The sequence below is a fragment of the Brucella pituitosa genome (assembly GCF_965577835.1).
GTDB lineage: Bacteria > Pseudomonadota > Alphaproteobacteria > Rhizobiales > Rhizobiaceae > Brucella > Brucella pituitosa.
This window is the reverse complement of record NZ_OZ264092.1, coordinates 1,182,501-1,410,184: the sequence shown is the minus strand read 5'-3', so window position 1 is coordinate 1,410,184 and position 227,684 is coordinate 1,182,501. Positions and strand designations below refer to the sequence as shown.

The following is a 227,684-nucleotide window of genomic DNA, read 5'->3' as shown; positions in this document are numbered from 1 at the left end:
CTTGCCACCCGATGGCTCGGTACCTGCAAAAAGGCGCTCATCGGAGAACGAGAAAACCACGTCTTCAGCCGTCAGTTCATCGCCATTGTGGAACTTGACGCCCTGACGCAGCTTCAACTCAATGGTCTTGTCATCAAGACGCTTCCACTCGGTGGCAAGGCCGGGAACAGGTCCCTGATTGCCCATCCAGTCACGCAGGATGAGACCTTCCCACAAATTCGGGAAGAAGACACGCTCGCCAACATTCGACTGCTCGTTCCAGATGTCGAGCGTGTTGTTGTTGGTGATCTTCTGCACCGCGATCGTGATCGAGCGGCGCTGGTTGGCGCGAACGATGCCCGGCAGGACGAAAGTGCCGGCAGCAGCTCCCATCAAACCCAATGCGTGACGACGATTAATAAGCATGCTTTACCCCGAACGATGGCGACCGCCGGATGAACGACGGCCAGCTTTGAGACTGCACGGGGAATAAGCCTCATTTGTAACAGTATTTTCTCAGTTCATTGAAGCTTTCTTGAATGCTTGCGCTTTTGAGGCAGCATGAGCGCAACAAAAAACCCGGCACAAAGGCCGGGTTTTGTCACAAATCAGAAGCTTGCTGATTAAGCAGCAGAAGCCTTGATCCAGTCGGCAAGGCGGCTCTTTGGAGCAGCGCCAACCATGTTGGCGGCGAGTTCGCCGTCCTTGAACATCAGCAGCGTTGGGATCGAACGCACGCCGAACTGTGCTGCGAGTTCTGGATTTTCGTCGATATTGACCTTGGCGATCTTAACCTGACCAGCCATTTCAGCAGCGATTTCGTCAAGAGCCGGAGCGATCATCTTGCATGGACCGCACCATTCAGCCCAGAAATCCACGACGACTGGCTCGCTCGACTGAAGAACGTCCGACTGAAAATTGCTGTTATCGACCTTTACGGTTGCCATAGGGCTATCCTCATATCTGTTTGAGAGCAAAAGACTCAAGAGAAACTGCTCATTTGACCATATCATGTGGCGTGTTGACTGCCATCCGTCAAGCTCTGGTTGCTCACCTTTCCTTGAGAGTCACCAAGCGCCTTCAGTGCTTCATCCATTGAAGCTTCTGGCAATGGCAGCAGATACGGGCCTTCCGTGAAGAGCAAAGCGGCCTCGACTACCCGTCCCGGATAGAGAGGCGCAAGCAATTCCCGATAGAGCGCCAGCTGCGCGCGATAGGCGAAAGGTACGGCTTCAACACTCTTTGGCGGCGGGCGATTGGTTTTATAATCCACGATCAGAACGCGAGCTTCTTCAACGCTGATGCGGTCGATCTGCCCTGACACGGCATGGTCTTTTCCGCCGAGATTGATCGTACCCATGACCGCCACTTCACCACGGGATCCTTTGGCAAAGACCGGCGCAAACTTTGGATCGGCCAGAATGGTTGCCACACTCGCCCAGGCTTTCGCGCGTTCAGCTTCCGGCCAATCGGCAGCAATGCGTGCGAGATAATCCTGTGCAAGCTTCTCACGCTCATTTATCGCCACTTCGGGCAGATATTGCAGCAGCATATGGATCGCCGTACCGCGCCTTAACGCGAAAGCCGACGTCTCGCCGCTCTGCCCCAGCACCGGCGACAACGTATCGAGCGGTGGCTCCTCATCCGCTTCAATCAATACCGATGCACCGGATGGCGCAAGGGGACGCGGCAGACCCGGTTCCGGCTTTATCGGCTTTTTAAAGTCGTCTGGCAGCGGCGGCAGTTCTGCGACTTGCACCACTTCAGGCTCGGCAATCTCAGTCAGACCGCGCGGCGTGTTGCGATAGCGTCGGGCGGCAACACCCGATACCGGATGCACAAAGGTTTCAGCCTTCGTTGTCAGCGCATCTTCGACCAGCCTGTGCCATGTCTCGCCGCTTTCACGCGAGCCGCGATAGCCACAGACAATCAGCCGGTCCTCCGCACGCGTCATTCCTACATAGAGCAGGCGGCGATATTCTTCTTCGGCGCGCACCTTCAGGCCCTCAATCTGCGAAGCCAGAAAGCCGGTTTGATAACCAGCATTGGGTTGCCAGAGATAGCCTTTCACCTGTGGTCCATCATTAGTAAGATCAAACGGAATGAGCTTTGGCGCGCGGGTCCCGCTCCAAACGGCATTGCCCGGATCAACCAGAAACACCACGGCTCCCTCAAGCCCCTTGGCAGCATGAACCGTCATGATACGCACTTCGTTACGGCCCTGATCAAGCTCGCGTTTGATTTGCGGTGATGCCGCATCGAGCGTTTCCAGAAATGCCTGCATACCCGGCAGGCCAGCGCGTTCAGCCGAAAGCGCGTAGTTCTGAAATTCGTCGATAATATCGCCTGCTTCCGGCCCAAGCCGCGCAAGCAACTTACGCCGAGCACCATCCGCACTCAAAACCCGCGCATAGAACTCGAAGATTGGCATGGTATCGGCCATATTGCGCCAGCGGCTCAGCGTCTTGTGCACACCGATCAATGCCGGTTCTTCAAGGGATGCATGATAGAGACGCTCAAACAGTGTTTCGCCGCTCTTGCGCGGATTGGCCAATGCAAACAGCCTGTCATCATCCCAGCCAAACAGCGGACTTTTTAGAAGCGAAGCCAATGACAAATCATCTGACGGCTGCAAAACGAAACGCCCCAGCGCCATCAAATCCTGAATGGCGATGTGGCTTGTAAGCTTGAGGCGGTCGGCACCAGCCACCGGCACATGGCGCTCTTTGAGTGCCCGCGAAAGCGCTGGCATGAACTGATCGCGCTTACGAACCAGCACCATAATATCTTTCGGCGCAAGTTTGCGGTTCTGACCTGGAATGGTTTCGCCGCGATCAAGCCAGTAGCGAATGGTTTCTGCAATCTGTTCGGCAAGTTTTATGGCAGGTGCCTGCAAGTGGTCGACCGGCACGCGCCAGTCATCCGGCTCCTCAACCACTTCCGGCGTCAGCATATCCCAGATTTCTACCTCACCCGGCTCCTGATCGCGAATGGCAGAGTGAACGGTGGCCCCTGACAAGCCGCGATTAGCCTCGGGGCGCGAGAAAACTTCGTCTACCGCCTGCAATACATCCGGTGCAGAGCGGAAAGAGAAGTTCAGACGAACTTCTTTAAAAGTGAGGTCCGCATCACGAGCCTTGGCACTGATCGCTTTACCTTGAATAGCAAAGTCTTCCGGCACAGCGCCCTGAAACGAATAGATCGACTGCTTTTCATCGCCAACGGCAAACAGCGTGCGCTGCACGTTGCGCTGACCGAGGCCTGAGAAAAACTCTTCCGACAACATGCGGATGACCTGCCACTGATCGGGACTGGTATCCTGTGCTTCATCGACCAGAATATGATCAATGCCGCGGTCGAGCTTATATTGCACCCATTGCCCCGCCCCATTGCGCGCCAGAAGCGCCACGGTGCGTGTAATCAGATCTTCAAAGTCGAGCAGACCACGTCTGCGCTTCAAATCATGATAGCGCTGCAGCAGATTATCAATCAGCGTGAGCCCGGCCAGATTTAGCCGGATAAGCCGCAGCTCCTTGATCTTGTCGAGACCAAGTTCAACACGCATTGCTGCGGCATTAAAATCTTCTTCGAAATCCGGCAGCAGCTTTTTTACGGCAGCCGAGCCCACATAAGACCCGGATTTGGCCTCGCCCGTCGCCTTCAGGAAGGAAGCACGCAGAACGGCTTCCTTGTCGAAACTGCTTTTCACTTTCTCATATTGCTTGAGCTGCAACGCGAAGTCATGCGCGCGTGCCGCACCCTTCTGGATCGACAAAATGAGATCGAGTGCATCGTCAGAAAACTCCGGCACCGGCCACATATCATCCAGCAAATCGGATTCGCGCGTGTCGGGCCGGGAACGGAAATGCCGGTGCAACGCCTCGCTGCGCTCATCCGCATTGCCAAGCGCCATAATGTATTGCTGCAAGCCATTGCGGCGGCCCACGGCTTCATCAAGCAGTGCCTGCAAACCCATCTCGCCTGCTGCCTGCATGACATCGGCAAAAGCGTTTGCCAGTTCCGGATCGCCGCCGCCATGTGCGGTCTCAAGCAGGGTGCGGCGCGCTTCGCCAACAAGGGCCGCCTGCATGAGATCGTCCATCATCTCGAAGTGGCCTGCGATGTTCGCCTCAAGCGGGAACTGATGCAGGATCGCTTCGCAGAATGCGTGGATGGTCTGGATTTTCAGCCCGCCTGGCGTTTCAAGCGCCCGCGCAAAAAGCCTGCGTGCCACGGCAAGCCGTGTCGCTCCCGGACGCCTGCCTTCAAGCTTGACAAGCCTGTCGGCCAAATCCTCATCCGGCAACATTGCCCATTCAGACAATCGCGCAAAAACACGGTTCTGCATGACGGCCGCTGCCGCCTTGGTATAGGTGAGGCAGAGAATTTTCGACGGGTCGGTGCCTTCGAGCAGCAGCCGGATAACGCGCTCAGTCAAAACGTGAGTCTTGCCGGAACCGGCATTGGCCGACACCCAGACAGAGGCCAGCGGATTGGCGGCACTGGCCTGCGCTGCAATTGTTTCCGGTGGAATCACACGTTGCTTTTTCATTCGCCGCCCTCCCCGCCAGCATCACCACCAGCGGACCATTCCAGCACGCGTGCCAGATGATCATAATCGCCCGTCAAATCTGTCTCACGAAAAGGAAGCGCGCGGGAAAGATAACCCTTAGCCGGATTCTGATAGTCGGTCAGCAACTGCGCCAGTCGCTGCCATGCCTCTTCACCAAGGGCGGGTGCAGTTTTTTCCGAAGGCGGCCTGCCAATTTTTAAAATCGACTCGGGCTTCACCTCGCCGCCTGCCCGCAATCGCACATAGGTCAGATCAGACGCTCGAACCGCGCCCAGATCGCAAAAAGCCCCCCGCGCAAGAAGAGCTGCTTCCAGCGCCAACTGTGGCGACAAGAGAACATGCGCCTGTCTTGGCGATGGCGTGGAGCCGGTCTTATAATCGATCACTTCCGCTGTCCCATCACGCATCAGATCGATACGATCGGCACGGCCCGACAAAGTGATGCCAAGACTTTCAACCTCGCGCTTATCCGACGAAATTTCGGCAAAGCGGGTTTGAACATTATAAGCGCGTTCCCGCTCCCATTCGAGGAATTGCGGAATAAGAGCGGTAAAACGCGGCCACCAGACTGCTTCTATCTCAATGGGTAGATCCATTTCGCCAAAGAAATGCCGGCCAAATTCTTCGAGCTGCACGGCTGCATCGGGAGCCAGCGGATCAATGCCCTCTTCGGTGAAATGCCCGAGAATGTCGTGAAAAAGCGTCCCACGTTCTGCAGCTGCCGGATCGCGGATCAACGGCTCCAGCGGACGCAGTTTCAGAATCTTTTTGGCAAAGATCGCGTAGGGATCGCGACGCAGGGTTTCGATTTCCGTGACCGAAAAATGCTTGGGCCGTGCGCTTACGGGCGGTGCCGGTTCCGGGCGTTTGACAAAAGGCACATCAGGCGCCTGATCGATTTCACGCGCCCAATGGATAAAACGTTGCCCACGCGAGCGCATATCCTTGGTCACATCTGAACCCAGAACCGTTTCAAGCCGCTGCAACCAGCGCGACGGAATAGTTGGTGCATTGTCCGAACGCTGCGAACGCGACAGCACGACATGATCCATGCCGAGCGCCATCTGGAAATCGTGCGCTGCAAGGCCGGTACGGCGCTCAGGTGGATCAAGCGCGATCATCGCCTTCATAGGGCGCGACATGAACGGGTCATTGCGCGTCTTGGCGGGCCAAGTGCCTTCGTTGAGACCACCGATCACCAGCGTATCCATGGTCTGCAAACGCGCTTCCAGCGCACCCCAGATGAAGACGCGCGGATGGCCGCCCGGATGCGGCTTGACGGTTTCGCCCGACATCAGAGCTTCAAGAATTGCGGGCCACTCAATAGCCTCAAAATCCAGTCCCGCTTCGCTCGCCACAAGCTGACGCAGAAATGAAGCCAGCTTCTCGCCATGCTCGCCGGAATAATAACGTGTGACACTTTCGCTTTCATCACGCGCCAGATTTTCCAGCGCTTCAACAGTTGCCCGCGTAATCTCGCCAATATCCGTTCGCCGGTTAATGGTGGCAAAAGGTGCCAGCGGCGCAACAGCTTCCGACAGGCTCACGCAAAGCGCGCGCGCCGCTTCAATCATGTCAGGCGTAACAGTCGCGTGCCATGCCGGTTGCCATGACTGGCTGGCACTTTCTTCCATGCGGCGATCGAAAAAGGCGGGAAGATCGATGATCGATGCCCTACCCGTACCGCCACGGAACGCCACCAGTTCAAGCGTTTCCGCAGCCAGTCGCCGCTCGATGCGCTTGCCGCCAAGCCTTAGCATCGGGTGCTTGACGAGCGCTAATAGGGCCACGGGATCGCCGGGGTTGAACACGGTTTCGACCATGAGGCGCATCAGCGTCGCGGTTTCGATATCGCGCAAATGGCGACCGCCGGAATCATCGGCGTCGATGCCAAAGCGGGCGAGTTCGCCCACCACGCGGCGCGCGAGATTTCTATCGGCAGTAACCAATGCGGCGGTCTTGTTTTCATCGCTGATCGCATCGCGAAGCGCCAGGGCCACTGCCAGCGCTTCCTCACGCTCATTAGCGGTTTCAATCAGATCGATCTTTTGAGCCGATTGCAGCAATGCTTGGGGCTGCATATTGGGATCATCAATGAGTTCACTCCACGCATCCGTGGTTTCCGCCGGGCGCAGCGCTTGGCTGACCACACGCTCCAGCACACGCTTGTTAACCGGCATATCTTCGATATGCTCGACATCTTCGCGTGATACCCCAATAGCCTGCAACAACTTGTGGAGACCATATTGGGGATGGCCGAAGGTGGATGGATTATCGTCCGAAGCCCCCAGCAGGTTCCAAGCGCCTTTATCAAGATCACGATCAAGTCCCGGCAGAACCACAGCACCTTGCGGCAGTCGGGCAATGACTGAAACAAGCTCGGCAGTCGCGGGAATAGAGCCTGTGGAACCAGCCGCAATCACAGGACCTTGGGGCGGATGATCGCGCAGTCGCCGCACCTCGCCCCAGATCAGTTCATTGCGGTGCGCTGCTGGATTGGATAGCTTGCGTTCTTCCAGAATTTCCGGCCAGAGTTTCGTGACAATATCGAGAAAGCCGAGCGTGACCTGCCACCAGTCGGCAAGGTCATCGGGCGCAATGCTGGCAAGCTCGCTCCATTTGGCATTGTCGGTTTCGACCTGATCCATCAGGCCAGCCAGATCACGCGCAAGCCAAATCGCGTCAGAGGTTGTTGCGGGAACCGAAACATCATCGACGCCAAACAGCGCCCGCACATGCGCAGGCAGCGATTCTCGCCATGGACGAATGAGCCGCGCCAGCAGCAACAGCCGTTCAGCCTTGCCAATTGGCGGATTAAGATCGAATACGCCGCTTGTGGCAGCATTGAAAAAAGCCGCATCTTCGTCCACATCGCCGAGCGGGCGAATGGTCGGAAGGATCGCAGATTTAGCCGGATTCATATCGACCAGAATGGAACGAAGCGCACGCGCTGCACGGCGCGTCGGCACATAGATGGTGGCGCTCGCTAGTGCCAGCGGATCAGAGGTATTACCCGGAAAGTCTTCAATCAAACGGCCTTCCAGAAGTGCCTTGGCAAAGGCTGGTAGAAAAGCTGTGCCGGATGGAATGGAAAAAAGCTTCGGCCTCGTAATGGTCATTCCGCCATACTCTCCTTACGCAATTGCGGAAAGCACAGCCTCCGCCTCGCCGATTGCTTCCGGTGTTCCCACCGTGAGCCAATGCCCGGTCATGGGCATACCATAAAGACGCCCGGCTGCAATGGCTTCATCAAAATAGCGATTGAGCGATGAAACACCCGGCTCGGCTTTCGCAAAAATACGCGGATGAATGATTGCTGCACCGGCATAGATGACGGGATCGCCCGGGACATCACGCAGACGGCGCAAGCGCCCCTCAACATCCGCAACGAAGTCGCCCTTGCCTTCAAAACCTGTTGCCTGATCGAGCCGGGCCGTCATGAGAAAGATATCCATGCAGGCATCGTCCCATGCATCACGAAGAGCCGTGATATTCGGCTTTGCTTCATCCCCAACCCAGAACGTATCGGCATTGAGTACGTAGAACGGCCTACCCCCAAGCTGCGGCAGCACATTGACGATACCGCCCGCCGAATCAAGTAGCAGATCGCGCTCGTCGGAGATCGTGATTTTCGGCTCTGCGCGGTTGGCCAGATAGTCGATCAGTTGGTCGGCTAAGTAATGAACATTGACGATTGTATTCTCGACACCTGCTACTGCCAGCGCATCCAGCCCCCAGTCGATCAGCGGCTTACCAGAAACCTTAACCAGTGGCTTGGGCATGGTTTCGGTGATCGGGCGCATACGCTTGCCAAGACCTGCTGCAAGCATGATCGCTGTATCAGGAAGTGTCATTGTTGCTCCAGCAAAGCGAGATCGTCAAACCAGCGGGCTACCGGCGCCATGACCGGATGCTTTAAGACGCGACCGAGATAGTCATGAATGCGTGGCAGATGCGCGAGATAATGCGGCTTGCCATCACGCTCATCAAGACGCACGAACAAGCCCAGCAGCTTGGCGTTGCGCTGCGCACCCATAGCGGCATAGGCCATCCGGAAAGCCGCTTCGTCAAACACATGGCCAAGCTTGCGGCGTTCATCACAATAGGCATCAACCACTGCCTTTTCGAGCTCCGGCGTAATCGTCACGCGGGCATCAAGCGCCAGTGAAGCCACATCATAGGCAGCTGGCCCGATCATCGCGTCCTGAAAGTCGATGGTGCCGATTTTGTCGACACCTTTCGCATCCTCAAACCAGAACAGGTTTGGTGAGTGATAATCGCGCAGCAGCAGGCTTTTTTCGCAATCGGCGATATCGGTCAGAACCTCATCCCATGCCGCCTCATAGGCTGCAACTTCGGCTTCAGTAAGCTTGCGGCCCATGATGCGTGGCGCATACCATTGTCCCACGAGGCTCACTTCCATGATCATCGCATCGCGGTCAAATCCTGCAATGATATGATCGAGATGGCCCGGAACCGGCGCCTGATCTGGCCACTGAACACCGTGAAGATGCGCCAGAAACCGTCCCGCTGCCTCATAGCGTTCAGCGACAGGTTCGCCGGAGGGTGCGCGGATGCCTTCTGTTCCCAGATCCTCAAGGATCAGAAGCCCCGCATCAATATCCATTGCGCGCATTTCTGGCACCCGCAAACCATGCGCTGCAAGCAGGCCGTCAATAGCCACGAAAGCCTGAATATTCTCTGCAATATGCGCGAGCTGGCGATAGGATTTTCCGTTGCGCGCCGGTGGATCATAGGGCATCGCCGGTGCATTCATCAGAACTTCGACACCATGTGCGCTTGTAATGATCTCATATTTGCGCGGTGAAGCATCGCCCTGCAAATAGCGGCGTGTGGCAGCTGCCCGGTCGTTGTTTTCAAGGAAAGCCCGGATGTCGAGCGTACGCTGAAGCCGCGCAATCGCAGCCTCGGGACCTGCAATGGCAATGCGCCGCCCTGCCCCTTCATGGGTTAATGTCACGGCGAAGCTTGGCTCCGGCAGAAAACCTTCCGCCTGCTCCGGCCATTCGGACAGCACCACACCATCTTCGAGGAATTCGACAAGCCCCAGTTCGTCCAGCTCCTCACCATGCGAAATCCGGTAAAGATCAGCGTGCGCCACGGGGATGCGCAAAGCCTCATAGCTCTGCACCAGCGTGAATGTCGGGCTTGGCACCTCAAGCCCCTCATCATCGGCAATCGCACGGATGATCGCGCGGGCAAGCGAGGATTTGCCTGCGCCAAGATCGCCAGACAAGGTGACGAGATCGCCTTTAATCAGCGCTAAAGCGAAATCTTCGCCAAAGCGCTGTGTAGCGGCTTCATCGGGCAGGAAAAGCTCAAGATGGGTTATCGGGCTATGGATTGGGGTGCTCATGCAGCACCATTTACCTTATTCGGCGGCAACACGGAAGCTGCGCGCCTCCGATGGGAAGCGACAAATAACCGTCGTTCCAATGTCCGCACCTGTTTCGATCTCTACGCGGCCACCATGCAGCTCGACAAAGCTTTTGACGATGGAAAGTCCCAAGCCCACGCCCCGCTTGCGCCCGCCATTCTGATAGGCCTGAAAACGCTTGAAAACCGTATCCAGCACATCGCCCGGCATGCCCGGGCCATCATCATGCACGGCAAAGACGATATCCGTACCATCGCGAGCCACTTGAAGCGCGACCGTCGAACCTTCCGGCGCATAATTGGATGCATTGGACAAAAGGTTGAACAGGACCTGCCGCACGCGGTTGGCATCGGCTCTAAAGGTTTCGACATCGTCAGCAATATCGATATCGAGCCCGATATCATGTTCGTGCAGACGCTCGCTGACGCGCTTTGCAGCAGCGGAAATCTCGTTGGTCACCGATACATCATCAATATCGAGTTGCATGATACCGGCATCGACCGTCGCAAGGTCAAGAATGTCGTTGACGATGGTCAGAAGCACCGCAGACGACGTGCCGATATGATCGAGATATTCGAGCTGGCGCTCATTGAGCGAACCAAAGGTTGGTGTTTGCAGCAGTTCGGTAAAGCCGATGATATTGGTCAGCGGCGAGCGCAGCTCATAGGAAACATGCTGCACGAAGTCGTTCTTGATCTGATCGGCGAGCGAAAGCGCTTCGTTCTTTTCCTTCAATGCCCGTTCCACACGCACCGTATCGGTGACATCGATGAAGGTGAGCATCGTCTGACCTTTAGGCAGCGGCACCACGGCAAAAGAAAGGATGACGCCGTCATCAAGCTCCACCTGCCCCATGCGCCCGTTGCGTTCATCAAGGAAGCCAGTGACTGAGGAAACGAAATCGTCCCAGATACCATCCCCGCCGCGCTGGCCGCAGAGCTTGGAAATGGTCGAAATATGCGTGCCTTCAACGGTAATCGCTGCGGGCAGCGACCAGAGATCGGCAAAAGATGGATTGGAAAGGCGCAAACGGCCATCAGAGCCAAACACCGCAACCGCTTCCGCCAGATGGTCAAGTGTTTCACCCTGAACCTTGATCAGCGTATTGTAGCGGCCTTCAAGCTCGAACTTTTCGGTCATGTTCTCGAAGAACCATGTCACGCCCCCTTGCGGATGCGGATTGGCGACGACACGCATGATGCGCGTATCCGGCAAGTGCCACATATGTTCTTCCGGCTCGACCGCGCGGTAGGCGGAAAGCAGAGAATCCTTCCACTTTCGCCATTCCGGCTGCTCAGGCAGCTTTCCTTCGGAACGAAGCCGATCAAAGAGCAGTGTGTTGCTCGGATGTGTTTCAAGCCATGCCGTATCAAGCGACCAGAGCGAAACGAAAGCTTGATTGAAGAATTGCAGCTTCATATCCGGATCGAAAATTGCCACCGCCGTCGAAAGCTGATCGAGCGTCTCAGCGTGGCTCTTCAGGGTGCGGTTCAGTTCCTCACGCACCTGTTCCACTTCACTCAAATCAAAACCAAGGCCAGCAGAACCTGCCTCAGCGCTCACATCGGTGACATCATAGATCCGGCGGTCGCCGCGCACCACAGCAGGCATTTGCTCACGCATATCCGGCTCGGCAAAGCGGTCGCGCTCCAGACGCTGACGGGCCTGCGCGCCAAAAAGCTCCCGGCCTTCCGAGCTTGCCTGCGTGCCGTCCGCAGCATCCACTGCCCGCGCATAGGCACCATTGACCCATTCGATACGTCCATCGGAACCACGCACCCAGACCGGCTGTTCAATCCGGTCCAGCAGATGGCGTAAGAGCGCAAGCTTTTCAGAGAGTTCGCGGTTCTGCGATTGCAATGCTGCGCGCTCCGCCTGCACGCCTTGAAGGCTCAGGAAGCGCACAATCGCAAAACTGCCCGACGTGCGACCATAAACATCCAGAAGCGTGCCGTTGACAGTTTCAACTGTCAGATCAAAAGCATGAGCCTGCTCGCGCAAGGCCGAAACCGCGCGTTCAAGCTCGGTCACAGATTGCGGACGAAGCCAGCGACCAAAGGCCAGAAAATGCGAACGGTCCTGCGGCGCACCGCAATCAAACGGCAATTGTCCGACGACATCGGCGCGTGCGCCATGTGCATCCCAGACAACGATGCGCTGATCTTTGAGGTTAAGCAATGCGTCATTGCGTTGTGCAGCCAATCCCATATCGGACAGACGCGAGCGCAATTCATTGTTTTCATTGGCGATCTTGGAACGGTCGCGGATCAGCCAGCCAGCAGACAAAAGGGCCGCACCCATGGCACCCAGAAAAATCGAAAACTGGATGACTTCAAAAGCACCGACACTGCCACCAAATGGCAGGTCTATGCGCGTGGAATTTTCAGCACCTTGTGCAAATGCTGCCGGAGCCGCCGCAACAAGTGCGGCAAAGGAAACCGTTGCCTTGAGGATGACCCGTTTGAGAGGGCTGAAGCCAAGCGAAAGCAAACCTTTCAGGTGCCTGCCTGCGCTGAATGCGGATTTGCTCCGCAAGCTCCCCGTTGAGCCAACCTCTGGCATATTTCCCTTGTCTCCGCCGCCCGGAAGCCTCCTCAAAAAGGGTGCTCCTGTATTTCAAAATTCTTCATTCGGACCCTCGCGCATCGCCACAATGCTGAAAGCCAGACATGTTTCGAGGATGAATAGGTCGCCCGTCTTTCGCCTGAACTGGCAAAAAACGCCCAACGCAAACACCCGTCAAAACACATTGATTCGTCTTCACAATACCCTCACCGTGAATCCGCGTGAAGCGTGTTGCACGCAAAAATAAAGGTCGGGCAACGTAAAGATGCCCGACCTACAAGATGTAGCAGTATGGTTAACGGGTAATTAATACCTGTAGTGTTCCGACTTGAATGGGCCTTGTGGCGTTACGCCGATATATGCGGCCTGTTCCTCAGAAAGCACAGTCAGCTTGGCGCCGAGCTTGTCGAGATGCAGACGGGCGACCTTCTCATCGAGGTGCTTTGGCAGGACATAGACTTCATTCTTATACGCGTCAGTGCGCGTAAAGAGTTCGATCTGACCCAGCACCTGATTGGTGAAGGACGCTGACATAACGAAGCTTGGATGGCCCGTTGCATTGCCAAGATTGAGCAGACGACCTTCCGAAAGCAGGATGATGCGCTTGCCATCCGGGAATTCAACCAGATCGACCTGTGGCTTCACATTGGTCCACTTGAGATTACGAAGACCTGCAACCTGAATTTCATTGTCGAAGTGACCGATATTGCCAACAATGGCCATATCTTTCAGCTTGCGCATATGATCAAGCGTGATGACGTCCTTGTTGCCGGTCGTCGAGATCACGATATCGGCGGTCGAAGCGGCATCATCGAGCGTTATGACTTCAAAGCCGTCCATTGCAGCCTGAAGCGCGCAGATTGGATCAACTTCCGTGACCTTGACCCGAGCGCCTGCGCCTGCGAGCGATGCTGCAGAGCCTTTGCCAACATCGCCATAACCGCAAACGACAGCGACCTTGCCAGCCATCATGACGTCTGTGCCGCGACGGATGCCGTCAACCAGCGATTCCTTGCAGCCATACTTGTTGTCGAATTTCGACTTGGTGACGCTGTCATTGACGTTGATTGCCGGGAAGGGCAGGAGACCCTTCTTCTGCAGCTGGTAGAGACGGTTGACGCCCGTGGTGGTTTCTTCGGTCACACCCTTGATCGCATCGCGCTGTTTGGTGAAGAAACCTGGCGTTTCAGCCATGCGCTTCTTGATCTGCGCGAACAGAACTTCTTCTTCTTCGCTTTCAGGCTTGGAAAGAACGTCTTCGCCAGCTTCAGCGCGTGCGCCGATCAGGATATACATGGTGGCATCGCCACCATCATCGAGGATCATGTTGGACGGCTGACCGTCCGACCACTGGAAGATCTTGTCGGTATAGGTCCAGTATTCTTCTAGCGTTTCGCCCTTGATGGCGAAAACCGGCGTGCCGGTTGCTGCAATTGCTGCCGCAGCATGATCCTGCGTCGAGAAAATATTGCACGATGCCCAGCGCACATCGGCACCCAGAGCCTTCAGCGTCTCGATCAGGACAGCTGTCTGGATTGTCATATGCAGCGAGCCAGAAATGCGTGCGCCCTTGAGTGGCTGTGATTTGCCGAACTCTTCGCGCGCAGCCATCAGGCCCGGCATTTCGGTTTCAGCAATATCGAGTTCCTTACGGCCCCAGTCAGCGAGGCTCATATCCTTGACGACAAAATCCTGACTTGCGGTCATCATCTGCTCCAATCAAATTGATTTTGAAGCCCCGAATAAAATAATGACAAAAGGGCTTCGGCTGGCGTTCTGATTAGCAGATCAGCACGCACAGCACAACGCAACATAAAGAAATCTTTATGTGTCTATATCAATTGATTGCGAAGCGGCAGAACGCGTGGAGACTCAGCATTCCTCGCCGAATTTATCGGCGATAAGCGCCTGAAGCGCATCGAGAACGGCATCGGCCTGTTCGCCGGATGCACGGACATCGATACAGCAGCCGGGTGAGGCTGCCAGCATCATGAGGCCCATGATGGATGTGCCGCCCACCGTCATACCGTCCTTGCTAACACGAACATGGGCATCATAACTGTCCACAAGCTGCACGAACTTGGCCGAAGCGCGGGCATGAAGCCCGCGCTTGTTGACGATCTCAAAGGACCGCGACAAAGCGCTATCGGCATCGTATTCGCCAGTAACGGCCACGGTGGGATGCATGATTACTTTCCTGTAAGAACCTGGCTTGCGACGTTGATATATTTGCGTCCGGCATCCTGCGCTTCACGCAAGGCTGTCTTGATGTCGCCAGCAATGCGAACGCTCGAAAGCTTGATCAGCATCGGCAGGTTCACACCTGCAATGACCTCGATCTTGCCTTCCTCCATCACCGAAATCGCCAGATTGGACGGCGTGCCGCCAAACATATCCGTCAGAACAATGACACCTCTGCCGCTATCGGCGCGCTCGACAGCATCGACGATATCCCGACGACGCTGTTCCATGTCATCTTCCGCACCGATACATACGGTCTCGAAATTGTCTTGCGGGCCAACTACATGCTCAACAGCATGGAGAAACTCCTCGGCCAGCCTTCCGTGCGTAACAAGCACGAGTCCGATCATACTTTAAAAGCTCCTGTCGCGTGCCCGCCGCTTTAACCCGCCAAAGGCGCAGATGGCACTAAAACCCTGCCGGTCCTTAACCGACGAGTTGTGCATCTTGGCAGGGCAAATCTTGATAGCAAGTGAAAAATTTCGGCATTGCCTTGAAAAAAGCAAAATGCCGCAGCGTTAAGCACGCTTTTTGAACACGGCTTGCAAAAAACACCGGCACTGGCCTCAGGGCCAGGGTTTAGAAAACAAAGTAGCCTCTATAGCCCGCGAAAGCGCGTTGGAATCGCCATTCGATGAAAGGGCAGGGAGCAGCAGGCGCGGAACTTCAACACCTTCGAAATGCCATTTTTCATCACTCGGATAGCGTTCGGCCCCATCACGGTCGACCAATTTGACCACGAGATCGAGTGGCGTCTGTTCCACATAAGCAACAGTGAAAAGGCCCGCGCCACGAATTTCGACACCTCCGGCCAAGGTTTGCGGAACACTCGCAATCAGCTTACCGCTTTCCACATGCAATAAAGTGCGGTCGTCGGCGACAAGACAAGCCTGCTCATTGCGAACAATCGCACGTTCGACAAGGGTGAGGGCCAGTTCGGTCTTACCTGCGCCGGACTTGCCCATTAGCATGACACCACGACCCTGCAATTGCACAGTCGTCGCATGAAGGCCGCTTTTTTCCTCTTCGGGTGTCATGTCGAAATCACGCGCTGGCCGGAAGATCGACGATGAAGCGCGCGCCCTTCATATGATCTGGCCTGTGATCGGGTATGGCTGGATCGATGATATTTTCTGCGGTCAGCGTTCCGCCATGCGCCTCGATAATCTGGCGGCTGATCGAAAGACCAAGGCCGGAATTCTGGCCAAAAGCCTCAGAAGCCGGGCGGTCTGTATAGAAACGCTCAAAGATGCGCTCGATATTTTCGATCGGAATGCCGGGCCCATTATCTTCGACAAGCACCCGCAAACGGCTGCCTTCGCCGCTCAGCGTGACAACGATACGCCCTGTATCATCGGGGACGAAGGAGCGTGCGTTTTCGATAAGATTGCTGATGACCTGTCCAAGACGCAAATCATGACCGGCAACGAAGAAACCTTTTTTGCCGGACGGCAATTTGCCGGTATTAAACACGATCTCGGTGCCAACCTTGTTTCGGCGCACTTCGCGCGCGGCAGCCACCAGACCGTTCAGCAGCGTCTTCATATCAACGCGATCAGAATGCTCGCGTGCCAGTTCGGCATCCAGTCGCGAAGCATCCGAAATATCGGTAATCAGGCGGTCGAGGCGGCGGACGTCGTGCTGAATGACGTCGAGCAGGCGTTTGCGCGAATCATCATTCTTGGCAAGCGGCAAGGTTTCAACCGCGCTTCGCAGCGAGGTGAGGGGGTTTTTCAGCTCGTGACTCACGTCAGCCGCGAAACTCTCAATCGCCTCGATGCGGGTATAAAGCGCATCGGTCATCGCACGGATAGAGGTCGACAAATGGCCAACCTCGTCCTGGCGTTCAGAGAAATCCGGGATTTCCTCGCGGCTTTTCACACCAAGACGCACGCGGTCTGCTGCTGCGGCAAGCTTTCTCAGCGGGCTTGCAATGGTGGACGCCAGAAACAGCGACAGGATCACCATGACAGCAGCAACAACACCGAACACGCGGAAAACGGCCATGCGCTCGCCCTGCACGATCTTGTCGATGTCGTCACCTTCAGTCGAAAGCAGGAGGACACCCAGAATGGCACGCGATTGCTGGATTGGTACGGCGACCGACACCACCAGCTCCCCTTGCTGGTTACGGCGCTGTGCCGTTTGCGGCGAGCCGGTCAGAGCGCGAACGATTTCCTGATAGGCAAGACCATTGCCACCCGGCTGCTCCTGATAAAGTGGCAGACCGCCGCCATAGAACAGGCGGGAGAACCAGCCTGTGAAACGCTCCCAGATACTTGGCGTGTCTTCTTCGATTGCTGGCAGATCATAGCGGAATACCGGACCGCCAGAAGCGAAAGCTGGCGCGTAAAGCGAGCGGGAATCGAGCAGGAGATTCGCGTAATGATCGTAAATGCGCGCGCGCGTGCTGGTCGGTGAAATCAACTGGCGCAAGAGCGGCGATACTTTTTCCGGATTGATCGGAAATTCCCAGTTATCAGGCGAATCAGGTGATGGCGTGATGCTCTGCCCTGCCTGAAGCTCCAGAAGCTTTTCCGGATCGATCATCAGCGAATTGGTGTCGACCGTGGCGGAAGAGGAAATCGCAGCAGCGATGATCTTGCCCTGTGTGAGCAGGCTTTCGATCTTGGCATCAATCAGCCCCTCGCGGAACTGATTCATATAGAGAATGCCGGAAACCAGCACGGCAAGGGCTGCAAGATTGAGAAACAATATGCGGCGTGTCAGGCTGGAGAACAGAAACTGACCGAGAAACCGGCTGAAAGGCGCAAAAAGACGACGCAGGAAAAGCGAGCGTTGCCGCCGCGCCCTACGCTCTCTCATGGTAACGGCACTGTCTTTCCGGGTTTCGGCGACCATGTCGCTTCGATCTAGCCTTCTTATTGAGCATCACCGGGCCTCTGAAAGCCCGGCGATTTAAAGCGTGTCGTGTTTTATCATATTCATACGACACGCTTTAATTCTTTGTTTTTGCACATGTCTTTATCCCAAAACCGGCTTCCACTTTTGGGAGACATGCTCTCATAACTTTATTTCACGCTTCGCGGAAGCGATAACCGACGCCATAGAGCGTTTCGATCATCTCGAAGTCGTCATCAACCGACTTGAACTTCTTGCGCAGACGCTTGATGTGGCTGTCGATGGTTCGATCATCCACATAGACCTGCTCATCATAAGCCGCATCCATCAGCGCGTCACGGCTTTTCACCACGCCAGGGCGTTGTGCAAGCGAATGAAGGATGAGGAATTCTGTGACAGTGAGCGTTACCGGCTCACCTTTCCAGGTGCAGGTATGGCGTTCCTGATCCATGACCAGCTGGCCGCGTTCCAGCGACTTGGCCTGCTGACCGGTCGGCTTTGCAGTGCCGTCGCGCGCAGCAACACGGCGCAGAACAGCCTTCACACGCTCAACAAGAAGGCGCTGCGAGAACGGCTTGGTAATGAAATCGTCGGCCCCCATCTTGAGACCGAACAATTCGTCGATCTCATCGTCCTTGGACGTCAGAAAGATGACCGGAAGATCGGATTTCTGGCGCAGGCGGCGCAGCAATTCCATACCGTCCATACGCGGCATCTTGATATCAAAGATCGCAAGGTTCGGTGGACGCGCCATCAGGCCATCCAATGCGGAAGCCCCATCGGTATAGGTCTCCACGCGATAGCCTTCCGACTCCAGAGCAATGGAAACGGAGGTCAGAATGTTGCGGTCATCGTCGACCAGCGCAATTGTCTGCGTTGCCGAAGCTTCCTTCATGCGGACCTTCTCCTTTTTTAACCGCCCCGATTACATCAGCGGCAGAAATTACCGAACGCCTTCTGGCGTCTCGACTTTAAACCCTCTTTGTCAACTCACTGGAGCGTTGGTCCAGCTGTCTGACAAATCAATACTATAATAGTCGTCCCGCTTGTGCAGTACAAATTAGGTACAAAATGTGGCAACGGCTCAACTTGCCATCGATGCCCCAAAGCGAAACGTTTTTGCCGCTTAACGCAATCGAGAATTGTTCCAGACTGGAAATACACGGAATAACGCAAAGATTAAACGATTTAAAAAAGTTTCAATTTTTTTAAATCGATTAAATATTTGATTTGATTTAATTAATCTGTTTCTGACTGCCATCCCGGATTTAAAATGAAATCGGGACAACAAATTTTTGAACCAGATGGCGGAGAGACCATGAAAGAGATCGGCATTCACAATACTGCCGCTTCCATTGCCACTTCAGGATTGAAGGAACTGTCCGCAGTCTTTTATAATTTTGGACCGGCACGGCTTTATGAAGAGACAATTCGCCGTGGCGAAGCAGAGCTTTCCGCGCAGGGCGCGCTTGTTGCGCGCACTGGCCAGCACACGGGCCGTTCGCCAAAAGACAAGTTCGTCGTTCGCGATGCAAACACCGAAGATCAGGTCTGGTGGGACAACAACAAGCCCATGACGCCGGAAGCTTTCGAGCTTCTCTATGCCGATTTCATCGAGCATGCGAAAGGCAAGGAGCTTTTCGTACAGGATCTCATCGGCGGCGCTGATAAAGACAACAAGATCAATGCGCGCGTTGTCACCGAATATGCATGGCACTCGCTGTTCATCCGCAACCTGCTGATCCGTCCGGAAGAAGCAGCGCTTGCGTCTTACCTGCCTGAAATGACCATTATCGACCTTCCTTCTTTCAAGGCTGATCCTGCACGCTATGGTGTGCGCACCGAAACTGTCATCGCAGTTGATCTCACCCGTAAGATCGTTTTGATCGGCGGCACGTCCTATGCCGGCGAAATGAAGAAGTCGGTCTTCACCGCCCTTAACTATCTTCTGCCTGCCAAGGGCGTCATGCCGATGCACTGCTCGGCCAATGAAGGCCCCAACGGTGACACGGCTGTATTCTTCGGCCTTTCCGGCACCGGCAAGACCACGCTTTCTGCAGATCCGAGCCGCACGCTGATCGGTGACGACGAGCATGGCTGGGGCGAACATGGCATCTTCAATTTCGAAGGTGGCTGCTATGCCAAGACCATCCGTCTTTCGGCAGAAGCCGAACCTGAAATCTTCGCCACCACACAGCGCTTCGGCACTGTTCTGGAAAATGTCGTGCTGGATGCAAACCGCCAGCCGGATTTCGACGATGGTTCGCTCACGGAAAACACCCGCTGCGCCTATCCGCTTGACTTCATTCCGAACGCATCTGCATCGGGCAAGGGCGGTCAGCCGAAAAACATCATCATGCTCACCGCTGACGCTTTCGGCGTGATGCCTCCAATTGCCAAGCTGACACCTGCACAGGCCATGTACCACTTCCTGTCGGGTTACACCGCCAAGGTCGCGGGCACCGAAAAGGGCGTGACCGAGCCTGAAGCGACATTCTCGACCTGCTTTGGTGCACCATTCATGCCGCGCCATCCGTCCGAATACGGCAATCTCTTGCGCAAGCTGATCGCAGAGCACAAGGTCGATTGCTGGCTGGTCAATACCGGCTGGACCGGCGGCGCTTATGGCACTGGCAAGCGTATGCCGATCAAGGCGACGCGTGCGCTTTTGTCTGCAGCTCTCGACGGCTCACTCAACAATGCGGAATTCCGCACCGATCCGAATTTCGGCTTTGCCGTTCCGGTTGAAGTGCCGGGCGTGGACGCTTCCATTCTCGATCCGCGTTCGACCTGGGCCGACAAGGCCGCATACGATGCACAGGCCAAAAAACTTGTCGATATGTTCGTGAACAATTTCGAGAAGTTCGAAAGCCATGTCGATCACGATGTGAAGGATGCCGCACCGGCAACCCAGATCGCTGCAGAATAGCTTTTTCTGCGCATGTCTCCCAAAGACCAGTTCCCACTTTTGGAAGGCGTGCATTAAACATCCTGAGGAGGAGGAGAAGCCCGGCCGAAAGGTCGGGTTTTTCTTTTGTCTAATGGACAAAAAGCGGTGTATCACTTCGCATCATGGAAGAAAGCCGCAACATCATCCGCATCACCAACCGCCTGACCATCCACGAGGATGATCTGGAGGAGAGCTTTATTCGCTCATCCGGTCCCGGCGGTCAGAACGTCAACAAGGTTTCCACCGCTGTCCAGCTGCGTTTTCACGCCAGCCAATCCGGCCTGCCGGAAGATGTGCTTTCCCGTCTTTTCAAGCTTGCCGGTCAGAAGGGCACCAAGGATGGGGACATTCTGATCGAGGCCAATCGCTTCCGCACACAGGAACGCAACCGCGAAGATGCACGTGAGCGGATGATTGCGCTGATCGCCAAGGCGGCTGAACCACCGCCACCGCCGCGCAGGAAAACCAAGCCGACAAAAGGCTCGATCGAACGCCGCCTTAAGGCCAAGTCCGGGCGATCGGATATCAAGAAGGGCCGCGGCAAGGTTTCTTACGATTAAAATCTCCAGACTGTGGGAACAGACGACATGACAATCAATTATCACGAACTTGAAACCAGCCATGGCCGCATTGCGGTGCGTGAAAGTTCAGGCGAGGGCGCACCCCTCCTGATGATCCATGGCAATTCAAGTTCGGGTGCCATTTTTGCGCCGCAGCTCGAAGAAGAAATCGGCAAGAAGTGGCGTGTGATCGCGCCTGATCTTCCGGGCCATGGCAAATCATCCGATGCCATCGACCCCGACCGCAGCTATTCGATGGAAGGCTATGCGGACGCGATGACGGAAGTCATGCAAAAGCTCGGGATTGCCGATGCTGTCGTTTTCGGCTGGTCGCTCGGCGGACATATCGGCATCGAGATGATTGCCCGTTATCCTGAAATGCGGGGCCTGATGATCAGTGGGACGCCGCCTGTCGCGCGCGAAGAAGTAGGGCAGGGGTTCAAGAGCGGTCCTGATATGGCACTCGCCGGACAGCAAATCTTTTCGGAACGCGATGTGGAATCCTACGCTCGCAGCACCTGCGGCGAACCATTCGAGGCATCGCTTCTCGATATCGTTGCACGCACCGACGGACGCGCACGCCGCATCATGTTTGAAAAATTTGGCTCTGGCACCGGCGGCAACCAGCGCGACATCGTAGCGGAAGCACAACTCCCTATCGCGGTCGTCAATGGCCGTGACGAGCCTTTTGTTGAACTCGATTTCGTGTCGAAAGTGAAATTCGGCAATCTGTGGGAAGGTAAAACCCACGTTATCGACAATGCAGGTCATGCGCCATTCCGTGAAGCACCCGCAGAATTTGACGCCTATCTCGCGCGCTTTATCCGCGATTGCACACAATAAACACTCTGTTGCAAACGGCATCAAATGATGCCGTTTGACGACTTCCCACATCTGCCCCGCGCCCTAGGTTATCCTTCAGGATTGTGAAAGGTAGAAATCATGGGCATGACTGTTGCGGATCTTCTGGCTCAAACCTTGGCAGAAGCGGGTGTTAAGCGTATCTGGGGCGTTACGGGCGACAGCCTCAACGGACTGAATGACAGCCTTAGACGACTTGGCAAAATCGACTGGATTCATGTCCGTCACGAGGAAACCGCAGCCTTTGCCGCGGGTGCAGAAGCAGCCATCACCGGCGAACTGGCCGTTTGTGCGGGAAGCTGTGGTCCCGGCAATCTCCACCTCATCAATGGGCTTTTTGATTGCCATCGCAATCACGAGCCGGTGCTGGCCATTGCAGCACACATTCCCTCATCGGAAATTGGCCTTGATTATTTTCAGGAAACCCATCCGCAGGAACTCTTCCGCGAATGCAGCCATTTTGTCGAGCTGGTTTCCAATCCTGCGCAGATGCCCGAAGTGCTGAACCGTGCCATGCGTGCGGCCATCGGCAAACGCGGTGTGGCGGTGATTGTCATTCCGGGTGATGTCGCGCTCAAGCAGGCACCTGAAGGTTCAAAGCAAAACTGGACACCGGTCTCGCTTCCGCGTGTGATCCCTGCCGATCAAGACGTTGCGAAACTCGCAGACATTCTCAATGGGTCTGAGAAGATCACCATTCTGGCAGGCAGTGGCTGTGCCGGTGCGCATGATGCAGTGGTCTCACTGGCTGAACGGCTTGAAGCACCAGTTGTTCATGCGCTGCGCGGCAAGGAACATGTCGAATGGGACAACCCCTTCGATGTGGGCATGACCGGCCTGATCGGCTTTTCGTCCGGCTATCACGCCATGCTCAACTGCGACACGCTGCTGATGCTCGGCACCAGTTTCCCTTATCGCAACTTCTATCCAGACAAGGCCAAAATCGTTCAGATCGACAATGATCCTTCGCAGCTTGGTCGCCGCGCACCGCTGACTTTTGGCGCAACGGGTGACGTGTCTGAAACGATTACAGCCCTGCTGCCGAAGCTTAAATCAGGCCGCAACACGAAATTTCTCGATGCCGCCAAGACCCATTACACCAAGGCGCGTGAAGCGCTGGACGATCTGGCGCAACCGTCAAAGCCCGGTCAGCCGATCCATCCGCAATATCTCACACGTCTTATCGACGAGATTGCCGATGACAATGCAATCTTTACCGCTGATGTCGGCACGCCGACCGTCTGGGCTGCACGCTATCTCACCATGAATGGCAAGCGCCGCCTGCTCGGGTCGTTCAATCATGGCTCGATGGCCAACGCCATGCTTCAGGCACTTGGTGCAAAGGCTACAGCGCCTGATCGACAGGTCGTCTCGCTTTCAGGTGACGGTGGTTTCACCATGATGATGGGCGATTTCTTATCGCTCAAGCAGCTTAATCTGCCAGCCAAGATCATTGTCTATAACAATGGTTCACTGGGTTTCGTCGCCATGGAAATGAAGGCCGGCGGCTATCTGACCTCCGGGACCGATCTCGACAATCCGAACTTTGCAGCCATGGCGGAAGCCATCGGCATCAAAGGTTTTCGCGTAGAGGAATCCGCTGATTTGCCGAATGCTTTGAAGCAAGCCTTTGCCCATGACGGTCCGGTTCTGGTTGATGTGGTGACAGCCAAGCAGGAGCTTGTGATGCCGCCAAAGATCAAGGCGGAGCAAGCCAAGGGCTTCAGCCTTTATATGCTCAAAGCCATCATCAGCGGACGTGGCGATGAAATCGTTGAACTCGCCCGTACCAATCTTGGACGGTAGGACAGGGCTTTTCCAACGGCTTTGCTAATTAAGTGTCCGTACCTATTGAGCAATTTCCGGAAATTCCTGCCTTGACCAATTTGAAAGGGGCTGTAGTTTGTTCCCCATTGATTGGCCACAAGAAGCGCTGGCTCATCTCTGGTTCTGATATTTGATTGCATGCAGCAATAAGTTAGCAACAACAGGGAGACTTGCCCGATGGGAATTTTCGATTTCGTGAAGTCGGTCGGAACCAAGCTTGGTTTCGGTGAAAATGAGCCCAAAGCTGATGATCTCAAGAAAGAACTCGACTCGCATAATCTCGGCACCGATGGTGTGCAGGTTAGCGTTCAGGGCGACAAGGCTGTTCTGACCGGTAACGTGAAGGATCAGTCAGCTTTTGAAAAAGCGATCATCGCAGTCGGTAATTCGCTCGGCGTTTCCAAGGTGGAAGCCTCGGAACTGAAAGTCGATGGTGCCGGAACGACGGGTGCTGAGCCTGTCTTCTATACGGTCAAGAAGGGCGACAATCTCTGGAAAATCGCCGAAGCCCAGTATGGCAAAGGCAAGGGCGCAAAGAACGACATCATCTTTGAAGCCAACAAACCAATGCTGACGCATCCGGACAAAATCTATCCGGGTCAGGTGCTGCGCATTCCGCCGCTGTAAGGCTAAAGACACAAAGAAAAGGCCGGTGTAAAACCGGCCTTTTTCATTTCATATCTTCCTGAGCGCCACTTCTTCGATCAGATGATCGCTGCCTTTGCGCAGGATGATATCGGCGCGGGGGCGGGTTGGAAGAATGTTCTCACGCAGGTTCTTCATGTTGATATTATTCCAAAGGCCTTCGCCAATGGAACGGGCAGCATCTTCTGAAAGCTGCGAATAGCGATGGAAGAACGACTGCGGATTAACGAAAGCCGTCTCACGCAGCCGCATGAAGCGGTCGATATACCATTTGTGGATCAGCTCCGGCTCCGCATCGATATAGATAGAGAAGTCGAAGAAGTCGGACACGAAGGGCACCATCTTGCCGTCTTCCGGCAGATCACGCACCTGCAGCACATTGATGCCTTCAAAGATCAGAATGTCGGGCTTATCGACAATCTGATATTCGCCGGGCAGCACGTCGTAGCTTAAATGCGAATAAAGCGGTGCCTGCACCTGGCTCATGCCTGCCTTGATCGCCGACAAAAAGCGCAAGACCGCACCAACATCATAGCTTTCAGGAAAGCCCTTGCGCTCCATCATATTCTGATCGCGCAGAACCGCATTGGGATAGAGGAAACCATCCGTCGTCACCAGATCGACCTTCGGGCTTGAAGGCCAGCGGGCAAGCAATTCTTTCAGAATACGCGCAGTCGTGGATTTGCCTACCGCCACCGAACCTGCAACACCGATGATGAAGGGCGTCTTGAAGCTTTCCTCCATATTGAGGAACTGCTGGCGCTGGCGGAACAGAAGCTGGCTGGCTTCCACATGCGCATAGAGCAGGCGGGACAGCGACAGATAAATGCGCCGCACCTCATCCAGATCAATCGGATCGCCCAGCGAGCGCAGCCGTTTGACTTCTTCGTAAGTCAGGGTAAGGGGCGTATCAGCACGAAAGCCTGCCCACTCTTCCGCCGAAAAGAAACGGTAAGGCGAGTAACGCGACGGCGTTAGCTGGTCCACTTTTTCCCACATATTGTCGCTGCTCTCCCTCAACGCCAATTCACGTATATCCTGTTTGATCTGCATTCAGAGCATTTCCATTTTAAAGCAGAGAAAATGCTCTGATCACTTATTCTCACGCATATCTTTATCCAAAAACCGGTTCCCACTTTTTGGAGACATGCTTTACGCTTTCGGACGACCGGCCTTTTCCTCAAGGCCAGTCTGCGCCGTGCGGCGTTGCAACTCTGCAAGAACTTCATCAAGCGGCACATCAGCAATCTTGAGAACCACCAGCAGATGATAAAGCAGATCAGCGCTTTCCGTGACCACTTCCGCGCGATCACCGCTAACTGCGGCAATCACCGTTTCGACGGCTTCTTCACCAAGCTTTTTGGCGGCCCGCGTCTGGCCCTTGGCAAAGAGACTAGCTGTATAGGACGATCCATCCGTCGAAGTTGCACGTTCCGCAACGATGCGTTCAAGGTCGGAAAGTGTGAACTCAGTCATCGGATTTCCTTAAATCTTGCTCTTTAACGGACCGGATCAAGCCGCATCGGAATGCCAGCTTCGGCCATATAGCGCTTGGCTTCACCAATCGTATAGGTGCCGAAGTGGAAGATGGATGCTGCGAGAACTGCCGTTGCATGACCTTCGCGGATACCGTCGACCATGTGATCGAGATTGCCAACGCCACCCGATGCGATCACCGGAACGCGCACGCTGTCAGCGACGGCGCGCGTCAGGGCCACATCATAACCGGCCTTGGTGCCATCACGATCCATCGAGGTCAGCAGGATTTCACCCGCACCAAGGCTCACCACCTTCTGCGCAAATTCCACCGCATCAATGCCGGTTGTCTGGCGGCCGCCATGGGTAAAGATTTCCCAGCGGTCGCTCTCGCCTGCGCCCGAAACCTTCTTGGCGTCGATGGCCACAACGATGCATTGATCGCCAAACTTGTCGGCGGCTTCCGCAACAAATTCCGGGTTCTTCACCGCAGCTGTATTGATCGAAACCTTGTCGGCCCCGGCCAGAAGCAGCTTGCGAATGTCAGCGACCTGACGCACGCCACCGCCGACAGTCAGCGGCATGAAACACTGTTCCGCTGTACGGGCGATGACATCGAAAATTGTCTCGCGATTGTCCGAAGACGCCGTGATGTCGAGGAAGCACAATTCGTCTGCGCCTGCCGCATCATAGGCACGCGCTGCTTCCACCGGATCACCGGCATCAATCAGATCGACAAAGTTCACGCCTTTAACGACGCGGCCGTCTTTCACATCGAGGCAGGGAATTACGCGTGCTTTCAAGGTCATGCTGCGGCCCTCAATAGGGATAAAGCTTCTGCGGGATTGATGCGACCGTCATAAAGCGCACGACCGGAAATCGCACCTTCGAGCTTTCGGGCATCAGGTGCAGCAAGACGCTTAATGTCATCCATCGAAGCAAGACCACCCGATGCGATCACCGGAATGGAAACGCTGTCCGCGAGACCAAGTGTGGAATCCCAGTTGATACCAGCCAAAACGCCATCGCGATCAATGTCGGTGTAGATGATGGCGGCAACGCCGGCACCTTCAAACTTTTTCGCGAGTTCCACCACGCCAAGCTCGGAAGCCTCAGCCCAGCCTTCAACAGCGACATAGCCGCCCTTGGCATCAATGCCGACTGCAACCCGTCCCGGAAATTCCTTACAGGCTTCAATCACCAGCGCCGGATCGCGCACGGCAACAGTGCCGAGAATGACGCGGCGCAGACCTTTGGAAAGCCAGCTTTCGATATGGGCAAGCGTGCGGATACCGCCGCCAAGCTGAACCGGATTTTTGGTCGCTTTCAGAATGGCTTCAACAGCCTTGCCGTTGACGCTTTCGCCAGCAAAGGCACCGTTGAGATCGACCACATGCAGCCATTCAAAGCCCTGATCCTCAAAAGCTTTGGCCTGTGCTGCGGGGTCTTCATTGTAAACAGTCGCCTGATCCATGTCGCCAAGCTTCAGGCGCACGCATTGACCGTCTTTCAAATCGATGGCGGGAAAAAGAATCATATCTTCAAGGCTTCCATTTCAGGAAATTAGCAATGAGCGAAAGGCCAAGCAGCTGGCTCTTTTCAGGATGGAACTGTGTGCCGATCATGTTGTCGCGACCGACCGTTGCGGTGACATCGCCGCCGTAATCGGTGACGGCCAGAACGTCCGCTTTGTTCTTCGCGTCGAACATATAGGAATGCACGAAATAGGCATGCAAGCCGTTCTCGCCGGTCGCGATTCCGTCAAACACGGGATGCGAATGTTTCACGTGAATCCTGTTCCAGCCGATCTGCGGAATTTTGAGCGTCGGGTCGGATGGCGTCATTTCTCGCACATCACCTGCGATCCAGCCGAGACCTTCGGTCACTTGCTTTTCAAGGCCGCGTTCCGACATGAGCTGCATTCCCACGCAGATGCCAAGAAACGGATGTGCCTTTTTCAGAACCACATCTTCCAGCGCTTCCACCATGCCCGGCACGGCATGAAGACCGCGACGGCAATCGGCATAAGCGCCAACACCTGGCAACACGATGCGATCAGCGCTTGCCACGCGGTCGGCATCCGCTGTGAGTTCGATTTCCGCTTTCACACCGCTCTCATGGGCGGCACGCTCAAAGGCCTTGGTGGCCGAGCGAAGATTGCCGGAACCATAGTCGATAATTGCAACACGCATTTTCAGTTTTCTCCGCGATGACCGACAAATCCGATCGTCGAGCCAAATGAGGAATAGTTGGGACGAGGGGCCTGTTGCGCCCATTCGGGTGCTGGCGCTTCAACAGGAGCTGTCACTTCTTCGAGGCTGTAGAAATAACGGATCTCCGCTTCTTCCAGATCGGAAGCATCAACAACCGCTTTTTCGACATAGCCCTGACGTTTGAGTTTCGCGATCTTCCAGTTGGCGCCTTCCAGCGCCACAAACAGCGAAAACAGCAACGTGATCAGGGGGACTGCATTGGAGATGCCCGATGCGCTGCCAGCCACACCCAGCAGGATCGTCACGCCAAGAGCGGCAATCGCTTCAAACCACAGCCGCTGCGACAACAGCCAGACAACCGGCAGGATCAGCGCCAATGTGTAGAATCCGTCGCGCACGAAAACCGCTTTTTCGGAACTCTGAGTTCCGGCTGGTTCGAGAACGACGAATTGCGCCATTGGTTTATCCCTTCAGCGACCCCTTGGTCGATGGAATTGCATCCTTCTGGCGCGGATCGGTTTCGAGCGCTGTGCGCAGAACCCGGGCCACGGCCTTGAAGATCGACTCTGCAATATGGTGATTGTTGGCACCATAGTGATTGTTGATATGCAGCGTAATGCCTGCATTCATCGCAAATGCCTGGAAGAACTCGCGCACCAGTTCGGTGTCGAAGGTGCCGATCTTGGCGGTGGTGAAATTCACGTTCCAGACCAGAAAGGCACGCCCCGAAACATCAATCGCCGCACCCGTCAGCGTGTCGTCCATGGCCAGATCCATCGACGCATAGCGCACGATGCCGCGACGCTCACCAAGCGCTTTTGCAACAGCCTGACCGAGCGCAATGCCGGTATCTTCGACGGTGTGGTGATCATCGATATGCAGGTCACCCTTGGCCATCACGCGCATGTCGATGAGCGAATGTCGGGAAAGCTGCTCCAGCATATGATCGAAGAAGCCGACACCTGTTGTAATGTCGAACTTGCCGTTGCCGTCCAGATCGACCGAAACGGCAATGCTCGTTTCTTTCGTTGAACGTTCGATGCTTGCTTTGCGGGCGCTTTCAGCCGTCATTGCATTTCCTCAGTTGAAATCTTTTCGCGTTCTAGAACAGCTGGCCGCTTTTGCCAATGCTTTTAGAACTGCTCCCAATAATCTGACTTTTTGTTTGCGCGCATTTTACCCAAAAACCGTTTCACACTTTTTGGAATGCGCTGTCAGCCATTTGCATTTTGCCAGACGGTTCTTAAATATTCACAACGAAACCCGATTCAGTTAGCTCTAGAGCCGACAAACCGAGCTTCGCCCACATCAGGGGCTTATGCGTTTGCCGGATGGAAGCGTATAGGCCGCCAAAGGAGTGATCCATGATCGAACATAATCCCACGACAATTTACGGCACGACCATCGTTACCGTTCGCAAGGGCGGCAAGGTGGTGATCGCCGGTGACGGGCAGGTCTCGCTCGGCAACACCGTCATGAAGGGCAATGCGCGCAAAGTGCGCCGCATCGGCAAAGGCAATGTCATTGCCGGTTTCGCCGGTGCCACGGCTGACGCCTTCACGCTGCTCGAGCGCCTTGAAGCCAAGCTTGAACAATATCCGGACCAGCTGATGCGCGCCTCCGTCGAGCTCGCCAAGGACTGGCGCACCGACCGCTACTTGCGCAAGCTCGAAGCCATGATGCTCGTTGCCGACAGCAAGGTGACGCTGGCGCTGACCGGAACAGGCGACGTGCTTGAACCCGAACATGGCGTCATGGCCATTGGATCGGGCGGCAATTACGCGCTGGCCGCAGCCCGCGCGCTGATTGATACCGATAAGGATGCCGAGGAAATTGCCCGCAAGGCGATGGAGATTGCAGCCGATATCTGCATCTACACCAATCACAGCATTCTTGTTGAAAGCCTCGACGCCGAATGAGCTCAATAGCGCAAGCCTCAACTTCCAAAACACAACGTTGGGGCTTAGGTGCTCTGATCGTCCTTGCCATTCTCGCTATACAAGCCTCCTGGCTTTATATCGACGGGCGGATTCCCATGTGCGAATGCGGCACCATAAAATTATGGTCCGGTTCGCTGATGACCGAAAACTCGCAGCATATATCCGACTGGTATACGCTCTCGCACATCATTCATGGATTTCTGTTCTACTGGCTTCTGACAGTCATCGCGCCAAAGGCTCCGCTGGGCTTGAGACTTGCCATGGCAGTCGGCGTTGAAGCCGTCTGGGAACTGGTCGAAAACTCGAATTTCATCATCGAGCGCTATCGCGCCAATACGTCCTCAGTGGACTATTTCGGCGACAGCATCGTGAATTCGGTTGCCGATACCATTGCCGCCCTGATCGGCTTTTTGCTTGCTGCAAAACTGCCAACAAAAATCACCGTCGCTTTAGCGCTGTTCTTCGAAGTTCTTGCGCTGATTATCATCCGCGACAACCTTACGCTCAACGTGATCATGCTGCTGCATCCGTTCGAGTTCATCAAGCAGTGGCAAACCGGGTTATAATCATGAGTAATTTTTCTCCCCGTGAAATCGTCTCCGAGCTTGACCGCTTCATCATCGGCCAGAACGACGCCAAGCGCGCCGTGGCTATTGCTCTGCGCAATCGCTGGCGTCGTCAGCAGCTGGAAGGCCAGATGCGCGAAGAGGTCATGCCAAAAAACATTCTGATGATCGGACCGACCGGCGTTGGCAAGACGGAAATCTCCCGTCGTCTGGCCAAGCTTGCCGGCGCCCCTTTCATCAAGGTTGAGGCCACCAAGTTTACCGAAGTGGGCTATGTTGGCCGCGATGTTGAACAGATCATCCGTGATCTGGTGGAAGCGGCCATCGGTCTCGTGCGTGAAAAGAAGCGCGACGAGGTGAAGGCCAAGGCACATATCAATGCCGAGGAACGCGTGCTTGACGGCCTTGTCGGCAAGACAGCCAGCCCCGCCACCCGCGAAAGCTTCCGCAAGAAACTGCGTGAAGGCGAGCTGGACGACAAGGAAATCGAGATCGAGGTTACCGATATGGGGGCTGGTCAGAATTTCGAAATCCCCGGCATGCCCGGTGCCAATATCGGCATGATCAATATCGGCGATATTTTCGGCAAGGCCATGGGCGGGCGCACCAAGACGCGCAAGACCACGGTCAAGGAATCCTATGCGATCCTGATCAATGACGAATCCGACAAGCTTCTCGATCAGGATCAGCTCATTCAGGAAGCCCTGCGTTCGACCGAAAATGACGGTATCGTTTTCCTGGACGAAATCGACAAGATCGCTTCGCGCGAAGGCGGGATGGGAGCAGGCGTATCACGCGAAGGCGTACAGCGCGATCTGCTGCCGCTCGTTGAAGGCACGACCGTTGCGACCAAATATGGCCCGGTGAAAACCGATCATATCCTGTTCATCGCATCAGGTGCTTTCCACGTTTCCAAGCCTTCCGACCTTCTGCCGGAGCTTCAGGGCCGCTTGCCGATCCGTGTGGAATTGAACGCGCTGACACGTGAAGATTTCCGCCGGATTCTCACTGAAACCGAAGTGAGCCTGATCAAGCAATATATTGCCCTGATGGCGACGGAAGAAGTGAAGCTCGATATCACCGATGACGCGATTGATGCTTTGGCCGATATCGCCGTCGATCTCAACTCAACGGTTGAGAATATCGGTGCGCGTCGCTTGCAGACGGTGATGGAACGGGTTCTGGACGACATTTCCTATAATGCGCCCGATAAATCCGGCTCTGCATTCAAGGTGGATGGCGATTATGTCCGCAAAACCATTGGCGATCTTGCCAAGAATACGGACCTGTCGCGCTTTATCCTTTAAGCGATGAACGTGACCAGAAAGTCACGCTTCGGTCCCATAATCCAGAAACACAAAAATCCCCTCGACTTCATCGAGGGGGTTTTTTATTTTGCGCCAGCTTTTACATGCTACTGCATAGTTTGAACTGATAAAGCGACCTTTGTGCGCCCACTGGGGCGCACGGCGCTCTATAACCATATTGGGGCCGTTACCGCGCAATGACCAGCCGAATGAACCGTATTGCAGGCATCTGCCTTGCCATCGCTTTCTCCTGCCAGAGCGCCTTTGCAGCCGTTAGCGTGCCGCCGGGAAACCGCAATGACGAACAACCGCCCATTCCTGGTGCTTCAGCCAAGCGCACAAAAGAGCTGAGCACGACTTACGAAGCCAAGTATCGCAAGATTTATAATCTTCTGAAAAAAGATGCTTCGCTGCGCTCGAAAATCAAATCGACCGCTTCGGCTTACGGCATTGATCCGATCCATATTGTCGGCGCAATCGTTGGCGAACACACCTATAATGTCGATGTCTATGACAGGCTCCAGACCTATTACGTCAAGGCCATGTCCTATGTGAACCAGGGCGTGAGTTTTGGTTACGATGGCGAAAGCATCGGTCAGTTCGTGAAGCGCCCGGAGTTTTCGGAGTGCCTCAAGTTCAAGGACAGCTATTCGCTGTGGGGTTGCCGTGAGACGATCTGGAACAAGCAGTTCCGCGGAAAATCCGTGAGCGGCAAGACCTATCCGAACAATCGTTTCAGCGCCGTCTTCTTCCAGCCATTCTATGCAGGGCAGACATTCGGCCTTGGTCAGATCAATCCGCTGACCGCATTGCAGATGTCGGACATGGTCAATCGTGTATCCGGCCTGCCGAAGCTCAACGCCGAGAACGGAAATGTGGTTTACAAAACCATCATGGACCCCGATCTCACGCTGCCATATATCGCGGCAACGCTGAAGCAATCGATCACAGCCTATCGCCAGATTGCCGATTTCGACATTTCGAAAAACCCCGGCCTGACCGCAACCCTTTATAATACTGGCGGTGCGGAAGCCCGCGCCCGTGCGCTTGCCAATGAAAATGCCCAGCGCAAGGCATCCGGGCAGGCACCATTGATGCCGCAGGAAAACTATTATGGCTGGCTGGTCAACACCAAGCTCGATGAGTTGAAAGCGCTGTTTTAGAGCGAGAGGCTTCAGGTAAACATCGTTAAGTCGCAATCCCGGAAGCGGGTCTGCTCGGCCTGTTTATCAGACCAAGCAACCGCTTCTTTATTTTCGGATTAAGCTGCCGTTCGATCACCACATGATAGAGAATGGAAAACACGATCAGCCCGATTACTGTCAGGGTAATGGCGCTGAGCGGTGACATTGTGCCCAGAAGACCAGTTATTGCTATATAGCCAACATTCTGATGAATGAGGTAAAGCGCGTAAGTGGCGCCTCCCGAAATGCTCAAGGCACGCCAGTAGCGTTCACTGATGTTCATTCTCATCAACATCAAGAATGCAATGATCGATAGCAGAATAATTATTGTAATCACCACCGGCGAAAATGTGACGGAATAAGCCTGTTCACCCCATGCTATCGCAGCAAGTGACGTGTATATCGAATAGGCAGTGGCCACTCCGAAAAGTGCAATCGCATAAAAAGAAAATTGTCGGCTCAACCGGTTGAGCACAATCCCCATTGCAAAGAAGCCACTATGTTCGGTGATAAACAGATTCTGTAAATGCTCCGAGCCAACATAAAACTCATTCAAAAATGAGAGCGCCAGCCAGAATGGAACGATCCTGAGCAGGTTTCGGAATTGGCCGAGTGCAATAATAATAAAAATCCAGCCATAGAAAATGACTTCAAGCACGATCGACCAATATGCTCCATCGACAAGCGGTTCGCCCAACAATTTGGAAAAGATGAACAGATTGGCCACATATTGCTTGGCGCTGACCTGAAATAGTGGATTGGACGAGAGCAATATGACGACCGCTGTCGTGCTCATGAGAATCACGAAAGTTGGGTATATTCGCGCAAATCTCGACACTACAAAATCGAACGGTTTCTGCCCTTCAGCGGAGTATGCAATCACGAAGCCGCTGATGATGAAGAACAGGCTGACGCCGAGATAGCCGTAACTGGCAATACTCTTCACGAAGTCCGAAATGTCGAGCGCAGGCAATTCCCCTGCAGCTTCACCCCGAAATGCGAAGTGGTAGAACACAACCGCCAGGGCTGAAATGATACGGAGAATATCGAGACCATAAATGTGTCTGGATTGTCCTGGATGCGTCATTGGAGCCGTGAGCCCCGCGATAAACGAGCAACAGCCTTCACCACAATCATCAAGAGAACCCCCATTCCCCAGCAACTTTCGCTGGCAGTGGGGTATAAAGTGTGCGGGTATAATTTCTCTTAATGTTGCTCTTAACGTTGCAGGGGCTTAAAGCCCCGGCGGCGCTTGCGTGCCGCCTCAATTTCTTCCGTCAGATGCTTGATCGTCTCGCGATCAATGATGCGGATGTTGCGGGCAAGCAGATTGGCCAGTTCTGTCGCCTGTGGAGAAAGACCGGACGTGTCGATCACCACGCGGGGATGCGAAACCGCCGCCAGATTTTGCAGCTCCTCGGCCTCGTCCCAGATAATATTGAAATAAGTGATGATGCGTTGCAGCAGATCCCAGGTTGGCTGGCCGCGTCGCCCATGCTCAAGCGCCGAAAGATAGGCAGGCGAAACGCGTAAGGCTGCGGCCATCTCCTTTTGCGTCACATTGCGCTCTTCACGCAATTCACGCAGGCGTTTGCCAAAGGGGGTCATCGGATCAGACCTCCATTCTGCGTTTGCTTGCGCAGGCGCACGTAAAGCGCGCCATGACCGCCATGATGATGGGCCGAATCTTCATAAGCGCTCACCAGAAGCCGGAACAAGGGCGTCGAGAACCAGTGCGGCACCGCCTGTTTGAGCACGCCTTCGCTGCCAAATGAGCGGCCTTTGCCGGTAATCACCATCACATGCTTGAGCCCACGTGCATGTGCGCTCAGCAAAAAGCCATAAAGCAGCTCATAGGCATCGTTCTGCGTAAGCCCATGCAGATCGATACGCGCTTCAATATCCACGCGTCCTTTGGAAATCTTGCGATGGGTTGGCCGATCAAAGCTATGGATCGGCATTTCCTTGAGAGAAGTAAGCTTCTTTTTTGGCGTCGCTGGCTCGCTGGAAGGCGAGGGCGCTTTTTGCGAAGGCTTTTTATCAGCCTCCTGCGCCATCACCGCTTTGAAATCCGGAAACTCTTCCTCTACAGCGGGCTTTTTGCCAGCCAGCGGCTTGGCCGTTTTGGCCACCGTTTCCCAGAGAATACGGTCTTCTGGCCGAAGATAGTCTTTCGCAGATTTTTGGCTCTTATCGGTCATGGATCAGTTCCCGACCAGAGCGCGCGGGACGAGCGCATAAAAATCGGCTTTACTCTTGATCCCGCCAGCGATCTCACCGGCTGCATCACCCGATCCTGCAAAGAGATCACCGCGGGCAGGTCCGACAATCGCCGTACCGGTATCCTGCGCAATCATGAGGCGCGAAAATGGGGCATTATCGAACGCTGTAACGCTAGGTGCATCGACATAAAATGGCGTCCCGAATGTATGCAGCAGCCTGTCCACAGCGATGGAACGACCACCCGTCAGCGGAACCTTGGCGGCTGCAATCTGCCCGACATTCGGATCATCAACCGGTGCTTCGCGGAAGAAAATATAGGAACGGTTCTGCCAGATGAGGTCATCGGCCTTTTCCGGGTGATCTCTCAACCATTGGCGGATCGTTTGCATAGAGATTTCATCAGCCGAAATCTCGCCTTCCACCACCAGAACACGCCCAATGCCTGTAAAAGGCTGGCCGGTTTTGGCGGCATAAGTGATGCGCATAAAACTGCCGTCGGTGAGCTTTAACCGCGCAGCCCCCTGCACATGGGCGAAAAATGCATCGACCCGATCAGCGACATAAGCAAGCTCCAGCCCGCGCCCGTTCAGGCTGCCCTGCTCAATTAACCGGCGATCATCATATTCTTCGATACCGTCCGCTGTTTTGCGCGCAAAAGCATAAGAAACATCCATGCCCGCAGGACGGTTTTCATCGGTGATCTTCACAAGATCATCGGGCTTTTTCAGAAAAGGCACGGTGAAATGCGAATCCGGCGTTCGTGACGCCTCAATCTCCGGCTCATAAAAAGCCGTCACAAAACCTTCGGCATTGATGCGGCATGGGATAAAATGCTCTTCGAAAAAAGCCCGCGCCTGAGCCGTATCGGGATTGTCGAGAGAGCGGGCGGCAGCGAAAGCCGGTTGCAGCATCTCAAAGGTGATACCGAGACTGCCGCTGTTATAGCGATTATGTTCCGCATAATCGGCTGAACGACGAAAGGCCGAAAAGGCCAGTGCCTGATCGTCCTGATCCCAGCCCGGGCAATCGGAATAGCCCAGCGGGTGAAAAAATTTCGCCAATTGGTTCACAGCCGGACCCGTAACAATGCGATATTGAAAGGGCCGCCAATTTCGCGGCCCTGTTATAAAAGATCTCTTTAGTCTTCCGCTTCGGTCGCGACAAGCTTCCAGTTCGGATCGCGCGAGCGCGTATCGCGCGCAAAGGTCCAGAGATCGCGGATCTCGACAACGTTCTCCTGATCGCCTTCGACCAGATTACCGTCCTTGTCGAGTGTGGAAGAAATCATCTGGCTCACAATATTGAGTGTAACATGTGCTTCCGAGCCCTTCATTTCGGCATTGGCGATTTCCGCCTTATCAATGCCGACAAAGGTCGAACGCGTGCTTTCACCGCGTGCCTCGCGTTCATCGATTGCCGAAACGAAGCCTTCATAGACGTCCTTGGACAGCAGGTTTTTCAGAACCTTGCGGTCGCCGTCGGCAAAGGACATGACGATCATTTCATAAGCGATCTTCACGCCATCAACGAAACTTACGGGATCAAAAGCAGGGTCGGCTGCCTGAATGGCGCGGAGCCCATCATTGACCGGTGTACCAGCGGGCGCGACCTTGTCGATCGCGGTGAAATCTTTTTCGCCGGGTCGCTGCGGCAGGGAAACGACATTGTCTGTTTCGCCGCTGGCAGTCTGTGCATCGGTATTGCGTGCAGAAGTATAGGGATCAAATGGCGGTTTTTCATTTCCCGTACGGCGGCCAAGAACATTCCTCAGCTGAAGAAAGATTACCACCGCTGCGATGAAGAAGAATATCGTGCCAAAATCAAAAAATTCCATACCGCCTGCCACCAATGGACGTTTCGGGATTACAAATCCGTCTCACGTCGTCAATTTCGTTACATATACATATAGATCGGCTTCATTGATCATTCAAATCCCGATCACGCATACCTATCTGATATTGTATGATAGAGAGTTTCAATTTTGTAAGAATGCGAAGCATTTTTGCATGTATGAAATGAATAGAACAAGCGAATGAAGTTTGCTTCATTACAAACGCAAATCAACATAAGGTCGTAACAGACGTGTCCTCTTCCCTTGCACCCCTTGCCATACTGGCAATGCCATTCGTCGAGATTGCAGGTTTTGTGATCGTCGGCAGCGAAATCGGTGTGTTTGCAACGCTTGGTCTCATCATCCTCAGCGCCATGCTCGGCTTTTTCCTGCTGCGCGTACAGGGCTTCGGGCTGTTGCAGCGTATCCGCACCGAAAGTGCTGCAGGACGTGTGCCGGACCGCGAAATGATGCATGGAGCAATGATCGTCGTCGCCGCCATCATGCTCATTGTTCCCGGTTTTGTCACAAGCGCCATCGGACTTCTGCTTTTCGTTCCATTTATTCGTGATCTCGTCTGGAACCGGTTTGTGCGCAACCGACTGGTAGTGGCGACTGCATCGACACGCTATTCGGGAGCCTATCGTCCGTATGAGCCTGAAGAAAACCCATATGGGCCTAAAGAAAACAATGTGATCGATCTGGACCCGGAAGATTATACAACAAAGCCGGACGAAAACTCACCGTGGAATCCGGACCGCAAAGATCACTAATCACGCAAATACTAACCTAAAAACGGTTTCTTGCCTCATCTACGCACACATGCTAGCCAAGCATCACTGCTTTTTGGGCAACAAGATAAATCATTAAAGAGAAGGCATACCGATAATGAGCGATAAGGCCGCTGCGGGCGAAGTAAAGAACGGCAATGGCGCAACCGCCCAGCCGTCCCTCAACATTCTGGCCCAGTACATCAAGGATCTTTCCTTTGAAAGCCCAGGCGCGCCTCTGTCGCTGCGCCCACGCGAAAAGGCTCCTTCGATCAACATCAATGTGAACGTAAACGCCAATCCTCTGTCCGAAACAGATTTCGACGTTGTTCTGACGCTTGAAGCCAAGGCTGTCGACGGTAAGGACGTTCTGTTCAACACAGAACTGACTTATGGCGGCGTATTCCGCATTCAGGGCATCGCGCAGGAGCATATGCTTCCGCTGCTGTTCATCGAATGCCCACGTCTGCTGTTCCCGTTTGCTCGTCAGATCGTTGCCGATGCAACACGCAATGGTGGCTACCCACCACTGATGATCGACCCGATCGACTTTGCGCAGATGTTCCAGAGCCGTATGGCCGAAGAAGAAGCCAGAAACGCTGTAAAGAGCTAATCTCTGCACACATCAAAAGAAAACCCCGCTTTTGCGGGGTTTTTTTATTAGAGCATTTCCAGCAAAAGTGCGAAGCGGTTTTGCGTCGGATAGTGCGAAAAAACAAAGAGATAGGGCATTTCCAATGATTCAAGAAAAACGGGAAATGCTCTAGAGATCAGTTTACGTATTTTTTCCAGATCGCCTTGTCGCCCATTTTTGCGACAAGAGCATCATGCGCGGCGCGTTCCTTTTCACTGATGCGTGAGGCCAATGGCGTCGGACGCTGGCGGAGCACAATACCGCTATTGTTATCCGAACGACCATCGCCATCCGAATTTCCTGATGAGCTTAAGCCGAGTGCGGTCTGCTTGCCGCCAATCAGTTCAATATAGACTTCGGCGAGAATTTCAGAATCGAGCAATGCGCCGTGCAATGTACGGTGCGAATTATCGATGCCATAACGCTTGCAAAGTGCATCAAGCGAATTCGGGCCCATCGGATTTCTGCGGCGCGCCAGTGCAAGCGTGTCGACAATACGATCAACGGCTATTTCCGGCTTTCCCAAACGACCCAATTCCGCATTGATGAAGCCAAGATCGAACATCGCATTATGAGCAACGAGCTTTGCGCCATCGAAAAACGCCATGAATTCATCGACAATGTCTGCAAAGCTCGGTTCAGTGAGCAATTGCTCATCGGTAATGCCGTGAACCGCAAGTGCATCGGGATGAACCTTGCGACCCTGTGGATTGATGAATTTGTGGAAGGTGCGGCCCGTGGGAAAGCGATTGATCATTTCCACACCGCCGATTTCGATGACGCGATCCTCCAGCCGTTCAAGGCCAGTGGTTTCCGTATCGAAAACGATCTCACGCATGGAAAAACCTTTCAAATGATGCTGTACTTTTAAAGTGTTAGAGCGACCTTTGTGCGCCCAACAGGGCGGCACGGCGCTCTAGTGCTTTATAACATGGTCAGGCTGGCAATCAGGATTGATTGGAAGGCTTTCCACGCAATTCCGCGACGATGGCTTCAATCTGCAACCTCGTTTCTTCAAAGTCTCCCGAAGAATCGATGATAAAATCCGCACGCGCACGTTTTTCTGCGTCCGGCATCTGCCGGGCAAGAATGGCTTCAAACTTTTCTTCGCTCATGCCGGGGCGGGACAGAACGCGTTCACGCTGAATGTCGGCGGGGGCTGAGACAACAGCCACCTTGTCCACGCGCTTCTCACCGCCTGTTTCAAACAATAGCGGAATATCGAGAAGCGCAATTTCGGCACCATTCGCGCGCGCACTCGCCAGAAAGGCTTTCTCTTCTTCATGCACCAGTGGATGAATGATGGATTCAAGCTTTTTGAGTGCCTCCGGCTTGCCAAGCACGGCTGCTGAAAGTTTTGTCCGGTCGACTGTGCCATCCACAACCGTTCCGGGGAAGGCGGCCTCAATCAGAGGCGCGGCTCTGCCCGCATAAAGCTGATGCACCACATCATCGGCGCTATAGACCGGCACACCGCACTCAGCAAACATGTTTGCCGCAGTGGTTTTTCCCATGCCAATCGAGCCGGTCAGTCCGAGGATGATCATAAAGCGCCAGCCTTTTTCATATCATCCAGAATATAATTTCGCAGCGCTTCTGTCACTTGCGGTCTTTTGCCAAACCAGCGTTCAAAACCGGGAACCGCCTGATGCAGCAACATGCCGAGCCCATCAACGGTTTTGAGACCCGCTGCTTCCGCTTTGGCCAGAAATGGGGTCTTCAAGGGAATATAGACAATATCGGTTGCAACGGCTGATTTTTGCGCCTCGCTCAAATCAAGCGGAAATTCTTCTGCCTCACCATGCCCGCTCATGCCAAGTGAAGTGGTGTTGACGATCAGACCCGCTTCTTTGACAAGACGCTGCGCTGCGTCCCATCCATGCGCCGAAACACCTTTGCCGAAATGACTCGCCAGTTCTTCCGCGCGGCTCAATGTGCGATTGACGATGGAGATGCGCGAAAAACCCCGCTTCTGCAAAGCGTGCACAATGGCACGTCCCGCGCCGCCTGCACCCAGAACCAGAGCCGTATCAGCATTGTCCCAATCCGGTGCCAGCGCATCCAGATTGGCAGCAAAACCATAGGCATCGGTATTGCCACCGCAAAGCTTGCCATTTTCGAGCCAGAGCGTGTTGACCGCGCCAATGGCCTCGGCCGCTTCATCGCGGCTTCCCACAGTCGCAAAAGCCACTTCCTTATGCGGGATCGTGACGTTGCCGCCGACAAAACCGCTTTGCTCAAGCGAGGTGGCAAATTCCACAAAATTTTCAGGTGCCACTTCTATGGCTTCATAGGAGCCTTCGAGACCCAGTTCCTTGAGCCAGAAACCGTGAATGAGTGGCGAGCGCGAATGTTTTATCGGGAAGCCTGTGACAAATGCCTTTTTAGCCATCGATCAAATTTTCCTTCCTCAATTCATGGAGCAGCGGCAACAGCGGCAGTCCGACGATAGTGAAATAATCACCTTCGATTTCCTCGAAAAGCTGGATGCCTGGACCTTCGACCTGATAAGCACCAACACTTGAAAGAGCAATATCGCCAACGCGACCAAGATAACGTCCGACAAAACCCGGATCGAGATCGCGCATGGTCATGCGGGCGACCGAAACATGCCGCCACAATGTTTCGCCATTTTTGACCAGCACCACAGCGCTGTTGAGCTGATGCGTCTTGCCCGAAAACTGTAAAAGCTGACGGCGCGCCGCGTCCATATCCACAGGCTTGTGGAAAATCTGGTCGCCCAGCGAAAGCGTCTGATCGCAACCAATCACCACGGCATCGGGATGGTTCTCACTGACAGATAAGGCCTTTGCTTCAGCCAGAACCTGCGCCACCTCTTGCGGCGTCGCACCGCTTTTATAAAGGGGGGCCTCGACCGCACGTTCGTCGATATCCGCGCTTTCGGTCGAAAACGCAATGCCGGCATTTTTCAAAATTGCCGAACGAAACGGGCTCTTGGAGGCGAGAATAAGTTTCGTGGTCATGACTGATCTTCCTTCTTGCCATCGCGCAGCAAGGCCATGATAGCAGCCGCGGTTTCCTCGATCGACCGGCGCGACACATCGATCAACGGCCAGCCATGCCGGTTGCACAGGTTGCGGGCATAAGCCAGTTCTTCTGAAATTGAAACGCGGTCTGTATAAAGCCCGGTATCAAGCGACGGTGCATTGCCAAGCGGGCGGTTCTGCCTGATCTGCGAAATACGCTCTGCAGTCGCCACAAGACCGACAATCAAAGGTCGCTTTGCCGTAAAGAGAACTTCCGGCACCGGAATGCCCAGAACAATCGGCACATTCGTCGCCTTGATACCGCGGTTCGCCATATAAATGCTGGTTGGCGTCTTCGATGTCCGGGAAATTCCCACCAGAATGACATCCGCTTCTTCTATATCGAGCGGCAATTGTCCGTCGTCATGCTCCATGGTGAAATTAAGCGCATCGATCCGACGGAAATAATCGGCATTGAGCACATGCTGGGCGCTGGCGCGGCGATGCGCAGGCGCGCCCAGATAAGACTGAAACGTGTTGAGCACCGGCTCCAGCACCGAAACGCTCGGCACACCCATTTCCGCGCAGGATTCATCGATGATTGCAGCAAGCTTCTGATCGACGATTGTATAAAGAACGATGCCGGGTTCAGCGTCGATATTCTCAAGCACTTTTCCTAGCTGCTTTTCGGTGCGGATAAGTGGATAGATATGCTCGATTGCCCGCGCATTGGCATATTGAGCGGCCGCAGCGCGGCCAGCCGCCAGGAGAGTCTCTCCCGTCGCATCAGAAATCAGATGAAGATGAAAGTAAGAAAGCGGTCTGGTCACAGTTTTCTCCCGTCCCTGTTGACGAGTGTGCGTAAAACGCAGGCTTCATCCACAAGCCATGGCAGGCGGTGGGAAACTTGGCAAGTCATCCACAGCGAGCCAACATGTGAGAAGCTTTGGAAAGCCATTGTGGACAAGACTCGTAACATTTGGAAATCACGGCGATATACCCAGCTTGTCCACAAAGAGACCGAAACTGCGTCAATTGGTAACCCCTTATATTCAATGAAAGATTTTAGTTTTCATTGCTTTTGTCCCGGTGATCGGTGAATTATCGCACAGGCTGAGATGGCCAGAGCGGAACTGTGGGGAAAAGACGGACAAACCTTAATCCCCGATTCCAACAGACTCTAAGAATCAAAAGATTCCTGAATCATCCTTTCTTTATGAGAGCCGGACGGGAAAACTTTCACACAGACCCAAGAAAACAGATCAGACAGGGTGGAATGTAATGAAGCGCAAGGTCCTGAAAGTGATAGACGGTGAGACAGTCTTTCCACCTCCAATCTGGATGATGCGTCAGGCCGGACGATACCTTCCCGAATATCGGGAAGTGCGCAAAAAAGCCGGAAGCTTCCTCGACCTCTGCTATTCACCCGATCTGGCAGTCGAAGTGACGCTTCAGCCAATCCGCCGTTATGGCTTTGATGCAGCCATTCTGTTTTCAGATATTCTGGTTGTCCCTCATGCCCTTGGACGAGACCTTCGCTTTGAAGAAGGCAAGGGTCCATTGATGACGCCAATCGATGCCGATGAGATATTCTGGCTTGAGACTGAAGGTGTCGCCAAAAGGCTGGAGCCGGTCTATGAGACGGTTCGGCTGCTCCGCGAGCAACTCCCCGATGAAACAACGCTGCTGGGCTTCTGTGGCGCTCCCTGGACCGTTGCGACCTATATGATCGCCGGTCACGGCACGCCTGATCAGGCTCCCGCTCGTTTGTTCGCTTATCGCTTCCCGGAAGCGTTTGAGAAGCTTTTGAATGATCTGGCGGATGTTTCAGCCGAATATCTCATCGAACAGCTCGATGCAGGCGCTGATGCCGTGCAGATTTTCGATTCCTGGTCTGGCGTTCTTGATGAAGATTGCTTTGAACGTTTCTGTGTCCGTCCGGTTGCCCGGATCGTTCAGAAGGTGAGGGCCGTTTATCCCGACGCGCGTATCATCGGCTTCCCGAAAGGAGCCGGGATGCTCTATGCGGGCTACCGCGAAAAGACCGGCGTCGATGTTCTTGGCCTCGATTGGTCTGTGCCGGTTTCTTTTGCGCAGGAATTGCAGAAGGAAGGCGCTATTCAGGGTAATCTCGATCCGCTGCGCGTTGTCGCTGGTGGCGAGGCTCTGGACGAAGGGGTTGATGCAATCCTGAAAAATCTCGGGCAGGGCCCGCTGATCTTCAATCTTGGCCATGGAATTACGCCACAGGCACCGATTGAAAATGTTCAGCGCATGATTGATCGGGTTCGTGGAGGCTGATGATGAGTGCTTCCGATAAGGCAAACGGCGGCAAGGCCGCTCTGATCCGTACCATCGTTGGTCTTGCAGTAGTGGTACTCGGTTTATGGGGATTGTTTCACGTGAATCCAGCTGATGCTTATCTTTGGATCAAATCGATCCACGTCATTGCCGTGATCGCCTGGATGGCGGGCATGCTCTATCTGCCGCGTCTTTTCGTCTATCATTGTGCCGCAACACCCGGTTCCGAAACCTCTGAAACTTTCAAGGTGATGGAAAAGCGGTTGCTTCGTTTCATTATTAATCCCGCTATGGTTGTGACTTGGATCGCCGGCCTATGGATGGCGTGGGAGATTTTTGGCTTTAAGGGTGGCTGGTTGCATGCAAAGCTTTTGCTTGTCGTGTTGATGTCCGGTCTGCACGGTTATCTGTCAAAGGCGACGCGGCTTTTTGCAGAAGATCGCAACACCAAATCGGCCAAACATTGGCGAATCATCAATGAAGTACCGACGATCCTGATGATCTTCATCGTTATTCTCGTGATCGTGAAACCTTTCTGATTGCCAATTTTCATCCAGAAAGCCCGGTATTTATCCGGGCTTTCTTTTTGCCTCCCGGTATTTTTGACAAAGCCGCTTTCCCTTTTTTGAGAGTTGCATTAACTTTTACCTATTGAACAAAATACCGACACGCCTTATGTGAGGCTTGCTCTTCGTGCTGCAAACCAGTATGAATGAGTCCTCTTCCCACCATGACAGCAGGCCTTCGATGCCGGTCACATTACCAAAGTGACCACCTTTCCGAACAACTGCATTTTCTCCTTAAATTTCAAAAGAGTTCCTCACACATGCAGGAAATGAAACTACAAGAACTTAAAAATAAGACCCCGGTCGAGCTGCTGGCATTTGCCGAAACGCTTGAGGTCGAAAATGCGAGCGCCATGCGCAAGCAGGAACTGATGTTCGCGATCCTCAAGAGCCTCGCTGCTCAGGACGTCGAAATTATCGGCGAGGGTGTTGTTGAAGTGCTGCAGGACGGATTTGGCTTCCTGCGCTCTGCCGACGCCAACTATCTGCCGGGCCCTGACGATATTTATATTTCTCCTTCCCAGCTTCGCCGCTTCTCGTTGAAGACTGGCGACACGGTTGAAGGCCCGATCCGTGGTCCCAAGGAAGGCGAACGTTATTTCGCACTTCTCAAGGTCAACACGATCAATTTTGAAGACCCGGAAAAGATCCGTCACAAGGTTCACTTCGATAACCTGACGCCGCTCTACCCGAATGAGCGCTTCAAGATGGAACTGGAAGTTCCAACATCGAAAGATCTGTCGTCGCGAGTTATTGATCTGGTAGCGCCGCTCGGTAAGGGCCAGCGCGGTCTGATCGTCGCTCCGCCACGTACCGGTAAGACTGTTCTCTTGCAGAACATCGCTCATTCGATCACAGCAAATCATCCTGAATGCTATCTGATCGTTCTTCTGATTGACGAACGTCCGGAAGAAGTGACCGACATGCAGCGTTCCGTGAAGGGTGAAGTTGTTTCTTCGACCTTCGATGAACCGGCATCGCGCCACGTTCAAGTCGCCGAAATGGTCATCGAAAAGGCTAAGCGCCTTGTCGAACATGGCCGCGACGTTGTGATCCTTCTCGACTCCATCACGCGTCTCGGACGCGCTTACAACACTGTTGTCCCTTCATCCGGTAAGGTTCTGACCGGTGGTGTCGATGCAAACGCGCTCCAGCGTCCGAAGCGCTTCTTCGGTGCAGCGCGTAACATCGAAGAAGGCGGCTCGCTCACCATCATCGCGACGGCGCTGATCGACACCGGCTCGCGCATGGACGAAGTGATCTTTGAAGAATTCAAGGGCACAGGTAACTCGGAAATCGTTCTCGACCGTAAGGTTGCCGACAAGCGCATCTTCCCGGCCATGGACATTCTCAAGTCCGGTACGCGTAAGGAAGACCTGCTCGTCCCACGCGCTGATCTTCAGAAGATTTTCGTTCTGCGCCGTATCCTTGCACCGATGGGAACAACCGACGCGATCGAGTTCCTCATCGACAAGCTCAAGCAGACAAAGAGCAATGGCGAGTTCTTCGACTCGATGAACACGTAATTTCGGTTTATCCGTATTCAAACAAAACGCCGCGTTGAGAAATCAGCGCGGCGTTTATCTTTTCCGATCTTTGAAATTATCAGGAATGGCCTCTCAGCAGGATTTCGAGTGCGGCAGGGGTCTCGACTGGTGCAAGGCAGACTTGCCCCTTGCACAGCCACGCTGACGGTTTATCTGCATGTGCGGTGCCGCCAGTTGGAAGTTCAATCGCTTTTCCAGTTTCAAACTGAATGAACTTATCGACCCGACGCGGATCGGGAATTCGTTGAGCCAATAAGCTGAGTTCGCCGTCGACACTTTCATCAGCAATCACCAGAGACAGCGGTTCGGCGGCAAAACGGCTCGCATTCAATATGCCGATCTGGCCATATTGCTGGACGAGTGCGCGCCCCATGGCCTGTTCGACCAGACGTTCATTCTGCGTATAGAGATGCAAATCTCCGGTAACGAGAAACAGTCGTGTGAATGCTTCGATGATCTGGCTTGTCGCGCTTGGGATCGCTTCATCATAATCGCCATAGCTACGCAGAATAACATCCTCGGCATTGAGAGCCGAGAGCCGATAATTGCCGGATGCATCGCGATTGTTTGCATCAAGCGCCTCTTTGAGAGCTATAGCATCGCGGATAAATGTTCTGTCACCCGTCGCTTCAAACAGCGAAAGGGCGGCATTCATCATCGCTGCGTAATCTGTCGAGAGAGCGGGGTAGACCAGCACATCATCCATTTGGCAATGCGCCATGCGCCCATCATGAAACGATGCGCCTATCGAACGATAGGCTGAAACTGCATATTCAATCCAGTCGGATCGTTTGAAGCTGCGGCCGGCTTCAGCCAATGCGCGGATCATGAGGGCGTTCCAGTCTGTCAAAGCTTTCTCATCGCGGCCCGGTCGAACACGAGCATTGCGATAGTCGAGAAGCTTGTCCCTGGCGTCCGCGATATCCGAGGGAACCGAAGGTTCTTCGTTGACGGCATGAAGGCGATTGAGAATGTTGTTGCTTTCAAAATTGCCTGCGGGCTTCACGCCATAATAGTTCTTGAAATCGCTCGCTTGATCGCCGAGGACGTTGTCGATTTCGGCCTCTGAGAAGATATAGAATTTACCCTCTTCGCCTTCGCTGTCCGCATCGAGACTTGATGCAAAGCCACCATTGGGCAACCGCATTTCCCGAACCAGCCACTCGATTATCTCTTCGATTCGGATACGGAACAAATCATCCTGCGTTTCCGCATAGGCATAGGTCGCATGACGAATGACTTGCGCATTGTCATAAAGCATCTTCTCAAAATGCGGCACCAGCCAGTCAGCATCGACACTATAGCGACAAAGGCCGCCACCCAAATGGTCATAGATTCCACCTTGCAGCATCGTTTTCAGTGACAGCAGGAACATATCGCGATGTGAAACTTCGCGATTATAGAGCCAGGACAGCCACAAGGCATCTATGAAGGGTGCGTTGGGGAACTTCGGCGCATTATCAATGCCACCGCGCACTGGATCGAACATCGCATGGATACGGTCTGCAACTTCGTTAAATCGCGTCACTTCATTGGCGCGCGCTTCACTTTGTGCAGCCAGTTGTGCCTCCAGATGGCTGAACACAGCCTCGGCATTATGGTTAATTTTTTCTTGATTTCCCTGCCAGAGATTATTGACCGCTTTGAGTACATCGACGAAGCCGGGCAGGTTATGACGCGCTTGTGGCGGGAAATAGGTTCCGCCCCAGAACGGTTTACCATCAGGACGCAGGAACATGGTGAGTGGCCACCCGCCTTGCTGGCCCATGGCACTTAACGCAGCCATATAAATCTGATCGATATCTGGCCGTTCTTCGCGATCCACCTTCACATTGACGAATAGCCTATTCATAACGCCAGCAACTTCTGGGTCTTCGAAAGACTCATGCGCCATGACGTGACACCAATGGCAGGCAGCATAACCAACGGACAGCAGGATAGGGCGGTTCAATTCGCGTGCAGCATTCAGTGCATCTTTGCCCCAAGGCTGCCAATGAACCGGATTATCGGCATGCTGACGAAGATAAGCACTAGGCTCGCGGCTAAGCCGGTTACTGCTGATATCAGTCATAAGCCTTTTCTTTCCTGACACGAATGAATATCACGTACTCATCTATATAGAACGGGAAATCAAATGAGCGAGCGCGAGCATCTTCAGGACACCATTTTTGCCTTGTCGAGTGGGCGCCTTCCGTCGGGCGTTGCAGTCGTTCGGATATCAGGTCCACAAGTTCGATTCGTAATCGAAACGATTATTGGCAAGATGATCGAGCCGCGTTATGCTGCTTACAAGACGTTCCGCACACGGAATGGAGATGCCATCGACCGTGGGCTGGCGCTTTTCTTTCCCGGTCCGAACAGCTTTACCGGTGAAGACTGCGCGGAGTTCCATCTTCATGGCGGTATCGCTGTTGTTGAAAAGCTGCTTGAGGAGCTTGGTAGCTTCCCGAATTGTCGAATTGCAGAAGCTGGAGAGTTTACGCGTCGGGCTTTCACCAATGGCAAGATGGATTTGACCATCGCCGAAGGTTTGGCTGATCTGATTGCCGCGGAAACGGAAGGACAGCGCCGTCTGGCATTGCAGGTTGCCTCCGGCGCACAGCGTCAACTTTATACGGAATGGCGCCAAAGGCTGGTGCGCGCTCGGGCTTTAATTGAAGCTGAGTTGGACTTCGCTGATGAGAGCGATGTCCCCGGTTCCGTTTCGGGGCAGGTTTGGGAACAGCTCAAAAGCCTGCAGGGTGAGATTGGGCGTCATATAGAGAGCGGAAAACGCGCTGCAATGCTGCGTGATGGTCTACATGTGGTTATTGCTGGCGCGCCGAACGCTGGTAAGTCCAGCCTGCTCAATTTCCTTGCTGGTCGTGAGATTGCGATTATTTCAGAAGAGGCGGGCACAACGCGCGATCTTCTGGAGGTGAAACTGAACCTTGGCGGCATTCCGGTTTATGTGACGGATACTGCGGGATTGCGAGAGACCACAAGCAAGGTTGAGAAGATCGGTATTGATCGCGCGCGGGAGCGCGCTGCTGAAGCGGATTTGGTTTTGCTGCTTGAAGATATGCAAAATCCAATTGCTGTTTCTCTAGATAATGGTGGTGCGGATATCTGGACCATCGGGACCAAAGCTGACCTTGGTACAGGTGACAGAGCGGCTTGGCAGTATCTCATTTCAACAAAGACTGCGTGTGGTCTCAACCATCTGCTGGAAGCCTTACAGGCATTTGCCGAGGAACGCATCGGACTGATCAATGATGCTGTCCCGACGCGTCAAAGACATATCAATCTGCTGCAATCGACGATTTCCGAAATCGACACGGCCGCCGAACGGGACGATCTTCCGCTGGAACTGCGCGCGGAGAATATGCGTCGCGCCTCTCAATATCTTGGCCGGATCACCGGTGACGTCGATGTCGAAGAGATATTGGATGTCATTTTCTCACAGTTTTGCATAGGAAAATAAGTGATTCACGTGAAACAGGGAGAGCCAGGTTGATGACTCCAAAAAATGTTTCACGTGAAACATCTGTGGAATCTGCTCCGGCTTATTGACTCCCGCTCCCTTCCGTGAGTCGCGTTCCGTATCAAATTTATCAAAGAGTTGATCGCGGTCTGGTTGGGTTACCCCTTCCGCCGAAGGCATAAACATGTCAAAGAGACTGCTTTCTAAACTGGATTCGGATGCATCAGGATGAACACCAAGAGTTCTACCGAAGTGACAGCTTTTGATGTCATTGTTATTGGTGGTGGACATGCGGGCTGTGAGGCGGCGGCAGCTTCGGCTCGCGCTGGCGCTCGAACTGCTCTCGTGACGCATCGTTTTGATACGATTGGTATCATGTCCTGTAACCCGGCCATTGGTGGTTTGGGAAAGGGACATCTTGTTCGCGAGATTGATGCACTTGATGGCCTTATGGGCCGCGTTGCCGATAAGGCTGGTATTCAGTTTCGTTTGCTCAATCGTCGTAAAGGCCCAGCGGTACGCGGTCCACGCACGCAGGCTGATCGTAAGCTTTATCGGCTGGCGATGCAGGAACTCATTTCTGAGCAGGAGAAACTTACGGTTGTTGAGGGTGGCGCTTCCGACATTCGCATCACCGATGGAAGCATTTCCGGCGTCGTTCTTGGCGATGGTCGCGAGCTCTCTTGTGCCGCAGTTGTATTGACCACTGGTACGTTCCTGAACGGCCTTATCCATATTGGCGAAAAGAAGATCCCTGCCGGACGCATGGGCGAAAAGCCTGCGCTGGGCCTTTCTGATACTTTGCGTGATCTTGGCTTTGCAGTTGGTCGGCTTAAGACAGGGACGCCGCCGCGTCTCGATGGACGGACAATCGACTGGCAGAGCCTTGATATGCAGTCTGCAGACGAGGACCCGGTTCCGTTTTCTCTGATGACGGATAAGATCACGACACCGCAGATTGATTGCGGTATTACCCGCACGACGCCTGAAACCCACGCCATAATTCGTGCCAATCTTCATCGGTCGGCGATGTATTCCGGTTCTATCGAAGGGATCGGTCCACGCTATTGTCCATCGGTGGAAGACAAGATCGTCAAGTTCGGGGACCGGGATGGACATCAGATCTTTCTGGAACCAGAAGGACTGGACGACCACACTGTTTATCCGAACGGAATTTCGACGTCGCTGCCTGAAGAGGTCCAACTCGCCTACCTCGCGACTATTCCAGGTCTGGAGAAGGCGATTATGCTTCAGCCGGGATACGCTATTGAATATGATTTTATTGATCCGCGTGAGTTGAAGCGCAGTCTGGAGACACGACGCGTCACCGGGCTTTTCCTTGCAGGGCAGATCAATGGCACCACAGGCTACGAAGAAGCGGGAGCGCAGGGACTTCTCGCTGGCCTCAATGCCGCCAAGCGGGCAGGGGGCAGCGATCCAATTATCATACAGCGTACCGAAGCTTATATCGGCGTCATGGTCGATGATCTGACTTCCAGAGGTGTGAGCGAACCTTATCGCATGTTTACATCACGCGCGGAGTTCCGTCTGTCGTTGCGTGCTGACAATGCGGATCAGCGACTGACACCTCTGGCGGATCAGCTCGGTATTCTCGGCAGCGATCGCCGCGAAAAGTTTGCTGCCCGTCAGGATGCTTTGTCCTTGGCGCGTAGAATGACTAAAGAGCTGACTATCACACCAAATCAGGCAAGCCGACATGACCTTCATCTTAATCAGGACGGTGTGCGTCGCTCAGCCTATGATCTTCTGTCTTATCCGGATATCGATTTGCAGAAGCTGCAGGCGATCTGGCCAGACTTGAATGCAATTGATTCTATTACGCGGGAAGCGCTGGAAATCGAAGCACAATACTCGGTTTATATGGATCGCCAGCAAAGCGATATCGCTGTGATGGAACGCGAGGAACGGCTTTTCATTCCAGCGACATTGGATTTCGATGCGATCTCGGGTCTTTCCAATGAGCTTAAAGCCAAGCTCAAGCAGCGTAAGCCTGAGACGATTGCCGAGGCGCAACGCGTTGAAGGTATTACACCGGCAGCGCTTGCATTGCTTATTACGCATATCAAGAAGCACGGCGCGCGCGAACGTGCGGCGGCTGAACTAAGCGCCGAAAAGGGCGTAGCATGACTGTGGATAGACGTTATTCGAGCTTGAAATCGATTGTGCCTGATGTTTCACGTGAAACAACGGATCGGTTGATTGCCTTTGAAGAGCAGTTCCGCAAGTGGTCATCGGCCATCAATCTGGCATCTCCTTCGACACTTGCTGATCTCTGGAACCGCCATATTCTCGATAGCGCACAACTATTTCCGCTTGCATCAGATGCAAAGCGATGGCTCGATCTTGGTTCTGGTGGCGGCTTCCCCGGTATTGTAACTGCCTGTTTTCTGAAAGAATCTCCCGGCGCTTCGATTGATCTTGTTGAAAGTGCGGGAAAAAAAGCGGCTTTCCTTCGTACCGCAGCTGGTCATTTGACTGTGCCAGCACGCATTCACTCCGCACGTATTGAAGCTATGTGGGATAAAATCGATGTGCCGGATATCGTAACAGCCCGTGCACTCGCCTCGTTGAGCGATCTTTTCAAGCTTGCCGAGCCCTGGTTAACCAGTGGTTCAAAGGCACTTTTTCAAAAAGGTCGGGATTACCAGAGAGAAATCGATGAAAGCCGTGTCGGCTGGAGTTTCGATCTGGTACAACATGAAAGTGCTATCGATAATAGCTCGGTGATACTTGAGATCAGCAATCTGCGACGCATCTCCGGTTAATCCGGCCCAGTTATTCCGGAATCGATATGACAGAAAGCAGCAGGGCGACGGTAATGAGCAAAAGATCCAGGATCATAACCATTGCAAATCAGAAGGGTGGCGTTGGTAAGACAACGACAGCCATTAACCTTGCGACAGCACTTGCAGCCATTGGCGAAACTGTGCTGATCGTGGACCTCGACCCGCAGGGAAATGCCAGTACTGGCCTCGGAATTGATCGCCTTAACCGTCCGCTTTCGTCTTATGACGTGCTGACGCAGGCGGCCTCTGCAAATGAGGCGGCCATGCAGAGCGATGTTCCAAACCTTTATATCGTTCCTTCGACACTCGATCTTCTCGGTATCGAGATGGAAATAGCACAGGCACCTGATCGTACACGTCGCTTGCGCGATGCATTGCGCTTTGATTCCGCTGTTGCTGACAAGTTCTCTTACATTCTGGTTGATTGCCCGCCATCATTGAATTTGCTGACGCTGAATGCAATGGCTGCAGCGGATTCAGTTATGGTTCCCCTGCAGTGTGAATTCTTTGCACTGGAAGGTCTGAGCCAGCTTCTGCAGACCGTTGATCAGGTACGGTCGAGCATTAATTCAGAGCTGACAATTCAGGGAATTGTCCTGACAATGTTCGACAGCCGTAACAATCTCGCCTCGCAGGTTGTCGATGATGTTCGCGCCTTCATGGGCGAGAAGGTCTATCGCACCGTTATCCCACGCAATGTGCGGGTGTCGGAAGCACCATCCCACGGCAAGCCAGCTATTCTCTATGATTTGAAATGTGCTGGCAGTCAGGCTTATTTGCAGCTCGCATCGGAAGTCATCCAGCGGGAGCGGCAGCTTAAAGCCGCATAATTAGTGAGTGTTCCCCAAATGGGGCACTTGATCGATTCGACTACGTAACAATTGCAGGAACTGCCGACGATGAACGACGATCCTTCAAAAAAGCGCCTTGGCCGCGGCTTGGCCGCACTGATTGGTGAAATCGACCGCCCGGCGGAAGAACGCAAGGTGCCGATCAGCAGCGAGCGTAACGTTCCAATTGAGTTCGTCACGCGCAATCCACGCAACCCGCGTCGCATGTTCTCGGAAGTAGATCTCGAAGATCTGGCGCAGTCGATCAAAGAACACGGTGTTGTTCAACCAATCGTCGTGCGTCCGGCACCAGGTGAGCCGGATCGCTTTGAGCTGATCGCTGGTGAACGTCGCTGGCGCGCATCGCAGCGTGCGGGCATCGATACGATCCCGGTTATCATTCGCGATGTCGATGATCGCATTGCACTTGAGATCGCAATCGTTGAAAACGTTCAGCGTGCCGACCTGAATGCGGTCGAAGAAGCAATGGGATATCAACAGCTTATCGATAATCACGATTATACGCAGAACGATCTTGCACAGGTGATCGGTAAAAGCCGAAGCCATGTGGCCAATACGCTGCGTCTTCTGAAGCTGCCGCAGCGCGTGCAGGATTTCATCTCGGATGGTGCTTTGTCTGCCGGTCATGCGCGTAGCCTCATCACCATGGAAGATCCGACAGCTTTGGCGGAGCGCGTGGTCAAGGAAGGTCTGTCTGTTCGTCAGGTCGAAGCGCTGTCACAAGCGCGCAGCGGTGCTGAGCCAAAGCCGGGTAAGAGCGCGCCGATTGAGAAAGATGCCGATACAAAGGCGCTTGAAAAGCTGCTTTCCGACGTCACCGGCATGAAGGTCGAAATCAATCACCGGGAGCGTGGCGGTGAGGTTAAAGTTCGTTACAGCTCTCTTGAGCAGCTCGACGAAATCTGCCGTCGCCTGCAGAGCTGACGACATCTGTTTAGAAATCAGACTTTGAGGCCGTGGAACATTTGTTTCACGGCTTTTTCGTTTTATCGACCGCGCGCTTTGATCAGCGAAAAGACGATAGTTATCATCAGGATGACGCCGATGATAACGCCAACCGCGCTTCCCCAGAAGGCGCCATAATCACCGCCGATCAGCCAACCAAGCAAAGCGCCTAGCATGAGCAGAAGAATTGGAGGGATGCAGCCGATCATTCTTTCATTCCAATGACTTATAGAGAAACTGGATCAACGACAAAGTTGTGGTTGTCATTTCAGCTATGAAATTGAACCATAGGAAGTCTTGTTCGGTGCGCTAACAAGCTCAAGATTGGGAAAGAGTGGTCACGCGCTATTGATCGATTGCTAAATTATCGCGGCTTTTTAATGCCCAAAGTGGTTTCTGCCGGACTTTCGACAAGTCTTATATTATTGAAATATTGCTTTTGGATAGCCGGGCTGGGGAGATACCGTATCTATGGAAATGCTGACGCAAATTATCATTCACACGCCTGTCTATGTTTGGGGGCTGCTCGCTTATCTCATCATCGCGGGGATCAAGGGACGTGAAACACAAACGGTGACAGTTTGGAGAATGCTGTTTGTGCCGGTGATCTTCATCGCTGCAGGCTTCTTGCATTTTGATCGTGGTTCGGACCAGTTCGGTTCATTTCTGATCGCATGGTTTGTGGGACTGCTTGTGCTGGCACCTGTCGGGTATCTTACGGGGCCGCGTATTATCGCGGTTGATCGCGAGAACAAGCGTATCGAGAGTGCCGGAACGACTTTGCCGCTGATCCGCAATCTGATCTTCTTCTGTGCGCAATATGTTCTGGCAGTGCTCAATGCGTTCTATCCGCAGGAACAATCCACTTTGATGCTGATTACAGCTGCCGTATCGGGCGCTTCAGCAGGTTATTTTGGTGGCTGGCTCATTTCACTGTGGTTCAAATATCAGGAAGCCCACAGCTTAAACTGGGATAAGGCGTGATGAAACGTGAAACAATTAGCCCAAAACATGTCGTGGAAAGTGGGAACCCTTCGCGGAGAAATTAGTCAAAATAAATATTATTTAGTTAAAATAAAATCATATGGTAGCTATTTATTACTATTTACCGCCTTAATTTAGGATTATATAAATTTATATTAACTTATAAATATGATTTATTAATTTATTTTTAAGTTAGAACCAAATTTTATTTAGTTTCAATAGTATTAGGAGTAGAAAATGCACATCGGTAAAATATTAACAATTTGTTTAGTTTCTGCCTTTGCATCTATATCTGGCGCAAATGCAGAAAATACAAAGGGAATAGATACGCCATTAAAAATTGAATCGGACACTTCAAAATCAATTACAAAAACAACAATGCAATTCGATGGCAATGTTTCCATTAAAGTTGGTAACACTGAAATAAAAACAGATAAAGCAAAAGTTGTTAGCAATAAGAAAAAGGTTACTATATATATAGATGGTATGGTTGTAACAGTAAATAAATAGCTTGTTTTAGTTTAATTGAATAATTGGATTTTGGTTTTTATAGCGATGTATAGTCCGATGTTCAAAGAACGCTATTTTGATGTTTGCGTCATACTTTATATATGCCATTATAGCTGGCTTACAATCTGAGCCTGCATTATCAGAAATAAATGATAGCAAAGTACGATGTCGATCAGAATCATTTGACTGTGATCGCCGATGCAACGCATTGATCCATAAATTTTTGCAATAGAGCCGTGTTGCTTGAAAGAATCAGCTTAGCGGCGCGATAGTTTCACGGCTTCAACAGAAATGGCGAGCAGGCACTGGCGAATGATCGGAACAGCCAGTGCCGCATTTTGACGGCTTTCGAGAACGGCGCGTTGCAGGCGTTCCATCACGCGGGAAAGGCTTTCCGCATTCCAGCGACTGACGGCATTTTCAATCAGCTTCTTGCGATTGAAGAAGACCGGCGGACGCGCAGAAGCTACCACGACAGAAGCACTTTTGCGTTCGGTGTCCGCGATATGGCGGAGGTTTTGTATCTGCTGGAATTGGCGCGCCGCTGTGTTCAGAACCAGAAACGGTGCGGTTCCCGATTTCACGACGCGATCAAATGTCGTCTCAAAACGCGACAGATCGCCGTTCAGAACAGCATCCACTACTTCGTCGGTCGAAAGCCCGGCCACATCGCCAACGGCTTCCCGCACATCGTCTATATCGATGCGTTCTTTGCCGCGCGCATAGAGGCAAAGCTTTTCCAGCTCGCCACGCGTGGCCAGACGATCACCGCCAAGGCTCGCCCGCAACAGCTGACGCCCATCCATCGTGATCTGCATTTTCCATTCGGCCAGAACGTCGTCAATCACGCCATCGATACCGCGTGCATCGTCTGAATAGCAGGGCAGGGCCATGCCAGCGGTCGCGTTCTCGACAGCACTGCGCAGACCAGCACCCTTCTTGAGGTCGCCGGCTTCCACCAGAATATATGTTTCACGCGGCGGCTCTGTTGCCAAAAGTTTCACAGCATCGGCAAGCTTCTTCTGCCCGGCTGCATTCTTGATCCAGATAAGCCGCTCGCCACCAAACATGGAGATTGTGCGTGCCTCATCGGCGAGCTTTGCGGGATCAGCATCGATCTCGTCGGCTTCCATGCGGATGACGGCGAAGGGATCATCCAGCGGCAGTTTGGTGGCCTTCGCATAGCGGCGCGCACGTTCGCTTACCAGTCCCTTATCAGGGCCGTAGAGCAGCACCACCGGAAACGAGCTGCTCGGCTTTCCAATAAACTGATCGACTTCGTGTGCTTTCTTTTGCGCCATTAGGATTAAGTAGCGCAATTCGTTTTCAAACGAAACAGCCGCCGGTCAAACTGAGCGGCGGCTGTGAAACAAAGCTGTTTGTAATATTATTCGATCAGCAAAGCATCGTCATCGAGTGTCTGTCCGCGCACTTTGCGGAACATTTCGATGAGGTCTTCAACACCGAGCGTCTTGCGCTTGTCGCCTGTCACATCGAGCAGGATCTTGCCACCATGCAGCATGATGGTGCGGTCGCCATAGTCGAGCGCCTGACGCATGGAATGCGTGACCATGAGTGCTGTCAGCTTGTTTTCGGCAACCAATGTGCGGGTCAGTTCCATGACGAATTCAGCCATGCCCGGATCAAGGGCTGCTGTATGCTCATCAAGCAGCAGCACTTCTGAACCGGCGAGAGTGGCCATGATCAGCGAGAGCGCCTGACGCTGACCGCCAGAGAGAAGCTCCATGCGATCCTGCATGCGGTTTTCAAGGCCGAGATTGAGGCTTGCCACGCGTTCGCGGAACCATTCGCGACGCTTGGAATTGAGCGCATGGGTCAGGCCACGGCGTGTTCCACGCGATGCAGCCAGTGCCAGATTTTCCTCAATCGTCAGCGTGCCGCAGCTGCCCGCAAGCGGATCCTGAAACACACGTGCCACAAGACCGGCGCGCTCGGCAGTGGACTTGCGGGTCACATCCTGTCCGCTGATCACGACCTTGCCTGCGGTGGGGATGACATCGCCTGCCAGAACGCCAAGCATTGTCGATTTGCCAGCGCCGTTGGAGCCGATCACGGTCACGAAAGAGCCTTGCTCCATCGTCAGGTTGATCTTGTTGAGCACCTGTTTTTCAAGCGGTGTTCCACGACCGAAAATGACTTCGAGATTGGAAACTTCGATCATGATGATGCTCCTCCACGGCGCAGGCGCGGCAAGATCAGTGCGAAGGTGACGAGAAGCGCTGTGGCGATATTGAGATCGGAAGCCTGAAGCCCGACGATACTGCCATTGGAAAGTGCGAGCTGGATAGCGATGCGGTAGATGATCGAACCGGCAACACAGCCAATGAGAATGACGAGGATGAGACGCGAGCGCAGCAATGTTTCACCGATGATCACAGCGGCAAGACCAACAACGATGGTGCCAACGCCGGAGGTCACGTCTGCAAAGCCGTTTGTCTGGGCGAAAAGCGAGCCGCCAAGTGCCACGAGCGCGTTGGAGAGCGCCATGCCAAGATAAATCTGGCGATCAGTGCGTACGCCCTGCGCGCGGGCCATTTTAGGATTGGCACCGGTTGCACGCATGGCGAGGCCCATGTCGCTTTCAAGGAAGCGCCAGACGAGGAATACCGTGATTGCAACCAGAACGAACAGGAAGGCCGGACGCACATAATATTCAGGGATGCCGTGACCGAAAAACGGAGACAGCATCGTATCCTGATTAATCAGTGCTATATTCGGGCGGCCCATGACGCGCAGATTGACCGAGAACAGTGCAATCATCGTCAGAATGGAAGCCAGCAGGTTGAGGATCTTGAAGCGCACATTGAGCGTCGCAGTCACCAGACCGGCAATCGAGCCTGCAATCATCGCAACACCGGCGGAAAGCCATGGATTCCAGCCAGCAAGGATCAGAACGCCGGTTACGGCCGCACCAAGCGGAAACGAGCCATCCACGGTCAGATCGGGGAAATCGAGCACGCGGAAAGCCAGATAGACGCCGATGGCGACAAAAGAGAAGACGAGGCCCAATTCGACCGCACCCCAGAAGGCGATCTGACTCACATTGAGATTCCTTGTTCTTTGCCGTCATTGAAAATGAAAACGCACCATTCGAGGCACATAGATTCACTGGCTTTCGCACATTCAGGCATCTGCCTTTTCATGTCCGAAAGACCTGTTTCAATCACGACCGGTTTTGATTTGAGTTTGTTCCAAACACATTTGCCTTTGGAACCATTCCCCGGTTTTTCATGCGCAATTTTATTGCTTGCGATTGTTCTGGCTCTGTCTTTTTCCCGATACAACCCAAAAGCTCCAATAAGCAAGCATTATCGCTGCAAATGCGCCAAAAAGCACCATTCTGTGGGCCTGTTACAACATCCGGCTCACTTGATTTCGCTCACACTTCGCCGCGCGCACGCCACAACTCCCAGGCAAATCGCGCGCGCACGCCGATATCGAGGAATGGTCGTGGTGGCAGCTCGGTCGGGCTGCCAAGCTTCAGCATGTCGTCGATCATCGGATTATCGATATCGCAGGCCATATCGGCTGCAAGAATGCCGCCTATCGTGCCTTTGGTGATGCCGACGCCGTTCTGGCAAAGCGAGGTGTAAACATTCTTGGCGATCTGGCCGAAACCCGGAGCGCCATTGCGCGACAGGCAGATGAAGCCCGTCCATGTGTGTTCCATATCGACGTTTGACAGCATCGGGAAACGCTCATCGAAAAGCCGTTTATGCTCACGCTTGATTGTTTCACGCCGCACATTCGACTGGCGCAGCGACGGGCAGAAATGCACGTTCTGCCGGACCAGTATGCGCCGATCTGATGTCAAACGCATGGTGATACCGGCAAAGGAATTGGCCGGCGTCAGGCCCCAGGGCTCGATTTCGCCGATGGCTTTGTACTCGTCATTGGTGAGTTGTCGGCTGAGGCTCGCATGGGCTGCGAAATTCAAAAGCTTGCGCCTGAAAAAGCCGAACTGCTCACCGAAGCCGTTGACCGTCAGGATCATGGCAGGTGCCTGAATGCTGCCTTTTGGCGTGGTGATGAGAATGCGGTCGCCATACTCGATTTTGGTCACGGCAGAGTTCTCATAAAGAGTAACATTGTCGGGCAGGCTGTCGGCGAGGCCACGCACCAGAGCTGCCGGGTTTAAAAGCGAGGTGCCATAGGTGAAAATCGCTGCTTTGAAATGGCTGGTGCCGAGCCTTTTAGCCAGAGCATCGCCTTCCAGCCAGTCGAAGGGCTCTTTTAGGCGTTCGAGCTCTTTGACGGTTGGTTCGAGAACCTCACGCATCCCCTGATCGGAAACCGCTGCGTGAAACTTTCCGTCCTGTCGCCAGTCGCAGTCGATGCCGTGCTGGTCAATCTGCTGTTTGAGATGGTCGATAGCGGCACGCGCCAGCGCACGGTAGCTGTGCGACTTAGCCAGCTCCTCCATCGAAGAACTGACATTGTGCGGCAGATCGATGGCAAAACCCGCAGCGCGCCCGGATGTGCCTTTTCCGACCTCCTGCGCATCGATCAATGCAATCTGGTCGTTGGGGCGGTTCTCGGCCAGCCTTCTTGCGGCGGCAACACCTGCATAGCCAGCACCCAGCACAATCCAGTCGGCCTTGATATCGCCTTTGAGCGCTGCGCGCGGCGTGCGCGCAGGCAGTATCTTGCTCCAGCCATTGGTGTTGTCATCAGCAGGAAGGATACGAATGGCAGGCATTTTAAAGGCTCAACTGTTGGAAAGAGATTTCAAAGAAAAGGGCGGGAGATCATCCCGCCCTTTGCAATTATATCTGGAGACCGATCATTCGACCTTGCTGGTTGCGCGGTCGATAACAGCCTGCGGGAATTCGACGCCCATCTTCTTGGCTGCAGCAAGATTGATGACGAGGTCGGTGCCCTTTGCGATGTCGACAGCGATATCGCCTGGCTTTTCGCCGTTGAGGATTTTCACAACGACAGCGCCGGTCTGCTTGCCAACGTCGTAATAGTTGAAGCCGAGAGCCGCGAGCGCACCGCGCTTGACGGAATCCGTATCCGCGGTGAAGAGCGGCAGTTTGCTTTCTTCAGCAACACCGACGGCGCTTTCCAGAGCCGAAACGATGGTGTTGTCGGTCGGAACATACATAGCGTCCGCGCGGCCGACGAGGGCGCGCGCTGCACCCTGAACTTCAGCCGACTTGGTGGCAGCCGATTCCACGATTTCGATGCCTTCGGCGGAAGCGGCTTCCTTCAGTGCTGCCAGAAGCGACACGGAGTTGGTTTCACCGGAATTATAGAGATAGCCAAGCTTTTTGATGTTCGGCATCACTTCCTTGATGAGCTTGATGTGCTCAACAACTGGCGACATGTCGGAAAGGCCGGTTACATTGCCACCCGGCTTTGCCATGTCCTTGACGAGCTGTGCGCCAAGCGGATCGGAAACGGCGGTGAAGACAATCGGAATATCACGCGTTGCGGAAACAACGGCCTGTGCAGAAGGTGTCGAGATCGGAACGATGACGTCCGGAGCTTCGCCAACGAACTGGCGTGCGATCTGGGCGGCTGTTGCCGGATTACCCTGAGCGGACTGATAGACGAATTTGAGATTTTCGCCTTCCTTGAAACCGGCTTCAGCCAGCGCATCCTTCACGCCGTCGCGCGCAGCATCAAGTGCCGGATGTTCAACGATAGCAGTAACGGCAACCGTTACATCCTTGGCCTGTGCCGAAGTGGCGATAGCCGTTGCGGCCAGCAAGGCCAGAAGCATAGAACGCATAAAAATCTCCCCTGTTTTAGTGCGCTGCCTGTTTGGGCATTTTGTGGACATTGACCTTTCATCCAATCCCAAACTCTATGTTGGGCCCAAACTCTATGTTGGGATGGAAGGCCAATCCGCCTCATATCGAGGCTTAATCTGGTCTGTTTGGGCTGTCAACGTGTTGTCCTCGCGTTGCCCGCACGTTGTCAGTATCGGGCAATCCACTGCCCGTTATATTCCTTTTCATGAACACTGTGTTCAGGGCCCTTTCAATGACTATCGCCTGCCGCCATATTCTGACAAAACTGATGAAAAGTGCCACTGCACAACGTTTGAAGCATAATCCTGCCGGTCAACGTTTCACGCCGGTCGGAGTACGCTCTGAGGAACATAGTCATGAAAAAAATCGGCTTTCTTTCATTTGGCCATTGGTCGCCATCGCCGCAATCGGGAACCCGTTCCGCAAGCGATGCGCTTCTGCAATCGATTGACCTTGCTGTTGCCGCCGAGGAACTGGGCGCGGACGGCGCATATTTCCGTGTGCATCATTTTGCGCGCCAGCTTGCCTCGCCATTTCCGTTGCTTGCAGCGGTAGGTGCCAGGACGAGCAAGATTGAGATCGGTACTGCCGTCATCGATATGCGGTATGAAAACCCGTTCTATATGGTTGAAGATGCCAGTGCTGCGGACCTGATCTCCAAGGGCCGTCTGCAGCTCGGTATCAGCCGCGGCTCGCCGGAACAGGTGATCGATGGCTGGCGTTATTTCGGTTATGCGCCGGAAGAGGGTAAGACCGATGCCGATATGGGCCGTCAGCATGGCGAGGCGTTCTTCGAAGCGCTGAAAGGCGAAGGCTTTGCCCAGCCGAACCCACGGCCAATGTTTCCGAACCCTCCCGGTCTGCTGCGCATCGAGCCGCATTCGGAAGGTCTCAGAGATCGTATCTGGTGGGGCGCTGCCTCGGACGCAACCGCAATCTGGGCCGGAAAGCTTGGCATGAACCTGCAAAGCTCGACCTTGAAGAAGGACGAGTCTGGCGAACCTTTGCATATTCAGCAGGCCAAGCAGATCCGCGCCTATCGTGAAGCCTGGAAAGAAGCGGGCCACACCCGCACGCCACGTGTTTCGGTGAGCCGCAGCATCTTCGCATTGGTCGATGATCGTGATCGCGCATATTTTGGTGGCGGTAGCAACGAGCAGGATTCCATCGGCTATATTGAAGAGGATTTGAGAGCCGTCTTTGGCCGCTCCTACGCGGCTGAACCGGATAAGCTCATCAAGCAACTCGAAAAGGATGAGGCGATTGCTGAAGCCGATACGCTGCTTCTCACGGTGCCGAACCAGCTTGGTGTCGACTACAACGCGCATGTAATCGAGTCGATCCTCAAGCATGTTGCGCCAGCACTTGGCTGGCGGTAAGTACCCTTAAAGACATGCGCAGAAATTGACCACCGCCTGTTTTCATTCCACGCCGTAAATCGCCAGAAGCTGTTTCATGCGGCGGATGGCGAGGTCTGGCTGGTCGAGAACATTGGCCTGATCGGCAAGACGGAATATGTCCGCGTAATGCGAAATGCCACGCGCCGACTGCATTCCGGCGGGCATGGTGAAATGGCTTTGGTGTCCATTGAGCCAGGCGAGAAACACAACGCCTGCTTTGTAATATTGCGTCGGTGCTTCAAAGATTTTCCGCGATAGCGGCACGGTCGGCTCGATGATGGCGCGGAAGCGGGCATTGTCGCCTGCGGCCAGTGCCGCGAGCGCGCTGGACGCCTGTGGTGCGACCGCATCAAAGATACCGAGCAGCGCATGACTGTGCTTGTTTCCGTCGCCTTCGATGAGCGGCGCATAGTTGAAATCGTCGCCCGTGAAACAGAGCACACCCTCCGGCAGGCGGTCGCGTAACGCGATTTCGTAGCGCTCTTCCAGCAGCGAGATTTTGATGCCTTCCACCTTGTCGCGATGGGCTCTAATGATGCCTATCACCGTATCAAGCGCATTGTCGAAATTTTCCGAACCCCAATAGCCTTTAAGCTGCGGATCGAACATATCGCCCAACCAGTGCAGCACGACTTTTTCCCGCGCCTGACCGAGAATTCGGCCATAGACCTTGGCATAATCGTCGGGCGATCTGGCGATGCGCGCCAGGGCACGGCTTGCCATCAGGATGAAACGCCCGCCATGCTTTTCGATGAACCCGGCCTGTGTCTCATAGGCCTTGATGACGTCATCAAGGCTTTTCGCATCGGCGGGATCAAGGTGGTCAGTGCCTGCACCGCTCGCGAGATCAGCGCCCGCTACGGTCTTGCTTTCTGCCAGTGAGCGACGGATCAGCTCCTGCGCGCCCGCCCAGTTCAGGCCCATACCGCGCTGCGACGTATCCATCGCTTCCGCTATCTGAAAACCGAGGCTCCAGAGATGATGCCGGAAAGCCATGGTCGCATCCCAGTCTATTGCCGGATCGTTCCATGGGCGGGTATCTTTCAACGGATCGGAAACCACATGCGCTGCGGCATAGGCAATGCGGTTGAAATGTGGAGGTGAGACCGGTCTTGGTGTCGGTGTGCCGACTAAGCGATAAGGCCTGAGGCTTCCGTCAGCACACGGCAGGGCCAACACATTTTCAGACAATGCGCTCATATCACTCCTCCATACGAATAGTCATATCTTTAATTTAGATCGTTCCAATTATCAAGATGAGGTCAAATAAGGCGATACTTCGTAAAAATAGAAGGTTTCTTGTGAAATATGGAAAATGGACGCTGTATGTACATAAAATTTGAAAATTGGCGCTAAAATCCGAATTTCAAACCGTATTATGCGCGCGGTTTCACGGCTTTCCTGATGCTGTTCAAAACCGTTGACAAATTTGGAACGTTCCAATTAAATGACACGAACAGGAGATTGGCATGAGCAAGAGCAGCATTACGGTCATCGATATTGCACGCGAAGCAGGCGTGTCGAAATCGACCGTCTCGCTTGTGCTCCGCGACAGCCCGCTTGTTCATGCCGAAACCCGCGCCAAGGTTCAGGAAGCGATTGAGAAGCTCGGTTATGTCTATAACCGTTCGGCTGCCAATCTCCGTCAGGCGAAGTCGAAGATCATCGGGCTTGTGGTCAATGACCTGACCAACAGCTTCTTTGCCGAGCTTGCGGTGGGTGTTGATCGCGTCATGCAGTCGGCGGGTTATGTGCAGTTTCTCGCCAATACGGCGGAAAGCATTGACCGGCAGCGCGAAGTGATTGCCTCAATGCGCGAGCATGGCATTGCCGGGCTGATTGTTTCGCCAGCGCGTGGAACCGAGGCTAATGATCTGAAACCATTGGCAAAAAGTGGCCTGCCGGTTGTGCAGATGGTGCGCGATGTGCCGGGAGCGGGTGTGTCATCCATCGTTTCGGACAATCGTGGTGGTGTTTCAAAGGCTGTCGAGCATTTGGTGTCTCTGGGGCACAGCGTTATCGCTTTCATGGGCGGTTATGCGGATACCGCTGTTTTTGCTGAAAGAGTTGCGGGCTATCGTGCGGGACTTGAGCAGGCGGGCATCGTGTTTGATGATGCGCTGGTCTTCACCTCCGCTCCCTCTCGTGCTGGCGGTGTTGAAGCACTGGAGCAGATGCTGCGGCAGGGCATGAAGCCGACGGCAACTGTTTGCTTTAACGATGCTGTGGCTTTTGGTGTCTGTGATGGTTTGCGCGGCGCGCAACTGGAGCCGGGCCGAGATTTCGGTGTGGTCGGTTTTGACGATGTGATCGAAGCAAAGACCGCTGTTCCGGCACTGACAACTGTGGCTGTCGATCCGCAAGGTTTGGGAGAACGTGCGGCGCAGCTTTTGCTGAAACAGATCAATTCTGAACGAGTGGAGGCGGAGGCGCAGCGCTTGTCGGTGCGTCTTGCGGTGCGTGCAAGTTGTGGTGCGCCGTTCAGAAAACAGGAGGAGAAATTCGAATGGCAAAGTGGGGCCTTATAGGCGCAAGCACCATTGCAAAAGAATGGGTGATCGGAGCCATTCGCGCCACCGGTGGCGAAGTCGTTTCCGTTTACAGCACCAATGCTGAGCGTGGCGAAACCTATGCCCGCGAAAACGGCATTGCCCGTTCCGTGACAAGCCTTGATGCGCTGTTGTCCGATCCGGAAATCGACGCAGTCTATATCTCCACCACCAATGAATTGCATCGCGATCAGGCGATTGCTGCCGCCAAAGCAGGCAAGCATATTCTCTGTGAAAAGCCGCTGGCACTGACGCTTGATGACGCGCACCAAATGCTGAAAGCCGTGCGTGAAGCGGGCGTTGTGGCCGGTACCAACCATCATCTGCGCAATGCCGCAAGCCATCGCGCCATGCACGATGCCATTGCCAAGGGCAAGATCGGCAAGGTGCTGGGCGCGCGGGTTTTTCATGCGGTTTATCTGCCGCCGCATTTGCAGGGCTGGCGTATCGAGCGGCCCGACGCCGGCGGCGGTGTGATCCTCGATATTACCGTGCATGATGCCGATACATTGCGCTTTGTGCTGGGTGAAAACCCAGTCGAGGCCTTGGCTTTCAGCCAGCAAGGGGGCCTCAGCGGCGAAGGACTGGAAGATGGCGTGATGGGCGTTTTGCGGTTTCCATCCGGCGTCATCGCTCAGTTCCACGATGCTTTCACCACCAAATATGCGGAAACCGGCTTCGAGGTACATGGCAGCGAAGGCTCGCTCATTGCACGCAATGTCATGACGCAAAAGCCGGTGGGAACCGTCATTTTGCGTGACAAGGACGGTGAGCACGAATTGCTGCTTGATCAGAAAAATCTCTACGAAACCGCCTTGCAGGCTTTCCATGATGCGATTGCGGGCCAGGGCCAGCCATCGGCAACACTGGAGGACGGCATCTGGTCGCTGGCGACCGGGCTTGCTGTGCTTGAGGCCGCAAAGACCGGTAAGGCTACTGCCGTTCATTCAGGACTTTAAAGTTATGAGCAAACATATTTCCTTTGCGGAAGCAGCATCACTTATTCCCGACAACGCTGTCGTTTCTGTTTCTTCATCCAGTGGCCTCGGCTGTCCGGATATGATGCTGAAGGCCATTGGCGAGCGTTTTGATGAAACCGGTCATCCCCAAAATATCACCACGCTGCACCCGATTGCTGCGGGCGATATGAGCGGCATCAAGGGTGTCGATTACATCGCCAAAAAGGGGCTTCTCAAAAAGATCATCGGCGGCTCATATCCTTCCGGACCATCAAGCGCCGAACCGCCGCTAATCTGGCAGATGATCACCAATAATGAGATTCCGGCCTATAATATTCCGTCCGGCATTTTGTTCGATATGCACCGTGAAGCTGCCGCAAAGCGCCCCGGTGTGCTGACCAAGGTGGGGCTTGATACTTTCGTTGATCCCAAGCGTCAGGGATCGGCAATGAACGACAAGGCGCGCGAGGAGCCGGTCGTCAAACATGTCAATTTTGAAGGTGAGGACTGGCTCTATTTCCCCAATATCGTGCCACATGTGACCATCATCCGCGCCACAACTGCGGATGAACGCGGCAATCTCACCTATGAACATGAGGGCGCTTATCTCGGCGGGTTGGATCAGTCGCTGGCTGCGCGCAACAATGGCGGTATCGTCATTGCGCAGGTGAAGCGCATTGCCAAGGAAGGCACGCTGAAACCGCATGATGTGCGCGTTCCCGGCGTTCTGGTTGATTATATCGTGGTTGATCCCGACCAGAAGCAGACAACGCAGACGCTTTATGATCCGGCGATTTCCGGCGAGATTTTCCGTCCGCTTGATACATTCCGCTTGCCTGAGTTCAATATTCAGAAGGCGATTGCGCGGCGTGTCGCGCAGGAATTGCAGGCAGGAAGTGCGGTTAATCTTGGCTTCGGCATTTCCGCCAATGTGCCGCGCATTCTGTTGGAAGAGGGCCTGCACGGTGCGGTCACCTGGGTGATAGAGCAGGGTGCAGTTGGTGGCGTGCCGCTTCTCGACTTTGCCTTTGGTTGCGCATCGAATGCTGATGCCTATATGCCGTCGCCCTATCAGTTCACTTATTTTCAGGGCGCGGGCTTCGACGCCTCGCTGTTGTCCTTCCTTGAGATCGGACGCGATGGCTCGGTCAATGTGTCGAAGCTTTCATTCCGTCCGCATGTGACTGCTGGCGCTGGCGGTTTTGTCGATATTACTGCAAGGGCCAAGAAGATTGTCTTCTCTGGCATGTTCAATGCAGGGGCGAAATTGTCAGTCGCTGACGGTAAGCTGGTGATCGAGAAGGAAGGCAAGCTCAAAAAGCTCGTTAATGAGGTTGAGCATGTCACTTTCTCCGGCCCGCGCGGTGTCGAGCAGGGGCAGGATATTACCTATGTCACTGAACGTGCGGTTTTGAAGCTGACGCCAGAGGGCATTGTGCTGACCGAGATCGCGCCGGGTGTGGATTTGCAGACGCATATTCTGGACCAAGCCGAGTTTCCGCTGATTGTTTCGGATCAGCTCAGGATCATGGATGAAGCCTTGTTCCGTGACGAGCCGATTGGCCTCACGCTGCCGCAAAAGCCTGCGCGAAAGCTGGAGGTTTAATATGGCTCAACGGATAGAAATAGCGATTGAGAACCACATCGCGGTCATGACCATCAAGCGGCCCGAAAAGCTCAATGCGTTTGATATTGAGCTTTTGCAGGAATTGTCTGCCGCCTGTGATCGGGTGGAAGCGGAGTGCACCGTGCGGGTTGCGATCCTGACCGGTGAGGGCAAAGCCTTTTCTGCCGGTGGCGACATCAAGGCCTGGGGCGGCATGGAGCCAGCTGAATTCGGCCATGCCTGGGTGCGCTACGGTCATCGTGTGTTCGAGAGGCTTGCGACTTTGCGTGTGCCATTGATCGCAGCGATGAATGGTCATGCTTTGGGCGGCGGGCTGGAACTGGCAGGCGCTGCCGATATCCGCATCGTTGAGCGACAGGCCAAGATCGGCCTGCCGGAAACCTCGCTCGGCATGATCCCCGGCTGGTCGGGCACGCAGCGCCTTGTGCGCCGTTTCGGTGCGCAGATTGTGCGCCGCATGGTGCTGGGCGGCGAGATGTTTACCGCAGAAGAAGCGCTGTCGCATGGGCTGGTCGATGCAGTGGTGGAGACGGGCGCAGCCTTGCAGGCGGCACAGGATTATGCGGCGCGGGTGGCCAAGCGCGGACCCGCCGCACTCGAAATTTCCAAACTGATGCTGTCGGTGGCGAATGGCGAGGACAATGGTACGGCAGTCGAGGCGCTGGGGTCCATCCTTGTCGCCAAGACCGGCGATCTGAAAGAAGGCGTGCGCTCGTTTGCCGAAAAGCGCGAAGCGAATTTTGAAGGAAAATGGTGATGAGCGTAGTCGTAAAACCGCAGCCGCTGAACGGGCTTGAAGTTCGTGAATTCTCGATGCTGATCGATGGAAAATGGGTTGGAAGCCAAAGCGGCGAGACAATTGAGCGTGTAGCGCCCGGCCATGGCGTGACCGTGAGCCGCTATCCGGCAGGCAACAAGGCCGATGTGGAACGCGCCGTAGCGAGCGCGCGCAAGGCTTTTGACGATGGGCGCTGGTCGTCCAAAACGGCATCGCAGCGTTCGCTGATTTTGCTAAAAACCGCCGATCTGATTGAAGCACGGGCGGAAGAGCTTGCCTATCTTGACGCAATTGAAGCCGGCAAACCAATTTCTCAGGTGCGCGGCGAAATTGCCGGTTCCGTCGATATCTGGCGCTATGCGGCAGCGCTCGCACGCGATCTGCATGGCGAGAGCTACAATAATCTGGGCGATGGCACTCTGGGCGTCGTGCTGCGCGAGGCAATTGGCGTTGTTTCCATCATTACGCCGTGGAATTTCCCGTTCCTGATCGTGGGCCAGAAGCTGCCTTTCGCGCTGGCAGCGGGTTGCACGGCGGTGGTGAAGCCTTCGGAACTGACGTCCGGTTCGACATTGTTGCTCGGCGAAATTCTGACCGAGGCAGGGGTTCCAGATGGTGTCGTCAACATCATCACCGGGACGGGTGCGGACGTTGGCCAGCATATGAGCACACATCCGGATGTTGATATGGTTTCGTTCACCGGTTCAACCGGTGTGGGCAAGCTGACCATGGCCAATGCGGCGCAAACGCTGAAAAAAGTATCGCTGGAGCTTGGTGGCAAGAATCCGCAAATCCTGTTCCCGGATGCGGATATGGACGCCTTTATCGATGCTGCCGTGTTCGGCGCATGGTTCAATGCAGGCGAGTGCTGCAATGCCGGTTCGCGGCTGATCGTGCATCGTTCGATTGTCGATGAGATTGTCGGGCGCGTGGCTGATCTGTCGAAGAAAGTCATTGTTGGCGATCCACTCGATGTCAGTACGCAGGTGGGTGCGATCATCACGCGAGCACATCTCGATAAGGTCGGTGCCTATGTGGATCAGGCGAAAAAGGCGGGTGCTGCAATTGCCCACGGTGGTGATGTGCTGGATCTCGGCCTTGGCCAATATATGGGACCAACGATCATTGCAGGCGTGAAAGCCGACATGGCTGTGGCGCGTGAGGAAGTGTTCGGCCCGGTTCTGTCGGTACTTTCCTTCGATACGGTGGATGAGGCAATCTCCATTGCCAATGCGGTTGATTATGGCTTGTCAGCAGGCGTCTGGAGTCGCGATTTCGACACCTGCATGAGCGTTGGCCGAAAGGTGCGTGCTGGCACGGTCTGGATGAACACCTTCATGGATGGCACACCGGAACTGCCTTTCGGCGGTTATCGCCAGTCGGGTCTGGGCCGCGAGCTGGGCCGTCATGCGGTGGAGGATTACACCGAAACCAAGACGCTCAACATGCATATCGGTGCGCGCACCGGCTGGTGGATGCCGCAAGCAAAGTAAGGGAGGCGGCTTTGGGAGGACAGCCGGATATTGTCATCATCGGATCGGGTATCGGCGGCGCGAGCATAGCCGCTGGTCTTGCCGCGTCAGGTGCCGACATTCTTATTCTTGAGGCAGGAGAGCACTTGCCGGACAGGCCGGAAAACCGCGACCCGCGCGCCATTTTCCAGCGGGGATTCTTTCGCCCGAAAGAGTTCTGGTACGAGACGGATGGCACGCCGTTTAATCCCGGCAATTATTATAATGTTGGCGGCAATTCCAAGTTCTTTGGCGCGGTGCTGATCCGCTATCGCCGCGAGGATTTTGCCGAGATGGCGCATCTGGAAGGCGTGTCTCCGGCATGGCCCTTTGCCTATGAGGAGCTGGAGCCGTGGTATAGCCGTGCCGAACAGCTGTTTCAGGTGCGGGGCGAACTGGGCGATGATCCGACCGAACCGGAACATTCAAAGTCCTATCCCTATCCGGCGATCCGTGACGAACGACCAATGGCCGATGTTCGTGCGCGGTTGAAGAAAGCGGGGCTTCACCCGGCTTCCCTGCCGCTTGGCGTTGATATCGACCGCTGGTTGGCAAAGGCTAAAACGCCATGGGATGCATTTCCCAACAGCGATGACGGCAAGATGGATGCGGAATCCTGTCCGCTTGCGGCTGCTCTCAAACATCCGAATGTACGGCTGGAAACTTCTGCGCGGGTGACGCGGTTGGAAACCGGGCCGGATGGCAAGGCGATCACCGCAGTTCATTATGTGAAGAATGGCGAGACGCTGGTGCTGCGCCCCAAGCTCGTTATTCTATCCGCTGGCGCAGTTCAGTCGGCAGCGCTCCTGCTGCGTTCAGGACTGGCGAACCGTTCCGATCAGGTCGGCCGCAATTTCATGAACCACAATTCCAGCGCGGTGATTGCTTTCGACCCGCGCTATCGCAACGATTCCATCCACCAGAAGACTTTCGGTTTCAATGATTATTATCTGTCGGATGGAGCAGGCGGACCGCCGCTTGGCAATGTGCAACTGCTTGGCCGCGTGTCGGGCGAAATCCTGAAAGCCAATATGCCCCGCGTGCCGGAATGGCTGCTGAACCGCATTGCACGTCATACGATCGATTTTTACGCGATGAGCGAAGATTTGCCATCGCCGGAAAGCCGCGTGACGGTGGATGGCGACCGCATCATTCTGCATTGGGTGCGTTCCAACTGGAAGGCGCATCTGATGCTGGTCGATAAGCTCAAATCAGCACTCAGACAGGCAGGTTTCCCGGTGGTGCTGTCGCGGGCTTTCGACCGGCGCACGCCATCACATCAATGCGGCACGGTGCGCATTGGCAACGATCCGGCGACGGCGCCGCTTGATCCATATTGCCGCGCTTATGACCATCCCAATCTCTATGTGGTCGATGCGTCGTTTCTGCCGACATCGGCGGCGGTCAATCCGGCGCTGACCATTGCCGCGCAAGCCTTGCGCGTGGCGGATCATTTGAACCGGGAGGTGCTGGCATGAACCATCAACGACCTGTTGCAGTGGTGACTGGTGGGCGGCGCGGGATCGGGCTTGGCATAGCGCGTGCTTTGGCCGCCAAAGGGTTTGATCTGGCGATTACCGACCGCGAGCGTGATGAGCCCGTCATCCATGAATTGCGCGCACTTGGCGGAAAGGTGGCTTTCTTTGAAAGCGATCTGGCTGCGGTTGGAATGCATGCGACAACGGTCGCCGCAGTGCTGAACGAGTTTGGCGGCATCGATTGTCTGGTCAACAATGCGGGCATGGGTTCGGTCGAGCGCGGCGATTTCCTTGGGTTGAAGCCGGAAAACTTCGACACGATCATGGATGTGAACCTGCGCGGCACGGTGTTTTTCACGCAGGCCGTGGTGAAGGCGATGCTGGCCGCAACCGAAGTGCGTTTTCCACGCAGCATCGTGACGATCAGCTCGGTTTCCTCCGTGATGACTTCGCCCGAACGGCTTGATTACTGCATCAGCAAAGCCGGACTGACCGCCTTTGTGCAGGGGCTTGCGTTGCGTCTGGCCGAAGCGCGGATCGGCGTGTTCGAGGTGCGCCCCGGCATCATCCGCACCGATATGACGGCCAAAGTCACCGAGCGCTATGACGGGCTGATTGAGGCTGGTCTGGTGCCGATGAAACGCTGGGGCGAGGCGGGTGATGTCGGCGCGATTGTGGCCGGGCTTGCCGGTGGCGATTTCATTTTTGCGACAGGTTCGGCGATTAATGCCGATGGCGGCCTGTCGATAGCAAAGCTTTAGGAACGGCGTGATGGATTACGATTATATCATCGTGGGTGGCGGGCCTGCCGGTTGTGTTCTTGCCAATCGTCTGAGCGAAGATGCTTCGATAAAAGTGCTGCTGCTTGAGGCTGGTGGAAGCGACTGGAATCCGCTGTTTCACATGCCCGCCGGTTTTGCAAAGATGACCAAAGGTGTGGCGAGCTGGGGGTGGGAAACCGTTCCGCAGAAGCATCTCAAAAACCGTGTGTTGCGCTATACGCAGGCGAAAGTCATCGGTGGTGGCTCCAGCATCAATGCGCAGATTTATACGCGCGGCAATGCCGCCGATTATGATCTCTGGGCTGGCGAAGACGGTTGCACCGGCTGGGATTATCGCCATGTGCTGCCCTATTTCAAACGCGCCGAAGACAATCAGCGCTTCAACGATGATTTTCATTCCTATGGCGGGCCGCTTGGCGTTTCGATGCCATCCGCACCACTGCCGATCTGCGACGCCTATATCCGCGCGGGTCAAGAACTCGGCATTCCATACAATCCGGATTTCAATGGTCGCGAGCAGGCAGGCGTGGGCTTTTATCAGCTCACCCAGCGCAATCGCCGCCGTTCCTCCGCGTCGCTTGCCTACCTTACGCCGATCAGGGATCGCAGGAATCTGACTGTGCGGATGAATGCGCCGGTGCGCACTATCGAGCTGGAAAAGACCCGCGTAACCGGCGTTACGCTGATGAGCGGCGAGGGCTTGCGCGCAAGCCGCGAGGTGATTGTTTCATCCGGCGCTATCGGCTCACCGAAACTCCTGCTGCAATCGGGCATCGGTCCTGCCGATCATCTCAAAAAACTCGGTGTCAGTGTGAAACACGATCTGCCGGGTGTGGGCGAGAATATGCAGGATCATCTCGACCTGTTTGTCATTGCCGAATGCACGGGCGATCACACCTATGATGGCGTGGCAAAGCTGCACCGCACGCTGGGAGCGGGGCTGCAATATATTCTGCTGCGCTCTGGCCCGGTGGCATCGAGCCTCTTTGAAACCGGCGGTTTCTGGTATGCCGATCCGGACGCCCGCTCGCCGGATATCCAGTTCCATCTGGGGCTTGGTTCGGGCATCGAGGCGGGTGTTGAGAAGCTCAAAAATGCAGGCGTAACGCTCAACTCCGCCTATCTGCATCCGCGCTCGCGTGGAACGGTGCGGCTGGCGTCCAATGATCCGGCATCAGCACCGCTGATCGATCCCAATTACTGGAGCGATCCACATGATCGCAAAATGTCGCTTGAAGGTCTGAAGATCGCGCGCGAAATCATGAGCCAGAATGCATTGAAACCCTATGTCATGGCCGAGCGCCTGCCGGGGCCGAAGGTCGTCAGCGACGATGACCTGTTCGATTATGCCTGTGCCAATGCCAAGACCGACCACCACCCTGTTGGCACCTGCAAGATGGGAACCGATGCGATGGCTGTTGTCGATCTTGATCTGAAAGTGCGAGGGCTGGAAGGTCTGCGGGTTTGCGACAGCTCGATCATGCCGCGGGTTCCTTCCTGCAACACCAATGCGCCGACCATCATGATCGGCGAAAAGGGTGCGGATATTATTCGCGGTCTCGATCCGCTGCCGCCTGTCGTGTTTTCCTGGGAGAAAAACGAACAAAAACGGCGCGCAAGGATTTAGTCGGCTTCCACAACCGGTTCGAAACGAAGATAGCCAGCGATACCGGAACCTTTGTAGTTCGGATTGTCGGATGGATGGTTCACGCCGTCATTGACCGGAATAACCTTGAAATCGAAGGGGGAAATACCTTCGAGGCAGGCAGCATTTACACCAAACTGGTGTGGGCTGGAGCGGCGCTGGTGGAAGGTGTAAATCCCGCATTTCGAGCAGAAATAGTGCTTAGCCGCGCCGGTATTGAATTGATACAGCGTCAGCGCATCTTCACCTTCGAGGATTTCCACGCCATCGAGATCGGCGGAAACAGCGACGGCCCCGCGCATCCGGCAATAGGAGCAGGTGCAGCGCCGCGCCGTGTTAAGGCCATCGGAAAGTTTGACGCGAAAGCGCACCGTTCCGCAGTGGCAGGTGCCGTTGGCGACTTGAATATCGGGGTTCATGCTGATCTCCTCTTTCGGGAAAACTGATATTTCCATTTTCACAGCTTTACCATTCCCCAAACTCGATTAAATTCACTTCGACATGTTGGGGAGGGAATTTTATGAGTGGGTTTGCGATTGTCACAGGCGGAAGCACCGGCATCGGTCGACATCTGGTTTCGGCATTTGCGGAAGCCGGATATGCGGTCGCTTTCAGTTTCAGAGGCGACGACGAAGCCGCAAATACACTCATGGAAGAAGTGGAAGCTGCGGGTGGTCAGGCGCTGGGGATCGAATGCGATGTCGGTTCCGGAGCCGAGGTCGAAGAGTTCTTCGATGAGGTCTGCAGCTGGTATGGTGATGCACCCGATGTGCTCGTCAACAATGCAGGCATCCAGACATGGGCGCCTTTACTGGAGCTTTCCGAGGAAGGCTGGGACGATGTGATCCGCACCAATATGAAAGGCTGCTTTCTCAACACGAAGGCTGCTGCCAAGCGGATGGTCGATGTCGGCAAGGGTGGTGCAATTATCAATATTGGCTCGGGCTGCAATAAGCTCGCATTCCCGAAGCTCGTTTCCTATACCGCGTCCAAGGGCGGGATTGAGCAGTTCACCAAAGTGTCTGCAGTGGAGCTTGGACCCCATGCCATCCGCGTCAATTGCGTGGCTCCCGGTGCGATTTACAATGAACGCACGGCTCAGGAACAGCCTGATTATGCAGAAACATGGGGTCGGATTACGCCACTGCGACGGGTCGGCACAGTAGAAGATCTTTCCGGTCCGGTGCTGTTTCTGGCGTCCGATGCTGCGCGGTTTGTTTCAGGCCAGACACTCTGGGTCGATGGCGGCCTGTTTTCACAGGCCAACTGGCCTTATGAAGGGTGAGGGATTGCTAGTATTCTGTAATTTTCGCACCAATTGGGCGTTCCTCAATCATATCTACCACCGGCTTTATTGATGGGCAGAAATGCTAGTGTTTTAGCTTGTATAATTACTTGATACTCAATTCATACTACCAATGAATTGCGCTTTTCATATCCTTTGTGTTGGTTACGGTTTACTGGCCTTCATTGGAAGGTAAACAATATGGGAGTAATACAATGCAAATTGACCTTAAAGATCAAGTATCAATAGAAGTGCTGACGAAGGGGCTTCTATCACGCTGACGCGACCAGAGTGCACGGATAGCCAATCCACTCTAGGTATAATGATAAAAATGGTTCGGGCAACAAGCCTGTTTAAAAGTTTCTTTACAGGGGCGATTGTTATCGCCCCTTTCGCCTTTAATGGGAGAAGATATATTGATGAATGCCGTTCAATCTCAAGCTCCAATTTTTTCGATCGGTGTCGAGAATGCCCGCGATTTTGCCTGCAAAAATTTACGGATCGATGACGCTCCCCTCCCGCTAGCCCATATGCGAGACAGATTGGTAATGGGCAGGTTGACCGAACAAGCTTCTCTCTTGTTTGCCGATCTAATTCCCAAAATCCGGCATCAGCTTGATCATCCGTTGGTCGGGATCGTTGCTATTGACGTACCGCAAGTGTCTAAAGATGCCACCGTCGATGCAATCGTAGGTTCCTTGATTGCAGTATCACTTACACAAGCAATTATGCCGAGCTTGCCCGATCGTGAGAACGAAACGCCGTTTTCAATTTTTACTGCGTCAAAAGATAATAGTAAGAAGCTGGATCGCGTAGGTATACGCGGCCTCTCTCCTACTGATGTTCTGGATTTTCATTCTGATGGGTCGATTGTCGATGGTAAACTGTCAGTTCCAGACTACATTTCCATTTTTAACGTGTTTATCAATTACCACGATAGAGGCAACTTCTATTGGGTTCCGACGAGCACAATTTCAAGCTTTTCTCATATCGTCGAAAAGGTAGGATTGTCGCAGGAATACTGTTTCAGCCTCACTCCTGCTGTTTATGATAACGGCCAATCTGATGTTAAGGTTGTAGATAGGCGCGCAAGGGCGGCAATTTTTACCCGTGCTCTAGAGGGGTCAATTACCACTTTTATGAATGGTACTTTTGAAGGTCGGGCCGATACTACCATCGATCAAGCAGAAGACATCACCGCTGAAATCAAGACAGCTATTTCGACCAATCCGATTCGTTATTCAATTCCGCAGGAAAGCCGGAGGCTTATCCTTCTCAATAATGCGAACGGGTTTCATGCTCGCGATATTTTTGAAAACCCTATGGAAGAATATCCCGTTACCCGAACATATCTGCGAAGCGCTTCCATTGCTGGTAAAGTTGTCGGTCAGATAGTTGAGGACTGATTTTGCTTCAAAGAGTTTTTAAGTATTTTGAACAGTTAGTTGATTTTCACTATCATGGTCTGCGGGCGCATCAGTCGCGTACTGTGCTCGCACTTTTCTTTGTTCTCATAAAACCGTTTCGGTGGCTGATTGTGGCATCTGCGCTGTCTGGTGCTGCCCTTACGGCGATTGACCTGCTTAGAATGTGGGCTGTGGCGTATATCGTTGATATGGTCGCGCATTCGCCCGAACTCAATTTAACTTTTGCAACGTTCACCTTTTTTGGCTCGTTGATTGTCGCTTATGCGGTAGCTGATCCTGCATTCTGGCTCATCAATTACATGCTTCGAATGCAGGCGCTTCGATCACAGACAAAATCATCAGCCCTTTGGCAGTCGCACAAGGCTGCTTCTCAACACGATATGGAATATTTCCATTCGCACCACACAGGCCAGATTTCCGGGCGCATAGGGCAACTCTCGAATGCAGTGCAATCGGGTATAGAAATTCTAGCTGGTCGTTTCCCACTCGGTTTTGTGCGTTTTGCAGGCTCTGCCGTTCTTATTGCCTATCTTGCCCCTCTATTTGTCGTTCCAGTGTTGATTTGGATTTTACTAAATGGATTGTTAGCGATCTATCTTGTGCCAAAGTTCAATGCTCAAGCTGAAAAAATTTCTGAGACGTCCAGCATTGTAAATGGCGCTATTACAGAATATTTTTCAAATATTCGTGCGATAAAAACCTTATTTGCTTACGATGCAGAGAACAGTTTTGTTCTTTCAAAAATCGATAAGCAACACGAAACAAACCTCGATATCAACCGTTTAACAACGATTGCTGGACTGTTCATTCGTGTGCTGAACACAGGTCTGGTTTCCAGTATTCTCACATTGGGCTTATACGGATTAGCACAGGGATTGATATCGCCTGGTGAGTTTGTTGCAGGAATTACCCTAGCCGGGGGCATGGCTGCGGATGCTGGTTGGTTTGTAGGGGTGTGGGAAGGGCTAACTCAGACATTCGGCACGATCAGAGATGCGCGTTCAACTGTTACGGCAAGACCAATCGTTAAAGACGGCAGCGAGCGCCTACGGGTATCCAATCCACTGCACATTTCATTGCATAACGTCAGTTTTTCTTACGGATTACGGCAAACTTTGAGGAATATCTCGTTCGAGATAGAGGCAGGCCAGAAGGTTGGTATTGTTGGGCCCTCTGGAGCGGGTAAATCTACGCTTATCGATCTAATGCTGAGATTATACGATGTTGATGCAGGACAGATTGCGCTTGATGGGCAGGATATTCGCTCTGTAAAGATTTCCGAGTTACGGGGTGTGTTTTCGGTTGTTGCGCAAAGCGACATGCTGTTTCATCGTTCGATAAAGGAGAACATCGCGTTTGGCGCGGAAACCTCCAACAATGCAGTAATAAAACATGCAGCCGAGTTAGCAGATGCATCTTCGTTTATTGAAGAACTTGCCCCGGACGGGAGGGGCTTTGACGTAGTAGTTGGAGAGAGGGGGGCGAGACTTTCCGGTGGTCAACAACAACGCATTTTACTCGCACGCGCCTTCCTACAAAATCGGCCCGTTCTTATTCTTGACGAAGCCACCTCCGCTCTCGATACCAATAGTGAAAGCTTGATTAAGAATGCAATTGCATCGCTTGACGCAGATACAACTGTTATCGCAGTTGCACATCGCCTTTCCACCGTTAGAGACTTTGATAAAATCATAGTTCTAGACAACGGTGCTGTCGTGGCAATGGGACCACATGACAATCTCATTCAATTCTGTGAGCTTTATCGTGAGTTGTGGATTAAGCAGGCTGGCCTGACGGCGATGTAGAATACGCTGTAGCGAGGTCGGAGACCGTAGGAAACGCGACGGGTTGGTATAATTGAAAAACACCAAAATCAGTGACTTTCACCTGATTGATACCAACTTAAACTCTTTAATGAACTAAAGGGATTAAATGGTGATCCCGACTGGATTCGAACCAGTGGCCTCAAGATTAGGAATCTTGCGCTCTATCCTACTGAGCTACAGGACCAGTCATCAAAAACGCCTGGATTTAATGGCTAGAGCGACCTTTGTGCGTCCGAAAGGACGCTCGGCGCTCTAATGAGCCAGAGCATTTTCCGACACATACTGTTTTTCATGGCTTTCGCCAACCCCGCAAAAAGCGGGGCAGGCGCATTTCTTCTTCTGAAACGAATTTAAGCGGCCAGCGCGGTTTCAACCACCGACACAAAATAGCTCACGCCATAGGGAATGGCTTCGTCGTTGAAGTCATAGGCGGGATGATGCAGGCCCGGCGTGTCACCATTGCCGAGGAAGATGTAAGCGCCCGGACGTGCTTCCAGCATATAAGAGAAGTCTTCAGCGGCCATCATCGGGGCCACATCGGTCTTCACCTTGCCTTCGCCCGCCACATTCTTTGCAACACGAGCCGCAAAGTCGGTCTGGTCGTCATGATTATAGGTGACAGGATAGTTGTTCTTGTAGCGCACGGTGATTTCAGCACCTGTAAGCATGGCGATACCTGCCGCTGCTTCGCGAATACGCCGTTCAGCATAGGCACGGGTTTCTTTGCTCAGTGTGCGTACGGTGCCAGATAATTTCGCCGTTTCCGGAATGACATTATATGCTTCGCCCGCATGGAACTTCGTGATGGAAATGACGAGTGAATCCAGCGGATCGATATTGCGTGCGACAATGCCCTGAATGGCAAGATGCAGCTGTGAGCCGGCAAGGATTGGATCAATCGTGCGGTGCGGTTGTGCTGCATGACCACCGCGCCCCTTGATGGAAAGGTCGAACTCGTCGGTTGCCGCCATGATCGGGCCTTTGCACATGGCGAACTGGCCGACGGCAAGGCTTGGCAGATTGTGCACGCCATAGACTTCCGCAATACCGAAACGATCCATCACGCCGTCCTGAACCATGGCGAGCGCGCCTGCACCGCCTTCTTCAGCTGGCTGGAAAAGCAATACGGCAGAGCCACGAAAATTACGGGTTTCTGTCAGATATTGTGCGGCACCCAGCAGCATGGATGTGTGGCCATCATGACCGCAGGAGTGCGCTTTTCCCGGGTTTTTCGATGCCCATTCGACACCGCTGGTTTCCGTTATGGGCAGGGCATCCATGTCAGCACGAAGACCGATAGACGGACCATCGCCATGCCGTCCCTTGATGACCGCGACAACGCCACTACGGCCGACACCGGTTTCAACGAGATCGCAGCCGAAGGATTTCAGCTTTTCTTCGACAAAGCGCGCCGTCTCGTGAACGTCATAAAGAAGTTCGGGATTCTGGTGCAGATGACGACGCCATGCGGCGATCTCCGCTTGAGTCTCGACGGCACGATTGAGCACTGGCATTTCGGAAATATCCTGAGATTCTTATGATGCAGAAGTTGCGAGAATATGACGTTTCGGTGAAAGCGGGCAATCCCTATTTGCCTTTTCCTTGCCACATGGCATAGATAAGAGCAGTGCAAATTCTCCTTTTTGACTGGTGTATTCGCAAGCCGTTGCGGCTTTTGGAGGTCGATGCAACAGGAAGCGGAACCGATAACCCGCAGGCATTGCGGCTCTCGTTGATTGGAACTACGAAATGATTTCGAAACCGTTGAAAATCTGGTTTGCAACTGCGGCAATTTCTGGCCTTGCCCTGGCTGGTGCTTTGTCCGCTGCTACCGCCAACCCATCGATTGCGGTGGATGTTGCAAGTGGCAAGGTTTATTCTGCGCAGGATCCTTTTCAGCGCTGGTATCCGGCTTCGCTCACCAAGATGATGACGGCTTATGTCACTTTCCGTGCTCTTCAGGCAGGACAGATGACGCTTGAATCCCCTGTAAAAATGACGGTTAACGCCTCGAAAGAACCGCCGAGCAAGATGGGCTATCGTCCTGGCTCCGTGTTGACGCTTGACAATGCACTCAAGATCATGCTCGTGAAATCGGCCAATGACGTTTCGGTTGCCGTTGCGGAAGCCATTGGCGGTACGGAATCGGCTTTCGTACAGCGCATGAATGCGGAAGCCCAGCGCATCGGCATGAGCGGATCGCATTTTGCCAATCCAAATGGTCTGCATGATCCGAACAATTATTCGACCGCGCACGATCTGGCTGTTCTTGGCGTGCAGCTGCGTCGCGAGTTTCCGCAATATGCGCATTATTTCAATACAGAAGCTATTGATGCAGGCGACGGCAAGAAGCCACAGGCCAATTACAATATTCTGCTTGGCCGCTTCGATGGTGCCGATGGCATGAAGACCGGTTTTGTCTGTGCATCAGGCTTCAATCTGGCCAGCTCTGCAACCCGTCAGGGCCGCACCATTCTCGCAGTTGTGCTGGGTGCTGATCGTCAGGAAACCCGCGCTGTGCAGGCAGCACAGCTGATGACCGATGCATTCCGCAGCAATGGTGCCGGTGTGCCGACGCTTGGTGGAATGGTGCCGCCAGCAAGCAGCTCCGTCTATCAGGCCGTGGATATGCGCAAGACCATTTGCAACCAGCAGGCCATGGCTGATCGCTGGGACGGTCGCGATGTCGAAGGGCGTTTGCAGCTTAATTCGCCTTATATTCATGCGATGACCCGTGAACCGGTGCCGGTTCAGGTCGGACTTGTCTCAGCGCCGCCTGCAAAGGTAACAAAAGTCGGGCAGCTCGATATTTCGCAGATTCCTGTGCCGATGCCACGCCCGCAGCGTGCTGCGGCCTCAATCAACTAAGAATAGAGCCATGCCGCATCCAATTCCTGTTTCCGTGCTGACCGGCTTTCTTGGCTCGGGCAAGACAACGCTGCTCAATCGCCTGCTGAAAGACCCTGCACTCACGGATACTGCCGTCATCATCAATGAATTTGGTGAGGTCAGTATCGATCATCTGCTGGTCGAAGAAGCAAGCGAAGGCGTGATAGAGCTCGCTGATGGCTGCCTGTGCTGCACGGTGCGTGGCGAATTGGTGGATACACTGGCCGATCTGATCGACCGTCTGCAGACCGGGCGTATCAAGGCATTGAAGCGAATCATCATCGAGACGACCGGCCTTGCCGATCCGGCTCCGGTGCTGCATTCGATCATGGGACATCCGGTGCTGATGCAGGCTTTACGCCTTGATGGCGTGCTTGCGACCGTTGATGCCGTCAATGGCATGGCAACGCTCGACAACCATGAGGAAGCGGTCAAACAGGCTGCGATGGCCGACCGCATCATCATCACAAAAGCAGATATGCCAGAAGCGCAGGCCGGTCTGGCAGCCCTGAAAGCAAGGCTGCAACTGCTCAATCCGGGTGCGGATATACTGGAAGCTTCCGATACGCGCACGGGATATGCGGCTCTTTTTGAATGCGGGTTGTATAATCCCGAAACCAAGACGGCTGATGTGCAGCGCTGGCTGAAGGCGGAAGCTTACGAGGATGATCATCACCACGATCATGCTCATCATCACGACCACGATCATGTGTGCGGGCCGGATTGCAATCATGATCACGGTCATGCCCACAATCATGGGCATCACCATCATCATGACGACGCTATTCGTTCCTTCTCGCTGCGGCACAAGGAACCGATCCCGTTTTCGACCTTTGAGATGTTTCTCGATCTGCTGCGTTCGACCCATGGTGAAAAGTTGTTGCGCGTGAAGGGAATTGTGCAGATTGCTGAAGATCCTGATCGTCCGCTGGTCATCCATGGTGTGCAGAAAATCTTCCATCCACCGGCACGCCTGCCGAAATGGCCCAAGGATGAGCACGAGACGCTTCTGGTGATGATCGTGAAGGATTTGCCGGAAACCTACGTGCGCGAGCTTTTCGATGCGTTTATGGGCAAGGCAGGGATTGATCGTCCCGATCGCGCGGCCATGATGGATAACCCGCTGGCTATTCCCGGATTTTCCACCCGATAAATAGTTGCGCTGATAATTATTTCTTCTGAATGAGAAAACGATGCAGGTTTTCGTCACGTTCCTGCGCGAGCAGAGCGTGGCCTTCCTGCGTGCAGAAATGCGGAAGATCGATACCGGATAGCGGGTCAGTCGCTTCCACCCAGAGACGTGCGCCGCTCGGCATGTTTTGAAGGCGATTGCGCGTCTTTAAAACAGGAAGAGGGCATTTAAGCCCTCTCAGATCATAGACGGGAACGTCTTTATCCATCTGCTATCAATTACCGCCCAGTTTCCACCATGGCTTTTTCTTTTCAGGCGCAGGTGCCGCGACATTATCTGCAACTGTGCTTGCAGTGGTCATTGGCGAAACAGCTGTCGGGTTTTCCTGCGGAACAGGAACAGCCGCGGTCTGAGCCGGAGGAGTTGCAGCAGGCGCCGATGCTGCAGGAGCCGCGAGCGCTGGTGTTGCGGCAATTGCTGTCGGCTGTGCCGAGATTGGGGTTGCTGCAGGCGCAATATCCGGTGCATTCGGCGTTTCAGCCGAAGTTGGCGAAAGCGACGGCGGTTCGCGCGTTACTTTTTCGCCGCGTGCACGAGCGGCACTCCAGGCGGAAACGAGCTTTGCTTCGGTAATGCCCTGAATGGACGGTGCCGGCTTCTTCTGTGCTGCGCTGAAAGCAGACTGGAAGGTCTTTTCATACGACGTGGTATAAGCCATCGATTCCGCATTGGCCGAAGGCGGGCAGGCGTCGTTTGCTGAAAGTGGCTGGCCGTCTGGTGTCGGTACGTTGAAGACATAACGCTTTTCGCAGACGTCAACTTTTGGCGGTACTTTGGTCACTTCAAAAGAATCATAGCCCTGCTTGAGCATTTTCCAGAAGCTGTAATTCGGATCGCTCTTATAGCGCGCCATGTTGGCAGCGGTCATGCGAAACGGAAATGCCTGAATCTGGAAATCACGCTGGCCACCCTTGAAGGCATCGCGACCAAAGGCATAAATCTCGCTGACGCTCTCATCGGTCATCGAATAGCAGCCCGACGACGAGCAGGCACCGTGCACCATCAGATTCTGGCCGGTGCGGTTGTGGGCGCGGTCATAGGCATTCGGGAAGCCCATGTTGAATGCAAGGTGATATTGTGAGTTCGGATTCATCTGAGCTGGGCGGACGTTATAGAAGCCCTCCGGTGCCTGACGATCACCTTCAATGAATTTGGGACCGAGCTTGCCCGACCATTTGCAGATCTCATAAGATGCAATTTGATCGTATTTGCCGTTATTCTTCTGTTTCCAGACTTCGAGGACGCCTTCTTCCTTGAAAATACGCACCATGACCGGCGAAGTGCGGGTCATGCCCTTCGTCTTCATTTTGGCAACGATTTTCTCGGAAAGTGGTTTTTCAGCCCGCAGGCTGAGATCGGAAACGGATGAACCCTGACAGCCCGCAAGCAGAGCGGATGCCATAAGTGTTCCAAGAAGTGCGGTTCTGATCTTCATATCGCATCGAGCCTGTTAGAGCTGCGCCTTCTGACGCATTTGAGCAAATCTGACTTTTTCGGTGCCGGGATATTAACAACTAAACCTTTCGGTATCGTTGATAAACCGTTGCTCAATTACCTAAAAAACACAGTGACCGCAATATGGCGGAAATGACGACATGATGCAAATCCGGCGCAGTTTGAGCTGCGCCGGCATGGCTTTTTGAATTTTATAGTAAATTAAAGGTTACGACCGATGTCGAGGAACTTCTGACGACGTTCCTGCTTGAGTGTCTCGCCGTCGATATCCTTCATTGAGCGTAGCGAGGCGGTAATGATGTCGCCTGCAGCTGCAATGGTGGATTCCTTGCCGCGATGTGCACCGCCAAGCGGTTCCGGGATGATGCCGTCGATGACCTTGAGGTCGAACAGATCCTGCGCGGTGATGCGCATGTTGGAGGCAGCATCCTTTGCACGGGTCGAATCGTGCCAGAGGATCGAAGCCGCACCTTCCGGCGAAATCACCGAATAGATCGAATGTTCGAGCATATAGACGCGGTTTGCGACAGCAATCGCGATTGCACCGCCCGAACCGCCTTCACCGATGATGATCGAGATAACAGGCACGCGCAGCTTGAGACATTCTGCCGTTGAGCGCGCAATGGCTTCTGCCTGACCGCGTTCTTCTGCACTGACGCCCGGATAAGCACCTGCTGTATCAACGAAGGTGATCAGCGGCAGTTGGAAACGGTCGGCCATTTCCATAATGCGGACGGCCTTGCGGTAGCCTTCAGGACGAGCCGAGCCGAAATTGTGCCTGAGACGCGTCTTGGTGTCCGAGCCTTTTTCCTGACCGAGAATGGCAACGGGCTGGCCATTGAAGCGGGCAAAGCCGCCCTGAATGGCTTCGTCATTGGCAAACTGGCGGTCGCCGGCCAAAGGCGTGAACTCGGTGAACAGTGTGCTGATATATTCAAGGCAGTGCGGACGATCCGGATGGCGGGCGATCTGTGCCTTCTGCCATGGGGTCAGCTTGCGATAGATATCCTTGAGCGCATCGGCCGATCGTTTCTCGAGACGGCTGATCTCGTCGCTCATCTCGACGCTGCCCTGTTCCTGTGCGAGCTTTTTCAGCTCAAGGATCTGGCCTTCGAGGTCTGCGACGGGTTTTTCAAAATCGAGATAGTTGTACATCGGGCCTGACTATTGTGCGTTTCCAGAGATGTTGGCCATAGAACAAGCCCAATAGAGGCTGTTTTACGACGCCTTACATATTTACTTCGCGCGCATCTTGCAAATTTTTCTGAAATTCTCTTACCCGCCGCGCGCTTAATCGGCAAGCGGATGATGTTCACTTACCAGCTTATGCAGTCTTTCTTCCAGAACATGTGTGTAGATTTGGGTCGTTGAAATATCCGCATGTCCAAGCAATTGCTGCACTGTTCTGAGGTCAGCACCGTTTTGTAAAAGGTGGCTGGCGAAGGCATGACGCAGCACATGTGGCGAGATGGAAGCGCTCGAAAGCCCGGCGCGGGCAGCAAGACTTTTGAGTTCACGCGCGAAAACCTGGCGCGCCAGATGGCCGCTTTCAGAAAAAGCCGGAAAGAGCCAGGGGTTATCGTCGTAGCCCGGCAGGGAATCGCGCAGCGACAGAAAGCGCTGCAATGCCTCGCGCGCCTTTTGTGACAGGGGCACCATGCGATCCTTGGAGCCTTTGCCGCGCACGATCAGAAAGCGATGGTCTGTGCGGGCGACACTTGCGGGAAGACCCACAAGCTCCGAAACACGCAATCCCGTCGCGTAAAGCGTTTCAAGCAGCGCGTGAAGGCGAAGCGCTTTGATGCGGTCTGCAGGCTCAAGTGCTTCTTTCGCCTCAAGATCGGCGCGATCAAGAAGGCGCCCGACATTTTCGACGCTCATGATTTTCGGAAGAGGTTTCTGCTTTTTGGGGGCATCGATGACACCGGTGGGATCATCCTGCCTGAAACCTTCCGAATAAAGAAAGCGAAAGAACTGTCTGATTGCGGACAGGCGGCGTGCCTGTGATGTCGCAGCAAAGCCTTCATTGGCCATGCCATCGATTACATGGCGTATATCGTCTGTTTTTGCTTCAGCAAGATTGATGCCGCGCGTGGTCATCACTTCGGCGCAGGCTTCCAGATCGCGTCGATAAGATTCAAGCGTGTTATGCGCGGCTCCGCGTTCGGCGCTCATCATTTCGAGAAAATTCTCAATCGCCAAAGATGCCCGCATGTCTACTCCTGCTTATCCGTCGTATCGGAACCATTGGTCTGGCCGTCTGTGACGGTTTCTGCCGGGGCCAATGCTGGTGCTGGTGCTGGCGGTGGGGCCACGACTGTCTGTTTCAGTTTTGATGCGGGGATTTCGACGGTGATCTCATGGGTAACCGGCTTCACGAAATTGGCGAGCGAGAACATTGCGCCGTAGACAATGGCAGCGATCACAGCAAGCAGGACAAGAATGCGCGTCAGCGTGGGCATGGTGCGTTTATGCTGTGCTATTGAGACGAAAGCAAGGACAGCCAAAGCATGCGCATAAAAAGCCCCATTTGGTGCAGTTCAGGCGATGAAAGCGGATGAAAGCGATTGACGCCGCGCGGTTTTTCATGTGGAACCGGAAGAAATGGATGAGGTTTATGAGCAGTACAACAAAACAGACAAATCTTAACGAGAAGGCGGATGCTGTCCGTCAGCTTCTTGGTGCGAAAGTGGTTGTTCTTGTTGGGCTGATGGGCGCAGGCAAGTCGACCGTGGGTCGCAAGGTGGCGACGATGCTCGGTCTGCCTTTCCGCGATGCCGATAACGAGATTGAGTCCGCCGCCCGCATGACGGTTCCTGAACTGTTCGAAGCCTATGGCGAAGCCGAGTTTCGTGATCTGGAGCGCCGGGTTATCCTGCGGCTTCTTGAAGATGGCCCCATGGTTCTGGCAACCGGTGGCGGCGCTTATATGAATGCTGAAACTCGTGAAGCAATTGCCGCAAATGGTGTTTCGGTTTGGCTCAATGCCGAACTGGATGTGCTGATGGATCGTGTGTCTCGCCGTCAGAATCGCCCGCTTCTCAGGAATGATGATCCGCGTGGTGTGATGCAGCGGCTGATGAATGAACGCTATCCGGTTTATGCGCTTGCTGACCTGCATGTGATGACACGTGACGACAAGAAAGAAGTGATCGCCGGAGAACTGATCGACGTTCTGACCGAGCATCTGGATAAGAAATAGGCCCCTGATCCTGAGTTGGGCCTGAATTGAGCCTGAGTTTAGACTGCTTTGGAGTGCATTATGACCGCTGCCGATACTGTTACGGTTCCCGTCTCGCTGGGCGACCGATCCTATGAGATCCTGATCGGCAAGGGGCTTATTGCGCGGGCAGGTGAAGAGATTGGCAAGCGCCTCAAGGGCAGGCGTGTTGCTGTCGTTACCGACGAGAATGTGGCGGATGCACATCTCAAGAATCTGGAAACAGCGCTTTTCCTGCAAGGTTTTGATGTGACGAGCATCGTCGTCAAACCTGGAGAAAAGTCTAAATCCTTTCCGGTGCTTGAGACCGTCACAAATGCAGTGCTGGAAGCCCGACTGGAGCGCGGCGATGCGCTGATTGCTTTCGGGGGAGGGGTCGTGGGTGATCTTTCCGGCTTCGTCGCTGGCATTGTGCGTCGCGGCATGAATTTCGTGCAGATGCCGACCTCGTTGCTCGCGCAGGTGGATTCGTCCGTTGGCGGCAAGACCGGTATCAACACGCAATATGGCAAGAATCTTGTTGGTGTTTTCTATCAGCCGCAGCTGGTGCTGGCGGATACGGATGTGCTCGACACATTAAGCGCGCGTGAATTCCGTGCGGGCTATGCGGAAGTTGCCAAATATGGCCTGATCGACCGTCCGGATTTCTTCGCCTGGCTCGAAAAAAACTGGAAAGAGGTTTTTGCGGGAGGCGCCGCACGTACCGAGGCTATTGCTGAATCATGCCGCTCGAAGGCAGCTGTTGTTGCACGCGATGAGCATGAAAATGGTGATCGTGCGCTGCTCAATCTTGGCCATACATTCGGTCATGCGCTTGAAACCGCCACAGGCTACGATTCAAGCCGTCTGGTGCATGGCGAGGGCGTTGCCATTGGCATGGCGCTTGCGCATCGTTTTTCGGTGAAGATGAACCTGTGCGGTGTTGAGGATGCTGAACGCGTCGAGGCGCATCTGCAGGCCGTCGGCTTGCCGATCTCGCTCAAAGATGTTCCGGGTGGTTTGCCGGACGCTGAAAAGCTGATGGACTATATTGCTCAGGACAAGAAAGTCTCCCGCGGTGCGCTGACCTTCATTCTGACGCGCGGTATCGGCCAGTCCTTCATTGCCAAGGATGTGCCGCCTGCGGCAGTATTGGAGTTCCTGAAGGAGCGCCTCTCCGTCTGAATCTGAAAGGAATACGAGAATGGGTTTCGAGCTATGGGTAATGTGCGGCATCATCCTGCTCTGCATCGTTCTCTCTGCCTTTTTTTCCGGTGCTGAAACGGCGCTGACGGCCGCTTCCCGCGCCCGCATGCTCACCTATGAGCATAATGGCGATCAGCGTGCCTCGGTCGTGCAGCATTTGATCGGCAAGCGGGACCGCCTGATCGGTGTGCTTCTGATCGGCAATAACCTTGCCAATATTCTCGCATCCTCAATCGCAGCCAGCATTTTTCTCACCCTGTTCGGCGATGCGGGCGTTGCCTATTCGACATTGGCGATGACGGTCATTCTGGTCATCTTTGCCGAAGTGCTGCCCAAGTCGTGGGCCATTTCCAGTCCCGACCGGTTTTCACTCAACGTTGCACGCCCGGTTTCAGCGGTGGTGACAGTGCTGGGTCCGGTTTCGGGCCTGGTAAACTGGATTGTGCGCGTGATCCTGCGGCTTTTCGGCATTAATTTGGCCGCTGGCCGCTCGATGCTCTCAGCACAGGAAGAATTGCGTGGCGCGGTTGAAGTGCTGCATCGTGACAAATCGCTAATCAAGGAAGACCGTGACCAGCTGGGCGGTTTGCTTGATCTGAAAGAACTGGAAGTCAGCGATGTCATGGTGCATCGCACATCCATGGGGACCATCAATGCCGATGCGCCTGCCGAGCAGGTGGTGCGCGAAATTCTGGCGAGCCCGCACACACGAATGCCGGTCTGGCGCGATGAGATCGATAATATTATCGGCATCATCCACACCAAGGATCTGCTGCGCACGCTTTACGACGTTGATAATGATTTTACGCGCATCGATATCATGAAGGTGGCACGCAAGCCCTGGTTTGTGCCCGATACCACAACACTTCAGGATCAGCTCGACGCTTTCCTCCGCCGCAAGGCGCATATTGCTATCGTCGTTGATGAATATGGCGATGTGCAGGGGCTGGTGACGCTCGAAGATATTCTCGAGGAGATTGTCGGCGATATTTCCGATGAACACGATCTCGACATGCAGGGCGTGAGACTGCAACCGGATGGTTCGGTTCTTGTCGACGGTTCGCTGCCGATCCGTGATCTCAATCGTGCGCTGGGCTGGAACCTTCCCGATGAGGAAGCAACGACAATTGCCGGTCTTGTCATTCATGAAACCCAGACGATACCGGAAGTGAAGCAGGCCTTCACTTTCCATGGAAAGCGCTTTTCCGTGTTGAAGAAGGAAAAGAACCGCCTGACCCGACTGCGCATTGTGCCGCTCGATGCCGACGGAAAGCCCATTTCAGGTGTTATCGCCGCAAAGGCCTCAAACTGATGGCTGTGCCTGCAACCAAGCAGGAACTCCTTGCAGCGATCGAAACGAACTATACCCGACTGGTACTTGATCTTGCACGCGTGACGCCTGAGCAGGTCATGGAAAACACCATGGAAGGCCATGCGAAAGGCTCGATGATGAGCGTGCATAATCTCGTCTCCTATCTGGTCGGATGGAACGAGCTGGTTCTGAAATGGTGCGCGCTCAGCGATGAGGGGCGGCCGGTCGATTTTCCGGAGACAGGATTCAGATGGAATGAACTCGGCAAGCTGGCATCCAGGTTTTACCAGGATTATCAGGGTTTGCCGCTTGCGGAGCTTCTGCTGCGTTTTGAGGCTGCGAAAAATGCGCTGGTCGAACTGATTGAGGCACGCAGCGATGCGGAGCTTTATGGCGTTGCATGGTATGAGAAATACACGCTTGGGCGCATGATCCAGTTCAACACGTCATCGCCTTACGCCAATGCGCGCGGGCGTCTGCGCAAATGGCTTAAAGCGCAGGGCTTAGAGCGCATCCCGAAAAGTGTGAAACGGTTTTCGGACAAAGATGCGCGTTAAAACAAATATTTAGAGCGCCGATCTGATCCAATCAGATCGGCGCTCTAAAGCATGTCGCCCAAAAGTGGGAACCGGTTTTGGGATAAAGACATGCTTGAAAACAATGACTTAAAGCGTGTCACATGGATATGATAAAATGCGACACGCTCTAGAACGAAAATGGGCGCTGTAGCGACAGCGCCCATCGTAGCATTCTCGGGATATCGGAAGACCTACCGATACATCAGTGCATCATATCCGGCGAGGATCGAGCAGTTGCGGCAGCGTAGCTGGCCTGCATCGTTGAGCGTTTCGCCCTGCATGGTCCAGACAGCGCCCATATCCAGTGTTGCACGCTTGCCGCACTGACAACAGCAGGCAAAACTATTCTGTTTGGCTATCGACATTGCTGATACCGTATTCATCGGTTTCTCCTTTCGGAGTCAGCCCTCAGAGATTCTATGATAATTTCAGTCTTCTTGTAAGCTTGGCTCAATCGCTTGCAGCTTTGGGAGGTTTGCGCCGAAGCTATCGCGCCGGTTGACGGGCTCACTCTCTCGTTGCCAGTCAACCTTAACAGCCTGAGACAATCCCAAAACCCCAATAATAGGGATCAGGCGTAAAAAGATCAGCGCCGGGTTGGTTCGCCGGGGGCGGAAGGTTCGAGTGCCAGTGCATGAACGCCGCTATTGAGCTCTTCTTTGAGAAGCTCGTTGATAGCGCGATGGCGGGCAATGCGACTCAGCCCTTCGAACTTGCCCGATACAATACGCACACGAAAATGTGTCTCGCCGGTGCCGTCGTAAACTTCATGATGACCACTATCTTCGTGGTGATGACCTGCATGAAGATGGCTTTCATTTATGATTTCAAGCCGTTCTGGCGTGAAAGCGGCTGTAAGCTTCGCTTCCATTGAAGATTGTTTGCTATTGTGAATGGACATTCGAGCCAGTTCTCCCCATATAGGTGCTGTGCTTCATATAGACGTCGCCTCGGCGGCAATTGGTGGGGCAAATCCGCACAGGAAATGCAGTCTGCATCAAAATTTCGCCCTGAAGAATGGCCAAAACCAGTCAGGACGAAATGTCAATTCTTGTTTAGTTCCTCTTAATTCGCATAATCCGATTCGATGACAACGAACTCAAAATTTTTCGACAGCATCCGCATCCGTCCCAAGAAGGAAGCGGAAAAGAAGTCCAGCGGTCCCTGCTGCCAGTGGGATGGTTGCGATAAGCCGGGCACACATCGTGCGCCGGTCGGGCGCATGCGCGAGGGCGAGTATCTTCACTTCTGTATCGACCATGTCCGGGAATATAATAAGACTTTCAATTATTTCTCGGGTTTGTCGGATAAAGATATCTCCAAGTTCCAGAAGGACGCCATCACTGGAAACCGTCCAACCTGGTCGACCGCATCCAATTCCACAGCCACAAAACACACCTCGCCGGATGTGGCGCAGAGGCGTTCGGGTTCGGCTGCCTATCAGAACCGTATGCGCGATCCTTTTGGCTTCGTGAAGGAAGCGAAAGCAGCACCTGCGGGTAAAACTGCGCTTCGCAAGCCACGGACGCTGGAAGTAAAAGCGCTCGCTACGCTTGGTCTTGAACCAAATTCGACTAGCGATAAGATTAAGGCGCGCTATAAAGAACTCGTGAAGCAACATCATCCCGATGCGAATGGTGGCGACCGCGGATCCGAAGAAAGATTTCGCGAGGTCATTCAAGCTTATCAATTGCTCAAGACGGCAGGTTTTTGCTAAAGCCTGTCTGGCTTTTGTAAGCTGAGCATCGGAGCAAGCGTTGCTTCGACGGACATTCATCTGCCGCGCAGTTGTGCGGACGCAAGTACGGATGCCCGCAATTGAACAGAAGGGGCGTCATCTGGCTCGCCGGAACCTGGCTCCCTGATCAAATTTGAATGTCGCGGCGGGACAGTCCTGCCGCTCTGGAGGCATGATGAACAAGGTTGAGCGGGATATAGCCAATTTGCCGGATACGACGGTTTCGGTACGCGAAGTGTTTGGAATTGATTCCGACATGCGCGTTCCAGCCTATGCGGCGGGCGATTCCTATGTGCCGGAAACGGATCCGGATTATATTTTCGACCGTCAGACGACGTTAGCCATTCTCGCAGGTTTTGCCTATAATCGCCGTGTGATGGTTTCCGGTTATCACGGAACGGGTAAATCGACCCATATCGAACAGGTTGCAGCCCGTCTCAACTGGCCTTGTGTCCGTATCAATCTCGACAGCCATGTCAGCCGTATTGATCTCGTCGGTAAGGATGCAATCGTCGTCAAGGACGGCATGCAGGTTACCGAATTCAAGGACGGCATTCTGCCTTGGGCCTATCAGCACAATGTTGCGCTGGTTTTCGACGAATATGATGCAGGTCGTCCGGACGTCATGTTCGTGATCCAGCGTGTTCTGGAAACGTCGGGCCGTCTTACGCTGCTCGATCAGAGCCGCGTGATCCGTCCGCATCCGGCGTTCCGCCTGTTTGCAACCGCCAACACGGTTGGTCTTGGCGATACGACTGGCCTTTATCACGGCACGCAGCAGATCAACCAGGCCCAGATGGACCGCTGGTCGATCGTGACCACGCTCAACTATCTGCCACACGACAACGAAGTAAACATCGTTCTCGCCAAGGCCAAGCATTACCAGAATGCGGAAGGCCGTGAGATCGTGAACAAGATGGTTCGCGTTGCCGACATGACCCGTCAGGCCTTCATCAACGGCGATCTGTCGACCGTGATGAGCCCGCGTACTGTCATTACCTGGTCTGAAAATGCCGCGATCTTCAACGATGTCGGCTTTGCATTCCGCCTGACCTTTCTCAACAAGTGCGATGAGCTGGAACGCCAGACAGTGGCTGAGTTCTATCAGCGTGCTTTCGGTGAGGAACTTCCAGAATCGGCTGCCAATATCGTTTTGGCATAAGGCTGGATGATGCCTGCCGCCCTGCTGCATAATTCCTTAAATTTGAGATCGTTTAAGGTTAAATTATGCAGCAGATATATTTGTTAGAGCGTCCTTTGTGCGCCTAATGAGGCGCACGGCACTCTAATGGGCGGCAGCACTTTATAAGAAGTCAGGATAGGCAGATGTCGGGCCAAATGTCAGGAATGGGCGATAATTCGCGTGAGCGTAAAAACGGACCGGTGGATTCCGAACCGTTCAAGCGGGCGATGACGGCAACAATGCGTGCCATTTCCGGTGAGAATGAGCTGGAAGTTGCTTTCAGCAATGATCGTCCGGCGCTGACCGCCAATCGTGCCCGCCTGCCTGACCTGCCAAAGCGCCCGACTGCCCATGATATTGCGGTTACGCGCGGCCTTGGCGATTCCATGGCGCTGCGTCAGGCGCGCCATAATGCCCGTATTCATGCAAGCCTTGCTCCGGAAGGCAAACAGGCGCGTGCGATCTACGATGCGGTCGAACAGGCCCGCGTTGAAGCCATCGGTGCTCGCGCCATGGCCGGTGTTGCAGACAACCTTGCGACCATGCTTGCGGATAAATATACCCGGGCCAATTTTGCTTCCGTTACCGACAAGGAAGATGCGCCGCTTGAAGAAGCCGTATCGCTTCTCTTGCGCGAAAAGCTGACCGGACGCGCAGCACCAGCTGAAGCTGGGCCGGTGCTTGATCTCTGGCGTGAATGGATTGAGCAGAAGGCTGGCGCAGAGCTTGCACGTCTTGGCGAAAACCTGGAAGATCAGCAGGCTTTTGCGCGCACAGTGCGCGATATGCTGGCCTCCATGGACATGGCCGAGGAGCTTTCGCAGGAAGAGCAAAGCGACGAACAGGATCAGGACGACGAACAGACGCCGGACTCGGATGAAAACGAGGATGGTGGCGAGGAAAGCCAGGAAGGCTCTGATTCAGCTGAAAGCGATGAATCGGACAGCTCGAGTGAAGAGGGCGAGCAGGGCGAAATGGATGCTGCCGATGCGGCCTCCGACGATATGGATGACAGCGAAGATGTCGACGCGGAAACGCCGGGCGATACACGCCGTCAGAACCAGCCTTTCGCCAATTTTTCCGAACATGTCGACTACAATGTCTTCACGCGCGAATTCGATGAAGAGGTTGAGGCGACCGATCTTTGCGATGAGGCCGAGCTTGATCGTCTGCGCGGATTCCTCGACAAGCAGCTTGCCAATCTGCAGGGCGTGGTCGGAAGACTTGCCAACCGTTTGCAGCGCCGCCTGATGGCGCAGCAGAACCGTTCGTGGGATTTCGATCTGGAAGAGGGCTATCTCGATTCGGCTCGTCTGGTGCGTATCGTAATCGATCCGACACAGCCGCTTTCCTATAAGCAGGAACGCGATACGAATTTCCGCGATACGGTTGTGACGCTGGTTCTCGACAATTCCGGCTCTATGCGCGGGCGCCCGATCACTGTTGCGGCCACCTGCGCCGACATTCTGGCCCGTACGCTGGAGCGTTGCGGTGTGAAGGTCGAGATTCTTGGCTTCACCACCAAGGCGTGGAAGGGTGGCCAATCGCGTGAGGCATGGCTCGGTCGTGGCAAGCCTTCCAATCCGGGTCGTCTCAATGATCTGCGCCACATCATCTACAAGAGTGCTGATGCGCCATGGCGGCGTGCACGGCGCAATCTTGGCCTGATGATGCGCGAAGGGCTGCTCAAGGAAAATATCGACGGTGAAGCACTGATCTGGGCGCATCAGCGGTTGTTGGCGCGTCCTGAGCAGCGCAAGATCCTGATGATGATTTCAGATGGCGCGCCGGTGGATGATTCGACGCTGTCGGTCAATCCGGGCAATTATCTGGAGCGTCACCTGCGCGCGGTGATCGAAGAGATCGAAAATCGCTCGCCGGTGGAGCTGATCGCCATTGGTATCGGCCATGACGTAACCCGCTATTATCAGCGTGCTGTAACCATTGTGGATGCGGAAGAGCTGGCCGGTGCAATGACTGAGCAGCTTGCCTCGCTCTTCGAGGAACAGGGCGCAGAGGCGTCTGGCAGAGGTCGCCGCCGCGCAGGCAGGCGATAATTACTCTGAAATCACTTTGTGATGCGAGGAAGAAAAAAGGGACCGTTGGGTCCCTTTTTTAGTGCATTTCCAGCAAAAGTGCGAAGCGGTTTTGCGTCGGATAATGCGAAAAAACAAAGAGATAGAGCATTTCCAATGATTCAAGAAAAGCAGGAAATGCTCTAGTGCTTGTTTGATGCTGTGCGGTCGGGCGCATAAAGGGTTGGTGCGAAAATGGCCAGAATGGCACCATAGGGCACCAGCATCAGCGTTCCCATGGCAACCTTCACAAAGAAGTCGCCGGTTGCCAGCGAAGCCCAGAGAGGCATTCCAAGGCCAAGGAAGGCGGCAGGTTCGGCTAGAGACGAATCCGGCATGCCGGTGATCGCATCGATCCACGCAAAACTTGCAGCAAAAGCGATGGAGAAGAACAGTATAGTATCGACAACGGAGCCGAACATCGCGGCAGCAAACGGTGCTTTCCACCATGTCTTGCGACGCAGGCGGTTGAAGACCGTGATGTCCATCAATTGTGCGATCAGAAATGCCGAACCGGAGGCAATGGCGATACGTGGTGTTGCCAGCCAGATCGACATGAGCACGCCGAGCACAAAACCGGCATAGACAACCTTGCGTGCAGCCGCGGGGCCAAAGCGGCGATTCGTCAGATCGTTGACGAGAAATGCCACTGGATAGGTGAAAGCACCATAGGTGAGCAGTTCACCAAGGCCAAAATGCTGAAAAGGATATTGGACAAGGATGTTCGAGGCGGCAACTGCCGCACACATCGCTATCACGGCTGGCCAGAGCCGGGCAAAAGAAGGACCTGTCATAGGCATTTTTTTATCCTGGGTGATGGAACCAGCAAAAAAGGCTGACGCAAGTCAGCCTTTTTTGTCAAACTTTAAAAAGCTGATTGCTTATGCAGCAACTTCAGCCTGCTTCTTGGCGATCTGACGCTTCAGCAGGCGAGCGCGCTGCGAGAGTTCCTTGTCGTCAGACTTGACGAGGAAAGCGTCGAGGCCACCGCGATGCTCAACCGAACGCAGAGCAGAAGCGGAAACGCGAAGACGGTAGCTCTGGCCGAGAACTTCGGACATCAGAGTAACGTTGCAGAGGTTCGGCAGGAAGCGGCGACGCGTACGGTTGTTTGCGTGGCTCACATTGTTGCCGTACTGGACCGAGGTGCCGGTCAATTCACAAGCGCGGGACATTTTGGTCTCACCTTCAAATTTTTGTTTCTCAGGCCCCGACCCGAATGTCCGAATTCAAAGCAATCATAGCAGTTTGCTGCTGCTGGCGCGCGATCTCGGACAGGCGGCCTATTGGGAAAGTCGCGTTTCTATAGTGACAGTAGCGGTTACAGTCAAGACAGATTCCATCGTGAAGGTCCAAAGGCGCGCATTTACAGCGTTTTGCAGCGTTTGGTGGTCTGCCCGATCATAACTTCGCCGGTTTTTCCTGTTCGACAGAGAATGTAAAACGGGAATCTGGAGCCATTTATAGTCAGAAGCTTAAAGACAAACCACAGCATGGGTCAGATAAACAGAATCGTTTTATAAGTGCAGTGCATGGATTTGGGCATGCACTTGGGCAACGACTTGGGCATGGACCAGGTTTGCTGAAGCGCTGTTCGTGCGGGTGTACGGTGCTCTCGAAGTCAATATCGCGAAAGGAAAATCTGGCATGATCGAGCAATCGCATTTCTTCAAGCCGGTTGAGAGCAAGATGATCACGAATGGGGTAAAGCGGCGGGCACTTGCATTTCTAACCGGATTGACGATTGCGAGTGTAGCTGCGGTGGGAACCGCAAAAGCAGACGCTCTCTACCGAACCGAATATGAAATCTCGATGTTTGGTCTTTCCATTGCACGTTCAGCGATCGAGACCATCGTCAAAGGTGCCAATTACGGCGTCAATGGCCGCTTCAAGACGTCCGGCCTCGCTCGCGTTTTTGATGATACGGACGGGACGGTCTATGTGGGCGGCAGTTCAGCTCAGGGCAAGGTGACGCCTTCGGCTTTTGATCTTGCCTATAAGCATGGACGCAAGAACAAGAGCACCAAGATACGTTTTGCTGGCGGCAAAGTGACTGCATCTGAAAATGTGCCACCGGTGAAAAAGCGCGATCCGTGGGTGGAGACCGCACCAAATGATCTGGTCAATGTGAGCGACCCGTTGAGTGCGCTGATGATTCCGACCAAAGACCCCAAAGCTGTTTGCAATCGCACACTGAGTGTCTTTGATGGTCAGACCCGCGCCGATATTCGACTGACTTTCAATGGCACTGAATCCTTCACCACCGAAGGCTTCACCGGCGAATCGGTGATCTGTTCGGCGAAGTTCATGCCGATCTCGGGTTATCAGAAGGGCAAGAAAGCTATCGACTATCTGAGCACGCGCAGCAAGATCACGATCTCCTTTGCATCCTTGGGCGATTCCGGTATCTATGCGCCCGTCGTGGCACGCATCGGCACACAGCTGGGGACGCTGAAGATCGAGGCGACGCGATTTGAAAAGATAAAGTAACGGGACGCAAAAGACGGTTTGAGCCGCGCGAGCGATCCCGGAAAATGGGGGATCAATCATGAAGCTGGCAACGCTTATCGGCTTTTCGGCCATTGCGATGTGGGCGCTTCTGGCGCTTTTTACTGCCGGCTCCGGTCAGGTTCCGCCATTCCAGTTGTCCGCCATGACGTTTTCCATCGGCGCATCCATTGGCCTCATTTCCTGGCTGTGGCGCCCGAATGCCGTCAAACATCTGCGTCAGCCGCCCATCGTCTGGCTTGTCGGCGTGGTTGGCCTCTTCGGCTATCATTTTCTTTATTTTACAGCGCTCCGAAATGCGCCTGCGGTTGACGCCAGCCTGATTGCTTATCTCTGGCCGCTGCTGATTGTGGTCGGGTCTGCCCTGATGCCGGGCGAACGGTTGCACTGGTATCATATCGCGGGCGCACTTCTTGGGCTTGGCGGGACCGTGCTCATTGTGAGCAAAGGCGGTGGCTTCGGCTTTGAAGCCCGCTACAGCTTTGGTTATGCAATGGCTGCACTTTGCGCCTTGACGTGGTCGAGCTATTCGCTGCTCTCACGCCGCTTTTCGAGCGTTCCGACTGATGCTGTAACTGGCTTCTGCGTGGCGACCGCCGTTCTCTCGCTGATCTGCCATCTGATGCTTGAGCAGACCGTCTGGCCGGAAACGGCAATGCAGTGGCTCTGTGTTCTGGCGCTTGGCCTGCTGCCTGTGGGAGCGGCCTTCTATGCTTGGGATTTTGGTGTGAAGCGTGGCAATATTCAGGTGCTGGGCGCTGCAAGTTATGCCGCCCCGCTTCTATCCACGCTCGTGCTGATCTTGGCCGGCACGGCGCAGCCATCCATGCGTATTCTCGCCGCCTGCTTGTTGATCACCGCAGGTGCGGCGCTGGCCGCAAAAGACATGATTTTTTTGCGGCGCAAAGAAGCGGTGCCGACCGAGTAAAGTTAAAGCGCATTCCGAAAAGTGTGAAGCGGTTTTCGGAACAAGATGCGCGTAAAACAAAGAGATAGAGCATTTCTAATTATTCAACTTAATACTGAAATGCTCTAGTGACTGGGATGCAGGCATTCCTCATGATTGCCGAGAATTTCGATCACCCGGCACTGATCGATACGGCCATGTGCCGTGCAATCGAGCATGCGTAACAATTCCGTCTTCAGGGACATCAGTTTTGCAATACGGTGCTCGACATCGATCAGCCGCGCACGCGCGATAGAATCAGCGGCAGCGCAAGACTGGTCGGGGTTGTCTTGAAGGTCGAGAAGCGTTCGGATTGCATCCACTTCAAAGCCCAGATCGCGGGCATGACGGATAAACAGAAGTCGCTGGACATCGCTGTTGTCGTAAAGGCGGCGGTTGCCTTCGGTGCGTGGCGGAACCGGAAGAAGCCCGATTTGCTCGTAATAACGGATCGTTGGCACTTTTACGCCGCTGGCTTTCGATGCCTCGCCAATCGGAACATTGGTGTTCATTTTTTCTCTTGCTCCTCTAGTCACTAGAGGATGTAGACCTTGTTTCAGATAATTCAAGGGCGTTCTGAAAAGGGCAAGTCATGAACGAGGTTCTCAAACAAAACCGGTTTCGTGTGGAAGGCATGGATTGCGCTTCCTGTGCAACGAAAATCGATACGGCTGTGCGCCGCGTTGCAGGTGTAGAAGATGTGTCCGTGTCGGTGACGACTGGCATGATGACCGTGCGCCATGATGGCAGCAGCGATCTGGAAAGCGTTGCCAAAAAAGTACGCAGCCTTGGTTACAGTGTTGAGCCGGTGGCGGATGAAAAAGCTCCTGCTATGCACGAGCATCATGATCACGATCATGCCGGTTGCAGCGGCCATGACCATGACCACGATCACGACCATAAGCATCATGATCACAGCCATGAAGAAACCGAAGCAAAGCAGATTGCAACTGGCGCGAACAGTTTCCGCTTTCAGGTCGATGGCATGGATTGTGCCTCCTGCGCGGCCAAGATCGATACGGCTGTGCGGCGTGTTGGTGGTGTGCAGGATGTTTCGGTCTCCGTGACCAATGGTACCATGACCGTCAATCATGATGGCTCGGCAAACCCCGACGAGATTGCTGCAAAGGTGATGGGACTTGGCTATAAGGCCAGCGCACAATCCGCAGCCACACGAACGTCTAAGCGGATTGCGCCTGAAAAACCCAAGCGCTGGTGGCAGAGCAGCAAAGGCCAGATGATGCTGGCCTGTGGTGGCGGTCTGGTGGTTGCTTATATTGTCGGCCATCTTTATCCGCCGATTGCCTTGTGGGCCTTCACGGCTGCGATGCTGATTGGTCTTATACCGATTGCAAAACGCGCTTATTCGGCAGCCATCAACGGCACGCCTTTCTCTATTGAAATGCTGATGACGATCGCCGCAATCGGCGCGGTTATCATCGGTGCCACTGAGGAAGCGGCAGCTGTCGTCTTCCTGTTTCTGGTTGGCGAATTGCTCGAAGGTGTTGCTGCTGGCAAGGCACGTGCAAGCATTCAGTCGCTGACGGCGCTGGTGCCCAAGACCGCATTTCTGGAAAGCAACGGTTCAACAAGGGAAGTGCAAGCGGAGGACCTCAACGTCGGCGATGTAATCTCTGTGCGCCCGGGTGACCGTATGCCTGCGGATGGCGAAATTATTTCCGGTGAAAGTGCTGTCGATGAAGCGCCGGTGACGGGTGAAAGCACGCCGGTTGGCAAGGAGGTGGGCGATAGTGTGTTTGCAGGCACCATCAATGGCGACGGGCTGCTGCGCGTGAAGGTGACGGCTGCAGCGCAGGACAACACCATCGCACGCGTTGTGCGGCTGGTTGAGGAAGCGCAGGAAGCCAAAGCACCGACTGAACGTTTCATCAATCGCTTCTCGACCTATTACACGCCGGGTGTTGTTGTGGTTGCGGCTTTGGTTGCGATCCTGCCGCCGCTGGTGGCGGGTGCTGCATGGGATGAATGGATCTATAAAGGCCTTGCCATTCTGCTGATCGGTTGCCCTTGCGCGCTGGTTATTTCGACGCCTGCGGCTATTGCGGCTTCGCTTTCTGCAGGCGCACGACGCGGACTTCTGTTGAAGGGCGGTGCGGTTCTTGAGACAATCGGTAAGATCACAACCGCTTGCTTCGATAAGACCGGCACGCTGACTGAAGGCAAGCCGCAGGTGACGGATGTTTTGCCTGCAGCTCTTTCGGAAGAAGAAGTTCTGCGCCTTGCCGCATCGCTTGATGCAGGCTCCAGTCATCCGCTTGCACTGGCAATTGTTGGTGCAGCAGAAACGCGTGGTCTGAAGCTTTCCGAGGTTTCGACCGGAAAAGCCCATGGCGGCAAGGGTGTGTCAGGCACTGCCAATGGCATTGAACTGTTCCTTGGTTCGCGCAAGGCTGCCAATGAAATCTCTGCCATTCCAGATGAACTTGCGGCCAGAATTGCCGCTTGTAACGACGAAGGCAAGACGGTTTCGGTGCTGGTCGCGGATGGCAGGATTGCAGGCGCTATCGCCATGCGTGATGAGCCGCGCGCGGATGCGATCGCGGGGCTTAAGACGCTGAAAGATGCAGGCATTCGCACTGTGATGCTGACCGGCGATAATCGCCGCACGGCAGAAGCTATCGGCAAGGATCTGGGCATCGAGGTGCGTGCGGAACTTCTGCCGGAAGACAAGCAGCGGATCGTTGGCGAGTTTCGCAATGCGGGTCAGGTTGTTGCCAAGGTTGGTGATGGCATCAATGATGCGCCAGCGCTGGCTGCGGCTGATGTTGGCATTGCCATGGGCGGCGGCACCGACGTGGCTCTGGAAACGGCAGATGCGGCAGTGCTTCATGGTCGTGTGGGCGATGTTGCAGCGATGGTTGATCTGTCCCAGAGGACCATGCGCAATATCCATCAGAACATCACAATCGCCCTTGGGCTGAAGGCTGTGTTTCTTGTGACCACTGTGCTGGGAATTACCGGCCTCTGGCCCGCCATTCTGGCCGATACAGGCGCGACCGTTCTGGTGACGATCAATGCGCTGCGATTGCTAAGGCAGCCAGGCTGATAAAAAAACCGGCGAAGGAAACTTCGCCGGTTTTTTCTTGATGCATTACTCGCCGATCAATTCGCGAATGCGCTCGCCATATTGTTTGCCGAAGGCCACGTGCTCGGGATTGATCTGCTTCACTTCATCGACAAGCTGATCTTCTTCCTCTGCATCAGCGGCGGCAAGCGCGCTCATCATGGCGAAATAGGCGAGAAGATAATCGCGTGGCGTAATATTCTCGGCCTTCATCACGTCCACCACCTGAGGGCGCGATTCAATGCTCTTCACCATGGAATCCATGGAAGGCTGCGCATCCTGACCTTCTTCAGCAGTCGGTGAAAGCTGCATGTCCTCGAGCTTGTTATGGATCTTCTCCATGCGCGCCAGAAGGTCTTCGGTCAGCTTGAAATTATTGATGTCAGCAGGCGTCTGCGGTGGCGTTGCGATGGCCAGAATGTCTTCGGCAACGGCCACTTTCACAGACTGTGGCAGGATCATAAGTGATAAGCCGAAAAGGGCTGCTGCATGGAGGCTTTTGAAGTGCGAAAAGTTCTTCATGGTAACATCCTAAAATAGATCTTTGCGCTTACGGATTTCGGCAAAAACCGCTTCATCCGTTGCGTTCTGCATTCCAAGCCGTGCGCGAATGCGGCTGTCGTGCCAGCGCAGGAACGGATTGGTTGCCATTTCAAGTGCGATGCTGGAGGGCAGGGTCATCTTATCTGCCGCACGCAATCGCGCAATCTCCTGCGCCCGCTCTTTGAGTGCTGAATTGTCCGGGTCGATGGTCAATGCGAAGCGGGCATTGCTTTCGGTATATTCATGGCCGCAATAAACCGCCGTGTCACCGGGCAGAGCCACGAGCTTTTGCAACGACTGGAACATGGTTGCAGGTGTTCCTTCGAACAAGCGTCCGCAGCCCAGCGCGAAAAGCGTGTCGCCCGTGAACACCACTTTCGCTTCAGGCAGGTAGAAGGAAATCTCGCCAGCTGTGTGACCGGGCGTGGAAACCACTTTCACCCTGAAAAGCCCGAAGGTGAATTCATCGCCATCCTGAACGGTGCGATCAATGCCGGGGATTTTGCTTTCCTCGGCCTTCGGGCCAATGATGCTGACGCCGAATCTGGCTTTCAGCTGCTCATTGCCTTCAACATGGTCGAGATGGTGGTGGGTTGTGAAGATGAAGTCCAGCGTCCAGCCACGACGCTTTAACGCCGCTTCGATGGCATTTGCATCAGGTGCATCGATTGCAGCCGTCAGCGCGCTTTCAGGATCATGGATGAGAACGCCATAATTATCGCTGCGGCAGATGAATTGTTCAATGTCCAGCCTTTTGTCGATTTGGGACATGGCGTTCTCCTGATCGAATTTTATTCTGCCTTGGTTTCAGGCAAAGTGTGCTTCTGGATAAGCGGCATTTGTGAAAGCGTGAAGACAATGGTGATCGGCATAATGCCCCAGACCTTGAAGGAAACCCAGGCATCGGTCGAAAAATTCCGCCAGACAAGTTCATTCACAATCGCGAGGAAAACAAAGAACAGGCCCCAGCGGAAGGTCAGCTTGCGCCAGCCCTCGGCATCCAGTTTGAAAGCTGAATCGAACACATAGCCGAGCAGAGATTTGCCAAACAAAAGCCCACCCAAAAGGATCGCGCCAAACAGCGTGTTCACGATGGTCGGCTTCATCTTGATGAAGGTGTCGTTGTGCAGCCACAGTGTCAATGCGCCAAAGACCAGAACCACGATGCCGGAAATGAGTGGCATCATCGGCAATGTGCGTGTCAGCGACCATGAAACGGCAAGTGCAATAACGGTTGCGACCATGAAGAGTGCAGTTGCCAGAAAGATCGGTTCGCCGATCTGGCCGAGCACGGGAAAACGCTCGATCAGGCTTTCGCCGCGCGCATTGGCGAAAAAGAACACCAGAAGCGGTCCGAGTTCCAATGCAAGCTTGAGCAGCGGCGGAACTTCTTTGCGTTCGGCTTCTGTCTTCTGCGACGGATCGCGTTCGAAAACGGGATGCTGCATCAGGCAACTCCTGCAATGGCGCGGGCAAAATCCTTGGCCGCAAATGGTTCAAGATCGTCGACACCTTCGCCGACGCCGATAAAATAGATCGGCAGCTTATGCTTGGCTGAGATTGCCACCAGAATGCCGCCGCGTGCCGTGCCGTCAAGCTTGGTCATCACGAGGCCGTTGACGCCAGCGATGTTCTTGAAGATCTCGACCTGATTGAGCGCGTTTTGCCCGGTGGTGGCATCAAGCGTCTGGAGAACCGTGTGCGGTGCTTCTGGATCGTGTTTGCCAAGAACACGGACGATTTTTGCAAGCTCGTCCATCAGCTCGGCCTTGTTCTGCAAACGGCCAGCCGTGTCGATGATGAGCACGTCGCTGCCTGCATCCTTTGCCTGCTGCCATGCATCATAGGCAAGGCCTGCCGCATCGGCGCCGAGTTTGCTTGAAACAACTGGTGAGCCGGTGCGTTCGCCCCAGATGTGGAGCTGTTCGATAGCGGCTGCGCGGAATGTGTCGCCCGCTGCAAGCATGACCTTGAGGCCACCTGCGGTCAGTTTTGCGGCAAGCTTGCCGATGGTTGTGGTCTTGCCGGTGCCGTTAACGCCGACAACCAGAATGACATGCGGTTTGTGCGACAGGTCAAGCTCCAGCGGCTTGGCAACAGGGCCAAGCACCTTTTCGATTTCCGCACCCATGATGTTGCGGACTTCTTCGCCGGTCACATCCTTGCCATAGCGGCCGGATGACAGCGCGTCTGTCACGCGCATCGCGGTTTCAAGTCCGAGATCGGCCTGAATGAGAACGTCTTCAAGGTCCTGCAGCGTGTCTTCATCGAGCTTGCGCTTGGTGAAGATGCTGCCGATGGAATCACTCAGCGAATTTGATGAACGCAACAATCCGCGACGCAGACGCTCGAACCATGACAGCTTTGGCTCCGGAGCAGCTTCGACCGGCGTTTCGTCCCGATGTTCTTCAACGGCCTTTGCGACCTTGACCTTTTTAGGCTTTACCGGCTCAGGCTGAGATACGGCTTCGACGACTTCCTCGACAACCGGCGTCTCAATAATTTCCGGGACTTCCGGCTGTTCCGGTTCGATGATTGGCTCTGGCTCAACAACAGACTCTGGCGCTGGTGCTTCCACCACGATCGGTTCCATCACCGGAGGCTGTTCAATCGGGATTTCGATCTCGGCAACCGGATGTTCGGCCTCAGCGACGGGTTCTTCAACCGGCTCAGGCTCAGTAACGACCGCAAGTGCTTCCGGTTCGGAAACGATCACTTCGGCAGCGGGAATTTCGACTTCTTCCAGCGCTTCGACGGCTTCAGGAAGCTGTGCTTCCACAGCATCGGGAGCCGGTTGTTCGACCGGCTTTTCTTCGACCTCCTTCTTGCCGAAGGAGAACATTTTCTTGATGAAACCCATTGCCATGAAATCTGATGCCCTTAAGCTTTAAGCCGCTTGCGGCTCTGTCTGACGGGTGAGGAGTTTTTCACCGTCATGCCCCGCCACAATTCGTTCGATAATTTCGCCAGCATTGCCCTGATCCACAGCGGCCAGCGTGAAGCCTTCCGTGCGGGCAATGCCTTCCTTCTCGATCAACAGGCGTTGCACAGTTCCATTGAGAGAAGCGAGGTGTTTTTCATAAGCGCGGTCGCCGACAGCGCGCAGCCTTTTGGCGCGATCTTTCACGATTTCGCGCCTGACCTGCGGCATACGCGCGGCTGGTGTGCCCTCGCGGGCGCTGTATGGAAATACGTGCAGATGCGTCAGCCCGCATTCCTCGACGATCTTCATCGAGTTTGCGAACATGTCTTCGGTTTCGGTTGGGAAACCGGCAATAATGTCAGCACCGAACACGATATCGGGACGCAGCGCGCGCACATCCTCACAGAAGCGGATGGAATCATCACGCAAATGGCGGCGCTTCATGCGCTTCAAGATCATGTCGTCGCCTGCCTGAAGCGACAGATGCAGATGCGGCATCAGACGCTTTTCATTGGCGATGGCGTCCATAAGATCGTCGTCAGCTTCAATGGAATCAATGGATGAAAGACGCAGACGCTGCAAACCTGGCACCTGACTGAGAACGGTTTTTACCAGCTTGCCGAGACGCAGGCTTCCCGGCAGATCGGGGCCATAGGAAGTCATGTCCACGCCGGTCAAAACCACTTCCGCGTAGCCATTATCGACAAGGCGTTTGACCTGATCGATGACGCCGCCCATTGGTACCGAGCGCGAATTGCCGCGACCATAAGGAATGATGCAGAAGGTGCAGCGATGATCGCAGCCATTCTGTACCTGCACGAATGCGCGTGCGCGGCCTTCAATGGCATCGACCATATGACTCGCGGTTTCGCGCACTTCCATAATGTCGTTGACGCGGACCTTCTCAAACTGGTTCACGCCGAAGTCGGGCAGCATACGGTAGGAGTTGGCCTTGAGCTTTTCCTCGTTACCCAGAATGAGGTCGACTTCATCCATGGCCTCGAATTTGGCCGATTCCGTCTGCGCGGCACAGCCGGTGACGATAATGCGCGCTTCCGGATTGTCGCGGCGTGCCTTGCGGATTGCCTGACGCGCCTGACGCACGGCTTCCGATGTTACGGCACAGGTGTTGAAGATGATCGCGCCGTCTTTTAGCTCGCCGAGCCCGGCGCTATCTGCTTCGCGCTTCATCACCTCGGATTCATAGGTGTTGAGACGACATCCGAAGGTTACGACTTCCACAGCCATCAGGCAGCTCCCCGGCTGGTATTTGGGGCGTACTCCCATGCGCCGGTTGCAGGATCAAATGTGCCGTCAAATTCCCATTCAGCGGGGCCGGTCATCATGACGTGATCATCCTCACGCCATTCGATCTTGATAGGGCCACCGGGGACGTTGACTGTAACCTCACGCTCGGTGCGGCCAGTGCGCGCGCCCGAAACGGCAGCAGCACAGGCCGCAGAACCGCAAGCAAGCGTAAGCCCGGCACCGCGTTCCCATGTGCGCAGGTTGATGCTTTCGCGTGATGAAACTTGCGCAATAGAAATATTGGCGCGTTCCGGGAAGATCGGATCGTGTTCCAGCCCCGGTCCATACTGATCGAGCGCATAGGTCCAGACGTCGTTCTCGACCCAGAAGATCGCATGCGGATTGCCCATGGAGGCAATCGATGGTGATTGCAGGACGGGAGCGTCTGCAGGGCCGGCAGTGAGGTTGATTGCACGCGTGTCGTCAACTTCATGGGCGAGGGGGATTTCCTGCCAGCCGAAATGCGGCTTTCCCATATCGACCGTGATCAGCCCGTCTTCATGCTCATTGGCGGTCAGGATGCCAGCCAGCGTCTGGAAGATATAGTTCTGTTTGCCGCTTTCGTTGGAAAGCCATTGCACAACGCAGCGAGTGCCGTTGCCGCAAGCCTGCGCCTGCGTACCATCGCAATTGATAATCTCGATATAATGATCGGTGCCGGGTGTTTGGGGATCATGGATGGCCATGATCTGGTCAAACGAGGTTGCCTCATCTCCGGCCAAACGGATTGCAGCGGTCGGCGCGATATGATCGCTGCGTCCGCGCATATCGGCAACTATGATTTTGTTGCCGAGTCCGTTCATCTTGGCGAAGATAGCCTTGCTCATTGCTGGTTCCGGGTCCTGTCTATATCGGAAAGGCTCTGGAGCGCATTTCGATCTGATTTGATCAGATCTGCGCTCCGACTTATTTGTTTTAAGGCGCATCTTAGTCCGAAAACCGTTTCACACTTTTCGGGATGCGCCCTATATGGCGGAAAAGCCCACAAATTGCCAGTACCGGCGCGCTTTTGGCCGCACTGGTATTGGTCGATCATCTTCAGGAATTGCAGATTGCTCAAAAACTGTGTCCTTCCTGCGCCATTTTGAAAATTTCTAAGCTATTTCAAGTCTTCTTGATGCGATCTCATCCATATTTGCCTCATTGCACAGTTGATTTTTTAACCATATCGCCATTTTATCGGTGCAATATTGTTTTTAGGTCGAGTCTTCAAACTCGACAGTGCGAGGGGCACTCCCCCGAATAATTGGCCCCACGAACATGATGAAATTGGAGAACCAGATGGGAATTTCAAAAGCAAGTTTGCTCAGCATTGCTGCAGCGGGCGTCATTTTGGCCGGTTGCCAAAGCTCCCGGGTCGGAGGCTTTGACAACAATGCATCGCCGCCGCCGCCAGCACCGCTGAAATCTGCTCCTGTCAGTTCCGTACAGTCTGGTAATCTCAGCGCTCCAAATTCGTTCCCAACCGCGCCGACCACTGACATGTCGCAGCCAGCCGCTGGCACGCAGGTTGCAAGCCTGCCGCCCGAATCAGCGCCTGATCTGACGCCGGGTACGGTAGCCGGTGTGTGGAATGCATCGCTTGCCGGTCAGAATTGTAAGATCGCAACACCACAGACCAAGTATGGTCAGGGTTTCCGCGCGGGTCCGCTGCGTTGCCCAGGCGAACTTGGAAGCCTTGCTTCGTGGTCGGTCAGCGGCAAGCAGCTTTCGCTCTATGATGCGAATGGCGGAACCGTCGCGACGCTCTATTCTTCCGGTCAGGGCCGTTTCGATGGTCAGACCACAGGCGGTCAGGCAGTTTCGCTGTCGCGCTAAGAGGTTCTTTCGCTTAAAGACAGGCGGGTCATCGCGAGATGGTCCGCCGTTTTTGCAATTGAAAGGTTGAACGGAAGCAATCATGTCTTTCGACGGTAATCTGAAAGCGTTTCCCTCGGTCAGCGAGCATTATGATGCGCTGGTGAGGGCAGGCGAAGTTGAAGTCGATCCAGCGCAGCTTGAGCTCACCAAACGCTATGATCGCCTGATCGAAGAAGTTTGCACCAAGCGTTTGTCACGCAAGTCGAGTGCACTTGGCTGGCTGTTCGGCAAGCGCAAGGAAGTCGCAATCGTCAAGGGACTCTATGTGCACGGCGAAGTCGGGCGCGGCAAGACCATGCTGATGGATATGTTCTTTCAGCTTTTGCCGGTCGAACGCAAACGCCGCGCGCACTTCAATGATTTTATGGCTGACGCGCATGAGCGCATCAATGCCCATCGTCAGGCCTTGAAACGGGGCGAAACCAAGCAGGAAGACCCGATCCCGCCAGTCGCAGAAGCTCTCGCCGAACAGGCATGGGTGCTTTGCTTTGACGAGTTCACCGTGACCGATATTGCCGATGCGATGATCCTGTCGCGTCTGTTCAGCGCCTTGTTTGCACGCGGCGTGGTGTTGATCGCAACATCCAATGTTGCACCTGACAATCTCTATCGCGACGGGCTGAACCGCCAGCTCTTCCTGCCATTCGTCAATATCCTCAAGCAGCATGTCGATGTAATCAATCTCGATTCGCGCACCGATTACCGTCTGGAAAAGCTCGATCGTCAGCCGGTTTATCTGACGCCACTTAATTCCGAGACGACCAAACGCATGGATGCGGCATGGGCTGCCCATAAAAATGGTCGGCAAGAAAAGTCTGATGTCGTCCATATCAAGGGTCGCGACATTCCCGTGCGTCACGCGGTGCCGGGAGCGGCACGTTTCACCTTCAGCGAGCTTTGCGCGCAGCCGCTCGCAGCAAACGATTATATCGCCATCGTCACACGCTATCAGACGCTGTTCATTGATGATGTGCCGGTGCTCGACCATTCACGCCGCAATGAGGCCAAGCGCTTCATTCTGCTGATCGACGTGCTTTATGATCATCATGCGCGGTTGTTCATCTCCGCCGAAGCGCAACCTGAAAAGCTCTATGAAGCAAAGCAGGGTGTGGAGGCTTTCGAGTTTGATCGCACAGCGTCGCGCCTGTTTGAAATGCAGAGCGCGGAATATCTCGACGCATTTTCCGAGAAAACGAAAGGCTGAGACGGACCTGTTGGTCTTTCTCTTCTTATCATCGAACTGCCACAGACTCGACTTATAGCAACGACGGGCTATGTTGCTCTGACAAGAGCTTGGGTTGAATGCGGTTGATTGCCGATCGTATATCCTTGCCTGCAAAAATGAATGGCGGCCCGGCTGGCGTATTGTAAGCAACGCGAAACAGCCGGACGACGGGACTCAATTGCCTCCATTTTGACAAAATATCTTACGTTTACGTAAGAACATATAAATCTAACCGATTGAAAACATTGGTCGCAAAATAATGAGTTGAGTTTTTTTGCAAAGAGTCCTATCGAACCCTCGCAGCGCAGACGCGTTTTCCGGGAGGAAACCGGATAGCTTCATGCGTTTCTGGATCAAACTTGAGGAAAGAAACAATCATGGCACGCAACAAGATTGCCCTCATCGGCTCCGGCATGATCGGCGGCACGCTCGCTCATCTTGCTGGTCTGAAGGAACTCGGCGACGTCGTCCTTTTCGACATTGCGGAAGGCACTCCGCAGGGTAAGGGACTGGATATCGCAGAATCTTCACCGGTTGACGGTTTTGATGCGAAGTTCACCGGTGCAAACGACTATGCCGCAATCGAAGGCGCAGACGTTGTCATCGTAACCGCTGGTGTGCCGCGTAAGCCGGGCATGAGCCGCGACGATCTTCTTGGTATCAACCTGAAGGTCATGGAACAGGTCGGCGCAGGCATCAAGAAATACGCTCCTGAAGCTTTCGTCATCTGCATCACCAACCCGCTCGATGCGATGGTTTGGGCTCTGCAGAAGTTCTCCGGTCTGCCAGCACACAAGGTTGTCGGCATGGCTGGCGTTCTCGACAGCGCCCGTTTCCGCTACTTCCTTGCAGAAGAATTCAATGTGTCGGTCGAAGACGTCACTGCATTCGTGCTTGGCGGCCACGGCGACAGCATGGTTCCGCTGGCTCGTTACTCGACCGTTGCCGGTATCCCGCTGCCAGACCTCGTCAAGATGGGCTGGACCAGCCAGGAAAAGCTCGACAAGATCATTCAGCGCACCCGTGATGGCGGCGCAGAAATCGTCGGCCTGCTCAAGACCGGTTCTGCTTTCTACGCACCGGCAGCTTCCGCCATTCAGATGGCTGAATCCTACCTCAAGGACAAGAAGCGCGTTCTGCCTGTCGCAGCACAGCTTTCCGGTCAGTATGGCGTCAAGGACATGTATGTCGGCGTTCCAACCGTGATCGGTGCCAATGGCGTTGAACGTATTATCGAGATCGATCTCGATAAGGACGAAAAGGCCGAGTTCGAAAAGTCGGTCGCATCTGTTGCCGGTCTTTGCGAAGCCTGCATCGGCATCGCTCCGTCACTGAAATAAGTTCCAGATAAGGCCGGATCGCTCTTGAGAGCGGCCCGGCCTTTTCCGGCTGTCAATTATCGGTCGAAGATTCGGGCCGTACCGGCTCAGTTGAAAGGGCCGGGAATCCGTAGAGGACAACCAGATGAATATTCACGAATACCAGGCCAAACGCCTGCTTCACACCTTCGGCGCCCCGATCGCCAATGGTGTGGCTGTCTATTCCGTCGAACAGGCGGAAGAATGGGCAAAGACGCTTCCAGGCCCGCTTTATGTCGTCAAGAGCCAGATCCATGCTGGTGGACGTGGCAAGGGCAAGTTCAAGGAACTCGGTCCTGATGCCAAGGGCGGCGTACGCCTGGCAAAGTCGATCGAAGAAGTTGTTTCCCATGCCAAGGAAATGCTCGGCAACACGCTGGTAACCAAGCAGACCGGCGAAGCTGGCAAGCAGGTAAACCGTCTTTACATCGAAGATGGTGCAGACATTGAGCGCGAGCTTTATCTCTCGATCCTGATCGACCGTACCGTTGGCCGTCCTGCTTTCGTCGTTTCGACTGAAGGCGGCATGGACATCGAAGCTGTCGCTGAAGAAACCCCTGAGAAGATCATCACGGTCGCAATCGATCCTGCCAAGGGCGTGACCGATGAAGACGCCAACAAGCTTGCCGATGCGCTGAAGCTTGAAGGTGAAGCCCGTGAAGACGGCCTCAAGCTGTTCCCGATCCTCTACAAGGCCTTCACAGAGAAGGACATGAGCCTTCTGGAAATCAACCCGCTGATCGTCATGACCAACGGTCGCGTTCGCGTTCTCGATGCCAAGGTATCGTTCGACGGCAACGCACTGTTCCGTCATCCTGACATTGCCGAACTGCGCGATCTGTCGGAAGAAGACGAAAAGGAAATCGAAGCTTCCAAGCACGATCTCGCTTACGTCGCTCTTGATGGCAACATCGGCTGCATGGTCAACGGCGCAGGCCTTGCCATGGCGACCATGGACATCATCAAGCTTTACGGTGCAGAGCCAGCTAACTTCCTCGACGTTGGCGGCGGCGCTACCAAGGAGAAGGTAACGTCTGCATTCAAGATCATCACCGCTGATCCGGCTGTCCAGGGCATTCTGGTCAACATCTTCGGTGGCATCATGAAGTGCGACGTGATCGCTGAAGGCGTTATCGCTGCGGTCAAGGAAGTCGGTCTCAAGGTTCCATTGGTTGTCCGTCTTGAAGGCACCAATGTTGAGCTTGGCAAGAAGATCATCAACGAGAGCGGCCTCAACGTCATTTCGGCCGACGATCTCGACGATGCGGCGCAGAAAATCGTCGCTGCAGTGAAGGGGAATTAAGGCATGTCCATTCTCGTTAACAAGGACACCAAGGTTCTCGTACAGGGCCTGACCGGCAAGACCGGTACTTTCCACACCGAACAGGCGCTTGCTTATTACGGCACGCAGATGGTCGGCGGTATCCACCCGAAAAAGGGTGGCGAAACCTGGGAAGGCTCGAGGGGCGAAAAGCTTCCGATCTTCGCAACTGTTGCAGAAGCCAAGGAACGCACAGGTGCAGACGCATCGGTGATCTACGTTCCGCCGGCAGGTGCAGCGGACGCAATCATCGAAGCGATTGAAGCTGAAGTCGGCTTCATCGTCTGCATCACCGAAGGCATTCCGGTCATGGACATGGTTCGCGTCAAGGAGCGTCTGGAACGCTCGAAGTCGCGCCTGCTCGGACCAAACTGCCCGGGTATCCTGACCCCTGAAGAATGCAAGATCGGCATCATGCCGGGCAATATCTTCAAGAAGGGTTCCGTGGGTGTTGTATCCCGCTCCGGCACACTTACCTATGAGGCAGTGTTCCAAACCTCGAACGAAGGCCTCGGCCAGACCACTGCTGTCGGTATCGGCGGCGATCCGGTCAAGGGTACCGAGTTCATCGACGTGCTGGAAATGTTCCTCGCCGACGATGAAACCAAGTCGATCGTCATGATCGGTGAAATCGGTGGCTCCGCTGAAGAAGAAGCAGCGCAGTTCCTGAAGGACGAAGCAAAGCGCGGTCGCAAGAAGCCAATGGTTGGCTTCATCGCTGGCCGTACGGCTCCTGCCGGACGCACCATGGGCCATGCTGGCGCCGTGATCTCCGGTGGCAAGGGCGGCGCAGAAGACAAGATTGCAGCCATGGAATCGGCTGGCATTCGCGTGTCTCCTTCGCCAGCACAGCTTGGCAAGACGCTGGTTGAAGTCCTCAAGGGCTGAGATCGCATTGCTGATTGAAATGCCCCGGCAGTGGCGAAAGCTGCTGCCGGGGAAAGCGCATCCCGAAAAGTGTGAAACGGTTTTCGGATAAGATGCGCGCAAGAAGACCGGATACGGCCGGTTTAAGAGAATGTCAGGCTTTAGCCATCATTCTTCCGCAGGAATTGAGTTTGTGATCGAGTTTGCCGGGGTCTGTTGTGGTTCCTCCCCGGCGGCGTGAGGGATGAAGTTGAGAGAGCTTCCGGCCCGCGCATGATGAGCTACTACAAGGAGACGGAGCGGAGGCTCCGGATTAGGTTATGGCAAGGCAAGAACAAGCCAACGACGTTTTCGCCCTTACCTCGTTCCTCTATGGCGGCAATGCCGATTATATCGAGGAACTTTACGCCAAGTATGAGGATGATCCCAACTCGGTCGATGCAGAGTGGCGCGATTTCTTCGCGCAACTGAAAGACGACGCCGACGATGTGCGCAAGAACGCACAGGGCGCGAGCTGGACCCGCAAGAACTGGCCAATTCAGGCTAATGGCGAGCTGGTATCTGCGCTCGATGGCAACTGGGCCGATGTTGAAAAGCATGTGACCGACAAGCTGAAGGGCAAGGCCGCTAAAGGCGATGCCAAGTCCGCTTCTGCTGCCGCACTGACTTCGGAAGAGATTGCACAGGCTGCACGCGACAGCGTTCGCGCCATCATGATGATCCGCGCTTATCGTATGCGTGGCCATCTGCATGCCAATCTCGATCCGCTCGGTCTTGCTGAAAAGCCAAATGATTTCAGCGAACTTGATCCGGCAACCTATGGCTTCACGCCTGCCGATTATGACCGCAAGATCTTCATCGACAATGTTCTCGGTCTTGAATACGCAACTGTTCCGCAGATGCTTGAAATCCTCAAGCGCACTTATTGCGGCAATATCGGCGTTGAATTCATGCACATTTCCGATCCGGTCGAAAAGGCCTGGATTCAGGAACGTATCGAAGGTCCGGACAAAGGCTATGCTTTCACTGCTGAAGGCAAGAAGGCCATTCTGTCGAAGCTGATCGAAGCTGAAGGTTTCGAACAGTTCATCGACGTGAAGTACAAGGGCACCAAGCGTTTCGGTCTTGATGGCGGTGAATCGCTGATCCCGGCGCTGGAACAGATTGTCAAGCGTGGCGGTCAGATGGGCCTCAAGGAAGTCGTGCTCGGCATGGCGCACCGCGGTCGTCTGAACGTGCTTTCTCAGGTTATGGGCAAGCCGCATCGCGCAATCTTCCACGAGTTCAAGGGCGGTTCTTACGCACCGGACGACGTCGAAGGTTCGGGCGACGTGAAGTATCACCTTGGTGCTTCGTCGGACCGTGAGTTCGACGGCAACAAGGTTCACCTTTCGCTGACCGCCAACCCGTCGCATCTTGAAATCGTCAACCCGGTCGTCATGGGCAAGGCACGCGCCAAGCAGGATCTGCTTGTTGGCCGCACCCGCGACGATATGGTGCCACTGACGGAACGCGCCAAGGTTCTGCCGCTGCTGCTGCACGGCGATGCTGCTTTCGCAGGTCAGGGTGTTGTTGCAGAGTGTCTTGGGCTTTCCGGCCTGAAGGGCCACCGCGTTGGCGGTACGCTGCACTTCATCATCAACAACCAGATCGGCTTCACCACCAATCCGGCCTTCTCGCGTTCGTCGCCTTATCCGTCGGATGTGGCGAAGATGATTGAGGCGCCGATCTTCCACGTCAATGGTGACGATCCGGAAGCGGTTGTGTTCGCAGCCAAGGTTGCGATGGAATTCCGCATGATCTTCCACAAGCCGGTAGTCATCGACATGTTCTGCTACCGTCGCTTTGGCCATAATGAAGGTGACGAGCCTTCATTCACCCAGCCGTTGATGTATAAGGAAATCCGCGCGCACAAGACCACTGTGCAGCTTTACAGCGACAAGCTGATGGCTGAAGGTCTGCTTGCACAGCCTGATATCGACAAGATGAAGGCTGACTGGCGCGAAAAGCTTGAGCAGGAATTCGAAGCAGGCCAGAGCTATAAGCCGAACAAGGCTGACTGGTTTGACGGTGCGTGGAGTGGTCTGCGTACGGCTGATAATGCCGACGAACAGCGCCGCGGCAAGACCGGCGTTCCGATCAAGACGCTCAAGGAAATCGGCAAAAAGCTCGTTGAAGTGCCGAAGGACTTCAACGTCCATCGCACGATCCAGCGCTTCCTCGATAACCGCGCCAAGATGATCGATACCGGCGAAGGCATCGATTGGGCAACGGCTGAATCGCTGGCATTCGGTTCTCTGGTTTCCGAAGGAAGCCCGATCCGCCTGTCCGGTCAGGACGTGGAACGCGGCACCTTCTCGCAGCGCCACACGGTTCTCTATGATCAGGAAACCCAGAACCGCTATATTCCTCTGAACAACATTCAGAAGGGTCAGGCGATCTACGAAGCCATCAACTCGATGCTTTCGGAAGAAGCGGTGCTCGGCTACGAATACGGCTATTCGCTGTCCGATCCGCGTGCACTGGTTCTCTGGGAAGCCCAGTTCGGCGATTTCGCCAACGGCGCGCAGGTCGTGTTCGATCAGTTCATTTCGTCGGGTGAACGCAAGTGGCTCAGAATGTCTGGTCTCGTCTGCCTTCTGCCGCATGGCTATGAAGGTCAGGGTCCTGAGCATTCATCGGCACGTCTCGAACGCTGGTTGCAGATGTGTGCGGAAGATAACATGCAGGTGGCCAACGTTACGACGCCGGCTAACTACTTCCACATTCTGCGCCGTCAGATGAAGCGTGACTTCCGCAAGCCGCTCATCATGATGACGCCGAAGTCGCTGTTGCGCCACAAGCGTGCTGTGTCGAGCCTCAACGAACTGTCGGGCGATTCTTCGTTCCACCGTCTGCTTTGGGATGATGCGCAGTACAACAAGGGCGATGGCATCAAGCTTCAGAAGGACGGCAAGATCCGTCGCGTGGTTCTGTGCTCGGGCAAGGTCTATTACGATCTTTATGAAGAGCGCGAAAAGCGTGGCATCGACGATGTCTACCTGCTGCGTGTCGAACAGCTCTATCCATTCCCGGCCAAGGCGCTCATCAATGAGCTGTCGCGCTTCCGTCAGGCAGAAATCGTCTGGTGTCAGGAAGAGCCGAAGAACATGGGTGCATGGTCGTTCATCGATCCGTATCTGGAATGGGTTCTTGCACATATCGACGCCAAGCATCAGCGCGTTCGCTACACCGGTCGTCCGGCAGCGGCTTCGCCTGCAACGGGTCTGATGTCGAAGCACCTTGCGCAGCTTGAGGCTTTCCTTGAGGATGCGCTCGGAAACTAATTAATTTGTCAGTAGGAAGCGGTTTGTGAAAACCGCTTCATCCTGAATTGAACATAAATCTAAAGATCGAAGATCACGGAAGAAGAAACCATGGCCACCGAAATTCGCGTTCCCACTCTTGGGGAGTCCGTTACTGAGGCAACCATCGGAAAGTGGTTCAAGAAGGTTGGCGACGCTATCGCTGCTGACGAACCGCTGGTGGAACTGGAAACCGACAAGGTGACAATTGAAGTTCCGGCAGCAGCAGCTGGCGTTCTCGCTGAAATCGTGGCGCAGGAAGGCGACACGGTTGAAGTGAACGCACTGCTCGGCCAGATTTCGGGCGCGGGTTCGGCACCTGCTCCGAAGAAGGAAGAAGCCAAGCCAGCAGCAGCGGCTGCTCCTGCTGCATCGGCGCCTGTCGCTTCTGCATCATCCGGTCCTGCAATGCAGCCCGCACCGGCTGCCTCCAAGATCCTTTCTGAAAATGGCCTTTCGGCTGATCAGGTTGAAGGTTCGGGCAAGCGCGGTCAGGTCCTCAAGGGCGACGTTCTCGACGCTATTGCTAAGGGCGTTTCGGCTGCTCCAGCTGCCGCCGCGGCACCTGCTGCTGCCCGTCCGGCATCGTCGGCTGGCGACGCATCGCGCGAAGAACGCGTGAAGATGACCCGCCTGCGTCAGACGATTGCACGTCGTCTGAAAGACGCTCAGAACACCGCCGCAATGCTCACGACTTACAACGAAGTCGACATGTCGGCTGTGATGGAGCTTCGCGCCCGTTACAAGGACATCTTTGAGAAGAAGCATGGCGTGAAGCTTGGCTTCATGGGCTTCTTCACGAAGGCCGTGACCCATGCGCTGAAGGAAATCCCGGCTGTTAACGCCGAGATCGACGGCAACGACATCATCTACAAGAACTTTGCACATGTCGGCATGGCTGTCGGCACCGACAAAGGCCTCGTCGTTCCTGTCATCCGCGATGCCGATCAGCTTTCGATTGCTGGTGTTGAAAAGGAACTGGGACGTCTTGCGAAAGCTGCACGCGACGGTTCGCTTTCGGTTGGTGACATGCAGGGCGGCACCTTCACCATCACCAATGGTGGTGTTTACGGCTCGCTGATGTCCTCGCCGATCCTCAATGCGCCGCAGTCGGGCATTCTCGGCATGCACAAGATCCAGGATCGTCCGGTTGTCGTCGGCGGCCAGATCGTCATCCGTCCGATGATGTATCTTGCTCTCAGCTACGATCACCGCATCGTTGACGGCAAGGAAGCCGTGACCTTCCTCGTCCGCGTCAAGGAAAGCCTGGAAGATCCAGAACGTCTCGTTCTCGATCTCTAAAAAGGTAAAAAATAATGGAGCCGGGTTTGTTTTCCGCGTCGCCTTTTCTCCCGCTGATTGGCTGGAGTGTTGTTCTGCTGGTGGTTCATATTCTCCTGCAGGGTTTTACGGCGACGAAGGAACTCGGCTCCAAATGGAATGCGGGTCCGCGCGATCAAGGGTTGAAACCCACCGGTCATCTTGCCGGTCGCGCGGAACGCGCCTCCAACAATTTCCGTGAAACCTATCCCGCTTTCATTGCGCTCGCTTTGGCACTTGTGTTCAAGGGCGATGCTCAAGGATGGGGGCTTTGCGGCGCGTGGATCTGGTTTGCCTGTCGCCTCCTCTATATTCCGCTTTATCTCGCGGGTATTCCTTATATCCGCTCGCTGGTCTGGCTCGGTTCGCTGGCCGGGCTGGCGCTGATGTTTTTCAATCTGGTTTTTTGACGGTTGCCTGCATCTTGTCGATGCGGGGCGAAGGATAAGTGATGCATCCCTATCTGTTTGAACTTGCATCTCTGATGGCTATTTTCGTCTTTGCCATCGTCTCCCCGGGTGCTGATCTCGCCATGGTCATCCGTCAGTCGCTGATGCAGGGGCGTCGCGAGGCGATCATCACCAGCTTCGGCATTGGTGCAGCCTTCATGATGCATGTCACCTATACGGTGCTTGGTCTGGGACTGATCATTTCTCAGTCGATCTATCTTTTCAATATCGTGAAATGGTGCGGCGTAGCCTATCTGATCTATATCGGCATCAAGGCGCTGCGTGCTGGCACGACGAAGATCGATATCGACATGAGCGTGCAGGAACCGCGCGCCAGGCAAAGTGCGCTCAAGGCTTTCAGCCTGGGCTTTGCCGCCAATGCGCTTAATCCGAAGGCTGTGTTCTTCTTCCTGTCGATCTTCTCGACTGTTGTCAGCCTTCATACACCGACCGAAGTGAAGCTCGGCTACGGTGTTGTGATGGCCACAGCATTGATTTCATGGTTTATCGGTGTCAGCCTTTTCATGACGACTCCAAAGATGCGCGCAGTTTTCTCGCGTGCTTCAAAATGGATCGACAGAACAAGTGGCGTGGTTTTCATCGCACTTGGCCTGAAACTTGCTGCTGAAAAGGCGCATTAAAACTGCCGGATAGTTGAGGAGAACCGACAGATGCATGACATGAAAAAGCTCTTCAAGGTGGTGGCTGCATCAGCACTGGCCGTGACGGTTTTCTCGAGCGCCGTTCAGGCCGCTTGCACGCAGAACCGTGCCGTCTATCGTGATCAGGGTGATGCCTACACACTGACCTTCCATGCCGCGCAGTCCAACGCGCTGAAGATGAGCCCGGCACCAACCAACGAATTCACCATCACTGCCGATGATAAGCCAGAGTTCAAACTCTCTGGCCTCGTCATTTGGCCCGAAGAGGGGGTTGCACGCCCCTATGCGCTCATTACCTATAACTGCAAGAATGGCGGCACCGATCCGGAGGACCTCGATGATTGCAGCATCTGGCAGAGTGTTGTCTACGCGCTGAAGGAAGGTGCAGAGGCGGATGTGCTGCCAAAGGCCGATGAACCTGCAGCACAGGCCATTCTGTTTCCCGATCTGGCAACGGCGCTGGACGGATATGATTTTGGTGCCGCGAAGCCTGAAAAGCCGCTTGAATTTGAAAGCTTCCGTTTCAAGTCGTGCACGCCTGAAGAAGAATGATCGGATTTCCGGTCGTATCAATGTTTAAGGGTCGTGAAACGGCCCGTCCAAGATCAGACTGAAGAAGGAAAGTTCAATGTCTTACGATGTGGTTGTCATCGGTACCGGCCCTGGCGGTTATGTTGCCGCAATCAAGGCCGCACAGCTCGGCCTTTCTGTGGCTGTCGTGGAAAAGCGCAAGACCTTTGGCGGCACTTGTCTCAATGTTGGCTGCATTCCTTCAAAGGCGCTGCTGCACGCATCCGAAGTGTTTGCTGAAGCCGGTCATTCTTTCGATACGCTCGGCGTCGAAATCAGCAAGCCGAAGCTTAATCTTGAAAAGATGATGGCCCACAAGGACGCGACCGTGAAGTCGAATACGTCCGGCGTTGAGTTCCTGTTCAAGAAGAACAAGATCACGCCTTACATCGGCACGGGCAAGATCGTCGCCAAGGGCAAGGTTTCGGTGACTGCTGAAGATGGCAGCGTTCAGGAAATCGAAGCCAAGAACATCATCATTGCAACCGGTTCGGACGTTGCAGGCATTCCGGGCGTCAAGGTCGATATTGACGAGAAGGTCATCCTGTCCTCGACCGGTGCAATCGCTCTCGGCAAGGTTCCGGGTCATCTGGTTGTTGTCGGCGGTGGTGTGATCGGTCTGGAACTTGGTTCCGTCTGGGCACGTCTCGGCGCGAAAGTCACCGTTGTCGAATATCTCGACAAGGTACTTGGCGCGATGGACGGCGAAGTCTCCAAGCAGTTCCAGCGTCTTCTTGAAAAGCAGGGCATTGTCTTCAAACTCGGTGCAAAAGTGACCGGCGTTGAAAAGGCTGGTAAGGGCGCGAAAGTGACTTTTGAGCCAGTCAAGGGTGGCGATGCTGAAACCATTGATGCCGATGCGGTTCTGATTTCCACGGGTCGTCGTCCTTACACCGATGGTCTGGGCCTTGCGGAAGCTGGGGTCAATCTCGATGATCGCGGTCGCGTTGCAATCGACGGTCACTGGCGCACCAATGTCGAAGGTATCTATGCTATCGGCGACGTGGTTCAGGGCCCTATGCTTGCACACAAGGCTGAAGACGAAGGTATCGCAGTTGCCGAAATCATCGCGGGCCAGGCAGGACACGTAAACTTCGACGTCATTCCGAGCGTTGTTTACACGCAGCCGGAAGTGGCTTCTGTCGGCAAGACAGAAGAAGAGCTGAAAGCCGCTGGCATCGAATACAAGATTGGCAAGTTCCCGTTCACGGCAAACGGTCGCGCACGCGCCATGCTGCACACCGATGGCTTTGTGAAGATTCTTGCCGATAAGGCGACGGATCGCGTTTTGGGCGCACATATCCTTGGCTATAACGCTGGTGAAATGATCCACGAACTGGCTGTTCTGATGGAATTCGGCGGCTCGTCCGAAGATCTGGCACGCACCTGTCACGCACACCCAACCATGTCGGAAGCTGTTCGTGAATCTGCCTTGGCAACCTTCGCCAAGCCGATTCACATGTAATCACTGGTTTAGTTCGGTAAGCAGAAAGGCCCGCGAAAGCGGGCCTTTTCGTATGGTTAGTTCTGTGCCGGAGGCGTAGCAGGCGGTGCTGCCGGAGGCATTGTTGTTTCGCCCTGTGTCGTGGGCGGCGGCGGTGCCGTCGTGTCAGTGCTGCTGCCACTGAGGTAAAAGAAATAACCAAGGATCAGAATTGCGGCGATCAGGATGATAGCGAGCATAAGGCCGCTGCTACCTTTCGGTTGTGGCGGTCTACCAACCGGGTCTGCCATCGGATCGGCATGACGCGGGTTATTCAACGGGTCGTTGCGTGGATCGAGTGGGTCAACCATTAGCTCTCCTCCAGTTGGTTGCAACCATTGGAAAGTTTAACGCGAGCAAGCAGCGATTGTTCCGTGTTACATCGCCGTGACGCGATAACCCTTATCGCGCAACAATTCGACAAGCCCTTCTTTGCCGGGCAGATGAAGGGCACCGACAGCGACAAAGACGCCGCCTTTTTCCAAAAGTGGCGCTGCGCGTTCCGCCATGATGTGGTTGCGGTCGGTGAGCATGACTTTCTGGAAAAGGTCGTAATCCTCATCGGTCAGGTCACCGGGCACGATTTTGCGCAGAGCTGGCATGATCATTCCGGTTTCGCCTTGAAGATAAAGAGCGATCATTGTCTCTGTGGTGTCTTCGATTGCGTCACCAAAGTCGGCCGTGGCAATCAGATTGCGCATATGAAAATCAAGCGGAAGCTTGTTCATGGCGCCGAGCTGTTCGGCTGCTGTCTCCAGCCCTTCAACGGGGCGTCCTTCTTCCTCGGCATCGCCCGCGAGCTGACCATCGAGAAAAGCTTCGCCGCGCAGCTTTCGCTCCCGTTCGCATTTGGGAAGTGCCAGCAGGCTGCTGACGATCCAGGGCTTCATTTTGGCGACAGCGCCAAGAACAATGCCGCGCTCCTCGAGCTTCCGGGTAATTTCGGCAAGACGGTCGGGTGGCATATGCGATTGCAGCGTCGAGCCGTCGGTAAAAAGCATCAGCTCCGGCTGTTCGAGCTTGAGGCGCAGAAGCGCTTTCTGATCGAGAACGTCGGTGGCTTCAATCAGGATGGTTTCAGCAGACGCATAGGCCTTTGCGGCAGCGTCGGGCAATTTCATTACACGCGGGTCGCTGAGATGAATGGTGCCGAAGAGATAGGAGGGGGGCAGTCCATCCTTCTCTATCTTCCAGATAATGCCTTTGTGGTTGGGAATATTCTCTGTGTCTTCCCGCAGCTGCTCCCAGAGTTTGGGATCTTTCTTGTCCAATCCGTCGAGCAGATTGACGCCGCGTGTGGTACAGGTCGCGGAAGTTTCCTCGGCACGAACGTGGATTGAGCTTGCAAAAAGCGCGCAGGCAAACAGGAGAAACAGCTTTTTCATAAAGAGAATATAGGTGGTCGGGCGCGATATGGAATGGCAATTTTCAGGCGCGCGGATGCGCCTTATCATAAACATCGAGAAGTCGCGCCGTATCGACGCCGGTATAGACCTGCGTTGTCGACAGGCTCGCATGACCGAGCAATTCCTGAATGGTCCTGAGATCGCCGCCGCGACCCAAAAGATGTGTCGCAAAGGAGTGGCGCAGCGCATGTGGAGTTGCAGTATCTGGCAGACCAAGACCCGCGCGGAGCTTCTGCATTTCTCGCTGGATGATTGCTGAGTGAAGAATGCCACCTTTCGCGCCGCGGAACAGCGGCTTGTCGGCGGAAAGGTCAAACGGACAAAGCGAACGATATTGTGCGACAGCACGGTGCACTGCCGGAAGCAGTGGCACCATGCGCGCCTTGCCGCCCTTACCGGTGATCGAAATCGAGAGGGCGGACGCGTCATTGAGCGCATCACCGGCAAGGCCAAGCGCCTCCGAAATGCGCAGGCCGCATCCGTAGAGAAGTGTCAGGACAGCAGCATTGCGCGCAGCAATCCACGGTTCCTCAGCCATCTGTCCATCGGCTGCAACAACCCGACGCGCATCTTCGGCGGTTAGTGGTTTTGGCAGAGACTTTGGTTGGCGGGGCGCCCGTATGGCGCTCGCACCGGCTGCATTAACCAGACCACGCTTTTCCAGATGCCGCAGCAGCGAGCGTACACCGGCAAGACCACGGCCGAGCGTGCGGGCACCAACACCCTCATTGCGTCGATTGGCAAGAAATGAACGCAGATCGGCGACACGCAGATTGCCGACATCCTTGATCGAGGGTGGCTCGCCCAGATGATGGGTGAGGAAATGCAGAAACTGGCGCGTGTCGCGCTCATAGGCTTCAAGCGTGTTTTCAGAAAGACGACGCATATCTTTCAGCGTTTTCAGCCATTCCTCGCGCGCGGCCGCAAGATCGGCACGGGCAGGGATCAGGATTTCGCTCTGTGTCGCCATCTTCGGGATTCGCTCTCGCATTGTGTTGATTATAGTCTGCCAGCGATAGGTTGCCGGGCGGTAAATGCCCCACTTTTCGTTTTTCTTGGCGTTTCTGCGGGAAATTGAGTAAGCGATATAAAAACAGCCCTTAAATTATGGAAATTTTCATGTCGCGCCCAGAGAACCCGATCCAGCTTGCCGTTATCGGAGCCGCCCATGGCATACGCGGCGAAGTCCGGGTCAAGACATTTACCGACGATCCTCTGGCCATTGCCGATTATGGCCTGCTTTATGACGGACAAGGCAAGGCCTATGAGGTGTTGGAGGCACGTTCGGCCAAGACGGTTGTCGTCGTGCGCTTCAAAGGTGTCAATGATCGCAATGCAGCCGAAGCGCTGAACGGAACGGAGCTTTTTATCGACCGTTCGCAATTGCCCGATGACGAGCTTGATGAGGACGAGTTTTTTCAGACCGATCTGATTGGTCTTGAAGCACTTGATGCAGATGGCAAATCTTATGGTGTTGTCAGCGCCCTTTTTGACTTTGGCGGTGGTGATCTGATTGAACTCAGCCTCAAGGGCAAGCGCCCAATGCTGATCCCTTTTACCGAAGCAGCGGTGCCGGAGATCGATTTTGAGAAAGGCACCATACGTGTCGATCCGTATGCGGCGGGATTGATCGCAGACGAAGATGACAATCCGCTTCGCGACGACGAAGAGTCCCCAAACGAAAAGAAGCGGCCGAAGAAGTCATGATCGACCTGCCTGATACGGATAATGCCGAGCAGACTTTTCATGCTTCCGTGCTGACCCTTTATCCTGAAATGTTCCCCGGACCTTTGGGTGTTTCTCTGGCTGGCAAGGCGCTTGCCGAAGGCACATGGTCGCTTGATACGGTGCAGATCCGTGATTTTGCGGAGGGCAAGCACCGCATGGTTGATGACACGCCTTCGGGTGGTGGCGCAGGCATGGTGATGAAGCCGGATGTGGTGGCGCGGGCGCTCGATTCGGTTGGTGATGATCGTCCCATGTTGCTGATGAGCCCGCGCGGTGCGCCACTGACGCAAAAGCGCGTGCGCGAACTGGCGGAAGGTCCGGGTGCCATCATTCTTTGCGGTCGCTTTGAGGGCGTGGACGAACGTGTGATCGAGGGGCGTCAACTCGAAGAGATCTCGATTGGTGATTATATCCTGTCGGGTGGCGAGACGGCGGCAATCGTGTTGCTCGATGCTATCGTAAGGCTGCTTCCAGGGGTCATGGGCAATCGGGAATCGGGTGAAACAGAAAGCTTCGAGACCGGGCTTCTGGAACATCCGCATTATACGCGTCCGCAGGTTTGGGAAGGGCGTTCCATTCCTGAAATCCTGACATCCGGTAATCATGGCGCGATTGATAAATGGCGGCATGCAGAGGCCGAGCGTATCACAAAGGAACGGCGTCCTGATCTTTGGGAAGCCTATCGAGAGGCAAAACGCAAATGAACCTGATCCAGCGGCTCGAAAGTCTTTCCTTAGCATTGTTGGCGCTTGGTGCTTACTGGATAAGCGGCGTGAGCTGGTGGCTTTTTGCAGCCCTGATTCTCGCACCTGATCTGTCTTTCTTTGCCTATATGAAAGGACCGCGTACGGGTGCGGTCGTCTATAATATCGCGCATAGCTGGATCGGCGTTGTGTTGCTGTCTGTGCTGGGTTGGGCGATGAGCTGGCCGCTCTGCTTTGCGATTGCACTTATATGGGCGGTGCATATCGGCGTGGATCGTGCGCTTGGGTTCGGCCTCAAATACGGGACCGGCTTCAAAGATACCCATCTCGGGCGCATTGGCAGCTGATCGTTATTTCGTTCCCCGATATTGATTCATTTGCGGCAATGGTGTATTGCCGCGCCAGTTCGGGGAAACCCAACATCGTAATATCCGGTTCGGGCAAAGCCCGAGACGTCCGTAAACCAATAAATGGTGCACCGCTCCTGCCTGATTTTCGGGCATAACCGCAAGGCCAAGGTTGCTTGGCGGTAAGTGCAGAGCGCTCTGGCTGTTTGAGAAGAATTCAGAAGGAATCAGACGATGACCGATATCATTCGTCAGCTCGAAGCCGAACAGGCAGCAAAGATCGCTGAAAAGCGCACACTTCCAGATTTCAAGCCAGGCGACACAGTTCGCGTTCAGGTTCGTGTTACTGAAGGTACACGTACCCGCGTGCAGGCCTATGAAGGCGTTTGCATTGCCCGTTCCGGCGCTGGCATCAACGAAAACTTCACCGTTCGCAAGATTTCTTATGGCGAAGGCGTAGAGCGCGTATTCCCTGTTTATTCGCCAATCGTAGAAGGCGTTGAACTGGTTCGCAGCGGTAAAGTCCGTCGCGCGAAGCTTTACTACCTTCGTGGCCTTACCGGTAAGGCTGCACGTATTGCTGAGAAGAAAGACAACCGCACCAAGGCAGAGCGCGAAGCCGACAAGGCCGCTGCTGCTAAGGCAGAAGCTGCAAAGACTGCTGCTGAATAAGCCAGTTTTAGCAAGAATCTGAAAAAGGCGGTCTTCGGACCGCCTTTTTTATTTGCAAAAGCCAAAAGGCTGCGTAACATATTGCATAAATCTGCCTTAATTACGCAAGATTGTTACTGCGACACCCTGTTGCGGTTTGTGTTTCTTGACGAAACGCCAAGGCGGGTGCATATGACAGCTCAAATTAAGAACTATTCAAAGGAACTCTCGCAATGAGCGCGCCGCGTACACTTTATGACAAGATCTGGGACGACCATGTAGTGGATCAGCAGGACGATGGTACCTGCCTCCTTTATATTGATCGCCATCTTGTGCACGAAGTGACGAGCCCGCAGGCTTTTGAAGGTCTGCGCATGACGGGCCGCAAGGTGCGCCATCCTGAGAGAACACTGGCAGTTGTTGACCACAATGTGCCGACCTCACCGGACCGTATCAACGGTATCAAGAACGAGGAAAGCCGCATTCAGGTTGAAGCTCTGGCCAGGAATGCCGCTGATTTCGGCGTTGAATATTATTCCGAGCGCGATCGTCGTCAGGGCGTGGTGCACATCGTTGGACCGGAACAGGGCTTTACGCTGCCGGGGATGACGATTGTTTGTGGCGACAGCCACACATCGACCCACGGTGCCTTCGGTTCGCTGGCGCATGGCATTGGCACATCGGAAGTTGAACACGTTCTGGCAACCCAGACGCTGATCCAGAAGAAAGCCAAGAACATGCTTGTGCGTGTTGATGGCGAACTGGCTCCAGGCGTCACCGCCAAGGACATCACGCTTGCAATCATTGGCGAGATTGGCACGGCTGGCGGCACAGGCTATGTGATCGAATATGCTGGCAGCGCCATTCGCTCGCTGTCGATGGAAGGCCGCATGACGGTCTGCAACATGTCGATTGAAGGCGGCGCACGCGCCGGTCTGATCGCGCCTGATGAGACGACCTTCGCTTACATCACAGGCAAGCCACGCGCACCAAAGGGTGAAACCCTTGAGCAGGCAATTGGCTACTGGAAGACACTGCATTCGGACGAAGGTGCACATTTCGACAAGATCGTCGAACTGGATGCGGCCAAGATTTCGCCTGTTGTTTCCTGGGGCTCATCACCGGAAGACGTGGTGTTTGTTACCGACATCGTGCCTAATCCTGATGAGATCAAGGACGAAACCAAGCGTGCATCGAAGTGGCGTGCGCTCGATTATATGGGCTTGAAGCCCGGTACAAAGATGACGGATATCACGATTGACCGCGTCTTTATCGGTTCCTGCACCAATGGCCGTATCGAAGATTTGCGCGATGCTGCGCGTATGGCGAAGGGCAAGAAAGTTGCCGCTGGTGTCAGTGCAATGATCGTTCCGGGTTCGGGTCTTGTGAAGGAACAGGCAGAAGCTGAAGGTCTGGATAAAGTCTTCATCGAAGCTGGTTTCGACTGGCGTGAGCCCGGCTGCTCGATGTGCCTTGCCATGAATGATGACCGGCTTAAGCCGGGTGAACGTTGCGCATCGACCTCGAACCGTAACTTTGAAGGCCGTCAGGGCTTCAAGGGACGCACGCATCTGGTGTCACCTGCCATGGCTGCGGCCGCTGCTATCGCCGGTCATTTCGTGGACATCCGCGACTGGAACTAATCTTTCTTTTGAGAGAGTTTAAGTAAGTTTGAAAATAGCCGTCGGAGTAATCCGGCGGCTTTTTCGTGCTTGGAGTGGCGTCTGAAATCAGACTTTTACTTACTAAATTAGCTGCATTTTTATGCGTTGAATGTATAATGCGTTCTGGTTGGCAAATGCTTCTTCAGCGTGGCTGAAATGAGGGGTATTGTCAGGTAATCGGATCGGGGGATACGGGCCTATAGGAATGGTTCGTAGGCGTATGCCGGAAAGCGCGGATGGACGGAGCAGAGTTCATACTCCTGATCAACATGACCGTTTCAGGTCTGTTTGTTTTTACCTTTCTCGGTATCGCGGCCTTTGCACGCGACAATGCTGCTGCACCAGTTTTTGCTATCGGCTTCGTTTTTGCGATGCTCTACTTCCTCATAGAACTGCTGATGCCATCGATCCCAAGCCAGAAACTTGGCTATATGCTGGCATTTGCCGCTTATTTCATGACGCTGGCGTCTCTGGTAATCGGGCTTGCGCGTATGTATTCGTCGCCTGTTCCATGGTGGCCGCTTGGGGTGCTTCTGATCGGATCACTGGCAATGGTCTACGGCATTTATGACATTGCGCGCAGTGAGATGATTGGCCAAATTCTGTATCAGGTACCTTATTTCCTGACATTGATGGTTGCTGTCTGGGTTGTAATGCGCGGGCGTTCAAACACGCGTGCGCAAAGCCGCCCGTTTGGGCGGTCATGGGGTGCGCTTGACGGGCTGATGGCGGGTCTGTTCACAATGGGCGCCATTCATTTTCTGCTCAAACCAGTCCTGGCCTCGCTGGTGGGTGGCGTTGGTGTTGATCCGGACGACTATGTTCGAACCGACTACGCCTTGTTGGTGCAATCAATTGGTGCCGGGCTTTCGGTTGCGGGGGGATTGCTGCTTTTGCTGAGCCTTATGGGCGAATTGATTTCTGATGTGACGCTGCGCTCGGAAACCGATCAGCTTTCGAGCCTTCTCAACAGGCGCGGGTTTGAGTTCAGGGCAGAAGCTTTGATTGATAAATCAAAGCGTATGCGGCAGGCGCTATCGCTCATCGTCTGCGATATCGATTACTTCAAGTCGATCAATGACACCCATGGGCATGCTCTTGGTGATCGGGTGATTGCGGCTTTTGCCGATGAATTGCGCCGTTCGGCGGCCTCCAAGGGCGGCATCGCTGCGCGTATGGGCGGTGAGGAATTTGCCGTTCTGCTTCCCGGCCATACGATCCAGTCGGCATGGCGGTTTGCAGAAAGGGCGCGCCTGGCCTGTGCTGATATCACACTTCCCGGCGTTTCAGGCGATGTGGGCTTCGCGGTGAGTTTTGGTGTCACAGAAATGGAGTTTGATGACTTCTTTTCCGATGTTTACAAACGTGCCGACGGCGCGCTTTACGAAGCCAAGAAGAATGGTCGTAATTGTGTCCGCACAGCGCTGCCGATGATGCTTGATGACAATGTGGTCGAGTTTCGAGGCTTAAACAATGGCCGCAGGCTGAGCTGATGTCGCGTGCACTGGGCTTTACCTTTGGTCGGGGTCTTGTCTACACCGAGCTCTTGTCTACAATTGAGGTGTTTCCGATTTCAGGAAATATATTTTGAGGGAAAGATTGCTCATGACCGTAGATCATGCCGTCGATATAGCGCTTCTTCATCTGCGCGATGCCCATGAGTTCGCGCCGCTGCTTGCGAGCTATGCGCAGGCACTGAAGCGCGGTGCGCCGCGTCGTCCGGATGAGTTTTACGCTGAGCATTTGCTGCAGGACCGCGCCACTGAGATTCTGGGCGCTCGCGTTGACGGCGACCTCGTTGGCTTTGTGATCTTCTATGATCTCCCTGAGCCGGTATCCGGTCTTCGTGCAGGGCAGGTGGATCATATCTACGTGCATCACGATCATCGCGGTAAAGGCATCGCCAAGGCACTCATCGACTTGCTGGCCGACAAGGCAGAAGAACGCAGCTGGTCGAAGCTGGTGCTCAATGCGCCGCGCGTGCCGGAAGATGGCCGCAAGCTCTATGAACAGATCGCGACTGCTGCCGACTGGTCGAGCTATGTGATTCGCTTCGGCAACTAGGCCTCATCCGCAAAAGTGGATGAAATTACACATGTTTTTGGGAATCCCTGACTTCAATCGTTTGAATGCCGCAATCACGCGATTGTGTCGCTAAGGTGCGACCAATTGTTAGTCTTTTCGTGAAAAAGCTTCTTTGACGAGAGGGTAAAAGCGCAGTAGAAAGCGCCAGATAGGGTCGTGCGACACGATCCAGCCACATTTTCTGGGTCGTGCCGGCGCAGGATCGAAAAATTCTGTTTCCTGCGTTGTGAGCGACATCGAACTCGGTTCTGAATGAACCGCCATTCGTTTCATTCTGCCAATAAAAGACTGGTAAGATGAAGCGGGTAGAAACGTCAGGGAAGCCCACGAGAGCCATGACACAACCGACCGTTACGCGTCAGCGTCCTTTGTCGCCGCATTTGTCGATCTATCGACCGAAGATCACGATGACGATGTCCATCATCCATCGTATCACGGGTGGCGCGCTTTATTTCGGAACCCTTCTCCTCGCTGCATGGCTGATCGCTGCTGCAATCGGCGAAGATGCCTTCAAAACCGTAAGCTGGGTCTATAGTTCGTGGATCGGCTATATTGTGCTGTTCGGCTACACATGGGCGTTGCTGCACCATCTGGCTGGCGGCATACGCCATTTCATCTGGGATATGGGCGCCGGACTTGAAAAGCACACGGCCAGCAAGATTGCCTGGCTGACGCTGGCCTTCTCGCTGCCTGCGACGATCCTTGTCTGGGTTGTTGCTTTCGCAGTGCGCTGAAAGGATTTCTGACATGAGCGATATGCGTACGCCTCTCGGCAAAGTTCGCGGTCTGGGGTCGGCCAAGGAAGGCACCGGCCATTTCTGGTTTCAGCGCATGAGTGCTGTCGCACTCGTGCCGCTGGTTCTGTTTTTCATTGGTCTGGTTGTTTCGCTTCATGGCGCAAGCTATGCGGAAGTGAAAGCCGTTCTGGCGCATCCGTTCACCGCTCTGGTGATGGCGCTGTTCGTGCTGACCGGCGTCTACCACATGCGTCTTGGCATGCAGGTTATTATTGAAGATTACATTCACGGCGAAGGCATGAAGGTCCTGCTCGTCATGCTCAACACCTTCTTCACGGTGTTTGTTGGTGTGGCTTGCGTTTATGCGATCCTCAAGCTGAGCTTCGGAGGTTGATAGCCCGATGGCTAGTGCACAAAATAATGCAGCCGGTGCTGCGGGCGAAAAGAACTACAAGTTCATTGATCATAAATTTGATGTTGTCGTGGTTGGTGCCGGTGGCGCCGGTCTGCGCGCAACGCTCGGCATGGCTGAACAGGGCCTGAAGACAGCCTGCATCACCAAGGTTTTCCCGACGCGTTCCCATACGGTTGCAGCGCAGGGCGGTATCGCAGCGTCGCTCAAGAATATGGGTCCGGATAGCTGGCAGTGGCATATGTACGATACCGTCAAGGGATCGGACTGGCTCGGCGACACCGATGCCATGGAATATCTGGCGCGTGAAGCACCTGCTGCGGTTTACGAACTGGAGCATTACGGCGTGCCTTTCTCGCGTACTGAAGAAGGCAAGATTTATCAGCGCCCGTTTGGCGGCCATATGCAGAACTTTGGTGATGGTCCTCCGGTTCAGCGCACCTGCGCTGCTGCTGACCGCACCGGCCACGCGATCCTGCACACGCTTTACGGCCAGTCGCTCAAGAACAACGCGCAGTTCTTCATCGAATATTTTGCGCTCGATCTGATCATGACCGACGGCGTCTGCACAGGCGTTGTTGCCTGGAACCTCGACGACGGTACGATCCATCGCTTCTCCGCCAAGATGGTGGTTCTGGCGACGGGCGGTTATGGCCGTTCGTATTTCTCGGCTACGTCTGCTCACACCTGCACCGGCGACGGTGGCGGTATGGCTGCTCGCGCTGGCTTGCCTTTGCAGGATATGGAATTCGTTCAGTTCCATCCGACCGGCATTTACGGCGCAGGCTGCCTGATCACTGAAGGCGCGCGCGGCGAAGGCGGTTATCTCGTCAATTCCGAAGGCGAGCGCTTCATGGAGCGTTATGCGCCTTCTGCCAAGGATCTGGCCTCCCGTGACGTTGTCTCGCGCTGCATGACCATGGAAATCCGCGCTGGTCGCGGCGTTGGCAAGAACAAGGACCACATCTACCTGCATCTCGACCATCTCGATCCGGCTGTTCTGCATGAGCGCCTGCCGGGCATTTCCGAGTCGGCCAAGATTTTCGCAGGCGTCGATGTGACCAAGGAACCGATCCCGGTTCTGCCAACCGTTCACTACAATATGGGCGGCATTCCAACCAATTACTGGGGCGAAGTGCTGAACCCGACCTCGGAAGATCCGGACCGCGTACAGCCGGGCCTGATGGCTGTCGGTGAAGCAGGCTGTGCGTCTGTTCATGGTGCTAACCGTCTGGGTTCCAACTCGCTGATCGATCTCGTGGTGTTTGGCCGTGCGGCGGCAATCCGTGCTGGCGAAGTCATTGACCGCGCTGCGAAGATTCCGGACATCAACGAAGCAGCCGTTGAAAAGATCATGGATCGTTTCCATCGTCTTCGTTATGCCAACGGCTCAACGCCGACCGCAGAACTGCGCGAAAAAATGCAGCGCACCATGCAGGAAGATGCGGCCGTGTTCCGCACGGATGAATCGCTCAAGCAGGGCGTTCAGCGCATGTCGGCAATCTGGAAAGAACTTCCGGACATCAAGGTCAGCGACCGCTCGATGATCTGGAACTCCGATCTGGTTGAGACGCTGGAACTGGAAAACCTGATGGCAAACGCGATGGTGACAGTTGTTTCGGCTGAAGCCCGTCACGAAAGCCGCGGCGCGCATGCGCATGAGGATTTCCCGGATCGTAACGACGCCGAATGGCGTAAACACACCCTTTCATGGCTGTCGCCAAATGGCGACGTGAAGCTTGATTACCGTCCAGTTCATCTCGATCCGCTGACGACCGAGGATGAAGGTGGCATCAGCCTGGCCAAAATCGCGCCGAAAAAGCGCGTTTACTAATTGAGGGAATGAGCAATGGTTGAACTCGCACTTCCCAAAAACTCCCGTATGCAGGAAGGCAAGACCTGGCCGCGTCCAGATGGTGCCAAGAATGTAACGGAGTACCGCATTTATCGCTGGTCGCCGGATGACGATGCAAATCCAAGCATCGATACCTATTATATCGACCGCGACGATTGCGGCCCGATGGTGCTCGATGGTCTTCTTTACATCAAGAATAAGATCGATCCGACGCTGACTCTGCGCCGTTCGTGCCGTGAAGGCATTTGCGGTTCCTGCGCGATGAACATCGATGGCGCCAACACGCTCGCCTGCACCAAGGGCATGGACGAGATCAAGGGGCCCATCAAGGTTTATCCGCTGCCGCATATGCCGGTTGTGAAGGATCTGGTGCCTGATCTCAGCAACTTCTACGCCCAGCACCGTTCGATTGAGCCTTGGCTCAAGACGGTTTCGCCTGAGCCGCAGAAGGAATGGCTGCAGAGCCACGAAGATCGTCAGAAGCTCGATGGTCTTTACGAGTGCATTCTCTGCGCCTGCTGCTCGACCTCGTGCCCAAGCTACTGGTGGAATGGCGACCGTTATCTTGGACCAGCCGTGCTGCTTCAGGCCTATCGCTGGCTGATCGACAGCCGCGATGAAGCCAAGGGCGAACGTCTCGACAACCTCGAAGATCCGTTCCGTCTGTATCGCTGCCACACGATCATGAACTGCGCGCAGACTTGCCCGAAGGGTCTCAACCCTGCAAAGGCGATTGCCGAGATCAAGAAGATGATGGTCGAGCGCCGCGTTTAGAACGCACTGCATTGAAAGAAAGAAAAGGGAGGCTCTGCCTCCCTTTTCTTTTGTCTCATCTATTGGCAGGGACTTGATCTTTGCTGTTTTGCCGATATCTGATCTAATTAGTGGAATTCATCGCTGCTTTGAAGGTCTTTCATGCTCGATCATATCGGTTTCAACATTTCCAGCATGCCAAAATCCCGCGCATTCTATGATGCAGCGTTAGCCCCTCTGGGCATCACGCGGGCGATGGAATTTGGTGATTGGGTCGGTTATGGCCGAAATGGCAAGCCGGAATTCTGGATCGGTAAGCAGAAAGGCTCAAAGCTTGCAGGCGTGTTGCATGTGGCTTTTTCGGCAGGCACGCGTTCCGAAGTCGATCGCTTCTATGAGGCGGCACTTACTGCAGGCGGACGCGATAACGGTAAACCCGGTCTGCGTGAGCACTATCACCCGGACTATTATGCGGCTTTTGTGATTGATCCCGATGGACACAATATCGAGGCTGTCTGCCATTTGCCGGAATAAAAAAGCGGGCACGGCCCGCTTTTTTCATATTGATCGCTCAGACCAGCTTGGCATCCAGTGTTACTTCGATTGCGCCCAGTGCTTTCGAAAGTGGACAGGATTCCTTTGCTTTCCTGGCGAGACTTGCAAAGTCATCTGCGGAAATCCCAGGTATGGTGGCGTTGAGTGTCAACGCGCTGCGTGAGATTGCGAAACCGCCGCCTGATGCGGGGCCGACTGTTACCGTGGCAGTGGCTTCCAGCTTCTCAGCTGGTGTACCGTGCTCGGTCAGAAGTGCGGAAAGTTGCATTGCGAAACAGCCAGCATGTGCTGCCCCCAGCAGTTCTTCCGGATTGGTGCCAGCGCGGCCACTTTCATCTTCAAAGCGCGCCTTGAAGTCGTAAGGCAAGTCTTTCAATGCACCACTTTGCGTGTTGAGCGTGCCTTTGCCGTCTTTGAGTGTACCTTTCCAGACTGCCGTTGCTTTTCTGTCCATGGGAAGCTCCTCTGTTTGGGTTACACCTCACATAGGGCGGTGCTCCGCTGCTTCCAGTGCAGCCTTCCGGTTTGTATCCGCTGCCCATGCAAGGGAAAGCATCAGAACCATAATTATGATCATGTTGAAGAAAAAGCGGTCATAGGGCATCGGGAAATAGACGAACTTGCCAAGCATCCCGATGAACATGGCGAAAACAATGCCATTGAGCCGAGGAATTGTGGTCTTGATACCGGCTCTCGCCATTGCCGCCCACGCCACCAGTGATACCAAAAGCATTGAAGGCCAGCTTTCGAGATAAAGCGCCAGAATGACACCGCGAATATAAGCCTTGATGAGGAGCAGAAGCGAGAAGTCCGGCTTGAAGCCACTCATGGAATTCTGCATTTGGATGCAGGTGAAATAGAGATGCGCCCACCAGCCGGGATGCCCGGCGCGACTGGAGATAACGAGGCCGATGATTAGGCATGCTACGAATGCCGTAAGCAAAGGCAGCTTGCGCCAGCCAAAAAGCACTGCAGCTATCAGCAGGGCAAAAATCATTATTATATTGTCGGGTCTGATCGTAAATGACAGAACGAGCAGGACAGATGCGAGCCAGTCCCGCTCTTTCAACAGGGCAAAAATGGCTGCAAAGGAAAATGCAGCCAGAACAATGTCTGGAAAGACAGCAGACGTCATCGGTCCAAAGCCTGCCAGCAGAAGGGCGGGCCCGACCAGAAGCCCGGCCTGAAGCGCGTTATAACAGGCGAGGATCGCAAGGATAATCAGACCAGAAGCAATCGCTGCTGCGAGACTGATGAGATGCCCTCCCAGCACAAGCCCTGTATAGGGTTCGATGAGACGCAACATCTGCACATAGCCGATCTTGACCCTGTACATGATAAGTTGCGACTGAAAGTTATTGGGGCTTTCCCATTGCGCGCGGCGATAATCACCGGCGTATTTCAGAGCGTTGATCTCGTCTGGCGTGGTAACAGCTGCAACCTGCCGCCATGTTTCTTCGTGAAGCGCTGTCGCATCCGGGTAGCGATTCTCAATCGCGGTGGCGATATAAGGGATCATGTCCCAGTTGTTATCGGGTTTCGTAACCGAATAGATCACTGTAACAGCGATAGCCGCCAGAACAGCCAGAGCGCCTGCGATTTTGGATAATCTGTGCAGCAATTCTGCCGACAATAAGCCGCTCTGCATGCGGATGGCTTTGTCTATCAGTCTGTCATCCGTATGCATATGCTCGCGAGTCCCCCGACGCCTAAGCTAGTGCCTGCTCTTTTTTAGCAAAGGTTGAAGCTTTTGCCATCAGGAAGCGTTGCGTTATTCCCGAAAAGTAACGCCCCTTTTGCGCGTTTGACTCGATCTATTTGTTTTGACGCATTTCTGAGCGCAAAATCTCGAGCACTTCCTGTTTTTCTTGAATCATTGGAAATGCTCTATCTCTTTGTTTTTTCGCATTATCCGATGCAAAACCGCTTCGCACTTTTGCTGGAAATGCTCTAATTCCCCACAGACCCTAAATCGCCTCACCCTGCAAAAGGCGTGGAGTATCGCCTGATAGTCCTGCTGCCTGTTTGATGAAGAAGGACTTGAGGCTTGGTACGCGGTCGACAAGCCCAAGGCCGATGTCGCGGATCGTGCGAATAGCGGGATTGTCATTGGAGAACAATTTGGTCAGCACATCGGTCGTGACACCCATCTGCACCGTATCGAAGCGGCGCCATGCCTGATAGCGTTCAAGGGCCGCAAAGGAGCCGATATCGAGACCAAGACGATCGGTTTCGACGATGACTTCGGCGATGGCTGCTGCATCACGGAAGCCAAGATTGAGACCCTGGCCGGCAATCGGGTGGATGCGGTGTGCAGCATCACCCACAAGCGCAAAGCGTGGTTTCACGAATTCACGCGCCAGTGTCAGGCCGAGCGGAAATGCACGGCGCGGGCCTTCGACAGTGAGTGCACCGAGGCGATGGCCGAAACGCTGTTCAAGTTCGGCTTCAAAGATGAAATCATCTTCGCGGATCAACCGTTCGGCATCTGCTGTGCGTTCTGTCCAGACAAGCGAACTGCGGTTGCCGGGAAGCGGGAGAATCGCGAACGGACCGGCAGGCAGGAAATGTTCATCGGCGCGGCCGCCATGCGGACGCTCGTGGGCGACGTTACAAACGATGCCGGACTGATCATAGTCCCAGTTGACCGTCTTGATGCCTGCAATGTCACGCAGGCGCGATTTTGCACCATCGGCAGCAATCAGCAGGCGTGTCGTGAGCGTTTCGCCATTTGCCAGTTTGACAGTGACGGATTCCGGATTGGTTTCGAAATTCTCGACGCTCATGCCTTCGATGAAGGTGATGCCAAGCTTCTCTGCCTGTTTGTGAAGTGCGGTGTTGAGAACGCGGTTTTCAACCATATGCGCGAACGGCTCACCGGGGTTAACGTCGCCTGCAAAGGTGAGATACACCGGACGCACGGGATCAGATGTGCGGGAATCGGTGACAACCATTTCGGTGATGGGCTGAGCTTCGGTAACGATTTCCTGCCAGCAGCCAAGCTTGTCGAGCATCCGGGAGGCTGCGGCTGCAATGGAAGACGCGCGCGGGTCTTTTTTCCATGCGCCAGCCGGTGCGCCATCAATCACCGTAACAGAAAGATGCGGAGCGGCGGACTTGACGGCAACAGCAGTCACAAGCCCGACATAGCCGCCGCCTGCAATGATGAGATCGTTCTTGTCCGTTGTCTTTTGACTGTTAGCTGCAGACATCGCTCGTTCCTTTCGGATATTCAGATCACCCTTCGGTGAAGCAAAGGCTTCCACTTGACAGTTTCTCTTGTGCAGGCACAAACAGTTCACCGAGAATATATTGCCTATATAGGATTTCAGGAGACAGGCTGTCCATGTCAGATAATGAAAAGACTGGGTCCGATAATGAAAAACCGGGTGTCGTGAAAAGCGAACAAACCGCTGCCATGCAGCAACTGCTTGTAACGCTTGATCTCGAAACACTTGAAATGGATCTCTTCCGTGGCAACAGCCCGCAGGTCGGCTGGCAGCGTGTGTTCGGCGGGCAGGTGATCGGTCAGGCGCTGATCGCTGCGCAGCGCACCGTTGAGCCGGATCGGCACGTTCATTCCCTGCACGGATATTTTGTGCGCCCGGGTGATCCGTCCATTCCGATTGTCTATGAGGTTGACCGCATCCGTGACGGTTCCAGTTTCAATACGCGTCGCGTGCTGGCCAAGCAGCATGGCAAGGCGATATTCACATTGTCTGCGTCCTTCCAGATTGATGAAGATGGTTTGAGCCATCAGATTGATATGCCGAAAGACCTGCCGATGCCGGAACAACTGGTCGGCGATCACGATCTGAAGGAAGAATATCTCCACCTGGCCCCTGCAGGCGTGCGCAAATACTGGGAGCAGGAGCGGCCGATTGAAATCAAGCCGGTTTCGCTCAAGCATTATTTTTCGCGTGAGAAGCTCGCGCCCAGCCAGCATGTCTGGGTGCGTGCGCGTGGCATCGTGCCCGACGATCGTGCTCTGCAGGCGGCAATCCTCGCTTATCTGTCGGATATGACGTTGCTCGATACATCGCTTCATCCGCATGGACGCACCATTTTCGACCGTGATTTGCAGGTGGCGAGCCTTGATCATGCAATGTGGTTCCACCGTCCTTGCCGGCTCGATGACTGGCTCCTGTACACGCAGGACACACCAAGTGCTTCCGGTGCACGCGGGTTCAATCGCGGTGCGCTTTACACGCGTGACGGTCTTCTGATTGCTTCGGTCGCGCAGGAAGGACTTATTCGCGTGCATGAAAAAGACAAGTGATGTTATTTTAATCACCAAGGAATTCAGTGGTTAAATTTTATGCATTTGTGAAGTGGCTTGAGCCTGCATGAAATGCAAAAGCTGAATCCGATGAATCACTTAGAGCGGTTTTTCTGTCATCAGAAAGCCGCTCAATTTTTTTATGTTCATATTTTTTTGAGAACCTGGCACCGCTTCAAAGCTCATCTGAAAAGCCCGGAGTTTGGGCGAAAATGCGGTAATCCGTCTCCTGCTTCCATCATTTGTCGTGCAGTGAATATCAGAAAAATTGCACTTGAGCGGTGCTGCCCAACCCAACTGGCACGATTTTTGTTTCTCTCAGTCTGAACCGGTCTTTTCAGCGCAGACGCGTTTGAAGCCGCCATTCGACGGAGATACTCGATGCTCATAACAGGAAGATTCAAGCAAACGGCTTTGGCCACCTTGCCAGCACTGCTCGTTCTTGCAGGAACGGCACTGGCTCAGGATGCAGCCGCGCCCACCCCGACACTTGATACCGGCGATACGGCCTGGATGCTGACTTCAACCGCGCTCGTGTTGATGATGACCATCCCGGGCCTGGCGCTGTTCTATGGCGGTATGGTGCGCAAGAAGAACGTACTTTCGACGGTCATGCAGAGCTTTGCCGTCACGTGCCTTATGTCGGTTCTGTGGATGGTCGTCGGCTATTCGCTGGCCTTCACCGATGGCGGCTCCATGAATGCTTATATTGGTGGATTCTCCAAGGCATTCTTCTCCGGTGTGACGATGGATTCGCTCACGGGCACCATTCCGGAATATCTCTTCATCGTCTTCCAGATGACGTTTGCGGTCATCACACCAGCGCTTATTGCCGGTTCGTTTGCTGAACGCATGAAGTTTTCATCCATGCTGGTCTTCCTGACGCTCTGGTTGTTCATCGTCTATATCCCGGTTGCTCACTGGGTATGGGGCGGCGGTTTCCTCGGTTCAGACGGCGTTCTCGACTTTGCTGGCGGTACGGTTGTTCACATCAATGCCGGTGTTGCAGGCCTTGTTGCAGCGCTCATCATTGGCAAGCGCGACGGTTACGGACAGACCAACATGGCGCCGCATAACCTCGTTCTCTCGGTCATTGGTGCAGCCCTTCTGTGGGTGGGCTGGTTCGGCTTCAACGCTGGTTCGGCTCTCGGTGCAAATTCCCTTGCAGCTGTTGCCATGCTCAACACGCAGGTCGCGACCGCTGGTGCAGCCCTTGCCTGGATGTTTGCAGAATGGGCGATCGCCGGTAAGCCAAGCGTTCTTGGTATCATTTCGGGTGCTGTTGCAGGTCTCGTTGCTGTCACTCCTGCCGCTGGCTTCGTCAATCCGATGGGTGCGCTCATTCTGGGTATTATCGCGGGTGCTGTCTGTTACGTTGCAGCCGTCAAGATCAAGCATGCGCTTGGCTATGACGACTCACTCGATGCATTCGGCGTCCATGGCGTCGGCGGCTTCGTCGGTGCGATCCTGACCGGTGTCTTTGCTGACGCGACGATCAACGCAGCCGGTGAAGGTGCAACCGTAGGTAAGCAGTTTTTTGGTGCTGCGATCACTGTTGTCTACACGGCAGTTGCAACCGCAATCATTCTGTATGTTGTCAAGGCCGTTATGGGGCTGCGTCCAAGCAAGCAGGCCGAAATGGAAGGCCTCGATATCGCTTTGCACGGCGAGTCTGTTCAGTAGAACAGAGTTGTCTCAACAGGAAAAAGGCGCGGGAAACCGCGCCTTTTTCATTTGCGATTGAATTCCTTTGGATAAGTCAGTGCATGGTTAATGGGGAATTAACCATCACAAGGCTAGGATCGCCCCGATTCATTGCGCCCGAGGTTTAATAACCAGACGGCAATAAAACATGGTTCGGGACAGGCTTTATGCGGCAAGGATATTCGCCCTCATACCCGCTTCGTGACGAGCGGATTTCGGAAGACAGGCTGAAACTGGCCAACATCTTCCGCAGGCAGTTCTATATCCTCTTTGGGCTGGGGTTGCTTTCGCTGACCGCTGCGGCTGTGGGCGCGCTTGCGACATGGAATGTTGCGGACCCAAGCCTTAGCCACGCGACGGATAATCCCGTTACCAACGCGCTTGGCTATCCCGGCGCAGTTTTCTCCGATCTTGCGATGCAATTCTTCGGCCTTGCCAGCGTTCCGGTTCTGCTGCCTCTCGTCATCTGGTCGCTGCTGCTCATGACGCGCGGCGGCATAAGCCGGGTTGCGAAGCGCAGCTTTGCCTGGATGGGTGCTGCTTTGCTGTTTGCAGCCATTGCGAGCTGCTTTGCCGTGCCGCAAAGCTGGCCGATGCCTATTGGTCTTGGCGGTGTGTTTGGCGATATGATGCTGCGTCTGCCTGGACTGTTTCTGGGAGCGTTCCCGCAGGGTGCCATTGCATCGGGGATCGCGCTGGTGCTTGCCTTGCCAGCACTCTGGCTTTGCCTGTTTGCAAGTGGAATTGTCGGGCGCCGTGAAGCGCTGGTCAACACGCGGGCTTCACACGGCGCACCTGCTGAAGACGATTTTGCAGATAGTGACGACGAAGAGGATGAAAGCTCTTCAGGCGGCATATCGCAATATGTAGGTGCTCTGACCCATACGATGCTCAGCGCATCTGCGACTTTCAAGCGACTGACTGGCCTGAACCGTCGTAAACCGCGTGAAGACGAATATGGCGATATGCGCAGCGTGCGTCGCAGCGTTGAAACCCGCAATAATGCGCGTCGCGATCCGGGTTTTGGTGGCGCTTCCTCCGAACAGCCTCCATTCGATAATGATGATGATTTTGACGGCGGCATGGAAGCGGCACCACTTGCAGGTGAAGAATGGCACGATGCGCCGCCACAACGCACCAAGGCGCGGGTTGGAGAACGTGCGCCCGCACCAAAGAGCGGTGCGCGTATCCAGCGTGAGGCTCAGCCTTCATTCCTGAAGGAAGGTGGCGCTTTCGAAATGCCGTCTCTGCATTATCTGGCCGAACCAAAGCTCGTGCAACGCGATGCGTCGCTTTCCAAGGATGCGCTCGAACAGAATGCGCGTCTGCTTGAAGGCGTGCTGGAAGATTTTGGCGTGCGCGGCGAGATCATCAATGTGAAGCCGGGGCCTGTTGTTACGCTTTATGAACTTGAACCGGCGCCGGGCATCAAATCATCCCGTGTCATTGGACTGGCGGATGATATCGCCCGTTCAATGAGCGCCATTGCTGCGCGCGTCGCTGTTGTTCCGGGTCGCAATGTTATCGGCATTGAACTGCCGAACCAGAAGCGCGAAATGGTTTATCTGCGCGAAATGCTGGCAAGTCGCGACTTCGAGCAATCGAAATCCAAGCTTGCACTTGCGCTTGGCAAGACCATCAATGGCGAGCCGGTGATTGCCGATATCGCCAAGATGCCGCATTTGCTGGTCGCCGGTACGACGGGGTCTGGTAAATCGGTCGCCATCAATACGATGATCCTGTCGCTGCTCTATCGCATGACGCCGCAGGAATGCCGCCTGATCATGATCGATCCGAAAATGCTGGAACTCTCGATCTATGACGGTATTCCGCATCTCCTGACCCCGGTCGTGACCGATCCGAAAAAAGCTGTTGTTGCGCTCAAATGGACTGTGCGCGAAATGGAAGACCGTTATCGCAAGATGTCCAAGGTGGGCGTCCGCAATATTGACGGCTTCAACCAGCGTGTCGGTCAGGCGCAGAAGAAGGGTGAGCAGATCGCCCGCACAGTGCAGACCGGCTTTGACCGCAATACGGGCGAAGCGATCTACGAAACCGAACAGCTCGATCTTGAACCAATGCCATATATCGTCGTGATTATCGACGAAATGGCTGATCTGATGATGGTTGCAGGCAAGGACATCGAAGGCACGGTGCAGCGTCTGGCGCAGATGGCGCGTGCGGCTGGTATCCACGTCATCATGGCGACGCAGCGTCCATCGGTTGATGTTATCACCGGTACGATCAAGGCCAATTTCCCGACCCGTATCTCGTTCCAGGTGACATCCAAGATCGACAGCCGCACCATTCTTGGCGAACAGGGTGCCGAGCAATTGCTTGGTCAGGGCGACATGTTGTTCATGGCAGGCGGCGGACGTATCCAGCGTGTGCATGGTCCATTTGTCGGTGACGATGAAGTTGAGCGCGTTGTTCAGCACCTGAAGCTTCAGGGCGTGCCGGAATATCTCGATGCTATCACCGAAGATGATGACGAGGATGAAGGCGGCGGTCCAGCCGGAACGTCGAACCTCGAAAATTCGGATGATCCGTATGATCAGGCCGTGGCGGTCGTGTTGCGCGACAAGAAGGCTTCGACTTCCTATATCCAGCGTCGCCTGGGCATTGGCTATAATCGTGCGGCTTCGATCATCGAGCGCATGGAAGAAGAAGGCATTGTCGGGCCTGCCAATCATGCGGGCAAGCGCGAGATATTGGTGCCGACCGGTGACGACGAGTTTTAGAGCATTTCCAGCAAAAGTGCGAAGCGGTTTTGCGTCGGATAATGCAAAAAAACAAAAAGATAGAGCATTTCCAATGATTCAAGAAAAACAGGAAATGCTCTAGGACTCAAATCTCATCGGCTTTAGCTGCCACACTGGTGCCCAACTGCCGGACTATTTTAAGAAGATGATGAAAACAGAGAGTTTGCCGATGATGTTCTCCCGTATTTCCGCATTTGCGAAAGCCAGCCGCTTTGCAGCCGTACTCGGATTGGGAGCATTGGTTCTTGGCGCGGCAGCTCCGGCATTCGTACCAGCTGTCGCACAGGCGCAGGGCGCAGGAAATGCTGCAGCGGCTCAACAGATTGCGGATCACTTCTCTTCCCTGCGCACACTGACCGGTGAATTCGTTCAGTTTGGCCCCAAGGGTGAGCAGACCGGCGGAACTTTCTATCTGGAGCGTCCGGGCAAGATTCGCTTCAACTATGACAAGTCGCCGATCCGCGTCATTTCGGATGGCAATCAGGTTGTCATCAACAATCGCAAGCTCGACACTTGGGATATGTATGCGCTGGGCACCACGCCTTTGAAAATGCTTCTGGCCGATCGTATCGATCTTGGTGGTGGGCGTCTTCAGAGCGTCAAGCAGGACCCGGACATGACCACGCTGGTGGTTGCTGACAAAACGGCCTTTGGCAATTCAAAGATCACCATGATGTTTGAGCCAAAGACCATGGATCTCAAGCAGTGGACCATCACCGACGCACAGGGCCTCGACACCACGATCATGGTGTTCAATGTCCGCAGCGGTGTTCGTTTCACCGATGATATGTTCAAGATCGACTATCAGCGCATCGCGATGAAGCGTAAGGGCCAGTAAATCTTCACGCTCGATAATTGCAATTGTCAGATAAATCGTTAGGTTCGCGGCCATCTCAAAGCATTTCCAGCAAAAGTGCGAAGCGGTTTTGCGCTGGACAATGCGTAACAACAAATAGTTAGAGCGTCCGCGAGTCTTATCCCCATGACCTTTTCTGTTGCTACCTGGAACATCAATTCCGTTCGCCTGCGCATGCCGCTGGTCGAGCAGTTTTTAAGCGATTATCAGCCGGATGTTCTCTGCCTTCAGGAAACAAAATGCCCGGATGATCAATTCCCTTCCAAGGGCTTCCGTGCGCTCGGTTATGAGCATATCGCGATCAGTGGCCAGAAGGGCTATCACGGCGTCGCAACCATCTCGAAGCGTCCGCTGAGCGATGTCGAAAAGATCGGCTTTTGCGAGATGGGTGATTGCCGCCATCTGAGTGCTGTTGTTTCAGCTGGCGACAAGAAGCTGCGTATCCATAATTTCTACGTGCCTGCGGGCGGCGATGAGCCTGATCCTGCAATCAACCCTAAATTTGCGCACAAGCTCGGCTTTCTGGAGGAAATGCGCGCTATTGTTGCTGACCGGCAGGACGGGAACTCGTCAATTCTCGTGGGCGATCTCAATATTGCGCCGCTTGAAAACGATGTCTGGTCGCATAAGCAGCTTCTCAAGATCGTCAGCCATACGCCGATTGAAACCACAACGCTGGAAGATTTGCGTGTGAAAGGTGGCTGGAGCGATCTGATGCGTCAGGTCATTCCGGCTGACCAGAAAATCTACACGTGGTGGAGCTATCGCGCCAAGGATTGGGATGCAGCTGACCGTGGCCGCAGGCTTGATCACATATGGGGTTCGGCTGATCTGGAAGCGCATATGCAGGAGTTGCAAATTCTGCGTGAGGCGCGCGGCTGGGACCGTCCATCCGACCATGTGCCAGTCATTGCGACGTTTGATCTGGATTAATCGAACGCTCAAGCCTATATAGAGCGAAGTTCAGAAGAGGAGAGAAGAGCAATGGATCGTACAGCACTGTTTCAGATGACCAGTGTTTTCAACGTTTCCGGGGCTCTTCATGTCTTCTCTTCTCACTCTTCAGGATATTTCCTGCGTTACGGCTGATGGCCGTACTCTTTTTTCCGGCATTAATTTCAGCGTAACCGGGGGGCGTATCGGCCTCGTCGGGCGCAATGGTATTGGCAAATCCACATTGCTCAAAATCATGAGCGGTGATTTGACGCCTGCAAGTGGAACTGTCACACGAGGCGGCAGGATTGGTGTGCTCGCGCAGAATAGTGGCTGCGACGGTGAGCGAATGCTGGCTGATCTGTTTGGTGCGCGTGATGGTTTTGATACGCTTGCGCGCATTGAATCCGGGCAGGGTGCCGATACCGATTTCGAGCAGGCGGACTGGCTTTTGCCGCAGCGCTTTGATGACGCTTTGCAAATGTTCGGGCTGTCGTTGGAGCCACAGGTATTGCTTTCAGAATTAAGCGGTGGCCAACAGACGCGGGCGGCACTTGCCGCACTTTTGTTTCAGCAACCCGATCTTATTTTGCTGGATGAACCCACCAATAATCTTGATCGCGATGGTCGTCAGGCTGTGGTCGATATGCTGGCCAAATGGTCGGGAGCGGCTGTTGTCGTCAGCCATGACCGTGAATTGTTGCGGACCATGGATGTGATAGCTGAACTTTCGCAAGGCGCTTTGACGCTTTATGGCGGCAATTGGGATTTCTATCATGAGCGCAAGGAGCAGGAGCGGGAAGGGGCTGTACGCGATCTGGAGATTGCGCAGCGCGATGTGAAGCAGGTCAGGCTCAAGGCGCAGGAAGCGGCAGAACGGCAAGCCAAGAGCGATGCACGAGGGCGCAAGTCGCGTGCTGATGCAGGCATGAGCAAGTTGCTGCTCGATGCCCGAGAGGATCGGGCACAGAAAACCGGTGGCCGCGGCGATGCGCTTGCTGAACGCAATGCGGATCGTGCTCAGAGCCAGTTGCGTGAAGCGGAAGCGAAGGTCGAGCGTGTCAAACCGATGCGTTTTGATGTCGAGGCATCGCTTTCACCATCCGGGCGCGTAGTTCTGGAAATGGTCGATGTCTCCGGCGGGCCGGTGCCTGACCGCCCGGTCATTCGTGATGTCTCGCTCAAGATTGTCGGGCCGGAGCGTATCGTCATTCGTGGCGCAAATGGTGCCGGTAAAACCTCGTTGCTGCGCTTGATAACCGGGGACCTGCAACCCACTGCAGGAGAGGTCAGGCGCTTTGTCCCGGTTGCCATGTTCGACCAGCAGATGAGCTTGATGGATCGTGAGGCAACGCTCTATGAGAACTTCCGCAGATTGAACAAGGGGGCCAGCGATAATGATGCCTATGCAGCACTGGCGCGTTTTTCATTTCGTGGTGAAAGCGCCTCGCGTCTTGCCGGAGGCTTAAGCGGTGGTGAACTGCTGCGCGCTGCCCTTGCCTGCGTTCTGGGCGGAACGCTTAAGCCTGAATTGCTGATTCTTGATGAGCCAACCAACCACCTCGATCTCGACTCCATCGAAGCGCTGGAAACAGCGCTGAATGAATATGAGGGGGGATTGCTGCTGGTCAGCCACGATCAGGCGTTTCTTGATGCCATCGGCATTGAACGCGTTATTGAGCTGTAATCAGTCGTTGCCGTTAAGCTGTGGGGCGATTTTCTCAATGTCGGCAATCAGCTGCAGCAGATTTTTGCTGATATGTGCGTGCAGCGAGGCTGCAGCTTCCGGATATTCTTCCAGAATGCGCCGGAAAATGGCGCGGCTGATGCGAATGACTTCTGTCTCTTCCTCAGCCATCGCACCGGTAAGGCGTGTGGTTTGCGCAATGAGCGCCATTTCGCCCAGCATCGCACCGGGGCCTACGGGGCGGATCGTGATCCGCCCTTCGTCTGCATCGTGAAACAAGGTGATGTTGCCGGATACGACAATATAGCCGCAGTCAGCGCTTTGGCCTTCGCGGAACAGTTCACGACCGGCGCGCAGCACCAGCCGTTCTGCACCAAAGGCGAGCAGACGCAACTGTTCGGGTGTGAATGACTCGAACAGGCCTACTGAGCCGAGAATGCGGATATCGTCATCGAGCGCCATGGCTTGTCATTACACCCGCATCAGGCGCTGTCCATCATGGGACAAGTTTGTATCCCCCGCTTTCTGTAACCAGAAGCGATGCATTGGACGGATCCTTCTCGATTTTCTGGCGCAGACGGTAGACATGGGTTTCCAGCGTGTGGGTCGTGACACCGGAATTGTAACCCCAGACTTCCTCAAGCAGCACATCGCGGCCAATGACCTTGTCACCTGCACGGTAGAGATATTTGATGATTGCGGCTTCTTTTTCAGTCAGGCGAATCTTGCTGCCCTTCTCATCGAGAAGCAGTTTCTGGCCTGGCTTGAAGGTATAGGGACCAACGATGAATGTCGCGTCTTCGCTCTGCTCGTGCTGGCGCAGCTGCGCGCGGATGCGGGCAAGGAGAACTGCGAACTTGAACGGCTTGGTGACATAGTCATTCGCGCCCGATTCAAGACCGAGAATCGTGTCCGATTCTGTATCATGACCCGTCAGCATGATGATCGGGGCCTTGAAGCCGCCTTTTCGCAGGAGCTTTACTGCTTCACGACCGTCCATATCCGGCAGGCCGACATCCATGATCAGCAAATCGACGACGCCATTGCGGGCGGTCTGGATGCCTTTCGTGGCATTGTCTTCCTGAAGAATCTGGAACTCTTCGCAAAGTTCAAGCTGTTCGACGAGGATGGAACGAAGATCTTCGTCATCGTCCACAACCAGTATTGTACGACCTGTCATGCCTGTCCTCGTTACTCTTTGATTCAAATAGCTGTTCGTGTTTTATGACATTTAATGGCGATAAGTTGAAGCCGTGAAAAAACGCGAGAGCTTTTCGTGTATACCACCAAAAGTTTTCAAGCAGTCAGCATTTGAGGAGGCAGGCTTGACCAGAAATCAAAAAAGCCGCGGAATTGGCATCATCGACGTACGGGCAAAGCCCGGCCATAAGACGCGCGGCCTGCTTGCTGCTGGCAATTTGGTGCTCCAATGTGCGCTTGGCAAGGGGGGAATCAGCGCTTTCAAGCGCGAAGGCGATGGCGCGACCCCTCTTTCGTCCTTGCGATTGCGCTATGGCTATCGGCGCGGCGATGCCGGACACCTGCCTTTGTCCCGTCTGCCCTTGAGACGCGTGCGCAAACTGGATGGCTGGTGCGATGCGCCTAATGACGCCAATTATAATCGCCCCGTCAATCTGCCCTTCAAGGCCAGTCATGAGAAGATGTGGCGCAATGATGATGTATATGATGTCTGCATTGTCATGGACTGGAACATCAGCCCGCGCAGACGTGGCTGCGGCAGTGCAATTTTCTTTCATCTCAGTCGTTCAGGTTTCAGCCCGACTGAAGGCTGTATAGCATTGAAGCGCGCCGACATGGCGCGCCTCCTGCCTCATTTGACCGATAGAACGGTCATTCGTGTTTTGCGGTGATTAGAGCATAATTTTAAAGTGTTAGAGCGACCTTTGCGCGCCCAATAGGGTGCCCGGCGCTCTAATGCGCCGCCGCAGGCACGATCTTCACTTCATTGCCTTCAGCATCATAGAGCTTACCGTTCTGGATATAATCGCCATCATGCAGTTCTGCGATCTGGTGGTGGCGAATGATGCGTTCGGTGCCTTCTGCAAAAACCGACATCTGGTCTGAATTGCCAGCCTTGAACTCATTGAACATGAGATTGAGCGCGATTGCCATCAATGCAGCGGAGCTGATGCCTGAATGAAAAATGGTTTCAAACCAGGCCGGGAACTGATGGTAGAATTCTGGTGCTGCAATCGGGATCATGCCGAAGCCGATGGAGGTAGCCACAATGATCAGATTGATGTTGTTCTGATAGTCGACCTTTGAAAGTGTGCGGATGCCGCTTGCGGCAACCGTTCCGAACAGCACGATACCGGCACCACCCAGCACTGCTGGCGGAACACAGGCAATCACCCGTCCCATTACAGGCAGAAGACCGAGTGTGATCAGAATAAGACCGCCCGTTGCCACCACATAACGGCTTTTCACGCCGGTTACGGCCACAAGACCGACATTCTGTGCGAAAGCGCTTTGTGTGAAAGAGCCGACCACGGGTGCCAGAATGCTCGATGCCATATCTGCACGCAGACCGTCGCCCAGGCGGCGGGAATCGACCTTGGTTTCCAGAATGTCGCCAACCGCCAGAATATCGGCCGAAGTTTCCACCAGCGTTACGATGATGACGATGAACATCGAAAGCGTGGCGGCAATGCTGAAAATCGGCCATCCGAAATGGAAGATTTCAGGTAGCGCCATGACCGGGCCTTCCGCGACCCGCGAAAAGTCCGTCATGCCGAGTGACCACGCAATCCCCGTGCCAATAACCATGGCGAGCAGGATCGAAAGGCGTGAAATCGTGGCATTGCCGACCTTGCTCAACAGCAGCACGATCAAAAGCGTTAGTCCGGCGAGGCCGATATTGCTCATGCTGCCAAAGTCCGGCGCTTTGCTATTCCCACCCATTGCCCAGCGTGCAGCGACCGGCATCAATGTGAGGCCGATGGTCGTAATCACAATGCCGGTGACAAGTGGTGGAAAGAAACGCGTGACGCGCGAGAATATCGGCGTGATGAGAAAGCCGATCAGGGATGCCGCCATCACTGCACCGAGTACGACCTGAAGCCCGGCCTCTCCTGTTTGTGCAGATGTGACGATGGCGACCATAGTTGCGACACCGGCAAAGGACACGCCCTGAACCAGTGGAAGCTGGCAGCCGAAAAACGGAATGCCGATGGTTTGCAAAACGGTTGCCATGCCGCCTGCGAAAAGCGACGCAGTAATCAGCAGGCCGATTTCGCTGGGACTGAGGCCCGCTGCCTGACCGATGATCAGTGGTACAGCAACAATGCCGCCATACATGGTCAGAACATGCTGGAAACCATAAGCGAGGTTGGCCGCAACGGATAGTTTTTCATCTTCGGGACGCGGACTGGCCGCTATCCCGGTTGGGTGTGTATTCACGTTTATCCCTCCCGATGTCTCTCCTCAAAGACAGGGGGTGAGTATATCCTTCAAGTGTCCACTGACTGCATTGCTTTTGGTTGAAGTTGTTTTCGATGTGAGCGGGTGAATGCAATCATGCTAATGCTTCGCGCATCGCATCGCTCAGAACGGCAAAGATATAGGGCTCTATCGATTGCGCAACATTGAAACGCAGATAGCGGGTTGCACTGCGTGATGGGCTGAACACATCGCCAGGTGCAAGCAGAACACCTTTTTTGAGCGCATAAGCCGCGATCTGGCCGGAGTCCATCCCTTCGGGCAATCGTGCCCAGAGAAACATGCCGCCCTGCGGCTCGGTCCAGAGTTCAAGCCCTGTCGCCTTGAGCCTTTTGGCAGCCATGGTCATGGCATCTGCAAGCTTTGCACGCAGGCCATCGATGTGGCGTCGATAAGTGCCATCGGTGAGAAGAGAGTGCACAATCTGCGCTGAAACCGTGTTGCCTGCAAATGTGCTGGCAAGCTTGAGATCGGTCAGGCCGTCGATCCAGTCACGACGACCGGCAATATAGCCAACACGTGCCGCAGCCGAGAGGGTTTTCGAGAAACTGCCGATATGCAGCACCCGATCAAAGCCGTCGAGTTCAGCAAGCAACGGCGTGGGAGACGGATGAAAATCGCCAAAAATATTGTCTTCGACCAGCGTGATGTCATGCATTTCTGCAAGCTTGAGCAGTCGGTGGGCAATGGCGGGCGTCATGGTGCCGCCGGTTGGATTGTGTAGCCCGGCATTGGAAATATAAAGCTTTGGCGCCTGCTCTTCTGCAGCTTTGGCGAAGGCCTCAAGGTCTGGGCCATTATGGGTATAGGGAATACCTATGATTTTTACCCGGTGAGAGAGAAGCACCGCCTGAAAATTGAAATAGCAGGGATCATCCACCAGCACTGTATCGCCGGGCTGCAACAGAAAGCGGCAGATGAGGTCGATGGCATGGGTGCCGGAATCGGTCAGCAATATATCCCCGCTGGACATATCGATCCCCTGTTCGGACAATTTGCGTGCCAGATGGTTTCGCAAAGGGCGGAAGCCAAGCGGCTCACCATAGGTGGTGAGATTGCTGTTCTCATCGCGTGCCATCGCCCGCATGGCGCGACGAATGCCTTCCAGGGGCAGCCATTCATCGGGTAGCCAGCCGCAACCCGGCTTATAAGTCTCGCTGTCAGCTTCAAGCGATTGCCGCATGACCCAGAAAGGATCAATCTGACGGTCCTTCTGGGGCATGTTTGCCGCCACGGTGAAAGGCTGGCGTGCGCGTTCGGAAACATAGAAACCCGCACCACGGCGCGATTGAATGATACCTTCCGCCACCAGACGGTCATAGGCTTCGACAACGGTTGATTTCGACACATGCATGGTTTCAGCCAAACGGCGGATCGACGGCAGTCGTGCACCGGGAGCGAGGCTCATGGCCGCAATACGGTCGCGAATGATGGTCATGACCTTTTCAACGAGCGATATTTTCTCGGGCGCATTTTTTTCATCACTGCGCTCGCTTTGTCCGCCGAGATAGGCGGCCTCTACAGCCTCAAGACTGCGCAAAAGGCCCGTCGAAATCATCTGTACCATCCTTCGTATCAGTACAGTTTACCAAAATTGTCCGGTAATTGTCTCTGATTATTTGGCCAACTTCACGGCACTGTACCGGAATCATCTATACAAAATTGCAAAAGATCGAAAAGACACAATGAACAAGACAGCGGGTTGGATTAACGGATTTCTGGGGGTTCTCATTTTTAGCGGGTCGTTGCCTGCGACACGTCTGGCGGTAATCGATATCGACCCGACCTTCCTGACCATGGCAAGAGCGACGATTGCAGGTCTTCTGGGCCTGATACTTCTGCTCGTTTTCCGTGAGCCTTTCCCGCGTCGCAATGACGTTATTTCGCTGATCGTCGTAGCGCTTGGTGTGGTGGTTGGCTTCCCGTTACTGACAGGCATTGCGCTGCAGCACATGACATCGGCACACGCGATTGTCTTTATCGGTCTGCTGCCTTTATCGACGGCTTTGTTTGCCGTGCTGCGCGGCGGCGAAAATCCGCGCCCTCTGTTCTGGCTGTTTTCGGTTGCAGGGGGCCTCATCGTTGCCTCCTATGCTTATGGGCAGGGTAGCCAGTCCACACTGCTCGGCGATGTTCTGATGCTGGGTGCAATCATTGTCTGCGGACTTGGCTATGCGGAAGGCGCGAGCCTGTCGCGACGGCTGGGCGGCTGGCAGGTGATCTGCTGGGCGCTGGTCTTCTCGTTGCCGGTCATGCTGCCGCTCAGCATCCTGACGCGTCCGGAAACGTGGTCCGGTATCGGGGCGATGGCATGGGGCGGGCTTGCCTATGTCACGCTGTTTTCAATGCTGATCGGCTTTTTCTTCTGGTATCGTGGGCTTGCCCAGGGCGGTGCGGCGGCTGTCGGCCAGTTGCAATTGTTGCAGCCATTCTTTGGGCTGATGCTGGCCGCATCCATCGCCGGTGAGCCGGTGAGCATGGGCATGGTGTTGACCGCTGGTGTGGTTGTTCTGTGTGTGGCTGGTGCGAAAAAGTTTGCTTAGAGCGCATTTCGATCTGATTGGATCAGACCGGCGCTCTAAATATTTGTTTTAACGCGCATCTTTTCCGAAAGCCGTTTCACACTTTTCGGGATACGCTCTAGACAAAAGCTTGTCGCCCAAAAGTGGGAACCGGTTTTGAGATAACGACAAGCGTTATAAAAAAGTCCAAACCGTCGTGCGCTTGACTTCTGCATCCTCAAGCGCACGGGTGACCGGCACTGTGTAAACGGCAAGCTGCTCAAGCCGGTCCTTTGGCAGATAGGCGCGACCCGGATCACCGACAATGATGCGGGCACCGCGTGCCGCAAGCTTTGAAAACCACGGGATCAGACGATCTGCGAGCGGTCTTTCGTAGAAAACATCGCCAGCAAGCACCACGTCCCAGTCATGATCCTGATCGATCAGGTCTGTGAGTGTCGGGGTGATGGCAACGCTGTTTGCAGCCGCATTGATTTCGATTGCCGGAAGCGCAAAGGGATCGATGTCTGAAGCCAGAACGCTTTTCGCCCCCGACTTCATCGCTGCAATGGCAACGAGGCCCGAGCCGGATGCGAAATCCAGCACGGTTTTGCCCATAACCCTATCGGGATGATCAAGAATATAGCGTGCGACGCCCTGACCGCCGGCCCAGGCAAAGGCCCAGAAAGGTGGCGGAAGACCGATGGTCGCCAGCTCTTCCTCGGTTTTATGCCAGAGGTCGTGGGCTTCATCGGCCAGATGGAGGCTGATTTCCGGCACATGCGGTGGCGCTTGCAGGCCAGTATTGGCCAATATGAACTCACGCGCATTTTTATGTGCCGGATTGAGCATCAGATGTCTTTGGCGTCCAGTCCGCCCATGCGGCAAACTTCGATCCATTCGTCTTCCGTTACCGGCTGTACCGAAAGACGCATGGACGTGACGAGCGCCATTTTTTCGAGCTTCGGATTGGCTTTCACATCTTTCAGCGTGACAGGCTTTGGCACATCGCACACGGCCTTAATGTCTACGCAATCCCAACGCGGATCATCTGTGGTGCTGTCAGGGTGCGAAAGCGCGCAAATCTCGACAATACCCACCACTTCCAGACCTTCGTTGGAATGGTAGAAAAAGCCTTTGTCGCCGAGCTTCATGGCGCGCATGTTGTTGCGTGCCAGATAGTTGCGTACGCCGTCCCACTGCTCGCCTTGTTCGCCGCGGGCTTTCTGCATTTCCCATGACCATTTGAACGGTTCGGACTTGAACAGCCAGTAAGCCATGATGAATCCTTATGCGTTTGCTGGATTGTTGATGGCCCAGTTCCATGGGCGCACGGTCACATCGGCAAAAAGGCCAGCCAGAGCATAAGGATCATTCGCCGCGATCTTTTCGGCTTCTGCCTTGTCGGCAGCTTCCACAACAACGAGGCTGCCATTCGGCTTGCCATCTTCACCAAGGAACGGGCCTGCAAATTTCAGCACATCACCGAGCGACTTGAGATAGTCGAGATGGGCCGAGCGCGTATCAAGGCGCACTTGCAGATGATCGGGCTTGTCGTTGCACAGAAGAGCAAAAAGCATGTTATTCTAACCTTTTTATTTGTGCATGATCTTATCTGAAAACCGGTTCCCACTTTTCAGGATCATGCATTAATCCTCGGTCTTGAGTGGTCGGTTAAGAAGAGCCGTAACGGCCTCATCAATCGTGATTTTTCCGGCAAGAAGCGCTGCAACAGCCGTAATGATCGGCGCAGGGATAGCATGCTTCTTACAGAGTTCGGCGGCAATTGGAGCGGTTGCAACGCCTTCGGCTAGTGGGCGATTGGAGAGGTCTTCACCACGTCCGATAGCAAGCCCATATGAATAATTGCGCGATTGCGAGGAAGAACAGGTCAGCATCAGATCGCCAAGGCCTGAAAGCCCCATGATGGTTTCAGGCTTTGCACCCATGGCCTGCCCTATGCGTCGCAATTCGGCAAAGCCGCGTGTAACGAGGGCTGCCTGAGCGCTGGCACCATAGCCGCGCCCAATGGCAGCACCTGCCGCGAGAGCCAGAACATTTTTGAGCGCACCGCCGATTTCAACGCCCTTGAGATCGGTGGTGGAATAGCAGCGGAATGCGGGACCGGAGAGCATTGCAGCCAGCTGATCGGCAATGACGGCATCTCCGCAAGCAATGGTCACAGCCGTTGGCAGACCGCGCGCAACATCGGTTGCAAAGCTCGGACCGGAAAGCGCACCGATCGTATGATTGGGCAGAACTTCTGCAACCACTTCCGACATCAGTCGCCCGGTCTCGCGCTCAATGCCCTTGGCGCAGAGAATAACGGGTGCGGATTGCGGGATAAGGCTGCTTAGTTCCTGAAGCCCTTTGCGCATGACCTGCGCCGGAACCACAACAAGAACGATGTCGGCATCCTGGAAAACGGCCTTGGCGTCTGTGCTGGCGCGAATGCCTTCCGGCAATTCTATTTCGCCAAGATATGCTGGGTTGCGGTGCTGGTTGTTCACATGTGCAACCGTTTCGGCATCACGTGCATAAAGCCATGCGTCGTGGCCATCGATCGCCGCCATGGCCGCGAGAGCGGTCCCCCATGCGCCGCCACCCAGAACGGCAATTTTAGCTTTGTCGCTCATGCTTTTGCTCCGCGACGTCCGGTGCCGAACATGGGCGCTGATTTTTCATCAAGCGGCCAGCGTGAGCGCGGAGCAAGATTGAGCGAATCAGGGCCTTTGGTTGCTGCACGTTCGGCACCAGCCCATGCAATCATCGCCGCATTATCGGTACAGAGATTGAGCGGCGGTGCAATGAAGCTGAAACCATGCTTTTCGCAAAGCTTTTCCAGCGAAGCGCGCAAGGTCTTGTTGGCCGCAACGCCACCCGCAACGATCAGCGAAGGTGTCGCGCAATCCGGGAATTCTTGTTTGAAGCGCTCCAGCGACCGCTTCACGCGATCTGACAAGGTATCAGCTACTGCATCCTGAAATGATGCGCAGATGTCTGCCACGTCCTGATCGGAAAGGGGGCTAAGTTCTGTTGCGGTCTGGCGCACAGCGGTCTTGAGGCCCGAGAATGAGAAGTCGAGCCGTGCTTCGCCCTTGAGCGGTCTTGGCAACGGAAAACGCTTGGCGTCGCCCTGCAATGCCATGCGCTCAACTGCTGGACCGCCCGGATAAGGCAGGCCGAGCAATTTGGCAGTCTTGTCGAACGCTTCGCCCAGCGCATCATCGATTGTCGTACCGAGGCGCTCATAGTCGCCGAGGCCACGTACCAGAACCATCTGTGTGTGACCACCGGAGACCAGCAGCAGCAGATAAGGAAACGGAAGATTGTCGGTCAATCGTGCGGTAAGCGCGTGACCTTCCAGATGATTGACCGCATAAAACGGCTTGTTTGCTGCCATGGCCATGGCTTTTGCGGTCATCAGCCCGACAATAAGCCCGCCGATGAGACCGGGACCGGCGGTCGCAGCAATAGCGTCCACTTCATCAAGCTTCACATTGGCGTCTTTGAGCGCACGCTCCACCAGGCGGTCAAGCGCTTCTACATGGGCGCGCGCGGCGATTTCCGGCACCACACCGCCATAAGGTTCGTGTTCGGCGATCTGGCTGAGTACCACATTGGACAAAATATGCCCTTTGCCGTTATCGTCGCGTTCGACGATGGCGGCGGCTGTTTCGTCGCAACTTGTCTCTATTCCAAGAATGCGCATTTGCGGTTAGACCCTGCCTGTCTCAAAACTTTACATAAGTATTTCCCGGAAACCCGGTATCATGGACGGCGCGATATGCAAACAGCATCCTTGAAGATTGGCACTAGAGGCAGCAAGCTTGCGCTCGCGCAAGCCTATGAAACCCGTTCCCGTCTGATTGCCGCGCATGGCCTCAATGAAGATGCGATTGAAATCGTTCCGATGTCGACAGCCGGAGATCGCATTCAGGATCGCCCGTTGTCGCAGGTTGGCGGCAAGGGGCTGTTTACCGAAGAGATTGAAGCGGCGCTGAAAGACGGCCGCATCGATCTGGCTGTGCATTCCACCAAGGATATGCCGACTGTTCTGCCGGAAGGTCTTCATCTTTCTACATTCCTTGAGCGCGAAGATCCCCGTGATGCTTTTGTTGGCCGTACCTCGAAGCGTTTTCTTGATCTGCCGCAGGGCGCGGTCGTTGGTTCGTCATCGCTGCGTCGTCAGGCAATGATCAAGCGTCTGCGTCCCGACATTCAAGTGGTGATGTTCCGCGGCAATGTCCAGACGCGTCTTCGCAAGCTGGAAGAAGGCGAAGTGGATGGCACGTTCTTAGCCTGCGCCGGATTGAAGCGACTCGACCTTGCCGATGTGATTACCGATTTGCTTGATCCATCGATCTTTCTGCCTGCGCCGGGACAGGGCGCAATCGGTATCGAAAGTCGTATTGGCGATGAAAAAATCGATGCATTGCTGAAGCCGTTGGCGCATCGCGACACGCATGTGGCGCTGGCTTGCGAACGCGCGTTTCTGGCAACCCTTGATGGCTCTTGCCGCACGCCGATTGCAGGCCTTGCGATTGTTGATGGAGACAAAGTCTCGTTCCGTGGCATGATCCTGACGCCAGATGGTCGTGAAGCGCATGAAGTGACAGCGGAAGGTTCTGCTTCCGATGCTGCCGCGCTCGGATCGGACGCCGCCAAACGTGTACGGACGCAAGCTGGTGCAAAGTTCTTTGAAGGCTGGGAGTAACATTGGCGGAAGAGCGGAAGGCAGTGCTTGGCGGTCGTGTTCTGATCACTCGGCCAGAACCATCGGCATCATTGACGGCGGCAAAGCTTGCCGATCTGGGATTCTCGCCTGTTTCTCTGCCGGTTAGTCGTACCGTCGCGCTTCAATTCTCAATCGAGAATCAGTCGTTCGATGCGCTTGCAGTGACGAGCGCCAATGCGTTTCGACACGTACCAAATGAACAACTTCAACCGTTGAAAACCCTGCCGCTGTTTGCTGTTGGTGAAGGTACAGCGCGTGCCGCACGGGAAGCAGGTTTTCGGACTGTGATTGAAGGCGGCGGCGATGCTGTGCGTCTGGCTGCGAAGATGGCGGAAGTTTTGCCGAAAGGCGCAGAGGTTCTTTATCTCGCAGGACGTGTGCGTCAGCCCATATTTGAGCATCAGGTGTCGAAGACGGGCCTTACTATGACAGTCCGGGATGTCTATGACATCGCGACAATCGACTATTCAGTCAATGAAATCAAAGCCACGCTTGCCAAAGGTCCATTTGTCGCGGTGCTGCTTTATTCTGCTGTCGCTGCGAAGCTGTTTGTCGAGTTGATGCAGAAAACTGACGCGCAGTTTGACGAGAAAACGCGGTTTCTCAGCATTTCTGAACGTGTTGCCGACTGCTTGCCAGAGGAATGGCGCGCGCAGACACTGATTGCGGATCATCCCGACGAGAGTGGTATTTTTCGTTTGTTTTCCAAACTTTGACTCTTTTGCGCGCAACCTTTCTTCATCTCCTGATTTTATCTGATAAGCTTTAAAGACATTCTTTGCACGACGAGAGGACCTATGGCGAAATCCGGCACTCCGCGACATTCCAAACCGGCCCGCAAGCCCGTGACGATCAATCTGGATCCGTCGGATGTTAAACGTGTTGACGAAGCGGCAAAACCACAGGCGACGGTTCAGGCAACACCGGCAGCCGAGCCAGTAGGGGATTTCTCGAAGATGACCGATACAAAGCCTGCTGCCGCTACTGCTCCAAAACCTGAACCCAAAGCGGAAAAGCCCCCCTTTACAGCTGGTGTTAAGCCTGAAACCTCAAGGGAAGCGCCGCGCGCCACCACGTCTGTACCGCCGGTGTCTGAAAAGAAATCCGGTTCAGGTGGCGCTTATCTTCTGGCGGGCGTTGCCGGTGGCGTGATTGCGCTTGGCGGTCTGCTGGCTTTGCAATGGGGCAATGTGGTGCCTTCGCCGGGATCGCGCGTCACTGCCGAACAATTGGCGCGTATGGAGCAACAGATTGCCGATCTACGCACCAATCCAGCGCCAGCGCCTCTGGATGATGCCAGCAAGGTGCAACTTGCCGATTTGCAGAAAAATGTCGAAGCGGCTGAGATCAAGTCTGAAGCTGTCGTCGGAAGTCTCACCGAAATTCAGCAGCAGTTTGCAGCACTGCCCAAGGCAGGCGAGGGCGGTTCTGCTCCGGTCGATATTTCTGCGTTGACCGAGCGTCTTGCAGCACTCGAATCGCAATTGAACGATGCAAAAAGCCAGGCCGATCAGGCCGCGGCTGGTGTTTCGGGAAATAGCGGCACGATCTCCAATCTCGAACAGAAACTGGTTTCGCTTCAGGACAAGGTGAGTGAAAGTGCGCGCCAGCCGGATGCATCGGCGCTGATTGCCGCCAACGCATTGAAGACGGCGATTGATCGCGGTGGTTCGTTCAAGGCGGAGCTCGAGACTTATGCGTCTGTTGCGCCACAGGATAAGTCGGTAGAAGGGTTGAGTGCTTTTGCCGATAAAGGTGTTCCGACCATCGCCGATCTCAATGCGTGGTTTGGACCTGTTGCAAACAAAATCATAGCCACAGAAAACAAGCTGCCTGCCGATGCAGGCGTATGGGATCAGCTTGTCGCCAGCGCCAAAGGTCTCGTCAGCGTGCGCCCCGTTGCAGGCAATGTGAGCGGGACGGGTGTTGGTCCGACCACAGCACGTATGGAAGCAGCCCTTCATGCCGGTGATCTTGAACGGGCAATCTCCGAATGGGAGCAATTGCCTGCTGATGCGAAAGCGGCTTCAGAAGAGTTTGCAGGCCAGATGAAGGCGCGGCACAACACAGATGCATTGATCCAGCGTCTTGTGACCGACAGCCTCAAGCCAAAGACCGCAACAGACGCCACGGCGCCAAACTAAGGAGGCGTCGTCTATGCTGCGTGTGATATTTTACTTCGCTATTGTTGTCGTTCTGGGATTTGGCTTTTCGTGGCTCGCGGATCGTCCGGGTGAGCTTGATGTCACCTTCGCTGGCAATCATTATAATGTGCCGCTGATTACCGCCGCTGCGGGTGTGGTGGCGATTGTTGCCGCGATCCTGATCCTCTGGTGGCTTATCAAGAGTATCATCCAGTCGCCTTATACGCTGCGCCGTCATTTCCGAGCCCGTAAACGTGACCGTGGCTATCAGTCACTATCGACCGGACTGATTGCTGCGGGTGCAGGCGATGCGGAGGCCGCGCGCCGCATGAACAAGCAGGCAGCCAAGCTTTTGAACGCGGATCAGGAGCCACTGATCAAGCTTCTTGAAGCGCAGACTGCCATGCTGGAAGGCCGCACCGACGATGCCCGCAAGGGCTTTGAAGCCATGATTGAAGACCCGGAAACCAAGCTGCTTGGTTTGCGCGGTCTTTATATCGAAGCGCAGCGTGTCGGCGCGCGCGAGGCCGCTCGTCATTATGCGGCGGAAGCCGCAAAAGAAGCACCACAGCTTGAATGGGCATCCTCTGCCGTCATGGGCCAGCTCTGCTCTGAAGGCGATTGGGATGGTGCATTGAAGCTTGTGGATGCGCGTAAACAGGCACTCGCTCACAGCAAGGATGTGGTGAAGAAGGAGCGCGCAGCGCTTCTCACTGCCAAAGCAATGGCGACGGTGGATGTGGATCATGCACATGCCAAGGTCATTGCGCTTGAAGCCAATAAGCTTGCGCCTGATCTGGTGCCTGCGGCTGTTGTTGCTGCACGTGCGCTGTTTGCCGATGGTGAAGTGCGCAAGGGCTCAAAAATTCTTGAAGCTGCCTGGAAGCGTTCGCCGCATCCCGATATTGCTTCGACCTATGTTTATGGTCGGGCAGGCGACACGGTGCAGGACCGTTTGAAACGGGCGAAACATCTGGTGACGCTGCGTTCAAACAATGCCGAAGGCAGTCTGGCGCTGGCACGTGCAGCTTATGAGGCCGGTGATTATCGTCTTGCGCGCGATAATGCTGAACAGGTGCTGCGCGGCTCTCCTCGGGAAAGCGCTTATCTGTTGTTTGCGGATATCGAAGAGGCCGAGACCGGCGATCAGGGCAAGGTGCGGCAGTGGCTTGCTCAGGCTGTCAAGGCACCGCGCGATCCTGCATGGACGGCGGACGGCTATGTTTCCGAGCAATGGTCACCCGTGTCGCCTGTTACCGGACGCTTGAACAGCTTTGAATGGAAAGTGCCGGTTGAGCAGCTTTCGCCGGTGATTGAGATTGAAAAGCCGGAAATTGCGGAAGCAGTTCCGGATCACATCGCAGAAAGCAGGGCAATTGTTCCGGTCGAAAAACCTGCGCCTAAGCCAAAGTTTGAGGATGTGGTCGAGGCCGAAGTGGTTGTGCCTGAAGCCGAACCGGTAAAGGTTAAGACCGCACCGCTGCCGCCAAAAATCGCTGCGGTCGACAACCCAGCTGTGATCGATGCCATTTCACCAGAAAGTGCTGAAGATGATGCCGACGCTGTGAAAAACCGTACAGCGCATATCATTGTCGATGATCCTGGCGTGGATGAAAGCAAGTCATCACAGAAGGCGCCGAACGGGCTGCGGTTGTTCTAGGGTCTGTGGGGAATTAGTTTTGAAGCGTGGTATGGATGAAAATGGCTCAGGTTTAGGAGCAAAGCCGAAGGTGGAGTGGTTCTCGATCGAGGTTTTGCGACGCGAAGCTGGGCCATTTTCACCATATCCCTTTAGGACGTGGCGGATTTTCTCTCTGAATGCGTCGAACAGCCCTTATGGAGATACACTCCACGGCGTCCTGTTCTCCTGTTCAGAAACAAAATCCGTCTCACGCCACGCCCAAAACCTAATTCCCCACAGACCCTAGAGCATTTCCAGCAAAAGTGCGAAGCGGTTTTGCGTGAGGTAAATGCGGCGAAACAAATACTTAGAGCGGTTCCGGCGACTCCGTTTTGACTGTAACCGCTCTAAAATGACTTTTTAAGGGGGTGGGCTAATTGTTGCCTAAAGACCACGGCAACCCTCTCTTGAGCAGTCAAAACCGAGACAGGGCGGTTTGCCGTCTTGTGCCTCGCCATTAGCCCGCTATTTTCAATAGTTCTAAAGAACGGCGTTTTGCTGGCATAAGTGTTTTTGTGGCGAGGGTGAATGTTCGAGCGTTTGCTGGATTTTCTGAAAGAGTTGCCGGGCAACGGTTTACGTGAGCGGGGCGAAAAGTTTTCCGATGCCGACCCACGGCTTGCAGCTGCTGCCCTTCTGTTTCACATCATGGATGCGGATGGCGAAACGCGCGAAAGCGAGCGTGCAAAACTTTCGGCGATGCTTTCGCAGAAATATGGCCTCAAAGGCGATGCGCTTAAAAAGCTGATCAAGGCTGCAGAAGAAGCTGATCAGGAATCTATCAGCCTCTCAGATTTTACTTCCGTGCTGAAGCGTCATCTCGATTATCAGGCCCGCGTCGATTTCGTGGCCTTGATGTGGGAAATCGTTTACGCGGATGGGATCGTCAGCGAAGTGGAAGCAGATGTGATGTGGCGCGTCGCCCATCTCATCGGCGTCACCGAACAAGATCGCAATATGATCGAGGCGCGTGTCCGCGCAGCCAATAAGAGCGCGCCAGAGGTCTGACACGCTCTGGGGTTTAAGTTCTGCCCTGCAAATTGCGTGCTTTGCGCAATTGCGGGAACATGGCGGCCCAGGCGGCTGCAACGGCAATCGATCCAACGCCGCCAATCACCACCGCAGGAACCGCACCAATGGCAGCAGCCATCAACCCGGCACGGAATTCACCCAGCTCGTTAGAAGCGCCCACAAACACCATGTTGACCGCATTGACGCGACCGCGAACATGATCGGGCGTCCAGAGCTGCATCAGGGTTTCACGAATATAGACGCTGATCATATCGGCAGCACCGGCAAGGGCGAGAGCGACGATCGAAAGCCATGTCAGTGTTGAAACGCCGAAGATGATGTTGAACAGGCCGAACAGGGCAACAAAGACGAACATCACACGCCCGGCATGATCGCGGATCGGGTGACCCGCAAGCCAGATCGCCGTGAGTACGGCACCGATGCCGGGAGCTGAGCGCAGAAGACCGAGCCCCCATGGACCGAGATCCAGAATATCGCGGGCATAGATTGGCAAAAGTGCAACCGTGCCGCCAAGCAGAACGGCGAAAAGATCGAGCGAAATGGCACCGAGTACAATCTTCTCTTTCCAGATATAGCGGAAGCCCGCGAGCATGGTGGAGAGCGAGCGCTCTTCTGTCGTTGTATGCTGTTTGGGCTTTGGAATGGAGAAGATCAGGATGGAGCCAGCGATCAGAAATACGGTCGCCACACCATAGGCCGCAATGTGTGAGACGCCGTAGAGCAGTCCACCCGCGACGGGGCCGACAATGGTCGCCACTTGCCATGCCGATGCGTTCCACGAAACTGCATTGGCGAAATCCTCGGTCGGAACCAGATTGACCACGAGGGAAGCGGAAGATGGTCCGAGGAATGCACGTGCCACGCCAAAGATCAGCAAAGCTGCAAAGACGGTCAGCGGCTCAAACAGTCCGGTGAGTGTCAGGACCAGCAATATTGCCGTGACCACGCTTTCAAGAATGAGCGACAGCCCCATAACGAGGCGTCGGCCAAAGCGATCGGCTGCGGCCCCGGTGAACAGAACAAGCAGCAATGCAGGCAGGAATTGCACCAGCCCGACCATGCCGAGATTGAAAGCGTCTCGGGTCTGGTCATAAATCTGCCAGCCGACGGAAACACTGACGATCTGGACGGCGAATGCACTCAGGAAGCGTGCTGCCCAGTATTTTTTGAATGGAGTATGACGGAATGCGGCATAGCGATCCGCATGAGAAGCATCGGTGCTGGGGGACATTGCTCAGGACATCTGTAAAAGGGAATTCTTTCTTACAGCAGTTTTTAGCGGGAAATGATCACTTTTTCTTGGAGAATCCCACGGTTCTGCAACATATGCGGAGTAGTTTTCTGTTTGTTGCTGATCGGGAAAGCAAAAAGGCCGATATAAACCGGCCTTTTCGATGATTGTGCATGGTCTTTGTTGATCAGTTGGTGCTGATCAATCTTTACCGAGCAGGCCTTTCCAGATGATGGCACCAATCGCAGCACCTACAAGTGGGGCCACCCAGAACAGCCAGAGCTGCCCCAAAGCACCAGTTTCTGCAAACAGGGCCGCAGCCGCAGAACGGGCTGGATTGACCGATGTATTGCTGATCGGGATCGAGATCAGATGGATCAGGGTCAGAGAAAGACCGATGGCGATCGGTGCAAAGCCCGATGGTACGGCTGATGAGGTCGAACCGAGAATGACGATGAGGAAGAACGCCGTCAGTACGATTTCAGCAATCAATGCCGCCGTGAGGCTAAAGCCGCCGGGCGATAGCTCGCCATAGCCGTTGGACGCAAAACCACCTGCCGTGAAGCCGGTCTTGCCGGTTGCAATGAGATAAAGAACGGCTGCGGCAGCAACGCCGCCCAGAACCTGTGCAACCCAGTAAGGGATGAGGTCTTTCGCCGGAAAACGTCCCGCAACCAGAAGGCCGAACGAGACGGCTGGATTGAAGTGGCCGCCGGAAATGCCGCCGACAGCATAAGCCATCGTCAGAACGGTCAGACCGAAGGCGAGAGCGACGCCAGAAAAGCCGATGCCCAGTTCAGGATAGGCTGCAGCGAAGATCGCGCTGCCGCAACCACCGAAGACGAGCCAGAATGTTCCGAAAAATTCCGCAGACAGTTTGTTCAACATGGAAGTCCCCAGTGTCGGTGCAGTGATAAATGCCGGTGCGAATCAGATAGCTAAATATATAGCCGGGTTTTTCTTACATCAATCGTGTTTAATTGGGCGATAAGTTTGTCGAATTTGTCGGATATTGCAATGATAACAGTAAATTTCAGTTTCATTTCAATTTGTATTAGAATGTTCTTTTAAATAGTTCCAAACTTTCAAAACAGCCAGAAAAACCCATAAACTGGCCGCTTTTTGGCCTTAATTTAAATCATGCTTGGTTTTGTCTTGTATATTGCGGTCGTGGTCGCACGCGCGTTATAAGAAACTTGTTCATGCAGATAATTGCGATGAAAACGATCTCGGCAAAGCGGGTGTTTCGTGGGGCGTTATAGGGAGTTGCCAGCCTTGAAGATTCAAATTGAGGCACGAACATGCAGATCGATTCTGCAATCCGTGATGGTGGTTGCCGTTGGTGCGGTATTGTCCGGTTGTTCGGCCAGTGCATGGTCTGAAACGGTCAGGATCGACAGCGCTCCTGCTATGCCGAAGGAATGTGGCGGCTGGCAAAGGATCGACCTCAAGCAGCGTACGACCATGGTTCTGTTGCGTGAAGATGCTCGCCTCGTCACAGATATCGATTCCCATAATCTCAAAGGCCGCAATCTCGGTTGCTGGGAATAGCACTGTTTCTTTTCGCGCATCTCTTTGCCGAAAACCGTTTTGCACTTTTCGGTATGCGCCCTAAATTTTCCTGTCAAATTGGAGGCGATTTGACGATTGTCAGATCGTTTCGGATTTCTTTGCGCACATTCCAATAATTGCCTGAATGTTCTGCGTTATAAAAACACAATGCTCGCGCAATTTTTATTGATGATTCCAGTCGCGTTAACCTCACATTAACCATGGGGGTTAAAGGTCATTTTGATATCGATTTCATCCGTAGCCCAATCGGAATGCGGACAATTTAGAGAAGCACACCGGTGATACGTTTCGAGAATGTCGGCCTGAGATATGGAATGGGGCCAGAGATCCTCAAGGATGTCAGCTTTCATATTCCGCCGCGCTCATTCCAGTTCCTGACCGGCCCTTCCGGGGCAGGCAAGACGTCATTGCTGCGCCTCTTATTCATGGCACTGAAACCGACGCGCGGGCTGATCAATATTTTCGGCAAGGATGTCGCGCGGCTCGACCACAAGGAAGTGCCGCTTTTGCGTCGGCGGATCGGGATTGTTTTCCAGGATTTTCGGCTGCTCGATCATATGACGACCTATGAAAATGTAGCACTTCCGTTGCGTGTGCGCGGCAAGGAAGAGGCGACTTATCGGCATGAGGTGGAGGAACTTCTGCACTGGGTCGGGCTTGGCGACCGCATGAATGTGCTGCCGCCTGTACTTTCGGGCGGGGAAAAGCAGCGTGCTGCCATTGCACGCGCATTGATTGACCAACCCGAACTTCTGCTTGCGGATGAGCCGACAGGCAATGTTGATCCGCCACTAGCCAAACGTCTGTTGCGGCTTTTTGCAGAGCTTAACCGCTCAGGTACTGCTGTTATCATTGCGACGCACGATCTTTCCTTGATGGATCAGGTCAATGCACGGCGCATGGTTCTCGAACATGGGCGGCTCGATATCTATGATTGAAGCTGACAAAGACTGGCAAAGAGCTCTCCGGAAAGTCATGGACGATCTGCGCATACGCTTTGAAGACCTCAAGGATATGCTGATGGTCCGCATCGGTAAGCGCCGAAAGCGGCAAGGCCCAAGTCCAATCGTCCCAGATGGAAGCGTGACGGGTACGGCGCTGGTGATCGTGATCGCGATAATGACCTTTCTTGCCTGTCTTACCCTTGGTGGCGTGACTTTGGTGCGTGCTTCGGCTGCCCAATGGCAAAGCCAGATTGCGCGCGAGGCGACCATTCAGATCCGTCCTGTCGATGGGCTCGACATGGACAAGGCGCTTCAGGATGCAAGCGGTATTGCTCGCGGTTTTGCTGGCGTGAAAGACACCAGCATTATCGACAAGGATGCGACCGCTCGCTTGCTTGAGCCATGGCTTGGCAGCGGCCTCAATATCGATGAATTGCCGGTTCCGCGTCTGGTTGTTGTGACGATAGACGAAAATGCACCGCCGGATTTTGAAACCATGCGCGCTGAAATCACCCGCGCCATTCCGAGCGCAAGTTTTGATGACCATCGCACATGGGTCGACAGACTTGTTTCGATGGCCAATACGACGGTACTGATTGGTACGGGCGTCTTGTCGCTTGTGGTGGCGGCAACGGTCCTGACGGTTATCTTTGCCACCCGTGGCGCTATGTCCGGCAACGGGCATATCATCGAGGTTCTGCATTTCATTGGTGCGGAATCGAAATTCGTCGCGCGCGAATTTGAATGGCATTTCTTCCGCACAGCTCTTAAAGGCGCACTGTTTGGCGGTATGGCTGCCATGTTTGTGTTTTTCGTCTTTTCATGGTGGGCGTCGCGGCATATGGGGACACCGGCTGCAGATCAGGCTGCTGCGATGTTTGGCAATTTTGCCATTGGGCGCGACGGCTATATCGGCGCGGCTGCGATCATCATTCTGGTAAGTGTGCTGACGATGCTGACAAGTCGTCTGACCGTTGTTCGCCAGCTCTCCACGATGGATGGTCCGGGAGTGCGGGCCGAATGACTGTCTTTTTTGCCAATACCAACCGGAAGTCACGAATTTCCGGTAACTTTCCGAGTTATCGCCGCAATGATGGTTATGATAGCAAGGTGAGTGAACGCAAGGTTCAGAAAACGGTATTGGCGGAGCGTTCGGGAAGCGTTGATGCGGTGGCAGGCAGAGAAGCAAAGGCGGAAGCGCATAGGGGCGCTGTGGTGTGGCGCCGCAGCCCCACAACGGATGCGCCGTCTACACTTTTGCCATCCATGCTTGCGTTGGCTGTCGGTAAATTCATATGGTCTGTCCTGATGCGTATATTTCGACGACTTCAGCCTATTTCCATTGTGCTTTTTCTGGCCCTTGTAGCCTTTCTGATCGGCTTTGTCGCATTCAGCGAGAAGGTCACCAGCATGCAATCGCCTGTGTTGGATGAGCCAGCGGACGCGATTGTCGTCCTGACCGGCGGGCAGTCGCGCATACAGGCAGCACTCGATCTTCTGAAAGAGAAACAGGGCAAGCGCTTGCTGATCAGCGGCGTGCATCCGTCCACCACGGAAAAATCGCTACAGCGTGCAACGCATACCGATCCGAGCCTGTTTGATTGTTGCGTCGATCTGGATCGTTCGGCGCTTAACACTGTAGGTAATGCGACTGAAAGCGAACGCTGGATCCGCGCCAACAACTATCATCGCGTGATCGTCGTCACCAATAATTATCATATCCCGCGCAGCATCCTGGAGATGTCATACCGGATGCAGGACGTGGAATTTGTGCCTTATCCAGTGGTGAATGGTGAAAAGCGCGCTCATAGTTGGGTGGCTGAAGGCGACACGCTCCGAGTCCTGTTCATTGAATATGTCAAATATCTGGGAGCAGCTCTTCGTGTTGGTGGGGCGAAGATTTTCGGCGATACATTCACTCCCGACCTTGGCTGACACTGAATTGATCATTCGGCACTGAGATTTCCTTATGGAAAAAGTTGCGCTTCCTGATATATCGGGTGCCGCTGCTTTCATGGAAAAGCTCCCAGTTTCTTTTTACCTGATCTGTTCGCGTCAAACCGATACGAAGACCAGGTTTAACCAAGGTTCTCGCCGATACGATGCTTCTCTATCTGCGCTCCATTTTATTCAATCTGGCTTTTTACGTCGGCACTCTCGTGCAGATGATCCTCTATACGCCGTTCTATTTTCTGCTTCCGCGCAAGAAAGCCTGGATTGTTCCCAAGACCTGGGCACGGGTTAATCTCTGGCTTCAGAAATATATTGCTGGCACCGATTATGTGATCGAAGGCCTCGATAATATTCCTGAAGGTGCTTATATCGTGGCGCCCAAACATCAGTCGGCCTGGGACACCTATGCTTTCCTGCCGCAGCTCGATGATCCGGTTTTGATCCTCAAGCGTGAGCTGATGCGGATACCGCTCTTTGGCTGGTATGTTGCGAAGATGGAAATGATTCCGGTTGATCGTGGATCGCGCGTCAAGGCGCTGCATTCCATCACGAAAGGCGCGCAGAAGGCTATTGCCGAAGGTCGGCAGATTCTCATCTATCCTGAAGGAACGCGTCGTTCGCCGGGTGCGCCGCCGCAGTATAAATATGGCATCGTGCATCTCTACGAAGCGCTGAATCTTCCGGTTCTGCCGATAGCGCATAATGCCGGGCTTTACTGGCCGCGCCGTAAATTCCTGCGTTTTCCGGGGACTGTCCGTTGCCGTGTGCTGCCGCTTATTCCGGCAGGCCTCGAAAAGGAAGAATTTCTGCGTCGACTGATCGAGACAACAGAAACGGCCTGTGACGAACTTCTGGTCGCAGCAAGTCGTGACACCAACGCTCCACCCATGCCACCAACAGCCGTTCAGCGGCTGAAAGAACTGGGTGAATAATCACTAAATCGAACAAATAACCTGATCGCGCTCTATTCCATTCAAGAGAACGACAATTCGTCGCGTTTTGTTGAACTTTCGTTTTTCTTGCACGCAAACATGAAACCCGTTATCAGAGCGCGACACGAAAGGACCCATCATGAATATTGATGCTATCTCCATCGGCAACAATCCGCCAGAAGACGTTAACGTTATTATCGAAGTGCCGGTCGGTGGACAGCCGATCAAGTACGAGATGGACAAGAAGGCTGGCGCCCTGATTGTGGACCGCTTCCTCTACACACCTATGACCTATCCGGGCAATTACGGCTTCGTGCCGCACACGCTTTCGGAAGATGGCGACCCGATTGACGTTCTGGTTTGCAACACCCGTCCGCTGATCCCTGGCTGCGTGATCAATGTTCGCCCAATCGGCGTTCTGGTCATGGAAGACAATTCCGGCAAGGACGAGAAGATCATTGCAGTTCCTTCGCCAAACCTGACGCAGCGTTATGCCAAGGTACATGATTATTCCGATCTTCCGGAAATCACGCTGAAGCAGATCGCGCACTTCTTTGAACACTACAAGGATCTGGAGCCCGGCAAGTGGGTCAAGATCGGCGATTGGGGCGACGAAGATTACGCGCGCAAGTTCATCGTTGAAGCGATCGAACGCGCCAAGGGCAAATAATTAGCCTCGCAAAATTGAACAAAAACGCCCGGATGAAAGTCCGGGCGTTTTTGTTTGATCTGTTCTGAGCGTTCCTTAAAGAAGCACAGGAAGCAGCGTCGTCCACATGAACTGACGGATGAAAAAGATAATCAGCAGCACGACGATCGGCGAAATATCGATGCCGCCGAGATTGGGCAGGATATTACGGAGCGGGCGGAGAACCGGTTCGGTTACTTTGTAAAGAAACTCACCGATTGAAGCCACGAAGCGGTTGGAAGAATTGATGACGTTGAACGCATAGAGCCATGAGAAAACGGCACTAGCGATAATGATCCAAGTATAGATATCGAGCGCCAGATCAATGGTGCGGAACAATGCGATCATAAAGGTCTCCTTGGCAATCGGAGCGGTGCAGATCAGAAACTGACCCAGCAAGACCACTCCAACCCTTTGAATCTCTGCATCGTATTGTCCAAAATCCAGTCAGGCTCCGGAGCGATGCTTTAGCCGAGATGTAGCGGTTGCTTTGGGCAAGAACAAGGGCAAGCCGTGCAAGCAATGCAACTTTAATATCCTCCGTATGCTTGTAGGAGAAAACAGGCATATTTTCTTCGGTTGCAGCCAGAGTTTTCTGTGCTGCGCGTTCAGGCACCAATTTGTCTGCGATATTCGTCGGGCGTGATACCCATCAGTTTGCGGAACATGGCGATGAAAGCCGATGCGCTGGCATAGCCAAGGTCAAGTGCCACATGTTCGACCTTGGCTCCCCCTTCGAGCAGCGGCATGGCTTTCAGCGTTCTGAGACGCTGTTTCCATTCAGGAAAGCTCATACCAAGCTCCTGCTTGCAACGGCGCATCAGTGTCCGCTCGGATGTATTGGCGACCTTTGCAAGATCGTGAAGTGTACGATTGTCGCTTGGATCGGCTTCCAGGATAGACAGGATTTTTTGCAGGGCAGGGTCGGTGCTGGAGGGTAGATAGGATCCGGCACATGGAGCAATCGCCAACTGGTCGAGCAGTGTATGCAGCAGTCGCGTCTCCTGCGGTCGCTGCGGTTGCGATGGCTTCTTCATCCGCAGATGTTCAAGCAGGGTGCGGATCAATGGATTGAGATTGAGTGCGCAGGCCTTGGCTGGGAGGTCGGCGCAAAGCTCTTCGGTCACATAGAGCGAGCAGTAGCATACTTCCTGACGATTGAGGCCCTGATGCTCAATATGCGGTGGAAGCCATATTCCATATTGAGGCGGGGCCAGCAGATGGCTGTCGCCAATGCGTACCTCCATCACACCAGTGAAGGAATAGACGAATTCCCCCCAATCGTGGCGATGCATGGGATAGCGTGCAGCCGGCGGCATGCAGGCTGTTCGAAAGAACAGCGGCTCCGGCAGGGCTTCTGTAAACGGAGGTTGATGCGTGGCTTCGAGGGCGATTACCGCCATTATGGCAATCCTGCGCTAAGGTTTGTCAGTTTTAAGCTATATGCTCTATACCTGACAAGCGTACACCCATTATTCGGATTAATCACGAGGATTCGGACAATGGAGCGCAAGCCCGTCGACATGCACGCCTTTGGAATGATGCTTCTTGTTTGCATCAGCCTCGGCTTGCAGCAGGTACTGCTCAAAATGACGGCTGCGGATATTTCACCCTTGTTCCAGATCGCACTGCGTTCGGGCGTGGGGGCTGCATTAATCGCCGCTATCATGATCGCGCAGCGTGAAACACTGACGATTGCCAATGGTATCTGGAAACCGGGCTTACTGGTCGGTTTGCTGTTTGCGCTTGAATATCTGTTTCTGGGGGAGGGATTGCGTTTAACCTCTGCCGCTCATGCCGTGGTTTTGCTTTATACAGCACCACTTTTTGCGGCACTCGGTTTGCATGTCCTGGTTCCATCAGAGCGACTGACGACGACCCAATGGGGCGGCATCGCCATTGCCTTTCTAGGCATTGCGATCGCTTTCCTTATTCGCGGTGAGGCTGTCCATGGTGACCTGCACGCCATGCTTGTTGGCGATGGGCTCTGCCTGCTTGCCGGGGTAGCGTGGGGTGCAACGACCGTTGTGGTCCGTGGCTCGCGTCTCGCAGCACTGCCAGCGAAGCAGACCTTGCTCTATCAGCTGCTCACAGCTTTCGTGACCTTGTCAGTTGCCGCATTCCTGATGGGACAAGCGGAGATCAGCTGGAACACTATGGTGATTGGGAGTTTCGCTTTTCAGGCCATCATTGTCTCGTTCGCGGTGTTCCTGATCTGGTTTCAGCTTCTGCGAATTTATCGCGCGTCCCAATTGGGTTCGCTCTCTTTCATGACACCGATTTTCGGGGTGATTCTGGGCGCGATTATTTTGGGCGAACCTATCGAAGCCAGCTTCGTTGTGGGCACGGTATTTGTAATAACGGGCATTATGATCGTGAACGGCAAAGATGCGCTGGTCGATCACTTTCGCCGGTACAAGCAAGGCTGATCAGGCTGCGTCGTGCTTCTGCCGGTTCACTTTGTTGCAGATTAGATCGTTGACATGTTCCAATGCATGATCGCGTACGCGCATATTGCGCAGATGCTCAAGTGTGTTGGAGACATAATCGACATTGGCACCGGAATCGCCCTGCGCTGTAGCAACGATTGCAGCCGCATCCTCAGCTTTGAGAGATCCCGCATATTGTGTGTGGCGTCGGTCGGCAACATAGGTAACGGCCTGCACATCACGACCGTCTGCCAGACGCAGGCGCAGCCATTTTTCGTGATAGACCTGATTCGACATTTCGCGTTCGCGCAAATAGATCATGACCTCATCTGTCATGTCGCCGGGTACGCGGAAGGCAATGCCGAGGCAGGAACCGCCAGTATCCAGACCCAGCACAAGACCCGGATGGTCGGGCGTTCCGCGATGGACATGGGAATAGATGCAGAGGCTGCGACGATATCCATGCAGGCGTGCGCGCATGGTTTCGACATGGGCAAAGCCGGGTCGCCACATCAGGGAGCCATAACCGAATACCCAGAAGTCGTTCATTCGCTGATCGTCAATGCGTCTTGTCATGATGGGAATCAATATATGTTCAATTATGGCGAGTTTTTATCGGTAATCTCAGGATATCCCGCATTTTTTGATCGACGGAACTTCACAAGACTCAATCCTGCCATAATATAGCCACCTGTTGGGGACAGCAGAACAGATGATGATGGTTCGGGCTCCTAATGCCCTTTGCTTTGTCACCGCAACCAACTATCTGATTGAAAGAGGCTTTTTCAATGGCGCATGCTGGAATTGAACCGACGAAATCCAGAAAGCGCCCAATCACGATCGCGGTTATCGCTCTGGTGCTTATCGCAGCCTATACGGCAGGCTGGTTCTATGTGGCCGACAAGATCGAAGCGCGCGCCAAGGCCGATATGGCCAAGCTTGCATCGCAAGGCATCGGTGTTCAATGTGAAAACCTGCACACCAGTGGCTATCCGCTGCGTGTGAATGTGGTTTGCGCCAGCATTTCATGGCGCAAGCCCTCCGAAGGCATGTCATTGCGCGCGGGTCGCTTTACGTCGGGTTCTCCGGTTTATGCACCACGTTCGCTGAGCAATGAATTATCGGGCCCCGCCTTTGTCGAGTTTCCCGGCATCCAGCCTCTTGAGGTCAACTGGAGCAAGTTCACCTCCAATACGCGTCTTGCACGTCCATTTCCGACCGAGATTGAGTTGAATGCGCGTGACGTCAGCGTCGGCGTGCGTACGGAAACCACGACCACAGAACTGATCAGCAAGCTTGAGCAGATGAATTTCCGTATGAGCAGCGAAGACGATCAGCTCAAGATCAATGGACGCTTTGCAGCCCTGAAGCTTGAACCTTATGTGATCGGGCATGCCAAAAGCCCCGAGATTGACGGGCTGGTCGATATAGCGATTGCCAATGCTGCAACCTTCCTCGCGCCAAGCCCTTCGCCATTCAACGAACGGATGCGCGGTCATAGCGGCGTGATCAATCAGGCGTTTCTGTCCATGCCAAACGGGGCAATGCTTTCCATTGCGGGTCCGTTTTCGGTCGACATGGAAGGCGAGATTGATGCGGACCTCAAGGTTACAATGGTTAATCCGCAATCTTTCGCGCAGGCGGGACAGACAGTCTTCCCTGAACAGGGCGGCAACATCGCAACCGTTCTTTTTGCTCTTTCCGCCATGCCGAAAGACGAAAACGGCAATCCCGTTCTCGAGATTGCCGTTCGTAAGGGAAGAGCCAGTGCTGGATTTATTCCGCTCGGTCGACTGCCGAACCTATAAAGCGTAGTTCTTACTTCTGTTCGCCGGGGTGTGCGGCTGCCTGACGACCAAAGTCCGGCGCATCGACTTCCTGACCCGCGTCGATGATGCCACGGCGCACAGCGCGTGTGCGGGTGAAGAGGTCAAACAAAGCCTCGCCGTCACCCCAACGGATCGAGCGTTGCAAGGATGCCAGATCTTCCGAGAACCGTGCCAGCATTTCAAGGATTGCATCCTTGTTGTGCAGGCAGACGTCGCGCCACATGGTTGGATCGGAAGCTGCCAGACGGGTAAAGTCACGGAAACCTGAAGCCGAATATTTGATGACTTCTGATTTCGTCACCTGTTCCAGATCGCTGGCTGTGCCAACGATGTTATAGGCGATGATATGCGGCAGGTGCGAAACGATGGCCAGCACCAGATCGTGATGCTGTGGGTCCATCTGATCAAGACGCGAACCGCAAGCCGTCCAGAAGGCAGAAAGCTTGTCGATTGCCGCCTGATCGGTGTCGGGCAAAGGCGTGAGAATACACCAGCGATTGGTGAAGAGCTCAGCAAAGCCTGCATCCGGGCCGGAATATTCAGTCCCTGCCAGAGGATGGCCGGGAATGAAATGCACGTTCTCCGGCAGCTCTGGCTGCATCTGCGCGATAACCGATGCCTTGGTCGACCCGACATCGGTGACGATGGCACCCGGCTTCAGGCTGCCTGCTATCTGCTTTGCAACGATACCAGACGAGCCGACCGGCACCGATACGATGACGAGATCGGCGTCTTTGACTGCGCTCGCACTGTCGGTCGAATAGCTGTCGCCGAGGTTTAATTCCTCGGCGCGCTTCAATGTTTCGGCACTGCGTGTGGCGATGGCGATATGATTGGCCAAGCCTTCGCGGCGGATAACGCGCGCCAGCGATGAGCCTATAAGGCCGATACCGATGAGCGCGACTTTTTCAAAATGGACCGTGGACATCGTCTTACTTCAAAAACTCGGCAAGAGCGGCCACAACGCCACGATTGGCTTCTTCTGTGCCCACCGTCATGCGCAGCGCATTGGGGAAGCCGTAGCCGCCAACACGGCGCAGGATATAGCCGCGCTTTGAAAGCCACTCATCCGCCTTGTCTGCCGAATGTGCGGCATCGTCGGGGAAGTGCATGAGCAAAAAGTTTGTCACCGATGGCGTGACACGAAGCCCAAGCCTGGTGAATTCATCGGTCAGCCACGACAGCCACTTCTCGTTATATTCGACGGACTTCACGACATGGGCGCGGTCGCGGATGGCGGCAGCACCAGCAGCAATTGCCGCTGAGTTCATGTTGAATGGGCCGCGGATGCGGTTAACCGCATCGATAACGTGCAGCGGTGCATACATCCAGCCGATGCGCAGACCCGGCAGGCCGTGAATCTTCGAGAAGGTACGGGTCATAACGACATTCTCGTTCGATGACACCAGTTCAAGGCCGGATTCATAATCGTTGCGGCGCACATATTCGGCATAGGCAGCATCGAGCACCAGCAGGACGTGCTTTGGCAGACCTGCATGGAGGCGACGCACTTCCTCAAACGGCAGATAAGTGCCGGTCGGGTTGGCAGGATTGGCGATGAAAACGATCTTGGTGCGCGGGGTGACGCCAGCAAGGATAGCATCAACATCGATACGCTCGTCTTTTTCCTTGACGGTTACAGGTGTTGCACCTGCGCCCAGCGTCTGGATCTTGTAAACTGCAAAGCCGTGTTCGGTGATGAGCGCTTCATCGCCCGGTGCCAGATATGTCTGGCAGATGAGGCCGAGCAATTCGTCGGAACCGTTGCCGCAGATAATGTTACCGATGTTGAGGCCCTGAGATTCAGCAATAGCTTCACGCAGCGCTATGGCCTGACCGTCGGGATATGTCGCGAGATGATCGGCCCAGTGTCGATAGGCCTCGACCGCATGTGGGCTGGGGCCGATAGGGGTCTCGTTGGAGGAGAGCTTATAGACCTTTGCGACGCCTTCAACATGTTCCTTGCCGGGTACATAGGCTGCGATATCGAGCAGGCCTGCCTTGGGCTGGGGACGGGAGAGGTTCTGCATATTGGTCATGATTTTGGCTCCGCCAAAAGGACTGTGTTTAAGGTTACGCAGCGGGCATAAACCGCCGCCGCGTTCAAGTCGAGAAAAACCTTGCTGTGAAAGGTTGCAGCGTCATGTTTTGGGTTCTTTTGGTGCGGCTTTTCTCAAACCACTGACCGGAGAACCATGAGGCGCAAGAACAGGCACAAAAACACGCCGGGATGAACGTTGAGCGACAGGCAGCCCCTGATAGAGCCGCTTCTGAGCCTCCACCACCAGAACGCCTGAAAAAAGCGGCCAGAGCTTCCGCCCCAACCCCTCAACCGCCATACAGGGTCGCATCATCCAGCGACGCTTCACAGGTGGGAAATGCAACGCATTGCTGATGGTATTCACAGTGAAGTTGGCTTCGCGTAGCAAGGCCGTCAGCTGTGTGCTGCTATAGGGGCGGCCGCTGCCAAACGGTGTCCGGTCGAGCCGCGCCCAGACGCCACGCCGGTTTGGCACGACAATCACCAGCCTGCCATTGGGGGCAAGCACCCGCCACATCTCTTTAAGCGTTTCGGCAGCGTTTTCCGCATATTCCAGAGCATGGACCATCAGAATCCGGTCGATGGAAGAATCGGGCAAAGGCAGTTCTTCATCGAAAACCAAAGCAGTTGCCGATTTTTCCGGCGAGGGCCAGGCGATCGCACCTTGCCCGGCAGGCATGAAAGCGAAGCTACGTTCCGTATCAGCGCTGAACCGATCCAGATAGGGCAGGCTATAACCAAGGCCGACAAGCCGCTCACCCGGCACACGTCCCCAAAGTGCGGCCAGCGCCATGCGGATGGAGCGCTCGGTCAGATGGCCAAGCGTTGTGTCGTAAAAGGAGCGCAGTTCGATAATGTCTGGATGCATGATGGCCACGCTATAACAAATCAATGAAATGGCAAATGCTTATGCTTCGTTTGATTGTTCTGGAAGGGTGCAATCCAAAATGGTGCATTTCTCTGAAAGCATGATATAGAGCGTGCCTTTCAAAGCTATGTTAGGCTTATTTAGCAGGAGAAGCGGCAGATGCCTGAAGTCGGCGGCAAAACAATCGATGTGCTGTTTAGTTCGGAAGAAATTGCTGCGCGCAATCTCGAGCTTGCGAAGGATATCGCCGGACATAAGTTTCATAATCTGCTGACGATTTCGATCCTTAAAGGCTCGTTCATTTTCGCAGCCGATCTCATTCGTGCGATGCATGATGCCGGGGTCGAACCGGATGTCGAATTCATCACCGTTTCAAGCTATGGCAAGGGCACGACCAGCACCGAAGTGCGCCTGTTGCGCGATATCGACAGTGATGTGCGTGATCGTGACGTGCTTCTGATCGACGATATTCTCGAATCGGGCAAAACGCTTAAATTCGTGCGCGAACTGATGCTCGAACGCGGTGCGCGCAGCGTCAGCATTGCCGTATTGCTCGACAAGAGCGTGCGTCGCAAGGTTGATCTCAATGCGGATTTCGTTGCCTTTGAATGCCCCGACTACTTTGTCGTCGGCTACGGCATGGATGTAGCCCATTCGTTCCGGCAGTTGCCTTATGTAGGCCACGTTCAGGACTAACCACCAGATTTCGGCGCATTTTTACGCATTATCCAACGCAAAGCCGCTTCGCACCTTTGGCTCAAATGCTTTAGAGCGCGTTTCGATCTGATTGGATCAGATCGGCGCTCTAATATTTGTTTTAACGCGCATCTTTGTCCGAAAACCGTTTCACACTTTTCGGGATGCGCTTTAGTCGAACTGTAACAGTCGCTGGAGATATTCCTTCTCCATCTGTGGCGTTAAAGCGTTGCCAAGTTTGCGGCGGATTTCATCAAGAATTTCACGGGCGCGCTGAATATCAATCTCACCCGGAATCTTCACGTCATCTCCATCTGACGGGCCATTGCCCTGCTGGCGACCAAGCGGATCGCGGCCGCTCTGGCCATTCTGCCCGCTCTGGCCCTGACCTTGCTGACCCATGGCTTGCTGCATTTTTTGCATCATGTCACGGCCACCCCGGCGGAGAGCATCGAGCGCGCTGCCCTGCTGGTCGCTCGCTTCCGAGCCTTCGCTGCGGCCAAGCGCATCGGCGGCATTGCCCATCGATTTTCCTGCATCGGAAAAATCCTGATTGGGGTCTATGCCCAAGCCCTTGAGGTCTTCATTGAACTTCTGCAATTCCTGCTGGAGTTGTTGCTGCTGTTGTTGAAGCTTGCGCATAGCCTCCGCCAGATCTGAAGGCGTATTTCCGGGCTGCTGGCCTTGGCCTGGGCCTTGCCCTGGTTGCGATTCGCCCTGTCCCATAGGGCCGCTGTCGCCGGGAAGCTGGTCATCTCCAAATTCGCCTTCGCCGCTGCCATATTGCTGCTGCTGCATCTGCTGATCGAGTTTGAAGGTCTCATTCATCATCTGCTGCTGACGGCGCATCAGATCGCCGAGTTTGTTCATCTGCTGCTGCATCTGATTGGCCTGGCCCTGACCCTGGCCTTGCTGACCCGGTTGCCCCGGCTGGCCCTGTTGCAGATTATTCATCATATCCTGCAATTGCGACAGGAGCTGTTCCGCCTGATCACGCGATCCCTGACGTGCCAGATTTTCGATCTGATCCATCATGCGCTGCAAATCCTTTTCGGTCAGTACGCGCGCATTCGGGTCCATCGGCTGATTTCGGGCATTCGGATTTTGCTGCTGACGCTGGGCAAATTCACGCAGGAAATCCTGCATCGCCTTGCGCAGTTCTGCGGAAAGTTTCGCAATTTCTTCTTGCGAAGCGCCATTCTGCAATGCATTGCGCAGCGCTTCCTGTGCCTGGCGCAGACGTTTTTCGGCTGCCGACAGATTACCGTCTTCAATGCCCAGTGCCACCTGCCACATATAATCTGCGGTATCACGCAGCGCATCGTCGCCGGTGGCCAGACGAAGCCGCGTGCGGATCGTCACGAGACCCAGATAATGGGCCGTGTTTTTGATGGTTTCGTCCGGGCGGATCATCAGTGCTGAAAGCATGTCGCGCACATGATCGCGTTGGGTTGCATCAAGTGCGAGTATGCGGCGCTGCTCCGCAACAGCTTTTGCAAGCGGATTGGAGAACGGGCGCTCCGGCAGCTTCATGATCTTGGTTTCACTGCGACCGGTCTTGCCGTTTGCATCGGTTACGACGAGCGTAAGCGCCACTTCCTGACCAGCCCATGGATGTTCGGTCAGGTCTTTGGCGGTGGTCGCTTCCTTGGTTCCGCGACGCGGTAACGCAAGTGGCAGCTCCGGCGCATCGTACAGTGGAGCGACTTCCTCGTCCTCGTGATCCATATCGAGAGGAATGATTTCACCATAGGCTTTGGCCGGGCCATAATCGTCGGTGATTTCATAGGAAAGCTGCAATGTGCCATTCAGCGCATGGCTCGGTTCTTTGGTGAACCGAATGGTCGGCGCATTGTCCGGCGTAACGGCAAAGGTCCAGCGCGCATCGGTGCCGGATAGGCTCAGTGTCTGGTCCTGTTGCAGATCATAACGGAAGTTGCGGCTGCCATCGACAAGTGCCTGCTGCTCTGTCGCGACCGCCTCGCCCTCTTCAGGGTTACTCTGAGGCGTGACGGGTTGTATCTCGCTGCGATGGCCGGTCGAATCCGTTGTGGTCAGTCGTTCAGAACTGCCGCCAATAACCCGGATATTGACGATGCTGCCTTGCGGAACAGTGATCGGTTTTCCGACATTCGCCTCATCAATCGTTGTGCTCAGAAACACCGGCGCACGACCTGTATAGCGCGGTGGCGTTACCCAGGCATCGACGCGTGCAACGGCCGTAGGACTACCTGCGCGGATATGAAACGCATCGGCAATACGCCCGCTATTGGGGCTGAGGCTGTAAGCAGAAGCGGTCACAAACAGCAGAGCAACAATCGCGCGGAGCGCAAATGGATCACGTTCAGGAATGTGCGGACGCGGCAGGCCCGATTGCAGATTTTTCAAGCGCTCAGCCATGCGGCGCTTGTGTTCCTGCCAGAGAGCGACGGCAAACGGATCGTTGGTGCCGGTTGCCATTTGTCCGCTCTGCACAGCCAGCGGCTCGTGGATCAGACCATTCACGTCCTCAATACGAGCTGTGACGTCGTCTTCATTGGGGAGGCGAAAACGGAAGGGCAGATAAAGCGCAACGAGACCAGCAAAGGCAAAGAGCCCAAGCATACCGATATGCATTAAGCGCGGCATCAGCGTAAAAAGCCCAAGCCAGCTCACGCTTGCAAAAAGGGCAATCAGCAGAATCAGTGGAAGCACGAGAGGCCAGAGCCTCTCGAAGCTGATCGTCAGAAAACTTTGCAGATGAAGGCGCCGCAACGCAGCACCTTCGCCGGAAAACAGGCGGAAAAACGCATCGCGCTTGCGGATCGGCAAGTCTTTGCTGTCTTTTTTCTGCTGTGTCATCTGGACTTTCTGATGCGTGTTCCAGTTGCGATTTGCAGCATAGGATAACACGCATCATGGCAAAGACGAGGCTTTGACCGGAATTTATAACCAGTCAGGCACGGAATCGAGCGCAAGCAGCTCTTCATAGGTCCGGCGTGGACGAATGACGTGATAGCGATCGCCATCGACCAGCACTTCCGGAATCAGAAGACGGCTGTTGTAAGTGCTCGACAGAACCGCGCCATAAGCGCCTGTCGTGCAGACAGCAATCAGATCACCCGGAGCAGGTTTTGCCACTTCACGGTCAAGGCCGAGATAGTCGCCGGTTTCGCAGACCGGGCCGACAAAATCGGCGCGGATGCGAGGCGCACTATCTTTCGTTTCCTTGACCGGCTTGATGTCGTGGAAAGCTTCGTAAAGAGTTGGGCGAATGAGATCGTTCATCGCCGCATCGACGATGACGAAGTTCTTGGCATCGCCTTCCTTCACGAAAATCACTTCTGTCACCAGAAGACCGGCATTGCCAACGATCAGACGACCCGGCTCAAATACGGTTTTGAGGCCAAGCGGCTTGATGTGCTTTGCGACGATTTCCGCATAAGCAACCGGCAGCGGAGGCGGGTTGTTATCGGTGCGATAAGGGATGCCCAAACCGCCGCCGACATCGACATGGCGGATATTGTGACCATCGGCCTGCAATTCCTTCACGATCTGAGCCATCAGCGCAAAAGCATTGTCGAAAGGCTCCAGATCAATGATCTGGCTGCCGATATGCATATCGATACCAACGACATCGATTCCGGGCAGGCTCGCTGCACGCGCATAGGCCTGGCGGGCTTTTACGCGTGGGATGCCAAACTTGTTTTCGGACTTGCCGGTCGAAATTTTCGCGTGCGTCTTGGCATCGACATCCGGATTGATGCGCAAGGATACGGACGCAACCTTGCCAGCTTTGACCGCACGGGCGGAAAGGATTTCCAGCTCCGGTTCAGACTCGACATTGAAGCAGTAAATGCCCGCTTCCAGCGCAAAATCCATTTCATGCGGGGTTTTGCCAACACCGGAAAACACGATCTTGTTTGCAGGAATGCCGGCGGCCAGCGCACGGCGAATCTCGCCTTCCGAAACGGTGTCGGCACCGGCGCCAAGCTTGGCAAGTGTCTTGAGTACGGCCAGATTGGAGTTTGCCTTCAACGCATAAGTGACCAGCGTTTCCATATCCGCAAAAGCTTCGCTAAAAACACGGAAATGGCGCTCGATGGTGGCGCGGGAATAGACGTAGAAAGGCGTGCCGACCTCGTTTGCGATATCGGGCAGGCTCACATTTTCGGCATGAAGAATGCCGTCGCGATATTCAAAATGATTCACGGGAAACAGTCCCTGCTTGATAGGCTATTACAGAATCTTGTCGAGGATGAAGGGCTTGTCTTCCTTCGGTTTCTCGACTGTGCGGCCCTGCTCATTGGTGATCATCTGCGCAGGCGGCGGTTCAAGCGGGCCTTTTCGTCCGCAAGCGGCAAGAGTGGCAGCAAGGGCTGCGATCAGAAGCACGGAAGAAATGGCGGAGCGGCCTGTCATCAGCTTTGGTTCCCGGAAATTGTCCTATGGGTCAGGTCTAACCCAAAATATCTGAAAGTGAAATCACTCCTTCAAGAGTGATTTCACTAAGATGCTCTGCTCAAGCTTTTGTAATGCGCTTTTTCCAGTAACGGATCTGGCGGCGCACTTCCTGTGGCGCGGTTCCGCCGAAGGACTGGCGGCTCTTGACCGACTTCTCAACCGTCAGATAGCCGAAGATTGCATCGGTGATGCCCGGATTGATCGTTTGCAGATCTTCAAGCGAGAGCCTGGAGAGATCGACCTTTTTGCTTTCGGCCAGAGCCACAGCGCGGCCCGTCACGTGGTGAGCGTCGCGGAATGGAAGACCGAGTTCCCGCACCAGCCAATCGGCCAGGTCGGTTGCAGTTGAATAGCCGGAACCTGCGGCTTTTTTCATGGATGCGACATTAATGGTCAGGTCGCGCACCATGCCGCTCATCGCAGCGATTGCGAGCTCCAGATTTTCGGCAGCGTCGAAAACCTGTTCCTTATCTTCCTGCATATCCTTGGAATAAGCGAGCGGCAGACCCTTCATGATGGTGAGAAGGGCAACGAGCGAACCGTTGATGCGGCCAGTCTTGGCGCGGACCAGTTCGGCAGCATCCGGGTTCTTCTTTTGCGGCATGATCGACGAGCCGGTCGAGAAAGCGTCGGACAGGCGTACGAAATTGAACTGCGGCGTTGACCAGATGACGATTTCTTCTGCAAGACGCGACAGGTGACCAGCGCAGATGGCTGCGAGCGACAGGAATTCGAGCGCATAGTCACGGTCGGAAACGCTGTCGAGCGAGTTGCGGGTTGGCTCACGGAAACCGAGCTCTTTCGCCGTCATGTGGCGATCAATCGGGAAGCCGGTGCCTGCAAGAGCAGCCGCACCCAGTGGTGATTCGTCCATGCGTTCAATCGCGTCGCGTACACGGGAAAGGTCGCGGCCGAACATTTCCACATAGGCCATGCAATGGTGGCCGAAGGTGACGGGTTGTGCAGTCTGAAGATGCGTGAAGCCCGGCATGACGGTTGCAGCATGTTCTTCTGCACGTTCAAGGAAGGCCTCGATCAAGCCTTTAAGAGCCACGGCAGTCTTCTGCATTTCCTGCTTGACCCAGAGGCGGAAATCAACCGCCACCTGATCATTGCGCGAGCGGGCCGTGTGCAGACGCCCGGCAGAGGCACCAATAAGATCGGCAAGGCGTGCTTCGATATTCATATGAATGTCTTCGAGCTTGCGCGAGAAGGTGAATTTTCCGTCCTCAATTTCCTTGAGGATGGCTTTCAGGCCTTCTTCAATCTTTTTATGGTCTTCTGACGTAATGATGCCAGTCTTTGCAAGCATGGCAGCATGGGCGAGCGAGCCCTGAATATCCTGCGCATAGAGCTTGCGGTCGAAACCAATCGATGCATTGATCTCTTCCATGATCGCATCGGGCCCTGAGGCAAAACGGCCGCCCCACATCTGATTGCTTGATTTTTGTTCGCTCATGCTCGTATGCCTCGGATACATGACTTAAGGAAAAGTGACGCGAGATGGCAGAAGACAACGATAAGGCAAAGTCAGGCAATCGGAAGATCGTCCTTCTTGCAGCGCTTGCCGGTGTCATAGCCGGTATCGGGGCGGTATACGTGATGGAACTGCCTTCTGGCAATGCACCTGGTCGCAATGTTTCAGCAGCGAGCACTGTTTCTGCCCAAAGTGACGAAGCTTCCGCACAATGTGCGTTGAAAGCAGATTCCCTGAAGAGCCTTGATGCTGCTGCAACTGGCACCGTAGCCGCCATGCGCGCGGCGGAAAAGCCGATTTCGGTTGCGCATATCGCTTTCACCGGTCCTGACGGCAAGAAGACGACGCTTGGCGATTACAAGGGCAAGACGCTCCTCGTGAATCTTTGGGCGACGTGGTGTGCGCCTTGCCGTGAGGAAATGCCGGAACTTGACAATCTTCAGGCGAAAAAGGGTGGCAGTGATTTTGATGTCGTTGCCATTAATATCGATACGGGTTCTGACGAGAAGCCAAAAAAATTTCTTGAAGAAATCGGTGTCAAGAGCCTGAGCCTCAACCGCGATGCGACCATGTCGAGCTTCAATGAATTGAAGCGCAAGAATCTGGCATTTGGTCTTCCGGTGACATTGCTGGTTGATAAGGAAGGTTGTCAGATTGCCTCGATGAATGGTCCCGCCCCGTGGGATAGCCCCGACGCAATCAGGCTGATCGAGGCTGCGCAAAAACTTTAGCTAGAGCGCCGGGCGTCCTATTGGACGCCCAAAGGTCGCTCTAACCCTTTAAAGCCAGAGCATAATTTCACCTTAAACTGATTCAAGTTTAAGGAATTATGCTCTAGACAAGTATCGTATTCAGTGGCTTCCTCTTTTTTGAGAGAGGAAGTTACCCATGAGCATTGAAGTCTGGCTGGCATTTTCTGCCGCATCTATCGTGCTTCTGATTATACCGGGGCCGACGGTTTTGCTGGTGGTGTCCTATGCACTTGGGCAGGGCTGGAAAGCTGCACTTCCCATGGCTATCGGTGTGGCGCTTGGCGATTTCACTGCCATGACGCTGTCGATGCTGGGGGTAGGGGCATTGCTTGCGGCATCGGCCACGATTTTTACCGCCGTCAAATGGATCGGCGCTGCCTATCTTATCTGGCTCGGTATAAAGCTGTTTCGGGCCGGTGGCACGATGAATGCTAAGGCGCGACATGATCAGGTGAACCCAGTCAGAATGCTGCTTCATGCGTGGCTGGTGACAGCACTTAATCCAAAAAGCATCACGTTTTTCGTGGCCTTCCTGCCGCAGTTCTTAAGCCCGCATCGCGATTTTGTGACACAGATGCTGGTCTTTGAAAGCACGTTCCTTGTGCTGGCTTTTCTCAATGCCTTCGCTTATGCGCTGGTCGCCACGCGTGCGCGACGCTTCTTTGCCAATGAGCGCGCTTTGCGCATCTTCAACCGTGCTGGTGGGACAATGCTGATCGGGGCAGGGATAGCGACCGCTTCGATGCGATCATCCTGATTTAAAGCCGGAGCGTTTCAACTGGACGATTGCCAGTTCAAGCGCGGATAAGAAGGCTGAGCGGTCTTTGGGCGAGAACGGTGCTGGGCCGCGCGTGACTTCGCCTGCCGAACGCAGTGAATCCATCAGGTTGCGCGTGGCGAGCGTATTGCCGATGGTGCTTGCCGTGTGCACTTTTCCATTGGGGGCTATGACCGACGCACCCATTGCAATCGACCGGCTTACAAGTGGGATATCTGCAGTGATCACAACCATGCCCGGTCGGGAATTTTCTGCAATCCAGTCATCTGCTGCATCAAGCTTGTCGGAAACGACAATACGCTCGACGCGTTCTGCGTCGCGCGGGATGGCGATATAGCTGTTGGCGACGAGAACCACGGGCAAGCCATGGCGCTCGGCAACACGATAGATTTCAGCCTTCACCGGGCAGGCGTCGGCATCAACGAGAATGCGGATTGTGTCGTTTTGAACGTCCATGCCGTTTCATAGGTGGATGAGACGCATTTGGCAAATTGATCGCAGCAATCAGATTTATGTGATGGTCTAATAGTGCCAAGAAGACTATTGCAGGCGGCAAATAAGAAAGTCCCTGTCATGGCCACCCGCTTTTTTCCCATCATGTTTGTCCTGCTCTGGGCTACCGGCTTTATCGGTGCCGGGCTCTCCATGCCCTATGCGGAACCGTTCAGTTTCATGGCGGTGCGGTTTTCCATCGCAGCCGTGATCATGATCCTCTGGGCATTGGCAAGCCGTAGCGTTTGGCCTCGCGGCAAGATTTTGATGCACGCAGCCATTGCTGGCTGCCTTATTCATGGCATCTATCTTTCAGCGCTTTTCTGGGCTGTGCATCACGGATTGCCCGCAGGCATGTCCGGACTTGTTGCGGGTCTTCAACCAATGCTGACGACGCTGATTGCAGCTCTTCTTCTGGGGGAGCGCGCCAGCGGGCGACAATGGTTGGGTCTTCTGGTCGGTTTTCTGGGTGTTGCCATGGTGGTCTGGCCGAAGTTTTCTGCCGGTAATGGCGTTGATCCGCAAAGCTTGTGTGCGGCTTTTGTGGCTGTTCTGGCCATCAGCACTGGTACGGTTTGGCAAAAGCGTTTCGGAACAGCGGGCGATCTTAAGGCTGGCACTGCCGTGCAATACATTGCGGCGGCGGCATTGACCGCGATTGGGGCTTTCGCCTTTGAAACACGTGTGATGATCTGGTCACCGGAGCTCATCTTTGCGATGGTCTGGCTGACGCTTGCCATTTCTATCGGAGCCATTCTAGCGCTGTTGGTTATGATTCGCGAAGGTGCCATGTCGAAGGTGGCGTCGCTATTTTATCTGGTGCCGGGCACGGCTGCGATCATGGCCTATCTGATTTTCGGCGAAACGCTCGGACCCATCCAGATTGCAGGCATGGTGGTGACGACGCTCGGCGTCGCGCTGACGACGCTTCGCAAATAGTCACTCTATATTAAGTTCGGGCTGCTGGTGGCGTTTGCGGAAATTCATGATCGCAGCATTGATTTCTGCACCGATGATGAAGATTGCTGAGAGCATGTAGAGAAAGACAATCGCGACCATAATCGAGGCGAGGCCCGCATAGGTAGTGACGTAGCTTGCAAAGGTCTCGAGATATTTTGCGAAGGCGGTTGCGGCTGCAAGCCAGGCAATCAGTGTGATGCCGATGCCCGGCAGAATGTCGCTCAGACGCCGCCGCCCGGCAGGCAACCAGATGTGGACGATAAAGAGAGCAAGTACCAGAACGATCACCGCAATCGTATAGCGCCAGATAGCAATGGTGCCGGTGAAGGGCGCGATATCGGGAAACCATTGCTCGGCAAGGCGTACCGCAAGAGGTGCCAGAACCAGCAGAAAGCTGATTGCCATGAGGCTGATTGTGCCAATAAGTACAAAGCCTAAGCTTTGCAGACGGCAGAAAATGATTGAGCGCTGGTCGGTCACGCGATAGGCGCGGTTCAGCGACATGCGCAACGCTTCAACGCCATTGGATGCAAAATAGGCGGCGGCGATCACACTCAATGTCAGAAGCCCGCTGCGCTGAACGGTTAGAACGTTCATCACTTCATTGGCGATGGGGCCAGCAATATTGGAGGGCCACATGTCGAAAATGACATGCACTGCCGTATTGGCGAATTCTTTGGTGCCGAGGAAGCTGGCGAGTGACGTTGCAAAGATCAGAAACGGGAACATTGCCATCAGCCCGGACAGGGCAATGTGGGAGGCAAATGCCCAGCCGTCGTCGGTGCTGAAATGCCCATAAACGTCGAAAGTGATCTGACGGATAAAACGTCTGATTTTTCGCATCCGCAGATTTTTCCCTTCGGTAAACCGACAAACGACCCAAGCGCCCTTAAATCTAGTATTGGATTCAACATTGCAAGGGCATAGAGCGCTGTGCGCCGTCTTGGGCGCACAAAAAGGTCGCTCTATGCTATTGAATCTACGCATCGTGCTTTCCAAAAATCGATTCCGATTTTTGGGCCGATGCAGTAGCCGATTTTAAATCGGGCACGAATCAAGCACTGTTGCGAAAACGCGACCGCGAGGAACAGGTTGATGGCTCCAGAGAGCGAAAAGCGCAGCATTATCATCACCGGCTGCTCTTCCGGGATCGGTGCCTATTGTGCCGAGGCTTTGCACAAGGCCGGATGGCGCGTGTTCGCGACGGCACGCAAGGATGAGGATATTGCAGCACTCAGAGCCAAAGGGCTTGATGCTTTCTACCTCGATTACACAGAACCGCAATCAATCGAAGCGCTGGTCGATGAAGTGCTGCGTGCAACCGACGGCAAGCTGGATGCGCTGTTCAACAATGGTGCTTATGCACAGCCCGGCGCGATTGAGGATTTGCCGGTTGAAGCATTGCGTGCGCAATTCGAAGCCAATTTCTTTGGTTGGCATGATCTGACACGCCGCATCGTTCCGGTGATGCGAGCACAGGGGCATGGCCGCATCGTGCATTGCTCCTCGATATTGGGGCTTGTGCCAATGAAATGGCGCGGGGCCTATGTGGCATCGAAATTTGCACTTGAGGGTCTGATGCTCGCCCAGCGTATGGAGCTGGAGGGGTCGGGCATTGAGGTTTCGATAATAGAGCCGGGACCGATTGCCTCGCGCTTCACCTATAATGCTGCCATGCATGCACGGGCTAATATTGATCTTGAACATTCAGTGCATCGCGAACTTTACCAGCGCCAGATGGCGAAACTTGACGATGGTGGCACGAAGTCCAAAAACAAGCTTGGCCCGGAAGCGGTTTACGCGGTACTTGTGCATGCATTGGAGGCGCCCAAGCCGCGTCCGCATTATGCGGTTACGCGACCGGCGAAACTGGGTATTCTGGCACGACGCCTGCTGCCGTCGCGCTGGCTCTATCGAATGCTGTCCGACCAGTCTTGAAAACAGAGATGGCGGATTATGGGAGAAAATAAATGGACTTTCTGTTCAAGGCTGCGGCCATGGTGGCCATGTTCGCCGTGGCAATTGTGCTGATTATCGGCCTGCGCAACATGATGCGCGGCGGTGACGGAAACTTCTCCAACAAAATGATGCAGTTACGTGTCTTCCTGCAGTTTGTCGCGATTGTGCTAATCGTTGCAGCCGTATATTTCGCACGCCAGACCAGCGGCCAGTAACCATGGTCAAGCTCAACAAGATTTATACACGCACAGGCGACGATGGTACGACAGGCCTGACCTCCGGGCCACGCAGGCTGAAATCTGATCTGCGTGTGGAAGCCTATGGTACTGTCGATGAAACCAACGCCTGCATCGGTCTTGCTCGGCTTCATACGAGCGACGCTGATCATGGGCATATCGATGTGATGCTTATGCGCATCCAGAATGATCTGTTTGATCTTGGTGCCGATCTTTCAACGCCTGATGACGGTGAGCCACTCGCCTACGAGCCGCTGCGTATCGTTGCCTCGCAGGTTACGCGGCTTGAATCCGACATTGATTATTTGAATGCGGCTATTCCGCCTTTGCGTTCGTTCATTTTACCGGGTGGCTCTGCCGCCTCTGCCGCATTGCATTTGGCGCGTACCGTTTCGCGCCGTGCCGAACGGCTGATGGTACAGCTTGCAAAGACCGAAGGCGAAGTGGTTTCAAAGGAAGCGCTGCAATATATCAATCGCCTCTCCGATTTCCTGTTTGTCGCCGCCCGCGCCGTCAATGATAACGGCGCGAAGGATGTGCTTTGGGTGCCGGGCCAAAACCGCTAGTTCAAACTCCGCGCTTATTGCCCCAGATCAGCACATGAAGCTGGGGCAATACATGGGCCTCGAACCAGCGATCTGCCATTACCTTGTCTATCAGCCATTCCATGCGGCGCATGATGCCGTTCATGTCGATGCGGGCATCGTCATCTTCGGGCGGCGGCGGTGTATGATTGCCGGGCTGAAGGTAAACGGCCAAATGCGGGTGACGTGCTGATGCTGCCTTTGCAAAGGCATAATCCGCATCATCAAAGACCACGAATTTCAGCACCGTCCGGGGTTTCGATCCTGCTGCATCAATGGAAGCTGCGAGCGCACCCCAATCCGTCTCCATGCCACTTGAAGGTGGTTTCGGACTGAGCACCAGCGTATCGAGTTTGGCAAACCAGTCTTTTGTCAGCGATCCCTGAGTTTCAAGCGCAAAGCGATAACCTTGCGCGTGACCATGATCGATCAGTGGTCCCAATGGCTGAATGGCTGGATTGCCGCCAGAAAGTGACACCGTTATGGGCTTTTTACCCGAAAGTGCCGTCACTTCGTGCCATATGGCTTCAACGCTCATCGGTTTCCAGTCATGGCGAAAGCGGCTTTCAACAGCGTGCAGACTGTCACACCATGCGCAGCGGTAGTCACAGCCGCCCGTACGCACGAAAACAGTCGGCTCGCCGCTCAACACACCTTCGCCCTGAATGGTCGGACCGAAAATCTCGCTGATGCGGATTTCGGGGCTGGCCTTCATGATCGACTCTCGGGCCGATACTCTGCCCATGTCTTAGGCGTTTCGCTGACCCTTACCGCTGTGACTTCCTGCCAGCGTGTCTGGCACCAGTCATAAAGATGGCGCGCCAGAAACTCTGCCGTCACGCAATTATGCCCGAGCACATCATTGAGATGGCGGTGATCGAGCTCATCATCGATATAGCGCTTGAGTGGCACCAGCTCGTGATAATCGCGGACAAAACCATGCTCATTGAGATCGGCCGCCGACAGTTCCACTTCAACGATGTAATTGTGTCCGTGCAGTCGCGCGCATTGATGATCGGCAGGCAGTTCGGTCAGCTGATGCGAAGCGGAGAAATGGAATTCCTTGGTGATGCGAAACATCAGGCGTTCCTCTTCTCAATGGCTGCGCGCCAGAAGTCGGCATCCTCATAGTGGGTAGGATCTGTGACACCTGCCAGATGGAAGGCCTCGCGACGTTCGACACAGGTGCCGCAACGCCCGCAATGATGTTCGCCGCCCTTGTAGCAGGACCACGTTGCTTCAAACGGTGCCTTGTATTTTGCACCGTCTGAAACGATGTCGCTTTTTGACTTGTGCACATAGGGCGCAAGCACCCGAATATCGGCATATCCTTCCAGCGCATGGTTCTGCATGGTCTGGAAAGCGCCGATAAAGCCGGGACGGCAATCGGGATAAATGAAGTGGTCGCCACCGTGAACGGCGAGCGCCACGGCATCGGCTTTCTGGGCTGCTGCCACGCCAAAGGCGATGGCCAGCATGATGGCATTGCGGTTGGGAACGACCGTGATTTTCATCGTTTCCTCGGCATAGTGGCCGTCGGGTACATCAATATCATCGGTCAGGGCCGAGCCGGTAAGGCTCGCACCGATTGGACGGATGTCGATGGTTTGATGGGGCACATTGAGCCGCTGTGCGCAGGCTTCCGCAAAGCTCAATTCCTTTTTGTGCCGCTGACCATAATCGAACGAGATAAGGCCAGTGAGCTGATGTTCCGCCGCGATTTTGTGCGCGAGCGAAACGGAGTCCAATCCGCCGGAGCAGATGACAAGCGTCTTCATAGTTTGAGTCCTTGTTTTGACCGGGTAGGCTGCGACCGGATGTTTACGCGGTTCTCCTAGCGCATGAGGCCGGGCTTGTAAACGCCACGAAAATGCGAGGAGATGCGCGTCAAAGAAAAGTATCAAAGGTATCAACCGAACAAGACAAGACCTGACAAACGTTAGTGCAAAAACGGAATGACTATCTGTCAGAATAAATTCATTTAAATCGATATTGCCGACCATCCGCGATTGACGTGCACGTCAACCGTCTTTAGGTTTCGTGCCGGTTCCTGATGTTGCGGGGAAGGGCTGGTTTCGTGGCGCTTCTGTCAGCAGCATTTTCATGTCGGTTTCTGACATGCGGGCAAAGATTCACGGCGGCATAGTCGTGCCGCAAAAGTCATTGAAGAGGTAATCGCGGATGAAAGTCCTTGTCGCAGTAAAGCGGGTTGTAGATTACAACGTAAAGATCCGTGTTAAGGGAGATGGTTCGGGCGTTGAGCTTGCGAACGTGAAGATGTCGATGAACCCTTTTGACGAGATTGCGGTTGAGGAAGCAATCCGTCTGAAGGAAGCTGGCAAGGTCACGGAAATCATCGCGGTTTCGGTCGGTCCGGCACAGGCGCAGGAAACGCTGCGCACAGCCCTTGCCATGGGTGCTGATCGCGCGATCCTCGTGAAGACCGATGACACCGTTGAGCCGCTTGGCGTTGCCAAGGTGCTGAAGGGCGTGGTCGAGGCCGAACAGCCGGATCTCGTTTTCCTCGGCAAGCAGGCGATTGATGATGATGCCAACCAGACCGGCCAGATGTTGTCGGCATTGCTCAACTGGAGCCAGGCGACGTTTGCCTCGAAGGTGGAGCTGGGTGACGGTTCTGCCAAGGTAACGCGTGAAGTCGATGGCGGTCTTCAGACCATTGATGTGAAGCTTCCAGCCATTGTGACAGTTGACCTTCGTTTGAACCAGCCGCGCTATGCATCGCTGCCAAACATCATGAAGGCGAAGAAGAAGCCGCTTGATGAAAAGTCGCCTGCTGATTTCGGTGCTGATATTGCGCCGCGTCTCAAGGTCCTGAAGACCGAAGAGCCGGGTGGCCGCAAGGCTGGCGTGAAGGTCGGTTCGGTCTCCGAACTGGTCGAGAAGCTCAAGGCCGACGGCGTATTGTAAGAAATCGGAAGGGACAAACACATGGCTATTCTTCTTATTGCCGAACATGACAATGCAAGCCTTTCCGATCAGACCGCAAAGGCACTGACAGCCGCCGCTCAGATCGGTGGTGATGTTGATATTCTGGTTGCAGGCAAGGGTGCAAAGGCTGCGGCTGATGCGGCTGCAAAGCTTTCTGGCGTGCGCAAGGTTCTGCTGGCTGAAAGCGATGCGTTGGAAAATCGTTTGGCTGAGCCACTGGCTGCAGCCATCGTTGAACTCGCAGGAAACTACGACACGATCATTGCACCAGCCACCACGTCGGCCAAGAATGTGCTGCCGCGTGTGGCAGCACTTCTCGATGTGATGCAGTTGTCGGAAATCATGGAAGTGGTGTCCGCTGATACGTTCAAGCGTCCGATCTATGCGGGCAATGCGATCCAGACTGTGCAATCGACCGATGCCAAGAAGGTCATCACGGTTCGTACCGCTTCGTTCCAGGCCACCGGTGAAGGCGGCTCGGCTTCGGTTGAAAGCGTGAATGCGGCGAGCGATCCAGCGCTGTCGAGCTTCGTTGAAAACGCGCTTTCGGGTGGTGATCGTCCGGAACTGACCTCGGCCAAGATCATCATTTCGGGCGGTCGTGCGCTTGGTTCGTCAGAAAAGTTCCAGGAAGTGATCCTGCCTGTTGCTGACAAGCTTGGTGCTGCGGTCGGTGCCAGCCGTGCGGCGGTTGATGCGGGCTATGCGCCAAACGACTGGCAGGTTGGCCAGACCGGCAAGGTGGTTGCACCTGAACTTTACATCGCAGTCGGCATCTCGGGTGCGATCCAGCATCTGGCGGGCATGAAAGACAGCCGCGTGATTGTTGCGATCAACAAGGACGAAGAAGCACCGATCTTCCAGGTGGCTGATTATGGCCTCGTCGGCGATCTCTTCACCGTGTTGCCGGAGCTCGAAAAAGTGCTCTGATTATAAGAAAGGCGGCAGGGAAATCTGCCGCCTTGTTCATTTGCTGCCCGTCCTTTGCGCCGAGTTTCTGCCGGTGTTCGGACGGGTTCTTTATAAGCATTGCTGAAAACTCGACCTGAAGTTTAGGATTGCATTTTAACAGGCAAGCTGTCTTGTTAACCGGGCTTTCAAGCAATGTCAGATACAAGGCTTGGTAAGGGGCTTGGTATGGGGCTGAATACGGGCCAGATGCAGGTTCCCTGTATTTGAAGAATGGATGATATACTCAAGCAGATCTCCGCTATTGGGCGGGAGCGTGAAGGAGTTGAGACTGTGGCGATCAAGACGGTAGGCATTGTTGGCGCGGGACAGATGGGAAGCGGAATTGCCCATGTTTGTGCGCTGGCAGGATACGACGTGCTTTTGCATGATGCGGCGGCAGACCGGCTGGAAAAGGGTATTGCCACAGTCAATGGCAACATGGCGCGACAGGTGTCATCTGGTAAGCTGGAAGAGAAACAGCGCGCCGATGCTATGAAGCTGATCCGTGCAGCGAATTCCATGGAAGATCTGGCGGGCGTCGATCTGGCCATCGAGGCAGCGACAGAAGACGAGACCGTCAAGCGCAAGATTTTCGCGCAGCTTTGTCCGATCCTTAACCCGGAAGCGATTGTCGCAACCAATACATCGTCGATTTCCATCACGCGACTTGCGTCAACCACAGATCGTCCGGAGCGTTTCATCGGTATTCACTTCATGAATCCGGTACCGCTCATGAAGCTGGTTGAGCTGGTGCGCGGTATTGCGACTGAAGAAGATACGTTCCGCAAATCAAAGGATTTCGTAACGGCACTCGGCAAGACCGTAACGGTTGCCGAAGATTTCCCGGCCTTCATCGTCAATCGTATCCTGCTGCCAATGATCAATGAGGCGATCTACACGCTTTATGAAGGTGTGGGCAGCGTAGAAGCCATCGATACAGCGATGAAGCTTGGTGCCAACCACCCTATGGGACCACTGCAACTCGCTGATTTCATCGGCCTTGATACCTGCCTTTCAATCATGCAGGTGCTGCATGACGGACTGGCCGATTCCAAATATCGCCCGTGCCCGCTTTTGGTCAAATATGTTGAGGCGGGATGGCTTGGCCGCAAGACGGGCCGCGGTTTCTATGACTACCGTGGCGAACATCCGGTTCCTACGCGATAAAACCTTTATGCTTTTCTGACAAAGCCGGTGTATTCACACCGGCTTTTTTAATTGTGTCTAATTTCTCACGTCTGTGGAAAACCTGAATATCGTTACCATTAACTTACTGTTAACTCTGCAGATTTAGGAGTTATTCATCTTTAATCGTTAAAGTTTTCATTAAGATGTTCGGAAGCTAAAAAGCATTTAACTCGGCCCCTGCGGGCGCTTGGCGAACATCACTTTCGAGCAGCAAATTCTTGATGAGGTGAAGGCGATGAACATTATCGTTCAGCTACGTGACAGCGTTAATGTCATCCGTGAGTTCGTCGCACCAAGCTACAGGCCCGAGCGCCATTATATGCGCGGCCCGGGTCCGGCTTGCGCGGCACGCACGGCAAACTAAACACTGAGCTTCGGTTCTCATTTTCAGACGCAAAGCCTGTCAGGCTTTTGTCGGAGATGAACTGAGTTTCAGGCAACAGAAAAGCCAGAGCGGGTGACCGCTCTGGCTTTTTGTTTGTCGGGTTCAGGTCGCGATCTTATTCCAGACCTTCAAACAGCGCGGTCGAAAGATAGCGCTCGGCAAAGGATGGAATGATGATGACAATATTCTTGCCCTTGTTCTCCGGGCGCTTGCCGACTTCGATGGCGGCTGTGAGCGCCGCACCCGACGAGATGCCGACAGGAATACCTTCAAGACGCGCAATCAGGCGTGCATTGGCAAATGAATCCTCGTTGGAGACAGTCACCACTTCATCATAGATTTCTGTGTCGAGCGTCTTTGGTGCAAAGCCCGCGCCGATGCCCTGAATCTTGTGCGGACCGGGTGTGCCGCCCGAAAGAACCGGGGAATCCTTAGGTTCTACAGCGATCACTTTGAACGATGGCTTGCGTGACTTGATGACCTGACCGACGCCGGTAATGGTGCCGCCGGTGCCAATGCCGGAAATCAGGATGTCGGCTTCGCCCTTGGTGTCATTCCAGATTTCCTCAGCCGTTGTGCGGCGATGAATTTCAGGATTGGCCGGGTTTTCGAACTGCTGTGGAATGATCGCATTTGGATTACCTTCTGCGATTTCCTCAGCCTTGGCGATAGCGCCCTTCATGCCTTTCGGGCCTTCGGTCAGCACGAGTTCGGCACCGAGCAGCTTGAGAAGCTTGCGACGTTCAACCGACATGGTTTCAGGCATAGTCAGCACCAGACGGTAGCCCTTGGCGGCGGCCGCAAATGCCAGTGCAATACCGGTGTTGCCCGAGGTTGGTTCCACAAACACGGTCTTGCCAGGAACAGCTTTGCCCTGCGCTTCAAGTGCTTCAATCAGTGCAAGACCGATACGGTCCTTGACGCTTGCCAATGGGTTGAAGAATTCCAGCTTTACCAGCAGGTTGGCTTCGACGCCGTTTTCCTTGGCAAATTTGTCGATGCGGACCAGAGGTGTGTTGCCGATGGTATCGAGAATGGAATCATAGATGCGACCGCGACCTGCCGTTTCGCCGTCTTTGGCGCCAAGGGGCTTACTCATGGAAAAATCTCCTTCTGTTTGACGCGAAGTTTATGAGGAAATGGCGCAAAAGCATAGCTGGGACCGTGCTTCGGATCGCATATAATTGGAATTATATTCTTTAAAAGAGTAACACTTAGAAGATAATTCCAGGTTATCGGGTATCAGCAGGGTGCACGATCATTTGTACGAAAATCGGTCATTCCGAGCACTAAAACCTTGCCCCCGGTCTTTCGACAAGCTTCTCATGTCTATAAGCTTTTGCTGTCTTGGAACGGTCCCAGTTGAGATTGAATCGTTGGAACCGCTTCGCACTTTTAGCTCAAATACTTCATTGATCCGTATCAATGCTCTTTGCGTCAGGACAGGCATGATCGGTTAACAATTGCAATCTGGAGGCATGAACCGTGTATAAGTCTATTTTGATCGCAACCGATGGATCTGAACTCGCCGATAAGGGCGTGGACCAGGGGCTTGCTCTTGCAAAGCAACTTGGGTCAAAGGTGTTGTTTGTTTCGGTGACCGAACTTCTGCCATCCTATGGCATTGTTGTGGCTGCTGAGTGGGCATCAAGCCCAGCGGCCTTTCAGGAATATCGTGAGGCTATAACCAAAGCTGCCGCCGAGCTTCTCACGAAGGCAAAGGCAAAAGCCGAGAGCGTAGATGTTTCTGCTGAGGTTCTTCACATTGAGAACCAGTCACCAGCACAGGGGATTATCGAGGCGGCCAAGCACAAGCATTGCGATCTGATCGTCATCGCATCGCATGGCCGTCGCGGCGTCAACAAGCTGCTGCTGGGCAGTCAGGCCGCGGAAGTGCTGTCGCTGAGCGCTGTTCCGGTGCTGGTGGTCAAGTAAGCTGCGCAGTCCGCGCGACGATGAACACGGATTATTGTTCGTGGCCGCTCGCTTGAGCGGTCAACAACGCAAGAAGATTCCCAAACGTCTCTGATAAGCTGTTCCCGCTCACTTTGTTGAGCGGGAGGATCTTTTACAGGAGACAAACATGACCGCGCCTCGTCCAAACAAGACCAGCATCGGTAATCATGTACTTCATCCAGAAACCCAGATGCTGAATTACGGCTATGACCCCGAGCTTTCCGAGGGGGCAGTCAAGCCGCCGGTGTTTCTAACCTCGACCTTCGTTTTCAAGACTGCCGAAGACGGGCGCGATTTCTTCGATTTCGTTTCCGGCCGTAAAGAGCCGCCCGCAGGGGTTGGTGCGGGGCTTGTCTATTCGCGCTTCAATCATCCCAACAGCGAGATCGTGGAGGATCGCCTTGCCGTTTATGAAGGGACTGAGAGTTGCGCGTTGTTCTCGTCCGGCATGTCGGCAATTGCGACAACCTTGTTTGCTTTTGCGCGCCCCGGAGACGTAATCCTGCATTCGCAGCCGCTTTACGGTGGCACAGAAACATTGCTCGCGAAGACTTTCCATAATTTCAATGTTGCGGCTGTGGCCTTTGCCGATGGTGTGCATGAAGCTTCGATTGAAGAGGCTGCCGATGAAGCCACAAACAAGGGGCGAGTCTCGGTCATCCTGATTGAAACGCCCGCCAATCCGACCAACAGTCTGGTCGATATCGCAGCCATCCGGCGCGTTGCCGATAAGATAGCAGCGAAGCAGGAAGGGGTCCGCCCGGTCATCGTTTGCGACAACACTTTGCTTGGCCCTGTTTTCCAGAAGCCGCTCGAACACGGCGCAGATATTTCGCTCTACTCGCTGACCAAATATGTTGGTGGCCATTCCGATCTGATTGCCGGTGCTGTTCTTGGTGCGAAGGCCGTGGTTAAGCAGATAAAGGCACTGCGTGGGGCGATTGGAACGCAGCTTGATCCGCATTCCTGCTGGATGCTGGGGCGCTCGCTTGAAACGCTCGGGATTCGTATGGATCGTGCCGACAAGAATGCTCTGGCAATTGCCGAGTTCCTGCGCGAGCATCCAAAGGTTGAAAAGCTGCATTATTTGCCATTTGCAGACCAGGCTTCTGCTGTTGGTCAATTGTTCAAACGCCAGTGCTCGGGCGCGGGCTCGACCTTTTCATTCGATATCAAAGGCGGGCAGGCAGCGGCATTCCGTTTCCTGAATGCTTTGCAGATCATGAAGCTCGCGGTCAGTCTTGGCGGAACAGAATCGCTTGCAAGTCATCCCGCTGCAATGACGCATTCCGGTGTTCCGATTGAGGTGCGTGAGCGGATAGGGGTGCTCGAATCAACAATTCGCCTGTCGATTGGCATTGAACATCCTGATGATTTGATTGCAGATCTCGCACAGGCTCTTGAAGCAGCTTGAATAACGGGTGGTGGGATAAATGGTGCGGGTGGTCGGAATCGAACCGACACTCCTTTCGGAACCGGATTTTGAGTCCGGCGCGTCTACCAGTTCCACCACACCCGCACATAACTGCCAATGCAGTCTGATATGGTCCAAAAACGGACAGCGGGGAGGGATATACCGGCTAAACGAAACAAGGTCAATCGCCCTCAAGCGGCTTGACCGATTATACTTTCAGGTTGAGCCGCGAAGTCAGTGAGACAGACGATATGGCTTGAACAAAACGCTTAAATTACCTGTCCAAAAGGTCTTTTTAAAGCCGCTTAGAGCACCGTGCGCCCTCCTGGGCGCGCAAAGCATGCTCTACTTTATTTAATCTACACATCGTGCTTTCCAAAAATCGATTCCGATTTTGGGTTGAGACTGTGGAGTAAAATCCGAACTGAGTGAAATCGGGATCGACAAGGTTATGATCTTATAAAACACGCGTTCACCCCTCCCGAAAAGTGTAGAACGCTTAAGCGGGATCAGACAAACCGCATACCAACCAGATCTTAGAGCGCAGATCTCAGTCGGCTAGGTCGGATACTCTCTGGAGCGTGTCGCGCTTAATCGCAGCCATGGGCTCGCTCCAGATTCCTTTAATTGCGACATGTTCGCTAACGCTAAATGAAACCATTTGAGCGCGACATGCTTTAGCCTCAGCGGCGCAGATTGTATTCGACAATATTCCAGCAGACCAGAAAGGCGATAAAGCCAAGCACAATCAGGTCGAGGGTTTTCAGATAAGTGAGATATTCAAACATAGCGCATCTCCTTCCCAAGGGAGGCGCTTTGGTGTTTGTGAGCGGCGAAAGAAGGTCGTTATTATTCATTTACTTGATCTCAATTGAGTAAAACCCAATGTCAAGCAAATCAGACCCTCATTTTTCGCCTGCAATTTTCTAATTTCAGGCGCTCTCCCAGAAGCAATGATAGCACAGATTCATGTTATCTCAAGTAATCGCGTCTTTTTTCTTTTGTCTTGATTTCCTGTTATTTGCGCTCGGTAAAGTTGCGGATTCGATTTCGGATGATACGCGTCAGATTGCGGGTGCGCTGATAGAGGTGGATCTGCGATGCTGCCTGTCGAACATTCTTGTCGGCACCCGGATGAAGACCAATCACCAGAGTTTCAATGGTTTCACGCTCTTTAAACAAGCGGGACATCACGGGATGATCCGGCACGGCGCATGAATCTGTGCGCGTAATGTTGGTATCCTCAAGGTGATTTTTGACCACTTCGATCATTAACAACGTACCCGGCGAATAGGCCTGAAGCGTTTCATCATAGGCTGTTTTCCACGTCCATGCTTCGCCTGAGACTGTGAATACAATCAGGATGGCAACCACACGGCCAGCGAGTTCCCCAGTGAGTTCCCCGGCGAGTTCCAATGTGTGGATGCGAACGCAGTCGCGTTCGGCAAGATTGTTGACGGCTTCGCGGGCAAAGGCTGCCCGAAACCGGTCAACTGCCATGGCGGTTCCGCGTCGGCCTTTCCAGCCACTGGCTTCCAATGTCAGGAAATGTTCGAATGCGTGGCGGACTTCATCCGGCGTCCTTGCAATGCGGTGCACGAGTTCGCCTTTTTCGGCAAGGCGGCGCCACAAGCGGCTATAATCGCGACGATGATGCGCGCCAATAGCCTGTTTGATGTAGGTTTCGCCATCCTGATTGCTTTCGAGGAACGGACGCTGTTTCTGCTCAATTGAAACGATGGGTAATTGTCGACCGACCGCGACCGAACGGATCAGTTTTGCGACTGCACCATTGGCTCGCATTTCAGGAAGCACGAGGACTTCCGGCATTTTGACATGATCGCGTGCCAGAATATCGAACAGGTCTTCCAGGACACCGACCGGATCATCATGGTCGATAAGCGGCGTGCCCTGCGGACCAAAAGGCGTTGCCCAGGCACGGATAACGGGTGCGGAAAGCGGTAATCCAGGACGCTCGATCGTATAGGGCATGACAAAACGCAGCCGGCTACGAACTTCGTTTTCATCACGCATGACCATGAAACGCACTTCGCGGTCTTCCAGACGTGGCATGGCAGGTGCCAGAAAACGCGCGTTGAAAAAGATGTTCGGCTCAATCGTACGGTTGCTCAGGTGGTCAAGCTCGTCACGCAGCTCAAAACCAGCTGATGCGCCGTAGATCGCAAACTTGCGTGGAATATCGCGGCTGTTCAGGCTTTCCTCCAGCCGCTTGGTCGCATCCAGGGCTGGCAGGCTTTCGGATAATTGCGAAATGATGCGGGCTGTGTGTCCGCCTGCGGATTCTTCAAGCAAAGGTTTCGCGGCCATTACAAGGTCTCCTCAGAGCTATTGCTGCGGGCGTCTCGGGTGCGCTTTTCGGGAATAAGAATAAACATCGTGATCTGCATGGTGCGGTGCACGGCGGTCGAAAGCAGAACGGCCTCAAGCAGCATCGAAATGGCTGTCGAGAAAGCCGCTCCCATCAGGCCAAAGCGTGGAATGAGAAGAAGATTAAGCGCGACGTTAACGGCCAGCGTGACTGCATAGAGCAGCGCGCAGATATTCTGCTTTCCAGACATGTTAAGCAGGCTTTCGGCAGGTCCGACGCTTGCGCGTGCAATCACACCGATAATCAGAATGAACAGAAGCGGATAGCCCTGCGTGAAGACGCTGCCAAAGAGCATCAACAGGGGATAGCCCATGGCGAGAATGACAACTCCGAGAAACAATGTTGGCCAGAAGGTCCAACGGGTCGATGCTTCTGCAAAGTTTGCAAATTCGGCACGGTCGCCGCTGTGCAACAGATCGGAATAGCGTTGTGCAACGCTTGCCTTGACGGCGAAATAGACGAAATGCGCCAGTGCCATGATTTTGGTTGTCACGAAATAGATTGCCACATGCTGTGGGTCCATGAGGTGGCCAACCATCAGCACATCGACATTGATCAGAAGGAAGAAAAACCCTTCGACAAAGAAAATCGGCAGAGCAACTTTCATCCAGGTCGCCAGATGGATTTCCTTTGGCCCGGACGGAATATCCTTTGCCAGCGACCGATCAAGGGTCAGCAATTGCCCGACCGTCGTTGCCCATGTGGCAGCAATGGAAACAGCAAGTGCAGTCGTAGCAGTAGAAGGCAATCCTGCGACGTGAGCTGCGACCATGAAAATGAGAACGAGGAGCGGGCGGATGATATAACTCGGTGTCAGTGCCATCATGATCCATGTACGCGACCGGGCAATGCCGTCGAGCATATTGCCAAGCGTAATCATTGGCAGGCAGATGAAGCCGAGAATGAACGGAATGAGGTAATAGCCCGCGATGTGGTCTTTCAGAAGTACCAACAGCACGGCTCCCAGCAGGGCGATTACGGTGGCTGATCCAAGCGCGAAAAGCCGACCAGTATAAAGAATACCACGCAGCGGATTAAGCAGGTTGTGCTGAATATATTCCGGCACATATCGGATGATGGTGGTGTGCAGCCCGAAACAGGCAAGATCACCGATAATGATCATGGAGAGCCAGACGAGCACGAAAATGCCGTACTGGAACTCACCCATCCAGCGGGCGAGGATAACTTGCGAAAGCAGAGCTATGGCAGCGCTCGCCGCACGTACAGAAAAGGCCAGCAGCGATGAACGCTGGGCACTCGCCTGTGGGCCTTCTCCCATCAGGACAGCATCCATCCGCTCCGTCACAGGACGAAGTTTGGCTGCGATCTTGCCAGGTAAAAACTGGCTCGCTGCTTTCGCTGCCGAAAAACCCACTCGTTGCCAACCCTGTTTGTTACGGCCCCTATGTTTAAGGTTCCGCACTTCTGCTGATCTTCTTGAGGATCATCTTTTATAAGCATCCGGCACTGTGCCGGTTTTGCGATGGCTGATTATTAGATGGTAGTTCTTTACAAAGGTAAAAAGAAAAAACCTTCGCTGTCAAAGCGAAGCCAAATTGAAAGAGATGGTAATTACTTTCTGAATATATCAGTTTTTAAGAGATTACTGAAATTACGGTGCGCAGTGACCAGCTGTCTTCTTTGCGCATTTGTGATGTATCGCTTTGCCCTTTCAAGCTCTGTAAGCTGAAGCGCTATACTTATGAAGAAAAACCCCAGCGATTTCGCGCCAGGGTTCGGTATCTGATAACACTTTTCGGGATGCGCTCCAGTTATTCGTTTTCGCGCATCTTCTCCGAAAACCGCTTCGCACTTTTCGGGATGCGCTTAATCAAACGCTCCGTGGCAATGCTTGTATTTCTTGCCTGATCCGCAAGGGCAGGATTCATTACGGCTAACCTTGCCCCATGTCGTCGGATCCGCAGGGTCACGTTCTCCAGCCGGGATGATGCGTTCATCCTGCTGATGTTCGGCCCATGCATTTTCGTCAAAGTCGTTTTCGCCGGTGGTGCCGTCGATATGAACACCGGTCATTGGCGGAAGTTCCGGTTCAGGAGGCGCTTCACGGACGATTTCGACGCGCATCAGCTGGGTGATAACTACTTCACGCAGGTTTGCGAGCAGGGCCTGAAACAGTTCGAAGCCTTCGGTCTTGTACTCGTTGAGCGGATCGCGCTGAGCATAGCCACGGAAACCGACGACTGAGCGCAGATGGTCGAGATTGACGAGGTGTTCGCGCCACAGATTGTCGAGCGACTGCATGATCACCGACTTCTCGATGTAAGTCATGATCTGCGGACCGAAGCGTTCTGCCTTCTCAGCAGCAGCCTTGTCGGCGGCTTCCTTAATGCGAGCTTCAAACTCTTCCTCAGCGATGCCTTCTTCCTTGGCCCATTCATCGACAGGCAAGGCGAGGTTGAGCTTCGTGAGAATGTCGTCCTTGAGGGCGGCAATTTCCCACTTTTCAGCGTAGGCATCTTTCGGAATACGCAGCCTGACCATGTCTTCGATGACCTCGTGGCGCATCTCGTTCACTGTCTCGGTCAGGTCTTCTTCATCCATTATTTCAAGGCGCTGCTCGAAGATCACTTTACGCTGATCGTTCATAACGTCGTCGTATTTGAGCAGGTTCTTACGAATTTCGAAGTTGCGTGCTTCAACCTTGGTCTGCGCCTTTTCAAGCGCCTTGTTGATCCATGGGTGGACGATGGCTTCGTCTTCTTTCAGGCCGAGTTTCTGCAGCATGCCGTCCATACGGTCGGAGCCGAAGATGCGCATCAGGTCGTCCTGAAGCGACAGGAAGAATTTCGAACGGCCCGGATCGCCCTGACGACCAGAACGTCCGCGCAGCTGGTTGTCGATGCGGCGGCTCTCGTGACGTTCAGTGGCAAGAACGTAAAGACCACCGGCAGCGAGCGCCTTTTCTTTCAGCTTTGCGATGTCAGCCTTGATTTCGACGATTTTTGCGTCGAGCTCCGGGCCTTCAGGCACATCTGAAAGTTCCTCACGCACGCGCATTTCAAGGTTGCCGCCGAGCTGAATATCCGTACCGCGACCAGCCATATTGGTGGCGATGGTCACCGCACCGGGAACACCGGCCTGTGCAATAATGAATGCTTCCTGCTCGTGATAACGCGCGTTCAGAACCTGGAAGCCCTTGATGCCTTCCTTGCGCAGACGCTCTGCAAGCTGTTCCGATTTTTCAATCGATGTCGTACCGACGAGGACCGGCTGGCCTTTTTCGTGCGAAGCCTGAATATCGCGCACGATAGCTTTGTATTTCTCTTCGACCGTACGATAGACTTCATCATCTTCGTCGAGACGCTTGACCGGCAAGTTGGTCGGGATTTCGAGAACTTCCAGACCGTAAATATTGCCGAATTCTTCCGCTTCTGTCGCAGCCGTACCGGTCATGCCGGAGAGCTTGGTGTACATGCGGAAATAATTCTGGAAGGTGATCGAAGCCAGCGTCTGGTTTTCAGGCTGGATCGTAACCTTTTCCTTGGCTTCCAGTGCCTGATGGAGGCCTTCCGAATAGCGGCGGCCCGGCATCATGCGGCCGGTGAATTCGTCGATGATGACGATTTCGTCATTACGGACGATGTAATCCTTGTCGCGCTGGAACAGTTTATGTGCCCGCAGCGCGTTGTTCAGGTGATGGACGATTGCGACATTTTCGATGTCGTAAAGGCTTTCGCCTTTTAGATGTCCTGCAGCGTCGAGAAGCTGCTCAACCTTTTCGGTGCCGACTTCGGTGAAGATCGCCGTCTTCTGCTTCTCGTCGATTTCGAAATCTTCCGGCTCAAGAGCTGGAATGAAGGTGTCGATGAGGTTGTAGAAATCAGAGCGGTCTTCAAGCGGACCGGAAATGATCAGCGGCGTGCGCGCTTCGTCGATGAGGATCGAATCCACTTCGTCGACGATGGCGTAGTTGTGGCCGCGCTGAACCATCTGGCCACGCTCGTATTTCATATTATCACGCAGATAATCGAAGCCGAGTTCGTTGTTGGTGGCATAGGTAATGTCACAGGCATAAGCTGCCTGACGCTCATTATCATCGAGGCCGTGCTTGATGACGCCTACGGTCAGACCGAGGAAGTTATAAAGCTTGCCCATGGTTTCGGCGTCGCGGCTGGCGAGGTAATCATTGACCGTCACCACATGTACGCCCTTGCCTTCAAGCGCGTTGAGGTAGACAGGCAGGGTCGCCATCAGCGTCTTGCCTTCACCGGTACGCATTTCAGCAATACCGCGTTCATGCAGCACCATGCCGCCGATCAGCTGTACGTCGAAGGGACGCATGCCAAGCACGCGTTTGGCGGCTTCACGCGCCGTCGCGAAAGCGTCCGGCAGCAACGCGTCGAGCTTCTTGCCTTCCGCGAGAGCTGCACGGAATTCCGCAGTCTTCGCCTGAAGCTGTTCGTTGGTAAGCCCTTCGTAATTCTTCTCAAGCGCAGTAATCTGTTCCGCACGGGCCCGCAGTGATTTCACCTGGCGGTCGTTGGATGAACCGAATATCTTGCGGGCGAGGCCGCCAAAGCTGACCATTCCTGGTCCTTTCCTGTCCGTTCAGCCGGAAGCGCTTCCGGCGCCAAGCCCTTTTCGATTTCACCGAAATTCTCGAAAGGCTCTAACTCTTTGTTTTATCGCATTTTCGAACACAAAAGCGCTTTGCACTTTTACCGATAATGCTTTGTCGAATGCTTTATTCACGCGTATTGAAACAAATGCAAGAAAACTGCGCTTTAAAAGCTGCCGGATACGGCGCATTTTTCGCGTAATTCTCCCGGTCGCTTACTGGACGACAAGTCGAAGGACAGATAAGAGGGGCTTCAAGCGATGTCAACGTTGCTCGATAGGCCGGAAATCCTGTCTTTTATCGCGGACAACAGTCCTCCCGGGCCAAATTCCGCCGCATTCATGGGGCCGGTAGGCGGTCTCGAAGGAGAGAATCTCATATGAAAGCCATTCTCAAAGCCCCGTACCGCAAGGCTCTTGCCATTCTTGCCACGTCTGTTGCACTGGCAGGTTTTTCGGGCACCGTTGCCTTTGCGCAGGATGCTGCACCAAAGCCAGTTGAAGCTGCTGCATCTGCTGCCGCTTCCGAAGATCCTGCAAAGGTTCTGGCGACTGTAAACGGTAAGGATATCACCGTAGGTGAGGTCGACCAGGCCGCTGGTGATCTGGATCCGCAGTTTGCACGCCTTCCGGCTGAACAGCGCCGTCTGGCCGCTCTCGCAGCCCTCATCGACATCAAGGCGATGGCTGATGAAGCTGCGAAGGAAAAGCTCGACCAGAGCGATGAATTCAAGAGCCGTATGGAGTTCCTGCGTGAACGCGCGCTCCATAACGAATATTTCAAGGACGCGGTTGTCGACAAGATTTCCGACGCCGATGTTCGTGCGCGTTACGACAAGGAAATCGCAGCCATTCCCCCACAGGTCGAAGTGCGTGCACGTCACATTCTCGTGAAGACCAAGGAAGAAGCTGAAGCAATCATCAAGAAGCTTGAAGGCGGCGCGAAGTTTGAAGATCTCGCCAAGGAAAGCTCGACCGATGGCACCGCTGCCAATGGTGGCGATCTCGGTTACTTCTCTGAAGGCCAGATGGTTCCGGAATTCGAAAAAGCCGCTTTTGCGCTGAAGCCGGGCGAATATACCAAGGAACCTGTGCAGTCGCAGTTTGGCTTCCACGTGATTCAGCTTGAAGATCGTCGTACCAAGCAGCCGCCAGCGTTCGATCAGGTTTCCGAGCAGATTCGTTCGATCATCATGCGTGAGCGTTATGTCGAAATGGTCAAGAAGCTGCGCGATGGCATGAAGATCGACTATAAGGATCCGGCTGTCGACAAAGCCATGAAGGAAGCCGCAGCGGCACAGGCACAGGGCGATGAGGGCGATGCCCCAGCCGCTCAGCCGCAGCAGTAATCCTTGAATGAAATAAAAACGCCCCGGATTTCCGGGGCGTTTTTCATTGCGACTTAAGAGCGGCTTCAATTTTCTCCGGATAGGAGGAAATGCTCTAAGCATTTGTTTTGGAGCGCATCTTGTCCGAAAACTGCTCCACACTTTTCGGATTTCGCTTTAGTTATCTCTTGATTTTGTGCCGCAAACATTTCCAATGCGGCAGAATCAAATCGCAGCTCTTCAGAGGCACTCATGTCCGCGTCCGTATCACCGCTTGCTCCAAAACATTATCCGTCCATGCCGCTCATTCACGGTGTGCGTATTGCAACTGCTGCTGCCGGTATCAAGTATAAGGGCCGCACGGATGTCATGCTAATGGTGTTTGACAAACCTGCAGAAGTGGCGGGTGTTTTCACCCGTTCGCTTTGCCCATCCGCTCCGGTTGATTTCTGCCGTCGCAATCTTGCACATGGCAAGGCACGCGCAGTGGTGGTTAATTCCGGCAATGCCAATGCCTTTACCGGTCTTAAGGGCCGTGCAGCCACGGAAGCAACGGCAGAAGCAGCAGCCAAGGCTGTTGGCTGCAACACGACCGATGTGTTTCTTGCCTCTACCGGTGTGATCGGCGAGCCGCTTGATGCGTCGAAGTTCTCGGGCCTTTTGAGCGATATGGCAGGCTCGGCCAGCGATGATTTCTGGACGGAAGCCGCCAAAGCCATCATGACCACCGATACCTATCCGAAAGTGGCCACTGAAACGGTGCTGCTCGGTCAGGTTCCGGTAACGATCAATGGCATTGCCAAGGGTGCAGGCATGATCGCGCCTGATATGGCAACTATGCTTTCATTTGTCGTCACGGATGCACCGATCAAATCCGATGTGCTGCAAAGCCTGCTTTCCAAGGGCGTTGGCCCGACCTTCAACGCGGTCACGGTTGATAGCGATACATCCACATCTGACACGCTGATGTTGTTTGCGACGGGTTCCGCTGCTGAACGCGGCGCGCCTGAAATTACAGATGCTTCCGACAAGCGCCTCGGCGAATTCAAGAAGGCGCTGGCACGCGTTCTAAAATCGCTGGCGCTTCAGGTCGTGCGTGACGGTGAAGGCGCACGCAAGATGGTCGAAGTTGAAGTAACGGGCGCGAAGTCGGCCGCTTCGGCCAAGAAAATTGCGCTTTCCATTGCCAATTCACCGCTGGTCAAGACAGCAGTTGCCGGCGAAGACGCCAATTGGGGCCGTGTCGTCATGGCTGTCGGCAAAGCGGGAGAACCGGCTGATCGCGATCTGCTGGCAATCTGGTTCGGCGATATTCGCGTCGCGCATCAGGGCGAACGCGATCCGGCCTATTCCGAAGAGGCAACTTCCGCCTATATGCAGGGAGAAGATATTCTGATCCGCGTTGATCTGGGGATCGGTAAGGGCAAGGCGACAGTCTGGACCTGCGATCTGACGAAAGAATATGTGGCTATTAATGGCGACTACAGAAGCTGAGTTTACGGAGTTGACAGTGACAAAGCCCGGTTCCGCGCCAAGTCTTGCTATCGTTCGCCAGCTTGAGGCCGTGGGCTTTCGTGCATGGCCCGCCACGTCTGTTCATTATGACGGCACGTGGGCGATACGTATGACGGCAGCGCATCCTTCAAAGCGCCTCAACTCGGTCAACCCGCTTGATCCGGGCGATACACGTGACATTCCGGCGCGTGTCGAGCTGGCTTCGCAACGCTTCCGCGCTTACGGACGTGTGCCATGTTTTCGTCTTTCGCCGCTCGCTCCGGTCGAACTTGAAGATTATCTTGAAGGTCTGGGGTGGAAACGTCAGGACGAAACCATCGTCATGACTTCCAATCTGGAAGAGCTGGATCTGTCGAAGGAACAGGATCAGATACCGCTCAAAGATATCGGGCGCTTTGTCGAGGCATCCGTGATCATCCACGGACGCCCCAAAGAACTTCGTCCGGGGTTCTCGGAACTGCTTGATGGCATTCGTCCCAACAAGGGCATGTTTGTTCTGGAGGAGGGCGGACGCGCGGTGTCCAATGTGCTTTGCGTGCAGGATGGTGTGATGGCCGGGCTTTTCGATGTCGGTACGTTGCCGGATGCCCGTCGCAATGGATATGGGCGCGCCATAATCGGATCAACGCTTAAATGGGCTGTGAGCCTTGGTGCCAAAAAGGCGTGGCTTCAAATCGAAGCGGACAATGTGGCGGGGCTGGCACTTTATGAGCGTTTCGGCTTTCAGGAAGCCTATCGTTACGCTTACCGGGAGAGTAATGAAAAATGAGTGAGACTAAATCCCGCCGTATCGTGCTGGTTGCGGCCTGCGCGCTTGTGGATGCTGATGGACGCGTGCTTCTGGCCCAACGTCCGGAAGGAAAGTCTCTGGCCGGTCTCTGGGAGTTTCCCGGCGGCAAGGTTGAACAGGGTGAAACCCCGGAAGAAACGTTGATCCGCGAGTTGCAGGAAGAGGTTGGCATTACGACAAAGGTGGCTTGTCTTGCGCCTCTGACCTTTGCCAGCCACACCTATGACGACTTTCATTTGCTGATGCCGCTCTATGTCTGCCGCCGGTTTGAAGGTGTCGCACAAGGGCTGGAAGGGCAGGCGCTGAAATGGGTCCGGCCAAAGGATATGCGCGACTACCCAATGCCGCCAGCTGACGAGCCGCTGATCCCGTTTTTGATCGATCTTTTATGAGCTGTGGAAAGTCAAAAAATAGTACCCAAATCCTTACTCGTTAACCCTTCGCGTTAATCGATGATTCACTCAGCTACGGCATTCTCTGGGACAAGTGCCCCGGAGTTTGCCTCATGAGTTTCGATAATAATTATTTCAGTGCAGATCATAATGAATATACGCCGGGTCCACTCTCGAAAGCTGGTCGCGGCATTTTGCGCGTCGTGCTTCTTTTTGGTTCCGCTGCCGTCGCCCTTGCGCTGATCATTGTGCCGGTTTTAAACGATCAGGCCAATAAGGTTGCAGCCCAATCCGTGCTGCCGGATGGCATTGATCGAACCATGACCGGTTCGATCAAACGCGATCCAGTTGTCGCGCGTAAAGCGCCCGTTCGTCCAATCTGCATCATTGATCCGGACGGCAGCCATACGGGCGATTGCTAGAGCATTTCCTGTTTAAGATGAATCGTAGAAAATGCTCTATCTGTTTGTTTTTAAGCATGTCTTTACCCCAAAACCGGTTCCCACTTTTGGGAGACATGCTCTAAGAGCTCTATTCGATGTTCTTCAATGCATCAGCCAGCGAAGCCTTGGCAGAACCGGGCTTGAGTGGCTTTTGCTGCGATTCGTGCGGTGCCCAGCCCGATAACCAGATTGTCGAGAAAGTGGCACGGATACGTCCGTCCGGATCGCTGAAGCGTTCGGCATAAATTTCGGCGGCACGCAGGAAAAGTCGCCGCGATACAGGCTTGCGCGAGCGGTCGCGCAAAACATTCTGCATGCCCATCGCACGTAGATCGGTCATCAGATTGAAAATTGAATCATAACGTACGGTGACGTTTTCTACATCCGTTACCGGAAGTGCAAAGCCTGCGCGCTGCAAAAGGCCGCCGACATCACGCACATCCGCAAACGGGAAGACGCGCGGAGAAGCCCCGCCGGTCAGTTCAATTTCGGCCTGTAAAAGACTTTCACGTAATTCGCCCAGGGTCCCATTGCCGCTGAATGCTGCAAGGAAAAGACCGTCGGGTTTAAGTGCACGCGCAATCTGCACCATTGTACCCGGCGTATCATTGGTCGCGTGCAAAGACATGAGTGAAACGATGAGATCGACGCTGCCGGGTTTGAGCGGCAAAATTTCTTCATCTGCAACAATCGCTGCAAAAGGGCCTTTCAAGAAAGCTTCATCGCGTTCGACGCGCAGGATCAGATCGGCTTTACCTGATCGGGCAATGGCTGCGGCGGCAGACCCATTGTGGCCAGCAAGGTCGACAGCAACAGGAAAGTGACGCTTGACAGCATCCAGCCGGTCTTCCAGATCTTCGGCAGCGCGACGCAACAGAAAATCCGCACCTGGTTCAGCGCGTCTGAATGCGCGCCGACGGAAGGCCAGCAAAAGATCGCGATCGAATATCGCACTTTCGTGTGCGGGAGCGGATGAGGGAGCGGCCATTGCGATTCCGTCTTCTCTTTCGAGCATGCTGAGATAAAGTAGAAGCATTTCCAGCAAAAGTGTGAAGCGGTTTTGCGTGGGATAATGCGTGAAAGCAAATGATTAGATGCATTCGAACGGGGGCGAATGCAATGGCAGATGACGGCAGATCGCATCAAAGCTTGTTGTACAGGATCAAAACGAACGCACTCAGCGTCGTTCGTGGCGGCTTACGCTATTCTTCGGATATTTTGTTTCCGGCGAGTTGTATCGGTTGCCGTACGCAGGTTTCCGAACCGGGAACCCTATGCCCGCAATGCTGGTCGCAGTTGCGCTTTATCGAAAAGCCCTATTGTCCGGTGCTGGGCATTCCGTTCAATCATGATTTCGGCGAGAATTTCATGAGCGCTGAGGCCATTGCCGACCCGCCGCCGTTCCGCCGATTACGATCGGCAGTGTTGCATCGGGGGGCGGCACAGCGCATGGCGGTGGCACTCAAGTTTCATGACCGAACCGATCTTGCGCCGTGGATGGCGCGCTGGATGCAGCGGGCAGGGCGAGAATTGCTGGATGAATGTGATGTTATTCTGCCTGTGCCTTTGCACAGGTGGCGCTTCTGGTCGCGACGTTTCAATCAGTCGGCAGAATTGGCCCGAACGTTGTCAGAGCTGAGCAACAAGCCTTTTGCCCCACAGGCGGTCAAGCGTATTCGCCGTACCGATCAGCAGATCGGGCTTGGTCTGAAAGAGCGAAAGCGTAATGTCGACGGCGCGTTCCGGGTTCCGAAGGAACACGATATTCATGTGCGGGGGCGTCGCATTTTGCTGATTGATGATGTCTACACGACCGGATCGACCGTGAAAGCTACGACCCGCGCCTTGCTGCGCGGTGGGGCAAAGAGTGTTGACGTGTTGACATTTAGTCGCGTCCTGCCCGACACATAAATACAGTTTCGTGAATGCATGAGGGGCTTCCAGATCAGTGCGTTGCCACTTATATAGTTGGCAACGAATGGAGTTTTTCATGGTTGATGTTACCATTTATACCCGCCCAGGCTGCCCTTATTGCACGCGTGCAGTGGGGCTTCTCAATGAGAAGGGCGTTCAGTTCAACGAAATCAATGCGGGTGCCACGCCTGAACTGCGTGCAGAAATGCAGGAGCGTTCGGGCCGCAACACTTTCCCGCAGATTTTTGTGGGTTCGGTTCATGTCGGCGGTTGCGACGATCTTTTTGCGCTCGACAATGCCGGCAAGCTTGATGGCCTGCTTGCAACCGGCGCACTGAACTAAATTTAGGGGAGATACCAATGAGCACTTTTCGCGCCGCTGCTGTCCAGATGCGTTCAGGCACCGATATTGTTCGCAATGTCGAAGCTTTGGAAAAACTGGTTTCTGATGCTGTGGCAAAGGGTGCTCATTATGTGCAGACCCCTGAAATGACCGGCGCGCTGATGCGCGACCGTGTGGCCTTTTTTGCAAGCTTGCGCGATGAAAGCAATGACCTTGTGTTCAGGGCTGCATCGGCGCTTGCAAAGAAGCACGGCATTTTTCTGCATATCGGCTCAACGGCCATTGATGTGGGCGACGGCAAGATCGCCAATCGCGGTGGCATCTTCGCGCCTTCAGGCGAAAAGATTACCACTTATGACAAGGTTCATATGTTCGATGTTGATCTCGACAATGGCGAAAGCTGGCGCGAATCGGCAACCTATGAGCCGGGCAAAGAAACCGTTATTGCCGAATTGCCCTTTGCTAATGTCGGTATGGCTGTTTGCTACGATATTCGCTTCCCGCAGCTTTTCCGCGCGCAGGCGCTCGCCGGTGCCAATGTGATCACAGCACCTGCTGCTTTCACCAGGCAGACGGGTGAAGCCCACTGGCATATTTTGCAGCGTGCACGTGCGATTGAAAATGGTGCATTCCTGATTTCAGCAGCACAAGGTGGCCTCCATGAAGACGGTCGCGAGACCTACGGCCATTCGCTGATCGTCTCGCCTTGGGGCAAGGTTCTGGCGGAAGCAGCCCACGACGAACCGGCTGTCATTGTTGCAGATATTGACATTGCGGAAAGTGCAAGCGCACGCGCCAAAGTGCCTAATCTCAAGAATGCGCGTGAGTTCTCGGTTAAGGTTGCCTCCGCAAAAGAGAAAGAGGACGCATAATCCATGATCCGCTTTTCGCTTCATTGCGATCACGGCCATGAGTTTGAGGGCTGGTTCCGCGATAATGCTGATTTTGATCGGCAGGCGGAGCGCAAGCTTGTATCCTGTCCGTCCTGTGGATCGCTGCAAGTGCAGAAGTCGCTGATGGCGCCTGCTGTATCCACCAGCCGCTCGAAAGAGCAGGTGGCGATTGCCATGGGTGAAGCACAGAAGCAGGTGCTGGATGAGATGCGCGAGCTGAGCCGCAAGGTTCGCGAGAATGCGGATTATGTCGGCGATCAGTTTGCCGAAGAGGCCCGCAAGATCCACTTTGGTGAGACTGAAGCGCGCGGCATTTACGGCGAAGCTTCCAGGGAAGACGTTCATTCTCTCATCGAAGACGGTGTCGATGTGATGCCGCTGCCTGTCTTCCCGGAAGACAAGAACTGATTTTATAAAGATTATCGAATTGCGTGAGGGGGCACACGGCGCATGAAACTTCTGGATTCCGCGCCTTTCCTGTTGCTTGCCACTGGCACGTTGCTAGGCCTCATTTTACCTCTGGGAAAAATTGCTGCGGAAGCCGGTGTTCCGCCTGCAATGTGGACATTCCTGTTTTCAGCCAGTGCGGGGATTATTCTGCTTCTGGTTTTGCTTTTGAGCAAAAAGCGGGTTGGGATGTCTTACGGCAAGCTGCGTTATTACATCTGCACGGCGGCGATTTCTTACGCGCTGCCGAATCTGCTGATCCTGTCGGCTATTCCGCGCCTTGGTGCTGGTTTCACGGGAATCATGTACACGCTTTCGCCGGTCATGACGCTGGTGATCTCAATGGGATTTGGTCTGCGCCGTCCCAACGGGCTTGGTATCGCAGGGATTGTCGCTGGGTTCATCGGCGCAATCATGGTGGCAATGACACGTGGAGAAGTAGGCAAGCCTGCTGATCCATTGTGGATTGGACTCGCACTTCTCATTCCGGTGCTTCTGGCAATGGGGAATGTCTATCGCACGCTCGACTGGCCTAAAAATGCGGATCCAACGGAACTTGCCGCAGGTAGTCATCTGGCTGCAGCTGTGATGCTTTTTGTGGGTATTTTCCTGTTTAGCGGCAACTTTCCAATTGAGACACTGGCTCTGGCGCCGATGACGGCAGTTGCACAAGCTATTGCCTCGGCAGGCATGTTCGCTCTGTTTTTTCGGCTGCAGGCGGTCGGTGGGCCAGTTTATCTCAGCCAGATCGGCTATGTTGCAGCAGCTCTCGGGTTGATTTCCGGCACGCTATTTTTGGGCGAAAACTATCCGCCGCTCACATGGATAGGTGCCGTCGTCATCGCCTTTGGTGTGGCGCTGACGACAAAAGCTCAGAAGCGGTAATTATTGACGACGTTCTGCGAGAACCATGTAGTTCACATCGGTATCGCGTGAGCGGCTCCAGCTGTCGGCAAGCGGATTATAAGTGACACCAAGCTTGTCGATAAGGGTGAGGCCAGCCTTGGAAAATGCAGCTTCCAGTTCTTCAGGGCGCACCAGCTTCTCATATTGATGCGTGCCGCGAGGCAGCCAGCGCAATACATATTCAGCGCCGATGATTGCAAGGCCATAGGCTTTGAGTGTGCGATTGATGGTGGCCACGAACATCAGGCCGCCCGGCTTCACCATTTCGCTGGTCGCAGACATGAACAGATCAACGTCAGAGACGTGTTCGACCACTTCCATGTTGAGAACGACATCGAACTTCTCGCCAGCCTCAGCCAGTGCTTCTGCGGTGGTTGCACGATAATCGACTTCGACACCGCTTTGGGCGGCGTGGATTTTTGCAACTTCGATATTGGTTTCGGATGCATCCGCACCAATCACCGTTGCGCCGAGACGCGACATCGGCTCGCACAGAAGTCCTCCGCCGCAGCCGATATCGAGAAAGCGCAAGCCTTCAAACGGGCGAGGGCTGTTGGGATCGCGATTGAACTTCTCGCAGACCTTTTCCTTGATATAGGTGAGCCGCGTCGGATTGAACTTGTGAAGCGGACGGAACTTGCCCTGCGGGTCCCACCATTGTGCGGCAATGCGCGAAAAATGCTCGATTTCGGAAGCATCGATCGTGGTGCGGGCAGTCTCAGTCATATCATTCTCCAGCGGACGCAGCATACAGTCCTGCTCTCAAGGTAGAGCTTTAAAGTCAAGGATCAAATCAATTTCGCGGTTTGACTTGAAGCATTATTGTTTCACGGGAATCACACCCTTGCGGAAGCGCGACATTTTAGCTATGTGACCCCGGGTTTGTCTGTCGCAAGAAAATAAGGTTTCGGCAGGCGTTAGTGTAATTTTTCAAAAGACGGGACGTATCCTTAAATGGCGCGCATCGTGATGAAATTCGGCGGCACTTCTGTGGCCGATCTGGAACGCATCTCTAATGTGGCGCGCCACGTCAAACGTGAAGTCGATGCCGGCAATCAGGTTGCCGTCGTTGTCTCCGCCATGTCGGGCAAGACCAACGAACTGGTCAGCTGGGTGCAGAGCATGCCCAAGGTTGCCGGTGGCACTTCACCCTTCTACGATGCGCGCGAATATGATGCGATCGTTGCTTCTGGCGAACAGGTAACGAGTGGCCTTCTGGCGATTGCGCTGCAGTCTATTGGTGTGGACGCCCGTTCGTGGCAGGGCTGGCAGATTCCGATCAAGACCGACAATGCGCATGGCGCCGCCCGTATTCAGGAAATCGACGGTTCGGAAATCATCCGTCGCATGGAAATGGGGCAGGTTGCCGTTGTTGCCGGTTTCCAGGGTATCGGCCCGGATAACCGCATTGCAACGCTGGGCCGTGGCGGCTCTGACACTTCAGCTGTGGCGATTGCCGCCGGTGTGAAGGCTGACCGTTGCGATATCTATACCGATGTCGATGGCGTCTATACGACCGACCCGCGCATCGAACCCAAGGCAAAGCGCCTTTCACGCATTACGTTTGAAGAAATGCTGGAAATGGCTTCGCTCGGTGCCAAGGTGCTTCAGGTACGCTCGGTCGAGCTTGCCATGGTACATAAAGTTCGCACCTTCGTGCGCTCAAGTTTTACGGACCCCAATGCACCGGGCATGGATGATCCGATCAACCCGCCCGGAACGCTCATTTGCGACGAGGATGAAATCGTGGAACAGCAGGTCGTCACTGGTATCGCTTATGCGAAGGATGAAGCTCAGATTTCGCTCCGACGCGTGGCCGACCGGCCAGGCATTTCGGCTGCGATTTTCGGACCTCTGGCCGAAGAGCACATCAATGTCGATATGATCGTACAGAACGTGTCGGAAGACGGTTCGAAAACCGACATGACGTTCACGATCCCGACCGGTGATATCGACAAGGCACTGCGCGTTCTCGATAAAGTGAAGGCGGAAATCGGCTCCGATCACATTCAGTCGGAAACCGGCCTTGCCAAGATTTCGGTGATCGGTATTGGCATGCGCAGCCATGCAGGTGTTGCAGCAACTGCCTTCAAGGCATTGGCTGAAAAAGGCATCAATATCCGTGCTATCACCACGTCGGAAATCAAGATTTCCATCCTGATTGATGGGCCTTACGCAGAACTCGCTGTGCGTACACTGCATGGCGTCTATGGGCTTGATAAATAATCAGCGCTTAGTCGGATCATTAGCCGGCTGAGAGGCTCGCAACCAAAGACCCGTTTTGAAACAATGCCGCTCACCGTTTTCGGGGGCGGCATTGTCTTATTATACAAGTTGTCAGATTTTCTGACGAAGAGACTAGACGCGCGTGTCAAAAATGCTCACAAAGGATTTGGCGTAACGCTTCGCAGGCGGGTAATGGGAACTGGCTTTGCGTGAAGCTAAGCCTGTACCAGAATGAGGAGCCCCCGACGATCATGCGTGATCTGACAACCGGTCCCCGCGTGCTGTTGAAGCGGCTGCGCGAATTGATGGCGGAGCCGCTGGAGCCGCAGGAGCGTCTTGACCGGATTGTCCGTGAAATCGCGCAAAACATGGTTGCGGAAGTCTGCTCCTTTTACATCCTTCGCGCCGATGGTGTGCTTGAGCTCTACGCCACTGAAGGTCTTAATCCACAATCCGTTCACCTGGCGCAGTTGCGTTTGGGGCAGGGCCTTGTCGGCACCATTGCTGCGAGTGCACGCCCTTTGAACCTGACCGACGCGCAGAGCCACCCGGCTTTTGCCTATCTGCCGGAAACAGGCGAAGAAGCCTATAATTCATTCCTCGGTGTTCCGGTGCTTCGCGCTGGCCGCACTTTGGGCGTTCTTGTTGTCCAGAACCAGACCAAGCGCGCTTATCGTGAGGACGAGGTAGAAGCACTTGAAACGACAGCCATGGTTCTGGCCGAAATCATTGCGACGGGAGATGGTCTGCGTCTCGCGCGTCCAGGCATTGAACTGGATCTTGGCCGTCCGATGAGTGTGACTGGCAATGGGCTCAATGACGGCATCGGCCTTGGCCATGTCGTACTGCACGAGCCGCGTATCGTTGTAACCAATCTCTTCAATGAAGACAGTCAGGCTGAGCTGGTCCGACTGGAAGAAGCGTTGGGGTCTTTGCGCATTTCGATTGATGATATGCTTTCGCGCCGCGATGTGGCGATTGAAGGTGAGCATCGTGAAGTGCTGGAAGCCTACCGCATGTTTGCCCATGATCGCGGCTGGGTACGCCGTCTCGAAGAAGCAGTTCACAATGGTTTGACCGCCGAAGCAGCTGTCGAAAAGGTTCAGAGCGACACGCGTGCGCGCATGGTGCATCTGACCGATCCTTATATGCGTGAGCGCCTGTCCGACTTCGATGATCTGGCCAATCGTTTGCTGCGACAGCTCATGGGGCGCGATGTAAAGACCATGGCCGAATCTCTGGCCAAGGACGCGATCATTGTTGCGCGAACCATGGGTGCTGCCGAACTCCTTGATTATCCGCGTGAACGTTTGCGCGGCGTGGTTCTGGAAGATGGTGCAGCAACAAGTCATGTGGTGATTGTTGCACGCGCGATGGGGATTCCGGTCGTGGGACAGGCCAAAGGCGCTGTTTCCATGGCTGAAAACAACGATGCGGCGATTGTCGATGGCGATGAGGGCATCGTGCATCTGCGTCCGCAGTCGGATGTTGAAGCCGCCTATGCGGAAAAGGTTCGTTTCCGTGCCCGTCGTCAGGCGCTTTATCGTGAATCGCGCGACAAGCCTGCTCTGACAAAGGACGGCGTCGATATCTCGCTGCTGATGAATGCCGGTTTGCTGGTGGATCTGCCGCAACTTTCGGCATCGGGCGCTGCCGGTATTGGTTTGTTCCGTACCGAACTTCAGTTCATGGTGGCGTCGACTTTCCCGCGTGCTGAACAGCAGGAACGGCTTTATCGCTCGGTAATCGAGGCGGCAGGCAACAAGCCTGTCACCTTCCGGACGCTCGATATTGGCGGCGATAAGGTGCTCCCCTATTTCCGTGCCACAGCGCAGGAAGAAAATCCGGCTCTCGGCTGGCGCGCGATCCGTCTGACATTGGATCGTCCGGGCTTGCTGCGCACACAGTTGCGCGCGCTGCTGAAAGCTGCGGGTGGGCGTGAACTTAAAATCATGCTGCCGATGGTCACGGAAGTTAGTGAAGTGAAGGCCGCGCGCGAGATCATTGATCGCGAAGTCCGTCATCTTTCCCGCTTTGCTCATACACTGCCGCTCAATCTCAAACTCGGTGCGATGATCGAAGTGCCTGCACTTCTGTGGCAGCTTGATGAGTTGATGGCGATTGTCGACTTTGTCTCGGTTGGCTCCAACGATCTGTTCCAGTTTCTGATGGCGGTCGATCGCGGCAATTCGCTGATTTCCGGTCGTTTCGATCAGCTTTCGCCAGCCTTCCTGCGTACGCTTCGTCATATTGTCGATGCTGGAAATCGCCATGGAAAGCCGGTTACGTTATGCGGTGAAATGGCGGGCCGTCCGTTGACTGCGATGGCGCTGCTTGGCCTCGGCTTCCGCTCGATTTCCATGTCGGCGGCCAATATCGGACCAGTGAAGGCGATGCTTGGCGCGCTTGATGTAAGCAAACTCAATGCATTGTTGAACGAGAAGCTGGACAAGCCCAATGGCGCACATTCGATGCGTGAATTGCTGCTTCAGTTTGCCGAAGACAACGATATTCCGTTATAGCGTAGCAAATTGCATGGAATGTTTGGGTGCCGCGCATTGCGCGCGGCGCTCAATACTGCTTATTCGCGTAACAGCTATAGATACCAGGACATACCAATGATCGCATTGCCACAGGACCGGATGGACCAGCTTCTCAAGCGGTTCTCGATGATTGAAAGCCAGATGGCGAACAATCCGGATTCGGAAACCTATGTAAAGCTTGCGTCGGAATATTCCGAGCTTCAGGACGTCGTGGGCAAAATCCGTGAACTGACCGATGCGCGTAATGAAGCGCGGGACCTCGCTTCCATGCGCGATGACGCATCGACCGATGCTGAGATGCGGGCGCTGGCGGTGGAAGAACTGCCGGGCGTGCTTGAGCGGATTGAGGGGCTGGAGCAGGAAGTGCAGATTCTTCTTCTGCCGAAAGATGCCGCCGACGAGAAGAATGCAATCCTTGAAATCCGTGCCGGTACAGGTGGACTGGAAGCCGCGCTTTTCGCAGGCGATCTTTTCCGCATGTATGAGCGTTTTGCAGCCGAAAAAGGCTGGCGGGTCGAACTGGTGTCGGCCAGCGAGGGGGACGCAGGCGGCTATAAGGAAATCATTGCCACGGTTTCGGGCAAAGGTGTCTTCTCAAAGCTCAAATTCGAATCAGGTGTGCATCGCGTGCAGCGCGTGCCTGAAACCGAAGCGGGCGGGCGCATTCATACATCCGCTGCAACCGTTGCGGTGTTGCCGGAAGCCGAAGATATCGACATTGAAATCCGCAACGAGGATATCCGCATCGATACGATGCGCGCCTCCGGTGCCGGCGGACAGCACGTCAACACGACTGACTCGGCTGTGCGTATTACCCATATTCCAACGGGCATCATGGTGGTGCAGGCCGAAAAATCTCAGCACCAGAACCGTGCCCGTGCCATGCAGATCCTGCGCGCACGTCTTTACGATATGGAGCGGCAGAAGGCTGAGAGTGAACGGTCGGAATCACGTCGCAGCCAGGTCGGTTCGGGTGATCGTTCCGAGCGCATCCGTACCTATAATTTTCCACAGGGCCGCGTTACTGATCACCGTATCAATCTGACCCTCTATAAGCTTGATCGTGTGATGATGGGTGAGCTCGACGAACTGGTCGATGCATTGATCTCCGATCACCAGACAGCACTTCTGATGGAACTGGGTGAAAACGCGTGAGCGGCGAGCGTCTTGATAGCTTGATGGCATCAAGCCGTGCACGGCTGCGTGCGGCAGAACTCGATACACCCGATCTCGACGCAGAGCTTCTGGTCGAGTGGATCACCGGCGCAACGCGACTTGATCTGATTTCCTCGCCGGAGAAGCTCATTGATGAAGTGCAGGTCGTGCAATTGAATGACGCACTGGAGCGTCGGATAGCTGGCGAGCCTGTACATCGCATTATCGGCATGCGCGAGTTTTATGGTTTGCCTTTCCGCCTTTCACCGGAAACGCTTGAACCTCGCCCTGATACTGAAGCGCTGGTTGAGCTGGTTTCACCCTATCTCGAAAAACTGATCGTACAGCATGGCCGGGCAACGACGCTCGACATGGGCACCGGGACCGGCGCCATCGTGATTTCACTGCTGCATCAGTTTGAAAAACTTCACGGCGTCGGACTGGACGTTGCTGAAGGCGCACTGGCCATGGTGCGGATCAATGCGGCGATGAATGGCGTGAGCGACAGATTTGCGGCGCTCAAAAGCGACTGGTTTGCCAATGTGCGTGGGCGGTTTCATCTTATTGTTTCAAATCCCCCCTATATTCCGCATGAAGAAATCGCGGATCTGTCGCGAGAAGTGCGTGAGCACGATCCGATGGCGGCCCTTGATGGAGGCGCGGATGGACTGGATTTTTATCGTGCCCTTGCAAAACATGCGGCCGGGTACTTATATAAGGATGGAATAGTTGCCGTCGAAATTGGCGCAGGCCAGTTTGACGATGTGAGCGTGATTTTTGAAAGCGCCGACTTCCATTTGATCAATAATGCAAGCGATCTCGGTGGCCATAGAAGGGCCATGGTTTTCACGCAGAAAGATGCAATGGGCTTTTAAACGAACGAGTGTCGGAGTTGTGTGTGGTCTGATTGAAACAGATCGACGCATCCAACGATGTTTTCAGCGCGTATCATGTCCAAAAACCATTTCACAGTTTTCGGGATGCGCTGTAAAAAACGCTCGATGATGCTAAAAAAGCGCTTGGAATTTGACGCGAAGCCGTTTAGTTTCCAGCCACCGTATACAGCCAGAATGGTTTTGCCCGCTTGAGGGCGGTGGCGGAAATGCTCCATGACGACTTTGGGTCATGCTCCCATGTGGGTTTTCTCATGGGATGGTTTGTACGGAAGTGCACGACTTTCAAAAATAGTTCCGAGAAGTTCGTCTTTTCGGATCGGGTCTTGCAAAATGCCAACCCGAAAGGTTCGTGTTGTCTTTGATGGACAGTGCGGAACTCAGAACCATTCGATGTGTGGGAAGTTTTAGGGTGTGCTTCCTCCATGGCTCGATAATGCGAAGCCGGTGGCTTTACGCTACGGGAATTTTACGCCCTTTAATCTGAAAAGAGATGACTATGAGGCCAGCACAGCAGAACAGGCGCATGCGCGGACGGGGGAATAACAATAATAATAACAACAATAACCGCAAGGGCCCCAATCCTCTGTCGCGTAATTATGAAAGCAATGGTCCGGACGTAAAAATCCGCGGCAATGCTCAACATATTGCAGAAAAATATACGACACTGGCTCGTGACGCGCAGGCGTCCGGCGATCGTGTCATCGCTGAAAATTATCTTCAGCACGCAGAACATTACAATCGCATCATCATGGCTGCCATGGCGCAGCAGAACATTCCATATCAGCGCGAAGAAAACTTCGACAATGATGGTGGTGATGAAGATGAAAATGAAAACGGCTTTGTTCAAGCCGCTTCCGCACCGCAGCCAGTAAACGGTTCGGGCCCGCAGCCTGTTATCGAAGGCACACCTGCTGAAGTCGTCTATGGCGACCAAGGCAGTGAGAACCGTTCGGAAAACCGCTCGCAACCCCGTGACGGACGCGATCAGCGTCGTCTTGGTCGCGGTCGTCGCCCGCAACGCGAACGTTTCAATTCAGAAGATACTTCGGAACAGCCTTCCGTAGAGACGCCGGTTGCTGCAGCTGACGAACAGCCAGCTCCAGTATCAGCACCGGTCGTTGAAAAGCCCGCACGCGCTGAAAAGCCTGCCAAGGTTGTCGTAGAGGAAGCCGCTCCTGTCGTTGAAAAGGCTGCTCCTGCGGCTGAAGCACCAGTTGCAGCTTCGGCTGAAGAAGAAGCTCCTGTCCGCCGCACTACGCGACGTCCGGGTCGTCCGCGTCGTGTTGCCAAGGATGAAGGCGCTGGCGATACACCGGTTGCTGAAACGGCGGATTCCGACGCTTAGTTTTTAAACCGACAACTGATTGATATTCAAAGATGGCGTGGTTTTCCGCGCCATTTTTATTTGCGCCTTTATAGCGATTACGGTCTTGCCGAAACCTGTCCATCTTCCCATATGATTTGACGGATAAGGAGCTTGCCGAATTCGGGAGCTCCGTCACCAAATATCTTTCGATGCCAGAATGGGTCGGAAGGAAAAGGAGACATCATGAATATTGAAAAATACACGGAACGGGTTCGGGGTTTTATTCAGTCGGCTCAGACCTTTGCTCTTTCATCGGGCAATCAGCAGTTCACGCCTGAACATCTTTTGAAAGTGCTCGTCGATGACGAAGAAGGCCTGGCTGCATCTCTGATTGAACGCGCGGGCGGTCGCATTGCTGATGTGCGTCTTGGATTGCAGAATGCGCTCGAGAAGCTGCCGAAAGTAAGCGGTGGCAATGACCAGCTTTATCTTGCGCAGCCATTGGCGAAGGTTTTCACCTTGGCTGAAGAGCTTGCGAACAAGGCAGGTGACAGCTTTGTCACAGTTGAACGACTTCTCACTGCACTTGCTATAGAGAAATCCGCCAAAACATCTGAAATTCTGGCCGCTGCTGGTGTAACGCCAACGGCGCTCAACAAGGTCATCAACGATATGCGTAAGGGTCGTACTGCCGATTCGGCTTCCGCTGAAAGCAACTACGATGCGCTCAAGAAATATGCGCGCGATCTCACGGAAGATGCACGTGCGGGTAAGCTCGATCCGGTTATCGGTCGCGATGAAGAAATTCGACGCACGATTCAGGTTCTGTCACGTCGCACCAAGAACAATCCGGTTCTGATTGGTGAGCCAGGCGTTGGTAAAACTGCGATCGCAGAAGGTCTGGCGCTTCGTATCGTCAATGGTGACGTGCCCGAATCGCTTAAAGACAAGCAGTTGATGGCGCTCGACATGGGGTCGCTTATCGCTGGTGCAAAATATCGTGGCGAGTTTGAAGAACGTCTGAAGGCTGTGCTTTCAGAAGTGCAGACGGCTGCTGGCCAGATCATTTTGTTCATTGATGAAATGCACACGCTTGTCGGTGCTGGTAAATCAGATGGTGCGATGGATGCATCGAACCTTCTCAAGCCTGCACTTGCTCGTGGCGAACTGCACTGCGTTGGCGCAACCACGCTTGAGGAATATCGCAAATATGTTGAGAAGGACGCAGCGCTTGCCCGTCGCTTCCAGCCGGTATTTGTCGATGAACCGACGGTAGAAGATACCATTTCGATTCTGCGCGGACTGAAGGAAAAATACGAGCAGCATCACAAGGTTCGCGTTTCTGACTCGGCGCTTGTGGCCGCCGCTACGCTTTCCAACCGCTATATCACAGATCGCTTCCTGCCGGATAAGGCTATCGATCTGGTCGATGAAGCCGCGTCGCGTTTGCGCATGCAGGTGGATTCCAAGCCTGAAGAGCTCGATGAGATTGATCGCCGCGCAATGCAGCTCAAAATCGAGCGTGAAGCGCTGAAGGTTGAAACCGATGCAGCCTCCATAGATCGCTTGCAGCGTCTTGAAAAAGAGCTGTCCGATCTGGAAGAAGAGTCGGCTGAACTGACAGCGAAATGGCAGGCTGAAAAGCAGAAGCTCGGCCTTGCGGCAGATTTGAAGCGTCAGCTCGAAGAAGCCCGCAATGCTTTGGCCATCGCACAGCGCAGCGGTGAGTTCCAGAAGGCAGGTGAACTTGCCTATGGTACGATCCCGCAGCTCGAAAAGCAGCTTGTCGACGCTGAAAGCAACGAGAATAAAGGCTCGCTGCTTGAGGAAACCGTGACGCCTGAACATGTCGGGCAGATCGTTGCCCGCTGGACTGGCATTCCGGTTGAACGGATGCTGGAAGGTGAGCGCGAAAAGCTTCTGCGTATGGAAGACGAAATCGGCAAGCGGGTTATCGGTCAGGGCGAGGCCGTTCAGGCGGTTTCGCGAGCTGTCCGCCGTGCACGTGCTGGTCTTCAGGATCCGAACCGGCCAATCGGCTCGTTCATTTTCCTCGGACCAACCGGTGTGGGTAAGACCGAACTGACCAAGGCATTGGCCTCGTTCCTTTTCCAGGACGACACGGCAATGGTGCGTATCGATATGTCGGAATTCATGGAGAAGCATTCCGTGAGCCGTCTGATTGGTGCACCTCCCGGTTATGTCGGCTATGAAGAGGGTGGCGTTCTGACGGAAGCTGTGCGTCGCAGACCATATCAGGTGATCCTGTTCGATGAGATCGAAAAGGCGCATCCGGATGTGTTCAACGTGCTGCTGCAGGTTCTTGATGACGGTCGTCTGACCGACGGTCAGGGCCGTACGGTCGATTTCCGCAACACGGTCATCATCATGACCTCGAACCTCGGCGCTGAATATCTTGTCAATCTCGGCGAGAAGGATGATGTCGAAAGCGTTCGCGATGAGGTGATGGGTGTCGTGCGGGCTGCGTTCCGTCCGGAATTCCTGAACCGCGTTGATGAGATCATCCTGTTCCACAGGCTGCGTCGTGATGACATGGGTTCGATCGTCGACATCCAGATGAAGCGTCTGCAGGCTCTCCTGCATGATCGCAAGATCACGCTGGAACTTGAAGACGATGCCCGTGAATGGCTGGCAAACAAGGGTTATGATCCGGCTTATGGTGCGCGTCCGTTGAAGCGCGTCATCCAGAAGGAGGTTCAGGACCCGCTGGCCGAGCGTATTCTGCTTGGTGACATTCTTGATGGTTCCATCGTCAAGATATTGCCTGGCTCAGATCGCCTCAACTTCCGCCCGATTCGCGTGGCGGTTGAAGATGAGCCTGTGAAGGAAAACGCAGACGCGTAAAGCCTGATGTGTGATGTTCAAAAGCGCCGCAGTCATCCGATTGCGGCGCTTTTTCTTTTTTCTGCAAGCGTGAACGGTATTTATGGCCATCTTCATGTCCAGTTCATCTGGCATTTGCTGTTATTGAATAAACAATTGTTAACCATATAACTGCATCCATACGGCATAAGATCATTCAGGGTTTCCTCCATGTCGCATCTCTTACGCATGCTTCGCTTCGGATTGTTCGGTTCTGCAATCATTCTTGCAGCAGGGGCGGCAGCTCATGCGGAAGAGCGCGATGCGACGACCAATGTTTCGCAGCCCGTGCAGATGGCCCAGCTTTTCGACTGGGGTAATGAGCGTAGCCGGGATCAAGGCCGTGATAGGGGCGTGCGGGTTTACACTGATGAATATGGTCGTCAGGTAACGCTCGACCGACGCGGACGTGTCATCAATATTGAAGATCCACGCGAATCCGACCGTTATGCGCGCGGTGGTCAGCAGGGTGGAAACTGGTCCGACGGCCCGGTCGGTGGTGGTGCGCCCTATGACGGCTTTGGCAATGTACCGGAAGATCCGAACTATTATCCGGATGCCCCTTCAGCACCTGCTTACGATTATAATCGCGACGGACAGGTTCAGCGTTCCGAGTTGCCGCCCGCTGGCACTGAATATCCTGACACTGAATCGCCGACCGCCAGCATCAATCGTGACCCGGGATATGAGCAGCCGCCCGTGCAACCGCATGCTGTACCGAATCCCGATGACATGACTCCAGCTATAGAAATGCCGAAAGGGCAGGGAGCGAAGGAAAAGATCGCTGCCTATCAGATTCTGCTGGATCGGGCAGGCGCATCGCCGGGTGTCATTGATGGTCGTTCGGGCAGCAATGTCGATAAGGCCGCTGCAGCTTTTGGCGAGATGACTGGCAAGATCCTCGATCCAAAGGATGACGCCGCGATCAATGCTGAGCTGGAAGCGACCGGCGGCGCAGCCTTCACCGAATATACGATCACCAATGAAGATGTCGGCCGTCAATATGTAGCGTCCATTCCGGATGATTATGCGCATAAGGCTCAGCTTCCAGCCATGGCCTATACGTCTGTCACGGAAATGCTCGGTGAAAAGTTTCATATAGACGAGGCTTATCTCAAAGAGATCAATCCAGGCGTCAACTTCAACCAGCCGGGTTCTATCGTCAAAGTCCCTAATCTGGGAAAGCCAGTGCGTACAAAGGTTGCGCGAATCATCGCCGACAAAGGGCGTAAGCAAGTGCGCGGCTATGACGAAACCGGCAAACTCGTCGTGGCCTATCCTTCGACGATCGGTTCGTCGGACACACCATCCCCGTCGGGCATCGTGCAGGTGCAGCGTATCGCCATCAATCCAAACTACACCTACAATCCGAAGATCAACTTCAAACAGGGCAGCAATGACAAGGTTCTGACCATTCCTCCGGGACCGAACGGGCCTGTCGGCACTGTCTGGATCGCGCTTTCCAAGCCGACTTACGGTATTCACGGAACGCCTGAGCCTTCAAGGATTGGCAAAACATCCAGCCATGGCTGCGTACGGTTGACCAATTGGGATGCTGAAGAGCTGGCCAAGCTTGTAAAAGCGGGCGTGACGGTCGAGTTCACGGAGTGAACTTGGCGACAGCATAAATAAAAGGTGCGGTGCATTTTAGAGCGCATCCCGAAAAGTGTGAAACGGTTTTCGGAAAAGATGCGCGTTAAAACAAACAGTTAGAGCGTGTTTCGATTTGATTCAATCAGATCGAAACACGCTCTAAAAGATGCGCCGCGCTTTCGCGGTTTGTGTGTTCTTAGATAAACCAATAGGCCGGGGCGACGAATTATTAGCTCTTTGTCGACCCGCTGGAGGCAAGCTTAGTGCCATTGCCTGCATCATCCGTATCCAGGAGCGTATCGATACGGTCACGTTCCTGCTTGAAAGCTTCCAGCTCTTTGCCTTTGAGCGCTTTATTATCTGGCAGGCGGATACGAAGCGGATCAACTTTGGTCCCGTTGACGATCAGTTCGTAGTGAAGATGTGGTCCGGTCGACAGTCCGGTTGATCCGACATAACCGATCACCTGGCCCTGACGTACACGCGATCCCGCAGTTACGCCGCGCGCAATTGCATTCTGGTGAGAGTAGCTGCTGACATAGCCATTGGCGTGACGAATCAAAGTCTGATTGCCGTAACCATTGGTCCATCCGGCCTTTTCCACCACACCATTACCCGATGAGATGATTGGTGTGCCGCGCGGTGCCGCCCAATCGACGCCTGTATGCATTCGGCTGTAGCCAAGAATTGGATGTCGGCGCATACCGAATGGGGAACGGAACACACCATTCGGAACTGGATTGCGTAACAGAAACTGCTTCGCACTTTTGCCGTCTTCATTGAAATAATCGACGGTGCCGTCCGGCGCCTGATAGCGATAGAATTTACGCGTCGTTCCGCCGAAGGTTGCTGACACGAAAAGAAGCTGCGAATCGCCTTCGGTCTTTTCCGGATCTTCCGGAAGCGAGAAGAAGGCATCAATATTATCACTCTGCGAAAGCCGGGCCTGAAGGTCGACATCGGTTGCGAGCATTTTAACAAGCTGTTCGCGCATGTTTTCCGTCATGCCATAAGCAAGTGCTGCGCGGCTGATCCCGTCATAGACACTTGGGAGATTGCCGCGAATAGCAGTCGGTGGTGCATCGCCATCAAAGGCGGATGCGAGAAGCGGTGTTTCTTCAGGCTGATCGGACGGTACATATTGCTTACGATCATTGAGAGAAACCGTCACCAGATGCGTCGTCCGGTGATAAATGCTCGCTCTGACGATACGATCCTCGCCATCCTGTGTCTCTGTGCCGATACGCAGCACGCTGCCTTCTTTAAGGCGTGGCGAATTCAGTAATTTGGTAAGCGCATCCGCCATATCGGTTGCGTCTTCGCCCGTATAGCCGGCATTTTGCAGTGCTTGACCGATGTCCATCGTCTGACGGAAAGGAATCAGCTCTTCCGAGAAGCCATCAGTGGCCTCCTCATCGTCAGCGCGCTGGGAAACACTGACATTTTCCTGCGTGATCTTGACGCCAAGGGCAGGGCTGAGCGCAAAAGACGAATCTGTTCCACCGAAACGTGCTGGATCGACATAATGTAGTGAGGCAACCTGCACATCGCC

General features: G+C 54.4%; 216 protein-coding genes and 2 tRNA genes (2 of these 218 cut by a window edge). 119 read left to right on the top strand and 99 right to left on the bottom strand.

What is annotated here, in order from left to right:
• The 13 genes from ACSME1_RS06795 to ACSME1_RS06735 all read right to left on the bottom strand — a co-directional run.
• Positions 1–405 carry the start of an ABC transporter substrate-binding protein gene (locus ACSME1_RS06795; protein ID WP_024898416.1) on the bottom strand. It extends 1,224 nt beyond the left edge of the window, so the window shows 405 of its 1,629 coding nt (coding positions 1–405); it begins with the start codon at positions 403–405; the stop codon falls past the left edge of the window.
• A gap of 197 nt (positions 406–602) precedes the next feature.
• Positions 603–926, bottom strand: coding sequence for a thioredoxin (gene trxA / locus ACSME1_RS06790; protein ID WP_007872546.1), 324 nt, complete (start codon positions 924–926; stop codon positions 603–605).
• A 62-nt stretch (positions 927–988) separates the two neighbouring features.
• Positions 989–4,531: a double-strand break repair helicase AddA gene (gene addA / locus ACSME1_RS06785; RefSeq protein WP_105705578.1), complete on the bottom strand. Its 3,543-nt coding sequence runs from the start codon at positions 4,529–4,531 to the stop codon at positions 989–991.
• A complete protein-coding gene (gene addB / locus ACSME1_RS06780) occupies positions 4,528–7,671 on the bottom strand; it encodes a double-strand break repair protein AddB (protein ID WP_024898418.1) in 3,144 nt (1,047 codons plus the stop codon). The genes addA and addB overlap by 4 nt, the downstream gene beginning before the upstream one ends.
• A 15-nt stretch (positions 7,672–7,686) precedes the next feature.
• The gene (locus tag ACSME1_RS06775; protein ID WP_024898419.1) at positions 7,687–8,406 is read right to left on the bottom strand and encodes a nucleotidyltransferase family protein; all 720 of its coding nucleotides are present in this window, start codon (positions 8,404–8,406) and stop codon (positions 7,687–7,689) included.
• The gene (tsaE, locus tag ACSME1_RS06770; RefSeq protein ID WP_036567519.1) at positions 8,403–9,929 is read right to left on the bottom strand and encodes a tRNA (adenosine(37)-N6)-threonylcarbamoyltransferase complex ATPase subunit type 1 TsaE; all 1,527 of its coding nucleotides are present in this window, start codon (positions 9,927–9,929) and stop codon (positions 8,403–8,405) included. Before tsaE ends, ACSME1_RS06775 begins: the two co-directional genes overlap by 4 nt.
• A gap of 15 nt (positions 9,930–9,944) precedes the next feature.
• Entirely contained in the window at positions 9,945–12,512 is a 2,568-nt protein-coding gene (locus tag ACSME1_RS06765; RefSeq protein WP_105705579.1) for a sensor histidine kinase, read from the bottom strand.
• A gap of 309 nt (positions 12,513–12,821) precedes the next feature.
• Positions 12,822–14,222, bottom strand: a complete 1,401-nt coding sequence (gene ahcY, locus ACSME1_RS06760) for an adenosylhomocysteinase (protein WP_105705581.1) — start codon at positions 14,220–14,222, stop codon at positions 12,822–12,824.
• Between the two features lie 165 nt (positions 14,223–14,387).
• Entirely contained in the window at positions 14,388–14,702 is a 315-nt protein-coding gene (locus ACSME1_RS06755; protein ID WP_024898423.1) for an HPr family phosphocarrier protein, read from the bottom strand.
• 2 nt (positions 14,703–14,704) lie between these two features.
• Positions 14,705–15,106: a PTS sugar transporter subunit IIA gene (locus ACSME1_RS06750; RefSeq protein WP_024898424.1), complete on the bottom strand. Its 402-nt coding sequence runs from the start codon at positions 15,104–15,106 to the stop codon at positions 14,705–14,707.
• Positions 15,107–15,322: 216 nt separating this feature from the next.
• On the bottom strand, positions 15,323–15,793 hold the full coding sequence (locus ACSME1_RS06745; RefSeq protein WP_024898425.1) for an HPr kinase/phosphorylase: 471 nt from the start codon (positions 15,791–15,793) through the stop codon (positions 15,323–15,325).
• 7 nt (positions 15,794–15,800) lie between these two features.
• A complete protein-coding gene (locus ACSME1_RS06740) occupies positions 15,801–17,618 on the bottom strand; it encodes a stimulus-sensing domain-containing protein (protein ID WP_105705582.1) in 1,818 nt (605 codons plus the stop codon).
• A gap of 175 nt (positions 17,619–17,793) precedes the next feature.
• Complete coding sequence (locus tag ACSME1_RS06735; RefSeq protein WP_024898427.1) at positions 17,794–18,513, bottom strand: response regulator transcription factor; 720 nt, start codon at positions 18,511–18,513, stop codon at positions 17,794–17,796.
• Between the two features lie 423 nt (positions 18,514–18,936).
• Here ACSME1_RS06735 and ACSME1_RS06730 point away from each other — a divergent pair, with 423 nt between their 5' ends.
• From ACSME1_RS06730 to lysM, 5 genes are all read left to right on the top strand, one after another.
• Positions 18,937–20,547 (top strand): phosphoenolpyruvate carboxykinase, encoded by a 1,611-nt coding sequence (locus ACSME1_RS06730; RefSeq protein ID WP_024898428.1) that lies wholly within the window; start codon positions 18,937–18,939, stop codon positions 20,545–20,547.
• A 143-nt stretch (positions 20,548–20,690) separates the two neighbouring features.
• Positions 20,691–21,128, top strand: a complete 438-nt coding sequence (gene arfB / locus ACSME1_RS06725; protein WP_024898429.1) for an alternative ribosome rescue aminoacyl-tRNA hydrolase ArfB — start codon at positions 20,691–20,693, stop codon at positions 21,126–21,128.
• 27 nt (positions 21,129–21,155) lie between these two features.
• Positions 21,156–21,971: an alpha/beta fold hydrolase gene (locus ACSME1_RS06720; RefSeq protein WP_105705584.1), complete on the top strand. Its 816-nt coding sequence runs from the start codon at positions 21,156–21,158 to the stop codon at positions 21,969–21,971.
• 99 nt (positions 21,972–22,070) lie between these two features.
• Positions 22,071–23,795 carry a ubiquinone-dependent pyruvate dehydrogenase gene (poxB, locus tag ACSME1_RS06715; protein ID WP_024898431.1) on the top strand — a complete coding sequence of 575 codons (1,725 nt, stop codon included), beginning with the start codon at positions 22,071–22,073 and terminating at the stop codon, positions 23,793–23,795.
• 198 nt (positions 23,796–23,993) lie between these two features.
• Entirely contained in the window at positions 23,994–24,443 is a 450-nt protein-coding gene (gene lysM, locus ACSME1_RS06710) for a peptidoglycan-binding protein LysM (protein ID WP_024898432.1), read from the top strand.
• A gap of 48 nt (positions 24,444–24,491) precedes the next feature.
• Here lysM and coaA read toward each other — a convergent pair whose 3' ends face one another.
• The 7 genes from coaA to hisB form a co-directional block, all read right to left on the bottom strand.
• The gene (gene coaA, locus ACSME1_RS06705; protein ID WP_024898433.1) at positions 24,492–25,460 is read right to left on the bottom strand and encodes a type I pantothenate kinase; all 969 of its coding nucleotides are present in this window, start codon (positions 25,458–25,460) and stop codon (positions 24,492–24,494) included.
• A 153-nt stretch (positions 25,461–25,613) separates the two neighbouring features.
• Positions 25,614–25,937 carry a phosphoribosyl-ATP diphosphatase gene (locus ACSME1_RS06700; protein ID WP_024898434.1) on the bottom strand — a complete coding sequence of 108 codons (324 nt, stop codon included), beginning with the start codon at positions 25,935–25,937 and terminating at the stop codon, positions 25,614–25,616.
• 23 nt (positions 25,938–25,960) lie between these two features.
• Positions 25,961–26,746 (bottom strand): imidazole glycerol phosphate synthase subunit HisF, encoded by a 786-nt coding sequence (hisF, locus tag ACSME1_RS06695; RefSeq protein WP_105705585.1) that lies wholly within the window; start codon positions 26,744–26,746, stop codon positions 25,961–25,963.
• Positions 26,743–27,474, bottom strand: a complete 732-nt coding sequence (gene hisA / locus ACSME1_RS06690; protein ID WP_105705587.1) for a 1-(5-phosphoribosyl)-5-[(5-phosphoribosylamino)methylideneamino]imidazole-4-carboxamide isomerase — start codon at positions 27,472–27,474, stop codon at positions 26,743–26,745. The genes hisF and hisA overlap by 4 nt, the downstream gene beginning before the upstream one ends.
• Positions 27,475–27,478: 4 nt before the next feature.
• On the bottom strand, positions 27,479–28,129 hold the full coding sequence (hisH, locus tag ACSME1_RS06685; protein ID WP_024898437.1) for an imidazole glycerol phosphate synthase subunit HisH: 651 nt from the start codon (positions 28,127–28,129) through the stop codon (positions 27,479–27,481).
• Positions 28,130–28,131: 2 nt separating this feature from the next.
• A complete protein-coding gene (locus ACSME1_RS06680; RefSeq protein WP_105705588.1) occupies positions 28,132–28,608 on the bottom strand; it encodes a DUF2628 domain-containing protein in 477 nt (158 codons plus the stop codon).
• Between the two features lie 4 nt (positions 28,609–28,612).
• A complete protein-coding gene (gene hisB, locus ACSME1_RS06675) occupies positions 28,613–29,221 on the bottom strand; it encodes an imidazoleglycerol-phosphate dehydratase HisB (RefSeq protein WP_094540894.1) in 609 nt (202 codons plus the stop codon).
• Between the two features lie 293 nt (positions 29,222–29,514).
• Between hisB and hslV the strand changes: the two genes are divergently transcribed.
• The 4 genes from hslV to ACSME1_RS06655 all read left to right on the top strand — a co-directional run bounded on the left by hslV (position 29,515) and on the right by ACSME1_RS06655 (position 33,126).
• Entirely contained in the window at positions 29,515–30,069 is a 555-nt protein-coding gene (gene hslV / locus ACSME1_RS06670) for an ATP-dependent protease subunit HslV (protein ID WP_024898440.1), read from the top strand.
• A complete protein-coding gene (locus tag ACSME1_RS06665) occupies positions 30,066–30,656 on the top strand; it encodes a DUF2585 domain-containing protein (protein WP_024898441.1) in 591 nt (196 codons plus the stop codon). The genes hslV and ACSME1_RS06665 overlap by 4 nt, the downstream gene beginning before the upstream one ends.
• A 2-nt stretch (positions 30,657–30,658) precedes the next feature.
• Positions 30,659–31,963, top strand: a complete 1,305-nt coding sequence (hslU, locus tag ACSME1_RS06660; protein ID WP_024898442.1) for an ATP-dependent protease ATPase subunit HslU — start codon at positions 30,659–30,661, stop codon at positions 31,961–31,963.
• A 197-nt stretch (positions 31,964–32,160) separates the two neighbouring features.
• A complete protein-coding gene (locus tag ACSME1_RS06655) occupies positions 32,161–33,126 on the top strand; it encodes a DUF1402 family protein (RefSeq protein ID WP_024898443.1) in 966 nt (321 codons plus the stop codon).
• A 25-nt stretch (positions 33,127–33,151) separates the two neighbouring features.
• Here the strand turns inward: ACSME1_RS06655 and ACSME1_RS06650 are convergent, their stop codons facing one another.
• The 5 genes from ACSME1_RS06650 to ACSME1_RS06630 all read right to left on the bottom strand — a co-directional run bounded on the left by ACSME1_RS06650 (position 33,152) and on the right by ACSME1_RS06630 (position 37,204).
• Positions 33,152–34,234, bottom strand: coding sequence for an acyltransferase family protein (locus ACSME1_RS06650; RefSeq protein WP_024898444.1), 1,083 nt, complete (start codon positions 34,232–34,234; stop codon positions 33,152–33,154).
• Positions 34,235–34,365: 131 nt separating this feature from the next.
• Positions 34,366–34,755 carry a helix-turn-helix domain-containing protein gene (locus ACSME1_RS06645; protein WP_024898445.1) on the bottom strand — a complete coding sequence of 130 codons (390 nt, stop codon included), beginning with the start codon at positions 34,753–34,755 and terminating at the stop codon, positions 34,366–34,368.
• Complete coding sequence (locus ACSME1_RS06640) at positions 34,752–35,348, bottom strand: Smr/MutS family protein (RefSeq protein WP_024898446.1); 597 nt, start codon at positions 35,346–35,348, stop codon at positions 34,752–34,754. Before ACSME1_RS06640 ends, ACSME1_RS06645 begins: the two co-directional genes overlap by 4 nt.
• 3 nt (positions 35,349–35,351) lie before the next feature.
• Positions 35,352–36,440: a murein transglycosylase A gene (gene mltA, locus ACSME1_RS06635; protein ID WP_024898447.1), complete on the bottom strand. Its 1,089-nt coding sequence runs from the start codon at positions 36,438–36,440 to the stop codon at positions 35,352–35,354.
• Positions 36,441–36,508: 68 nt separating this feature from the next.
• Positions 36,509–37,204, bottom strand: coding sequence for a Tim44/TimA family putative adaptor protein (locus ACSME1_RS06630; protein WP_024898448.1), 696 nt, complete (start codon positions 37,202–37,204; stop codon positions 36,509–36,511).
• A 248-nt stretch (positions 37,205–37,452) separates the two neighbouring features.
• Between ACSME1_RS06630 and ACSME1_RS06625 the strand changes: the two genes are divergently transcribed.
• A complete protein-coding gene (locus ACSME1_RS06625) occupies positions 37,453–37,974 on the top strand; it encodes an FxsA family protein (RefSeq protein WP_024898449.1) in 522 nt (173 codons plus the stop codon).
• A 115-nt stretch (positions 37,975–38,089) separates the two neighbouring features.
• Complete coding sequence (gene secB, locus ACSME1_RS06620; RefSeq protein ID WP_024898450.1) at positions 38,090–38,584, top strand: protein-export chaperone SecB; 495 nt, start codon at positions 38,090–38,092, stop codon at positions 38,582–38,584.
• Positions 38,585–38,741: 157 nt separating this feature from the next.
• Here secB and dnaQ read toward each other — a convergent pair whose 3' ends face one another.
• The 5 genes from dnaQ to ACSME1_RS06595 all read right to left on the bottom strand — a co-directional run bounded on the left by dnaQ (position 38,742) and on the right by ACSME1_RS06595 (position 42,422).
• A complete protein-coding gene (dnaQ, locus tag ACSME1_RS06615; protein WP_024898451.1) occupies positions 38,742–39,443 on the bottom strand; it encodes a DNA polymerase III subunit epsilon in 702 nt (233 codons plus the stop codon).
• A 109-nt stretch (positions 39,444–39,552) separates the two neighbouring features.
• Positions 39,553–40,152, bottom strand: coding sequence for a dephospho-CoA kinase (gene coaE, locus ACSME1_RS06610; RefSeq protein WP_024898452.1), 600 nt, complete (start codon positions 40,150–40,152; stop codon positions 39,553–39,555).
• Positions 40,149–40,997, bottom strand: coding sequence for a shikimate dehydrogenase (locus ACSME1_RS06605; RefSeq protein ID WP_105534742.1), 849 nt, complete (start codon positions 40,995–40,997; stop codon positions 40,149–40,151). The genes coaE and ACSME1_RS06605 overlap by 4 nt, the downstream gene beginning before the upstream one ends.
• Positions 40,990–41,589 carry a Maf-like protein gene (locus tag ACSME1_RS06600; protein ID WP_024898454.1) on the bottom strand — a complete coding sequence of 200 codons (600 nt, stop codon included), beginning with the start codon at positions 41,587–41,589 and terminating at the stop codon, positions 40,990–40,992. The genes ACSME1_RS06605 and ACSME1_RS06600 overlap by 8 nt, the downstream gene beginning before the upstream one ends.
• Positions 41,586–42,422: a pyruvate, water dikinase regulatory protein gene (locus ACSME1_RS06595; protein ID WP_024898455.1), complete on the bottom strand. Its 837-nt coding sequence runs from the start codon at positions 42,420–42,422 to the stop codon at positions 41,586–41,588. The genes ACSME1_RS06600 and ACSME1_RS06595 overlap by 4 nt, the downstream gene beginning before the upstream one ends.
• A gap of 451 nt (positions 42,423–42,873) precedes the next feature.
• Here ACSME1_RS06595 and hemE point away from each other — a divergent pair, with 451 nt between their 5' ends.
• From hemE to rho, 3 genes are all read left to right on the top strand, one after another.
• Positions 42,874–43,893 carry a uroporphyrinogen decarboxylase gene (gene hemE / locus ACSME1_RS06590; RefSeq protein WP_024898456.1) on the top strand — a complete coding sequence of 340 codons (1,020 nt, stop codon included), beginning with the start codon at positions 42,874–42,876 and terminating at the stop codon, positions 43,891–43,893.
• Positions 43,894–43,895: 2 nt separating this feature from the next.
• A complete protein-coding gene (gene hemJ / locus ACSME1_RS06585) occupies positions 43,896–44,432 on the top strand; it encodes a protoporphyrinogen oxidase HemJ (protein ID WP_024898457.1) in 537 nt (178 codons plus the stop codon).
• Positions 44,433–44,719: 287 nt separating this feature from the next.
• The gene (rho, locus tag ACSME1_RS06580; protein WP_024898458.1) at positions 44,720–45,985 is read left to right on the top strand and encodes a transcription termination factor Rho; all 1,266 of its coding nucleotides are present in this window, start codon (positions 44,720–44,722) and stop codon (positions 45,983–45,985) included.
• 79 nt (positions 45,986–46,064) lie between these two features.
• Here the strand turns inward: rho and ACSME1_RS06575 are convergent, their stop codons facing one another.
• The gene (locus tag ACSME1_RS06575) at positions 46,065–48,077 is read right to left on the bottom strand and encodes a thioredoxin domain-containing protein (RefSeq protein WP_105705590.1); all 2,013 of its coding nucleotides are present in this window, start codon (positions 48,075–48,077) and stop codon (positions 46,065–46,067) included.
• 63 nt (positions 48,078–48,140) lie between these two features.
• Here ACSME1_RS06575 and mnmE point away from each other — a divergent pair, with 63 nt between their 5' ends.
• From mnmE to ACSME1_RS06550, 5 genes are all read left to right on the top strand, one after another.
• Entirely contained in the window at positions 48,141–49,469 is a 1,329-nt protein-coding gene (gene mnmE / locus ACSME1_RS06570) for a tRNA uridine-5-carboxymethylaminomethyl(34) synthesis GTPase MnmE (protein ID WP_105705591.1), read from the top strand.
• A 228-nt stretch (positions 49,470–49,697) separates the two neighbouring features.
• Positions 49,698–51,617: a tRNA uridine-5-carboxymethylaminomethyl(34) synthesis enzyme MnmG gene (mnmG, locus tag ACSME1_RS06565; RefSeq protein ID WP_105705593.1), complete on the top strand. Its 1,920-nt coding sequence runs from the start codon at positions 49,698–49,700 to the stop codon at positions 51,615–51,617.
• Entirely contained in the window at positions 51,614–52,255 is a 642-nt protein-coding gene (gene rsmG / locus ACSME1_RS06560) for a 16S rRNA (guanine(527)-N(7))-methyltransferase RsmG (RefSeq protein ID WP_105705594.1), read from the top strand. Before mnmG ends, rsmG begins: the two co-directional genes overlap by 4 nt.
• Before the next feature lie 53 nt (positions 52,256–52,308).
• Positions 52,309–53,106: a ParA family protein gene (locus ACSME1_RS06555; protein WP_024898462.1), complete on the top strand. Its 798-nt coding sequence runs from the start codon at positions 52,309–52,311 to the stop codon at positions 53,104–53,106.
• A gap of 69 nt (positions 53,107–53,175) precedes the next feature.
• Positions 53,176–54,051: a ParB/RepB/Spo0J family partition protein gene (locus ACSME1_RS06550; RefSeq protein ID WP_024898463.1), complete on the top strand. Its 876-nt coding sequence runs from the start codon at positions 53,176–53,178 to the stop codon at positions 54,049–54,051.
• 62 nt (positions 54,052–54,113) lie between these two features.
• Here the strand turns inward: ACSME1_RS06550 and ACSME1_RS06545 are convergent, their stop codons facing one another.
• Positions 54,114–54,281 carry a hypothetical protein gene (locus tag ACSME1_RS06545; protein WP_161662547.1) on the bottom strand — a complete coding sequence of 56 codons (168 nt, stop codon included), beginning with the start codon at positions 54,279–54,281 and terminating at the stop codon, positions 54,114–54,116.
• A 262-nt stretch (positions 54,282–54,543) separates the two neighbouring features.
• Between ACSME1_RS06545 and ACSME1_RS06540 the strand changes: the two genes are divergently transcribed.
• Positions 54,544–55,056 carry a DUF6622 family protein gene (locus ACSME1_RS06540; RefSeq protein WP_024898464.1) on the top strand — a complete coding sequence of 171 codons (513 nt, stop codon included), beginning with the start codon at positions 54,544–54,546 and terminating at the stop codon, positions 55,054–55,056.
• A 237-nt stretch (positions 55,057–55,293) separates the two neighbouring features.
• On the top strand, positions 55,294–55,566 hold the full coding sequence (locus ACSME1_RS06535) for an LptA/OstA family protein (RefSeq protein ID WP_024898465.1): 273 nt from the start codon (positions 55,294–55,296) through the stop codon (positions 55,564–55,566).
• Between the two features lie 257 nt (positions 55,567–55,823).
• On the opposite strand, the gene holA is transcribed toward ACSME1_RS06535, so the two are convergent.
• The 5 genes from holA to ACSME1_RS06510 all read right to left on the bottom strand — a co-directional run bounded on the left by holA (position 55,824) and on the right by ACSME1_RS06510 (position 61,324).
• Positions 55,824–56,867, bottom strand: a complete 1,044-nt coding sequence (gene holA / locus ACSME1_RS06530; protein ID WP_024898466.1) for a DNA polymerase III subunit delta — start codon at positions 56,865–56,867, stop codon at positions 55,824–55,826.
• 86 nt (positions 56,868–56,953) lie between these two features.
• On the bottom strand, positions 56,954–57,748 hold the full coding sequence (locus tag ACSME1_RS06525) for an ABC transporter ATP-binding protein (RefSeq protein WP_024898467.1): 795 nt from the start codon (positions 57,746–57,748) through the stop codon (positions 56,954–56,956).
• Entirely contained in the window at positions 57,745–58,629 is an 885-nt protein-coding gene (locus ACSME1_RS06520; protein ID WP_024898468.1) for an ABC transporter permease, read from the bottom strand. Before ACSME1_RS06520 ends, ACSME1_RS06525 begins: the two co-directional genes overlap by 4 nt.
• Before the next feature lie 337 nt (positions 58,630–58,966).
• Positions 58,967–60,286: an NAD(P)/FAD-dependent oxidoreductase gene (locus ACSME1_RS06515; protein ID WP_100558422.1), complete on the bottom strand. Its 1,320-nt coding sequence runs from the start codon at positions 60,284–60,286 to the stop codon at positions 58,967–58,969.
• Between the two features lie 84 nt (positions 60,287–60,370).
• On the bottom strand, positions 60,371–61,324 hold the full coding sequence (locus ACSME1_RS06510) for an ABC transporter substrate-binding protein (RefSeq protein ID WP_100558423.1): 954 nt from the start codon (positions 61,322–61,324) through the stop codon (positions 60,371–60,373).
• Between the two features lie 378 nt (positions 61,325–61,702).
• Between ACSME1_RS06510 and ACSME1_RS06505 the strand changes: the two genes are divergently transcribed.
• The gene (locus ACSME1_RS06505) at positions 61,703–62,725 is read left to right on the top strand and encodes an LLM class flavin-dependent oxidoreductase (RefSeq protein ID WP_100558424.1); all 1,023 of its coding nucleotides are present in this window, start codon (positions 61,703–61,705) and stop codon (positions 62,723–62,725) included.
• 42 nt (positions 62,726–62,767) lie between these two features.
• On the opposite strand, the gene ACSME1_RS06500 is transcribed toward ACSME1_RS06505, so the two are convergent.
• Positions 62,768–63,946 carry a dihydrodipicolinate synthase family protein gene (locus tag ACSME1_RS06500; protein ID WP_105705595.1) on the bottom strand — a complete coding sequence of 393 codons (1,179 nt, stop codon included), beginning with the start codon at positions 63,944–63,946 and terminating at the stop codon, positions 62,768–62,770.
• A gap of 269 nt (positions 63,947–64,215) precedes the next feature.
• Here ACSME1_RS06500 and ACSME1_RS06495 point away from each other — a divergent pair, with 269 nt between their 5' ends.
• Genes ACSME1_RS06495 through ACSME1_RS06460 form a run of 8 tightly spaced genes read left to right on the top strand, consistent with a single transcriptional unit; the run spans position 64,216 to position 74,057 of the window.
• The gene (locus ACSME1_RS06495) at positions 64,216–65,274 is read left to right on the top strand and encodes a LacI family DNA-binding transcriptional regulator (RefSeq protein WP_105705597.1); all 1,059 of its coding nucleotides are present in this window, start codon (positions 64,216–64,218) and stop codon (positions 65,272–65,274) included.
• Positions 65,253–66,254: a Gfo/Idh/MocA family protein gene (locus ACSME1_RS06490; protein ID WP_105705598.1), complete on the top strand. Its 1,002-nt coding sequence runs from the start codon at positions 65,253–65,255 to the stop codon at positions 66,252–66,254. Before ACSME1_RS06495 ends, ACSME1_RS06490 begins: the two co-directional genes overlap by 22 nt.
• A gap of 4 nt (positions 66,255–66,258) precedes the next feature.
• The gene (locus tag ACSME1_RS06485) at positions 66,259–67,860 is read left to right on the top strand and encodes an acyl CoA:acetate/3-ketoacid CoA transferase (protein WP_024898476.1); all 1,602 of its coding nucleotides are present in this window, start codon (positions 66,259–66,261) and stop codon (positions 67,858–67,860) included.
• Position 67,861: 1 nt separating this feature from the next.
• A complete protein-coding gene (locus tag ACSME1_RS06480; RefSeq protein WP_024898477.1) occupies positions 67,862–68,638 on the top strand; it encodes an enoyl-CoA hydratase/isomerase family protein in 777 nt (258 codons plus the stop codon).
• Positions 68,632–70,152, top strand: coding sequence for an aldehyde dehydrogenase family protein (locus tag ACSME1_RS06475; protein WP_105705600.1), 1,521 nt, complete (start codon positions 68,632–68,634; stop codon positions 70,150–70,152). The genes ACSME1_RS06480 and ACSME1_RS06475 overlap by 7 nt, the downstream gene beginning before the upstream one ends.
• 11 nt (positions 70,153–70,163) lie before the next feature.
• The gene (locus tag ACSME1_RS06470) at positions 70,164–71,648 is read left to right on the top strand and encodes a GMC oxidoreductase (protein WP_105705601.1); all 1,485 of its coding nucleotides are present in this window, start codon (positions 70,164–70,166) and stop codon (positions 71,646–71,648) included.
• On the top strand, positions 71,645–72,409 hold the full coding sequence (locus ACSME1_RS06465; protein ID WP_105705603.1) for a 3-ketoacyl-ACP reductase: 765 nt from the start codon (positions 71,645–71,647) through the stop codon (positions 72,407–72,409). Before ACSME1_RS06470 ends, ACSME1_RS06465 begins: the two co-directional genes overlap by 4 nt.
• A gap of 10 nt (positions 72,410–72,419) precedes the next feature.
• Positions 72,420–74,057 (top strand): GMC family oxidoreductase, encoded by a 1,638-nt coding sequence (locus ACSME1_RS06460; protein WP_105705604.1) that lies wholly within the window; start codon positions 72,420–72,422, stop codon positions 74,055–74,057.
• On the opposite strand, the gene ACSME1_RS06455 is transcribed toward ACSME1_RS06460, so the two are convergent.
• Entirely contained in the window at positions 74,054–74,494 is a 441-nt protein-coding gene (locus ACSME1_RS06455) for a GFA family protein (RefSeq protein WP_105705605.1), read from the bottom strand. The genes ACSME1_RS06460 and ACSME1_RS06455 overlap by 4 nt on opposite strands.
• 101 nt (positions 74,495–74,595) lie before the next feature.
• On the opposite strand from ACSME1_RS06455, the gene ACSME1_RS06450 reads away from it, so the two are divergent.
• From ACSME1_RS06450 to ACSME1_RS06440, 3 genes are all read left to right on the top strand, one after another.
• A complete protein-coding gene (locus tag ACSME1_RS06450) occupies positions 74,596–75,360 on the top strand; it encodes an SDR family NAD(P)-dependent oxidoreductase (protein WP_024898483.1) in 765 nt (254 codons plus the stop codon).
• Between the two features lie 416 nt (positions 75,361–75,776).
• A complete protein-coding gene (locus tag ACSME1_RS06445; RefSeq protein WP_146111756.1) occupies positions 75,777–76,766 on the top strand; it encodes a hypothetical protein in 990 nt (329 codons plus the stop codon).
• Between the two features lie 2 nt (positions 76,767–76,768).
• Positions 76,769–78,592: an ABC transporter ATP-binding protein gene (locus ACSME1_RS06440; RefSeq protein WP_105705607.1), complete on the top strand. Its 1,824-nt coding sequence runs from the start codon at positions 76,769–76,771 to the stop codon at positions 78,590–78,592.
• A gap of 128 nt (positions 78,593–78,720) precedes the next feature.
• Here ACSME1_RS06440 and ACSME1_RS06435 read toward each other — a convergent pair.
• A tRNA-Arg gene (locus ACSME1_RS06435) sits at positions 78,721–78,797 on the bottom strand.
• A gap of 166 nt (positions 78,798–78,963) precedes the next feature.
• On the bottom strand, positions 78,964–80,127 hold the full coding sequence (locus tag ACSME1_RS06430) for a M20 aminoacylase family protein (protein ID WP_105705608.1): 1,164 nt from the start codon (positions 80,125–80,127) through the stop codon (positions 78,964–78,966).
• A 235-nt stretch (positions 80,128–80,362) separates the two neighbouring features.
• On the opposite strand from ACSME1_RS06430, the gene ACSME1_RS06425 reads away from it, so the two are divergent.
• Both ACSME1_RS06425 and ACSME1_RS06420 read left to right on the top strand, forming a co-directional pair.
• Positions 80,363–81,481, top strand: a complete 1,119-nt coding sequence (locus ACSME1_RS06425) for a D-alanyl-D-alanine carboxypeptidase family protein (protein WP_024898487.1) — start codon at positions 80,363–80,365, stop codon at positions 81,479–81,481.
• A gap of 10 nt (positions 81,482–81,491) precedes the next feature.
• Complete coding sequence (locus ACSME1_RS06420; protein ID WP_024898488.1) at positions 81,492–82,655, top strand: CobW family GTP-binding protein; 1,164 nt, start codon at positions 81,492–81,494, stop codon at positions 82,653–82,655.
• Between the two features lie 16 nt (positions 82,656–82,671).
• Here ACSME1_RS06420 and ACSME1_RS06415 read toward each other — a convergent pair whose 3' ends face one another.
• The 5 genes from ACSME1_RS06415 to ACSME1_RS06395 all read right to left on the bottom strand — a co-directional run bounded on the left by ACSME1_RS06415 (position 82,672) and on the right by ACSME1_RS06395 (position 86,611).
• On the bottom strand, positions 82,672–82,902 hold the full coding sequence (locus ACSME1_RS06415; protein ID WP_024898489.1) for a sulfurtransferase TusA family protein: 231 nt from the start codon (positions 82,900–82,902) through the stop codon (positions 82,672–82,674).
• A 6-nt stretch (positions 82,903–82,908) separates the two neighbouring features.
• Positions 82,909–84,129, bottom strand: coding sequence for a L,D-transpeptidase family protein (locus ACSME1_RS06410; protein WP_024898490.1), 1,221 nt, complete (start codon positions 84,127–84,129; stop codon positions 82,909–82,911).
• Between the two features lie 221 nt (positions 84,130–84,350).
• Positions 84,351–85,304, bottom strand: a complete 954-nt coding sequence (locus tag ACSME1_RS06405; RefSeq protein ID WP_024898491.1) for an acetyl-CoA carboxylase carboxyltransferase subunit alpha — start codon at positions 85,302–85,304, stop codon at positions 84,351–84,353.
• A 135-nt stretch (positions 85,305–85,439) separates the two neighbouring features.
• Positions 85,440–86,363: a site-specific tyrosine recombinase XerD gene (gene xerD / locus ACSME1_RS06400; protein ID WP_024898492.1), complete on the bottom strand. Its 924-nt coding sequence runs from the start codon at positions 86,361–86,363 to the stop codon at positions 85,440–85,442.
• 2 nt (positions 86,364–86,365) lie between these two features.
• The gene (locus ACSME1_RS06395) at positions 86,366–86,611 is read right to left on the bottom strand and encodes a hypothetical protein (RefSeq protein ID WP_024898493.1); all 246 of its coding nucleotides are present in this window, start codon (positions 86,609–86,611) and stop codon (positions 86,366–86,368) included.
• 155 nt (positions 86,612–86,766) lie between these two features.
• Here ACSME1_RS06395 and ACSME1_RS06390 point away from each other — a divergent pair, with 155 nt between their 5' ends.
• From ACSME1_RS06390 to ACSME1_RS06375, 4 genes are read left to right on the top strand one after another with little or no spacing between them, the layout of a single operon-like run.
• Complete coding sequence (locus ACSME1_RS06390; RefSeq protein WP_024898494.1) at positions 86,767–87,351, top strand: shikimate kinase; 585 nt, start codon at positions 86,767–86,769, stop codon at positions 87,349–87,351.
• A 60-nt stretch (positions 87,352–87,411) separates the two neighbouring features.
• Positions 87,412–88,533: a 3-dehydroquinate synthase gene (gene aroB / locus ACSME1_RS06385; RefSeq protein WP_024898495.1), complete on the top strand. Its 1,122-nt coding sequence runs from the start codon at positions 87,412–87,414 to the stop codon at positions 88,531–88,533.
• A 19-nt stretch (positions 88,534–88,552) separates the two neighbouring features.
• Complete coding sequence (locus ACSME1_RS06380) at positions 88,553–89,866, top strand: HlyC/CorC family transporter (RefSeq protein ID WP_024898496.1); 1,314 nt, start codon at positions 88,553–88,555, stop codon at positions 89,864–89,866.
• Positions 89,866–90,423: a ClbS/DfsB family four-helix bundle protein gene (locus ACSME1_RS06375; RefSeq protein WP_024898497.1), complete on the top strand. Its 558-nt coding sequence runs from the start codon at positions 89,866–89,868 to the stop codon at positions 90,421–90,423. The genes ACSME1_RS06380 and ACSME1_RS06375 overlap by 1 nt, the downstream gene beginning before the upstream one ends.
• 212 nt (positions 90,424–90,635) lie before the next feature.
• Here ACSME1_RS06375 and ACSME1_RS06370 read toward each other — a convergent pair whose 3' ends face one another.
• Entirely contained in the window at positions 90,636–90,827 is a 192-nt protein-coding gene (locus tag ACSME1_RS06370; RefSeq protein WP_024898498.1) for a hypothetical protein, read from the bottom strand.
• Positions 90,828–91,030: 203 nt separating this feature from the next.
• The gene (locus ACSME1_RS06365; protein WP_024898499.1) at positions 91,031–91,345 is read right to left on the bottom strand and encodes a BolA family protein; all 315 of its coding nucleotides are present in this window, start codon (positions 91,343–91,345) and stop codon (positions 91,031–91,033) included.
• Between the two features lie 186 nt (positions 91,346–91,531).
• On the opposite strand from ACSME1_RS06365, the gene ACSME1_RS06360 reads away from it, so the two are divergent.
• The 3 genes from ACSME1_RS06360 (at position 91,532) to cobT (ending at position 95,422) form a co-directional block, all read left to right on the top strand.
• Positions 91,532–92,161: a J domain-containing protein gene (locus ACSME1_RS06360; RefSeq protein WP_024898500.1), complete on the top strand. Its 630-nt coding sequence runs from the start codon at positions 91,532–91,534 to the stop codon at positions 92,159–92,161.
• Between the two features lie 196 nt (positions 92,162–92,357).
• Positions 92,358–93,344 (top strand): cobaltochelatase subunit CobS, encoded by a 987-nt coding sequence (cobS, locus tag ACSME1_RS06355; protein ID WP_024898501.1) that lies wholly within the window; start codon positions 92,358–92,360, stop codon positions 93,342–93,344.
• Between the two features lie 164 nt (positions 93,345–93,508).
• Positions 93,509–95,422, top strand: coding sequence for a cobaltochelatase subunit CobT (gene cobT / locus ACSME1_RS06350; RefSeq protein ID WP_105705610.1), 1,914 nt, complete (start codon positions 93,509–93,511; stop codon positions 95,420–95,422).
• A 161-nt stretch (positions 95,423–95,583) separates the two neighbouring features.
• Here cobT and ACSME1_RS06345 read toward each other — a convergent pair whose 3' ends face one another.
• The gene (locus ACSME1_RS06345; RefSeq protein ID WP_105705612.1) at positions 95,584–96,240 is read right to left on the bottom strand and encodes a queuosine precursor transporter; all 657 of its coding nucleotides are present in this window, start codon (positions 96,238–96,240) and stop codon (positions 95,584–95,586) included.
• A gap of 81 nt (positions 96,241–96,321) precedes the next feature.
• Positions 96,322–96,615 (bottom strand): 50S ribosomal protein L28, encoded by a 294-nt coding sequence (gene rpmB, locus ACSME1_RS06340; protein ID WP_024898504.1) that lies wholly within the window; start codon positions 96,613–96,615, stop codon positions 96,322–96,324.
• A 514-nt stretch (positions 96,616–97,129) separates the two neighbouring features.
• On the opposite strand from rpmB, the gene ACSME1_RS06335 reads away from it, so the two are divergent.
• Positions 97,130–97,930: a DUF3108 domain-containing protein gene (locus ACSME1_RS06335; protein ID WP_435654952.1), complete on the top strand. Its 801-nt coding sequence runs from the start codon at positions 97,130–97,132 to the stop codon at positions 97,928–97,930.
• Positions 97,931–97,988: 58 nt separating this feature from the next.
• A complete protein-coding gene (yddG, locus tag ACSME1_RS06330) occupies positions 97,989–98,876 on the top strand; it encodes an aromatic amino acid exporter YddG (protein ID WP_105705616.1) in 888 nt (295 codons plus the stop codon).
• 104 nt (positions 98,877–98,980) lie between these two features.
• Here the strand turns inward: yddG and ACSME1_RS06325 are convergent, their stop codons facing one another.
• Positions 98,981–99,406 carry a MerR family transcriptional regulator gene (locus ACSME1_RS06325; protein WP_024898507.1) on the bottom strand — a complete coding sequence of 142 codons (426 nt, stop codon included), beginning with the start codon at positions 99,404–99,406 and terminating at the stop codon, positions 98,981–98,983.
• 80 nt (positions 99,407–99,486) lie between these two features.
• Between ACSME1_RS06325 and ACSME1_RS06320 the strand changes: the two genes are divergently transcribed.
• The gene (locus tag ACSME1_RS06320; protein WP_105705618.1) at positions 99,487–101,961 is read left to right on the top strand and encodes a heavy metal translocating P-type ATPase; all 2,475 of its coding nucleotides are present in this window, start codon (positions 99,487–99,489) and stop codon (positions 101,959–101,961) included.
• Positions 101,962–102,006: 45 nt separating this feature from the next.
• Here the strand turns inward: ACSME1_RS06320 and ACSME1_RS06315 are convergent, their stop codons facing one another.
• From ACSME1_RS06315 to dapF, 6 genes are read right to left on the bottom strand one after another with little or no spacing between them, the layout of a single operon-like run.
• The gene (locus ACSME1_RS06315) at positions 102,007–102,501 is read right to left on the bottom strand and encodes a hypothetical protein (RefSeq protein WP_100558451.1); all 495 of its coding nucleotides are present in this window, start codon (positions 102,499–102,501) and stop codon (positions 102,007–102,009) included.
• Positions 102,502–102,510: 9 nt separating this feature from the next.
• Positions 102,511–103,293 (bottom strand): hydroxyacylglutathione hydrolase, encoded by a 783-nt coding sequence (gene gloB / locus ACSME1_RS06310; protein ID WP_100558452.1) that lies wholly within the window; start codon positions 103,291–103,293, stop codon positions 102,511–102,513.
• 20 nt (positions 103,294–103,313) lie between these two features.
• Complete coding sequence (locus ACSME1_RS06305) at positions 103,314–103,970, bottom strand: septation protein A (RefSeq protein ID WP_024898511.1); 657 nt, start codon at positions 103,968–103,970, stop codon at positions 103,314–103,316.
• Complete coding sequence (ftsY, locus tag ACSME1_RS06300) at positions 103,970–105,388, bottom strand: signal recognition particle-docking protein FtsY (protein WP_105705620.1); 1,419 nt, start codon at positions 105,386–105,388, stop codon at positions 103,970–103,972. The genes ACSME1_RS06305 and ftsY overlap by 1 nt, the downstream gene beginning before the upstream one ends.
• Before the next feature lie 21 nt (positions 105,389–105,409).
• Positions 105,410–106,693 (bottom strand): tRNA (N(6)-L-threonylcarbamoyladenosine(37)-C(2))-methylthiotransferase MtaB, encoded by a 1,284-nt coding sequence (gene mtaB, locus ACSME1_RS06295; protein ID WP_024898513.1) that lies wholly within the window; start codon positions 106,691–106,693, stop codon positions 105,410–105,412.
• Positions 106,693–107,580, bottom strand: coding sequence for a diaminopimelate epimerase (gene dapF / locus ACSME1_RS06290; protein ID WP_024898514.1), 888 nt, complete (start codon positions 107,578–107,580; stop codon positions 106,693–106,695). Before dapF ends, mtaB begins: the two co-directional genes overlap by 1 nt.
• A 454-nt stretch (positions 107,581–108,034) precedes the next feature.
• Here dapF and ACSME1_RS06285 point away from each other — a divergent pair, with 454 nt between their 5' ends.
• The 11 genes from ACSME1_RS06285 to lpdA all read left to right on the top strand — a co-directional run bounded on the left by ACSME1_RS06285 (position 108,035) and on the right by lpdA (position 121,194).
• A complete protein-coding gene (locus ACSME1_RS06285; RefSeq protein ID WP_024898516.1) occupies positions 108,035–108,571 on the top strand; it encodes a protease inhibitor Inh/omp19 family protein in 537 nt (178 codons plus the stop codon).
• 82 nt (positions 108,572–108,653) lie between these two features.
• Positions 108,654–109,817 carry a cell division protein ZapE gene (zapE, locus tag ACSME1_RS06280; RefSeq protein ID WP_024898517.1) on the top strand — a complete coding sequence of 388 codons (1,164 nt, stop codon included), beginning with the start codon at positions 108,654–108,656 and terminating at the stop codon, positions 109,815–109,817.
• A 398-nt stretch (positions 109,818–110,215) separates the two neighbouring features.
• Positions 110,216–111,178: a malate dehydrogenase gene (gene mdh / locus ACSME1_RS06275; protein WP_105534738.1), complete on the top strand. Its 963-nt coding sequence runs from the start codon at positions 110,216–110,218 to the stop codon at positions 111,176–111,178.
• Positions 111,179–111,302: 124 nt separating this feature from the next.
• Positions 111,303–112,499, top strand: a complete 1,197-nt coding sequence (gene sucC, locus ACSME1_RS06270; protein WP_105705623.1) for an ADP-forming succinate--CoA ligase subunit beta — start codon at positions 111,303–111,305, stop codon at positions 112,497–112,499.
• 3 nt (positions 112,500–112,502) lie between these two features.
• Positions 112,503–113,405, top strand: a complete 903-nt coding sequence (sucD, locus tag ACSME1_RS06265) for a succinate--CoA ligase subunit alpha (protein WP_100558457.1) — start codon at positions 112,503–112,505, stop codon at positions 113,403–113,405.
• A gap of 299 nt (positions 113,406–113,704) precedes the next feature.
• Entirely contained in the window at positions 113,705–116,710 is a 3,006-nt protein-coding gene (locus tag ACSME1_RS06260; RefSeq protein WP_024898521.1) for a 2-oxoglutarate dehydrogenase E1 component, read from the top strand.
• A 90-nt stretch (positions 116,711–116,800) separates the two neighbouring features.
• Positions 116,801–118,030, top strand: a complete 1,230-nt coding sequence (gene odhB / locus ACSME1_RS06255; RefSeq protein WP_024898522.1) for a 2-oxoglutarate dehydrogenase complex dihydrolipoyllysine-residue succinyltransferase — start codon at positions 116,801–116,803, stop codon at positions 118,028–118,030.
• Between the two features lie 14 nt (positions 118,031–118,044).
• The gene (locus tag ACSME1_RS06250; protein ID WP_024898523.1) at positions 118,045–118,458 is read left to right on the top strand and encodes an MAPEG family protein; all 414 of its coding nucleotides are present in this window, start codon (positions 118,045–118,047) and stop codon (positions 118,456–118,458) included.
• A gap of 41 nt (positions 118,459–118,499) precedes the next feature.
• Entirely contained in the window at positions 118,500–119,138 is a 639-nt protein-coding gene (locus ACSME1_RS06245; protein ID WP_024898524.1) for a LysE family translocator, read from the top strand.
• A 30-nt stretch (positions 119,139–119,168) separates the two neighbouring features.
• On the top strand, positions 119,169–119,711 hold the full coding sequence (locus ACSME1_RS06240; RefSeq protein WP_024898525.1) for a hypothetical protein: 543 nt from the start codon (positions 119,169–119,171) through the stop codon (positions 119,709–119,711).
• Between the two features lie 76 nt (positions 119,712–119,787).
• Complete coding sequence (gene lpdA, locus ACSME1_RS06235; RefSeq protein ID WP_100558461.1) at positions 119,788–121,194, top strand: dihydrolipoyl dehydrogenase; 1,407 nt, start codon at positions 119,788–119,790, stop codon at positions 121,192–121,194.
• 56 nt (positions 121,195–121,250) lie between these two features.
• Here lpdA and ACSME1_RS06230 read toward each other — a convergent pair whose 3' ends face one another.
• From ACSME1_RS06230 to ACSME1_RS06220, 3 genes are all read right to left on the bottom strand, one after another.
• On the bottom strand, positions 121,251–121,523 hold the full coding sequence (locus ACSME1_RS06230) for a hypothetical protein (protein WP_024898527.1): 273 nt from the start codon (positions 121,521–121,523) through the stop codon (positions 121,251–121,253).
• Between the two features lie 66 nt (positions 121,524–121,589).
• Positions 121,590–122,597: a TraB/GumN family protein gene (locus ACSME1_RS06225; RefSeq protein ID WP_105705666.1), complete on the bottom strand. Its 1,008-nt coding sequence runs from the start codon at positions 122,595–122,597 to the stop codon at positions 121,590–121,592.
• Between the two features lie 43 nt (positions 122,598–122,640).
• Complete coding sequence (locus ACSME1_RS06220) at positions 122,641–123,588, bottom strand: tyrosine recombinase XerC (RefSeq protein ID WP_024898529.1); 948 nt, start codon at positions 123,586–123,588, stop codon at positions 122,641–122,643.
• Positions 123,589–123,737: 149 nt separating this feature from the next.
• On the opposite strand from ACSME1_RS06220, the gene rimM reads away from it, so the two are divergent.
• From rimM to ACSME1_RS06185, 7 genes are all read left to right on the top strand, one after another.
• Positions 123,738–124,325, top strand: coding sequence for a ribosome maturation factor RimM (gene rimM / locus ACSME1_RS06215; RefSeq protein WP_105705668.1), 588 nt, complete (start codon positions 123,738–123,740; stop codon positions 124,323–124,325).
• Positions 124,322–125,050 (top strand): tRNA (guanosine(37)-N1)-methyltransferase TrmD, encoded by a 729-nt coding sequence (gene trmD / locus ACSME1_RS06210; protein ID WP_105705625.1) that lies wholly within the window; start codon positions 124,322–124,324, stop codon positions 125,048–125,050. Before rimM ends, trmD begins: the two co-directional genes overlap by 4 nt.
• Positions 125,047–125,397: a DUF4260 domain-containing protein gene (locus ACSME1_RS06205; RefSeq protein ID WP_024898532.1), complete on the top strand. Its 351-nt coding sequence runs from the start codon at positions 125,047–125,049 to the stop codon at positions 125,395–125,397. The genes trmD and ACSME1_RS06205 overlap by 4 nt, the downstream gene beginning before the upstream one ends.
• Positions 125,398–125,631: 234 nt before the next feature.
• Positions 125,632–126,069: a 50S ribosomal protein L19 gene (gene rplS, locus ACSME1_RS06200; RefSeq protein WP_024898533.1), complete on the top strand. Its 438-nt coding sequence runs from the start codon at positions 125,632–125,634 to the stop codon at positions 126,067–126,069.
• Between the two features lie 212 nt (positions 126,070–126,281).
• The gene (gene leuC / locus ACSME1_RS06195) at positions 126,282–127,691 is read left to right on the top strand and encodes a 3-isopropylmalate dehydratase large subunit (RefSeq protein ID WP_024898534.1); all 1,410 of its coding nucleotides are present in this window, start codon (positions 126,282–126,284) and stop codon (positions 127,689–127,691) included.
• Between the two features lie 257 nt (positions 127,692–127,948).
• Positions 127,949–129,205, top strand: coding sequence for a GGDEF domain-containing protein (locus tag ACSME1_RS06190; protein ID WP_024898535.1), 1,257 nt, complete (start codon positions 127,949–127,951; stop codon positions 129,203–129,205).
• Between the two features lie 112 nt (positions 129,206–129,317).
• Entirely contained in the window at positions 129,318–129,776 is a 459-nt protein-coding gene (locus ACSME1_RS06185) for a GNAT family N-acetyltransferase (protein WP_024898536.1), read from the top strand.
• Between the two features lie 25 nt (positions 129,777–129,801).
• Here the strand turns inward: ACSME1_RS06185 and ACSME1_RS06180 are convergent, their stop codons facing one another.
• The gene (locus ACSME1_RS06180; protein ID WP_244430463.1) at positions 129,802–130,134 is read right to left on the bottom strand and encodes a hypothetical protein; all 333 of its coding nucleotides are present in this window, start codon (positions 130,132–130,134) and stop codon (positions 129,802–129,804) included.
• Here ACSME1_RS06180 and sdhC point away from each other — a divergent pair.
• The 5 genes from sdhC (at position 130,133) to ACSME1_RS06155 (ending at position 134,088) form a co-directional block, all read left to right on the top strand.
• Positions 130,133–130,531, top strand: a complete 399-nt coding sequence (sdhC, locus tag ACSME1_RS06175) for a succinate dehydrogenase, cytochrome b556 subunit (protein WP_024898537.1) — start codon at positions 130,133–130,135, stop codon at positions 130,529–130,531. The two genes, ACSME1_RS06180 and sdhC, sit on opposite strands and share 2 nt — an antisense overlap.
• A 13-nt stretch (positions 130,532–130,544) precedes the next feature.
• Entirely contained in the window at positions 130,545–130,928 is a 384-nt protein-coding gene (gene sdhD, locus ACSME1_RS06170) for a succinate dehydrogenase, hydrophobic membrane anchor protein (protein WP_036567528.1), read from the top strand.
• A 7-nt stretch (positions 130,929–130,935) separates the two neighbouring features.
• Complete coding sequence (sdhA, locus tag ACSME1_RS06165) at positions 130,936–132,780, top strand: succinate dehydrogenase flavoprotein subunit (protein WP_024898539.1); 1,845 nt, start codon at positions 130,936–130,938, stop codon at positions 132,778–132,780.
• A 15-nt stretch (positions 132,781–132,795) separates the two neighbouring features.
• Complete coding sequence (locus tag ACSME1_RS06160; RefSeq protein WP_024898540.1) at positions 132,796–133,575, top strand: succinate dehydrogenase iron-sulfur subunit; 780 nt, start codon at positions 132,796–132,798, stop codon at positions 133,573–133,575.
• Positions 133,576–133,716: 141 nt separating this feature from the next.
• On the top strand, positions 133,717–134,088 hold the full coding sequence (locus ACSME1_RS06155) for a VOC family protein (RefSeq protein ID WP_024898541.1): 372 nt from the start codon (positions 133,717–133,719) through the stop codon (positions 134,086–134,088).
• Between the two features lie 37 nt (positions 134,089–134,125).
• Here ACSME1_RS06155 and ACSME1_RS06150 read toward each other — a convergent pair whose 3' ends face one another.
• From ACSME1_RS06150 to ACSME1_RS06140, 3 genes are all read right to left on the bottom strand, one after another.
• Positions 134,126–134,563 (bottom strand): OsmC family protein, encoded by a 438-nt coding sequence (locus ACSME1_RS06150; protein WP_024898542.1) that lies wholly within the window; start codon positions 134,561–134,563, stop codon positions 134,126–134,128.
• Between the two features lie 27 nt (positions 134,564–134,590).
• The gene (locus ACSME1_RS06145; RefSeq protein WP_105705627.1) at positions 134,591–135,796 is read right to left on the bottom strand and encodes a hypothetical protein; all 1,206 of its coding nucleotides are present in this window, start codon (positions 135,794–135,796) and stop codon (positions 134,591–134,593) included.
• Between the two features lie 280 nt (positions 135,797–136,076).
• On the bottom strand, positions 136,077–137,321 hold the full coding sequence (locus ACSME1_RS06140) for a ubiquinone biosynthesis hydroxylase (RefSeq protein WP_024898544.1): 1,245 nt from the start codon (positions 137,319–137,321) through the stop codon (positions 136,077–136,079).
• A 134-nt stretch (positions 137,322–137,455) separates the two neighbouring features.
• Between ACSME1_RS06140 and tesB the strand changes: the two genes are divergently transcribed.
• The 6 genes from tesB to ACSME1_RS06110 all read left to right on the top strand — a co-directional run bounded on the left by tesB (position 137,456) and on the right by ACSME1_RS06110 (position 146,330).
• On the top strand, positions 137,456–138,388 hold the full coding sequence (gene tesB / locus ACSME1_RS06135) for an acyl-CoA thioesterase II (RefSeq protein ID WP_024898545.1): 933 nt from the start codon (positions 137,456–137,458) through the stop codon (positions 138,386–138,388).
• Positions 138,389–138,769: 381 nt separating this feature from the next.
• On the top strand, positions 138,770–140,071 hold the full coding sequence (locus ACSME1_RS06130) for an ammonium transporter (RefSeq protein WP_024898546.1): 1,302 nt from the start codon (positions 138,770–138,772) through the stop codon (positions 140,069–140,071).
• A 188-nt stretch (positions 140,072–140,259) separates the two neighbouring features.
• Positions 140,260–142,833 (top strand): DNA translocase FtsK, encoded by a 2,574-nt coding sequence (locus ACSME1_RS06125; protein ID WP_024898547.1) that lies wholly within the window; start codon positions 140,260–140,262, stop codon positions 142,831–142,833.
• A 190-nt stretch (positions 142,834–143,023) separates the two neighbouring features.
• Complete coding sequence (locus tag ACSME1_RS06120) at positions 143,024–143,692, top strand: outer membrane lipoprotein carrier protein LolA (RefSeq protein WP_024898548.1); 669 nt, start codon at positions 143,024–143,026, stop codon at positions 143,690–143,692.
• A gap of 144 nt (positions 143,693–143,836) precedes the next feature.
• A complete protein-coding gene (locus ACSME1_RS06115; RefSeq protein WP_024898549.1) occupies positions 143,837–144,643 on the top strand; it encodes an exodeoxyribonuclease III in 807 nt (268 codons plus the stop codon).
• A 109-nt stretch (positions 144,644–144,752) separates the two neighbouring features.
• Positions 144,753–146,330, top strand: a complete 1,578-nt coding sequence (locus tag ACSME1_RS06110) for an ABC-F family ATP-binding cassette domain-containing protein (protein WP_024898550.1) — start codon at positions 144,753–144,755, stop codon at positions 146,328–146,330.
• On the opposite strand, the gene ACSME1_RS06105 is transcribed toward ACSME1_RS06110, so the two are convergent.
• Positions 146,331–146,792: a cyclic nucleotide-binding domain-containing protein gene (locus tag ACSME1_RS06105; protein ID WP_024898551.1), complete on the bottom strand. Its 462-nt coding sequence runs from the start codon at positions 146,790–146,792 to the stop codon at positions 146,331–146,333. It abuts the gene before it with no gap.
• 34 nt (positions 146,793–146,826) lie between these two features.
• Positions 146,827–147,510, bottom strand: coding sequence for a response regulator transcription factor (locus tag ACSME1_RS06100; RefSeq protein ID WP_024898552.1), 684 nt, complete (start codon positions 147,508–147,510; stop codon positions 146,827–146,829).
• Between the two features lie 145 nt (positions 147,511–147,655).
• Here ACSME1_RS06100 and ACSME1_RS06095 point away from each other — a divergent pair, with 145 nt between their 5' ends.
• Positions 147,656–148,201, top strand: a complete 546-nt coding sequence (locus ACSME1_RS06095; protein WP_024898553.1) for a L,D-transpeptidase family protein — start codon at positions 147,656–147,658, stop codon at positions 148,199–148,201.
• A gap of 61 nt (positions 148,202–148,262) precedes the next feature.
• On the opposite strand, the gene ACSME1_RS06090 is transcribed toward ACSME1_RS06095, so the two are convergent.
• The gene (locus tag ACSME1_RS06090) at positions 148,263–149,750 is read right to left on the bottom strand and encodes a nucleobase:cation symporter-2 family protein (protein ID WP_024898554.1); all 1,488 of its coding nucleotides are present in this window, start codon (positions 149,748–149,750) and stop codon (positions 148,263–148,265) included.
• Positions 149,751–149,865: 115 nt separating this feature from the next.
• Positions 149,866–151,347 (bottom strand): PLP-dependent aminotransferase family protein, encoded by a 1,482-nt coding sequence (locus ACSME1_RS06085; protein WP_024898555.1) that lies wholly within the window; start codon positions 151,345–151,347, stop codon positions 149,866–149,868.
• 127 nt (positions 151,348–151,474) lie between these two features.
• Between ACSME1_RS06085 and ACSME1_RS06080 the strand changes: the two genes are divergently transcribed.
• Positions 151,475–152,332, top strand: a complete 858-nt coding sequence (locus ACSME1_RS06080) for a DMT family transporter (RefSeq protein WP_024898556.1) — start codon at positions 151,475–151,477, stop codon at positions 152,330–152,332.
• A gap of 153 nt (positions 152,333–152,485) precedes the next feature.
• Here ACSME1_RS06080 and ACSME1_RS06075 read toward each other — a convergent pair whose 3' ends face one another.
• From ACSME1_RS06075 to tsaD, 5 genes are all read right to left on the bottom strand, one after another.
• Positions 152,486–153,142 carry a class I SAM-dependent methyltransferase gene (locus tag ACSME1_RS06075; RefSeq protein ID WP_024898557.1) on the bottom strand — a complete coding sequence of 219 codons (657 nt, stop codon included), beginning with the start codon at positions 153,140–153,142 and terminating at the stop codon, positions 152,486–152,488.
• Positions 153,142–153,570 (bottom strand): EVE domain-containing protein, encoded by a 429-nt coding sequence (locus ACSME1_RS06070; RefSeq protein WP_024898558.1) that lies wholly within the window; start codon positions 153,568–153,570, stop codon positions 153,142–153,144. Before ACSME1_RS06070 ends, ACSME1_RS06075 begins: the two co-directional genes overlap by 1 nt.
• A gap of 9 nt (positions 153,571–153,579) precedes the next feature.
• Positions 153,580–153,870 carry a YciI-like protein gene (locus tag ACSME1_RS06065; protein WP_024898559.1) on the bottom strand — a complete coding sequence of 97 codons (291 nt, stop codon included), beginning with the start codon at positions 153,868–153,870 and terminating at the stop codon, positions 153,580–153,582.
• Between the two features lie 69 nt (positions 153,871–153,939).
• Positions 153,940–154,926 (bottom strand): NAD(P)H-dependent glycerol-3-phosphate dehydrogenase, encoded by a 987-nt coding sequence (locus ACSME1_RS06060; RefSeq protein WP_105705629.1) that lies wholly within the window; start codon positions 154,924–154,926, stop codon positions 153,940–153,942.
• Positions 154,923–156,002, bottom strand: a complete 1,080-nt coding sequence (gene tsaD / locus ACSME1_RS06055) for a tRNA (adenosine(37)-N6)-threonylcarbamoyltransferase complex transferase subunit TsaD (protein ID WP_100558480.1) — start codon at positions 156,000–156,002, stop codon at positions 154,923–154,925. The genes ACSME1_RS06060 and tsaD overlap by 4 nt, the downstream gene beginning before the upstream one ends.
• Before the next feature lie 75 nt (positions 156,003–156,077).
• Between tsaD and hemC the strand changes: the two genes are divergently transcribed.
• From hemC to ACSME1_RS06030, 5 genes are all read left to right on the top strand, one after another.
• On the top strand, positions 156,078–157,007 hold the full coding sequence (hemC, locus tag ACSME1_RS06050; protein WP_024898562.1) for a hydroxymethylbilane synthase: 930 nt from the start codon (positions 156,078–156,080) through the stop codon (positions 157,005–157,007).
• 2 nt (positions 157,008–157,009) lie between these two features.
• Positions 157,010–157,744, top strand: coding sequence for a uroporphyrinogen-III synthase (locus tag ACSME1_RS06045; protein WP_036567558.1), 735 nt, complete (start codon positions 157,010–157,012; stop codon positions 157,742–157,744).
• Between the two features lie 81 nt (positions 157,745–157,825).
• Positions 157,826–159,172: a COG4223 family protein gene (locus ACSME1_RS06040; RefSeq protein ID WP_024898564.1), complete on the top strand. Its 1,347-nt coding sequence runs from the start codon at positions 157,826–157,828 to the stop codon at positions 159,170–159,172.
• Positions 159,173–159,185: 13 nt separating this feature from the next.
• Positions 159,186–160,832, top strand: coding sequence for a heme biosynthesis protein HemY (locus tag ACSME1_RS06035; RefSeq protein ID WP_024898565.1), 1,647 nt, complete (start codon positions 159,186–159,188; stop codon positions 160,830–160,832).
• A gap of 549 nt (positions 160,833–161,381) precedes the next feature.
• A complete protein-coding gene (locus tag ACSME1_RS06030) occupies positions 161,382–161,861 on the top strand; it encodes a TerB family tellurite resistance protein (RefSeq protein WP_024898566.1) in 480 nt (159 codons plus the stop codon).
• 13 nt (positions 161,862–161,874) lie between these two features.
• Here the strand turns inward: ACSME1_RS06030 and ACSME1_RS06025 are convergent, their stop codons facing one another.
• Both ACSME1_RS06025 and aqpZ read right to left on the bottom strand, forming a co-directional pair.
• The gene (locus tag ACSME1_RS06025) at positions 161,875–163,116 is read right to left on the bottom strand and encodes an MFS transporter (protein WP_100558484.1); all 1,242 of its coding nucleotides are present in this window, start codon (positions 163,114–163,116) and stop codon (positions 161,875–161,877) included.
• A 201-nt stretch (positions 163,117–163,317) separates the two neighbouring features.
• The gene (aqpZ, locus tag ACSME1_RS06020; protein ID WP_024898568.1) at positions 163,318–164,004 is read right to left on the bottom strand and encodes an aquaporin Z; all 687 of its coding nucleotides are present in this window, start codon (positions 164,002–164,004) and stop codon (positions 163,318–163,320) included.
• A 387-nt stretch (positions 164,005–164,391) separates the two neighbouring features.
• Here aqpZ and ACSME1_RS06015 point away from each other — a divergent pair, with 387 nt between their 5' ends.
• The 6 genes from ACSME1_RS06015 (at position 164,392) to ppa (ending at position 169,187) form a co-directional block, all read left to right on the top strand.
• On the top strand, positions 164,392–164,667 hold the full coding sequence (locus tag ACSME1_RS06015) for a hypothetical protein (protein WP_100558485.1): 276 nt from the start codon (positions 164,392–164,394) through the stop codon (positions 164,665–164,667).
• A gap of 335 nt (positions 164,668–165,002) precedes the next feature.
• Positions 165,003–165,626, top strand: a complete 624-nt coding sequence (ftsE, locus tag ACSME1_RS06010; protein WP_024898570.1) for a cell division ATP-binding protein FtsE — start codon at positions 165,003–165,005, stop codon at positions 165,624–165,626.
• A gap of 37 nt (positions 165,627–165,663) precedes the next feature.
• On the top strand, positions 165,664–166,656 hold the full coding sequence (locus ACSME1_RS06005) for a cell division protein FtsX (protein WP_024898571.1): 993 nt from the start codon (positions 165,664–165,666) through the stop codon (positions 166,654–166,656).
• Positions 166,653–167,567: a YdcF family protein gene (locus tag ACSME1_RS06000; RefSeq protein ID WP_105705632.1), complete on the top strand. Its 915-nt coding sequence runs from the start codon at positions 166,653–166,655 to the stop codon at positions 167,565–167,567. Before ACSME1_RS06005 ends, ACSME1_RS06000 begins: the two co-directional genes overlap by 4 nt.
• A 167-nt stretch (positions 167,568–167,734) precedes the next feature.
• On the top strand, positions 167,735–168,517 hold the full coding sequence (locus ACSME1_RS05995; RefSeq protein ID WP_024898573.1) for a lysophospholipid acyltransferase family protein: 783 nt from the start codon (positions 167,735–167,737) through the stop codon (positions 168,515–168,517).
• Between the two features lie 139 nt (positions 168,518–168,656).
• On the top strand, positions 168,657–169,187 hold the full coding sequence (gene ppa, locus ACSME1_RS05990; protein WP_024898574.1) for an inorganic diphosphatase: 531 nt from the start codon (positions 168,657–168,659) through the stop codon (positions 169,185–169,187).
• Between the two features lie 75 nt (positions 169,188–169,262).
• Here ppa and ACSME1_RS05985 read toward each other — a convergent pair whose 3' ends face one another.
• A complete protein-coding gene (locus tag ACSME1_RS05985; RefSeq protein ID WP_024898575.1) occupies positions 169,263–169,553 on the bottom strand; it encodes a YggT family protein in 291 nt (96 codons plus the stop codon).
• A 260-nt stretch (positions 169,554–169,813) separates the two neighbouring features.
• On the bottom strand, positions 169,814–170,608 hold the full coding sequence (locus ACSME1_RS05980) for an AraC family transcriptional regulator (protein ID WP_105705634.1): 795 nt from the start codon (positions 170,606–170,608) through the stop codon (positions 169,814–169,816).
• Positions 170,609–170,707: 99 nt separating this feature from the next.
• Between ACSME1_RS05980 and ACSME1_RS05975 the strand changes: the two genes are divergently transcribed.
• The gene (locus tag ACSME1_RS05975; protein ID WP_105705636.1) at positions 170,708–171,634 is read left to right on the top strand and encodes a DMT family transporter; all 927 of its coding nucleotides are present in this window, start codon (positions 170,708–170,710) and stop codon (positions 171,632–171,634) included.
• Here the strand turns inward: ACSME1_RS05975 and ACSME1_RS05970 are convergent, their stop codons facing one another.
• Complete coding sequence (locus ACSME1_RS05970) at positions 171,635–172,210, bottom strand: gamma-glutamylcyclotransferase (protein WP_100560055.1); 576 nt, start codon at positions 172,208–172,210, stop codon at positions 171,635–171,637.
• Between the two features lie 212 nt (positions 172,211–172,422).
• Between ACSME1_RS05970 and ACSME1_RS05965 the strand changes: the two genes are divergently transcribed.
• Complete coding sequence (locus ACSME1_RS05965; RefSeq protein WP_105705638.1) at positions 172,423–173,442, top strand: DUF2125 domain-containing protein; 1,020 nt, start codon at positions 172,423–172,425, stop codon at positions 173,440–173,442.
• 10 nt (positions 173,443–173,452) lie between these two features.
• Here the strand turns inward: ACSME1_RS05965 and ACSME1_RS05960 are convergent, their stop codons facing one another.
• The 3 genes from ACSME1_RS05960 to ACSME1_RS05950 all read right to left on the bottom strand — a co-directional run bounded on the left by ACSME1_RS05960 (position 173,453) and on the right by ACSME1_RS05950 (position 176,372).
• A complete protein-coding gene (locus ACSME1_RS05960; protein ID WP_024898580.1) occupies positions 173,453–174,391 on the bottom strand; it encodes a prephenate/arogenate dehydrogenase family protein in 939 nt (312 codons plus the stop codon).
• A 4-nt stretch (positions 174,392–174,395) separates the two neighbouring features.
• Entirely contained in the window at positions 174,396–175,502 is a 1,107-nt protein-coding gene (gene hisC, locus ACSME1_RS05955; RefSeq protein ID WP_024898581.1) for a histidinol-phosphate transaminase, read from the bottom strand.
• A gap of 102 nt (positions 175,503–175,604) precedes the next feature.
• Positions 175,605–176,372 (bottom strand): class I SAM-dependent methyltransferase, encoded by a 768-nt coding sequence (locus ACSME1_RS05950; protein WP_036567565.1) that lies wholly within the window; start codon positions 176,370–176,372, stop codon positions 175,605–175,607.
• 159 nt (positions 176,373–176,531) lie between these two features.
• On the opposite strand from ACSME1_RS05950, the gene hpt reads away from it, so the two are divergent.
• Positions 176,532–177,068, top strand: a complete 537-nt coding sequence (gene hpt, locus ACSME1_RS05945) for a hypoxanthine phosphoribosyltransferase (protein WP_100558490.1) — start codon at positions 176,532–176,534, stop codon at positions 177,066–177,068.
• A 171-nt stretch (positions 177,069–177,239) separates the two neighbouring features.
• Here hpt and ACSME1_RS05940 read toward each other — a convergent pair whose 3' ends face one another.
• The 4 genes from ACSME1_RS05940 to argH all read right to left on the bottom strand — a co-directional run bounded on the left by ACSME1_RS05940 (position 177,240) and on the right by argH (position 182,970).
• The gene (locus ACSME1_RS05940) at positions 177,240–179,909 is read right to left on the bottom strand and encodes a TIGR02302 family protein (RefSeq protein WP_105705640.1); all 2,670 of its coding nucleotides are present in this window, start codon (positions 179,907–179,909) and stop codon (positions 177,240–177,242) included.
• A gap of 84 nt (positions 179,910–179,993) precedes the next feature.
• Complete coding sequence (lysA, locus tag ACSME1_RS05935; protein WP_105705642.1) at positions 179,994–181,259, bottom strand: diaminopimelate decarboxylase; 1,266 nt, start codon at positions 181,257–181,259, stop codon at positions 179,994–179,996.
• Between the two features lie 27 nt (positions 181,260–181,286).
• Complete coding sequence (gene lptM, locus ACSME1_RS05930; protein WP_024898585.1) at positions 181,287–181,469, bottom strand: LPS translocon maturation chaperone LptM; 183 nt, start codon at positions 181,467–181,469, stop codon at positions 181,287–181,289.
• A 100-nt stretch (positions 181,470–181,569) separates the two neighbouring features.
• Complete coding sequence (gene argH / locus ACSME1_RS05925; RefSeq protein ID WP_100558492.1) at positions 181,570–182,970, bottom strand: argininosuccinate lyase; 1,401 nt, start codon at positions 182,968–182,970, stop codon at positions 181,570–181,572.
• 44 nt (positions 182,971–183,014) lie between these two features.
• On the opposite strand from argH, the gene tlpA reads away from it, so the two are divergent.
• On the top strand, positions 183,015–183,719 hold the full coding sequence (gene tlpA / locus ACSME1_RS05920) for a thiol:disulfide interchange protein TlpA (RefSeq protein ID WP_024898587.1): 705 nt from the start codon (positions 183,015–183,017) through the stop codon (positions 183,717–183,719).
• A 157-nt stretch (positions 183,720–183,876) separates the two neighbouring features.
• On the top strand, positions 183,877–184,497 hold the full coding sequence (locus tag ACSME1_RS05915; protein ID WP_105705644.1) for a LysE family translocator: 621 nt from the start codon (positions 183,877–183,879) through the stop codon (positions 184,495–184,497).
• Here the strand turns inward: ACSME1_RS05915 and ACSME1_RS05910 are convergent.
• Positions 184,489–184,974 (bottom strand): YaiI/YqxD family protein, encoded by a 486-nt coding sequence (locus ACSME1_RS05910; protein ID WP_105705646.1) that lies wholly within the window; start codon positions 184,972–184,974, stop codon positions 184,489–184,491. The two genes, ACSME1_RS05915 and ACSME1_RS05910, sit on opposite strands and share 9 nt — an antisense overlap.
• Before the next feature lie 117 nt (positions 184,975–185,091).
• Here ACSME1_RS05910 and ACSME1_RS05905 point away from each other — a divergent pair, with 117 nt between their 5' ends.
• The gene (locus tag ACSME1_RS05905) at positions 185,092–185,949 is read left to right on the top strand and encodes a DMT family transporter (RefSeq protein WP_105705647.1); all 858 of its coding nucleotides are present in this window, start codon (positions 185,092–185,094) and stop codon (positions 185,947–185,949) included.
• Here ACSME1_RS05905 and ACSME1_RS05900 read toward each other — a convergent pair whose 3' ends face one another.
• Positions 185,950–186,813, bottom strand: a complete 864-nt coding sequence (locus ACSME1_RS05900) for a YihY/virulence factor BrkB family protein (protein WP_024898591.1) — start codon at positions 186,811–186,813, stop codon at positions 185,950–185,952.
• Positions 186,814–187,065: 252 nt separating this feature from the next.
• Here ACSME1_RS05900 and ACSME1_RS05895 point away from each other — a divergent pair, with 252 nt between their 5' ends.
• The 3 genes from ACSME1_RS05895 to ACSME1_RS05885 are packed head-to-tail and all read left to right on the top strand — an operon-like array spanning position 187,066 to position 188,731.
• Positions 187,066–187,908, top strand: a complete 843-nt coding sequence (locus ACSME1_RS05895) for an SDR family oxidoreductase (RefSeq protein ID WP_100558496.1) — start codon at positions 187,066–187,068, stop codon at positions 187,906–187,908.
• Positions 187,909–187,940: 32 nt separating this feature from the next.
• Positions 187,941–188,144 (top strand): twin transmembrane helix small protein, encoded by a 204-nt coding sequence (locus ACSME1_RS05890; protein ID WP_024898593.1) that lies wholly within the window; start codon positions 187,941–187,943, stop codon positions 188,142–188,144.
• Positions 188,145–188,146: 2 nt separating this feature from the next.
• Positions 188,147–188,731 (top strand): cob(I)yrinic acid a,c-diamide adenosyltransferase, encoded by a 585-nt coding sequence (locus ACSME1_RS05885; protein ID WP_100558497.1) that lies wholly within the window; start codon positions 188,147–188,149, stop codon positions 188,729–188,731.
• Between the two features lies 1 nt (position 188,732).
• On the opposite strand, the gene queE is transcribed toward ACSME1_RS05885, so the two are convergent.
• The 3 genes from queE to queC are packed head-to-tail and all read right to left on the bottom strand — an operon-like array spanning position 188,733 to position 190,527.
• Positions 188,733–189,464 (bottom strand): 7-carboxy-7-deazaguanine synthase QueE, encoded by a 732-nt coding sequence (gene queE, locus ACSME1_RS05880; protein WP_374844428.1) that lies wholly within the window; start codon positions 189,462–189,464, stop codon positions 188,733–188,735.
• Positions 189,461–189,829: a 6-carboxytetrahydropterin synthase QueD gene (gene queD / locus ACSME1_RS05875; RefSeq protein ID WP_105705651.1), complete on the bottom strand. Its 369-nt coding sequence runs from the start codon at positions 189,827–189,829 to the stop codon at positions 189,461–189,463. The genes queE and queD overlap by 4 nt, the downstream gene beginning before the upstream one ends.
• Positions 189,829–190,527 carry a 7-cyano-7-deazaguanine synthase QueC gene (queC, locus tag ACSME1_RS05870; RefSeq protein WP_100558500.1) on the bottom strand — a complete coding sequence of 233 codons (699 nt, stop codon included), beginning with the start codon at positions 190,525–190,527 and terminating at the stop codon, positions 189,829–189,831. Before queC ends, queD begins: the two co-directional genes overlap by 1 nt.
• 403 nt (positions 190,528–190,930) lie before the next feature.
• Here queC and ACSME1_RS05865 point away from each other — a divergent pair, with 403 nt between their 5' ends.
• The 4 genes from ACSME1_RS05865 (at position 190,931) to ACSME1_RS05850 (ending at position 194,201) form a co-directional block, all read left to right on the top strand.
• Positions 190,931–191,677 carry an electron transfer flavoprotein subunit beta/FixA family protein gene (locus ACSME1_RS05865; RefSeq protein WP_128094579.1) on the top strand — a complete coding sequence of 249 codons (747 nt, stop codon included), beginning with the start codon at positions 190,931–190,933 and terminating at the stop codon, positions 191,675–191,677.
• A gap of 21 nt (positions 191,678–191,698) precedes the next feature.
• Complete coding sequence (locus ACSME1_RS05860; RefSeq protein WP_435654906.1) at positions 191,699–192,628, top strand: electron transfer flavoprotein subunit alpha/FixB family protein; 930 nt, start codon at positions 191,699–191,701, stop codon at positions 192,626–192,628.
• Between the two features lie 312 nt (positions 192,629–192,940).
• Positions 192,941–193,816 carry a 3-hydroxybutyryl-CoA dehydrogenase gene (locus tag ACSME1_RS05855; protein WP_024896859.1) on the top strand — a complete coding sequence of 292 codons (876 nt, stop codon included), beginning with the start codon at positions 192,941–192,943 and terminating at the stop codon, positions 193,814–193,816.
• Positions 193,817–194,072: 256 nt separating this feature from the next.
• Positions 194,073–194,201, top strand: coding sequence for a hypothetical protein (locus ACSME1_RS05850; RefSeq protein ID WP_268875812.1), 129 nt, complete (start codon positions 194,073–194,075; stop codon positions 194,199–194,201).
• 136 nt (positions 194,202–194,337) lie between these two features.
• Here ACSME1_RS05850 and cysK read toward each other — a convergent pair whose 3' ends face one another.
• Entirely contained in the window at positions 194,338–195,321 is a 984-nt protein-coding gene (gene cysK, locus ACSME1_RS05845; protein WP_024896860.1) for a cysteine synthase A, read from the bottom strand.
• 386 nt (positions 195,322–195,707) lie between these two features.
• Between cysK and ACSME1_RS05840 the strand changes: the two genes are divergently transcribed.
• Positions 195,708–196,157, top strand: coding sequence for a universal stress protein (locus ACSME1_RS05840; RefSeq protein ID WP_024896861.1), 450 nt, complete (start codon positions 195,708–195,710; stop codon positions 196,155–196,157).
• Between the two features lie 148 nt (positions 196,158–196,305).
• On the top strand, positions 196,306–197,592 hold the full coding sequence (locus ACSME1_RS05835; protein ID WP_024896862.1) for a cystathionine gamma-synthase family protein: 1,287 nt from the start codon (positions 196,306–196,308) through the stop codon (positions 197,590–197,592).
• Positions 197,593–197,612: 20 nt separating this feature from the next.
• On the opposite strand, the gene ACSME1_RS05830 is transcribed toward ACSME1_RS05835, so the two are convergent.
• From ACSME1_RS05830 to secA, 4 genes are all read right to left on the bottom strand, one after another.
• Positions 197,613–197,697 (bottom strand) — tRNA-Leu (locus ACSME1_RS05830).
• A gap of 912 nt (positions 197,698–198,609) precedes the next feature.
• The gene (gene bspF / locus ACSME1_RS05825; RefSeq protein ID WP_024899660.1) at positions 198,610–199,920 is read right to left on the bottom strand and encodes a type IV secretion system effector crotonyl transferase BspF; all 1,311 of its coding nucleotides are present in this window, start codon (positions 199,918–199,920) and stop codon (positions 198,610–198,612) included.
• Positions 199,920–201,356, bottom strand: a complete 1,437-nt coding sequence (locus ACSME1_RS05820) for a lipopolysaccharide biosynthesis protein (protein ID WP_024899661.1) — start codon at positions 201,354–201,356, stop codon at positions 199,920–199,922. The genes bspF and ACSME1_RS05820 overlap by 1 nt, the downstream gene beginning before the upstream one ends.
• Positions 201,357–201,808: 452 nt before the next feature.
• Entirely contained in the window at positions 201,809–204,529 is a 2,721-nt protein-coding gene (secA, locus tag ACSME1_RS05815; RefSeq protein ID WP_024899662.1) for a preprotein translocase subunit SecA, read from the bottom strand.
• Between the two features lie 410 nt (positions 204,530–204,939).
• Between secA and ACSME1_RS05810 the strand changes: the two genes are divergently transcribed.
• Complete coding sequence (locus tag ACSME1_RS05810; protein ID WP_105708356.1) at positions 204,940–205,908, top strand: peptidylprolyl isomerase; 969 nt, start codon at positions 204,940–204,942, stop codon at positions 205,906–205,908.
• Between the two features lie 65 nt (positions 205,909–205,973).
• On the opposite strand, the gene ACSME1_RS05805 is transcribed toward ACSME1_RS05810, so the two are convergent.
• A complete protein-coding gene (locus ACSME1_RS05805; protein ID WP_157803346.1) occupies positions 205,974–206,141 on the bottom strand; it encodes a hypothetical protein in 168 nt (55 codons plus the stop codon).
• Between ACSME1_RS05805 and argJ the strand changes: the two genes are divergently transcribed.
• The 4 genes from argJ to ACSME1_RS05785 all read left to right on the top strand — a co-directional run bounded on the left by argJ (position 206,140) and on the right by ACSME1_RS05785 (position 209,006).
• The gene (gene argJ / locus ACSME1_RS05800) at positions 206,140–207,381 is read left to right on the top strand and encodes a bifunctional glutamate N-acetyltransferase/amino-acid acetyltransferase ArgJ (RefSeq protein ID WP_024899664.1); all 1,242 of its coding nucleotides are present in this window, start codon (positions 206,140–206,142) and stop codon (positions 207,379–207,381) included. The two genes, ACSME1_RS05805 and argJ, sit on opposite strands and share 2 nt — an antisense overlap.
• Positions 207,362–208,171: a GNAT family N-acetyltransferase gene (locus ACSME1_RS05795; RefSeq protein WP_105708354.1), complete on the top strand. Its 810-nt coding sequence runs from the start codon at positions 207,362–207,364 to the stop codon at positions 208,169–208,171. The genes argJ and ACSME1_RS05795 overlap by 20 nt, the downstream gene beginning before the upstream one ends.
• A complete protein-coding gene (gene mutT, locus ACSME1_RS05790; RefSeq protein WP_105708352.1) occupies positions 208,168–208,584 on the top strand; it encodes an 8-oxo-dGTP diphosphatase MutT in 417 nt (138 codons plus the stop codon). Before ACSME1_RS05795 ends, mutT begins: the two co-directional genes overlap by 4 nt.
• 113 nt (positions 208,585–208,697) lie before the next feature.
• The gene (locus ACSME1_RS05785) at positions 208,698–209,006 is read left to right on the top strand and encodes a hypothetical protein (protein ID WP_024899667.1); all 309 of its coding nucleotides are present in this window, start codon (positions 208,698–208,700) and stop codon (positions 209,004–209,006) included.
• Between the two features lie 109 nt (positions 209,007–209,115).
• Here ACSME1_RS05785 and ACSME1_RS05780 read toward each other — a convergent pair whose 3' ends face one another.
• Positions 209,116–210,015: a methyltransferase domain-containing protein gene (locus tag ACSME1_RS05780; protein WP_036568138.1), complete on the bottom strand. Its 900-nt coding sequence runs from the start codon at positions 210,013–210,015 to the stop codon at positions 209,116–209,118.
• A 131-nt stretch (positions 210,016–210,146) separates the two neighbouring features.
• Here ACSME1_RS05780 and ACSME1_RS05775 point away from each other — a divergent pair, with 131 nt between their 5' ends.
• The 5 genes from ACSME1_RS05775 to ACSME1_RS05755 all read left to right on the top strand — a co-directional run bounded on the left by ACSME1_RS05775 (position 210,147) and on the right by ACSME1_RS05755 (position 213,509).
• Positions 210,147–210,938: a ComF family protein gene (locus ACSME1_RS05775; RefSeq protein ID WP_105708350.1), complete on the top strand. Its 792-nt coding sequence runs from the start codon at positions 210,147–210,149 to the stop codon at positions 210,936–210,938.
• Positions 210,939–211,017: 79 nt separating this feature from the next.
• Positions 211,018–211,284 carry a glutaredoxin 3 gene (gene grxC / locus ACSME1_RS05770; protein WP_024899670.1) on the top strand — a complete coding sequence of 89 codons (267 nt, stop codon included), beginning with the start codon at positions 211,018–211,020 and terminating at the stop codon, positions 211,282–211,284.
• A gap of 17 nt (positions 211,285–211,301) precedes the next feature.
• Positions 211,302–212,156: a carbon-nitrogen hydrolase family protein gene (locus ACSME1_RS05765; protein WP_105708348.1), complete on the top strand. Its 855-nt coding sequence runs from the start codon at positions 211,302–211,304 to the stop codon at positions 212,154–212,156.
• Positions 212,157–212,159: 3 nt separating this feature from the next.
• Entirely contained in the window at positions 212,160–212,585 is a 426-nt protein-coding gene (locus ACSME1_RS05760; RefSeq protein ID WP_024899672.1) for a DUF1178 family protein, read from the top strand.
• Positions 212,586–212,627: 42 nt separating this feature from the next.
• Positions 212,628–213,509 (top strand): DMT family transporter, encoded by an 882-nt coding sequence (locus tag ACSME1_RS05755; protein ID WP_024899673.1) that lies wholly within the window; start codon positions 212,628–212,630, stop codon positions 213,507–213,509.
• Here ACSME1_RS05755 and ubiG read toward each other — a convergent pair whose 3' ends face one another.
• Positions 213,510–214,256 carry a bifunctional 2-polyprenyl-6-hydroxyphenol methylase/3-demethylubiquinol 3-O-methyltransferase UbiG gene (gene ubiG / locus ACSME1_RS05750; protein ID WP_105535462.1) on the bottom strand — a complete coding sequence of 249 codons (747 nt, stop codon included), beginning with the start codon at positions 214,254–214,256 and terminating at the stop codon, positions 213,510–213,512.
• Positions 214,257–214,484: 228 nt separating this feature from the next.
• Here ubiG and ACSME1_RS05745 point away from each other — a divergent pair, with 228 nt between their 5' ends.
• The 7 genes from ACSME1_RS05745 to ACSME1_RS05715 all read left to right on the top strand — a co-directional run bounded on the left by ACSME1_RS05745 (position 214,485) and on the right by ACSME1_RS05715 (position 226,150).
• Complete coding sequence (locus ACSME1_RS05745; protein WP_435654905.1) at positions 214,485–215,756, top strand: aspartate kinase; 1,272 nt, start codon at positions 214,485–214,487, stop codon at positions 215,754–215,756.
• A gap of 251 nt (positions 215,757–216,007) precedes the next feature.
• Positions 216,008–218,278, top strand: coding sequence for a phosphoenolpyruvate--protein phosphotransferase (gene ptsP / locus ACSME1_RS05740; RefSeq protein ID WP_100558529.1), 2,271 nt, complete (start codon positions 216,008–216,010; stop codon positions 218,276–218,278).
• 96 nt (positions 218,279–218,374) lie between these two features.
• Positions 218,375–219,454: a peptide chain release factor 1 gene (gene prfA / locus ACSME1_RS05735; RefSeq protein ID WP_024899677.1), complete on the top strand. Its 1,080-nt coding sequence runs from the start codon at positions 218,375–218,377 to the stop codon at positions 219,452–219,454.
• 23 nt (positions 219,455–219,477) lie between these two features.
• Entirely contained in the window at positions 219,478–220,329 is an 852-nt protein-coding gene (gene prmC / locus ACSME1_RS05730; RefSeq protein ID WP_105708357.1) for a peptide chain release factor N(5)-glutamine methyltransferase, read from the top strand.
• Between the two features lie 517 nt (positions 220,330–220,846).
• A complete protein-coding gene (locus ACSME1_RS05725) occupies positions 220,847–221,695 on the top strand; it encodes a DUF4167 domain-containing protein (protein ID WP_100558530.1) in 849 nt (282 codons plus the stop codon).
• Positions 221,696–221,899: 204 nt separating this feature from the next.
• On the top strand, positions 221,900–224,521 hold the full coding sequence (clpB, locus tag ACSME1_RS05720) for an ATP-dependent chaperone ClpB (protein ID WP_024899681.1): 2,622 nt from the start codon (positions 221,900–221,902) through the stop codon (positions 224,519–224,521).
• A 189-nt stretch (positions 224,522–224,710) separates the two neighbouring features.
• A complete protein-coding gene (locus ACSME1_RS05715; protein ID WP_105708346.1) occupies positions 224,711–226,150 on the top strand; it encodes a L,D-transpeptidase in 1,440 nt (479 codons plus the stop codon).
• A 211-nt stretch (positions 226,151–226,361) separates the two neighbouring features.
• On the opposite strand, the gene ACSME1_RS05710 is transcribed toward ACSME1_RS05715, so the two are convergent.
• Positions 226,362–227,684 carry the 3' portion of a M23 family metallopeptidase gene (locus ACSME1_RS05710; protein ID WP_024899683.1) on the bottom strand. It continues 639 nt past the right edge of the window, so the window shows 1,323 of its 1,962 coding nt (coding positions 640–1,962); the start codon falls outside the window, past its right edge — the gene reads right to left on this strand; its stop codon occupies positions 226,362–226,364.

Bases quoted from the DNA above. Each gene is read 5' to 3' on its own strand.
- trxA (WP_007872546.1), bottom strand. From the start codon at position 926: ATGGCAACCGTAAAGGTCGATAACAGCAATTTTCAGTCGGACGTTCTT.
- addA (WP_105705578.1), bottom strand. From the start codon at position 4,531: ATGAAAAAGCAACGTGTGATTCCACCGGAAACAATTGCAGCGCAGGCC.
- addB (WP_024898418.1), bottom strand. From the start codon at position 7,671: ATGACCATTACGAGGCCGAAGCTTTTTTCCATTCCATCCGGCACAGCT.
- ACSME1_RS06775 (WP_024898419.1), bottom strand. From the start codon at position 8,406: ATGACACTTCCTGATACAGCGATCATGCTTGCAGCAGGTCTTGGCAAG.
- tsaE (WP_036567519.1), bottom strand. From the start codon at position 9,929: ATGAGCACCCCAATCCATAGCCCGATAACCCATCTTGAGCTTTTCCTG.
- ACSME1_RS06765 (WP_105705579.1), bottom strand. From the start codon at position 12,512: ATGCCAGAGGTTGGCTCAACGGGGAGCTTGCGGAGCAAATCCGCATTC.
- ahcY (WP_105705581.1), bottom strand. From the start codon at position 14,222: ATGACCGCAAGTCAGGATTTTGTCGTCAAGGATATGAGCCTCGCTGAC.
- ACSME1_RS06755 (WP_024898423.1), bottom strand. From the start codon at position 14,702: ATGCATCCCACCGTGGCCGTTACTGGCGAATACGATGCCGATAGCGCT.
- ACSME1_RS06750 (WP_024898424.1), bottom strand. From the start codon at position 15,106: ATGATCGGACTCGTGCTTGTTACGCACGGAAGGCTGGCCGAGGAGTTT.
- ACSME1_RS06745 (WP_024898425.1), bottom strand. From the start codon at position 15,793: ATGACACCCGAAGAGGAAAAAAGCGGCCTTCATGCGACGACTGTGCAA.
- ACSME1_RS06740 (WP_105705582.1), bottom strand. From the start codon at position 17,618: ATGGTCGCCGAAACCCGGAAAGACAGTGCCGTTACCATGAGAGAGCGT.
- ACSME1_RS06735 (WP_024898427.1), bottom strand. From the start codon at position 18,513: ATGAAGGAAGCTTCGGCAACGCAGACAATTGCGCTGGTCGACGATGAC.
- ACSME1_RS06730 (WP_024898428.1), top strand. From the start codon at position 18,937: ATGAAAGAGATCGGCATTCACAATACTGCCGCTTCCATTGCCACTTCA.
- arfB (WP_024898429.1), top strand. From the start codon at position 20,691: ATGGAAGAAAGCCGCAACATCATCCGCATCACCAACCGCCTGACCATC.
- ACSME1_RS06720 (WP_105705584.1), top strand. From the start codon at position 21,156: ATGACAATCAATTATCACGAACTTGAAACCAGCCATGGCCGCATTGCG.
- poxB (WP_024898431.1), top strand. From the start codon at position 22,071: ATGGGCATGACTGTTGCGGATCTTCTGGCTCAAACCTTGGCAGAAGCG.
- lysM (WP_024898432.1), top strand. From the start codon at position 23,994: ATGGGAATTTTCGATTTCGTGAAGTCGGTCGGAACCAAGCTTGGTTTC.
- coaA (WP_024898433.1), bottom strand. From the start codon at position 25,460: ATGTGGGAAAAAGTGGACCAGCTAACGCCGTCGCGTTACTCGCCTTAC.
- ACSME1_RS06700 (WP_024898434.1), bottom strand. From the start codon at position 25,937: ATGACTGAGTTCACACTTTCCGACCTTGAACGCATCGTTGCGGAACGT.
- hisF (WP_105705585.1), bottom strand. From the start codon at position 26,746: ATGACCTTGAAAGCACGCGTAATTCCCTGCCTCGATGTGAAAGACGGC.
- hisA (WP_105705587.1), bottom strand. From the start codon at position 27,474: ATGATTCTTTTTCCCGCCATCGATTTGAAAGACGGTCAATGCGTGCGC.
- hisH (WP_024898437.1), bottom strand. From the start codon at position 28,129: ATGCGTGTTGCAATTATCGACTATGGTTCCGGCAATCTTCGCTCGGCC.
- ACSME1_RS06680 (WP_105705588.1), bottom strand. From the start codon at position 28,608: ATGGCGCAATTCGTCGTTCTCGAACCAGCCGGAACTCAGAGTTCCGAA.
- hisB (WP_094540894.1), bottom strand. From the start codon at position 29,221: ATGACGGCTGAAAGCGCCCGCAAAGCAAGCATCGAACGTTCAACGAAA.
- hslV (WP_024898440.1), top strand. From the start codon at position 29,515: ATGATCGAACATAATCCCACGACAATTTACGGCACGACCATCGTTACC.
- ACSME1_RS06665 (WP_024898441.1), top strand. From the start codon at position 30,066: ATGAGCTCAATAGCGCAAGCCTCAACTTCCAAAACACAACGTTGGGGC.
- hslU (WP_024898442.1), top strand. From the start codon at position 30,659: ATGAGTAATTTTTCTCCCCGTGAAATCGTCTCCGAGCTTGACCGCTTC.
- ACSME1_RS06655 (WP_024898443.1), top strand. From the start codon at position 32,161: ATGACCAGCCGAATGAACCGTATTGCAGGCATCTGCCTTGCCATCGCT.
- ACSME1_RS06650 (WP_024898444.1), bottom strand. From the start codon at position 34,234: ATGACGCATCCAGGACAATCCAGACACATTTATGGTCTCGATATTCTC.
- ACSME1_RS06645 (WP_024898445.1), bottom strand. From the start codon at position 34,755: ATGACCCCCTTTGGCAAACGCCTGCGTGAATTGCGTGAAGAGCGCAAT.
- ACSME1_RS06640 (WP_024898446.1), bottom strand. From the start codon at position 35,348: ATGACCGATAAGAGCCAAAAATCTGCGAAAGACTATCTTCGGCCAGAA.
- ACSME1_RS06630 (WP_024898448.1), bottom strand. From the start codon at position 37,204: ATGGAATTTTTTGATTTTGGCACGATATTCTTCTTCATCGCAGCGGTG.
- secB (WP_024898450.1), top strand. From the start codon at position 38,090: ATGAGCGATAAGGCCGCTGCGGGCGAAGTAAAGAACGGCAATGGCGCA.
- dnaQ (WP_024898451.1), bottom strand. From the start codon at position 39,443: ATGCGTGAGATCGTTTTCGATACGGAAACCACTGGCCTTGAACGGCTG.
- coaE (WP_024898452.1), bottom strand. From the start codon at position 40,152: ATGATCATCCTCGGACTGACCGGCTCGATTGGCATGGGAAAAACCACT.
- ACSME1_RS06605 (WP_105534742.1), bottom strand. From the start codon at position 40,997: ATGGCTAAAAAGGCATTTGTCACAGGCTTCCCGATAAAACATTCGCGC.
- ACSME1_RS06600 (WP_024898454.1), bottom strand. From the start codon at position 41,589: ATGACCACGAAACTTATTCTCGCCTCCAAGAGCCCGTTTCGTTCGGCA.
- hemE (WP_024898456.1), top strand. From the start codon at position 42,874: ATGAAGCGCAAGGTCCTGAAAGTGATAGACGGTGAGACAGTCTTTCCA.
- hemJ (WP_024898457.1), top strand. From the start codon at position 43,896: ATGAGTGCTTCCGATAAGGCAAACGGCGGCAAGGCCGCTCTGATCCGT.
- rho (WP_024898458.1), top strand. From the start codon at position 44,720: ATGCAGGAAATGAAACTACAAGAACTTAAAAATAAGACCCCGGTCGAG.
- ACSME1_RS06575 (WP_105705590.1), bottom strand. From the start codon at position 48,077: ATGACTGATATCAGCAGTAACCGGCTTAGCCGCGAGCCTAGTGCTTAT.
- mnmE (WP_105705591.1), top strand. From the start codon at position 48,141: ATGAGCGAGCGCGAGCATCTTCAGGACACCATTTTTGCCTTGTCGAGT.
- mnmG (WP_105705593.1), top strand. From the start codon at position 49,698: ATGAACACCAAGAGTTCTACCGAAGTGACAGCTTTTGATGTCATTGTT.
- rsmG (WP_105705594.1), top strand. From the start codon at position 51,614: ATGACTGTGGATAGACGTTATTCGAGCTTGAAATCGATTGTGCCTGAT.
- ACSME1_RS06555 (WP_024898462.1), top strand. From the start codon at position 52,309: ATGAGCAAAAGATCCAGGATCATAACCATTGCAAATCAGAAGGGTGGC.
- ACSME1_RS06550 (WP_024898463.1), top strand. From the start codon at position 53,176: ATGAACGACGATCCTTCAAAAAAGCGCCTTGGCCGCGGCTTGGCCGCA.
- ACSME1_RS06545 (WP_161662547.1), bottom strand. From the start codon at position 54,281: ATGATCGGCTGCATCCCTCCAATTCTTCTGCTCATGCTAGGCGCTTTG.
- ACSME1_RS06540 (WP_024898464.1), top strand. From the start codon at position 54,544: ATGGAAATGCTGACGCAAATTATCATTCACACGCCTGTCTATGTTTGG.
- ACSME1_RS06535 (WP_024898465.1), top strand. From the start codon at position 55,294: ATGCACATCGGTAAAATATTAACAATTTGTTTAGTTTCTGCCTTTGCA.
- holA (WP_024898466.1), bottom strand. From the start codon at position 56,867: ATGGCGCAAAAGAAAGCACACGAAGTCGATCAGTTTATTGGAAAGCCG.
- ACSME1_RS06525 (WP_024898467.1), bottom strand. From the start codon at position 57,748: ATGATCGAAGTTTCCAATCTCGAAGTCATTTTCGGTCGTGGAACACCG.
- ACSME1_RS06515 (WP_100558422.1), bottom strand. From the start codon at position 60,286: ATGCCTGCCATTCGTATCCTTCCTGCTGATGACAACACCAATGGCTGG.
- ACSME1_RS06510 (WP_100558423.1), bottom strand. From the start codon at position 61,324: ATGCGTTCTATGCTTCTGGCCTTGCTGGCCGCAACGGCTATCGCCACT.
- ACSME1_RS06505 (WP_100558424.1), top strand. From the start codon at position 61,703: ATGAAAAAAATCGGCTTTCTTTCATTTGGCCATTGGTCGCCATCGCCG.
- ACSME1_RS06500 (WP_105705595.1), bottom strand. From the start codon at position 63,946: ATGAGCGCATTGTCTGAAAATGTGTTGGCCCTGCCGTGTGCTGACGGA.
- ACSME1_RS06495 (WP_105705597.1), top strand. From the start codon at position 64,216: ATGAGCAAGAGCAGCATTACGGTCATCGATATTGCACGCGAAGCAGGC.
- ACSME1_RS06490 (WP_105705598.1), top strand. From the start codon at position 65,253: ATGGCAAAGTGGGGCCTTATAGGCGCAAGCACCATTGCAAAAGAATGG.
- ACSME1_RS06485 (WP_024898476.1), top strand. From the start codon at position 66,259: ATGAGCAAACATATTTCCTTTGCGGAAGCAGCATCACTTATTCCCGAC.
- ACSME1_RS06480 (WP_024898477.1), top strand. From the start codon at position 67,862: ATGGCTCAACGGATAGAAATAGCGATTGAGAACCACATCGCGGTCATG.
- ACSME1_RS06475 (WP_105705600.1), top strand. From the start codon at position 68,632: ATGGTGATGAGCGTAGTCGTAAAACCGCAGCCGCTGAACGGGCTTGAA.
- ACSME1_RS06465 (WP_105705603.1), top strand. From the start codon at position 71,645: ATGAACCATCAACGACCTGTTGCAGTGGTGACTGGTGGGCGGCGCGGG.
- ACSME1_RS06460 (WP_105705604.1), top strand. From the start codon at position 72,420: ATGGATTACGATTATATCATCGTGGGTGGCGGGCCTGCCGGTTGTGTT.
- ACSME1_RS06455 (WP_105705605.1), bottom strand. From the start codon at position 74,494: ATGAACCCCGATATTCAAGTCGCCAACGGCACCTGCCACTGCGGAACG.
- ACSME1_RS06450 (WP_024898483.1), top strand. From the start codon at position 74,596: ATGAGTGGGTTTGCGATTGTCACAGGCGGAAGCACCGGCATCGGTCGA.
- ACSME1_RS06430 (WP_105705608.1), bottom strand. From the start codon at position 80,127: ATGCCAGTGCTCAATCGTGCCGTCGAGACTCAAGCGGAGATCGCCGCA.
- ACSME1_RS06425 (WP_024898487.1), top strand. From the start codon at position 80,363: ATGATTTCGAAACCGTTGAAAATCTGGTTTGCAACTGCGGCAATTTCT.
- ACSME1_RS06420 (WP_024898488.1), top strand. From the start codon at position 81,492: ATGCCGCATCCAATTCCTGTTTCCGTGCTGACCGGCTTTCTTGGCTCG.
- ACSME1_RS06415 (WP_024898489.1), bottom strand. From the start codon at position 82,902: ATGGATAAAGACGTTCCCGTCTATGATCTGAGAGGGCTTAAATGCCCT.
- ACSME1_RS06410 (WP_024898490.1), bottom strand. From the start codon at position 84,129: ATGAAGATCAGAACCGCACTTCTTGGAACACTTATGGCATCCGCTCTG.
- ACSME1_RS06405 (WP_024898491.1), bottom strand. From the start codon at position 85,304: ATGTACAACTATCTCGATTTTGAAAAACCCGTCGCAGACCTCGAAGGC.
- xerD (WP_024898492.1), bottom strand. From the start codon at position 86,363: ATGCGGGCATCTTTGGCGATTGAGAATTTTCTCGAAATGATGAGCGCC.
- ACSME1_RS06395 (WP_024898493.1), bottom strand. From the start codon at position 86,611: ATGCCCACGCTGACGCGCATTCTTGTCCTGCTTGCTGTGATCGCTGCC.
- ACSME1_RS06390 (WP_024898494.1), top strand. From the start codon at position 86,767: ATGAGCAGTACAACAAAACAGACAAATCTTAACGAGAAGGCGGATGCT.
- aroB (WP_024898495.1), top strand. From the start codon at position 87,412: ATGACCGCTGCCGATACTGTTACGGTTCCCGTCTCGCTGGGCGACCGA.
- ACSME1_RS06380 (WP_024898496.1), top strand. From the start codon at position 88,553: ATGGGTTTCGAGCTATGGGTAATGTGCGGCATCATCCTGCTCTGCATC.
- ACSME1_RS06375 (WP_024898497.1), top strand. From the start codon at position 89,866: ATGGCTGTGCCTGCAACCAAGCAGGAACTCCTTGCAGCGATCGAAACG.
- ACSME1_RS06370 (WP_024898498.1), bottom strand. From the start codon at position 90,827: ATGAATACGGTATCAGCAATGTCGATAGCCAAACAGAATAGTTTTGCC.
- ACSME1_RS06365 (WP_024898499.1), bottom strand. From the start codon at position 91,345: ATGTCCATTCACAATAGCAAACAATCTTCAATGGAAGCGAAGCTTACA.
- ACSME1_RS06360 (WP_024898500.1), top strand. From the start codon at position 91,532: ATGACAACGAACTCAAAATTTTTCGACAGCATCCGCATCCGTCCCAAG.
- cobS (WP_024898501.1), top strand. From the start codon at position 92,358: ATGAACAAGGTTGAGCGGGATATAGCCAATTTGCCGGATACGACGGTT.
- cobT (WP_105705610.1), top strand. From the start codon at position 93,509: ATGTCGGGCCAAATGTCAGGAATGGGCGATAATTCGCGTGAGCGTAAA.
- ACSME1_RS06345 (WP_105705612.1), bottom strand. From the start codon at position 96,240: ATGCCTATGACAGGTCCTTCTTTTGCCCGGCTCTGGCCAGCCGTGATA.
- rpmB (WP_024898504.1), bottom strand. From the start codon at position 96,615: ATGTCCCGCGCTTGTGAATTGACCGGCACCTCGGTCCAGTACGGCAAC.
- ACSME1_RS06335 (WP_435654952.1), top strand. From the start codon at position 97,130: ATGATCACGAATGGGGTAAAGCGGCGGGCACTTGCATTTCTAACCGGA.
- yddG (WP_105705616.1), top strand. From the start codon at position 97,989: ATGAAGCTGGCAACGCTTATCGGCTTTTCGGCCATTGCGATGTGGGCG.
- ACSME1_RS06325 (WP_024898507.1), bottom strand. From the start codon at position 99,406: ATGAACACCAATGTTCCGATTGGCGAGGCATCGAAAGCCAGCGGCGTA.
- ACSME1_RS06320 (WP_105705618.1), top strand. From the start codon at position 99,487: ATGAACGAGGTTCTCAAACAAAACCGGTTTCGTGTGGAAGGCATGGAT.
- ACSME1_RS06315 (WP_100558451.1), bottom strand. From the start codon at position 102,501: ATGAAGAACTTTTCGCACTTCAAAAGCCTCCATGCAGCAGCCCTTTTC.
- gloB (WP_100558452.1), bottom strand. From the start codon at position 103,293: ATGTCCCAAATCGACAAAAGGCTGGACATTGAACAATTCATCTGCCGC.
- ACSME1_RS06305 (WP_024898511.1), bottom strand. From the start codon at position 103,970: ATGCAGCATCCCGTTTTCGAACGCGATCCGTCGCAGAAGACAGAAGCC.
- ftsY (WP_105705620.1), bottom strand. From the start codon at position 105,388: ATGGCAATGGGTTTCATCAAGAAAATGTTCTCCTTCGGCAAGAAGGAG.
- mtaB (WP_024898513.1), bottom strand. From the start codon at position 106,693: ATGGCTGTGGAAGTCGTAACCTTCGGATGTCGTCTCAACACCTATGAA.
- dapF (WP_024898514.1), bottom strand. From the start codon at position 107,580: ATGAGCAAGGCTATCTTCGCCAAGATGAACGGACTCGGCAACAAAATC.
- ACSME1_RS06285 (WP_024898516.1), top strand. From the start codon at position 108,035: ATGGGAATTTCAAAAGCAAGTTTGCTCAGCATTGCTGCAGCGGGCGTC.
- zapE (WP_024898517.1), top strand. From the start codon at position 108,654: ATGTCTTTCGACGGTAATCTGAAAGCGTTTCCCTCGGTCAGCGAGCAT.
- mdh (WP_105534738.1), top strand. From the start codon at position 110,216: ATGGCACGCAACAAGATTGCCCTCATCGGCTCCGGCATGATCGGCGGC.
- sucC (WP_105705623.1), top strand. From the start codon at position 111,303: ATGAATATTCACGAATACCAGGCCAAACGCCTGCTTCACACCTTCGGC.
- sucD (WP_100558457.1), top strand. From the start codon at position 112,503: ATGTCCATTCTCGTTAACAAGGACACCAAGGTTCTCGTACAGGGCCTG.
- ACSME1_RS06260 (WP_024898521.1), top strand. From the start codon at position 113,705: ATGGCAAGGCAAGAACAAGCCAACGACGTTTTCGCCCTTACCTCGTTC.
- odhB (WP_024898522.1), top strand. From the start codon at position 116,801: ATGGCCACCGAAATTCGCGTTCCCACTCTTGGGGAGTCCGTTACTGAG.
- ACSME1_RS06250 (WP_024898523.1), top strand. From the start codon at position 118,045: ATGGAGCCGGGTTTGTTTTCCGCGTCGCCTTTTCTCCCGCTGATTGGC.
- ACSME1_RS06245 (WP_024898524.1), top strand. From the start codon at position 118,500: ATGCATCCCTATCTGTTTGAACTTGCATCTCTGATGGCTATTTTCGTC.
- ACSME1_RS06240 (WP_024898525.1), top strand. From the start codon at position 119,169: ATGCATGACATGAAAAAGCTCTTCAAGGTGGTGGCTGCATCAGCACTG.
- lpdA (WP_100558461.1), top strand. From the start codon at position 119,788: ATGTCTTACGATGTGGTTGTCATCGGTACCGGCCCTGGCGGTTATGTT.
- ACSME1_RS06230 (WP_024898527.1), bottom strand. From the start codon at position 121,523: ATGGTTGACCCACTCGATCCACGCAACGACCCGTTGAATAACCCGCGT.
- ACSME1_RS06225 (WP_105705666.1), bottom strand. From the start codon at position 122,597: ATGAAAAAGCTGTTTCTCCTGTTTGCCTGCGCGCTTTTTGCAAGCTCA.
- ACSME1_RS06220 (WP_024898529.1), bottom strand. From the start codon at position 123,588: ATGGCGACACAGAGCGAAATCCTGATCCCTGCCCGTGCCGATCTTGCG.
- rimM (WP_105705668.1), top strand. From the start codon at position 123,738: ATGTCGCGCCCAGAGAACCCGATCCAGCTTGCCGTTATCGGAGCCGCC.
- trmD (WP_105705625.1), top strand. From the start codon at position 124,322: ATGATCGACCTGCCTGATACGGATAATGCCGAGCAGACTTTTCATGCT.
- ACSME1_RS06205 (WP_024898532.1), top strand. From the start codon at position 125,047: ATGAACCTGATCCAGCGGCTCGAAAGTCTTTCCTTAGCATTGTTGGCG.
- rplS (WP_024898533.1), top strand. From the start codon at position 125,632: ATGACCGATATCATTCGTCAGCTCGAAGCCGAACAGGCAGCAAAGATC.
- leuC (WP_024898534.1), top strand. From the start codon at position 126,282: ATGAGCGCGCCGCGTACACTTTATGACAAGATCTGGGACGACCATGTA.
- ACSME1_RS06190 (WP_024898535.1), top strand. From the start codon at position 127,949: ATGGACGGAGCAGAGTTCATACTCCTGATCAACATGACCGTTTCAGGT.
- ACSME1_RS06185 (WP_024898536.1), top strand. From the start codon at position 129,318: ATGACCGTAGATCATGCCGTCGATATAGCGCTTCTTCATCTGCGCGAT.
- sdhC (WP_024898537.1), top strand. From the start codon at position 130,133: ATGACACAACCGACCGTTACGCGTCAGCGTCCTTTGTCGCCGCATTTG.
- ACSME1_RS06180 (WP_244430463.1), bottom strand. From the start codon at position 130,134: ATGGCTCTCGTGGGCTTCCCTGACGTTTCTACCCGCTTCATCTTACCA.
- sdhD (WP_036567528.1), top strand. From the start codon at position 130,545: ATGAGCGATATGCGTACGCCTCTCGGCAAAGTTCGCGGTCTGGGGTCG.
- sdhA (WP_024898539.1), top strand. From the start codon at position 130,936: ATGGCTAGTGCACAAAATAATGCAGCCGGTGCTGCGGGCGAAAAGAAC.
- ACSME1_RS06160 (WP_024898540.1), top strand. From the start codon at position 132,796: ATGGTTGAACTCGCACTTCCCAAAAACTCCCGTATGCAGGAAGGCAAG.
- ACSME1_RS06155 (WP_024898541.1), top strand. From the start codon at position 133,717: ATGCTCGATCATATCGGTTTCAACATTTCCAGCATGCCAAAATCCCGC.
- ACSME1_RS06150 (WP_024898542.1), bottom strand. From the start codon at position 134,563: ATGGACAGAAAAGCAACGGCAGTCTGGAAAGGTACACTCAAAGACGGC.
- ACSME1_RS06145 (WP_105705627.1), bottom strand. From the start codon at position 135,796: ATGCATACGGATGACAGACTGATAGACAAAGCCATCCGCATGCAGAGC.
- ACSME1_RS06140 (WP_024898544.1), bottom strand. From the start codon at position 137,321: ATGTCTGCAGCTAACAGTCAAAAGACAACGGACAAGAACGATCTCATC.
- tesB (WP_024898545.1), top strand. From the start codon at position 137,456: ATGTCAGATAATGAAAAGACTGGGTCCGATAATGAAAAACCGGGTGTC.
- ACSME1_RS06130 (WP_024898546.1), top strand. From the start codon at position 138,770: ATGCTCATAACAGGAAGATTCAAGCAAACGGCTTTGGCCACCTTGCCA.
- ACSME1_RS06125 (WP_024898547.1), top strand. From the start codon at position 140,260: ATGCGGCAAGGATATTCGCCCTCATACCCGCTTCGTGACGAGCGGATT.
- ACSME1_RS06120 (WP_024898548.1), top strand. From the start codon at position 143,024: ATGATGTTCTCCCGTATTTCCGCATTTGCGAAAGCCAGCCGCTTTGCA.
- ACSME1_RS06115 (WP_024898549.1), top strand. From the start codon at position 143,837: ATGACCTTTTCTGTTGCTACCTGGAACATCAATTCCGTTCGCCTGCGC.
- ACSME1_RS06110 (WP_024898550.1), top strand. From the start codon at position 144,753: ATGTCTTCTCTTCTCACTCTTCAGGATATTTCCTGCGTTACGGCTGAT.
- ACSME1_RS06105 (WP_024898551.1), bottom strand. From the start codon at position 146,792: ATGGCGCTCGATGACGATATCCGCATTCTCGGCTCAGTAGGCCTGTTC.
- ACSME1_RS06100 (WP_024898552.1), bottom strand. From the start codon at position 147,510: ATGACAGGTCGTACAATACTGGTTGTGGACGATGACGAAGATCTTCGT.
- ACSME1_RS06085 (WP_024898555.1), bottom strand. From the start codon at position 151,347: ATGATTTCGACGGGCCTTTTGCGCAGTCTTGAGGCTGTAGAGGCCGCC.
- ACSME1_RS06080 (WP_024898556.1), top strand. From the start codon at position 151,475: ATGAACAAGACAGCGGGTTGGATTAACGGATTTCTGGGGGTTCTCATT.
- ACSME1_RS06075 (WP_024898557.1), bottom strand. From the start codon at position 153,142: ATGCTCAATCCGGCACATAAAAATGCGCGTGAGTTCATATTGGCCAAT.
- ACSME1_RS06070 (WP_024898558.1), bottom strand. From the start codon at position 153,570: ATGGCTTACTGGCTGTTCAAGTCCGAACCGTTCAAATGGTCATGGGAA.
- ACSME1_RS06065 (WP_024898559.1), bottom strand. From the start codon at position 153,870: ATGCTTTTTGCTCTTCTGTGCAACGACAAGCCCGATCATCTGCAAGTG.
- ACSME1_RS06060 (WP_105705629.1), bottom strand. From the start codon at position 154,926: ATGAGCGACAAAGCTAAAATTGCCGTTCTGGGTGGCGGCGCATGGGGG.
- tsaD (WP_100558480.1), bottom strand. From the start codon at position 156,002: ATGCGCATTCTTGGAATAGAGACAAGTTGCGACGAAACAGCCGCCGCC.
- hemC (WP_024898562.1), top strand. From the start codon at position 156,078: ATGCAAACAGCATCCTTGAAGATTGGCACTAGAGGCAGCAAGCTTGCG.
- ACSME1_RS06040 (WP_024898564.1), top strand. From the start codon at position 157,826: ATGGCGAAATCCGGCACTCCGCGACATTCCAAACCGGCCCGCAAGCCC.
- ACSME1_RS06035 (WP_024898565.1), top strand. From the start codon at position 159,186: ATGCTGCGTGTGATATTTTACTTCGCTATTGTTGTCGTTCTGGGATTT.
- ACSME1_RS06030 (WP_024898566.1), top strand. From the start codon at position 161,382: ATGTTCGAGCGTTTGCTGGATTTTCTGAAAGAGTTGCCGGGCAACGGT.
- ACSME1_RS06025 (WP_100558484.1), bottom strand. From the start codon at position 163,116: ATGTCCCCCAGCACCGATGCTTCTCATGCGGATCGCTATGCCGCATTC.
- aqpZ (WP_024898568.1), bottom strand. From the start codon at position 164,004: ATGTTGAACAAACTGTCTGCGGAATTTTTCGGAACATTCTGGCTCGTC.
- ftsE (WP_024898570.1), top strand. From the start codon at position 165,003: ATGGGGCCAGAGATCCTCAAGGATGTCAGCTTTCATATTCCGCCGCGC.
- ACSME1_RS06005 (WP_024898571.1), top strand. From the start codon at position 165,664: ATGGACGATCTGCGCATACGCTTTGAAGACCTCAAGGATATGCTGATG.
- ACSME1_RS06000 (WP_105705632.1), top strand. From the start codon at position 166,653: ATGACTGTCTTTTTTGCCAATACCAACCGGAAGTCACGAATTTCCGGT.
- ACSME1_RS05995 (WP_024898573.1), top strand. From the start codon at position 167,735: ATGCTTCTCTATCTGCGCTCCATTTTATTCAATCTGGCTTTTTACGTC.
- ppa (WP_024898574.1), top strand. From the start codon at position 168,657: ATGAATATTGATGCTATCTCCATCGGCAACAATCCGCCAGAAGACGTT.
- ACSME1_RS05985 (WP_024898575.1), bottom strand. From the start codon at position 169,553: ATGATCGCATTGTTCCGCACCATTGATCTGGCGCTCGATATCTATACT.
- ACSME1_RS05980 (WP_105705634.1), bottom strand. From the start codon at position 170,608: ATGGCGGTAATCGCCCTCGAAGCCACGCATCAACCTCCGTTTACAGAA.
- ACSME1_RS05975 (WP_105705636.1), top strand. From the start codon at position 170,708: ATGGAGCGCAAGCCCGTCGACATGCACGCCTTTGGAATGATGCTTCTT.
- ACSME1_RS05970 (WP_100560055.1), bottom strand. From the start codon at position 172,210: ATGACAAGACGCATTGACGATCAGCGAATGAACGACTTCTGGGTATTC.
- ACSME1_RS05965 (WP_105705638.1), top strand. From the start codon at position 172,423: ATGGCGCATGCTGGAATTGAACCGACGAAATCCAGAAAGCGCCCAATC.
- ACSME1_RS05960 (WP_024898580.1), bottom strand. From the start codon at position 174,391: ATGTCCACGGTCCATTTTGAAAAAGTCGCGCTCATCGGTATCGGCCTT.
- hisC (WP_024898581.1), bottom strand. From the start codon at position 175,502: ATGACCAATATGCAGAACCTCTCCCGTCCCCAGCCCAAGGCAGGCCTG.
- ACSME1_RS05950 (WP_036567565.1), bottom strand. From the start codon at position 176,372: ATGCATCCAGACATTATCGAACTGCGCTCCTTTTACGACACAACGCTT.
- hpt (WP_100558490.1), top strand. From the start codon at position 176,532: ATGCCTGAAGTCGGCGGCAAAACAATCGATGTGCTGTTTAGTTCGGAA.
- ACSME1_RS05940 (WP_105705640.1), bottom strand. From the start codon at position 179,909: ATGACACAGCAGAAAAAAGACAGCAAAGACTTGCCGATCCGCAAGCGC.
- lptM (WP_024898585.1), bottom strand. From the start codon at position 181,469: ATGACAGGCCGCTCCGCCATTTCTTCCGTGCTTCTGATCGCAGCCCTT.
- argH (WP_100558492.1), bottom strand. From the start codon at position 182,970: ATGAGCGAACAAAAATCAAGCAATCAGATGTGGGGCGGCCGTTTTGCC.
- tlpA (WP_024898587.1), top strand. From the start codon at position 183,015: ATGGCAGAAGACAACGATAAGGCAAAGTCAGGCAATCGGAAGATCGTC.
- ACSME1_RS05915 (WP_105705644.1), top strand. From the start codon at position 183,877: ATGAGCATTGAAGTCTGGCTGGCATTTTCTGCCGCATCTATCGTGCTT.
- ACSME1_RS05910 (WP_105705646.1), bottom strand. From the start codon at position 184,974: ATGGACGTTCAAAACGACACAATCCGCATTCTCGTTGATGCCGACGCC.
- ACSME1_RS05905 (WP_105705647.1), top strand. From the start codon at position 185,092: ATGGCCACCCGCTTTTTTCCCATCATGTTTGTCCTGCTCTGGGCTACC.
- ACSME1_RS05900 (WP_024898591.1), bottom strand. From the start codon at position 186,813: ATGCGAAAAATCAGACGTTTTATCCGTCAGATCACTTTCGACGTTTAT.
- ACSME1_RS05895 (WP_100558496.1), top strand. From the start codon at position 187,066: ATGGCTCCAGAGAGCGAAAAGCGCAGCATTATCATCACCGGCTGCTCT.
- ACSME1_RS05890 (WP_024898593.1), top strand. From the start codon at position 187,941: ATGGACTTTCTGTTCAAGGCTGCGGCCATGGTGGCCATGTTCGCCGTG.
- ACSME1_RS05885 (WP_100558497.1), top strand. From the start codon at position 188,147: ATGGTCAAGCTCAACAAGATTTATACACGCACAGGCGACGATGGTACG.
- queE (WP_374844428.1), bottom strand. From the start codon at position 189,464: ATGAAGGCCAGCCCCGAAATCCGCATCAGCGAGATTTTCGGTCCGACC.
- queD (WP_105705651.1), bottom strand. From the start codon at position 189,829: ATGTTTCGCATCACCAAGGAATTCCATTTCTCCGCTTCGCATCAGCTG.
- queC (WP_100558500.1), bottom strand. From the start codon at position 190,527: ATGAAGACGCTTGTCATCTGCTCCGGCGGATTGGACTCCGTTTCGCTC.
- ACSME1_RS05865 (WP_128094579.1), top strand. From the start codon at position 190,931: ATGAAAGTCCTTGTCGCAGTAAAGCGGGTTGTAGATTACAACGTAAAG.
- ACSME1_RS05860 (WP_435654906.1), top strand. From the start codon at position 191,699: ATGGCTATTCTTCTTATTGCCGAACATGACAATGCAAGCCTTTCCGAT.
- ACSME1_RS05850 (WP_268875812.1), top strand. From the start codon at position 194,073: ATGAACATTATCGTTCAGCTACGTGACAGCGTTAATGTCATCCGTGAG.
- cysK (WP_024896860.1), bottom strand. From the start codon at position 195,321: ATGAGTAAGCCCCTTGGCGCCAAAGACGGCGAAACGGCAGGTCGCGGT.
- ACSME1_RS05835 (WP_024896862.1), top strand. From the start codon at position 196,306: ATGACCGCGCCTCGTCCAAACAAGACCAGCATCGGTAATCATGTACTT.
- bspF (WP_024899660.1), bottom strand. From the start codon at position 199,920: ATGGCCGCGAAACCTTTGCTTGAAGAATCCGCAGGCGGACACACAGCC.
- secA (WP_024899662.1), bottom strand. From the start codon at position 204,529: ATGGTCAGCTTTGGCGGCCTCGCCCGCAAGATATTCGGTTCATCCAAC.
- ACSME1_RS05810 (WP_105708356.1), top strand. From the start codon at position 204,940: ATGAAAGCCATTCTCAAAGCCCCGTACCGCAAGGCTCTTGCCATTCTT.
- argJ (WP_024899664.1), top strand. From the start codon at position 206,140: ATGTCCGCGTCCGTATCACCGCTTGCTCCAAAACATTATCCGTCCATG.
- ACSME1_RS05805 (WP_157803346.1), bottom strand. From the start codon at position 206,141: ATGAGTGCCTCTGAAGAGCTGCGATTTGATTCTGCCGCATTGGAAATG.
- ACSME1_RS05795 (WP_105708354.1), top strand. From the start codon at position 207,362: ATGGCGACTACAGAAGCTGAGTTTACGGAGTTGACAGTGACAAAGCCC.
- mutT (WP_105708352.1), top strand. From the start codon at position 208,168: ATGAGTGAGACTAAATCCCGCCGTATCGTGCTGGTTGCGGCCTGCGCG.
- ACSME1_RS05785 (WP_024899667.1), top strand. From the start codon at position 208,698: ATGAGTTTCGATAATAATTATTTCAGTGCAGATCATAATGAATATACG.
- ACSME1_RS05780 (WP_036568138.1), bottom strand. From the start codon at position 210,015: ATGGCCGCTCCCTCATCCGCTCCCGCACACGAAAGTGCGATATTCGAT.
- ACSME1_RS05775 (WP_105708350.1), top strand. From the start codon at position 210,147: ATGGCAGATGACGGCAGATCGCATCAAAGCTTGTTGTACAGGATCAAA.
- grxC (WP_024899670.1), top strand. From the start codon at position 211,018: ATGGTTGATGTTACCATTTATACCCGCCCAGGCTGCCCTTATTGCACG.
- ACSME1_RS05765 (WP_105708348.1), top strand. From the start codon at position 211,302: ATGAGCACTTTTCGCGCCGCTGCTGTCCAGATGCGTTCAGGCACCGAT.
- ACSME1_RS05760 (WP_024899672.1), top strand. From the start codon at position 212,160: ATGATCCGCTTTTCGCTTCATTGCGATCACGGCCATGAGTTTGAGGGC.
- ACSME1_RS05755 (WP_024899673.1), top strand. From the start codon at position 212,628: ATGAAACTTCTGGATTCCGCGCCTTTCCTGTTGCTTGCCACTGGCACG.
- ubiG (WP_105535462.1), bottom strand. From the start codon at position 214,256: ATGACTGAGACTGCCCGCACCACGATCGATGCTTCCGAAATCGAGCAT.
- ACSME1_RS05745 (WP_435654905.1), top strand. From the start codon at position 214,485: ATGGCGCGCATCGTGATGAAATTCGGCGGCACTTCTGTGGCCGATCTG.
- ptsP (WP_100558529.1), top strand. From the start codon at position 216,008: ATGCGTGATCTGACAACCGGTCCCCGCGTGCTGTTGAAGCGGCTGCGC.
- prfA (WP_024899677.1), top strand. From the start codon at position 218,375: ATGATCGCATTGCCACAGGACCGGATGGACCAGCTTCTCAAGCGGTTC.
- prmC (WP_105708357.1), top strand. From the start codon at position 219,478: ATGGCATCAAGCCGTGCACGGCTGCGTGCGGCAGAACTCGATACACCC.
- ACSME1_RS05725 (WP_100558530.1), top strand. From the start codon at position 220,847: ATGAGGCCAGCACAGCAGAACAGGCGCATGCGCGGACGGGGGAATAAC.
- clpB (WP_024899681.1), top strand. From the start codon at position 221,900: ATGAATATTGAAAAATACACGGAACGGGTTCGGGGTTTTATTCAGTCG.
- ACSME1_RS05715 (WP_105708346.1), top strand. From the start codon at position 224,711: ATGTCGCATCTCTTACGCATGCTTCGCTTCGGATTGTTCGGTTCTGCA.